Annotated in this window: 211 protein-coding genes and 2 tRNA genes (2 of these 213 running past the window's edge); 102 read left to right on the plus strand and 111 right to left on the minus strand. The window is 63.6% G+C overall.

What is annotated here, in order from left to right; all coding sequences use genetic code 11:
* Positions 1-31 carry the start of a hypothetical protein gene (locus tag OX462_RS16045; RefSeq protein ID WP_162995629.1) on the minus strand. It extends 128 nt beyond the left edge of the window, so 31 of the gene's 159 nt are visible here — the first part of the coding sequence; its start codon is at positions 29-31; its stop codon lies beyond the left edge, outside the window.
* A gap of 143 nt (positions 32-174) precedes the next feature.
* Between OX462_RS16045 and OX462_RS16050 the strand changes: the two genes are divergently transcribed.
* Both OX462_RS16050 and OX462_RS16055 read left to right on the plus strand, forming a co-directional pair.
* The gene (locus OX462_RS16050) at positions 175-1,392 is read left to right on the plus strand and encodes a Bcr/CflA family efflux MFS transporter (RefSeq protein ID WP_409026539.1); all 1,218 of its coding nucleotides are present in this window, start codon (positions 175-177) and stop codon (positions 1,390-1,392) included.
* 22 nt (positions 1,393-1,414) lie between these two features.
* A complete protein-coding gene (locus OX462_RS16055; protein ID WP_409026540.1) occupies positions 1,415-2,020 on the plus strand; it encodes a TetR/AcrR family transcriptional regulator in 606 nt (201 codons plus the stop codon).
* Positions 2,021-2,704: 684 nt separating this feature from the next.
* Here the strand turns inward: OX462_RS16055 and OX462_RS16060 are convergent.
* A complete protein-coding gene (locus OX462_RS16060) occupies positions 2,705-3,058 on the minus strand; it encodes a hypothetical protein (RefSeq protein ID WP_409026541.1) in 354 nt (117 codons plus the stop codon).
* Between the two features lie 513 nt (positions 3,059-3,571).
* Here OX462_RS16060 and mgtA point away from each other — a divergent pair.
* Genes mgtA through OX462_RS16075 form a run of 3 tightly spaced genes read left to right on the plus strand, consistent with a single transcriptional unit; the run spans position 3,572 to position 7,143 of the window.
* Positions 3,572-6,256, plus strand: coding sequence for a magnesium-translocating P-type ATPase (mgtA, locus tag OX462_RS16065; RefSeq protein WP_121669214.1), 2,685 nt, complete (start codon positions 3,572-3,574; stop codon positions 6,254-6,256).
* A 36-nt stretch (positions 6,257-6,292) separates the two neighbouring features.
* Positions 6,293-6,634, plus strand: coding sequence for a hypothetical protein (locus OX462_RS16070; RefSeq protein WP_070221536.1), 342 nt, complete (start codon positions 6,293-6,295; stop codon positions 6,632-6,634).
* A complete protein-coding gene (locus OX462_RS16075) occupies positions 6,631-7,143 on the plus strand; it encodes a ribonuclease HI family protein (RefSeq protein ID WP_070221537.1) in 513 nt (170 codons plus the stop codon). Before OX462_RS16070 ends, OX462_RS16075 begins: the two co-directional genes overlap by 4 nt.
* Positions 7,144-7,196: 53 nt before the next feature.
* Here OX462_RS16075 and OX462_RS16080 read toward each other — a convergent pair whose 3' ends face one another.
* From OX462_RS16080 to OX462_RS16095, 4 genes are all read right to left on the minus strand, one after another.
* Positions 7,197-8,834 (minus strand): methyl-accepting chemotaxis protein, encoded by a 1,638-nt coding sequence (locus OX462_RS16080; protein WP_070221538.1) that lies wholly within the window; start codon positions 8,832-8,834, stop codon positions 7,197-7,199.
* Between the two features lie 81 nt (positions 8,835-8,915).
* Positions 8,916-10,550 carry a methyl-accepting chemotaxis protein gene (locus tag OX462_RS16085; protein WP_070221539.1) on the minus strand — a complete coding sequence of 545 codons (1,635 nt, stop codon included), beginning with the start codon at positions 10,548-10,550 and terminating at the stop codon, positions 8,916-8,918.
* A 281-nt stretch (positions 10,551-10,831) separates the two neighbouring features.
* On the minus strand, positions 10,832-11,323 hold the full coding sequence (locus OX462_RS16090; protein ID WP_034752308.1) for a chemotaxis protein CheW: 492 nt from the start codon (positions 11,321-11,323) through the stop codon (positions 10,832-10,834).
* Positions 11,324-11,527: 204 nt separating this feature from the next.
* On the minus strand, positions 11,528-12,064 hold the full coding sequence (locus OX462_RS16095; RefSeq protein ID WP_139142882.1) for an energy transducer TonB: 537 nt from the start codon (positions 12,062-12,064) through the stop codon (positions 11,528-11,530).
* A gap of 179 nt (positions 12,065-12,243) precedes the next feature.
* On the opposite strand from OX462_RS16095, the gene OX462_RS16100 reads away from it, so the two are divergent.
* The 4 genes from OX462_RS16100 (at position 12,244) to OX462_RS16115 (ending at position 16,084) form a co-directional block, all read left to right on the plus strand.
* A complete protein-coding gene (locus OX462_RS16100) occupies positions 12,244-12,894 on the plus strand; it encodes an HD domain-containing protein (RefSeq protein WP_070221541.1) in 651 nt (216 codons plus the stop codon).
* A 119-nt stretch (positions 12,895-13,013) separates the two neighbouring features.
* Positions 13,014-14,297 carry a TCR/Tet family MFS transporter gene (locus OX462_RS16105; RefSeq protein ID WP_409026542.1) on the plus strand — a complete coding sequence of 428 codons (1,284 nt, stop codon included), beginning with the start codon at positions 13,014-13,016 and terminating at the stop codon, positions 14,295-14,297.
* A gap of 100 nt (positions 14,298-14,397) precedes the next feature.
* Positions 14,398-15,219 (plus strand): substrate-binding periplasmic protein, encoded by an 822-nt coding sequence (locus OX462_RS16110; protein WP_121669211.1) that lies wholly within the window; start codon positions 14,398-14,400, stop codon positions 15,217-15,219.
* A gap of 7 nt (positions 15,220-15,226) precedes the next feature.
* On the plus strand, positions 15,227-16,084 hold the full coding sequence (locus tag OX462_RS16115; protein WP_121669210.1) for an EamA family transporter: 858 nt from the start codon (positions 15,227-15,229) through the stop codon (positions 16,082-16,084).
* Here the strand turns inward: OX462_RS16115 and OX462_RS16120 are convergent.
* Positions 16,081-17,970, minus strand: a complete 1,890-nt coding sequence (locus OX462_RS16120; RefSeq protein ID WP_409026543.1) for a CocE/NonD family hydrolase — start codon at positions 17,968-17,970, stop codon at positions 16,081-16,083. The two genes, OX462_RS16115 and OX462_RS16120, sit on opposite strands and share 4 nt — an antisense overlap.
* Positions 17,971-18,340: 370 nt before the next feature.
* Between OX462_RS16120 and trpS the strand changes: the two genes are divergently transcribed.
* The 4 genes from trpS to OX462_RS16140 all read left to right on the plus strand — a co-directional run bounded on the left by trpS (position 18,341) and on the right by OX462_RS16140 (position 23,144).
* Positions 18,341-19,417 (plus strand): tryptophan--tRNA ligase, encoded by a 1,077-nt coding sequence (gene trpS, locus OX462_RS16125; RefSeq protein ID WP_205602349.1) that lies wholly within the window; start codon positions 18,341-18,343, stop codon positions 19,415-19,417.
* Positions 19,418-19,549: 132 nt separating this feature from the next.
* The gene (locus tag OX462_RS16130; RefSeq protein WP_121669208.1) at positions 19,550-21,139 is read left to right on the plus strand and encodes a pyridoxal-dependent decarboxylase; all 1,590 of its coding nucleotides are present in this window, start codon (positions 19,550-19,552) and stop codon (positions 21,137-21,139) included.
* 35 nt (positions 21,140-21,174) lie between these two features.
* Positions 21,175-22,416 (plus strand): chloride channel protein, encoded by a 1,242-nt coding sequence (locus tag OX462_RS16135; protein ID WP_121669207.1) that lies wholly within the window; start codon positions 21,175-21,177, stop codon positions 22,414-22,416.
* Positions 22,413-23,144, plus strand: coding sequence for a class I SAM-dependent methyltransferase (locus tag OX462_RS16140; RefSeq protein ID WP_121669206.1), 732 nt, complete (start codon positions 22,413-22,415; stop codon positions 23,142-23,144). Before OX462_RS16135 ends, OX462_RS16140 begins: the two co-directional genes overlap by 4 nt.
* Here OX462_RS16140 and OX462_RS16145 read toward each other — a convergent pair.
* The 6 genes from OX462_RS16145 to OX462_RS16170 all read right to left on the minus strand — a co-directional run bounded on the left by OX462_RS16145 (position 23,141) and on the right by OX462_RS16170 (position 30,263).
* A complete protein-coding gene (locus tag OX462_RS16145; RefSeq protein ID WP_346428575.1) occupies positions 23,141-24,067 on the minus strand; it encodes an ADP-ribosylglycohydrolase family protein in 927 nt (308 codons plus the stop codon). The two genes, OX462_RS16140 and OX462_RS16145, sit on opposite strands and share 4 nt — an antisense overlap.
* A gap of 100 nt (positions 24,068-24,167) precedes the next feature.
* Positions 24,168-25,115 (minus strand): cupin-like domain-containing protein, encoded by a 948-nt coding sequence (locus tag OX462_RS16150; RefSeq protein ID WP_121669205.1) that lies wholly within the window; start codon positions 25,113-25,115, stop codon positions 24,168-24,170.
* A gap of 163 nt (positions 25,116-25,278) precedes the next feature.
* Positions 25,279-26,022, minus strand: coding sequence for a DNA-binding protein (locus tag OX462_RS16155; protein WP_046684938.1), 744 nt, complete (start codon positions 26,020-26,022; stop codon positions 25,279-25,281).
* Between the two features lie 141 nt (positions 26,023-26,163).
* Entirely contained in the window at positions 26,164-26,781 is a 618-nt protein-coding gene (locus tag OX462_RS16160) for an LON peptidase substrate-binding domain-containing protein (RefSeq protein WP_070287945.1), read from the minus strand.
* 51 nt (positions 26,782-26,832) lie between these two features.
* Positions 26,833-28,071, minus strand: a complete 1,239-nt coding sequence (locus OX462_RS16165) for a DEAD/DEAH box helicase (RefSeq protein WP_070221583.1) — start codon at positions 28,069-28,071, stop codon at positions 26,833-26,835.
* A 119-nt stretch (positions 28,072-28,190) separates the two neighbouring features.
* Entirely contained in the window at positions 28,191-30,263 is a 2,073-nt protein-coding gene (locus OX462_RS16170; RefSeq protein ID WP_409026544.1) for a TonB-dependent receptor plug domain-containing protein, read from the minus strand.
* A 381-nt stretch (positions 30,264-30,644) separates the two neighbouring features.
* Here OX462_RS16170 and asd point away from each other — a divergent pair, with 381 nt between their 5' ends.
* Entirely contained in the window at positions 30,645-31,493 is an 849-nt protein-coding gene (gene asd / locus OX462_RS16175; RefSeq protein WP_409026545.1) for an archaetidylserine decarboxylase, read from the plus strand.
* A 17-nt stretch (positions 31,494-31,510) separates the two neighbouring features.
* Here asd and OX462_RS16180 read toward each other — a convergent pair whose 3' ends face one another.
* Positions 31,511-32,416, minus strand: a complete 906-nt coding sequence (locus OX462_RS16180) for a LysR family transcriptional regulator (RefSeq protein ID WP_070311834.1) — start codon at positions 32,414-32,416, stop codon at positions 31,511-31,513.
* Positions 32,417-32,530: 114 nt separating this feature from the next.
* On the opposite strand from OX462_RS16180, the gene OX462_RS16185 reads away from it, so the two are divergent.
* The 3 genes from OX462_RS16185 to OX462_RS16195 all read left to right on the plus strand — a co-directional run bounded on the left by OX462_RS16185 (position 32,531) and on the right by OX462_RS16195 (position 35,130).
* On the plus strand, positions 32,531-33,130 hold the full coding sequence (locus OX462_RS16185) for an FMN-dependent NADH-azoreductase (RefSeq protein WP_409026546.1): 600 nt from the start codon (positions 32,531-32,533) through the stop codon (positions 33,128-33,130).
* 57 nt (positions 33,131-33,187) lie between these two features.
* Positions 33,188-34,063, plus strand: a complete 876-nt coding sequence (locus tag OX462_RS16190; protein ID WP_409026547.1) for a pirin family protein — start codon at positions 33,188-33,190, stop codon at positions 34,061-34,063.
* A 116-nt stretch (positions 34,064-34,179) separates the two neighbouring features.
* Positions 34,180-35,130, plus strand: coding sequence for a cation diffusion facilitator family transporter (locus tag OX462_RS16195; RefSeq protein WP_070221555.1), 951 nt, complete (start codon positions 34,180-34,182; stop codon positions 35,128-35,130).
* 74 nt (positions 35,131-35,204) lie between these two features.
* Here OX462_RS16195 and OX462_RS16200 read toward each other — a convergent pair whose 3' ends face one another.
* The 3 genes from OX462_RS16200 to OX462_RS16210 are packed head-to-tail and all read right to left on the minus strand — an operon-like array spanning position 35,205 to position 38,776.
* Complete coding sequence (locus OX462_RS16200) at positions 35,205-37,457, minus strand: RelA/SpoT family protein (RefSeq protein WP_070221556.1); 2,253 nt, start codon at positions 37,455-37,457, stop codon at positions 35,205-35,207.
* A gap of 32 nt (positions 37,458-37,489) precedes the next feature.
* Positions 37,490-37,840, minus strand: a complete 351-nt coding sequence (locus tag OX462_RS16205; RefSeq protein WP_070221557.1) for a RidA family protein — start codon at positions 37,838-37,840, stop codon at positions 37,490-37,492.
* Positions 37,841-37,894: 54 nt separating this feature from the next.
* The gene (locus tag OX462_RS16210; RefSeq protein WP_070221558.1) at positions 37,895-38,776 is read right to left on the minus strand and encodes an alpha/beta fold hydrolase; all 882 of its coding nucleotides are present in this window, start codon (positions 38,774-38,776) and stop codon (positions 37,895-37,897) included.
* Positions 38,777-39,039: 263 nt separating this feature from the next.
* On the opposite strand from OX462_RS16210, the gene OX462_RS16215 reads away from it, so the two are divergent.
* Together OX462_RS16215 and OX462_RS16220 are read left to right on the plus strand one after the other, a co-directional pair.
* The gene (locus tag OX462_RS16215; protein WP_409026548.1) at positions 39,040-40,341 is read left to right on the plus strand and encodes a dicarboxylate/amino acid:cation symporter; all 1,302 of its coding nucleotides are present in this window, start codon (positions 39,040-39,042) and stop codon (positions 40,339-40,341) included.
* Between the two features lie 249 nt (positions 40,342-40,590).
* A complete protein-coding gene (locus OX462_RS16220) occupies positions 40,591-41,004 on the plus strand; it encodes a DoxX family protein (RefSeq protein ID WP_070221585.1) in 414 nt (137 codons plus the stop codon).
* 9 nt (positions 41,005-41,013) lie between these two features.
* On the opposite strand, the gene OX462_RS16225 is transcribed toward OX462_RS16220, so the two are convergent.
* The 3 genes from OX462_RS16225 to OX462_RS16235 all read right to left on the minus strand — a co-directional run bounded on the left by OX462_RS16225 (position 41,014) and on the right by OX462_RS16235 (position 43,748).
* The gene (locus OX462_RS16225) at positions 41,014-42,225 is read right to left on the minus strand and encodes a phospholipase effector Tle1 domain-containing protein (RefSeq protein ID WP_162995627.1); all 1,212 of its coding nucleotides are present in this window, start codon (positions 42,223-42,225) and stop codon (positions 41,014-41,016) included.
* A gap of 152 nt (positions 42,226-42,377) precedes the next feature.
* Positions 42,378-43,028, minus strand: coding sequence for a CoA transferase subunit B (locus OX462_RS16230; protein WP_070221586.1), 651 nt, complete (start codon positions 43,026-43,028; stop codon positions 42,378-42,380).
* A gap of 21 nt (positions 43,029-43,049) precedes the next feature.
* Positions 43,050-43,748, minus strand: coding sequence for a CoA transferase subunit A (locus OX462_RS16235; protein WP_070289089.1), 699 nt, complete (start codon positions 43,746-43,748; stop codon positions 43,050-43,052).
* 147 nt (positions 43,749-43,895) lie between these two features.
* On the opposite strand from OX462_RS16235, the gene OX462_RS16240 reads away from it, so the two are divergent.
* Positions 43,896-44,462, plus strand: coding sequence for a LuxR C-terminal-related transcriptional regulator (locus OX462_RS16240; protein ID WP_070221561.1), 567 nt, complete (start codon positions 43,896-43,898; stop codon positions 44,460-44,462).
* A gap of 9 nt (positions 44,463-44,471) precedes the next feature.
* Here the strand turns inward: OX462_RS16240 and OX462_RS16245 are convergent, their stop codons facing one another.
* The 3 genes from OX462_RS16245 to OX462_RS16255 all read right to left on the minus strand — a co-directional run bounded on the left by OX462_RS16245 (position 44,472) and on the right by OX462_RS16255 (position 46,754).
* Positions 44,472-45,287, minus strand: coding sequence for a phytanoyl-CoA dioxygenase family protein (locus OX462_RS16245; protein ID WP_409026549.1), 816 nt, complete (start codon positions 45,285-45,287; stop codon positions 44,472-44,474).
* Positions 45,288-45,295: 8 nt separating this feature from the next.
* Entirely contained in the window at positions 45,296-45,874 is a 579-nt protein-coding gene (locus OX462_RS16250; protein WP_070221563.1) for a class I SAM-dependent methyltransferase, read from the minus strand.
* 103 nt (positions 45,875-45,977) lie between these two features.
* Positions 45,978-46,754: an SDR family oxidoreductase gene (locus OX462_RS16255; protein WP_070221564.1), complete on the minus strand. Its 777-nt coding sequence runs from the start codon at positions 46,752-46,754 to the stop codon at positions 45,978-45,980.
* A gap of 264 nt (positions 46,755-47,018) precedes the next feature.
* Between OX462_RS16255 and OX462_RS16260 the strand changes: the two genes are divergently transcribed.
* The 12 genes from OX462_RS16260 to OX462_RS16315 all read left to right on the plus strand — a co-directional run bounded on the left by OX462_RS16260 (position 47,019) and on the right by OX462_RS16315 (position 61,337).
* Positions 47,019-48,695: an electron transfer flavoprotein-ubiquinone oxidoreductase gene (locus OX462_RS16260; RefSeq protein ID WP_409026550.1), complete on the plus strand. Its 1,677-nt coding sequence runs from the start codon at positions 47,019-47,021 to the stop codon at positions 48,693-48,695.
* Positions 48,696-49,009: 314 nt separating this feature from the next.
* On the plus strand, positions 49,010-52,222 hold the full coding sequence (locus OX462_RS16265) for a tetratricopeptide repeat protein (protein WP_409026551.1): 3,213 nt from the start codon (positions 49,010-49,012) through the stop codon (positions 52,220-52,222).
* Entirely contained in the window at positions 52,219-53,334 is a 1,116-nt protein-coding gene (locus OX462_RS16270; RefSeq protein WP_070310082.1) for a DegT/DnrJ/EryC1/StrS family aminotransferase, read from the plus strand. Before OX462_RS16265 ends, OX462_RS16270 begins: the two co-directional genes overlap by 4 nt.
* 43 nt (positions 53,335-53,377) lie before the next feature.
* Positions 53,378-54,394 (plus strand): ketoacyl-ACP synthase III, encoded by a 1,017-nt coding sequence (locus tag OX462_RS16275; protein ID WP_070221568.1) that lies wholly within the window; start codon positions 53,378-53,380, stop codon positions 54,392-54,394.
* A gap of 44 nt (positions 54,395-54,438) precedes the next feature.
* Complete coding sequence (locus OX462_RS16280) at positions 54,439-54,657, plus strand: phosphopantetheine-binding protein (RefSeq protein WP_070221569.1); 219 nt, start codon at positions 54,439-54,441, stop codon at positions 54,655-54,657.
* Between the two features lie 2 nt (positions 54,658-54,659).
* Positions 54,660-55,715: a ketoacyl-ACP synthase III gene (locus tag OX462_RS16285; protein ID WP_070300386.1), complete on the plus strand. Its 1,056-nt coding sequence runs from the start codon at positions 54,660-54,662 to the stop codon at positions 55,713-55,715.
* A 6-nt stretch (positions 55,716-55,721) separates the two neighbouring features.
* Positions 55,722-56,477: an SDR family NAD(P)-dependent oxidoreductase gene (locus tag OX462_RS16290; RefSeq protein ID WP_409028753.1), complete on the plus strand. Its 756-nt coding sequence runs from the start codon at positions 55,722-55,724 to the stop codon at positions 56,475-56,477.
* A gap of 8 nt (positions 56,478-56,485) precedes the next feature.
* On the plus strand, positions 56,486-57,118 hold the full coding sequence (locus OX462_RS16295) for a NeuD/PglB/VioB family sugar acetyltransferase (RefSeq protein ID WP_070310086.1): 633 nt from the start codon (positions 56,486-56,488) through the stop codon (positions 57,116-57,118).
* The gene (locus tag OX462_RS16300) at positions 57,115-58,134 is read left to right on the plus strand and encodes an aromatic ring-hydroxylating oxygenase subunit alpha (protein WP_070289081.1); all 1,020 of its coding nucleotides are present in this window, start codon (positions 57,115-57,117) and stop codon (positions 58,132-58,134) included. The genes OX462_RS16295 and OX462_RS16300 overlap by 4 nt, the downstream gene beginning before the upstream one ends.
* 164 nt (positions 58,135-58,298) lie before the next feature.
* A complete protein-coding gene (locus OX462_RS16305) occupies positions 58,299-59,150 on the plus strand; it encodes a flagellin N-terminal helical domain-containing protein (protein ID WP_070220045.1) in 852 nt (283 codons plus the stop codon).
* A gap of 191 nt (positions 59,151-59,341) precedes the next feature.
* Positions 59,342-60,196: a flagellin N-terminal helical domain-containing protein gene (locus tag OX462_RS16310; protein ID WP_070220043.1), complete on the plus strand. Its 855-nt coding sequence runs from the start codon at positions 59,342-59,344 to the stop codon at positions 60,194-60,196.
* A 40-nt stretch (positions 60,197-60,236) separates the two neighbouring features.
* Positions 60,237-61,337, plus strand: a complete 1,101-nt coding sequence (locus tag OX462_RS16315) for a hypothetical protein (RefSeq protein ID WP_409026552.1) — start codon at positions 60,237-60,239, stop codon at positions 61,335-61,337.
* Positions 61,338-61,404: 67 nt separating this feature from the next.
* Here the strand turns inward: OX462_RS16315 and OX462_RS16320 are convergent, their stop codons facing one another.
* The 7 genes from OX462_RS16320 to OX462_RS16350 form a co-directional block, all read right to left on the minus strand.
* Positions 61,405-63,492, minus strand: a complete 2,088-nt coding sequence (locus OX462_RS16320) for a flagellar biosynthesis protein FlhA (RefSeq protein WP_070220038.1) — start codon at positions 63,490-63,492, stop codon at positions 61,405-61,407.
* Entirely contained in the window at positions 63,489-64,628 is a 1,140-nt protein-coding gene (locus tag OX462_RS16325) for an EscU/YscU/HrcU family type III secretion system export apparatus switch protein (protein ID WP_070289078.1), read from the minus strand. The genes OX462_RS16320 and OX462_RS16325 overlap by 4 nt, the downstream gene beginning before the upstream one ends.
* A gap of 137 nt (positions 64,629-64,765) precedes the next feature.
* Positions 64,766-65,563 (minus strand): flagellar biosynthetic protein FliR, encoded by a 798-nt coding sequence (locus OX462_RS16330; RefSeq protein WP_070220034.1) that lies wholly within the window; start codon positions 65,561-65,563, stop codon positions 64,766-64,768.
* Positions 65,564-65,574: 11 nt separating this feature from the next.
* The gene (locus OX462_RS16335; protein WP_034757874.1) at positions 65,575-65,847 is read right to left on the minus strand and encodes a flagellar biosynthetic protein FliQ; all 273 of its coding nucleotides are present in this window, start codon (positions 65,845-65,847) and stop codon (positions 65,575-65,577) included.
* 3 nt (positions 65,848-65,850) lie between these two features.
* On the minus strand, positions 65,851-66,621 hold the full coding sequence (gene fliP / locus OX462_RS16340; protein ID WP_409026553.1) for a flagellar type III secretion system pore protein FliP: 771 nt from the start codon (positions 66,619-66,621) through the stop codon (positions 65,851-65,853).
* Complete coding sequence (locus tag OX462_RS16345) at positions 66,618-66,983, minus strand: FliM/FliN family flagellar motor switch protein (protein ID WP_070220030.1); 366 nt, start codon at positions 66,981-66,983, stop codon at positions 66,618-66,620. Before OX462_RS16345 ends, fliP begins: the two co-directional genes overlap by 4 nt.
* 1 nt (position 66,984) lies before the next feature.
* Positions 66,985-67,785, minus strand: a complete 801-nt coding sequence (locus OX462_RS16350; protein ID WP_083287150.1) for a FliM/FliN family flagellar motor switch protein — start codon at positions 67,783-67,785, stop codon at positions 66,985-66,987.
* Positions 67,786-68,413: 628 nt separating this feature from the next.
* Between OX462_RS16350 and OX462_RS16355 the strand changes: the two genes are divergently transcribed.
* The 17 genes from OX462_RS16355 to OX462_RS16435 all read left to right on the plus strand — a co-directional run bounded on the left by OX462_RS16355 (position 68,414) and on the right by OX462_RS16435 (position 82,129).
* Positions 68,414-68,752: a flagellar hook-basal body complex protein FliE gene (locus tag OX462_RS16355; RefSeq protein ID WP_034787870.1), complete on the plus strand. Its 339-nt coding sequence runs from the start codon at positions 68,414-68,416 to the stop codon at positions 68,750-68,752.
* Between the two features lie 60 nt (positions 68,753-68,812).
* Positions 68,813-70,549 carry a flagellar basal-body MS-ring/collar protein FliF gene (fliF, locus tag OX462_RS16360; protein ID WP_139142969.1) on the plus strand — a complete coding sequence of 579 codons (1,737 nt, stop codon included), beginning with the start codon at positions 68,813-68,815 and terminating at the stop codon, positions 70,547-70,549.
* A complete protein-coding gene (locus tag OX462_RS16365; protein WP_070219807.1) occupies positions 70,527-71,567 on the plus strand; it encodes a flagellar motor switch protein FliG in 1,041 nt (346 codons plus the stop codon). The genes fliF and OX462_RS16365 overlap by 23 nt, the downstream gene beginning before the upstream one ends.
* The gene (fliH, locus tag OX462_RS16370) at positions 71,564-72,253 is read left to right on the plus strand and encodes a flagellar assembly protein FliH (protein WP_070219799.1); all 690 of its coding nucleotides are present in this window, start codon (positions 71,564-71,566) and stop codon (positions 72,251-72,253) included. The genes OX462_RS16365 and fliH overlap by 4 nt, the downstream gene beginning before the upstream one ends.
* Positions 72,250-73,560, plus strand: a complete 1,311-nt coding sequence (gene fliI, locus OX462_RS16375; RefSeq protein ID WP_409026554.1) for a flagellar protein export ATPase FliI — start codon at positions 72,250-72,252, stop codon at positions 73,558-73,560. Before fliH ends, fliI begins: the two co-directional genes overlap by 4 nt.
* A gap of 8 nt (positions 73,561-73,568) precedes the next feature.
* Entirely contained in the window at positions 73,569-74,006 is a 438-nt protein-coding gene (locus OX462_RS16380) for a flagellar export protein FliJ (protein WP_070219795.1), read from the plus strand.
* Between the two features lie 89 nt (positions 74,007-74,095).
* Complete coding sequence (gene fliD / locus OX462_RS16385; protein WP_070219793.1) at positions 74,096-75,523, plus strand: flagellar filament capping protein FliD; 1,428 nt, start codon at positions 74,096-74,098, stop codon at positions 75,521-75,523.
* 51 nt (positions 75,524-75,574) lie between these two features.
* Positions 75,575-75,964 carry a flagellar export chaperone FliS gene (fliS, locus tag OX462_RS16390; RefSeq protein ID WP_070219791.1) on the plus strand — a complete coding sequence of 130 codons (390 nt, stop codon included), beginning with the start codon at positions 75,575-75,577 and terminating at the stop codon, positions 75,962-75,964.
* A gap of 31 nt (positions 75,965-75,995) precedes the next feature.
* Complete coding sequence (locus OX462_RS16395; protein WP_230492253.1) at positions 75,996-76,274, plus strand: hypothetical protein; 279 nt, start codon at positions 75,996-75,998, stop codon at positions 76,272-76,274.
* Positions 76,271-77,434, plus strand: a complete 1,164-nt coding sequence (locus OX462_RS16400) for a flagellar hook-length control protein FliK (RefSeq protein ID WP_409026555.1) — start codon at positions 76,271-76,273, stop codon at positions 77,432-77,434. Before OX462_RS16395 ends, OX462_RS16400 begins: the two co-directional genes overlap by 4 nt.
* Positions 77,435-77,445: 11 nt before the next feature.
* Complete coding sequence (locus tag OX462_RS16405; RefSeq protein WP_329957619.1) at positions 77,446-77,910, plus strand: flagellar basal body-associated FliL family protein; 465 nt, start codon at positions 77,446-77,448, stop codon at positions 77,908-77,910.
* A gap of 33 nt (positions 77,911-77,943) precedes the next feature.
* On the plus strand, positions 77,944-78,687 hold the full coding sequence (locus tag OX462_RS16410) for a FliA/WhiG family RNA polymerase sigma factor (RefSeq protein ID WP_409026556.1): 744 nt from the start codon (positions 77,944-77,946) through the stop codon (positions 78,685-78,687).
* 56 nt (positions 78,688-78,743) lie between these two features.
* Positions 78,744-79,658 (plus strand): flagellar motor stator protein MotA, encoded by a 915-nt coding sequence (gene motA / locus OX462_RS16415; RefSeq protein WP_034757817.1) that lies wholly within the window; start codon positions 78,744-78,746, stop codon positions 79,656-79,658.
* Complete coding sequence (locus OX462_RS16420) at positions 79,585-80,646, plus strand: flagellar motor protein MotB (protein WP_070219910.1); 1,062 nt, start codon at positions 79,585-79,587, stop codon at positions 80,644-80,646. The genes motA and OX462_RS16420 overlap by 74 nt, the downstream gene beginning before the upstream one ends.
* A gap of 16 nt (positions 80,647-80,662) precedes the next feature.
* Complete coding sequence (flgM, locus tag OX462_RS16425; RefSeq protein WP_034757812.1) at positions 80,663-80,953, plus strand: flagellar biosynthesis anti-sigma factor FlgM; 291 nt, start codon at positions 80,663-80,665, stop codon at positions 80,951-80,953.
* Entirely contained in the window at positions 80,950-81,390 is a 441-nt protein-coding gene (flgN, locus tag OX462_RS16430; protein WP_409026557.1) for a flagellar export chaperone FlgN, read from the plus strand. The genes flgM and flgN overlap by 4 nt, the downstream gene beginning before the upstream one ends.
* Positions 81,377-82,129, plus strand: coding sequence for a glycoside hydrolase family 73 protein (locus OX462_RS16435; RefSeq protein ID WP_070219908.1), 753 nt, complete (start codon positions 81,377-81,379; stop codon positions 82,127-82,129). Before flgN ends, OX462_RS16435 begins: the two co-directional genes overlap by 14 nt.
* Positions 82,130-82,136: 7 nt before the next feature.
* Here the strand turns inward: OX462_RS16435 and flgA are convergent, their stop codons facing one another.
* On the minus strand, positions 82,137-82,757 hold the full coding sequence (gene flgA / locus OX462_RS16440; protein WP_227742151.1) for a flagellar basal body P-ring formation chaperone FlgA: 621 nt from the start codon (positions 82,755-82,757) through the stop codon (positions 82,137-82,139).
* A gap of 281 nt (positions 82,758-83,038) precedes the next feature.
* On the opposite strand from flgA, the gene flgB reads away from it, so the two are divergent.
* The 14 genes from flgB (at position 83,039) to OX462_RS16510 (ending at position 95,180) form a co-directional block, all read left to right on the plus strand.
* Positions 83,039-83,401, plus strand: a complete 363-nt coding sequence (gene flgB, locus OX462_RS16445) for a flagellar basal body rod protein FlgB (protein WP_034758109.1) — start codon at positions 83,039-83,041, stop codon at positions 83,399-83,401.
* An 8-nt stretch (positions 83,402-83,409) separates the two neighbouring features.
* Positions 83,410-83,826: a flagellar basal body rod protein FlgC gene (gene flgC / locus OX462_RS16450; protein ID WP_034757795.1), complete on the plus strand. Its 417-nt coding sequence runs from the start codon at positions 83,410-83,412 to the stop codon at positions 83,824-83,826.
* 3 nt (positions 83,827-83,829) lie between these two features.
* Positions 83,830-84,483, plus strand: coding sequence for a flagellar hook capping FlgD N-terminal domain-containing protein (locus OX462_RS16455; RefSeq protein WP_070310095.1), 654 nt, complete (start codon positions 83,830-83,832; stop codon positions 84,481-84,483).
* A gap of 58 nt (positions 84,484-84,541) precedes the next feature.
* Positions 84,542-85,720 (plus strand): flagellar hook protein FlgE, encoded by a 1,179-nt coding sequence (locus OX462_RS16460; RefSeq protein WP_070310097.1) that lies wholly within the window; start codon positions 84,542-84,544, stop codon positions 85,718-85,720.
* Positions 85,721-85,746: 26 nt separating this feature from the next.
* Entirely contained in the window at positions 85,747-86,475 is a 729-nt protein-coding gene (locus OX462_RS16465; RefSeq protein WP_070219896.1) for a flagellar basal-body rod protein FlgF, read from the plus strand.
* Between the two features lie 32 nt (positions 86,476-86,507).
* Positions 86,508-87,296: a flagellar basal-body rod protein FlgG gene (flgG, locus tag OX462_RS16470; protein ID WP_170909686.1), complete on the plus strand. Its 789-nt coding sequence runs from the start codon at positions 86,508-86,510 to the stop codon at positions 87,294-87,296.
* 11 nt (positions 87,297-87,307) lie between these two features.
* Positions 87,308-87,970, plus strand: coding sequence for a flagellar basal body L-ring protein FlgH (gene flgH / locus OX462_RS16475; RefSeq protein ID WP_046685514.1), 663 nt, complete (start codon positions 87,308-87,310; stop codon positions 87,968-87,970).
* A 9-nt stretch (positions 87,971-87,979) separates the two neighbouring features.
* Positions 87,980-89,092: a flagellar basal body P-ring protein FlgI gene (locus OX462_RS16480; RefSeq protein WP_070219890.1), complete on the plus strand. Its 1,113-nt coding sequence runs from the start codon at positions 87,980-87,982 to the stop codon at positions 89,090-89,092.
* Complete coding sequence (locus OX462_RS16485) at positions 89,089-89,481, plus strand: flagellar biosynthesis protein FlgJ (protein WP_373633016.1); 393 nt, start codon at positions 89,089-89,091, stop codon at positions 89,479-89,481. The genes OX462_RS16480 and OX462_RS16485 overlap by 4 nt, the downstream gene beginning before the upstream one ends.
* A gap of 81 nt (positions 89,482-89,562) precedes the next feature.
* Positions 89,563-90,924, plus strand: coding sequence for a flagellar hook-associated protein FlgK (flgK, locus tag OX462_RS16490; protein ID WP_070289067.1), 1,362 nt, complete (start codon positions 89,563-89,565; stop codon positions 90,922-90,924).
* A gap of 10 nt (positions 90,925-90,934) precedes the next feature.
* Complete coding sequence (flgL, locus tag OX462_RS16495) at positions 90,935-91,846, plus strand: flagellar hook-associated protein FlgL (RefSeq protein WP_070219886.1); 912 nt, start codon at positions 90,935-90,937, stop codon at positions 91,844-91,846.
* A 5-nt stretch (positions 91,847-91,851) separates the two neighbouring features.
* The gene (locus OX462_RS16500; RefSeq protein WP_070219884.1) at positions 91,852-92,895 is read left to right on the plus strand and encodes a hypothetical protein; all 1,044 of its coding nucleotides are present in this window, start codon (positions 91,852-91,854) and stop codon (positions 92,893-92,895) included.
* 170 nt (positions 92,896-93,065) lie between these two features.
* Positions 93,066-94,034 carry an IS1595 family transposase gene (locus OX462_RS16505; protein WP_409026558.1) on the plus strand — a complete coding sequence of 323 codons (969 nt, stop codon included), beginning with the start codon at positions 93,066-93,068 and terminating at the stop codon, positions 94,032-94,034.
* Positions 94,035-94,079: 45 nt separating this feature from the next.
* Complete coding sequence (locus OX462_RS16510; RefSeq protein WP_409026559.1) at positions 94,080-95,180, plus strand: glycosyltransferase family 9 protein; 1,101 nt, start codon at positions 94,080-94,082, stop codon at positions 95,178-95,180.
* On the opposite strand, the gene OX462_RS16515 is transcribed toward OX462_RS16510, so the two are convergent.
* Together OX462_RS16515 and OX462_RS16520 are read right to left on the minus strand one after the other, a co-directional pair.
* A complete protein-coding gene (locus tag OX462_RS16515) occupies positions 95,165-97,339 on the minus strand; it encodes a putative bifunctional diguanylate cyclase/phosphodiesterase (RefSeq protein WP_409026560.1) in 2,175 nt (724 codons plus the stop codon). The two genes, OX462_RS16510 and OX462_RS16515, sit on opposite strands and share 16 nt — an antisense overlap.
* 117 nt (positions 97,340-97,456) lie before the next feature.
* Positions 97,457-97,909 (minus strand): hypothetical protein, encoded by a 453-nt coding sequence (locus tag OX462_RS16520; protein WP_070291266.1) that lies wholly within the window; start codon positions 97,907-97,909, stop codon positions 97,457-97,459.
* 206 nt (positions 97,910-98,115) lie between these two features.
* On the opposite strand from OX462_RS16520, the gene OX462_RS16525 reads away from it, so the two are divergent.
* Positions 98,116-98,583, plus strand: a complete 468-nt coding sequence (locus tag OX462_RS16525; protein WP_070224839.1) for a PACE efflux transporter — start codon at positions 98,116-98,118, stop codon at positions 98,581-98,583.
* Here OX462_RS16525 and OX462_RS16530 read toward each other — a convergent pair.
* Complete coding sequence (locus OX462_RS16530; protein WP_409026561.1) at positions 98,559-99,440, minus strand: LysR family transcriptional regulator; 882 nt, start codon at positions 99,438-99,440, stop codon at positions 98,559-98,561. The two genes, OX462_RS16525 and OX462_RS16530, sit on opposite strands and share 25 nt — an antisense overlap.
* 68 nt (positions 99,441-99,508) lie before the next feature.
* Here OX462_RS16530 and OX462_RS16535 point away from each other — a divergent pair, with 68 nt between their 5' ends.
* Entirely contained in the window at positions 99,509-99,712 is a 204-nt protein-coding gene (locus OX462_RS16535) for a DUF3460 family protein (protein ID WP_070224837.1), read from the plus strand.
* A gap of 124 nt (positions 99,713-99,836) precedes the next feature.
* Here OX462_RS16535 and OX462_RS16540 read toward each other — a convergent pair whose 3' ends face one another.
* Entirely contained in the window at positions 99,837-100,586 is a 750-nt protein-coding gene (locus tag OX462_RS16540) for a YcbK family protein (RefSeq protein WP_373633025.1), read from the minus strand.
* A gap of 99 nt (positions 100,587-100,685) precedes the next feature.
* Positions 100,686-101,522, minus strand: coding sequence for an EAL domain-containing protein (locus OX462_RS16545; protein ID WP_070291262.1), 837 nt, complete (start codon positions 101,520-101,522; stop codon positions 100,686-100,688).
* Between the two features lie 234 nt (positions 101,523-101,756).
* Between OX462_RS16545 and OX462_RS16550 the strand changes: the two genes are divergently transcribed.
* The gene (locus OX462_RS16550; protein ID WP_409026562.1) at positions 101,757-102,569 is read left to right on the plus strand and encodes a class II glutamine amidotransferase; all 813 of its coding nucleotides are present in this window, start codon (positions 101,757-101,759) and stop codon (positions 102,567-102,569) included.
* A gap of 84 nt (positions 102,570-102,653) precedes the next feature.
* Here OX462_RS16550 and OX462_RS16555 read toward each other — a convergent pair whose 3' ends face one another.
* The gene (locus tag OX462_RS16555) at positions 102,654-103,184 is read right to left on the minus strand and encodes a GNAT family N-acetyltransferase (protein ID WP_070291260.1); all 531 of its coding nucleotides are present in this window, start codon (positions 103,182-103,184) and stop codon (positions 102,654-102,656) included.
* Positions 103,185-103,485: 301 nt separating this feature from the next.
* Here OX462_RS16555 and OX462_RS16560 point away from each other — a divergent pair, with 301 nt between their 5' ends.
* Positions 103,486-104,541: a sulfate ABC transporter substrate-binding protein gene (locus OX462_RS16560; RefSeq protein WP_141749894.1), complete on the plus strand. Its 1,056-nt coding sequence runs from the start codon at positions 103,486-103,488 to the stop codon at positions 104,539-104,541.
* 163 nt (positions 104,542-104,704) lie between these two features.
* Positions 104,705-104,923 (plus strand): TOBE domain-containing protein, encoded by a 219-nt coding sequence (locus OX462_RS16565; RefSeq protein ID WP_034757699.1) that lies wholly within the window; start codon positions 104,705-104,707, stop codon positions 104,921-104,923.
* Between the two features lie 51 nt (positions 104,924-104,974).
* Here the strand turns inward: OX462_RS16565 and OX462_RS16570 are convergent, their stop codons facing one another.
* Positions 104,975-105,205 (minus strand): DsrE family protein, encoded by a 231-nt coding sequence (locus tag OX462_RS16570; protein ID WP_409026563.1) that lies wholly within the window; start codon positions 105,203-105,205, stop codon positions 104,975-104,977.
* A 416-nt stretch (positions 105,206-105,621) separates the two neighbouring features.
* Between OX462_RS16570 and OX462_RS16575 the strand changes: the two genes are divergently transcribed.
* Positions 105,622-106,500: a serine hydrolase gene (locus tag OX462_RS16575; protein ID WP_034778183.1), complete on the plus strand. Its 879-nt coding sequence runs from the start codon at positions 105,622-105,624 to the stop codon at positions 106,498-106,500.
* 46 nt (positions 106,501-106,546) lie between these two features.
* On the opposite strand, the gene OX462_RS16580 is transcribed toward OX462_RS16575, so the two are convergent.
* The gene (locus OX462_RS16580; RefSeq protein ID WP_409026564.1) at positions 106,547-107,479 is read right to left on the minus strand and encodes a DMT family transporter; all 933 of its coding nucleotides are present in this window, start codon (positions 107,477-107,479) and stop codon (positions 106,547-106,549) included.
* A 120-nt stretch (positions 107,480-107,599) separates the two neighbouring features.
* Between OX462_RS16580 and OX462_RS16585 the strand changes: the two genes are divergently transcribed.
* A complete protein-coding gene (locus OX462_RS16585) occupies positions 107,600-108,499 on the plus strand; it encodes a LysR family transcriptional regulator (RefSeq protein WP_409026565.1) in 900 nt (299 codons plus the stop codon).
* 7 nt (positions 108,500-108,506) lie between these two features.
* Here OX462_RS16585 and OX462_RS16590 read toward each other — a convergent pair whose 3' ends face one another.
* From OX462_RS16590 to OX462_RS16615, 6 genes are all read right to left on the minus strand, one after another.
* Complete coding sequence (locus OX462_RS16590) at positions 108,507-110,453, minus strand: methyl-accepting chemotaxis protein (RefSeq protein WP_409026566.1); 1,947 nt, start codon at positions 110,451-110,453, stop codon at positions 108,507-108,509.
* A 159-nt stretch (positions 110,454-110,612) separates the two neighbouring features.
* Entirely contained in the window at positions 110,613-112,571 is a 1,959-nt protein-coding gene (recD, locus tag OX462_RS16595) for an exodeoxyribonuclease V subunit alpha (protein WP_409026567.1), read from the minus strand.
* The gene (recB, locus tag OX462_RS16600) at positions 112,561-116,232 is read right to left on the minus strand and encodes an exodeoxyribonuclease V subunit beta (RefSeq protein WP_409026568.1); all 3,672 of its coding nucleotides are present in this window, start codon (positions 116,230-116,232) and stop codon (positions 112,561-112,563) included. The genes recD and recB overlap by 11 nt, the downstream gene beginning before the upstream one ends.
* Positions 116,229-119,648, minus strand: coding sequence for an exodeoxyribonuclease V subunit gamma (gene recC, locus OX462_RS16605; protein WP_409026569.1), 3,420 nt, complete (start codon positions 119,646-119,648; stop codon positions 116,229-116,231). The genes recB and recC overlap by 4 nt, the downstream gene beginning before the upstream one ends.
* Positions 119,649-119,723: 75 nt before the next feature.
* Complete coding sequence (locus OX462_RS16610; protein ID WP_409026570.1) at positions 119,724-122,759, minus strand: CHASE domain-containing hybrid sensor histidine kinase/response regulator family protein; 3,036 nt, start codon at positions 122,757-122,759, stop codon at positions 119,724-119,726.
* 143 nt (positions 122,760-122,902) lie between these two features.
* A complete protein-coding gene (locus tag OX462_RS16615) occupies positions 122,903-123,793 on the minus strand; it encodes a LysR family transcriptional regulator (RefSeq protein ID WP_070291252.1) in 891 nt (296 codons plus the stop codon).
* Positions 123,794-123,901: 108 nt separating this feature from the next.
* Here OX462_RS16615 and OX462_RS16620 point away from each other — a divergent pair, with 108 nt between their 5' ends.
* Positions 123,902-124,882, plus strand: a complete 981-nt coding sequence (locus tag OX462_RS16620; protein WP_409026571.1) for a cyclase family protein — start codon at positions 123,902-123,904, stop codon at positions 124,880-124,882.
* 12 nt (positions 124,883-124,894) lie between these two features.
* On the opposite strand, the gene cobA is transcribed toward OX462_RS16620, so the two are convergent.
* From cobA to OX462_RS16675, 11 genes are all read right to left on the minus strand, one after another.
* Entirely contained in the window at positions 124,895-125,659 is a 765-nt protein-coding gene (cobA, locus tag OX462_RS16625; protein WP_409026572.1) for a uroporphyrinogen-III C-methyltransferase, read from the minus strand.
* 14 nt (positions 125,660-125,673) lie between these two features.
* Positions 125,674-126,852 (minus strand): CmpA/NrtA family ABC transporter substrate-binding protein, encoded by a 1,179-nt coding sequence (locus OX462_RS16630; RefSeq protein ID WP_409026573.1) that lies wholly within the window; start codon positions 126,850-126,852, stop codon positions 125,674-125,676.
* A gap of 157 nt (positions 126,853-127,009) precedes the next feature.
* Entirely contained in the window at positions 127,010-127,648 is a 639-nt protein-coding gene (locus OX462_RS16635) for an ANTAR domain-containing response regulator (RefSeq protein ID WP_409026574.1), read from the minus strand.
* 73 nt (positions 127,649-127,721) lie between these two features.
* Entirely contained in the window at positions 127,722-129,221 is a 1,500-nt protein-coding gene (locus OX462_RS16640; protein ID WP_409026575.1) for a CoA-acylating methylmalonate-semialdehyde dehydrogenase, read from the minus strand.
* Positions 129,222-129,235: 14 nt separating this feature from the next.
* Positions 129,236-130,033, minus strand: coding sequence for a 5-deoxy-glucuronate isomerase (gene iolB / locus OX462_RS16645; protein ID WP_409026576.1), 798 nt, complete (start codon positions 130,031-130,033; stop codon positions 129,236-129,238).
* The gene (gene iolE / locus OX462_RS16650; RefSeq protein WP_409026577.1) at positions 130,030-130,944 is read right to left on the minus strand and encodes a myo-inosose-2 dehydratase; all 915 of its coding nucleotides are present in this window, start codon (positions 130,942-130,944) and stop codon (positions 130,030-130,032) included. The genes iolB and iolE overlap by 4 nt, the downstream gene beginning before the upstream one ends.
* A 1-nt stretch (position 130,945) precedes the next feature.
* Complete coding sequence (gene iolD / locus OX462_RS16655; protein WP_409026578.1) at positions 130,946-132,778, minus strand: 3D-(3,5/4)-trihydroxycyclohexane-1,2-dione acylhydrolase (decyclizing); 1,833 nt, start codon at positions 132,776-132,778, stop codon at positions 130,946-130,948.
* Positions 132,775-134,721, minus strand: coding sequence for a bifunctional 5-dehydro-2-deoxygluconokinase/5-dehydro-2-deoxyphosphogluconate aldolase (iolC, locus tag OX462_RS16660; RefSeq protein WP_409026579.1), 1,947 nt, complete (start codon positions 134,719-134,721; stop codon positions 132,775-132,777). Before iolC ends, iolD begins: the two co-directional genes overlap by 4 nt.
* Before the next feature lie 8 nt (positions 134,722-134,729).
* Entirely contained in the window at positions 134,730-135,515 is a 786-nt protein-coding gene (locus tag OX462_RS16665; RefSeq protein WP_070218089.1) for an ATP-binding cassette domain-containing protein, read from the minus strand.
* Between the two features lie 3 nt (positions 135,516-135,518).
* Positions 135,519-136,652: an ABC transporter permease gene (locus tag OX462_RS16670; RefSeq protein WP_170933038.1), complete on the minus strand. Its 1,134-nt coding sequence runs from the start codon at positions 136,650-136,652 to the stop codon at positions 135,519-135,521.
* Positions 136,653-136,827: 175 nt separating this feature from the next.
* Entirely contained in the window at positions 136,828-137,877 is a 1,050-nt protein-coding gene (locus OX462_RS16675) for a sugar ABC transporter substrate-binding protein (RefSeq protein WP_070290740.1), read from the minus strand.
* A gap of 259 nt (positions 137,878-138,136) precedes the next feature.
* Between OX462_RS16675 and OX462_RS16680 the strand changes: the two genes are divergently transcribed.
* The 3 genes from OX462_RS16680 to OX462_RS16690 are packed head-to-tail and all read left to right on the plus strand — an operon-like array spanning position 138,137 to position 141,033.
* Positions 138,137-139,003, plus strand: coding sequence for a MurR/RpiR family transcriptional regulator (locus tag OX462_RS16680; RefSeq protein WP_034757651.1), 867 nt, complete (start codon positions 138,137-138,139; stop codon positions 139,001-139,003).
* Complete coding sequence (gene iolG, locus OX462_RS16685; protein ID WP_121669169.1) at positions 138,996-139,982, plus strand: inositol 2-dehydrogenase; 987 nt, start codon at positions 138,996-138,998, stop codon at positions 139,980-139,982. Before OX462_RS16680 ends, iolG begins: the two co-directional genes overlap by 8 nt.
* A gap of 28 nt (positions 139,983-140,010) precedes the next feature.
* Positions 140,011-141,033 carry a Gfo/Idh/MocA family oxidoreductase gene (locus OX462_RS16690; RefSeq protein ID WP_121669168.1) on the plus strand — a complete coding sequence of 341 codons (1,023 nt, stop codon included), beginning with the start codon at positions 140,011-140,013 and terminating at the stop codon, positions 141,031-141,033.
* Positions 141,034-141,046: 13 nt separating this feature from the next.
* Here the strand turns inward: OX462_RS16690 and OX462_RS16695 are convergent, their stop codons facing one another.
* Both OX462_RS16695 and OX462_RS16700 read right to left on the minus strand, forming a co-directional pair.
* A complete protein-coding gene (locus OX462_RS16695; protein ID WP_070218097.1) occupies positions 141,047-141,394 on the minus strand; it encodes a helix-turn-helix domain-containing transcriptional regulator in 348 nt (115 codons plus the stop codon).
* Positions 141,351-141,716, minus strand: a complete 366-nt coding sequence (locus OX462_RS16700; RefSeq protein ID WP_070218118.1) for a type II toxin-antitoxin system RelE/ParE family toxin — start codon at positions 141,714-141,716, stop codon at positions 141,351-141,353. Before OX462_RS16700 ends, OX462_RS16695 begins: the two co-directional genes overlap by 44 nt.
* Before the next feature lie 236 nt (positions 141,717-141,952).
* Here OX462_RS16700 and OX462_RS16705 point away from each other — a divergent pair, with 236 nt between their 5' ends.
* Complete coding sequence (locus tag OX462_RS16705; RefSeq protein ID WP_409026580.1) at positions 141,953-143,170, plus strand: hypothetical protein; 1,218 nt, start codon at positions 141,953-141,955, stop codon at positions 143,168-143,170.
* 16 nt (positions 143,171-143,186) lie between these two features.
* Here OX462_RS16705 and OX462_RS16710 read toward each other — a convergent pair whose 3' ends face one another.
* From OX462_RS16710 to OX462_RS16720, 3 genes are read right to left on the minus strand one after another with little or no spacing between them, the layout of a single operon-like run.
* Positions 143,187-144,650 carry an ATP-binding protein gene (locus tag OX462_RS16710; RefSeq protein WP_409026581.1) on the minus strand — a complete coding sequence of 488 codons (1,464 nt, stop codon included), beginning with the start codon at positions 144,648-144,650 and terminating at the stop codon, positions 143,187-143,189.
* Positions 144,643-145,356: a response regulator gene (locus OX462_RS16715; RefSeq protein ID WP_409026582.1), complete on the minus strand. Its 714-nt coding sequence runs from the start codon at positions 145,354-145,356 to the stop codon at positions 144,643-144,645. The genes OX462_RS16710 and OX462_RS16715 overlap by 8 nt, the downstream gene beginning before the upstream one ends.
* Complete coding sequence (locus OX462_RS16720) at positions 145,331-146,659, minus strand: ABC transporter substrate-binding protein (protein WP_409026583.1); 1,329 nt, start codon at positions 146,657-146,659, stop codon at positions 145,331-145,333. The genes OX462_RS16715 and OX462_RS16720 overlap by 26 nt, the downstream gene beginning before the upstream one ends.
* A 355-nt stretch (positions 146,660-147,014) precedes the next feature.
* Between OX462_RS16720 and OX462_RS16725 the strand changes: the two genes are divergently transcribed.
* The 6 genes from OX462_RS16725 to OX462_RS16750 all read left to right on the plus strand — a co-directional run bounded on the left by OX462_RS16725 (position 147,015) and on the right by OX462_RS16750 (position 153,747).
* Positions 147,015-148,277, plus strand: coding sequence for an ABC transporter substrate-binding protein (locus OX462_RS16725; RefSeq protein ID WP_070290747.1), 1,263 nt, complete (start codon positions 147,015-147,017; stop codon positions 148,275-148,277).
* Between the two features lie 111 nt (positions 148,278-148,388).
* Positions 148,389-149,303: a carbohydrate ABC transporter permease gene (locus OX462_RS16730; RefSeq protein WP_409026584.1), complete on the plus strand. Its 915-nt coding sequence runs from the start codon at positions 148,389-148,391 to the stop codon at positions 149,301-149,303.
* 8 nt (positions 149,304-149,311) lie between these two features.
* Positions 149,312-150,151, plus strand: coding sequence for a carbohydrate ABC transporter permease (locus OX462_RS16735; protein ID WP_070218105.1), 840 nt, complete (start codon positions 149,312-149,314; stop codon positions 150,149-150,151).
* Between the two features lie 10 nt (positions 150,152-150,161).
* Positions 150,162-151,295 (plus strand): ABC transporter ATP-binding protein, encoded by a 1,134-nt coding sequence (locus OX462_RS16740; protein WP_409026585.1) that lies wholly within the window; start codon positions 150,162-150,164, stop codon positions 151,293-151,295.
* Positions 151,296-151,389: 94 nt separating this feature from the next.
* A complete protein-coding gene (locus OX462_RS16745) occupies positions 151,390-152,625 on the plus strand; it encodes a maltoporin (RefSeq protein WP_409026586.1) in 1,236 nt (411 codons plus the stop codon).
* Between the two features lie 99 nt (positions 152,626-152,724).
* A complete protein-coding gene (locus tag OX462_RS16750; protein ID WP_409026587.1) occupies positions 152,725-153,747 on the plus strand; it encodes a ParB/Srx family N-terminal domain-containing protein in 1,023 nt (340 codons plus the stop codon).
* Positions 153,748-153,818: 71 nt separating this feature from the next.
* Here OX462_RS16750 and OX462_RS16755 read toward each other — a convergent pair whose 3' ends face one another.
* The 5 genes from OX462_RS16755 to OX462_RS16775 all read right to left on the minus strand — a co-directional run bounded on the left by OX462_RS16755 (position 153,819) and on the right by OX462_RS16775 (position 159,586).
* Positions 153,819-154,928, minus strand: a complete 1,110-nt coding sequence (locus tag OX462_RS16755) for an ABC transporter ATP-binding protein (RefSeq protein WP_409026588.1) — start codon at positions 154,926-154,928, stop codon at positions 153,819-153,821.
* A 9-nt stretch (positions 154,929-154,937) separates the two neighbouring features.
* On the minus strand, positions 154,938-155,807 hold the full coding sequence (locus OX462_RS16760) for a carbohydrate ABC transporter permease (RefSeq protein WP_070290751.1): 870 nt from the start codon (positions 155,805-155,807) through the stop codon (positions 154,938-154,940).
* On the minus strand, positions 155,804-156,688 hold the full coding sequence (locus tag OX462_RS16765) for a carbohydrate ABC transporter permease (protein ID WP_034777935.1): 885 nt from the start codon (positions 156,686-156,688) through the stop codon (positions 155,804-155,806). The genes OX462_RS16760 and OX462_RS16765 overlap by 4 nt, the downstream gene beginning before the upstream one ends.
* 114 nt (positions 156,689-156,802) lie before the next feature.
* Positions 156,803-158,056 (minus strand): ABC transporter substrate-binding protein, encoded by a 1,254-nt coding sequence (locus tag OX462_RS16770; RefSeq protein ID WP_035817882.1) that lies wholly within the window; start codon positions 158,054-158,056, stop codon positions 156,803-156,805.
* Between the two features lie 243 nt (positions 158,057-158,299).
* Positions 158,300-159,586: a maltoporin gene (locus OX462_RS16775; RefSeq protein WP_083287142.1), complete on the minus strand. Its 1,287-nt coding sequence runs from the start codon at positions 159,584-159,586 to the stop codon at positions 158,300-158,302.
* Between the two features lie 345 nt (positions 159,587-159,931).
* Here OX462_RS16775 and OX462_RS16780 point away from each other — a divergent pair, with 345 nt between their 5' ends.
* Together OX462_RS16780 and OX462_RS16785 are read left to right on the plus strand one after the other, a co-directional pair.
* The gene (locus OX462_RS16780; RefSeq protein ID WP_409026589.1) at positions 159,932-161,845 is read left to right on the plus strand and encodes a glucokinase; all 1,914 of its coding nucleotides are present in this window, start codon (positions 159,932-159,934) and stop codon (positions 161,843-161,845) included.
* Positions 161,829-162,926 (plus strand): LacI family DNA-binding transcriptional regulator, encoded by a 1,098-nt coding sequence (locus tag OX462_RS16785; protein ID WP_409026590.1) that lies wholly within the window; start codon positions 161,829-161,831, stop codon positions 162,924-162,926. The genes OX462_RS16780 and OX462_RS16785 overlap by 17 nt, the downstream gene beginning before the upstream one ends.
* A gap of 50 nt (positions 162,927-162,976) precedes the next feature.
* On the opposite strand, the gene OX462_RS16790 is transcribed toward OX462_RS16785, so the two are convergent.
* The 6 genes from OX462_RS16790 to OX462_RS16815 all read right to left on the minus strand — a co-directional run bounded on the left by OX462_RS16790 (position 162,977) and on the right by OX462_RS16815 (position 169,761).
* A complete protein-coding gene (locus tag OX462_RS16790) occupies positions 162,977-164,617 on the minus strand; it encodes a diguanylate cyclase domain-containing protein (RefSeq protein WP_409026591.1) in 1,641 nt (546 codons plus the stop codon).
* A gap of 393 nt (positions 164,618-165,010) precedes the next feature.
* Entirely contained in the window at positions 165,011-165,463 is a 453-nt protein-coding gene (locus OX462_RS16795; protein ID WP_070222096.1) for a hemerythrin domain-containing protein, read from the minus strand.
* Positions 165,464-165,726: 263 nt separating this feature from the next.
* A complete protein-coding gene (locus OX462_RS16800; RefSeq protein ID WP_070222017.1) occupies positions 165,727-166,659 on the minus strand; it encodes a carbohydrate kinase family protein in 933 nt (310 codons plus the stop codon).
* The gene (locus tag OX462_RS16805; protein ID WP_070222019.1) at positions 166,656-167,870 is read right to left on the minus strand and encodes an AGE family epimerase/isomerase; all 1,215 of its coding nucleotides are present in this window, start codon (positions 167,868-167,870) and stop codon (positions 166,656-166,658) included. The genes OX462_RS16800 and OX462_RS16805 overlap by 4 nt, the downstream gene beginning before the upstream one ends.
* Before the next feature lie 68 nt (positions 167,871-167,938).
* Complete coding sequence (locus OX462_RS16810; RefSeq protein ID WP_409026592.1) at positions 167,939-168,940, minus strand: tetratricopeptide repeat protein; 1,002 nt, start codon at positions 168,938-168,940, stop codon at positions 167,939-167,941.
* Positions 168,937-169,761: a tetratricopeptide repeat protein gene (locus tag OX462_RS16815; protein WP_409026593.1), complete on the minus strand. Its 825-nt coding sequence runs from the start codon at positions 169,759-169,761 to the stop codon at positions 168,937-168,939. Before OX462_RS16815 ends, OX462_RS16810 begins: the two co-directional genes overlap by 4 nt.
* Before the next feature lie 152 nt (positions 169,762-169,913).
* Here OX462_RS16815 and OX462_RS16820 point away from each other — a divergent pair, with 152 nt between their 5' ends.
* Complete coding sequence (locus OX462_RS16820; protein ID WP_409026594.1) at positions 169,914-170,303, plus strand: DUF1090 family protein; 390 nt, start codon at positions 169,914-169,916, stop codon at positions 170,301-170,303.
* On the opposite strand, the gene mmsB is transcribed toward OX462_RS16820, so the two are convergent.
* The 3 genes from mmsB to OX462_RS16835 all read right to left on the minus strand — a co-directional run bounded on the left by mmsB (position 170,300) and on the right by OX462_RS16835 (position 174,013).
* On the minus strand, positions 170,300-171,205 hold the full coding sequence (gene mmsB / locus OX462_RS16825) for a 3-hydroxyisobutyrate dehydrogenase (protein WP_409026595.1): 906 nt from the start codon (positions 171,203-171,205) through the stop codon (positions 170,300-170,302). The genes OX462_RS16820 and mmsB overlap by 4 nt on opposite strands.
* Before the next feature lie 10 nt (positions 171,206-171,215).
* Entirely contained in the window at positions 171,216-172,730 is a 1,515-nt protein-coding gene (locus OX462_RS16830; protein WP_121669160.1) for a CoA-acylating methylmalonate-semialdehyde dehydrogenase, read from the minus strand.
* A gap of 86 nt (positions 172,731-172,816) precedes the next feature.
* Positions 172,817-174,013 (minus strand): ABC transporter substrate-binding protein, encoded by a 1,197-nt coding sequence (locus OX462_RS16835; protein ID WP_409028754.1) that lies wholly within the window; start codon positions 174,011-174,013, stop codon positions 172,817-172,819.
* 142 nt (positions 174,014-174,155) lie between these two features.
* Here OX462_RS16835 and OX462_RS16840 point away from each other — a divergent pair, with 142 nt between their 5' ends.
* The 3 genes from OX462_RS16840 (at position 174,156) to OX462_RS16850 (ending at position 177,629) form a co-directional block, all read left to right on the plus strand.
* Positions 174,156-175,073, plus strand: a complete 918-nt coding sequence (locus tag OX462_RS16840) for a LysR family transcriptional regulator (RefSeq protein WP_409026596.1) — start codon at positions 174,156-174,158, stop codon at positions 175,071-175,073.
* Between the two features lie 47 nt (positions 175,074-175,120).
* Complete coding sequence (locus OX462_RS16845) at positions 175,121-175,651, plus strand: isochorismatase family protein (RefSeq protein WP_409026597.1); 531 nt, start codon at positions 175,121-175,123, stop codon at positions 175,649-175,651.
* A 106-nt stretch (positions 175,652-175,757) separates the two neighbouring features.
* Entirely contained in the window at positions 175,758-177,629 is a 1,872-nt protein-coding gene (locus OX462_RS16850) for a hypothetical protein (protein WP_409026598.1), read from the plus strand.
* A gap of 12 nt (positions 177,630-177,641) precedes the next feature.
* On the opposite strand, the gene OX462_RS16855 is transcribed toward OX462_RS16850, so the two are convergent.
* From OX462_RS16855 to OX462_RS16865, 3 genes are all read right to left on the minus strand, one after another.
* Positions 177,642-178,805 (minus strand): acetyltransferase domain-containing protein, encoded by a 1,164-nt coding sequence (locus OX462_RS16855; protein ID WP_409026599.1) that lies wholly within the window; start codon positions 178,803-178,805, stop codon positions 177,642-177,644.
* A gap of 141 nt (positions 178,806-178,946) precedes the next feature.
* Positions 178,947-181,037, minus strand: a complete 2,091-nt coding sequence (locus OX462_RS16860) for a TonB-dependent siderophore receptor (protein WP_409026600.1) — start codon at positions 181,035-181,037, stop codon at positions 178,947-178,949.
* Positions 181,038-181,092: 55 nt separating this feature from the next.
* Positions 181,093-182,004 (minus strand): LysR family transcriptional regulator, encoded by a 912-nt coding sequence (locus OX462_RS16865; protein WP_409026601.1) that lies wholly within the window; start codon positions 182,002-182,004, stop codon positions 181,093-181,095.
* A gap of 119 nt (positions 182,005-182,123) precedes the next feature.
* Here OX462_RS16865 and OX462_RS16870 point away from each other — a divergent pair, with 119 nt between their 5' ends.
* Both OX462_RS16870 and OX462_RS16875 read left to right on the plus strand, forming a co-directional pair.
* Positions 182,124-183,110, plus strand: coding sequence for a zinc-dependent alcohol dehydrogenase family protein (locus OX462_RS16870; protein WP_070222045.1), 987 nt, complete (start codon positions 182,124-182,126; stop codon positions 183,108-183,110).
* A gap of 72 nt (positions 183,111-183,182) precedes the next feature.
* A complete protein-coding gene (locus OX462_RS16875) occupies positions 183,183-183,509 on the plus strand; it encodes a hypothetical protein (protein ID WP_409026602.1) in 327 nt (108 codons plus the stop codon).
* Positions 183,510-183,516: 7 nt separating this feature from the next.
* On the opposite strand, the gene bla is transcribed toward OX462_RS16875, so the two are convergent.
* The 12 genes from bla to OX462_RS16935 form a co-directional block, all read right to left on the minus strand.
* Positions 183,517-184,458, minus strand: coding sequence for a subclass B3 metallo-beta-lactamase (gene bla / locus OX462_RS16880; protein ID WP_409026603.1), 942 nt, complete (start codon positions 184,456-184,458; stop codon positions 183,517-183,519).
* 82 nt (positions 184,459-184,540) lie between these two features.
* The gene (locus OX462_RS16885; protein ID WP_409026604.1) at positions 184,541-186,304 is read right to left on the minus strand and encodes a M56 family metallopeptidase; all 1,764 of its coding nucleotides are present in this window, start codon (positions 186,302-186,304) and stop codon (positions 184,541-184,543) included.
* The gene (locus OX462_RS16890; protein WP_070310901.1) at positions 186,301-186,693 is read right to left on the minus strand and encodes a BlaI/MecI/CopY family transcriptional regulator; all 393 of its coding nucleotides are present in this window, start codon (positions 186,691-186,693) and stop codon (positions 186,301-186,303) included. Before OX462_RS16890 ends, OX462_RS16885 begins: the two co-directional genes overlap by 4 nt.
* Before the next feature lie 62 nt (positions 186,694-186,755).
* Positions 186,756-188,249 (minus strand): hypothetical protein, encoded by a 1,494-nt coding sequence (locus tag OX462_RS16895; protein WP_409026605.1) that lies wholly within the window; start codon positions 188,247-188,249, stop codon positions 186,756-186,758.
* Positions 188,250-188,338: 89 nt separating this feature from the next.
* The gene (locus tag OX462_RS16900) at positions 188,339-189,679 is read right to left on the minus strand and encodes a DUF3422 family protein (RefSeq protein WP_409026606.1); all 1,341 of its coding nucleotides are present in this window, start codon (positions 189,677-189,679) and stop codon (positions 188,339-188,341) included.
* A 122-nt stretch (positions 189,680-189,801) separates the two neighbouring features.
* On the minus strand, positions 189,802-191,010 hold the full coding sequence (locus OX462_RS16905) for a multidrug effflux MFS transporter (protein WP_409026607.1): 1,209 nt from the start codon (positions 191,008-191,010) through the stop codon (positions 189,802-189,804).
* Positions 191,007-191,663, minus strand: a complete 657-nt coding sequence (locus OX462_RS16910; RefSeq protein ID WP_070291701.1) for a TetR/AcrR family transcriptional regulator — start codon at positions 191,661-191,663, stop codon at positions 191,007-191,009. Before OX462_RS16910 ends, OX462_RS16905 begins: the two co-directional genes overlap by 4 nt.
* 122 nt (positions 191,664-191,785) lie before the next feature.
* On the minus strand, positions 191,786-192,262 hold the full coding sequence (locus tag OX462_RS16915) for a copper chaperone PCu(A)C (RefSeq protein WP_205602345.1): 477 nt from the start codon (positions 192,260-192,262) through the stop codon (positions 191,786-191,788).
* 20 nt (positions 192,263-192,282) lie between these two features.
* On the minus strand, positions 192,283-192,879 hold the full coding sequence (locus OX462_RS16920) for an SCO family protein (RefSeq protein ID WP_121669149.1): 597 nt from the start codon (positions 192,877-192,879) through the stop codon (positions 192,283-192,285).
* Between the two features lie 62 nt (positions 192,880-192,941).
* Positions 192,942-193,328, minus strand: a complete 387-nt coding sequence (locus OX462_RS16925; RefSeq protein ID WP_162995621.1) for a DUF2946 family protein — start codon at positions 193,326-193,328, stop codon at positions 192,942-192,944.
* Positions 193,329-193,364: 36 nt separating this feature from the next.
* Positions 193,365-193,958, minus strand: a complete 594-nt coding sequence (locus tag OX462_RS16930) for a helix-turn-helix transcriptional regulator (protein WP_240453597.1) — start codon at positions 193,956-193,958, stop codon at positions 193,365-193,367.
* A gap of 62 nt (positions 193,959-194,020) precedes the next feature.
* Positions 194,021-194,722 (minus strand): Crp/Fnr family transcriptional regulator, encoded by a 702-nt coding sequence (locus OX462_RS16935; RefSeq protein ID WP_409026608.1) that lies wholly within the window; start codon positions 194,720-194,722, stop codon positions 194,021-194,023.
* Positions 194,723-194,837: 115 nt separating this feature from the next.
* Here OX462_RS16935 and OX462_RS16940 point away from each other — a divergent pair, with 115 nt between their 5' ends.
* On the plus strand, positions 194,838-196,472 hold the full coding sequence (locus OX462_RS16940) for an acyl-CoA synthetase (RefSeq protein WP_409026609.1): 1,635 nt from the start codon (positions 194,838-194,840) through the stop codon (positions 196,470-196,472).
* Positions 196,473-196,476: 4 nt separating this feature from the next.
* On the opposite strand, the gene OX462_RS16945 is transcribed toward OX462_RS16940, so the two are convergent.
* The 3 genes from OX462_RS16945 to OX462_RS16955 all read right to left on the minus strand — a co-directional run bounded on the left by OX462_RS16945 (position 196,477) and on the right by OX462_RS16955 (position 199,883).
* Positions 196,477-197,889, minus strand: coding sequence for an MFS transporter (locus OX462_RS16945; RefSeq protein ID WP_070310913.1), 1,413 nt, complete (start codon positions 197,887-197,889; stop codon positions 196,477-196,479).
* Positions 197,890-197,995: 106 nt separating this feature from the next.
* Positions 197,996-198,712 carry a ribonuclease T2 family protein gene (locus OX462_RS16950; RefSeq protein WP_409026610.1) on the minus strand — a complete coding sequence of 239 codons (717 nt, stop codon included), beginning with the start codon at positions 198,710-198,712 and terminating at the stop codon, positions 197,996-197,998.
* 70 nt (positions 198,713-198,782) lie between these two features.
* The gene (locus OX462_RS16955) at positions 198,783-199,883 is read right to left on the minus strand and encodes a branched-chain amino acid aminotransferase (protein WP_121669144.1); all 1,101 of its coding nucleotides are present in this window, start codon (positions 199,881-199,883) and stop codon (positions 198,783-198,785) included.
* Positions 199,884-200,081: 198 nt separating this feature from the next.
* Here OX462_RS16955 and OX462_RS16960 point away from each other — a divergent pair, with 198 nt between their 5' ends.
* From OX462_RS16960 to OX462_RS16975, 4 genes are all read left to right on the plus strand, one after another.
* Entirely contained in the window at positions 200,082-202,607 is a 2,526-nt protein-coding gene (locus OX462_RS16960) for a PepSY domain-containing protein (RefSeq protein WP_409026611.1), read from the plus strand.
* Positions 202,608-202,737: 130 nt separating this feature from the next.
* The gene (locus OX462_RS16965) at positions 202,738-202,923 is read left to right on the plus strand and encodes a hypothetical protein (RefSeq protein WP_070222074.1); all 186 of its coding nucleotides are present in this window, start codon (positions 202,738-202,740) and stop codon (positions 202,921-202,923) included.
* Between the two features lie 140 nt (positions 202,924-203,063).
* A complete protein-coding gene (locus tag OX462_RS16970; protein WP_157792430.1) occupies positions 203,064-203,219 on the plus strand; it encodes a hypothetical protein in 156 nt (51 codons plus the stop codon).
* Positions 203,220-203,530: 311 nt separating this feature from the next.
* Positions 203,531-203,929, plus strand: coding sequence for a bacteriohemerythrin (locus tag OX462_RS16975; RefSeq protein ID WP_070222077.1), 399 nt, complete (start codon positions 203,531-203,533; stop codon positions 203,927-203,929).
* A 7-nt stretch (positions 203,930-203,936) separates the two neighbouring features.
* On the opposite strand, the gene OX462_RS16980 is transcribed toward OX462_RS16975, so the two are convergent.
* The gene (locus tag OX462_RS16980; protein WP_143449901.1) at positions 203,937-204,797 is read right to left on the minus strand and encodes a hypothetical protein; all 861 of its coding nucleotides are present in this window, start codon (positions 204,795-204,797) and stop codon (positions 203,937-203,939) included.
* Between the two features lie 335 nt (positions 204,798-205,132).
* Here OX462_RS16980 and OX462_RS16985 point away from each other — a divergent pair, with 335 nt between their 5' ends.
* Positions 205,133-207,367 (plus strand): TonB-dependent siderophore receptor, encoded by a 2,235-nt coding sequence (locus tag OX462_RS16985; RefSeq protein WP_409026612.1) that lies wholly within the window; start codon positions 205,133-205,135, stop codon positions 207,365-207,367.
* Here OX462_RS16985 and OX462_RS16990 read toward each other — a convergent pair.
* Positions 207,364-208,113 carry a nucleotidyltransferase domain-containing protein gene (locus tag OX462_RS16990; protein ID WP_409026613.1) on the minus strand — a complete coding sequence of 250 codons (750 nt, stop codon included), beginning with the start codon at positions 208,111-208,113 and terminating at the stop codon, positions 207,364-207,366. The two genes, OX462_RS16985 and OX462_RS16990, sit on opposite strands and share 4 nt — an antisense overlap.
* Before the next feature lie 95 nt (positions 208,114-208,208).
* Here OX462_RS16990 and OX462_RS16995 point away from each other — a divergent pair, with 95 nt between their 5' ends.
* Positions 208,209-208,775 carry a methylated-DNA--[protein]-cysteine S-methyltransferase gene (locus OX462_RS16995; RefSeq protein WP_409026614.1) on the plus strand — a complete coding sequence of 189 codons (567 nt, stop codon included), beginning with the start codon at positions 208,209-208,211 and terminating at the stop codon, positions 208,773-208,775.
* Between the two features lie 59 nt (positions 208,776-208,834).
* Positions 208,835-209,209, plus strand: coding sequence for a DUF1294 domain-containing protein (locus tag OX462_RS17000; protein ID WP_409026615.1), 375 nt, complete (start codon positions 208,835-208,837; stop codon positions 209,207-209,209).
* 2 nt (positions 209,210-209,211) lie between these two features.
* On the opposite strand, the gene OX462_RS17005 is transcribed toward OX462_RS17000, so the two are convergent.
* Positions 209,212-209,931 carry a hypothetical protein gene (locus tag OX462_RS17005; protein ID WP_409026616.1) on the minus strand — a complete coding sequence of 240 codons (720 nt, stop codon included), beginning with the start codon at positions 209,929-209,931 and terminating at the stop codon, positions 209,212-209,214.
* A gap of 164 nt (positions 209,932-210,095) precedes the next feature.
* Here OX462_RS17005 and OX462_RS17010 point away from each other — a divergent pair, with 164 nt between their 5' ends.
* Positions 210,096-210,275, plus strand: coding sequence for a hypothetical protein (locus tag OX462_RS17010; RefSeq protein ID WP_070291689.1), 180 nt, complete (start codon positions 210,096-210,098; stop codon positions 210,273-210,275).
* 61 nt (positions 210,276-210,336) lie between these two features.
* Here OX462_RS17010 and OX462_RS17015 read toward each other — a convergent pair whose 3' ends face one another.
* The 6 genes from OX462_RS17015 to cydD form a co-directional block, all read right to left on the minus strand.
* The gene (locus OX462_RS17015) at positions 210,337-211,896 is read right to left on the minus strand and encodes a methyl-accepting chemotaxis protein (RefSeq protein WP_409026617.1); all 1,560 of its coding nucleotides are present in this window, start codon (positions 211,894-211,896) and stop codon (positions 210,337-210,339) included.
* A 538-nt stretch (positions 211,897-212,434) separates the two neighbouring features.
* The gene (cydX, locus tag OX462_RS17020) at positions 212,435-212,560 is read right to left on the minus strand and encodes a cytochrome bd-I oxidase subunit CydX (RefSeq protein ID WP_070222085.1); all 126 of its coding nucleotides are present in this window, start codon (positions 212,558-212,560) and stop codon (positions 212,435-212,437) included.
* Positions 212,561-212,733: 173 nt separating this feature from the next.
* Positions 212,734-213,888 (minus strand): cytochrome d ubiquinol oxidase subunit II, encoded by a 1,155-nt coding sequence (gene cydB, locus OX462_RS17025; RefSeq protein ID WP_070222087.1) that lies wholly within the window; start codon positions 213,886-213,888, stop codon positions 212,734-212,736.
* A gap of 13 nt (positions 213,889-213,901) precedes the next feature.
* Positions 213,902-215,479, minus strand: a complete 1,578-nt coding sequence (locus OX462_RS17030; protein ID WP_409026618.1) for a cytochrome ubiquinol oxidase subunit I — start codon at positions 215,477-215,479, stop codon at positions 213,902-213,904.
* A 122-nt stretch (positions 215,480-215,601) separates the two neighbouring features.
* On the minus strand, positions 215,602-217,284 hold the full coding sequence (locus OX462_RS17035; RefSeq protein WP_409026619.1) for an amino acid ABC transporter ATP-binding/permease protein: 1,683 nt from the start codon (positions 217,282-217,284) through the stop codon (positions 215,602-215,604).
* The gene (cydD, locus tag OX462_RS17040) at positions 217,281-218,981 is read right to left on the minus strand and encodes a thiol reductant ABC exporter subunit CydD (RefSeq protein WP_409026620.1); all 1,701 of its coding nucleotides are present in this window, start codon (positions 218,979-218,981) and stop codon (positions 217,281-217,283) included. The genes OX462_RS17035 and cydD overlap by 4 nt, the downstream gene beginning before the upstream one ends.
* Before the next feature lie 137 nt (positions 218,982-219,118).
* On the opposite strand from cydD, the gene OX462_RS17045 reads away from it, so the two are divergent.
* From OX462_RS17045 to OX462_RS17055, 3 genes are all read left to right on the plus strand, one after another.
* Positions 219,119-219,670, plus strand: a complete 552-nt coding sequence (locus tag OX462_RS17045) for a GbsR/MarR family transcriptional regulator (protein ID WP_175444744.1) — start codon at positions 219,119-219,121, stop codon at positions 219,668-219,670.
* 306 nt (positions 219,671-219,976) lie between these two features.
* A complete protein-coding gene (locus OX462_RS17050) occupies positions 219,977-220,543 on the plus strand; it encodes a PEP-CTERM sorting domain-containing protein (RefSeq protein ID WP_230505431.1) in 567 nt (188 codons plus the stop codon).
* Between the two features lie 159 nt (positions 220,544-220,702).
* A complete protein-coding gene (locus tag OX462_RS17055; protein WP_070219514.1) occupies positions 220,703-220,882 on the plus strand; it encodes a hypothetical protein in 180 nt (59 codons plus the stop codon).
* Positions 220,883-220,953: 71 nt separating this feature from the next.
* On the opposite strand, the gene OX462_RS17060 is transcribed toward OX462_RS17055, so the two are convergent.
* The 6 genes from OX462_RS17060 to OX462_RS17085 form a co-directional block, all read right to left on the minus strand.
* Positions 220,954-221,028 (minus strand) — tRNA-Arg (locus tag OX462_RS17060).
* A 94-nt stretch (positions 221,029-221,122) separates the two neighbouring features.
* A tRNA-Pro gene (locus tag OX462_RS17065) sits at positions 221,123-221,199 on the minus strand.
* Positions 221,200-221,336: 137 nt separating this feature from the next.
* A complete protein-coding gene (glmM, locus tag OX462_RS17070; protein ID WP_409026621.1) occupies positions 221,337-222,674 on the minus strand; it encodes a phosphoglucosamine mutase in 1,338 nt (445 codons plus the stop codon).
* A 38-nt stretch (positions 222,675-222,712) separates the two neighbouring features.
* Positions 222,713-223,546: a dihydropteroate synthase gene (gene folP / locus OX462_RS17075; RefSeq protein WP_409026622.1), complete on the minus strand. Its 834-nt coding sequence runs from the start codon at positions 223,544-223,546 to the stop codon at positions 222,713-222,715.
* A 115-nt stretch (positions 223,547-223,661) separates the two neighbouring features.
* Complete coding sequence (gene ftsH, locus OX462_RS17080; protein ID WP_035817778.1) at positions 223,662-225,542, minus strand: ATP-dependent zinc metalloprotease FtsH; 1,881 nt, start codon at positions 225,540-225,542, stop codon at positions 223,662-223,664.
* Positions 225,543-225,744: 202 nt separating this feature from the next.
* On the minus strand, positions 225,745-226,428 hold the full coding sequence (locus OX462_RS17085; RefSeq protein ID WP_070219517.1) for an RlmE family RNA methyltransferase: 684 nt from the start codon (positions 226,426-226,428) through the stop codon (positions 225,745-225,747).
* 42 nt (positions 226,429-226,470) lie between these two features.
* Here OX462_RS17085 and OX462_RS17090 point away from each other — a divergent pair, with 42 nt between their 5' ends.
* Positions 226,471-226,941, plus strand: a complete 471-nt coding sequence (locus tag OX462_RS17090; RefSeq protein ID WP_010397237.1) for a YhbY family RNA-binding protein — start codon at positions 226,471-226,473, stop codon at positions 226,939-226,941.
* A gap of 278 nt (positions 226,942-227,219) precedes the next feature.
* Here the strand turns inward: OX462_RS17090 and OX462_RS17095 are convergent, their stop codons facing one another.
* From OX462_RS17095 to carB, 3 genes are all read right to left on the minus strand, one after another.
* Entirely contained in the window at positions 227,220-227,663 is a 444-nt protein-coding gene (locus tag OX462_RS17095; protein WP_409026623.1) for a DUF4149 domain-containing protein, read from the minus strand.
* Positions 227,663-228,139, minus strand: a complete 477-nt coding sequence (greA, locus tag OX462_RS17100) for a transcription elongation factor GreA (RefSeq protein ID WP_034757428.1) — start codon at positions 228,137-228,139, stop codon at positions 227,663-227,665. Before greA ends, OX462_RS17095 begins: the two co-directional genes overlap by 1 nt.
* A 163-nt stretch (positions 228,140-228,302) precedes the next feature.
* Positions 228,303-230,686, minus strand: partial view of a carbamoyl-phosphate synthase large subunit gene (carB, locus tag OX462_RS17105; protein WP_070219519.1) — the 3' portion only. The gene runs 847 nt beyond the window's last position; only the last 2,384 of its 3,231 coding nucleotides appear in the window; the start codon falls outside the window, past its right edge; its stop codon occupies positions 228,303-228,305.

Here is a 230,686-nt window from a genome sequence, read left to right on the forward strand (position 1 = left end):
CGCCGCTGAGCGAAATGCCCACTTCCGTCATGTCAGCTCTCCCGTCATTGTTGCTTCTTTCATCGTCCCCATCCTTTTCATTGATTGAACAAGCTACCTACCGGTAGGCAGTAAGTGTACAATAAAAAACACAGCGGCGTCCATGCCGTGTTTTTGAACGATGAAGGAAGCACAATGCAGCAGCAAACCACTCTCCCCGCCACCAGTCTCGCTCTGGCGGCTTCCCTGGCCTTGGTGGCCGTGCTCGGTCCGGCCGGCATCGACATGTACCTCGCTTCGATGCCCGCCATGGCGCGCGAACTGCACACCTCGTATGCGAACGTGCAGCTGAGCCTGACCGTCTTCCTGCTGGCCCTGGGCGGCGGGCAGCTGCTGTGCGGGCCGCTGACGGACATGCTGGGCCGGCGCCGTCCGCTGCTGGCCGGCATCGCCGTCTACATCGTGGCCGCCGTATGGGCGTCGCAGGCGGAGCAATTGCACACCCTGCTGCTGGCGCGGGCGGTGCAAGGCCTGGGCGCGGCGCTGACCCTGGTCGTGGTGATGAGCATGGTGCGCGACGTGGCCGACGGCGTGCAGGCGGCGCAGCTGTTTGCCCTGTTGATGACCATCGTGGGCCTGGCGCCCGTGCTGGCACCCGCCGTGGGCGGCTTGCTCGATGCGCACTACGGCTGGCGCGCCGTGATGCTGGCCCTGGCCGCGCTGGGCGCCTTGACCCTGCTCAATAGCGCGCTGTTCCTGCCGGAAACCTTGCCGCCGAAGCAGCGTGTATCGCCGAAAGGCATGCACCGCACGTATGCGCGCATCGCGCTCGACCGCGCCTTCCTGCTGCCCGCGCTGGCCCTGTCGGCCGCATTCTTTTTCCTGTTTGCGTATATTGGCGGCGCGTCGCTCGTGTACCAGCGCGATTTCGGCCTGTCCGCCGGCAGTTTCGGCCTCGTGTTCGGCGCGACGGGCGTGGCCGTGCTGCTCGGTGCCATGGCCAGCGGCCGCCTGGTAAGCCGCCATGGCGTGGCGCGCTTGAGCGTGGCGGGCAGCGCCGCCATGCTGTCCGGCGCGGGGCTGGCCCTCCTCGGTGCCTGGACCGGAGGGGGAATCATGGTCGTCGTCCCCGGCATGTTCGTGGCCCTGTTTGGCCTGGGCATGGCGGAAGCGGCGCTGATGGCCATGGCCATGGGCTCGCAGCAGCGCGCGCTCGGCTCCACGGCGGCATTGCTGGGCGCCATACAGATGAGCTTGTCATCGCTGGCCACGCCGCTGGCGGCCGGCCTGTCCGAGCGGGGGCCGCTGCCCTGGCTGCTGTTCTTGACCGTGGCCGGCCTGCTGGTATCATGGCTGACCCTGGCCACTGCGCGCGTCCATCCGGCACACGCCAACAGCCTGGGAGCGCACTGACGCCTCACCCACTCTCACCCCAATGATGAAAAAACGCTCGGCCTCGGCCGATAATATCTGTGCCGTTGCCGTCGTGCACTTTTCCGAACACGGCTACGACGCTTCCTCCCTCAGCGATATCGCCGCGCAGGCGGGCATGCGCAAGGCCTCGCTGTACTCGCACTTCGCCGGCAAGGACGCCCTCTTCCTCGACGTCTTTGCCGACGCGCTGGCCGAAGAGCAAGCCTTCATGGACGCCTGCTTCGCCGACGAGGCCGCGCTGGCGGTGCCGGGCGGACAGCGGGCCGGTGCCCTGTACTGCGACCGCATGGCGCAGCGCTATGCGGAGTCAGCCCATTTGCGCTTTTTGCTGCGCACCGCGTATTTGCCGCCCGCGCCCCTGCGCGTGGAAGTGGGCACGGGCTACGAAGCCTTGCTGGCGCAATTGCAGCGGCACTACGTGGCCAGCCTGGGCCGGCTGGCACCCGCGCTGCCGCCGCAACGCGTCGACCTGTACGCGCAAGCCTACCTGGGCATCGTCGACAGCCTGCACGTGGAACTGATCTACGCGGGCGGCGCCGCGCTGCAGCAGCGCCATGCGGCGCTGTGGCAGATATTGTCCGATTCGCTGGCCAGCAGAGTCCAGTGAACTCGTGGCAAGTTAAGCATCCAGGAGCATCATCACAGCCGACAATACTAGCAACTGAAAAAAAGCGAGAAACAAAGCTCGTGGTATCGGCGGCATGAACTTCCATTGCAGGCTCTTCGTCGGTGAAATCAAGGCAGACTTATTGCTTCCCACACAATAAAATAATGCCGATAGAGCCAAGGAAAAAAACCTTACATTAGCCGGTACAACGTCAGGAGCAAAGGCGCAGCCAAAGAAAATTGACGCGAAAAAAAATAAGGAAATGCGGGAAATTTTCTGTCCCAACTGAAGTTGTATTTGAGATTCCATAATTTTTATCATTGATTTTAGTTACTCAAGTTTCGCTTCGAACGACTGCTCCAGGCCGCTTGCTGTCGTTGGCCGGTCACGCCCTATGATGTTGAAAAACTCAGACAGGTAGACCCTTAGATCAATATCCTGCCAGCCCAGCCTGGCCTGTACCGCCGCCGGTGAACGATCACCGGCTGCCTGGCGGCCGGAAGCCTCTGGAAATCATTGCCGCTCGACTTTCTCAACACAATGGGGCGAAAGTCGTCCGTCGCTGCCAATAGTGCTTGCCGTAAAACAGGCATCCACGGGTTTCTACGCATGCGGAGCAGCAGCAGCGTGGAAACTGGCAGGGAACGATAGTTTTTTGGCGAGGCGCGCCACGCCAAAAATGGGTCAGGCATAGGCATACACCAGTAGAAAGCCAGCCAGCGGAACGACGGCAAACAACACAACAACGCCAAGGCAACCTGATCTCGCTCCAGGTCTGGATCCTGCAGGGGAAGCGCTACGCTCACACTCGCGCGGCGCCCTGGCACGCACCCATTTGAGATGACAGGACTGGCAAAAGAATGTGGTTTTGTTGTTGCGCCAGGCGTCGATGGTGCGATCGGTATGGCGTGCAAGCGTGCCGCAACGGGCACATTCGAAATGTGTTTCTTTGGGCAGTTTTTTTGAAAAGTGCTTGTCGGCAAAGAACATGACAACAAGTCCCGCTATGACTGCCCCAACGATGAATTCCATAGACATGTGTTTTTCTGTATTTGCATCGTGTTCACCATGGCTATTTACAGCCCATCAGCGTACCCGAGCATAACGGATTGCCAAGCAGAAAGGATCACACATTGTCACAGCAACGCGAATGGCCGCGTCCGGCCAAAACAACACCCACACCCACATTACACTTTGGAAACCTAAGATTTCTTCAGTTGACACCCTCGCAGCCCATCCATAAGATGCCCCCATTATTCATTTACGGAGTCCCACGTGGGCACTTGTTCTAGTGACAGTAGCCGATCTTGTATCGGCGATTGCCTCGGCAGCTAAGCAGCAAGCAACGCGGAACGCTCTTTCCTCCGTGCCTTGCTGAGCAAGGTGCGGTGTCTCGCGCGGCCACTCCGGCTGCGCGCCTCTCCCCCCCTCTTTCCGATCGCGACCGGCTACTGACCCGGATTGCCCGCCAGCACGATTGTGTCTTGGCGGCACGCAAGTCTTGCCTGCGGCTGCGCCGCCCGTCAACACCTCGTCGTGAAAGGAAGAGCCATGAATCTCTTCACCCGCTTATTCGAATCGTTCCTGCGCAAGCGCCATACGGCCGGCAACTTCCGGCGCCGCGCCATGCCGCTGGAAAACAGCACGGCCCGGCCCGTGCCCGACCACCTGGCGCGCCAGCTGCTGGCCGCCGCCCATGAAGACCTGGACAGCGCCCTGAACCGCCTGCACACGCGCCTGGAAGGCTTGCGCGATGCCGAGGCGCAAGTCATCGGCGCGCAGACGGGGCCGAACGAGGTCGAACATGAGAAACCGCTGGCCTGGTACCAGCACCTGTGGCTGTGCTACAAGAATCCGTTCAACCTGCTGCTCACCGTGCTGGCCATCGTGTCCTACCTGACGGAAGACCCGAAGGCGACCATCGTCATCGGCACCATGGTGATTTTATCAACCCTGCTGCGTTTCGTGCAGGAAGGCCGCTCGAACCGCGCCGCCGAACGCCTGAAAGCCATGGTCAGCAATACCGCCACCGTGCTGCGCAATGGCCAGCAGATCGAGCTGCCCATCCGCCAGCTGGTACAGGGCGACATCATCGTGCTGTCGGCCGGCGACATGATCCCCGCCGACTGCCGGCTGCTGTCCGCGAAAGACCTGTTCGTCAGCCAGGCCGCCATGACGGGCGAATCCCTGCCCGTGGAAAAGATGGCAGAGCTGGCCGACGCCCATGGCAAAGACCCGATGGAACTGGCCAATCTGCTGTTCATGGGCACGAATGTAATCTCCGGCGCGGCCACGGCGCTGGTATTGGCCACGGGAAACCGCACCTATTTCGGCACCATCGCCACGCGAGTGACGGCCACCGAGCGCACGCCCACGGCGTTCGAGGCGGGCGTGAACAGCGTCAGCTGGCTCTTGATCCGCTTCGCCCTCGTGATGGCGCCGCTCGTGTTCCTGATCAATGGCTGGACCAAGGGCGACTGGATGGAAGCGTTTCTGTTCGCCCTGTCCGTCGCCGTGGGCCTGACGCCGGAAATGCTGCCCATGATCGTCACCAGCACCCTGGCCAAGGGCGCCGTGAAACTGTCGAAAAAGAAAGTCGTCGTGAAGCGCCTGGATGCGATCCAGAACTTCGGCGCCATGGACGTGCTGTGCACAGATAAAACGGGCACCTTGACGCAGGACAAGATCGTGCTCGAGCGCCATACGGACGTGTTCGGCCAGCCGTCCGACGAGGTGCTGCAATTTGCCTACCTGAACAGCCACTACCAGACGGGCCTGAAAAACCTGCTCGACCGCGCCGTGCTCGACCACGTGGAATTGCAGACGGAAATGCAGCTGGCGCGCGATTACGTGAAAGTCGATGAAATCCCGTTTGATTTCGTGCGCCGCCGCATGTCCGTTGTCGTGTCTGAAAAGAATGACCACCATGAACTGATCTGCAAGGGCGCCGTCGAGGAAATCCTTGCCGCCTGCAGCCACCTGCGCCTGGGCGGTGTCAACATTCCGCTCGACGCCGCCCTGCTGGACAAGGTACTGGAAACCACGCATGGCCTCAACGCGGAAGGATTGCGCGTAGTGGCCGTGGCCGTCAAGGAAGTGCCGCCCCATAAGACCGTGTATGGCGTGGCCGATGAAACGGCGCTGACCCTGATCGGCTATGTGGCGTTCCTTGATCCGCCGAAGGAATCGACGGCGCCCGCCCTGCGCGCGCTGGCGGAACATGGCGTCACCGTGAAAGTATTGACGGGAGACAACCACCTGGTGACGGCGAAGATTTGCCGCGAAGTGGGCCTGGCCGTGCACGGCGTGCTGCAAGGCCCGCAACTGGACGACATGGACGACGCCACTTTGGCCCGCGCTGCGGAAGACAATACCGTGTTTGCCAAGCTCAGCCCGCTGCACAAGGAACGCCTCGTGCGCGCCCTGCGCGGCAACGGCCATATCGTCGGCTTCATGGGCGACGGCATCAACGACGCGCCCGCCCTGCGCGCGGCCGACATCGGTATTTCCGTCGACTCGGCCGTCGATATCGCCAAGGAAGCGGCCGACATCATCCTGCTGGAAAAAAGCCTGATGGTGCTGGAAGAAGGCGTGCTGGAAGGCCGGCGCACCTTCAGCAACATGCTCAAATACATCCGCATGACGGCCAGCTCGAACTTCGGCAATGTGTTTTCCGTGCTGGTGGCCAGCGCCTTTTTGCCGTTCTTGCCCATGCTGCCGCTGCACTTGCTGGTGCAAAACCTGCTGTATGACGTGTCGCAGATCGCCATCCCGTTCGACAATGTCGACGCCGAGCTGATCCAGCAGCCTTTGACCTGGAACCCGCGCGACATCGGCCGCTTCATGGTGTTCTTCGGGCCCATCAGCTCGATCTTCGACATCAGCACGTTTATCCTGATGTGGCATGTGTTCGGCGCGAATACGCCGGAACAACAGACCCTGTTCCAGTCCGGCTGGTTCGTCGTCGGCTTGCTGACGCAGACGCTGATCGTGCACCTGATCCGCACACCCAAGCTGCCCTTCATCGACAGCATCGCGTCCGTGCCCCTGCTGGTGGCCACCACCGTCATCATGGCTGTGGGCGTGTTCCTGCCGATGGGACCGCTGGCGACCTACTTCAAGCTGCAAGCCTTGCCGTTGGGCTATTTCCCATGGCTGCTGGGCATCCTCGTCTGCTACACCGTGCTGACGACGTTCATGAAACGCGTGTATCTGCGCAAATTCGGCTGGCAATAGTATGATGAGCCGCTCTTTCCCCTACAAAAGGCACGCATGAGCGGCTCCTCCCTTTCCAAACGTCATCTCGCCCTGCTGCTGTCGGCCCTCGTCTTCCCCGGCAGCGGGCATTTTGTCTTGCAACGCAAGGCCCGTGGCTGCCTCTTCCTCGTGCCGGCCCTGGTTGCGCTGGCGATCATAGTGCGCCAGATCATGGCACGGTTAGACCAGGTTATGGCACAGATCGACAGCGGCGCCCTGCCCCTCGACGTGCAGCTGATCATGGAAAAAGTGGAGGCCCTCTCCGCCAACGACGGCCCCGCCATGACGGTGGCCGTGTGTGTGCTGGTGGCGTGCTGGATCGGCAGCCTCATCGACACCTTCCTGATCAAGCCATGACGGCGGAAGCAGAGGCGCGCAAACTGCGCAAGGAAGCCAGGATGCAGGCGCGCCGCGCACAGCTGGCGCTCAAGCGCCAGGACCATGGCGGGCCGCTGGCCTGGCGCGGCTGGTTCGACGGGTCCGCCCACCCGAACCCTGGCAAGCTGGGCATAGGCGCCCTGCTGCTGGGACCGCATGGCGAACGCATCGAAGTGAGCGAAGCGGCCGGTTATGGCAGCAGCAGCGACGCGGAGTATGCGGCCCTGACGGCCGTGCTGCAGGCGGCACTCGGCGTGCGCCCGCCGCCCGTGCAACTGCTGCTGTACGGTGACAGTCAGGTGGTGATCAATGATGTGCTGGGGACGACGCCGGTCGGCGCCAAGGGGCTGGAAACGCAGAGGGCCACCGTAGTGGCCCTGCTGAAACAATTCACGGATGTGAGCTTGCGCTGGCTGCCGCGCCACCGCAATGGCGAGGCGGACCGGCTGTCGCAGCTGGCGATCGCAAGCTTCACCCCAGAGGCTTGAATACCAGGGTCGTACCCTCAGGGTACGACCCCAGCCGTTACTGGGTAAGCAACTTAGGCGGCGCGGCCGAGCTGCAATGCTTCTGCTGGCGCCTTGGCTGCCGGACGCTTGGCCCCCTTCAAGCCGCTGACACTGGCCTGCTGCCCATTCAATTTGAACACGCTGACCACCTGCGCCAGGTTGTGCGCCTGGTGCTGCATCGATTCGGCGGCCGCCGCCGATTCTTCCACCAGCGCCGCATTCTGTTGCGTGACGGCATCCATCTGGCCGATGGCGCGGTTGATCTCGTCGATGCCCACGCTTTGCTCGCTGCTGGCCGCCGTGATTTCCGTGATGATGTCGCTCACGCGCTGCACGCTGTCGACGATGTCGTTCATGGTCGAGCCTGCCTGCGCCACCAGCATGCTGCCCGCGTTGACTTGCTCGACGGACGCGCCGATCAGGGTCTTGATCTCTTTCGCGGCGCTGGCCGAGCGCTGCGCCAGGTTGCGCACTTCCGAGGCCACCACGGCAAAGCCGCGGCCCTGCTCGCCGGCCCTGGCCGCTTCCACGGCCGCGTTCAGCGCCAGAATATTCGTCTGGAAGGCGATGCCGTCGATGACGGAAATGATGTCGACGATCTTGTTCGACGACGCATTGATCGATTCCATCGTGCCCACCACTTGCGCCACGACTTCGCCGCCCTTGACGGCCACTTGCGCCGCCGATGCCGCCAACTGGTTCGCCTGGCGCGCATTGTCCGCATTCTGCTTCACGGTGCTGGTCAATTCTTCCATCGAGGACGCCGTCTCTTCCAGGGAACCGGCTTGCTCTTCCGTGCGGGAAGACAGGTCCTGGTTGCCGGCGGCAATTTCCGTCGACGAGGTCGCAATGCTGTCCGTGCCCGTACGCACTTCGCTGACGATGTTGAGCAGGCTCGTGTTCATGTCCTTCAACGCTTGCAGCAATTGCCCCGTTTCATCCTTGGCGCTGGCATCGATCTGCGCCGTCAAGTCGCCATCGGCCACCTTGCGGGCAATGTCCACGGCCGTGCGCAGGGGACGCACGATGCCCATCGTCAGCAACCAGGCGCAGACGACGCCAAAGCCCAGCGCCAGCACGGCCAGGGTCAGCAGCAAGTTGCGGCTCGTCTTGGCGACATCGTCGATCTCGCGCGCCGTCGTGTCGATGCTGGCGCGCTGGTGCTGCAGCATGTCGTTGACCACTTTCAGGTATTTCGTCGAACCGGGCACGAAGATACCCTGGAAAGCCTTCTCCGCTTCCGCTTCCTGTCCATCCGCCTTCAGCTTCGATACTTGCGCGCGTGAATCGAGGTAAACCTTGCGCTGTTCGCTCACCAGGCGGAACAGTTCCTTTTCTTCCGGGCTGGAAATCAAGGCTTCGATTTTCTTTTGCAGTTCGCCCGAGACGACGGACGACTGTTTCGCCTCTTCCGCAAAATACGCGCCCAAGGTCGTGTCGCTGCTGCGCGCGATGGCCGTGGTGCGGCGCACGCCGCTATCGATCTTGGAATACCAGTCGGAAATATAGCGTTCCTTCGCCAGCGGGAGTTCCATCATGGTGCGCGTGGCCGTGGCCACGTCGTGCAAACGCCACACGCTGATGCCCGTGATGAGCATGGAAAACAGCAAAATCACGGCAAAACCCAGGCCGAGGCGCACACCAATACTGACGTTTCTTAACAAATTCATGTGAATATCCTAAAAAAGCGGAACCAGACTATATAAAAGGGGGACAGCAGAAAGCGGCCGCACGGGGCGGCCGCAGCGGCATCAGCGCGTGCCGATGCGCAAGGTGGTTTGCGGCGCTGCCGGGCGTTTCAGCGCTTGTGTTACACCGTTCGCACCGCTGGCCTGCTGGCCGTTGAGCTTGAACACGCTGACGACCTGCGCCAGGTTGTGCGCCTGGTGCTGCATCGATTCGGCGGCGGCCGCCGATTCTTCCACCAGCGCCGCATTTTGCTGCGTGACGGCATCCATCTGGCCGATGGCCCGGTTGATTTCGTCGATGCCCACGCTTTGCTCGCTGCTCGCGGCCGTAATTTCCGTGATGATGTCGCTCACGCGCTGCACGCTGTCGACGATATCGTTCATGGTCGAACCGGCTTGCGCCACCAGCATGCTGCCCGCGTTGACTTGCTCGACGGACGCGCCGATCAGGGTTTTGATTTCTTTCGCGGCGCTGGCCGAGCGCTGCGCCAGGTTGCGCACTTCGGACGCCACGACGGCAAAGCCGCGGCCCTGCTCGCCTGCACGGGCCGCTTCCACGGCCGCGTTCAGCGCCAGGATATTCGTCTGGAAGGCGATGCCATCGATGACGCTGATGATGTCGACGATCTTGTTCGACGACGCATTGATCGATTCCATCGTGCCCACCACTTGCGCCACGACTTCGCCGCCCTTGACGGCCACTTGCGCGGCCGACGCCGCCAACTGGTTCGCCTGGCGCGCATTGTCCGCATTCTGTTTCACGGTGGAAGTGAGCTCTTCCATCGAAGACGCCGTCTCTTCCAGGGAACCGGCCTGCTCTTCCGTGCGGGAAGACAGGTCCTGGTTGCCGGCGGCAATCTGCGTCGAGGACGTGGCGATGCTGTCCGTGCCGCTGCGCACTTCGCCAACGATGTTGAGCAGGCTCGTGTTCATGTCCTTCAACGCCTGCAGCAATTGCCCCGTTTCATCCTTGGCGCTGGCGTCGATCTGCGCCGTCAAGTCGCCATCGGCCACCTTGCGGGCGATATCCACGGCCGTGCGCAGGGGGCGCACGATGCCCGTCGTCAAGACCCAGGCACAGACAACGCCAAAAGCCAGCGCCAGCGCGGCCAGCACCAGCATCAGGTTGCGGCTGGTATTGGCGACGGCGTCGATCTCGCGCGCCGTCGTGTCGATGCTGGCGCGCTGGTGTTCCAGCAAGTCCTGCACCATCTTCTGGTACTTGGCGGCGGCCGGCACGAAGGTCTTTTCAAACACTTCATTGGCGGCATCGACCTGCGCTTCACCCTTGAGCTTGTAGACCTGGTCGCGCGAACCGATGTACACCTTGCGCTGCTCCAGCAAGCCCGCGAACATGGCTTTTTCCTCGGGCTTGTCGATCAAGGCCTCGATTTTCTTTTGCAGCTCGGCCGAGCTGGCCGACGAGACTTTCGATTCTTCGGCGAAATAACCGCTGAGCGAGGTATCGCTGCTGCGGGCAATGGCGATGGTGCGGCGCACGGCGCTGTCGATGCGGCCATACCAGTCGGAAATATAGCGTTCCTTCGCCAGCGGCTGCTCCATCATGACGCGCGTGGCGCTGGCCACGTCGTGCAGGCGCCAGACGCTGATGCCCGTAATGAGCATGGAAAACAGCAAAATCACGGCAAAACCGAGTCCGAGGCGGACACCGATGCTGACGTTGCGTAATACATTCATGTGACTATCCTAAAAAGCCCTGATGCCAGCATGCCGCACGGCTGATGGCTTCCCTTTGGCGCGCTGGCTGGCGGCGGTGTCAAGGCGGGTGTAAAAGTGAAACTGAAGTGAAACTGGCGCACGGTTCGGCGGAACCGTGCGCCAGGAAATGCGCTAGCGTGCGCCTTGCAGAAAAACCAAGCAATGTCGAGAGTCAATTGTTTTTAAGAAACCCTCTCGGATTAGGATGTCGGGAAATGTTCAGGGGCAATGCAACGCCGTCCCGGACTTTTCCTGGCGGCCTAGGCTGCGAGTTTTTCGATCAGGCCCATGTCGGCGCTGGACATCAGCTGGTCAATGTCGACCAGGATCAGCATGCGCTCGTCGATGGTACCCAGGCCGATCACGTATTCCGTGTTGATCGAACGGCCCATGTCCGGCGCCGGCTTGATCTGTTCCGGCATCAGGGTAGTGACGTCGGAGACGCGGTCGACGACCATGCCGACGACGCGGTTGCCGATATTGAGGATGATGACGACGGTAAACTGGTCATAGCTGGGCGTGCCCAGGTTGAACTTGATGCGCATGTCGACGATCGGCACAATGATGCCGCGCAGGTTGACCACGCCCTTGACGAACTCGGGGGCGTTGGCGATGCGGGTCGGCGTTTCATAGCTGCGGATTTCGCTGACTTTCTGGATGTCGATGCCATACTCTTCCTGGCCCAGGGTAAAGGCCAGGTACTCGGCAGCCTTGGCAACGGTGGCGCCAGTGTCGCTGGAATTGGTGTTCATGATGATCCTTTAGAAATGTCGCAGGACGCGCCTATCACCAATCTTGGACGCCCATAGGGAATTTATTAAATAATGCACTGAAATTGCAATACGGCAATGTTACCGCATGTAAATTTTCAGTGCACTAAAAAAGAGCATCGTTGTTTCCGCTGGACCGCGATTATCTGACTTTGTAGCAAAAGCATCACGCCTGGGCGCCAGCCGCTATGGTGCCGCCCTCTCCCCGCCCTCCTCGTTCGACGGCAGGTTGAATGTCACGGTATACACAAAATCCATGGTGCAAGGCACGCCGCCGCACAGCCCCGGCTTGTAGCGCTGCTTGATGGCGGCAGCCGCGGCGAAGTTCGCCATCTTGTCGTCCGGAGATTCGAAGATGGCCACTTCCTTGCCTTCCCCCTTGCTATTTACCTGCACCGCCAGCACCAGTTGGCCCCGCACCTGCAAGATGCGCTGCGCCGCGTACACTTCACGCAAGAAAGGTGCTAAGCCCTTGAGCGGATAGGGAGGCTCGTCTGTGGCCGGCATGCCTTCGTACTGATCCCGTACGGCAAGCTTCTGCTCCGCACTGAGTTGCGCATAGCTGTAATTCAAGGGAATACCGGCCTTCACACCCTTGTGTTTAATGACTGTGCCTGTTTGCGCCATATCCTCTGTCAAGGTATAGCGGGGAGCTTCCTGGGCCCAGGTGGCCGCGTGACCGCAGGCAAGTAACAAACCGACTATCAGCCAATAACGGTGCATGAGCATCCTTTTCAATGTGGAATGATTGTTTTAAAAAAATATCTGATGGGCAATAAAACCCCAAGACGCGCATTCTGCTCAGAAGTAAATAAAAAAGCAAATACCATTAGAGCAATGGATAGTTGCGTGCGCACGTTTTATGCCACACTGGCGCCCCCCGCTTTTTATGATGGTGAACCATGCATTCTTTGCTTTCCCAATGGCAGCCACGCCTGCTGGCGCTGGCCTCGGCCGGCCTGGGCGATGACAGCGCCCACGACATCAACCACCTGCACCGCGTCTGGCGCAATGCCAGCGTTCTGCTGCAGGAATATGCGCAGGCCGACGCCCTCACCGTGATAGCAGCGTGCTACCTGCACGACCTGATCAACCTGCCGAAAAACCACCCCGAGCGCCATCTGGCCTCGCGCCAGGCGGCCGCGCTGGCTTGCCGCCAGCTGGCCGAACTGGATTTTCCACCAGAAAAACTGGCCGGCGTGGCCCACGCCATCGAGACGCACAGTTTTTCCGCCAACTTGACGCCGCACACGATCGAAGCGCAGATCGTGCAGGATGCCGACCGTATCGACGCGCTGGGCGCCGTGGGACTGGCGCGCCTGTTCTACACGGCTGCGCGCATGGATAGCGCGCTGGCGCATGGCACGGATCCGCTGGCAGCGCATCGCCCGCTCGACGACAAGGCCTACGCACTCGACCATATCGTCACCAAGCTCGACAAGCTGCCCGGCAAGATGCAGACGGCGGCGGGCCGCGCGCTGGCCGAACAGCGCCTGGCCGTGCTGACGGATTTCCGCGCCGCCTTTGCCGACGAATGGGGAATGGGCGCATAAGCTTGGCGGCGATAGCCAGCAACGCGCATGCTGTCTATAATGCAAGCCTCAGCTATCGCGCCGCGCGTCAGCAGCATCCTGTAACGCGCCGGCGCGATGCCAACGCGCCGAAAGCATGCATGTCCGATAAAACCAGCCCCGACAGCCATTCCCCGTCCTCGCCCGCCGCGCCCGCGCGCGCCGGCAATCTCAATTTCATCCTCGTCTGCGTCTTCATCGACATGCTGGGCATCGGCCTGGTGGTGCCCGTGCTGCCCATCCTGATCGGCGACTTTGTCGACGGCAAGGATGCGCAGGCATTCTGGTACGGCATCATGGCGGCCGTCTTCGGCTTGCTGCAGTTCATCTTCATGCCCATGCTGGGCGCCATCAGCGACCGCGTGGGACGCCGTCCCGTGCTGCTGTACTCGATGGCCGGCATGGGCATCAACTTTCTCGCCACGGGCTGGGCGCCGAACCTGGCCTGCCTGTTCATCGGCCGCATCATCGGCGGCGTCTCGTCGGCCAGCATGTCGGTCGCGTCCGCCTACGCCTCCGATATTTCCACGCACGACAACCGTGCCAAGAGTTTCGGCAAGATCGGCGCCGCCTTCGGCCTGGGCTTCATCTGCGGGCCCAGGCTGGGCGGCCTGCTGGGCGAGGTCAATCTGCGCCTGCCGTTTTACGTGGCGGCCGGCCTGTCGGCGGCCAATTTCCTCTACGGCTATTTCTGCGTGCCCGAATCGCTGCAGCCCGGTCCCCGCGCGCCCTTTACCTGGGCGCGCATCAATCCGTTTGCCGCCCTGCTGAAACTGGTGCGCCGCGTGGAGATCCGCGGTCTGGTGCTGGCCTTCGGCCTGATGACGTTTGCGCAAATGATGCTCAACACCACCTGGGTGCTGTACACGCATTTCCGCTTCGACTGGACGCCGCGCCAGAACGGCATCGCCATGTTCTGCGTGGGCCTGTGCGCGGCCGTCGTACAGGCGGGCTTGCTGGGCATCCTCATCAAGCGCTTCGGCGAAGTGCGTTTGTCCCTGCTGGGCATGGCCTCCGGCGCCCTCACCTACCTGCTGTACGGGCTGGCCACGCAGGGCTGGATGATGTATGCGCTGATCCTGTGCAACCTGCTGGCCTTTGCCGCCGGTCCGGCCCTGCAGGGCATCATCTCGAAATCATCGAACGCCGGCGAACAGGGTGAACTGATGGGCTCCCTGCAATCGATCAGCAGCCTGGGCATCATCATCATGCCTTTGCTCGGCAGCATGATCCTCGGCGAGGTGAGCCACTTGCCAGCACAGGACTGGCGCATCGGCAGCACCTTCTATCTGTGCGCCATCATGCAAACCTTGGGCATCGTGGTGGCCTGGCGCTACTTCCAGGCGCAGCGCCTGGCCAGACTTGCGGTTTCCACCACAAAGTAGTCGGCAGGATAATATTGCATTTGAGAAATAAATAGGCGAGAATGGGATAATCAAGCGGACGTTGCCGACGCCCGCGATTCGATGGTGAGCAAGGATGGGTATGACTGACTTTTATTCCAGCGCCTGGCGCCGGACCGTGGCCATGCTGGCGCTGGCGCTGCCGACCCTGGCGGGCGCGCAATGCTCGCGCGACATCCAGGTGCCCGTCTCGGCCATCGGCGCCAGCGTGGTGGTCAATGGCGCCGCCATCGGCGGCATCTACCCCGACTTGCTGCGTAGCATGGGCGCCAAGCTCGGCTGCAATTTCATCTTCACGGCCGTGCCCCGTGCGCGCCTGGAGGCGATGTTCGAGGCGGGCAAGGCCGATATGCTGATTCCCGCCAGCAGCACGCCGCGGCGCGACCAGCACGGCCTGTTCATCCCCTTGATGGGCAACCGGCCCCTGCTGATCTCGCTGCAAGGCGCGCGCGCGCCCATCAACACCATGCAGGAATTGCTTGAGCGGCGCGACTTGCGCGTGGCGCTCGTGCGCGGCTACGACTATGGCGCCTCTTACCAGGCGCTGGCCAAGGAACTGAGCAGCCAGGGCCGCCTGTTCTACGAGGTCGATGCGCTGTCCGTGGCGCGCCTGATGCAAAGCGGCTTCATCGACGCCACGATCATGAGCCCCACCATCCTGGCCGGCGTGGCGCAAAACGATGCGCGCGTGTATGGCCTGGCCGACCGCCTGCGTCTGGAAGCCTTGCCGGAATTGCCGTGGGGCATGAGCGGCGTCTACCTGTCGCGCAAGTCGCTGACGGCGGATGACCAGGCGGCCCTGCGCGAACTGCTGGAAAAAGCCAGCCGCTCGGGCACCCTGATGGAAGGCTTCCAGCGCCATCACCGCCAGGAACTGTTGTCGCAGAGCATACGCCCGCGCTAAGGCCTGCATGTCCGGTTTCGTCGTCGCCGTCGTCCTGTTTGCCGCCCTGCTGCATGCCAGCTGGAATGCCATCGTCAAGTCGGGCAAGGATACCTTCCTCACGACCGTGCTCGTCTCCGCTGGCGCGGCCCTGATCTCGCTGGCAATCCTGCCCTTCGTCGATGCTCCCGCGCCCGCCAGCTGGCCCTACGTGGCCGCCTCGGCCGTGGCGCAGCTTGCCTATTATTCTCTGCTGGCGGCCGCCTACAAGGCGGGCGACATGAGCCACGCCTACCCGCTGATGCGCGGCAGCGCCCCGCTGATCGTGGCGCTGGCCAGCTGGCCGCTGATCGGCGAACGCCTGTCTTCCATGCAAATGGGCGCCATCGCCTGCATCTGCGCGGGCATCCTCGGCCTGTATATTGCCGCGCGCGGGCCCGCCACGGCCATCGCCGCGAAAAACACGGGACGCGCCACCGCCTTTGCACTGGGCAACGCCTGCGTCATCGCCAGCTATACCCTGATCGACGGCATCGGCGTGCGCCTGTCCGGCGCGCCGGCCGCCTACACGATGTGGATTTTCGTCTTGAACGGAACCGGGCTGCTGCTGTGGACGGTGCTGCGCCGCCGCGCCGGCCTGCTTGCCTATGCGCAAACGCAATGGCGTTTGGCCGCGCTCGGCGGTTTCGGCACCCTGGCCTCGTATGGACTGGCCCTGTGGGCCATGACGCAGGCGCCCGTAGCCGCCATCGCGGCCCTGCGCGAAACGTCGATCCTGTTCGCCATCGCCATTGCGGCCCTGTTCCTGCGCGAAAAAATCAGCCCCCGCCGCTATGTGGCCATCGGCCTGATCGCGGCGGGAGCAGTCTTGATGCGCATCGCCTAGCGGGCGTCGAGCGGCGCGATCGGCAACTCGATGGCGCTGGCCGCCCCTGCCGCGTGGTACACGCGCTGCGTCGCCTTTCTATAATGGCCCGGGTCGGCCAGGAAGATGTTCGGCACGTAGTTTTGCGGGTTGCGGTCGTACAGCGGGAACCAGCTCGACTGTACTTGCACGGCAATGCGGTGACCGGGCAGGAAGACATGATTCGCGTTCGGCAAGGCGAAGCGGTAGCGCTCCACTTTGCCCGCCGGTATCGGTGTCGGGTGCTCGAAGCTGTCGCGGTAACGGCCGCGGAAGATATCCATGGCCACGCCCAGCTGGTAGCCGCCCATGGCCGGCTGCGACGGTACTTCGTCCGGATACACGTCGATCAGTTTCACCACCCAGTCGGCATCCGTGCCGCTGGTGGCCGCGAACAGGTTGACCATCGGCGCGCCGGCGATGCGCACGGCCGTTTTCAACGGTTCCGAAACATAGCTGAGCACGTCCGTGCGGTCCGCATAGCCGCGCTGGTCGCTGACCAGCCATGGTTTCCACACGTCGGCATCGCCGAGGCGCACGGGACGGGGCACGAAAGGCACGGGTTTGGCGGGATCGGCCACGTATTCGTCGAACGCGCCTTGCGCCGCATCCGCAGCGCCCGATGGCGCCGCAAAGCCCAGCCTGGAACCGTCCTGCAGGTAGATCGGCGTCAATTTCGTGTCGCAGGTCTCGCAAGCCAGCGGCCACTGCTGCAGGCGCTGCCACTGATTCGTGCCGCTCTGGTAGGACACGACGGGCGCCGTGTTCGCTTCCGGCGCACCATCCTTCAGGTATTGATTGAGGAATGGCTGCATGACTTTTTCGCGGAACTGGCGCGCCGTATCGCCGTCAAACTTCAAGGCGCCCAGGCTGGAGCCGTCATAGTTGACGCCGCTGTGACGCCACGGGCCGATGGCCAGGTAATTGAGGTTGTTGTGCTTGTCACGCCCTTCCATCGCCGCGTAGGTGGCGTAGGGGCCATAGATGTCTTCCTGGTCCCACTGCCCCACCACGTGCATGGTGGGCACGATCAGCGGACGCTTGGCCAGGATTTTATCGAGCGCCTGTTCCTGCCAGTAACTGTCGTAGGCCGGGTGTTCGAACAGCTTTTTCGTATAGGTCAGCTTGTCGATGCCAAATTTCTTCGCAAAATCACCGGCCGAGCCGATGCGCAGATACGCGTCGTAGTCGTCGTAGACGCCCAGCACGGGCGCCTCACCGCTGCCGCGCACGCTCGTCTGCCACGCCAGGTAAGACAAGCTCGGCATGCGGAAGGCGCCGTTGTGGAACCAGTCGTCGCCGCGCCAGCCGTCGACCATGGCGCTCATGGGAATGGCCACCTTCAGCGCCGGATGCGGATCGACCAGGGCCATCAGCACCGTATGTCCCTCATATGAGGAACCGAGCATGCCCACTTTGCCATTGCTTTCCGGAATATTTTTCGACAGCCACTCGATGGTGTCCCACGCATCGGTCACGTTATCGACCTTGGTATTGTTCAGCGGGCCGCGCACGGGGCGCGTCATCACGTAATCGCCTTCCGAGCCATGCTTGCCGCGCACGTCCTGGAATACGCGGATGTAGCCGTTTTCCACCAGGGTGTCGTCGCCCTGCGGCAAGGTGGCCAGCATGCTGGCGCTGGTGGCGCGCTGCGCGCGGCGCGCTGCGTTGTACGGCGTGCGCGTGAGCATGATCGGCGCCCGCTTGGCGTCTTTCGGCACGACGATCACCGTGTACAGCTTGACGCCGTCGCGCATGGGGATCATCACCACGCGCTTGACGTAATCATTCATATCGGGCAGCACCAGCTTGGCACCGATATCGGGCGTCATCGGCGGCGTTTGCGCCACCGCCGGTACTGCAAACAAGGAACTGATAACAAAAGCCAGGCCGGTGAGCCGGACGGGGGACGACACGCGCATACTGTTCTCCAATGATTCATGCCACGCAAAAGTGGCCGAATGGCAATAGTACCCGGAAAGCAAGTTCCACAATAGGCTAGCCTCTGACGCAGCGCAGCAGATATATGGGCACGCAACTTGACAGAACGCGCCCGAACTGCAACCATAACGCCATGAAATTTATCCCGTCACAACACGCCTGCTTGAATTGGTGGTCCCGCTCACTTTCGCGCGGCCACTCTATAGTGATGTGAATTTGATCCACGCCGCCTCGATCGGTGGCGTAACAGGCTCAGCCTGGATCATCCCCGATGCAGGCGGCTCAAAAGGAAACTTGATGAGCTTGCCTAACACCCCAGATACCCAAGACCAGAACGACGCACCGGCAGCACCGCTGTCGCCCGCTGCCATCGCTTCGCAATCCGTGATCCTGACGGGCGACCGCCCGACCGGCCCCCTGCACCTGGGTCACTACGTGGGCAGCCTGCGCGACCGCGTCCGCTACCAGAACAGCTACAAGCAATTCATCATGCTGGCCGACGCGCAAGCGCTGACGGACAATATGGAAGACATCGACAAGGTGCACCGCAATGTCGTCGAAGTGGCGCTCGACTACCTCGCCGTCGGCATCGACCCGAGCAAGACCACGGTCTTCATCCAGTCGCAGATCCCGGAACTGGCCGAGCTGACCTTTTACTACCTGAACATCGTCACCGTGGCGCGCCTCGAGCGCAATCCCACCGTCAAGGAAGAAATCCGCCTGCGCGGCTTCGAGCGCGACATTCCAGCCGGTTTCTTGACCTACCCGGCCAGCCAGGCGGCCGACATCACGGCCTTCAAGGCGGGCGTGGTGCCCGTGGGCGAAGACCAGATCCCCATGATCGAGCAAACGAATGAAATCGTGCGCCGTTTCAACCGCATGTACAACCGCGAAGTGCTGATGGAATGCAAGGCGCTGGTGCCGGACATCGGCCGCCTGCCCGGCATCGACGGCAAGGCGAAGATGAGCAAGTCGCTGGGCAACACCATCAACCTGGGCGCGACCCCGGCCGAAATCACGGCTGCCGTGAAAAAAGTTTATACGGACCCGCTGCACCTGCGCGTGGAAGACCCGGGCCACCTGGAAGGCAACATCGCGTTTACTTACCTGGACGCGTTCGATCCGGAAAAAGCGGCACTGGCCGAAATGAAAGCCCATTACGTGCGCGGCGGCCTGGGCGACAGCATCGTCAAGAAGCGCCTGGATGTGGTCTTGCAGGAAATGCTGGCGCCGATCCGCGCCCGCCGCGAAGAGTTCGCCAAAGACAAGGGCCAGGTCATCCAGATGCTCAAGGAAGGCACCTTCAAGGCGCGCGAAGTGGCGGCCCGCACGGCCGACGAAGTCAAGTCGGCGCTGGGCCTCAACTACTTCTGATCGCCCGCAGCAATAGCAAACTGATATAGCAAACTGATGCGCTCAGGCGGAGTCGGGTAAAATCCCGCTTCCGCCTGGGCGCAATTCGTTTGTCACCGTGGCACCAGCAATCCGTAGAGAAGACAACGCGCCATGACCGAGACCCCTATCGAACAGCTGCTGCAGCAGCATTTTTCCATCGATGCGCTGCAACAGGAGCCTGCGCCCCTGCAGCAGGCGCTGCGCATGCTGGGCGGCTGGCTGGCCGCCGAACGCGCCGAACCGTATCCGCACACGCCGTACGCGGAATTGCTGACGCAGCTGTCCGACACTTGCCTGCCCGCGCATGGCATGCCCGTGGCGCAATTCCTGCAGGAGCTCGACACCACCGTGCTGGCCAATACGGCCCAGCTGAACCATCCGCAATACATCGGCCACATGACGCAGGCCTTGCCCTGGATCAGCGTGCTGGCTGAAGCGTTTACGGCAACCCTGAACCAGAACCAGGTCAAGATCGAGACGGCGTATGTGTCGACCCTGATCGAAAAACAGATCCTGGGCTGGCTGCACCGCCAGGTGTACCAGCAGCCGGACGCCGACTACGCGCAGGCCATGGCCGCCACCAGCGGCGCGCTGGGCAATGTCGTCAATGGCGGCACCATGGGCAATTTGACGGCCCTGGCCGTGGCGCTGGAAAAACAATTGCCCGGCACGCGCAAACGCGGCCTGTTTGCCGCCATGCAGGATTCTAGCTACGCGGGACTGGCCGTGATCGGTTCGGCCCGCAGCCATTATTCCGTGAAAAAGGCGCTGGCGACTTTGGGCCTCGGCGAAAACGCCCTGCACCTGGTGGCCGTCGACCGCGACAACCGCATCGACGTCACCGCGCTGGAAGCGACGATTGCCGATTTGAAATCGCGCAATATCAAGGTCGTCGCCATGATCGGCATCGCCGGCACGACGGAAACGGGCGCCATCGACCCGCTGGCCGCCATGGCGGCCATTGCCGCGCGCGAGTCCATCTGGTTCCACGTGGATGCGGCCTGGGGCGGCGCGCTCTTGATCGCGGAACAGTACCGCCCCCTCTACGACGGCATCGCCCTGGCCGACTCCGTCGTCATCGACGGGCATAAATTGCTGTGGGTGCCGATGGCGCAAAGCATGGTGCTGTTCAAGGATGGCGCCAGCCTGAACCTGCTGAAGCACAACGCCAACTACATCTTGCGCGATAACTCGGGCGACCTGGGCCAGACCTCGCTGGAAGGCTCGCGCCGCTTCGACGCCTTGAAACTGTGGACCTCGTTCAAGGTGCTGGGCGTGTCCGGCTACACGACCTTGCTGCAGCAGGCGGCCACCCTGTCCGGCCAGTTGCAGGACTTGTTGGCCGACCAGCAGGATTTCGAACTCGTCACGCGCTCCGACACCTTCATTCTCACCTACCGCTACGTGCCCGCGCCCTTGCGCCAGCGCATGGACAGCTTGCTGGCCGGCGGACAGGTCGAGGCGGCGACCGAGCTGAACAAGCAACTGAACACCTTGAACGCCAAGCTGCAAAACCGCCAAAAGGCGCAAGGCCACAGTTTTGTGTCGCGCACGGTCCTGGAATCGACGCGCTACCCTGGCCCGACGAATGTATTGCGCGTGGTCATGACGAACGTCAAGACGCGCCCCCACCACCTGCGCGCCATTTTGGCCGAACAGCGGGCCATCGGCCAGGCGCTGGTGGCGGAACTGGGCCTGTAAGAAACACCCACCCATCGCCCATGACTGGATGACCGATGCACCGCCTGAGCGCCCTCACCGATCTGCTGCAGCATCTGTTGAAATGGCTGCTGCTGGCCTTTGTCGTGGCCGTGCTGGCTGGCACCGCCTCGGCCGGTTTCCTGTTCGCCCTTGAATGGGCAACCGCGACGCGCCTGGCGCACGCCTGGCTGATCTGGCTGCTGCCCGTGGCGGGCTTTGCCGTCGGCTGGCTATATCTGCGCTACGGCAGCAGTGTCGAGGGCGGCGCGAATCTGCTCATCGATGAAATCCACGATCCGAAAAAAATCATTCCGCTGCGCATGGCGCCGCTGGTGCTGGGCGCCACCGTCATCTCGCATCTGTTCGGCGCCTCCGTCGGACGCGAAGGCACGGCCGTGCAGATGGGCGGCGCGCTGGCCGACCAGCTCACGCGCATGTTTCGCCTGAACAATGAAGACCGCCGCATCATCCTGATGGCCGGCATCAGCGCCGGCTTTGCCTCCGTCTTCGGCACGCCGCTGGCCGGCGCCATCTTCGGCCTGGAAGTGCTGGCCATCGGCCGCTTGCGCTACGAAGCCATGCTGCCCTGCCTGGCCGCCGCCGTCATCGCCGACCAGGTAGGCTTGCTGTGGGGCGTTCAGCATACGCATTACGCCGTGCCCTTGATCCCCGCCCTCTCCGCCTGGACTTTATCCGCCATGGTCATCGCGGGCGTGCTGTTCGGCGTGACCGGTAAACTGTTTGCGCAAGCCACGCACGGCTTGAGCGGCTTGATGAAGCGCAAAATTGCCTACGCCCCGCTGCGCCCGCTGATAGGCGGCCTCGCCGTCGCCGTCGCCGTGTGGCTGCTGGGCACCGACAAATATATCGGCCTGGGCATCCCCACCATCGTCGACGCCCTGAAGGAACCGCTGCCCGCCTGGGATTTCCTCGGCAAGATGGCGTTTACCATCGTCTCGCTGGGCACCGGTTTCAAGGGCGGTGAAGTCACGCCATTGTTCTTCATCGGCGCGACCCTGGGCAATGCGCTGGGGCCGCTGCTGCACCAGCCCGTCGCCTTGCTGGCCGCCATCGGCTTCGTCGCCGTGTTCGCGGGCGCCGCCAACACGCCGATCGCCTCGACCCTGATGGCGATGGAGCTGTTCGGCGCCGAGATCGGCGTGTACGCAGCCATCGCCTGCGTCGTGGCCTACCTGTTTTCCGGCCACGCTGGCATTTACCGGGCGCAGCGGGGCGGACATGCCAAGCGCAGCGCCCACCAGGATCTTGAACCATGACCCAAAATATCTACGACAACGACGCCTTTTTCACGGCCTACAGCCAGCTGCCCCGCTCCATCGGCGGCCTCGACAGCGCGCCCGAATGGCCGGCCCTGCGCGCCATGCTGCCAGACGTACAAGGCATGCAAGTACTCGACCTGGGTTGCGGCTATGGCTGGTTCTGCCGCTGGGCGGCAGAACAGGGAGCGGCGCGGGTATTGGGCGTGGACGTGTCGGAAAAGATGCTGGCGCAGGCGGGCGGCATGGGAGAACATGCGGCTGTCAGCTATGCCCGGCTTGATCTGGAACAACTGGCCTTGCCGCCAGCCGGCTACGACCTGATCTACAGCTCGCTCGCCTTCCACTACATCGCGGATTTCGCCACCTTGCTGGCCGCCATCCGCCACGGCTTGAGGCCGGGCGGCAAGCTGGTATTTTCCATCGAGCACCCGATTTTCATGGCGCCGCGCCAGCCGGGCTGGCTGACGGATGGACAGGGCCGCAAGCGCTGGCCCGTCGACAGCTACCAGCAGCAAGGTCCGCGCGTGTCGGACTGGCTGGCGCCTGGCGTGATCAAGCAGCACCGCACCCTGGGCACGACCATCAATGCACTGCTGCAAGCGGGTTTCCAGCTGGAGCATGTGGAAGAATGGGGGCCGAGCGACGAACAGGTGGCGCAGCAGCCGGCCCTGGCGGAAGAGCGCGAGCGGCCGATGCTGCTGCTGGTGGGCTGCAGCCTGCGCTAGGCCCGGGCCCGCTCGAACAATTTGCCCGCCAGTTCTTCGATATCGTCGCGCATGGCCAGCGCATCCAGCCATAGCGGGGGAATCGCCTGGGCGCCATAATAGGCGCCGGCAAGCTGGCCGACGATGGCGCCGGTCGTATCGGCATCTTCGCCCAGATTGACAGCGCGCAATACCGCCGCTTCCAGTGAGTCGGTATGGAAGAAGCACCAGAGCGCCGCTTCCAGCGATTCCACGCAATAACCGGTGCCGCGTATCTGCTGCTCCGTCTTGGCGAGGAAACTGCCGCTGGCCAGCTCCACCAGCTTCGGTTCCGCAGGCCGGAACGCAATGCTGTCCAGCAGCGCGTCTTTCGCCGTGCCCGCCAGCGCGCTGCACAGCAAGGCGGCGAGCAGCTGGCAGCTTTCGACGGCTTCCGGCGCCGCGTGAGTGGTGCGGGAACTGTCGGCGGCGCAGGCCATGGCCGCTTCGGCATCGGGATAGGCAAACAGCACGACGGGGACCAGGCGCATGAGCGACCCATTGCCCGCCGTGTCAGGCGCGGCGGAGCCGCTCCAGGGATTGCCCGTCTCCTGGAAACTGGCCAGCGCGCTCCTTACCGTGCCGCCGATATCGAAGCAGGTGCCGGTGGAACTCAGGTAGCCCCATTGCCACCAGTTCAAGTACCGCACCATCTGGTCCGCCGCATCGAACGCCCCCTTCTGGACCAGGCTTTCGGCCAGGCACAGCGCCATCGACGTATCGTCGGTCCATTGTCCCGGCTGCAAGCCGAACGGACCGCCGCCAGTCATGCCCGTCACCGGCACAAAGCTGCCGCGTGGAGAAAATTCCACGGTCGTGCCGACGGCATCGCCGCAGGCAAGTCCCAGCAAGGCGCCCAGATAGCGCTTGTGTAAGGTTGGTTTGTGCAAAGTTGACGCCATCATGATTCTCCGTGGATTCCTGGCGGGCCACACTCATCCGGTTTCCGCTGCCAGCACGAGGTGCCGCGCTGCGCCTGCAGGCACTGGCCATCGCGCCATAAGATCAGGCCTCGCTACGCCGCAGCGCCGTATCTCCATGCAAGGCCAGCGGCATGGCCCTGGCCCAGCGGTTAGACGACAGCGAAAACGTCAGCGCGCGCACCTGATGGTACCAGCCGGCGGGCACGTACAGCATGTCGCCCGGCTCGACGATGCAATCGATCATGGTCGCCTGGCTTGCCAGGGGGAAGCGCTGGAAATCGGGCGCTTCCGGGTCGAAGGGCGAACCGAACAGGATGGCGTTCGCTTCGCTGGGATACAGGAAGGCGTCGTGGTGCGGCGGCGACAGGAAGATGCGCTTGCGGCCCCACACTTGCGCGAAGATATTGTCGTCGTAATCGCAATGCAGGGGCGTCACCGTGCCGGCCGGCCCCACCCAGAAGCGCGGCGGGCCCATCTTGTCGAAATACGTGGGCCAGTGGCACAGACGGTTCAGCTCGCGCAATTCCAGGTTGCCCAGGTACGGCGGCAACGCGTGCGCCCCTTCTTCCACCATATCCAGATATTGCCCCATCGACATGTCCTGCATGGCGCGGTCGGCCGCGAACGCCGTGTTGATATAGTCGCCCACCCGCGCGCGCACGGGCACGTGGCTGAACCGTTCGCGCAAGACCTCTGGCCCCAATGCCGACAAAGGCCAGCGCCGCACCAGCCCGCGCATCAGGAAGGGCAAGCCCAGCGCGGCGCGCGCACGGAAGGCGGCGGCGTCCAGCATGGCCAGGCGCGGCACTTCGGTAATGGCGGGCAAGTCACGCGCCGCCCGCTTGATGGCCTCGCGCATGGCATCGATGGACGTAACGCCGCGCACCTGCGCATCCTTGTCTTCGCGCGCCAGCTTGCGTGCCAGGGCCGCTTCGGGCGAGCTGAATTCGGCTGGCGGCCGGGGCGGCAGCGCGCGCGGCGCGATGGGGGCGGCCGCAAGCGGGAGCGGCACTTCTTTTTCTACAGACATAAACCTTCTTTGCGATCAAGGCGTCACATGGCATGGCATGGCGCGACAGTGCGCCATTTTAAGCCAGCAAGGCTCGCATGACATATTCCCCCGACGTATCGACACCTGACAAAACCGTCGCGAGCTACCTATACCGACGCGCAGCAGCTTAGGCCAGGCGTCCTCAGACAGGTGTTTTGAAGATCGGATCGACGATAAACTGCTGCGCCTTGATGCGCAAGGTGCGTTCTTCGTCCAGCTCGGCGCGCGTTTCGCCCAGCTCTTCGCGTTCCGCTTCCAGTTCCAGGCGGGCGGCCGCCAGTTCCGTTTCCACGCGCGTCAGGCTTTCCAGCTTCAGCTGGGCCTGGATCAGTTCCGCGCGCGCCGCTTCGGCAGCCTCTTCCAGGCGCGGTATTCCCTCGAGCTTGAATTGCGCCTTGGCCAGGTCCATGCGCGCCTGTTCGGCCGCCTCTTCCAGGCGCGGCAAGCCTTCCAGGCGCAGCTGCGCCTTGGCCAGGTCCGTTCTAGCCTGATTCGCCACCTGCCGCTCGCGCTCGAGTTCCTCGCGCAAGGTTTCCAGCTCGCCCGCCTGCAGGTCGAGCAACTCTTGCTGGCGCTCGTTCTCACTGGCCAGGTCCATCAATTCCTGTTGATTGTCGTTCATCTCGGCTTCATGCGCGCTGTGGCTGGCGCTTAATTCCTGCCCTACATAATCGAGGATGGCTTGCTGCAGCACGGGCGACAGTTCGGCGGCGGCAGCGATCTGGCGCTGCGCGCCCGCCTTGCGACGCTGCAAGAGCTTGCTGATGGTACCCAGGCAGGCGCCGTTGCCCAGCCGTTCGCGCAAGGCGCGCACCGTGATGGCCTGGCCTTCACCCGCCATCGCTTCCATTGCCGCATTGATCTGTTCCGCGCTTACTTTTGCCATGTCGTCTGCTCTTGAATGTTGCCCAGGGCAATCTTGCCCAGGGGCATTATCTTATGCCAGCGGCGGCAAAGCGTAAAGTATTTCTCAATAGAAATTGCAATTGCACAACGGAAGCGCGAGAAAACATGCGGGCTGGCGTGTCTACTCTTCCAGCAAGCCGTTTTCCGTGAGCATATCCTGCACCAGTTCCAGGCGCAGCACGGGATTGTCCTGGCTCAGCAGCAATTGCTTTTGCATGGCGCTCAGGGACAGCAGCTCGCACCAGCGGTTCGCCACCCAGCCGCACTCGTCGAGGCGGTACGGCGGCTGCAGGGGCATTTGATCGGGCGGAATCTTTTGCTCCTGCAAGGTGCGGATCAGGGCACCGAGTGCGTCGGCCACGTTCTGCTGCTCCTGGGGGATGGGAATGGTTTTATCGGGCGGCAAGGTTTCGACCTGCGCCATCCACAAGCCGTTTTTCAGCTGTTCGCTGGAGACGATGTGAAAGCGCTGCATGCCCATGCATTTGATTTGCAGCAAGCCCGACAAGGGCGCGGCCCAGTCGATGACGCGCGCCAGGGTACCCACGGGCGCCAGGGTTTCCAGCTGGCCCGGCTTGCGCACTTCGGCGCCGTCCAGCAGCTGCACCACGCCGAACGGCTGCTCGCCCATGATGCACTGACGTATCATGTCCAGGTAGCGCACCTCGAAGATCTGCAGGGGCAGATAGCCATCGGGATACAGCACCGTATTGAGCGGGAACAAAGGTATCGAGGTCATGGCGCATGATGGCACGAATGCGATATCCGTGCTGCGCGCCTTGTGCGTCCTTTACTTATAAAAACGGCGCTTTTTCGCCCGCTCCGCCGCCTTCGGCGCCAGCACTTTCACGATCTTTTTCTGAATCGTGCCTCCGGCGGACGTGCCCGGCACGCGGTGTTCCGCCTCAAAACCGGGCTCCTCGTTGCGTTTGAGGGTTTGCCGCGTCAGCGCTTCCACGGCCGACAGCAATTCGACTTCATCGGCGCAGACGAGGGAAATGGCCTCTCCCGAAGCGCCCGCGCGGCCCGTGCGGCCGATGCGGTGGATATAGTCTTCCGCCACCGTCGGCAAGTCGAAATTGACGACGACGGGCAACTGGTCGATGTCCAAGCCACGGGCGGCCACGTCGGTGGCCACCAGCACCTGCACCTCGGCCGATTTGAAGCGGGCCAGCGCGCGCAGGCGGTTCGGCTGGGTCTTGTCGCCGTGGATGGAATCGGCGCGCACGCCCTGCTCCAGCAAGGTGTTCACCAGCAGCTCGACACCCTTGCGCGTCTTGACGAAGACCAATACCTGGCCCCAGCGCTTTTTCTTCAGCAGGTGCAAGAACAGTTCCGGCTTGCGTTTCTTGTCGCACACGATCACCGACTGCTTCACGGCTTTCACCGTGCTGTTGCGCGCGCTCACTTCCACCGACACGGGGTCTTTCAGCATGGTTTTCGCCATGGCGCGGATGGCGTCCGAGAAGGTGGCAGAGAACAGCAGGGTCTGGCGCTGCTTGGGCATCGTCATCAGCAATATATCGAGCTCGCGCTCGAAGCCCAGGTCCAGCATGCGGTCCGCTTCGTCCAGCACCAGCGTCTGCACCTGCTCGAACTTGACGGCGCCCTGCGTCTGCAAGTCCAGCAAACGGCCCGGCGTGGCCACCAGCACGTCGAGGCCCTTGCGCAGCTTGCTGATCTGCGGCTCGATGGGCACGCCGCCATAGGCGACAAAGCTGCGCAGCGGCAAGTTGCCGCCATAGCTGCGGAAGCTGGCATAGACTTGCTCGGCCAGCTCGCGCGTGGGCACCAGCACCAGCACGCGCACGCATTGCGGCGCCACCACGCCTTCCAGGGTCAGGCGCTGCAGCAGCGGCACGGCAAAGCCGGCCGTCTTGCCCGTACCCGTCTGGGCGGCGGCCATCAGGTCGCGCCCGGCCAGCACGGCCGGGATTGCCTGTGCCTGCACGGGCGTGGGCTTGGCATAGCCGAGCTCATCGAGTTTGCGGGCCAGGGGATCGATCAGGCCGAGGGAGGAAAACGTCATGGGGAAAGCAATCTTGGCAAATGAAAAGGCGGCGCGCACGGGCTGGCCGCGCGCGCAATTGCCGAGATTATAGGCCAGCGGGGATGCCGGCCGGGATTTTCAGCGCGAGAACATCGCCATCAGAACTTCATTTCCAGGGTGGCGCGCGCCTGCGGCGAGCTCGGCGAAATGCTGTTGCGCACGATCGTGCCGCTGGCATCCGTATAGATGGTGTCGCTTTCGAAGTCTTGCGCCAGCAGGTTGGACACGGCCAGGCGCAGCTGGTTCTTCGCATCGAATTTCCACAACGCATAAATGTCGAGGTCGCGCCGCGGCGACGTGTAGGCGCTCTGGCGCTCGGTGATGCGGACGGGGCCGCCATTGCGGAAGTTGAAGCTGCCGCCCGTGGTCAAGACGCCGTCCGGCGTCTTGTAGTCGAAACCGACATTGCCGCTGACGGGCGTTTGCTGGTCGAGCCGGTTGTTTGGCCCCGGCACCTGCTCCACTTGCGACCAGTTGCGGCTGACGCTGGCGCGCAGGTCGATGGCCGGCACGGGCGCGGCCATCACGGCGCGCAGCGGGAACTTCGCTTCCAGTTCCAGTGTCTGCGTATTGGCGCGGCCATCGTTGACGGGCGTGGAGACCCAGCGGTCATTGATAAACAGCAAACCCTGGCGCGTATAACCATCGATACGGCGGGCCGAGGCGCGCGCGCTGAGCAAGGCGCCTTCGGCCCAGTAGTGCTCGTACGAAGCGTCGATGCCCAGCGCCAGCTCCGGCTTCAGGTAGGGATTGCCTTCGCGGTCAGGGTCCGTCTGGCTGTTGTTCGTCGAGGTATTGCGGCGCGGAATCAGGCTCGACGTGGGCTGCGCCTTGTAGGTGCGCGTCAGGGCCAGGCGCACCTGGTCGCCCTTGGTATCGGGCAACTTCCACAGGGTTTGCAGCAGCGGGCTCCACACGCTGGTGCGCTGGTTCACTTCGTCATAGGTATCGCCCGCGCTGCGCGTATCGATGCCTTCCCAGCGCACGCCCGCATACATGGACCAGCGCGGCGTGATTTCCCATTCATCCTGCACGTACAGGGCCAGGCGCTTGATGGTGGCGTCGAAACCCTCGTCGCTGTTGACGGGCGGACGCACGCCCAGGGCCGCTTCGCGCTGGCGGCGCGTTTCCTCGCGCTCCGTGTAGGCGCCATCCCAGCCCATCGACAGGGCATGGCCGGGCAGCAGGGGCGAGGAATACTTGCCGGTGGAACTGACGCCGTTTTCCGTCGCCTTCACGCCCACCTTGCGCTCGAGCGCCAGGCCGCCGCCGTCGATAAAGCCCTGCTGCAGGCTGTCGGACGTATTGCGGGCGGCCGAGACGCCGATCTTCAGTTCCAGTTTGGCGCCGCCGGCCAGCTTGTGCATCCACGTCAGGTCGCTGCGGCCGAAGGCGTTGTGGTTGCTGGAACTGCCCGTATTCGTGTCGTAGTCGGGGCGCACGCCCAGTTCTGTTTCCGCGCGGCTGAAATTGCGGTGATTCGAGCGTCCGCCGTTGAAAAAGAATTGCGCCGTCACGTTGTCGCCGTTGGCCAGCACCCAGTTCAGGCGCGGCGACAGATTGATGCCTTCCGGGCGGCCATCGCCCGTGCCGTTCGTGCGACGCAGCAGGTTTTGCCGGCCGTCGGGCGCGTAGCCCAGTTCCAGGCCGGGATTGTCGTAATGGTAGTCGTAGCGGTACAGCGAACCGGCCAGCGAGTATGAAAAATTGCCGTCGCGGTCGGACAGTTGCAGATTCACGCTGGGCGAAAAGCTCACGTCGCTGCCTTGCACACCCAGCTTGAGTTCGCGCTGCGCCGTCTTCACGGCTCTCTTGAGCACCACATTGATGGTGCCGGCGATCGACTGCGTGCTGTACTCGGCGCTGGCCGCGTGCAAAATCTCGATGCGCTCGATCACGTCGGGCGACAGGGTGTCGAGTGAAAAACCGGCCGGCGCCCGTTCGCCGTTGAGCAATATCTGCGTGTAGCCGCTGCCCAGCCCGCGCATGCGGATTTCGCCGCCCGAGCGCCCTGCCGCGCCGGACACGGTAATGCCGGGCAAGCGTTTGAGCACGTCGGTGACGTTCGTGTCGCCATACTTGAGGATTTCCTCGCTGCCCACGATCATCTTGCTGGCGGTATCGTCGCGGCGCGGATCGTAGCCGCTGCCCTTGACTTCGACGGTTTGCATGGGATTTTCAGCCTTTTCGGCCTTCAACGGCACGGCGGCGGTATCAACGGCCGGCGTTTCGGATTGCTGGGCATGGGCATTCCATGCAAGTAAAACGGCGGAACAAAGGACGGTGAGGCGGAGGCAACGGCGTGGCATCATGACCTGACTGAAAAAAGTTGGCTGAATAAAAATGGCTGAAAGCTAAAAAACAGGCCGCCGTATTGTGCTGTAATTTTTTCTGACTGGCACAGTTTCCTGAAAATATTTCCTATAGCAAATTAAATTCGGCGGCAGGCTGCGATACGCCCCCTTGCATACGGCGCATATCATTGCGCGCCACATCGCCGCTATAATGCGTTTTCACCATTGTTCCCATCACCCCGTCAAAGGCTTCCCATCGTGTCTGACCGTCTTGCCGTCCTGCCTCAATATCTGCTTCCAAAAGGAGCGTTGACCAACTTTGCCGGCCGGATCGCCGGCGCCAAAGGCGGCGCCATGACCACGCGTTTGATCCGCTGGTTCGTCGGCCGTTACAACGTCAACATGGATGAGGCGCTGGACCCGGACATCACGCACTACACGAGCTTCAACGACTTTTTCACGCGCGCGCTGCGCCCCGATGCCCGTCCGCTGGCCAAGGCCGACTACATCTGCCCCGTCGATGGCCGCATCAGCCAGTTCGGCAAGATCGACAAGGACCAGATCTTCCAGGCCAAGGGCCACAACTTCAGCACCACGGCCCTGGTGGGCGGCGACGCGGCGCTGGCGGCCCAGTTCGAACACGGCAGCTTCGCCAACCTGTACCTGAGCCCGCGCGACTACCACCGCATCCACATGCCGTGCGACGGCCGCTTGACGCGCATGATTTATGTGCCCGGTGAATTGTTCTCCGTCAACCCGACGACGGCGCGCGGCATTCCCGGCCTGTTCGCCCGCAACGAGCGCGTCGTCTGCGTGTTCGACACGGCCAACGGCCCCTTCGTCATGACCCTGGTGGGCGCCACCATCGTCGGCAGCATGGCCACCGTCTGGCACGGCGTCGTCAACCCGCCCCGCACGGGCCAGGTGCGCGACTGGAGCTATGCGAACGACAATGTCGTGCTGAAACAGGGCGAAGAGCTGGGCCGCTTCCTGCTCGGTTCCACCGTCGTCATGCTGTTCCCGAAAGACACCGTGCAATTCAACGCCAACTGGCAACCGGCCGGCCCCGTGCAACTGGGCGAAGTCATGGGCAACGTGCCCAGCTAAGCCAACAGGATGCGCGCCTACACGGGCGCGTCAGTCTGGTACATCTCCTCCATCAGATCGAGAAACGCGCGCGTCTTGGCCGGCATCAAACGCCGGCCGGGAAACACGGCCCAACCCGTGACCAGCGGGAAACTCCACTCCGGCAGCACGCGCACCAATTCCCCCGTCGCCACATAGGCCTTGGCAAAGCGGTCCGTGCTGGCCGCGATGCCCACGCCCGTGCAGGCCATGCGCACCAGCAGTTCCGGCGAATTGGCCAGCAAGCGCACGGGCAAGTCGCGCTCCCACGTCGTCTTGCCGCGGATCAAAGTCCAATGCACGAGGCCATGCACGGCGCGCGGCAAGCTCAGTAAATCGTGACCGTACAGATCGTCGGGATGCTCGGGCAAGCCGTGCACGCTCGTGTATTGCGGCGAGGCATACAGGGCCAGCGTACTGAAGGCCACGCGGCGCGCGGACAGGCTGGCGTCGTCGGGCAAGTTGCCCATGCGGATGGCCAGGTCGAAATTTTCTTCCAGCAAATCCACGCGGCGCGCCGACAAGTCCAGTTCCAGCGAAATGGCCGGATAGCGGCGCACGAATTCGGCCAGCACCTGGCGCATCAGCGCGTCGCCGAAGTCGGCCGGCATGGAGATGCGCAGCAAGCCGCTGGGTCCCGCCTGGCGGTGCTGGGCCAGCGCGCCGGCCGCCTCCGTTTCCTCGACCACCTTGCGCGCGTGCTCGAGCAGGCTGGCGCCAAATTCCGTCAGCGCCAGCTTGCGCGTGGTGCGCAGCAGCAGCCGCTCGCCCAGCTTCGCTTCCAGCTGCGAGATGCGGCGCGACAGGGTCGACTTGGGCAAGTCCACGCGCACGGCGGCGCGCGAAAAACTGCCGCACTCGACGACGCGGGCGAACAGCAGCAAATCTCCGGGATCGATATCCATAGTCTTGATTGTTCCATTGGTGGATTAATGTTATCCATTTTAACGGCTTCCGGATGGTTTTTGGAATTGCTATAGTTCATCCATCGCAAGACACCTCACAACGGAGAAAACAAGATGAACATCCTGCAAATCAATTCCAGCGCCCGCAGCACCGGTTCCGCCTCGACCCGCCTGGCTGACGCCATCGTTGCCCGCGTACAAGCGGCCAACCCTGGCGCCGCCCTGGTCCGCCGCGACCTGGCTGCCCAACCGCACCCTGTGCTCGACGAGCCGACCCTGCAAGCGCTGTTCACGCCGGCCGACAAGCGCACGCCGGAACAGGCGGCCCGCATCGCCCTGGACGACGCGCTGATTGCGCAAGTGCAGGCAGCTGACGTCATCGTCATCGGCGCGCCGATGTACAACTTCGGCATCACCGTGCAACTGAAAAGCTGGTTCGACGCGATTGCCCGCGCCAATGTCACCTTCAAGTACACGGAAAACGGTCCCGTGGGCCTGTTGAGCGGCAAGAAAGTCTACGTGGGCCTGTCCCGCGGCGGCTTGCACCGCGATAGCGCCAACGATAGCCAGGTGCCTTACCTGAACACCATGTTCGGCTTCCTGGGCCTGACCGACGTGCAATACGTGTATTCGGAAGGCATGGGCATGGGCCCGGAAGCTGTGGCCAAGGCGCAGGCGCAAGCGGACGCCGAGATCAACGCGATCCTGGTGTAATTCCCAGCAGTGAAAGGGACGGCGCACTGGCGCCGTCCCGGCCTAGAGGAGAGAACAATGAGCGACATCACCACCGTCAACAAGCCACGCGCCGTCGAGCGCGTGATCGCCGGCCAGGCCGTCATGGATGGCGCCGGTGTGAAGATCAACCGCGTGCTGACGCAGCAGCTGCAGCGCCGTCTCGACCCGTTTTTGATGCTCGACAACTTTGCCAGCGACAAGCCGAACGACTACATCGCCGGCTTCCCCGAGCATCCGCACCGGGGTTTCGAGACGGTCTCGTACATGATCACGGGGCGCATGCGCCACAAGGACAGCGCGGGCCACGAAGGCTTGCTGACGTCGGGCGGCGTGCAATGGATGACGGCCGGCAGCGGCGTGATCCATTCGGAAATGCCGGAACAGGAAGAAGGCGTGATGGAAGGTTTTCAGCTGTGGCTGAACCTGCCCGCGCGCGACAAGATGCGCACGCCGTGGTACCGCGATTTCACGAGCAGCGAAATCCCCCGCTACACGACGGACGCAGGCGTGGCCGTGCAAGTGATCGCCGGCGAGAGCCATGGCGTGACGGGCGCCGTGCAGCGCGAATTGACGGAACCGCTGTACCTCGATATCGACTTGCCAGCTGGCAGCAGCTTCGAGCAGCCCTTGCCGCCAGGCCATAACGCCTTCCTGTACACGTTCCGCGGCGAAGTGCGGGTCGATGGCAAGGCCGTGCCCGCCCTGCGCATGGCCATCTTCGCCAACACACCGGGCAGCGACGGCGTGCGCATCGAAGCACCGGAAGGCGGCCGCGTGATCCTCGTCGCCGGCCAGCCCTTGAACGAGCCGATCGCGCAGTATGGCCCGTTTGTCATGAATACCCAGGCGGAAGTATTCCAGGCCGTACAGGATTTCCGCGAAGGCAAGTTTGGCGAGACGGCCGCGCAGTAAATGATGTATCTCAGCAAAAACCTGCAGTGCCTTTAGGCCTGCAGGTTTTTTTACGTGCCGACTATGTTGTTGCTTTTCAATTACACTGGCGGCAACCTCATTCAACAAAGCATTCCATGCAGCCGACCCACACCGAACACGACGCCACCCATTTGCACGCCCACCTGAAAGGCGACGCCAAGCACACCCACTCTTTCGAGGGCCGCAGCCAGAGCATCCTCGCCTGGGCGCTGGGCCTGACCCTGTCGTTTGCCGGCATCGAGGTGGCGGCCGGCTTCCTGTCCAATTCGCTGGCCTTGATTTCCGATGCGGGCCACATGGTCACAGACGCGGCCGCGCTGGGCCTGGCCCTGCTGGCGCAGATCATCGCGCGCCGCCCGCCCTCGCCGCGCCACTCGTTCGGCTTCGGCCGCGCCGAAGCGCTGGCCGCCTTCGTCAACGGCCTGGCCATGCTGTGCGTGGTGGGCTGGATCTGCTATGAAGCCGTGCTGCGCTTTTCCGCCCCGCAACCTGTCAAGGGCGGCATGGTCTTCATCGTCGCCTTCATCGGCCTGGCGATCAACGTGGTGGTGGCGTGGGTACTGTCGAAAGACAAGCAAAGCGTGAACACGCGCGCGGCCCTCGTGCACGTGATGGGCGATTTGCTCGGCTCGGTCGCCGCCATCGTCGCGGGCGCCGTGATTTACTTTACGGGCTGGATGCAGATCGACCCGCTGCTGTCCGTGCTGGTATCGCTGCTGATCCTGAAATCGACTTTCGGGGTATTGAAAGAGTCGTACCACTTCCTGATGGAAGGCGTGCCCCTGCACATCGACTACATCGAAGTGGGCACGGACGTGGAGCAAGTGGACGGCGTGATCGCCGTGCACGATCTGCATGTGTGGGACATGTCGCCGGGCCAGCCGGCCCTGATCGGCCACGTGGAAATCGAACACCTCGACCATTGGCCAAAGGTCTTGCGCGCGATCAAGAAGATGTTGCTGGCCAAGCATGGCATCGACCATATTACTTTGCAGCCGGAGACGGCGGCAATGGCGGGGTTACATCAGGGTGACAAGACGCATTAATTGAACCCAACGGCAAAGACCGGGGTCAGACCCGCCGGGTCTGACCCCAGCCTCTGCTCTCGGGGTAACTCCAACTAACTGCGCCGCGCTTCCAGGACCCCGCTGACATCCTTGATCACATTCAGCGCCTTCAACAACTGCGCCGTCGAGCTGATCTCGGCCGTAAACGTCATGCGGGCCTGGCCCTTGGCGCTTTGGGTGTTGACGCCGATGACGTTGATCTTTTCGCGCGAAAAGATTTCGGAGATGTCGCGCAGCAAGCCCTGGCGGTCGCCTGCCAGAATAAAGATGTCGACCGGATACACGGTGTCGTGGCCGCCCGTGCTGCCCCATTCGGTAAAAATCACGCGCTCGGGCGATTTGGCGCGCATTTCCTCGAAGTTTTTACAGGTGGCGCGGTGGATGGAAACGCCCTTGCCGCGCGTCACAAAACCGACGATGCTGTCCGGCGGCGCCGGCTTGCAGCACTTGGCCAGCACCGTCATCAAGCCTTCCGTGCCGACCACCAGCACGCCGGACTTGGCGCCCTGCTCCACGCTGGAAGCGCGGCTCTTGCCCACCAGCACGGCGTCTTCCGGCACCACCACTTCGCCATTGTCGTGCAGCGCCTGCTCCACGTGGCGCAGGCTGAACTCATCCTTGCCCACCGACAGGAACAATTCGTCGACCTTGGCAAAGCCCAGCTTTTGCGCCAGCGCCTCGAGGTTGACGGCCGTCTTGCCTTCGCGCTGCAGGGATTTTTCCACCAGCGCGCGGCCGTGGGCCAGGGTTTCCTGCATGTCGATGGCATGGAACCAGGCGCGGATCTTCGAGCGCGTGCGCGTGCTGACAGCGTAGCCGGCGCTGAGCCAGTCGCGCGACGGCCCGGCCGTGCCCGGCGCGCCCTTGGCCGTGATGATTTCGCAAGTCTGGCCATTCTTTAATTGCGTATTCAGGGGCACCATGATGCCGTCGACCTTGGCGCCGCGGCAGCGGTGGCCCACGTCCGTGTGCAGGTGATACGCAAAGTCGACGGGCGTGGCGCCGACAGGCAACTCCAGCACGCGCGCCTGCGGCGTCATGACGAAGATGCGGTCGTCCAGGGTGGCGGACTTGAGCTTTTCCACCCATTCGCGCTGGATTTCTTCCTGGCCCACGACGGCGTCGGCCACCTCCGTTTTCCAGGCCAGCAACTGGCGCAGCCAGGCGATCTTTTCGTCGTACTTCTGGCCGGCAAAGTTCGAGCCGCCCTCTTCCTTGTAGCGCCAGTGCGCGGCCACGCCGTATTCGGCAAAGCTGTGCATTTCATTCGTGCGGATTTGCACTTCCAGCGGGCGGCCATCCTCGGCCGTCACCACCGTGTGCAGCGACTGGTAACCGTTCGGTTTCGGGCGCGAAATGTAATCGTCGAATTCCTTCGGGATGGGGGTCCAGATATTGTGGACCACGCCCAAGACCGTATAGCAGGTTTTCACGTCGGCAACGATGACGCGGAAGGCGCGCACGTCGTACAGGGCCGTGAAATCCAGTTCCTTGCCGCGCATCTTGTTCCAGATGCTGTAAATATGTTTCGGGCGGCCAAACACTTCCGCCTGGATACCGGCCGAAGCCAGTTCCGTCTGCAGGCGCAGAATCGCCGAGGACACGAAGCCCTCGCGCATCATGCGCTTTTCTTCCAGCATCTTGGCGATGCGTTTATACGCTTCCGGTTCGATGAAGCGGAACGACAAATCTTCCAGTTCCCACTTCAGTTGCCAGATGCCGAGGCGGTTGGCCAGCGGCGCGTACAAATCCAGCGTTTCCTTGCCGTATTCGCGCGTCATTTCATTGAACAGTTTTAAATCGGCAAAGTAACGCAAGGTCGTCACGCAGGCGGCCAGGCGCACCAGCACGACACGCATGTCGGACGCCATCGCCAGCAACATCTTGCGCAAGGTTTCCACCTGGGCCACGGCTTGCTGCGCCGCATTCTTGCCGCGCCCGGCAGCGCCGCCGTGCTGCGCCTGGGTCAGCGCACGCAAACGGATCAGCTGGCGCACGCCTGTCGCCAGGTCGCACACCTGCTTGCCGAAGCGCGGCTCGATGTCGGCCGCCGTATCGGGTTCCAGCAAGGTCAGCTCGAACATCAGGCCGGCGATGCGCGTTTCCGCATCGCTGCGCAGGAACGCCAGGGTGGTGGCCACGCCGATGGCGAAGTCCAGCGCGGAGCGGCCGGCAAAGGTCTGCTTGTCGCCATACGCTGCGGTGGCATACGCGAGCGCGTCCAGCACGCGCGCGCAGTCCGGCGCACTCAAGCCCTCTACCAGTTGTTCCGAGGTGGCGCTATTCGGGGCCGAGATGGAAACCATGTGATACCTTATAAACTTAACAACTCAATAACTTAGCGCTCTGCAGCGATGATGACGATTTCTACCAAGCAAGCCGGATTGGCCAGTTTCGCTTCCACCGTGGCGCGCGGCGGCGTGTGACCGGAAGCGACCCAGTCGTCCCACACTTCATTCATGCCGTCGAAATCCTTCATGTCGGCGATGTAGATCTGGCACGACAGGATGCACGTCTTGTCGCTGCCCGCTTCCATCAACAAACGGTCGACGTGGCCGAGCACTTCACGCGTCTGGCCGACGATGCCTTGCGTGGTGTCTTCGGCGATCTGTCCCGCCAGGTAGATGGTGTTGTTGTGTATCGCTACTTCAGAAAGGCGTTTGCCTACATGCAGTCGTGTAATTTCCATGCTTCTTCTTTCGGTTGTTTCAAAATCTGTACAGCGGTATTGCTTGTTGCCTTCTTACTTGCCCAGCAAAAACTTGCGCGCGATGGCGATCTGGTCGTCGTGAACGAAAGTGGGCGCATGGCCCACGCCGGCGATTTCCACCAGTTCCGCTTTCGGGCCGCGGCCCAGCATGATCTGCGCCGTCTCGTGCGACAGCAGATCGGATTCCGACCCGCGCACCAGCAAGGTGGGGCAGCGCACGGCATCGTACGCGGCCCACAGCATGGCTTCGTCGCTGGCCGCCGATTCCGGCGTGGCAGAGCGGAACGGCATGGCCAGCCCCATATCATAGTGACGGCGCCAATGGCCATCCTTGTCTTGCCGCAACACATCGACTGCCAGTTTATGCCATTCCGCATCCGTGTGCGGGCCGAAGCTGGCGGACACGTCGCGCACAAATTTGGCGCCCTGCTCGAAGGTATCGAAACGCAAGTCCTGGCCGATGTAGTCGCCGATGCGCTGCAAGGCTTCCGGCGCCAGGGTCGGGCCGATATCGTTCAATACCAGCTTGCTGATCGGGCTGTGCGGCAACGAGGCCAGGCCCAGGCCGATCAAGCCGCCCATCGAGGTGCCGAACCAGTCCACCGTCTGGCGCTCGCCATTGGCCAGCACGCGCGCCAGCAGGGTCACCATGTCGCTCACATACTGGGGCACGCGGTAGAACTGGGGATTGGCCAGCCAGCCCGAGCGCCCGCGTCCCACCACGTCGGGGCAGATCACGCGGTAATCGCTGGCCATGGCGCGCGCCAGGTTGTCGAAGTCGTCCGCCACGCGCGTCACGCCATGGGCGCAGACGAGCACGTTCGGATTGTCGGGCGCGCCCCACTCCTTGTACGACATGGTATGCAGGCCTGCGGGGGAGATGCACTGGACGGATTTGATGCTCGCTTCGATCATTCGATTTCCTTATTCGATATAAAAAGAGCACCGCTTTCTGCCTGCCAAGGGATGTCCCGCGCGCGACGCTACGGCAGTGTAGCGCAGCGCGGGCAATGCTCCAAGCGCGCGGCTGAAATGCTGCGCCGCAGCATAGCACTGGCACATTCGCCATGGCGCAATACCCGATATAGCGAAACTGCATATCTGCGGTTATCCACAATTGAGCACGCCTGCCAATGGGCGGATGATTCGCAGCATCAACCCGCAAGAGGAGACCACTCGTGAAAAAACCATTCTATAAAATCCTGTACGTGCAGGTGCTGTTCGCCATCGTGGCTGGCGTGCTGCTGGGGGTGTTCTACCCTTCGAACGCCGTCGACATGAAACCGCTGGGCGACGGCTTTATCAAACTGATCAAGATGATCATCGCCCCCGTGATCTTCTGTACCGTGGTCTCCGGCATCGCCGGCATGCAGGACGTCAAGAAAATCGGCCGCGTGGGCGGCAAGGCGCTGCTGTACTTCGAAGTGGTCTCCACCTTCGCGCTGGCCATCGGCTTGCTGGTTGCCAACATCCTGAAACCGGGCGCCGGCTTCAATGCCGATCCGGCCCACCTCGATGCCAAGTCGATCGCGCAATACACGCACGCCGAAGGCATGAGCACCGTTGACTTCCTGATGAATATCATCCCGAAGACCTTCGTCGATGCCTTCGCCAAGGGCGACATCCTGCAAGTGCTGTTGATCGCCATCCTGTTCGGTTTCTCGCTGTCCCTGCTGGGCGAACGCGGCCGTCCCGTCACCAAGCTGATCGACGAGCTGTCGCACGCCATCTTCGGCATGGTTAACATCATCATGAAAGTCGCTCCGATCGGCGCGTTCGGCGCGATGGCCTTTACCATCGGCAAATACGGCCTGGCGTCGCTGATCCCGCTGGCTAAACTGATGGGTTCGTTCTACCTGACCTGCTTCCTGTTCGTCTTCGTCGTGCTGGGCCTGATCGCCAAGTACACGGGCTTCTCCATCGGCCGCTTCTTGTTGTACATCAAGGAAGAATTGCTGATCGTGCTCGGTACCAGCTCGTCGGAATCGGCGCTGCCGGCCCTGATGAAGAAACTCGAGCGCCTGGGCTGCTCCAAGCCAGTCGTCGGCCTGGTCGTGCCGACCGGCTACTCGTTCAACCTGGACGGCACCAATATCTACATGACCATGGCCGCCCTGTTTGTTGCACAGGCAACCAACACGGAACTGACGATCTGGCAAGAGCTCACCATCCTGGGCGTGGCGATGCTGACGTCGAAAGGCGCGTCCGGCATCACGGGCGCCGGCTTCATCACCCTGGCCGCCACCCTGGCCGTGGTGCCGACGATTCCCGTGGCCGGCATGGCGCTGATCCTGGGCATCGACCGCTTCATGAGCGAATGCCGCGCGCTGACCAACTTTGTCGGTAACGGCGTGGCCACCATCGTCGTGTCGAAATGGGAAAAGGAACTGGACATGGACAAGCTGCACAGCGAGCTGGCCCATCCCACCCACCCGGCCGAGGACGCCTACGTTGCACCGACCGTCAATATCGTCAAGTAAACCCGCCAAGCAAGCTGTACTCTCCATTGAAAAGCCCCGCAGAGCGATCTGCGGGGCTTTTTGCATGCGCGAGGGGTTTTTTATTGCATCATCAACATATGGTAAATCATGCATCAATATTTCATCGGATGATCAATGAATGAAAAACTATTACAGTGCTGTCTATTGTTCGCCGCCAGGCTCCCGCATAATGACATTGCGTTAATGCAAGCCAGACACCGAACCATCCACCTTTGAATGGAGTACGCCATGTCCCTCTCGCCCGCCCTCTACGCCACCTGGTCCCCACGCTTGCTGGGCTTGCTGCGCATCATCCTCGGCTTTCTTTTCCTGCAGCATGGCACGGCAAAACTGTTCGGTGCGCCGCACGTGGCCATGTTCGACGGCTTGCAACTGTTTTCCCTGATGGGCGCGGCCGGCGTCATCGAGCTGGTAGGCGGCAGCTTGCTGCTGGTCGGCCTGTTCACGCGCCCCGTCGCCTTCATCCTGTCGGGCCAGATGGCGGCCGCCTATTTCATCGCGCATGCGCCTGCCGGCTTTTTACCGATCCTGAACGGCGGCGAAATGGCCGTGATGTACTGCTTCACCTTCCTGTACTTCGCAGTTGCTGGCGCTGGCGCCTACAGCCTGGACGGCTTGCGCGGCAAGGCTGGCGCCGCATAAACGACCGGGCTAGCGCGAGCACTCCAAAGGATAGGGCCGTTGCTCGATCACACCCTGCATGCGCAACGGCGCGCTGCCGGCAACGGTCCTCACTTGCAGGGCCGGGGCCTGCATGGCGCCGTCGGGCAATACCCTGTCCTCGCAATGGCTGAACAAATTGGCCGGCCGGTCGCCGATCGACCAATGCGCCAGGCCCAGCGGATCGCCAGCCAGCTGCAACGGCGGGAGCGCATAATCTTGCGCCAGGCCCGTCATCATCCACGCCAGCGACAGGTCGGACAACGACCGTGAATCGGCGTAACCACCACCGATATCGGCATGCGATCCGGGAAACCAGAGTTCGCTGACGCTCGTGTAGTCCGCATTAATGGGCGGACACAACAAGATGGGATGGAAGCGGCTGCGCTTTTCATCGCGCGACACGGCGTGCAGGATGCGGCGGATCGGCGGATAGGAATCGGACTTGTAGCGGTCGCCGTCCCTGCCATCGCTCATTTCCTTGCACACACCGAAGTCCTTGAACAGGGAACCGGGCACGGTATCCCACAGGCCGAGAAATTGGATTTCCACCGGCACCACGGCAACCTTGAAACGTTCGCGCAGTTCTTTACCGGCGATCGGCTCCTGTCCCGGCCGCCACGCCTTCCACGCATCCACATAGGCTTCATCGTTCTTGCGCTTGACCACTTCGAGGATGGCGTTATCGCGCCGAAGCCGTTGTTCGATATCGTCTTCCGACCTGGCCGGCACGCCCGCATAGGCGATCAGGCCAGCCAGTGCGCGGGCCTGGTGGGCGCCACGGCTGAAGCCCAAAATGTAGAGCTTGTCACCGGGGCGAAACGCCTGCGCGACGAAGTCATAGCCGCGCAGGATACGCGGCTCCATGCCAAGGCCGAGACTGGCGCCCAGCACGGGACTTTCGACGCTGCCCACGCCTTCGATATAGATGGCGCTGGTCTGCGCCTCGTCGGCATGGAGCACCGCATCAAAGACCCGGCGCACATTGGTCCCGGAGGCGCTGTCATTGCGCGTCCCATCCAGAAAGACAAAGATGTTTTTTGCCAGGGCGGGATCGCCCGTGAATACTTTCTCCGTCACCACTGGGTTGACGTGCTCGCCGCCGGCGGCAGCACAGGCGGACAGCAACGCCGCCAAGCCCGCTGCCAACACACTCCCTGCCATGCGCCTTAGTAGTGGCGATGCGTACCAGTTTGCCTTCATGACTGCTCCTTGTCGTGACTTCGTCTGCCCTGCACCGTTCCAGCATAGGCACACTCCAGGGACAGCCTTAGACATGGCGCAGACGTAGTGCGTGCGCGGCGAAAAAAAAGCGGACATCGCTGTCCGCTTTTTTTATGCATGCAACGATCCGTTTATACGGCGGAAACGTCCAGTTCCGCGCCCGTGGCCGCCTGCACCTGCTCCTTGGTCACGCCCGGCGCCAGTTCCACCAGCTTCAAGCCGTTTTCCGTCACGTCGATGACGCCCAGGTCGCTGATGATGACGTCGACCACGCCCACGCCCGTCAGCGGCAAGTCGCACTGCTTGAGCAACTTGTGCGACGTCGTGCCATCCTTGGCCGTGGCCACGTGCTCCATCAGCACAACGACGCGCTTGACGCCGGCGACGAGGTCCATCGCGCCGCCCATGCCCTTGACCATTTTGCCTGGAATCATCCAGTTCGCCAGGTCGCCCTTTTCCGACACTTGCATGGCGCCCAGGATAGCCAGGTTGATCTTGCCGCCGCGAATCATGCCGAACGAATCGGCCGAGCTGAAGTAAGCGGCGCCGGGCAAGGCCGTCACCGTCTGCTTGCCAGCGTTGATCAGGTCGGCATCAACCTCATCTTCGGTGGGAAACGGGCCGATGCCCAGCAAGCCGTTTTCCGACTGCAAAAACACTTCGATATTGTCCGGCACATAGTTGGCCACCAGGGTCGGCAAGCCGATGCCCAGATTCACATAAAAGCCATCCTGCAATTCTTTTGCCGCGCGCGCGGCCATTTCATCTCTTGTCCAAGCCATGATCATCTCCCAATCTTGTATTTAGTCGGCGCGCACGGTGCGCTGCTCGATGCGTTTTTCCGGGTTCGCGTTGACCACGATGCGGTGCACGAAGATGCTCGGCGTGTGGACCTGGTCGGGGTCGATCTCGCCCACTTCGACCAGTTTTTCCACTTCGACGATGGTGATCTTGCCCGCCATGGCCACGTTCGGGTTGAAGTTGCGCGCCGTCTTGCGGTAGATCAAATTGCCCGCGCGGTCGGCCATGTAGGCTTTGACCAGGGCCACGTCGGCCACGAGGCTGCGTTCCATCACGTATTGTTCGCCGTCGAATTCGCGCAGTTCCTTGCCGTCGGCAACGATGGTGCCCACGCCCGTCTTGGTGAAGAAGGCGGGGATGCCGGCGCCGCCGGCGCGCAGTTTCTCGGCCAGGGTGCCTTGCGGCGTGAATTCCAGCTCCAGTTCGCCGGCCAGGTACTGGCGCGCGAATTCCTTGTTTTCACCCACGTAGGAGGCGATCATTTTCTTGATCTGGCGCGTGGTCAGCAACTGGCCCAGGCCGAAGCCGTCCACGCCCGCGTTGTTGGAAATGGCGGTCAGGCCCGTCACGCCCGAATCGCGCAAGGCGCCGATCAGGGCTTCGGGAATGCCGCACAGGCCGAAGCCGCCGACGGCGATGGTCTGGCCATCTTGGACGATACCGGCCAGCGCCGAGGCGGCGTCAGGATAAACTTTATTCATGGGTGTCCCTCTATCTTTTGTTAAGCTTTGGTCTTGAGTCCATGACTCAGGCAGCGTCTCAGCATAAAATACGCGAGTGGAAAGTACAATACCGTAGAACTACCGGCGCCGTGCCGGCAATCCCCCTGTGAGAGTGATACGCATCAGATGAACGCCGCGTCAGCCATCGATTATGAAAGCATCTTCCTGCACGCGCCCGTGGGCATGTGCATGTCGGAAAACCGCATCATGCGCAGCTGCAACGAAGCGCTGGCGGCCATGTTCGGCTATGCGCGCGCCCAACTCGACGACCAGTCCTTCGAAGTACTCTACCCCACGCACGACGAATTCCTGCGCACCGGTGACCGCATCATCCCCATCATGAACGCCAGGGGCCGCTATTCGGACGAGCGCATCATGCGCCGCAGCAATGGAGAATTGTTCTGGTGCCACGTGACGGGCCACGCCATGCTGCCGAATCAACCGCTGGGAGCGGGCATCTGGACGTTCGAGGATGTCAGCGAGAAACGTCCCGTGACGGCGGAACTGACCCCGCGCGAGCGCGAAATCGCCGCCCTGCTGGTGGAAGGCAAGACCAGCAAGGTCATCGCCCGCCAGATCGACCTCAGCCCCCGCACGGTGGAAATGCACCGCGCCAAGCTGATGCGCAAATTTGCCGCCTCGACGTCGTCGGAGCTGGTGCACAAGCTGGTGGGCTTGCAGCTGCAGCGCTGAGGCGGACGTTTACGGCGTGCCGGCCTGCTCCCGCATTACTTTTTCGTACTTGATGATTTTCAGTACCCTGGAGTTGGCGAAATACTGGATGCAATTGAGCGGCGAATAGAAAATATCGGTCTTCCATTCGCCCGCGATCAATTCCTTGCCCGTCGGGTCGTCCGCAGGCTGGAAAATCGTATCGGCCAGAATGCGATGGACACCCGACACATTCGGTCCCGACTCATGCCACGTCGAACTGTGCATGACCACGAAATCGCCGGGATTGAGGATAGGCGTGACTTTGACGAACTGGATGTTGAAACTGTCAGGGTTGATTTCGCCGGCATCGCCGAGATAACCGAGTTTATGCGAGCCGACATAAAAACTCATCGCACCGTTATCCTCGTCCACACGGCTCAATGCGGTAAAAATGCTGCATTTGTTCAAGTTACCCAGGTGGTAACAGCTATCCTGGTGCAGGAATACCTTGTTCGGACTGAATGCATCCTTGATGACGAAGCGGTGATTGTATAGCGCCACGTCGGGACCGAATATGCGCGACAGCGTTGCGGCATACACCGGCGCGCGGTACATTTCCAGCAGTTTCTGCGGCAATTCCTCGGTCAGCGAAACGGGATTGGCCTGGCTGACATTGCGGCCGGCACGTAGCTTGGCATCATAAAACCTATCCCACTCATGCTGCCATTGCGCCAGCAGATCCGGTGCAATCGCATTACGCACGACAAAAACGCCTGTCTCCCGGAAAACCTCCGGCAGGAACTGCTCCCCGCTGATGCGCTGCAAAACGTCTTGGGTCTGCTCATTGACTACAGCCAGTGTCATCGCCACTCCTAGATAAAGCGGAACGTCAGTTCATTGTCTTGCGTGTTTTTGAACTTATTGCACTTCGCCAGCACGTTATATTTGATAGGAAACAGCTCGCGGTCAGGCGTTTCCAGGATATCAATTTCAATGATGTCGAAATCGCGCAGCAAGGCGCTCCAGCCATGCTCGGTAATGCGCCAGCAGTCCGGAATCGGACCATGGATGCGCCAGTTCAAGGGGGCGGAAATGAGCAGATAGCCTTCATGCTTGAGGATGCGGCGGATTTCCTTGACGGTGTCGAAGGGATTGAGCGTATGTTCAATCACTTCCAGGCAGACGACGCAGTCATACGCGCTGTCGGCGATCGCCGAATTGACCTTGGTGATGTCGCCCACCAGCGTGGGGCTGTAAGTGTCGACGATATCAAAGGTGTCGACGCTGAAATTGCTGAAGTTTTCGCGCACGGTGGAGCGGTCCTGCGGCCCCACTTCCAGCAGCTTGCCCGTCTCACCGGCAAGCTTGGCGGCCGTTCTTGCCACAAAAGCGTTCAAGTGATCGCGTGCCAGCTGAAACGTGTCATTGTCAAACTTCGAAGGAGTTGCCATCGTAAAAATTCTCGTATAGTGGTTATGCCCGGACGCTATGCCGCAAGCAAAAACATCATAGCCGCTAATTTTCCCTGTGGCAACAATACCTTCCCTCTGCCGCTTACATGCTGGCCATGCCGCCATCGGCGGAGATAATCGCACCGTTGATGAAGTGCGAATCCTCACCCGCCAGCAACAGCAGCAGGCCGTCGAGGTCCTCCGGCTTGCCCGGGCGCTTGTTCGGCAGCATTTCGATCAGTTTCTTGCCCTGCTCGGTAGCGAAATAATCTTCATTGATCTCGGTGGAAATGTAGCCGGGGCAGATGGCGTTGGTGTTGATGCCATATTTACCCCATTCCACGGCCATGGCGCGCGTCATGTGCACCATGCCCGCCTTGCTCATGCAGTACACGCCGATCTGCGGCAGCACCTGCAAGCCGGCCATCGAGGCGATATTGATGATGCGGTGCTGTTTCTTCGGGTCGCCCTTGGCGCGCGCGATCATGCGCTTGGCCGTCTGCTGGGCCACGAAGAACGAACCGCGCAGATTGGTGTCCATCACGAACGAGTAATCTTCGGGCGTGACGTCGACCAGACGTTGCGTGGTGGAGACACCTGAATTGTTGACGAGGATATCGATGGGACCCGCTTCCGTTTCCGCATGGGCGATGGCCGACTTGATGCTGGCAAAGTCGGTCACGTCGAGCGACACCACGTGCGCGGCGCCGCCGTCCGCTTCGATCTCGGCGCGCAATTCCTTCAGGCGTTCGGTGCGGCGCGACGCCAGCACGACCTGCGCGCCCGCCTGGGCCAGCACTTTCGCAAAGCGCGCGCCGAGGCCACTCGATGCGCCGGTAATCAGGGCAATCTTGCCCTCGAAATTGACTTCTATGCCCACGAGCTACTCCTGTTTTATTTTAAACAACACTTTACGCCATGCCCATGGCAATCGGGCAAATTCCCCCGCCGCGCACTCGAGCAAAAGTAAACGCCATCATTACACAAAATGGCCGGATTTAGATTGCGGCGAGGGGCAATGTCACGCAAAATGGCGCCAAAGTTGCAATCCTCGTCAAAAACAAGCACACTCGTGCTTAAATTTCCCCGATGATGCTTTATTCCCTATCCTTGCTACCTAATTGAGTGACTATAAATCGAGACCATGACACAGCCTAATAACTTAGTTGAACAGTACGGACCGCGCGAAACCATGGAGTATGACGTGGTCATCGTCGGCGGTGGCCCCGCAGGCTTGGCCGCGGCGATCCGCCTGAAACAGCTTGCGGCAGAGAAAAGCCAGGAAGTGTCCGTCTGCGTGCTGGAAAAAGGCGGCGAGCTGGGCGCGCATATCCTGTCGGGCGCCATCATGGACCCGAAAGCGCTGACGGAATTGATTCCGAACTGGAAAGAACTGGGCGCGCCCCTGAACACCGAAGTAACGGAAGACCGCATCCTGTTCCTGACCGAAACGAAAGCGTACAAGACTCCAGGCTTCGCTGTGCCGGCCTGCTTTGAAAACCACGGCAACTACATCGTCTCCTTGGGCAATGTGGTGCGCTGGATGGGCCAGCAGGCGGAAAACCTGGGCGTGGAAATCTTCCCCGGCTTCCCTGCCGCGGAAATCCTCTACAACGACGACGGCTCCGTGAAAGGCGTGGCGACCGGCAACATGGGCGTCAAGCGCGACGGCCAGCCCGGTCCCGACTTCCAGCTGGGCATGGAACTGCACGCCAAGTACACGCTGTTCGCCGAAGGCGCGCGCGGCCACCTGGGCAAGCAATTGATGGCCAAGTATGACTTGAACGCCGGCAAGGACCCGCAATCGTATGGCATCGGCATCAAGGAATTGTGGGAAATCGACCCGGCCCAGCACAAGCCGGGCCTGGTGATCCACTCGAGCGGCTGGCCGCTGGACACGAAAACCTATGGCGGTTCCTTCCTGTACCACCTGGAAAACAACCAGGTGATGGTCGGCTACGTGGTGGGCCTGAACTACGAAAACCCGTATCTGTCGCCGTACGAGGAATTCCAGCGCTATAAAACGCATCCGGAAATCCGCAAGTTCTTCGAAGGCGGCAAGCGCATCTCGTACGGCGCGCGGGCGATCGCGGCCGGCGGCCTGCAATCGCTGCCGAAGCTGGTGTTTGCCGGCGGCGCGCTGATCGGCTGCGATGCGGGCTTTTTGAACATGAGCCGCATCAAGGGCAGCCACGCGGCCATCAAGAGCGGCATGCTGGCGGCGGACGCGGCCTTCGGTGCGCTGGGCGAACAGCGCCAGCACGACGAACTGACGAGCTACCCTGTCGCATTTGAAAAATCGTGGCTGCATGAAGAACTGCACGTGGCGCGCAACGTCAAGCCTTGGCTGTCGAAGGGTTTGTACCTGGGCAGCCTGATGACGGGCATCGACCAGCTGATCTTCCGCGGCAAGGCGCCGTGGACCCTGCACCACTCGCATGGCGACCACGAATGCCTGAAACCGGCGGCCCAGTCGAAAAAGATCGTGTATCCGAAACCCGATGGCAAGCTGACCTTCGACAAGATGTCGTCCGTGTTCATCTCGAACACGAACCACGCGGAAGACCAGCCCATCCACCTGACGTTGAAGAACGCCAGCGTGCCCGTCGACGTCAACCTGGCCACGTATGCGGGTCCGGAAGCGCGTTACTGTCCCGCCGGCGTGTATGAATTCGTGAAGAACGACGACGGCGCCGAACGCCTGCAGATCAATGCGCAAAACTGCGTGCACTGCAAAACCTGCGACATCAAGGACCCGACGCAGAACATCGTGTGGGTGACACCGGAAGGCGGCGGCGGCCCGAACTATCCGAATATGTAATTGTCATCGCGTCATCGCATCATCGCGTCATCACGCGTAGCTGGACAACAGCGCGGCACCCTCGGGTGGCCGCGCTTTTTTTATCTGGCTATGTCACTGCAGCGCCAGACAGCACAGCCCAGGCAAGATTCCGGCATCCCCCACTTGCCGATGCCGGAATCTTTTACTTTTATTGCAATCTTTCTTGCCGCTGTGGCCTGCCAGGAACACCAAAATTTGTTCAATGATGCACTAGGGCAAAATTCCGTGGGGAAATTTTCTATTCGCCACTCCCAGCAGTTACAATTGCCGCTGGTACACTTTTCTTCCCTCTCATGAACGCTGACGCCACCCTGGAAACGCAACTCGACACCCAACTGGCGCTGGCGCTGAAGGCGCATCAGGCTGGCCACCTGGAAGAGGCGGAAGACCTGTATGTCGCCATCCTGCAAGCCCAGCCCTACCATGCCATCGCCAACCACAATATGGGTTTGCTGGCCGGCCAGGTAGGCCAGTTCCGGGCAGGACTGCCGTATCTGCGCAAGGCGCTGTCGGTCAATCCCGATGAAGGCCAGTTCTGGCTATCGCTTGCCGACGGCTTGCTCAAGGCGGGCGAACGGGACGAAGCGCTCGACATCATCGATACGGCCATCGGCCGCGGCCTCGATAACGACCAGGCGCAAACCTTGCGCGCACGTATCGCTGCGGCGATTGCTGCCGCGCCCACGGCCGACGAATGCCAGCACGTGGTGGAGCTGTACCAGGCGGCACGGTATGTGGAAATGGAAACGGCCACGCGGGCGCTGATTGCGCGCTACCCCACCTCCGATTTTGCCTGGAGCGTACTCGGCACCGTCCTGCAGGCGCAGGGCAAGGATGCCCTCGACGCGCTGCAAACCACTGTCCAGCTCACCCCGTATGACGCCGAAGCCCATTGCAATCTGGCCAATGCGTGGCAGGCACGCGGGGAACATGCGCAAGCGGTCCAGTCCTACCAGCAGGCGTTGCAGTTCAATCCGGCATTCGCCGAAGCGCACAGCAACCTGGGCGGCGCCCTGCTGGCGCTCGGCGCCCTGGCGGAAGCGGAAGACGCCTACCTGCAGGCCATTGCCCTGCGGCCCGACTATGGCATGGCGCACTTTAACCTGGGCAATACGCGCAAGGCGCGTGGCGACCTCGACGGTGCTGTCGGCGCCTACAATGCCGCCCTGGCAAGCATGCCCGGCGACGCCGAAGTGCTCTGCAACCTGGGCAATGCCCTGCAGGCGCTGGAGCGCAATGAGGAAGCGGCCGACAGCTATCGCCGCGCGCTGGCGCTCGAGCCCCGGCTGGTGATGGCGCACAGCAACCTCGGCGCCGCGCTACAGAATCTGGAGCAGTACGCGCAGTCGGAAGCGAGCTACCGCACGGCCTTGTCGCTGGCGCCGCGCCATGCGGACCTGTGGAATGGCCTGGGCAACAGCCTGCAGTCGCAGCAGCGGCTCGACGACGCCGCCGATGCCTATCGTCAGGCGCTGGCAGTGCAGCCCGACTATTCCCAGGCCCACTCCAACCTGGGCGGCGTGCTGGTGAGCCTGGGCGAATTCGATGCGGCGATCGCCAGCTATCGCCGCGCCCTGGAGCTCCAGCCGGACAGCGCCGACGCGCACACCCAGCTGGGCCTGGGCCTGCAATCGGTCGGCGAACTCGACGAAGCGCTGGCCCTGCACCAGCGTGCGGTACAGCTGGCGCCAGACAAGCTGCAGGCGCACACCTGCCTCGGACATTGCCTCAAGCAAATGCGCCGCTTTGAGGAAGCGCAAGTCGCTTACCGGCAAGCGCTCGCCCTGGCGCCCGATGTCGCCAACCTGCACAATGACCTGGCCATCGCCGTGCAGGACGCCGGCGATTATCCCCAGGCGATCCGCATCTACCAGCACGCGCTGGAACTGGACCCGCGCTCATCGCTGATCCATTGCAACCTGAGCGTGGCGTTCGAGGATAGCGGCCAGTCGGAACAGGCGCTCGAGTATCTGCAGCGCGCACGCGACATCGCGCCCGACTCCAGCCGCGTTCACTTTACGATGGGCAATTGCCTGCGCTCGCTGAAGCGCTACGACGAAGCGCTGGCCAGCTATGCGCGCTCGCTGGAAATCCAGGACGACTTCATCGGTTCCCACTTGAATACCTGCGCGACCTACAGCGAGATGGGGCGCACCGACGACGCCGTCCAGGCATGCCGCACGGCTCTGGCCAGGTATCCGCAGTACGATGAGGTCTACAGCAACATGCTGTTCGGCCTGTCGCACATGCATGCCGACGACCCTGCCGCCATGGTGGCCGAGCATTTCGGCTTCGGCGAGCGCTACGAAACGCCGTTGCGCGCCGCGTGGCAGCCGCACGCGAACGAGCGCGACCCGCAGCGCCAGTTGAAGATCGGCCTGGTCTCGGGCGACTTCTGCAACCATGCCGTGGCGCATTTCATTACGCCCCTGCTCGAGGAACTGGTGGCGATGCCGCAGTTTTCGCTGTATGCGTACTATAACAATAGCCGCGTCGACAATGTCACCATGCGTATCGCGCAACTGCTGCCCAACTGGCTGCCGGTGACCCACCTGAGCCAGGAAAAGCTGGCCGAGCGCATCCGCGCCGACGGCATCGACATCCTGATCGACCTGTCCGGTCATACGGCCAAGAATTGCCTGCTGGCCTTTGCCCGCAAGCCGGCGCCCATACAGATGAGCTGGATCGGCTATCCGCTGACCACGGGCCTGCAGGCCATGGATTACTACCTGAGCGACCGTCATTTCTCGCCGCCGGAGACATTCGCCAGCCATTTCACGGAAAAACTGATCTTCCTGCCGACCATCGCCCCATTCCTGCCATCCGAAAATGCGGACGGCATCCTGCCGGCGCCCGTGCTGAAGAACAAATACCTGACTTTCGGCAGCTTCAACCGCCCTAACAAGCTCAACCGCCAAACCATCGCGCGCTGGGCCAGGGTCTTGCGCGCCATCCCGGACGCCAGGATGCTGCTGGCCGCCATGCCGGCGCCCGGTCCCCACCCCGGGCTGACGGCGTGGTTCGCCGAAGAAGGCATCAGCGCCGACCGCCTGATCTTCGAACCGCGCGCCAACATGGCCAACTTCCTGGCCATGCATCACCGCGTCGACATGTGCCTCGATACGGCGCCGTACGGTGGCGGCACCACCACCTTCCACGGCTTGTGGATGGGCGTGCCCACCCTCACCGTTGCCGGACCGACCGTACCGAGCCGCGCCGGCACCTCGATTCTGCGCCACGTGCAGCTGGAGGAATTCATCGCCCGCGATGACGAGGAATTTGTCAGCAAGGCCCTGTACATGGCGGCCAACCCCATGCTGCTGGGCGCCTACCGCTTCAGCACCCGGCACCGCCTGGCGCAAACGGCGCTGGGCCAGCCGAAGTTGATTGCGGAAGGCCTGGCCAACAGCCTGCGCCTGGCCTGGCAGCGCTGGTGCGAAGACTTGCCGCCAGTCAGCTTCGACGCGCCGCTCGACAGTCAGTTGCCCGGGGAGATAGCGGCATGAGCGACGCCAAACCCATCTACGTCACCCAGCCGCTGCTGCCGGACCTGCAGGATTTCCTGCCCTACCTGGAAAGCATCTGGGAAAACAAGATCCTCACCAATGGCGGCCCCTTCCACCAGCAGCTGGAAAAAGCGCTGTGCGACTACCTGGGCGTGCGGCATATCTGCCTGTTTACCAATGGAACGCTGGCATTGATGACGGCCTTGCAAGCCTTGCGCGTGAAGGGCGAAGTCATCACGACGCCGTATTCCTTCGTTGCCACGGCCCATTCGCTGCTGTGGAATGACATCAAGCCCGTCTTCGCCGACATCGATGCGCGCACGCTGAACCTCGATCCGGCGCGCATCGAGGCGGCCATCACGGCGCAGACCACGGCCATCATGCCCGTGCACTGCTATGGCCAGCCCTGCGATGTCGACGCCATCCAGAAGATTGCCGACAATTACGATCTGAAGGTCATCTATGACGCCGCGCATGCATTCGGCGTGCGCCACGGGGGCACCAGCGTCCTCAATTACGGCGACCTGTCCGTGATCAGCTTTCATGCGACGAAGATCTTCAACACCTTCGAAGGCGGCGCCATCGTCTGCCCGGACGCCAAGACCAAGCAGCGCATCGACCATCTGAAAAATTTCGGCTTTGTCGACGAAGTCACCGTCGTCGCCGCCGGCATCAACGGCAAGATGAGCGAAATCAATGCCGCCTTCGGCCTGCTGCAGCTGAAGGGCATCGACCAGGCGCGGCAACAGCGGCGCAGCATCGACGCCCACTACCGCGAACGTCTGGCCGGCGTCGCGGGCATCACCTGCCTGGAAGCGGCCGACGCCGAAGCGGCCAATCACGCCTATTTTCCCATCCTCGTCGGGCCCGGCTATCCGCTGGCGCGCGATGCGCTGTTCCAGCGGCTGCGCGATCACGAAATCTACGCGCGGCGCTATTTCTACCCGCTCATCAGCGATTTCCCCATGTACCGCGGCATGCCGTCCGCCGCGCATGCCAATCTGCCGGTCGCGCGCCAGGCCGCATCCCAGGTGATCTGCCTGCCGATCTACCCGGCCCTCGAGCTGTCGAGCGTGGACGCGATCACCGCCCTGATCGCCGGGGCGGCCTGAGCGCCCCGCCCTTCCCTATTGACCCAGACCGAACGGCCACCGCATGCCCCACTACGCCCACCTTACCGCGATCGCCTACCACCTGCCGCAGGCGATCCTGACGAATGCCGCGCTGGAACAGGAGTTCATCGACTGGCCGGCGCAAAAAATCCTCGACAAGACGGGCATTGCGCAACGGCATATCGCCGCCGAACATGAAACGGCCAGCGACCTGGCCTTCCATGCCGCGGAAAAGCTGTTCGCCACGCATGACGTCGCGCGTGGCGACATCGATTTCCTGATCCTGTGCACGCAGGCGCCCGACTACCTGCTGCCCAGCAGCGCCTGCGTGCTGCAGCAGCGGCTTGGCTTGCCGACCTCCTGCGGCGCGCTCGACATCAACCTCGGCTGTTCCGGCTACGTCTACGCGCTGGCCATGGCCAAGGGCCTGATCGAGAGCGGCATCCGCAAGAAAGTGCTGCTGCTGACGGCAGACACCTATTCCAAGTACATCAACGCGCGCGACCGCAGCGTACGCACGCTGTTCGGCGACGGCGCCGCCGCCAGCGTGATCGCCGGCGGCGCGCCCGAACTGGCGCTGGGGCCTTTCGTCCTGGGCACGGATGGCAGCGGCGCGAACAACCTGATCGTGCCGGCCGGCGGCATGCGCACGGCCCGCAGCGCGGCCACCGCCATGCCCGTCGAAGACGCGTCCGGCAACTGGCGCAGCCAGGACGACCTGTTCATGGATGGCGCGCAGATCGTCCAGTTCACCTTGGGCGCCGTGCCGCGTACAATGCAGGAGCTGCTGGACACGGCCGGCAAGACCCTCGATGACATCGATCATGTGATCTTCCATCAGGCAAACAAATTCATGCTTGACGCCTTGCGCCGCAAAATACGCATTCCGGAGGACAAATTTGTGATTGAAATCGATACTGTCGGCAATACCGTCTCCTCGACCATTCCCATCGCCATTGCCCGCGCGCGCGCCTCGGGACGCATCATGCCGGGCGACACGGCCCTGCTGCTGGGCTTTGGCGTCGGCTATTCCTGGGCCGGCACGCTGGCGCGCCTGTAGGCGCCCGCGCATCTGCGTACTGAACTTCTTTGAAAGGAAACACAATGCAAGAATTTTTCAACGGCATGGCCGACATCCTGGAAATCGACGCCGACAAAGTCGTGCCGTCCCTGAAACTGGGCGATTACGCCTGGGATTCGCTGGCCATCATTTCCACCATCGCCCTGGCCGATGAGCTGTTCGATCAGATGCTCGAAGGCCAGGCCCTGGCCAATTGCGAGACCCTGGCCGACGTGCTGGCATTGATCGCCGTCAAGGTCTGACCATGTCCAGCCAGCGCCTGGAATCGGGACTGCCCTTCAGCACCGCCCATCTGGCCATGCGCGGCGTGGTGTGCGCGCTGCCGCGCACGCAAGTCCACAATGCCGACCTGGCCGAGCGCTTCGGCGCCGAAGCGGTGGCCGACGTGAGCAAGATGATCGGCGTGCAGTCGCGCCGCCGCGCCGCCGATGGCCAGACGACGGCCGACCTGTGCCAGGCGGCGGCACAAACCCTGCTCGACGACCTGGGCTGGGAGCGCGACAGCATCGACGCCCTGATCTTCATCTCGCAAACCCCCGATTACGTGCTGCCGGCTACCGCCTGCGCCCTGCATGGACGCCTGGGCCTGCACAAGGCTTGCGCCGCCTTCGACATCAACCTCGGCTGCTCGGCCTACGCGTACGGCCTGTGGCTGGCGGCGAAGATGCTCGACGGCCAGGCCATGTGCCGCATCCTGCTGCTGGTGGGCGACACCATCAGCAAGACCGTCGATGAAACCGACCGCGCCACCGCGCTGCTGTTTGGCGACGCCGGCACGGCCACGGCGCTGGAATTCGATGCGGCGGCGGCGCCCGCCCATTTCATCGTCGGCAGCGACGGCGGCGGCGAACGGCACCTGATGATGGCTGCCAGCGCCTGCCGGCCCTACGCCGGCGACGATGCGCGCCTGGCGCAGCGCGATCCCGCCAAGCTGTACATGGACGGCGGCGAAATCTTCAATTTCACGCTGAAGAGCATTCCGCCGCTGGTGGCGGACCTGCTGCGCCTGGCAAACCGCACGAGCGACGAAATCGATGCCTTCCTGTTTCACCAGGCAAATACCTTCATGCTCAAGCACATTATCAAAAAAGCCAAATTGCCAGCCGGGCGCGCACCGATCAACATGGACCGCTATGGCAACACGTCCAGCGCCTCCATCCCCCTGCTGATCGCCGACAGCCTGGGAGCGGCGGCACAGGGCCAGACCATCGCCATGTTCGGCTTTGGCGTCGGCTATTCCTGGTCGGCGGCCGTGCTGGGCCTGCAATCGCTGACCGTCAACCGCCTTATCGAAGTCTGAACCATGATCTTTCAACCCGACATGCTGGCCGGCCAGCGCATCCTCGTCACCGGCGCCTCGTCCGGCATCGGCCGCGACACGGCCCTGCTGCTGGCGCGCTGCGGCGCGCAACTGCTGATCAGCGGACGCGACCGGGCTCGCCTGGAGCAAACCCTGCAGGCCCTCGACGGCAGCGGCCACCGGGCCGAAGTGCTCGAACTCGACGGCGGCGACCACATCGTCGACTTCCTCAGGCAAGCCACGCTTGAGGCGCCCCTGAACGGCATCTTCCATGCGGCCGGCATCGAGTTATTGCGCCCGGTCAAATTGTCCAAGGCGCAACAGTTTGACGACGTCTTCGCCTCCAGCGTCAAGACGGCGCTGGCGCTGGCGCGCGGCGCCGCCCTGCGCGGCGTGCTCAGCGATGGCGCGGCCCTGCTCTTCATGTCATCCGTGGCGGGCCAGAGCGGCCAGTCCGGCATGAGCGTGTATTCGGCGGCCAAGGCCGCCATTGACGGCCTGGTGCGCGCCCTGGCCGTGGAACTGGCGCCGCGCGGCATGCGCGTCAACAGCATTGCCGCCGGCGCCGTCGAAACGGAAATGCACGCGCGCCTGAGCCGTGGCTTGCCTGACGAGGCCATGCGCGCCTACGCGGAGCGCCATCCGCTCGGCTTCGGCCACAGCAGCGACATCGCGCAGACGGCGGCCTTTTTGCTGTCGCCGGCGGCGCGCTGGGTCAGCGGCGCCACCTGGGCCGTCGACGGCGGCTACCTGGCCCGTTAGGAGTATACATGCAAACCATCCTCATCGTCGGCGCCGGACGCTTCGCCCGAGAATTGCTGTGCTGGCTGGAAGACAGCCTCGACCCGGCCACGGCCCGCATCGGCGGCTTGCTCGATGACACGCTGCCGCCCGCGCCCATGCTCGACGCCGACTACCCGTACCCCGTGCTGGGCAGCATCAACGACTACCGGCCGGCGGCCGGCGAGGCGCTGCTGCTGGCCATCGGCGCACCGAAAGCCCGGCTGGAAGTGGCGCTGGCGCTGGCCGCGCGCGGCGCCCGTTTCCATACGCTGATCCATCCCAGCGCCGTGGTCGCGCGCACGGCCCGCATCGGCCAGGGCGCCGTCGTCTGCCCGTTCGCCCTCGTCTCGGCGGGCAGCGAACTGGGCGACTATGTCACCATCAACAGCTACGCCAGCGTCGGCCATGACGCGGTGCTGGAACGGGGCTGCACGCTCAGCTCGCACGTCGACATCACGGGCGGCGTGCATCTGGGCCAGGCCGTCATGGTCGGCTCGGGCGCATCCATCCTGCCACGCGTGAGCGTCGGCGCCGGCGCCACGGTCGGCGCCGGCGCCGTCGTCATGCGCCGCGTGGCCGCCGGCGCCACCGTTTACACGCCACCGGCAAAGACACTATGAGCACCATCTCCGAGACGCGGCAGCTGCGCGACCAGTTCTGGCACTTGCTGTGCCACCGCAGCGAATTGCCGGCCAGCGGCGACTATCTGAAACTCGACTGGCTGGGCGAGGAAGTGGTCGTCTACAACGACCAGGGCGAGCTGATCGCCTTCGACAATCTGTGTCCGCACCGCGGCACGCGCTTCTTCACCGAAAAACGCGGCAATGCGCCGCTGGCCTGCCCCTACCATGGCTGGGCCTACCGGGCCGGCGCCATGCACATCCCCTGCCGCGAACGCTACGCGCCGGCCGAGCTGGACAATGCCCGCCTGCAGGTGCTGCAGCTGGACTGGTGCGCCGATTTCCTGTTCGCCTCGCCACAGCCGCGCATGCCACTCGAAGCGCAGCTGGGCGAGACCCAGGCCACCTTGGAAAACATTTCCTTCAACGTCGCCGGCCTGGGCGATTTCAACGCCTATGACTATGAGTGCGACTGGCGCATCGCGCTGGAAAATGCGCTCGAGCCGCTGCACGTGCCGTTCGTGCACCCGGAATCGCTGGCGCAACTGCAACTGGACGACGGCGAAAACCGTTTCACGGACTGGACGTCGACATGGGAAGCGGGCCTGGGCAACGCCGGCATGGCCAGGAAACTGCGCTCCGTCAAACGCCTGTTCCAGCTCGACAGCCAGTTCGAGGGCTACCAGAGCCTGTACCTGTTCCCGTTTACCATGCTCTCGTCGACGTTTTCATATTCGTATTCGCTGCAGCATTTCTTTCCGTCAACGCAAGCGCAGCGCACGCATTTCTCCAGCCGCCTGCTCATGGCCGCAACCAAGCCCGCCGCCAGCGCTACGCTGCAGGGCTTTTTCGACTCGAGCGCGCAGATGAATCGCCAGGTATTCGAGGAAGACCATGCCATCTGCAAGCGCATAGCCGTGCAGGCGGCCGACAGCGCGCGCTTCAAGATCCTTTCCAGCGACGAGGCAAAGATCGCGCATTTCCGGGCCTGCCTCGCGGCGGCAAGCCAGTCTTAGGGGGCTGGCGGCGGCCTCGCCGGCCGATGTGAAACTTTTTTAAAAAGAATTTTAAAAAATTTCCACAAAGCATTTAATAAGCTTATGCGGATGGTCGTCTTGTACTTGGGAGAGCACAAAGAACCGTTGCTCCGGACTGAACCCACCAAACCAGGAGTTACACCATGCTGAGCCTTCACACTAACAACGCTGCACTGTCCGCACAAAATTCGATCACCCGCACCCAAAACCAACTGTCGACCTCGATGACGCGCCTGAGCACCGGCTTCCGCATCAACTCGGCAATGGATGACGCAGCAGGCTTGCAAATCGCAACCCGCCTGAAAGCACAAACCAGCGGCATGACCGTTGCAATGTCGAACACCCAGAACAGCACCTCGATGCTGCAAACGGCTGAAGGCGCGTTTGACGAAGTCACCAACATGCTGATCCGCATGAAGGATCTGGCAACCCAGGCAGCCGATGCTTCGTCGGGCGCCAAAGACAAGACCGCCATGCAGTCGGAATTCGATGCACTGGGCCTGGAACTGTCGAACGTGATGAAAAACACCACCTTCGGCGGCAACAAGCTGCTGGTAGGCGGCACGCTGGCCTCGTCGATGACGTTCCAGATCGGCGCAAGCCAAACCGAAACGATGGCATTTGACGTTTCGGCCAAAATGACCAGCCTGACGGCATCGCTGGGTTCGGCTACCGCCAACTACGCTTCGGCTGCGACCGGCACCGAGCTGACCAGCTCCGCCAATGCCACCATCGCCCTGCTGGAAACGGCAATCGGCGACGTCGGCACCGTTCGCTCGGCACTGGGTGCTGCTGCAAACCGTCTGGACCACGTCAACACCAACTTGTCCAACATCGCCACCAACACCAAAGCCGCTACCGGCCGCATCATGGACGTCGACTTCGCTACCGAAAGCTCGAACATGACGTCGTCGCAAATGCTGCTGCAAGCTGGCACCGCAATGTTGAAACAAAGCAACAGCATGTCCTCGATGGTCATGTCCCTGCTGCAATAATATGTCCCTGCCTGGCCGTTCGCGGCCAGTCGCTGAAAACCAGGCCTTGGCCTGGTTTTTTTTCGTCCCCGGTATCTCGCCTTTGCACGCAAGAGTAACTATTTGCTGGCAATCTTTAACGATGCGGCACGCATGGTCGCCTGTTTGATGGGCAAGCCCGCCCAACAGCCGTCATCCACAGGAATCGCCGAGTGCTCAGTCTCCATACGAATATCGCAGCACTGGCCGCACAAAATGCCGCCGCACGCGCGCAATCGCTGCTGTCGACCTCGATGACGCGGCTCTCCACCGGCTTTCGCATCAATTCGGCCATGGATGACGCCGCCGGCCTGCAAATCGCGACCCGGCTGCGGGCACAGGCGAGCGGCATGGCCGTCGCCATGCGCAACACGCAAAACAGCACCTCGATGCTGCAGACGGCCGAAGGCGCGTTCGACGAAGTGAACACCATGCTGATCCGCATGAAAGACCTGGCCACCCAGGCCGCCGATGCATCGTCGGGCGCCAAGGACAAGGTCGCCATGCAGGCCGAATACGACGCCCTGGGCCTGGAACTGGCCAACGTCATGAAAAACACCAGCTATGGCGGCAACAAACTGCTGGCCGGCGGCACGCTGGCGTCGTCGATGACCTTCCAGATCGGCGCCAGCCAGAGCGAAACGATGGTGTTCGACATCTCGGGCAAGATGGCCGGCGTGCTGGCCTCGCTCGGCGCGGCCAGCGCCAACTTCGGCGCGCCCGCCACCGGCAACGAATTGACGGGCAGCGCGAATGCCAGCATCGCCCTGCTGGAAGCGGCCATCGACGATGTGGGCGGCGTGCGCTCGGCCCTGGGCGCCGCCGGCAACCGCCTGGACCACGTGCACACCAACCTGTCGAACATGGTCACCAACACCAAGGCTGCCATCGGCCGCATCATGGATGTCGACTACGCGGCCGAAAGCGCGAACATGACGTCGGCGCAAATGTTGCTGCAAGCGAGCACGGCAATGCTCAAGCAAAGCCAGAGCATGCACAAAATGATACTCTCCCTGTTGCAGCCATGACGGCAGGCTTTTTGATGGAACCAGATCTGGACATAGTGGCATGGCGATAGACCGCATTTCATCGGGCAATCCGGTGCCCCTGATTACCCAGCGCTTCGACGTCAGCCCCGCGACGCCGATGGTGCCGGGCGTGGTGCAGCCGCTGGTGCCGATCGGCCCCTACATGGCGCCCGCGCCCGACGCCGGCACCCTGCCCGCCCAGCTGCAGCAGCAGGGCCAGGACAGCCTGGCGTCGCTCATCAAGCCCAATGCCGACGGCACGGGCGGCGCCTTGCCGCGCGACAGCAGCGCCATGCAGGTCAATCAGCTGTTCTTCACGCGCCAGCTCGTCTGGCAGCCGCCCGACGCGGCGCAGCTGGCCGCCTCGTGGCGCGTGATGGTCAGGACCTATGGCGAACAATATGCGGCCCTGCAGGAACAGGCGCGCGGCCAGCACGTGCCGGGCAACCTCTTCATGGCCGAGCAGCAACCGGCGCTGCTGCGCGAAGGCGCCCGTCCGCCCCTGACGGTCGACAGCGAAGCGTGGCGCTTTGCCGTGTATGGCTGGGGCGGCCAGCGCCTGCTGCTGCGCGTGCTGGCCAGCGACGTAGACGAAGAGGCAACGCCGAGGCGGCGCGGCAAGGTGGCGCTGCGCGTCGAGCTGATCATTATCGGCATCGGCCGGGTCGTGATCCAGATGGAGCCGTCCGGCGACGGCGTGCTGCTGGAACTGGCCGCCGACGAGGAAGCCGCGCTGCGCCATCTGCGCCTGGCCCTGCCCGAGATCGCCGACGCCGTGCGGCGCGCGGGCCTGCGCCTGGTGCGCTGCCGCCTGAACCGCCAGCTGCATGCACAGCGCATGCACGGCAATTACCCGATGCAGGCGGGCGCCGCCTCGCTGTCGCTGCCCCTGTTCCGCGCCATGGCCGAAGTGGCCCTGCTGCTGACGCAGCCGGTAGCGGAAGCGGCGGCCGATCCCGATGCGCCCGCGGCACCCGCCGCCGAAGCCGAAGAGGAGGCCATCTTTGTCTCGAAGGAAGTGGCGGCGCCGCTCGGCTACGACTATGGCGACGCGGAAGACGCGGCGCAGGGCGGCACCGTGCTGCTGCTGGCCGACGGCCAGGAGCACGACCTGCTGCCGCCCATCGACGAGCAGGATTGATGCAACAGGATTAAAGCAACATAAAAAAACGGCGCCCGCGGCGCCGTTTTTCTTTCAATTCACCGTACTAGCCCACCGTGCCGATGATGCTCACTTCGCGGTTTTCCGGAATTTCATTGTATGACAGCACGTGCAGGCCCGGCGCGAACAGGCGCGCGTAGCGGGCCAGCAGCGGACGGATCTGCGGCAGCACCAGCAGCAGCGGCGGCGTGGCCTGCTGCTTCATCTGCTCGCGCGCCACCGGCATGTTCACTTGCAGCTGCGACAGCAGATGCGGGTCGATCGGATAGTTATCGAGCGTCACCTTGCCCGACTGGCGCGCCTGGTTCAAGGAACCGAGCAGCATGTTTTCCAGTTCGCCGCCCAGATTAAACGCCTGCATTTCCATCTTCTGGCCGAACAGGCCGCTGACGATCTGGCGCCGCAGCGCGCAACGCACCTCGGCCGCCAGCAGGATCGGGTCCTTGGTCGTTTCCGAACTGTCGAGCAAGGTGGTGGCGATGGGCACGATATCCTTCAGGGACACATTTTCCGCCAACAAGACACGGAACACGCGCAGCATCTGCGTGTGCGTCAGCGCCTTGTCCAGCGCGCCGGCCAGCTTCGGCGACAGGGCCGTCAGGCGCTCCATCAGGTTCGACACGTCTTCGTGGCGGAACAGTTCCGGCAGGTATTCGCGCACCATTTTCGACAAGTGCGTGGCAATCACGCTGGGCGCCTCGATGACCTGGTAGCCGAGGCCCAGCGCATGCGCCTTTTCACTCGGCTCGATCCACGTGACGGGCATGCCGTAGGCCGGTTCGATGCCGGGAATGCCGTCCAGCTGGCCATACACGTTCGGCGACGGAATCGCCATCAGCCGGTCGGCCTGCACTTCCGCCTGCGCCACCACGGTGCCCGACAGCACGATCGCGTACTGCGACGGCTTCAGGGCCAGATCGTCGCGCACGCCGATATTCGGCAGCAGCAAGCCCATCGCTTCGGACAGGCTCTGGCGCACGCCCTTGACGCGCTTGGTCAACGGTTCGCCTTGCGTTTTATCCACCATGCCGACCAGCTTGTAGCCGAGCATCACCATCAGCGGCTGAACGGCGGGCAGTTGCTGCCACTCCAGTTCGGCGGGCTTGTCGTCGCGCAAGGCCGCCTCGATGGCCGCCATGCCGGCCGCGTCGGGCCCCTTCACGCGCTTGGTCAAACGCCAGGCAACAAAGGCCAGCACGGCGGCAAAGGTCATGAACATGAACCACGGCATGCCCGGGATCAGGGCCAGCGCCACCATCATGCCGGCCGCGCTGTAGATCACCGTTGGCGAGGTCAGCACCTGGCCCGCCACTTGCTGCTCGAAATCGCCCGAATCGCTGATGCGGGTCACCAGGATGGCGGCCGCGGCCGACAGCAGCAGCGCCGGAATCTGCGCCACCAGGCCATCGCCGATGGTCAGCAGTGCGTACTGGCGGAAAGCGTCGCCGAACGACAGGTCGTGCATCAGCGAGCCGATGGCCACGCCGCCGACCATATTGATGATCAAAATCAGGATACTGGCGACGGCATCGCCGCGCACGAACTTCGATGCGCCATCCATGGCGCCATAGAAGTCGGCTTCGGCGGCCACGTCCTTGCGGCGGATCTGGGCTTTTTCCTGATTGATCAGGCCGGCGTTCAGGTCGGCGTCGATCGCCATCTGCTTGCCCGGCAAGGCATCGAGGGTGAAGCGCGCGGACACTTCCGAGATGCGCTCGGCGCCCTTGGTAACGACGGCGAAGTTGATGATCATCAAAATCACGAAGACCACGATACCGACGACGAAGTTACCGCCGATGACCACGTTACCAAACGCCTCGATCACCTTACCGGCCGCATCCGCGCCCGTATGGCCGTGCAGCAGCACCACGCGCGTGGACGCCACGTTCAGGGTGAGCCTGAGCATGGTGGTGGCCAGGATCACCGTCGGGAAGACGGAGAAGTCGAGCGGCCGCTTGGCCGACACGCTGACGAGGATGACGATCAGTGCCAGCACGATATTGAAAGTGAACAGGATATCGAGCAGCACGGGCGGCAGCGGCAGGATGATCATCGCCAGGATCACCAGCAGGAACAGCGGCGTGGCGAACTTGTGGCGGCGCATTTCGGCAACCAACCGGTTCAGGAAATTCATGAAGGTACTACCTCGCTCAAATGAGATGGCACGACCACCTCGGTGGGAAATGGGGGCTGGGCGGCGCGCTGCCCAGTACGGAATGCTTTCAGCTGCAGTATGTAGTTGAGCACCTGCGACACGGCCTGGTACAGCTGCACGGGAATCTGCTGCTGCACCTGGCTGGTGTTGTAGATGGCGCGCGCCAGCGGCGGCAACTCCAGCGTTTCGATGTTGTGTTCCTTCGCCACTTGCCGGATATACAGCGCCATCTCGTCGACGCCCTTGGCAACGACAAACGGCGCCTCGGCGCGGTCCTGGTCATACTTGAGCGCGACGGCGTAATGCTCGGGATTGACGATCACCACGTCGGCGTCGGGCACGGTCTTGCGCACGCTGCGCCGGCCGATCTGCTGCTGCAGCTGGCGGATGCGCTGGCGCACTTCGGGCCGCCCTTCGCTGCTTTTATGTTCTTCCTTGACGTCCTGCTTGCTCATGCGCTGGTTGCGGGCAAAGAAAAACGCCTGCGCCGGCACGTCGATGATGGCAAACAGGACGAAGACGGAAATGAGCGCCATCAGGCCGTCGAGCATCAGCGCCGAGCCGTCGAGCATGGCTTGCTGCAGGGGCCGGTGTTGCAAGTCCACGTACTGCGTCAGGCTGGAGCGGCTCACGTGCACGAGCACCATGCCCAGCACGGCGGCCTTGGCGATCGACAAGCCGAATTCAAAGCCATGCTTGGGCGACACCAGGCGGCCCAGGTTCTTGGCCGGGCTCAGGCGCTCCATCTTCGGCATCCAGTTCTTCGTGCTGATGACCCAGCCGCCAGGGACCAATGAGCCGAGCACAACAAACAAGGGCACGCAGAACAGCGGCACGATCATCTTGATCAGCAAGCCCACGGACGTGGTAAACGCCATCGACATGGCATTGTCCAGCGCGCCCTTGCTGTCGAGCGGCATGAAGGCCATGGCGAACAGCTCGCGAAAGCTCACCAGATAGCCGGGCAGCAGGTAAATGAAGACCTTCATGCTGATCAGAATGCCCAGCGCCGTCGACAGGTCGCGCGAACGCACCACCTGCCCTTCCTGGCGCGATTTCTTCAGCTTCTGTGCTGACGCCTTTTCTGTCTTGTCGCCCGTGCTGCTATCCGCCATGCGTCACACCTTTCCGCACGTGCCCTACAAGCGTAGCGAGCAAGTTCAATGCCGGGTTGAGTAGCGCAGCTGTACGGAGGTACAGCGAGCAACGGATGCCCGGAAGTGGACTGCGCAGCAGCTTGTTGGCACGTGCGCTATCCATGGGCCACCCGCATCTGTTCGGCGATCATGTCGAGCACGCGGTTCGTCATGGCGATGTAGTGCTCCGGGATAAAGCGCACGATCTGTCCCAGCATCAGCAGGCCGAACATGGTGATCATGGAAAAGCCCAGCGAAAACAGGTTCAGCGACGGCGCCACGCGATTCAGGAAGCCAAAGCCCAGTTGCACCACCATGGTGGAAAAGACGATGGGCAAGGCCAGCAGCATGGCGGCGGCGAAAATCCACGCCACGTTATACGCCACCGTCTGCAGCAGCAGCGGCCCGTAGCCCTGCCCCACGGGCCAGGCCTTGAAACTGGCGCCGATCACGCCCGTCAGCACGAGGTGGCCGTCGATGGCGAAAAACACGATCATGCACATGATGGTGAGCATCCCCGTGATCACGTCCGACGAGGTGCCGTTGAGCGGATCGTTCATGACGGCCATGGAAAAACCCACCTGGCTCGACACGAGGTAACCGAGCACCGACATGACGGACATGGCGAAGTGGAAAGCCAGGCCCAGGACGAAGCCGATGATGGCCTGCTCCAGGGTGGCGACGAGGGCGTGCAGGGAAAACGGATCGATCTTCAACAAGTCCTGCGACACGCCCGAGGCCTGCATGACGGGCAGCATCAGGATCGCCAGCACCAGCGACAGCAGCACCCGCACGGGGACGGGCACCATGGCGTCGCCGATCACGGGCGAAGCGCTGAGCATGGCCAGGATGCGGCAGAACGGCCACCACACGGCCAGCAGAAACGGCAGCACCTGATTGAAAATCTGATCCATGGCGCGCGGCGCTATCCGACCAGGGTGGCGGCGCGCTGAAAAATGGACACGCAATAATCCATCAGGTAACCGGCCATCCAGCGTCCGGCCAGGATCAGGGCCAGCAGGGTGACCAGCAGGCGCGGCAGGAAACTCATGGTCTGTTCATTGATCGAGGTGGCCGCCTGCACCAGCGCGACCAGCAAGCCCATGAGCAAACCCGGCACGACCAGAATCACCACCAGCAGCATGACGACATGCAGCGCTTCGATGATCAGGTCGACGGCGACTTCAGGGGTAAACATCGGTCAATAGCCCTGTATGCTGGTAACTAAGGTGTTGACGGTCAGCGTCCAGCCGTCGACCAGCACGAACAGCAGCAGCTTGAACGGCAGCGAGATGACGAGCGGCGAGAGCATCATCATGCCCATGGCCATCAGCACGGACGCCACCACCAGGTCGATGATGAGGAAGGGAATGAACAGCATGCAGCCGATCTGGAACGCTGTCTTGAGTTCGGACAACACGAACGCGGCCAGCTTGACCGTGAAACTGTGGTCTTGCGGGCGCATGGTCGACGGTTCGCCGGCCAGGTGCGCGATCTGCGCCAGCGCGGCCTTGCTCGTCTGCGCCAGCATGAAGCGCGAAATCGGCACTTCGGCGATCTTCAGCGCTTCCTGCATGCCGATCTGGTCGCGGTCGTAAGGCACGAACGCGTCCTTCCATATCTGGTCGCCGATGGGACGCATGACCAGCAAGGTGAGAATCAGGGCGATGCCGGTGACGATACGGTTGGGCAAGCCCTGCTGCAGGCCCAGGGCCTGGCGCAGCAGGGAGAGCACGATGACGAAGCGGGTAAAGCTGGTCATCATCATGACCATCACGGGCAGCAGCCCGAGCATTGTCATGACGACGAGGATCTGCATCTTCACCGACAAGTCGGTCTTCGCGCCCGGCACCACGCCGGCGAGCAGGTCCTGCGCGCCGGCGGCGCTGCAGCACAGCATCAGAACAGGGACAGCCAGCGCGGCAGCCAGCGCGCCGCGGCGCCGGCTCAAGCCGGGTACCGCCAGCTTCATGCTGTCATCAGGTCGAGATTGAGGCCGTCGAGGTCGATGACTTTCAGGCCATAGTTCTCGCCGGCCACCACCACTTCGGCACGGCCGATCGGCGTGCCATTGACCTTGATCACCAGCGGTTCGCCGGCCAGCATGTCGAGTTCGATCACGCTTTCCGGGCCGATGGCCATCAACTCTTCCAGTGAAATGCGGGCCGAGCCCACTTCCAGGGTCAGGGTGACGGGAATCTTGCGCATCATCTGCGGAATGTCGCGGCGCGCGCGGGTGCTGGCCACGTCGGCAACGTCGCCCTGGTCGATGATCATGTCATCGCCCAGGTCTTCCAGCAGGGTTTCGCTCTGGTTGGTATCGGTCATATTCATATTATTCGACATCTTCAAATGAGGTTAAACAGAGCTTGCCCTTGTGTTCGGAAACAGCCGCTGTAAATAAACGGGAGTCGTCCAGCATGACGTCAGTACGGCTCAGACTGACGGGAATCACGTCGCCCACGCGCAGGTCGAACAAGGCGCCCAGCTGCATCTGCTTGCTGACGAGCCGGCCTTCCAGGGTCACTTGCAGGCGCGAAGCGAGCGGGCGCACGCTGCCACGCAAGGCTTTCTTCGCTTGCGCGCGTTCGGGCAGCAGGCCGCGCAACACATCGGCCATCAGGCGCTTGTCCAGCGAGAACCAGAACTGGCCGCTCTGCCCCGCCTCGACGTCGCTGAGCGACACGGTGACGATCCAGCTGCCGCGCGCCGGGTGCACGCCGGACTGCACGGCCACCTCGGCACTGGTGTCGATGTCGCTGCTCTTGCCCAGGATTTGCAGATTCTTGTGGATGCGCGTGAACAAACTGTTCACCAACTGTTGTCCCAGCACCACAGCGAGGCGCTCTTCCGTGGCCGTCACGCGCACTTGCGCCGGATCGGGCAGCGCGCCCTTGGCGCCGGCACTACCGTAGCGATAGTTCAGCACGCTCAAGAGGATCTGCCGTTCGAGCGCAAAGCCCGGCTGACCGGCCGGCGTGGAAAAACTCAGCCAGCGATTCGCGCTGTCCTCGCTCTCCACGCGCGACAAGGTCACGGCATCGATCTGGAAATTGCCCCAGTAGCGCCGGCTCATCGGCTGGCGCAGGGCCACGGCCAGGTCGTCGCGCAGCTGGGCGCCGAATACATGCAGCAAATGGACAGGACGTCCAAGCAGACAGGAATCGAGGACTTGATGGCGCGCAGTTTGATCTGTCTTGGTAATGATTGTCATGTAGTGGTCATGTCGGTATTGCGGTGGCAGAACAAATTATACGGATCGCCCGAAATTAAATACAGCATCATCTTGGCCTTGCCAACCGGCCGGCGAGCAAACGATTGCGCATCGTATCGCATGCTGGATGACTACGGTGCTGAACAATACATGAAAAAGCAAAATATTGCCATGTATCAATATTCCTTGAGGCAATCCTCTCTTTACTTTATAGTTGCCTCGAGGTAAGCTTATAGCGAGAAAAAAGTGATTTGCAGTGCGCCATTCCGCTTACCTGATTCCGGTTTTTATGGCAGTTTCCAGCCCCTCTTATTGCCACCAGAAGAAACTTTTATCAGATAATTATTAGTTATCATGGCCATGTAAATCATTCGGCGCGGTTCTGCCGGGTTTGTTGAATCTGCTTGAGCGGATGGTGTGGCAACTGATAAAACTGATGGGCCCTGTCAATTGGGCCGGGCAAGATGGCATTGGATGTAATGCCTGCCGGAATGGCAACACCAGTAATTTCTGATTGATACGTCACCGCATATTGAAAGTAGAGGGCAAGATGAGCAACGAACTCGCAGGTCTGATCAAGGCCGATCTGGCAGCACTGAGCAATGACGCGCGCGCCCTGGGCGCCAGCATCGCGCCGGCCGCCCAGTTCGGCGCACCGGAACAATCCGGCTTCTCGTTTGCGCAAAGCATGAAAGACGCCATCGGCAAGGTCAACGGCGACGACCGCATGGCGGCACAAAAAATGAGCGACGTCGACAGCGGCAAGAGCGACGACATGGTCGGCGCCATGCTGGCCAGCCAGGAAGCGAGCCTGTCCTTTTCCATGTTGATGCAAGTGCGCAACAAGGTCATGGGCGCGGTCGACGAACTCATCAAACTGCCTCTGTAATCTTCACGTCCTGATCCACGCCCAGCCTCCCAGCGAAAGTTACCCCAAGTGATTACCACCATGAAGTCCGCATTTGCGCGCTGGCGCCCTGGCGCCCAGCCCGCCATCCCGCCCGCCCTGCTGAAAAACCTGGTTCCCATCGTCGTGCTGGCCATCGGCATCACCGCCATGGTGACCATGTATGCCTGGCGCGACCAGGCCAACTACAAGCCGGTGTTTGGCGCGCGCGAAAAAGTGGCCGTGACGGACATGATGGCCACCCTGGACGCCGAACACATCCCCTACCGTTTGCATCCGGACAGTGGCCAGGTGCTGGTGCCCGACGCCATGCTGGGCAAGGTACGCATGCTGCTCGCCTCGAAGGGCGTGACGGCGCAGCTGCCGGCCGGCCTGGAACTGATGGACAAGAATGACCCGCTGGGCGTATCGCAATTCGTGCAGGACGTGCGCTTCCGCCGCGGCCTGGAAGGCGAGCTGGCGCAAAGCATCATGACGATGGACGCGATCGCTTCGGCGCGCGTCCATCTGTCGATTGCCAAGTCGACGTCGTTCGTCGCCAGCGACGGCGACAAATCGTCGGCTTCCATCGTCGTGGCGCTGAAACCGGGCCGCACCCTGGCGCCGGAACAGATCGCCGCCGTCATCAACATGGTGGCCGGCAGCGTCGCCAGCCTGGCGCCCACGCGCGTGAGCCTGGTCGACCAGGGCGGCAACCTGCTGTCCTCGCACGTCGACCTGACGGACGGTTTCGATGCGTCGGCCGCCGGCAATGAAGGCGCGAAACGCTTTCAGGATGAAATCCGCCGCAACGTCACGGGCTTGCTCGGCCCCGTCATCGGCGAAGACAACTTCAAGCTCAGCGTGACGGCCGCCGTGAACAACGACCGCGTGGACGAAACGCTGGAAAAATACGGCGAAGCGCCGAAAGTGACGAGCGAAGCGATGCGCGAAGAGCAGGAACGCAACCGCACCGTGGCCGGCATTCCCGGCAGCCTGTCGAACCGTCCGCCAGCGGCGGCCGTGCCGGCACCGGCCGACGCCGCCGGCGCCGCGCCCGCCGATGGCGCGCCGAAGCCGTCCGATGACGGCACGGCCCGCAAGAACGCCACCACACGCCAGTACGCGTATGACCGCAGCATCACGCAAATCAAGCGCAGCCGTGGCCGCCTGGAAAAACTCAGCGTCGCCGTCGTCCTCAACAGCGCCGCCGCACCGAACCCGAAAACGGGCTGGACACCAGCAGAACTGGGCAATATCGAAAAAATGCTCAACAGCGGCCTGGGCATCAACGCCCAGCGCGGCGACAGCCTGAGCCTGACGGCGCTGGCCTTCCCTGCCAAGCCGCCCGTGGCGCAGTGGTGGGAAGAGCGCGACACCGTCGTCGATTTCAGCAGCTGGCTGCTGTACGCCCTGGGCGCCGTGCTCGGCTACTTCCTGATCCTGCGTCCGCTGCTGCGCCTGCTGACCACGCGCCTGGCGCCGCCGGCACTGAAACAGCTCGATCCGGCCCTGGCGCTGGGCGGCAGCAACGCCGCCGCCGGCGCCAATGGCGTGACCGCCGCCGGCGCGCCTGCCTTGGGCGTGAATGGCAGCCCGCTGGCGCTCGAGGGCGAAGCCGCCGCCGGCAACGCCATGCCGGTCGTGCCGCTGCTGGAAAATTATGACTTGCCGCCACCAGGCTCGGCGGTCGACGTGATGGTCGACCACCTGAAAGTGCTGGCGGAAAAAGAACCCGAGCGTGTCGCCGAAGTCGTCAAACAATGGATGCAGAAAAATGGCCGAACTCAACAACAATAATCCCTCCGACGGCGCCGAATACGAAAGCGCCAGCCTGAACCCAGTGGAACAGGCCGCCATCGTGCTGCTGAGCATCGGCGAAGAACAGGCCGCCAATGTGCTGCGCTGCCTGTCGCGCGAAGAATTGCTGGAAGTCACGCAAGTAATGTCGCGCATGAGCGGCATCAAGGTCGAATCCGTGAAAACGGCCATGCAGACCTTCTTCGACGACTACCGCCAGCAAAGCGGCGTGCACGGCGCCTCGCGCAGCTACCTGAAGCGCTCGCTGGACATGGCGCTGGGCAGCGATATCGCAAATAGCGTGCTCAACAACATTTACGGAGACGCCATCCGCCCCAAAATGGCGCGCCTGCAATGGGCCTCGCCAAAATGGCTGGCCGAATACATCGTCAACGAGCACGTGCAGATGCAAGCCGTGTTCCTGGCCTTCCTGCCGCCCGCGCTGGCCGGCCAGATCCTCGACGCCCTGCCCGCCGAAGGCCGCGACCTGGTCTTGCTGAACCTGGCGCGCCTGGACGAGATCGACCGCGACCTGCTGGTCGAGCTCGACGAACTGGTGGGCCGCTGCCTGGGCGCGCTCGACACGCAAAGCACCAGCGTCGAAGGCATCCGCCAGGCGGCCGAGATTCTCAACCGCATGCCGGGCAACCGCGCCGCGCTGGTCGAACTGCTGCGCGCGCACGACCCGGACGTCGTGTCGGAAATCGAACTGAGCATGTACGACTTCCTGATCCTGGCCACGCAGAGCGATGTCACGCTCACGCGCATCCTGGAAGACGTGCCGATGGAACAGTGGGCGATTGCACTGAAGGGCGCGGAACCGTCGATCCGCGACGCCGTGCTGAAAACCATGCCGCGCCGCCAGGCGCAGAGTTTCGAAGACATGATGCGCCGCTCCGGCCCCGTGCCCCTGTCGCGCATCGAACAGACGCGCCAGGAAATCATGGCCACCGTCAAGGGCCTCGCCGATGCGGGCGAGATCGAAGTGCAACTGTTTGCCGAAGCGGTGATCGAATGAAACACTTCCGCTCGTATCGTTTCCCGCCGCTGTCGCAATTCATCGCCGCCGGCCAGCGTGCCTCCAACGAGGACACGGATGGCCAGTGGCAGGCGTCCGTCTCGGAAGGTTTCGAGCAGGGCCAGCGCGACGGCTACGAAGTGGGCCTGGTGCAAGGCCAGCAGGATGGCTACGACGCCGGGCGCAGCGACGGCATGGCGCAGGGCCGCGAAGAAGGCCGCAATGAAACGCTGGTGGCGCTGGATCGCCTGGCCCGCCCCGTCGACGCCATCTTGCGCGACCTGAAGAAAGTGCGCGCCGATTACCGCGAAGCGCAGCGCAAGGAAGTGGTCGACCTGGTGGCCAAGGTGGCGCGCCAGGTGATCCGCGCGGAACTGGCGCTGCAGCCGGTGCAATTGCTGGCCCTGGTCGACGAGACCCTGGCCTCGATGCCGCCCACGCGCGAGGAAATCGACGTCTTCCTCAATCCGGAAGAACTCAAACGCATCAGCGAACTCGATCCGAAGCGCGCCAAGCGCTGGAACCTGATCGCCGACGCGCGCCTCGACGCGGGCGAATGCCGCATCAAGGCCGGCGACAATGAAGTCGATGCGGGCTGCCATCAGCGCCTGTCGGCCTGCATGGAGCAGGTCAGCAGCCACCTGGCGCTGGCCGCCGAACACGCAGACCACGGCGCGCCTGCATGATCGCCGACACGCTGCGCAGCTTCGAGATCGGCGACATCCCGGTCGCGACACCCACCGGCCGCCTGGTCGGCGCCTCCGGCCTGCTGCTGGAAAGCGCCGGCTGCCGCCTGCACACGGGCCAGCGTTGTCAAATTGAAACAGTCAATGGCGAATGGCTCGATGCGCAAGTCGTCGGCTTCCGCGAAAAACTGTCGTATTTAATGCCGTTCAAGAAGGCGACGGGCCTGACCACGGGTGCCAGAGTCCTGCCCCTGCCCGACAAGGCCAGCCTGCAGATCGGCCCGTCGTGGCTGGGCCGCATGGTCAATGGCCTGGGCGAGCCGATCGACGACCTGGGCCGCCTCGGCGGCGAACACATCCTGGAAGTGACGCCGCCGAAGATCAATCCCCTGAAGAAACAACCGGTGGTCGAACCGCTGGACGTGGGCGTGCGGGCGATTAACAGCATGCTGACCCTGGGCAAGGGCCAGCGCGTGGGCCTGATGGCCGGCTCCGGCGTGGGCAAGAGCGTGCTGCTGGGCCTGATCACGCGCCAGACCGTGGCCGATGTCGTCGTCGTCGGCCTGATCGGCGAGCGGGGCCGCGAAGTGCGCGAATTCGTGGAAAAGTCGCTCGGCGCCGATGGCTTGAAAAAGGCCGTGCTGGTGATCGCGCCGGCCGACGAATCGCCCTTGATGCGCATCATGGCCACCGAACTGTGCCATTCGATCGCCGCCCATTACCGCGACCAGGGCAAGCATGTGCTGCTGCTGGTCGACTCGCTCACGCGCTATGCGATGGCCTTGCGCGAAGTGGCGCTGGCCCTGGGCGAGCCGCCGGCGACGCGCGGCTACCCGCCGTCCGTGTTTTCGAACCTGCCGCAGCTGGTGGAAAGCGCCGGCAACGGCGCCCACCCGGAAGGCAGCATGAGCGCCATCTACACGGTGCTGGCCGAAGGCGACGACCAGCAGGACCCCGTGGTCGATACGGCGCGCGCGATTCTCGACGGCCACATCGTGCTCACGCGCGAACTGGCCGAGCGGGGCCACTACCCCGCCATCGATATCGCCGCCTCGATCAGCCGCTGCATGGCGCAGGTGATCACGCCCCCCCACATGCAGGCGGCGCGCGCGCTGAAAGCATCGATGGCGCGCCATGCGCGCGTGCGCGACCTGATCCCGCTGGGCGCCTACGTGCCCGGCGCCGACCCGATCACCGACCGCGCCGTGCAGTTGCACGCGCCCATCGAAGCCTTCCTGTGCCAGGGCACCAAGGAAGAGGCGCCGATGGGGCCGTGCATCGAACAACTTGAACAGATCATGGCCTAGGAGCATACGTGAGCGACTCGCATACCATCCGCAACCTGACCACCCTGGTCGGCCTGCGCAGCACCGAAGTGGAACGCCTGCAAGGCGAAATGGCGGCGCAGACGGCCGTGCGCGAGCGCTACCAGAAAAACCTGGAGCGCCTGACGGGCCTGTACACGGATAGCGGCCCCAGTGGCGCCCTGCCCCTGGCGCTGTCCGTCAACTGCGGCAACTTCAAGCAAGCCGTCATGCAGATGGCCGACCAGCACCGTACCGACCTGCATTTGCACGAGGCCAACATGGCCGTCTCGCAACGCGCGCTCAATACGGCCTGGGCCAAGCGCGAAGTGCTGGACCAGGTGCTGACGCAAAAACAAAAATATGTTGCAAATGAGCAACAACGTGTCGATGCCAAGCGGCAAGACGAGCTGGCGACGCAATTCTGGTTCCGCGGACAGGTAAAATGAGGTTGGTGTAAGTTTCTTTCAGGAAAACTTCACAAAACGGGAATGGGGGTCGCCTTGTACCGGTATATCCCTTTATTCAGGAGTCTGGCATGGCAAACGTAATTACTGCACCGCAATACGATCCGCTCGTCACTGCAAAAAACCTGGCTACCAAGTCGGTCGCGGCGCAGCAGGACAAATTGACTAAGCAAACCGCACTGGCCAACACCACGGCCGCGGCGCTGAACAACCTGAAGCTGGCCATGAGCGCCTTCCAAAGTACGATGACGACCATGAGCAGCAGCAGCAAGTCGCTGCTGAGCCAGTCCGCCACCTTCAGCAATACCGCCTATGGCAGCGGCACGGCCGATGCCACGGCAGTTGCCGGCAGCTATTCCTTTTTCGTGCAGCAACTGGCCACAGCCAGCCAGACTTCGTACAGCGGCCTCGCCAGCAGCCCCGCCGCCGGCAGCGGCACGCTGGCCGTGCGGATCGGCGATCCGCTGGCCCCCGTCACCGCAGACAACAGCTTTGACATCGACCTGAGCGCCGCCGACAAGGATGCCGACGGCAACCTGACGCCGCAGGAAATCGCCGCCGCCATCAATGGCAACAGCAAGAACAACTCGCGCGTGACGGCTTCCATCGTCACCATCGGCAACCAGGCGCAGCTGGTATTGACATCGAACCTGACGGGCAAGGAAAACGCTGTCACGCTGGACGCGTCGAGCGTGACGAATACCGCGCTGACCAAGGCCCTGGTGACGGACGCGGCCACCAACATCAAGGAAGTCGTCAAGGCGCAGGACGCCATCGTCTGGCTGGGCGCAAAGGACACCGGCACGCAAATCACGCAGGCGTCGAATACCTTTACCAACGTGACGGGCGTGAAAATGACCTTCACCAAGGCCATGAACACGGGCGACGCGCCCGTGACGGTCACGGTGGCAACCGACAGCGGCGGCACGGCAACCAATGTGCAGGCATTCGTCGATGCCTACAACAAGCTGAAAAGCGTGCTGGACGGCCTGGCCAGTTCCGGCGACCCGGACAAGAACGTCGCGGCCGGCATCTTTGCCCACGATTCCGGCCTGAACGCCCTGCGCAGCAATTTGAACAATCTGCTGCGCCAAAGCGTCGGCGGCGTCTCGCTGGTCTCCTACGGCGTGACCGCCAACCGCGACGGCACGCTGAGCCTGAATACGGCCAAGCTGACCGCCAAGCTGGCATCGAACCCTGGCGACCTGGACAAGTTGTTCGGCAACAACAGCCTGTCGGCCCCATCGGGCGTGTTAGGCGGCCTGGACAAGGCGTTGGGCCAATGGAGCAATATCACCAAGGGCCAGCTGGTGCAGCGTCTCGATGCGAATACCAGCTTGCAGAAGTCGCTGAGCAAAAGCACCGACCTGCTGACGAGCCAGTACAACACGGCCTACAAGCGTTTCCTGGATCAATATACGCGCCTGCAAGTCATGCAGGAACAGATGTACAAGACGGTCGACATGTTCGACGCCATGTTTGGCAACGACAAATCCTAAGGCGAGCGTGCCTGCCGCGCCGCCGCAAGTTTAGACAGTGAGAAATAAGACATGTTAAACAATGAAGCTTACGGCAACTACCATGCCGTCAACCTGGATGCCCAGACCGCCCGCGCCACACCGGTCGAGCTGGTACTGGTGCTGACGGACGGCCTGCTGGAAGAACTGGCGCGCGCGCGCGGGCATATCGTAGGCAAGCGCTACGAGCAAAAGGCCATCAGCCTGGATAAATGCACGCAAATCATCAACGGTCTGTCGAGCTCGCTCGATTTCGACAATGGCGGCGAAGTGGTCGTCAACCTGGCCCGCCTGTACGACTATTGCGTGGCGCGCCTGTACACGGCCGGCATCAAGCTCGACCCGACCCTGATCGACGAAGTGACGACCCTGATGACCACCATCAAGCGCGGCTGGGTGGGCGTCCAGGCCAACAATGCCTAGGCGCGGCATCCTGCAACAGCTGAACCGGCAATTGAGCGCCGCCATCGCGCAAGCGGATTGGGAAGCAATGGGAAAACTGTCCGCCAGCCTGGCGAAAAACATCCCCCTGCTGGCCGAACGGGGCGCATGGAATGCGCTGGAACAAACAGAATTGTTGCAATTGCGCAAAAATCACGCGCAAGCGGTTAAAATTTGCTCTGAGGAAAAAGAACGCCTGGGTCAACACCTGGGTGCATTACAGGCAAATAAGGAAGGTTGGGTCGCCTACGCCGCGCTCGGCGAATACGACTCGGACGGGAATCAAGCATGATCATGAACTTCAACACGGCGCCGGCCGCTCCGGCACCGGCAACCCCTGCTGCATCTGCACCAGCACCGGCGGCGGCGCCGTCACAGGCCGCCGCCTTGCCCGGCACACCAGGCTATGCCGCTACTGACACCGTGCCCTCCGCCCTGCCCCTGTTTGCGCAGGTGCTTGACGTGACGGGCGTGGAAACGGCCGACGCCGACACGCCCGCTCCCGCGAAGGAGAGCGACAGCGACAGCCAGGCCGACAGCAGCCTGCCGGCCATGGCCGCCCCCGTTATCGGCTTGCCGGTGACCATGCTGCCGCCAACGGACGCGGCCGCAGCCGAGGCGCGTGCCGCCGCCCAGGCGCAAGTACAGACACAAGCGCAGACACAGGTGCAGGCGAATGCGGCGCAAGCCAATCCGGCACTCAACATCAGCCTGCATCCGTCGGCGGTCACCCTGAACGCGCCGGCAACGGCGCCAGCGCCAGGCCGCGACACGCGCGAGCCGCTGGCCGCCGCCAACCCGGCGACGGCCGCCAAGGGCGGCGCGCCGGCACAGCCGTTCGAATCGCTGCTGCAGCAAAGCGCTCCGGCAACCGCCGTCGCCGCGCCTGCCGTTGCCGCGCGCGAAGGCGAACGTGGCGCCGCGACGCCGGCACCGGCCACGCCCAACCTGGGCCTGACGGGCGCGGTCGGCAATACGGCCACAGCGGCCCCGGCCGGCGACACCATCAAGCTCAACGGCCCAGCCCAGCAATGGCAGGAACCGCTGCGCGAAGCGCTGGGCGAACGCCTGCAGACGCAGATCGGCCGCAACAGCGAACACGCAACGATCCGCCTCGAGCCGCCCATGCTGGGACGCATTGAAATTTCCATCCGCCATACGGCCGGCGCGCTGCAGGTGAACGTCACGGCGTCGAATTCGGAAGTGTTGCGCCAGTTGCAAGGCATCGGCGAGAACATGCGCAGCGACCTGGCGCAGCGCCAGTACACCGATGTGGCCGTCAATATCAGTGCCACCCCGCGCAGCCCCGCTGCCCAGGCGTTCGCCGAAGGCGATGCGCGCGGCCAGCGTCAGCCGGGCCGCCAGCAGGACGACGCCGAGCCGGGACGCGCCCTGTCCGACGGCAACACCGCCGCTACCACATACGCCAGCCACGAGCGAGAGACCGCCTGATGAATATGAAAATGAAACTGATAGCCGGCTTTGTCGGCGTGGCCGTGCTGGCCGCCGGCGCCGCTGGCGGCGCCATCTGGTATTTGGCCAAGCCGGTCGCCGGCCATGCCGAAGTCGCCGAAGCGAAAGCCCCGCCACCGCCCGCCACGGGCAAGAAGGCGCGCAAGTTCCTCACGCTGGACAAAGTCATCGTGATGTTGCGCCGCGGCCCCGGCGAAGGCGAAACGCATTACCTGTCGGCCGACCTGGTGATCGCCACCACCGAGGAAAAGGAAAAGCTGACCAAGGATCACTTGCCGCTGATGCGCTCGATCGCCGTCAGCACCCTGTCGAGTTTTCCGCTGGACAAGGCGCAGACCATGACCGTGGAACAATATGCCGAGCAGATCAACAAAGCCTTCAATGTCAGCTACGAGCGTGAACAGATGGAAAAACCGTTCACGGAAGTCATGGTCGGCAAGCTGATCATTGAATAAGCCAACACGCCAGCCGACCTAGTGGGAGATCCCTTGGCCTATGTAGAGCAATACCAGGAAGCGTATGGCGCCGGCGAATATGCCGCCGCCAGCGCTTGCGCGGCCGTGCTCAGCGTTGCTGAAGAGCAACAACATCTGGTGGCGTACTCCCCTTTGGTGAAACGCATCGTGCGCCAGCTCAATTCGCAGGTGTCGGGCGCCATCGACCGCGACGACATGGAACAGATCGGCCTGATGGGCCTGCTCGAAGCCTTGCGCCGCTACGGCGTGCCGGACCAGTCTTTCGGCAGCTATGCCAGCCTGCGCATCCGTGGCGCCATCCTCGATGAACTGCGACGCCAGGACTGGCGCCCGCGCGCCGTGCGCCAGGAAAGCCACCGTCTGCGCGACAGCGTGCGCGCCCTGACCCGCCGCCTCGGACGCGAGCCGCTGGACGCGGAAATCATGGCCGCGCTGAAGCTGACGCCCGAAGCTTTCCAGGAATACCAGTTGGCGGAAAACGCCGAGCTGATCGCCAGTTTCGATGAAGTGCTGCAGGAAAGCCTGGGACAGGCCGACAGCGCACCGAGCCCGGAAGAGCAATTGATGGTGCGGCGCAGCCTGGAGCAGGCGCTGCGCGCGCTCGACGAACGCGAGCAGCGCGTGATCCAGATGTATTACGAATTCGAACTGAGCTACAAGGAAATAGCCGCCGTACTGGACCTGAGCGACGCCCGCGTCTGCCAGCTCAACAAGGCGGCGCTGGGCAAGATGAAAGCCATGCTGCAAGACGCATAAGTTTCAGCACTATCCATCAAATTGACGCAGCACAATGACGCAGAAAGGCAGTTGACATGGTAATTATCGGTATCTTAATCGTGATGGGGTGTGTATTCGGAGGCTTCGCCCTGATGGGCGGCACCGTCCACGCGATCTGGCAACCGGTCGAGTTGATCATCATCATCGGCGCCGCCGTCGGCGCCCTGGTGCTGGGCAACCCGAAGCATGTACTCGGTGAAATGCTGCACCAGATGCGCAAGATCGTCACGCACAAGAAGCAAGGCTCGGAATTCCAGCGCCAGTTGCTGCTGCTGATGTATGAACTGCTGCAAACGGCCGCCGGCGGCCTGAAGGCGCTGGACGCCCACGTCGAGGCGCCGCGCGAAAGCGCCCTGTTCCAGCGCTATCCGCTGGTGCTGGAAGAGCCGAAGCTGCTGGCCTTTATCGTCGACAACTTCCGTTTGATGGCGATGGGCAAGATCAACGCGCATGAACTCGAAGGCGTGCTGGAGCAGGAACTCGAAGCCATCCACGACGAATTGCTGCAGCCGTCGAAGTCCCTGCACAAGATCGCCGAAGCCATGCCCGGCTTCGGTATTCTGGCCGCCGTGCTCGGCATCGTGATGGCCATGAATTCCGTGGCCGACGGCGCGGACGCGGCGGAAATTTCGGAAAAAGTGGGCGCCGCCATGGTCGGTACCTTCATCGGCATCTTCTTTTGCTACGGCGTGCTCGATCCGATGTGCAACATGATGAAACAGCTGGTGGGCGAGGAAGGCTCGACCATGGAATGCGTGAAGGTCGTGCTGGTCACGCACGTGGCGGGCAAACCGCCGCTGCTGGCCATCGATGCGGGCCGCCGCCTGGTGCAGCTGAACATCAAACCGAGCTTCGCCCAGCTGGAAAGCTGGATCAATGCGCTGGAAGATGGCGGCGCCGAACAAGAGCAAGGCCAAGGCCGGGGAGGCCGCCGTGCTAAAGCCGCATGAGAAACATGAACAGGCCATCATCAAGCGTGCCGGCCGCAAGCATGACGACGATGGCCATGGCGGCGCCTGGAAAGTAGCGTTCGCCGACTTTTGCCTGGCCCTGCTGTCGCTGTTCCTCGTGCTGTGGCTGATGGCCGCGCGCGAGCAGCAGGCGATGAAGGAAATCATGATGGACGCGTCGGCAGGCAGCCGCCAGGGCGAAGGCCAGGGCGTCATGCCGGAACAGAAAGGCGGCCCGCGCGGCAGCCTGATCGAGCGCTTCCCCATGCCCCGCAAGGGCACGGGCGACACGCGCACGGAAGGCAAGCAGACGCAGGACGGCAAGGCTGGCGCCGCGCCGCAAAACCAGACCAAGGTCAGCTACCAGTCGCCGGAAGATTTGCTGTCCCTGTCACGCGCGCTCGACAAGCTCAGCGACGAGGCGGGACTGAAGAGCAACCTGCAATCGGTGATCACGCCATACGGCTTGCGCGTCATGCTGCACGACACGGACAAGCAAGGCATGTTCGTGCGCGGCAGCGCCGTGCCGACCGACCGTTTCCGCAAGCTGCTGCGCCAGATGGGGCCCGTGTTTGCGCAAATGGAGAACCAGATGCTGATCGTCGGCCATACGGACTCGATGCAATACGCCAATACCGGCTATGAAGGCTTCTCGAACTGGACCCTGTCGGCCAACCGCGCCATGTCGGCGCGCGCGCAATTGCTGATCGGCAGCATGAGTCCGGACAGCGTGCTGCAAGTGGTCGGCATGGCCGACCGCGCGCCGCTGGACGTGAAAAATGCCAGCGCCGGCATCAATCGCCGCATCGAACTGTTAATATTGACGCGTGGCCAGGCCGACAGCATCGCCGCCATGTTCGGCATGGCCGGACAAAAGCCGCAAGGCGACGAGCTGCAGGTGGGTGAACCGGACTCCGGCACCCTGCAACGCCTGCGCGAAAAACTGGGCCTGCCCGCAAAGAAAGATCGGGAAGAGCATGCAAATTAAGGGCAAGGGACAACGTATGAAAATCTCCTCCGGCAACACCGGTGCTGCCGTGCGCAGCAGCGCCGTCGCGCCGGCCGAGGCGATCGCCGAAAACGCGGGCGCCGCCGGCGCCATGGGCGGCTCGTCGGCCGGGGCGGAACTGCAATCGGCCGTGCTGCAGCCGGCCATGGCCGCCCTGCGCGCCATGCCCGAGATCGACCATGAAAGAGTGGCCATGCTGCGCGATGCGCTGGCCAAGGGCGAGTTGCCGTTCGATCCATCGAAACTGGCGGGCCTGATCCAGCGTTTCCACGGCGGCGAATCGTGACCGCGCCGCGCAAGGGCATCACGCGCCAGGAAGCCGTGCGCCGCGTGCTGCAAGGCATGACGGATGACCGCGCCGGCTATGCCGCGCTGCAAACCTTATTGGAAGAGCAATTTCAGGCCACCTTGCACCACCAGAGCACCCGGCTGACGGCGCTGGCCGACCAGCTCGTCGCCGCCGTCGAGCCACTCGACGCACGCCGCCGCCAGCGTGTCAGTCTCGTCACCGCCCTGCTGGGCCCGCAAGGCGACATGCCCCAATTGTTTGCGCTGTTGCAAGAAGACGTGCGTGCGATCGCCCAGCGCGACTGGGCCACGCTCGAGCAGATGGTGCTCGAATGCAAGCGCCTGAATGCCCGCAACAGCGATTTATTAACAGAGCAGTACAGCATCATGCAGCGCGTGCTGCATGGCGAGGAAGATACGTATGCGCCAGGCTGATTTCCTGACCACCCGCGCCACGGCGGCGACGCCATCGACGGCGGCGACCCATGCCGTGCAGAGCAATATGCGCGCCACCGAATCCACGGCCTCCAGCGGCGGCTTTGGCAGCGTGTTCCGGCAAGTACAGGGCGAAGTGGCCCGCTTCATCGAACAGGGCGGCGGCAACGCCACCAACCTGAGCCCGCAAGGACGCGCCTACCTGGAGCAAAGCCAGCCCGTCAATGTGCTGGGCGCCATCAGCCAGGGCGGCGAGATCGGCGAAACGCAGCAGCAATTCCTCGCCTCGATCAAGCCATGGACGGAAGAAACGGGCGCGCGCCTGGGCGTGGCGCCGGAAATCGTCGCCGCCCACGCGGCGCTGGAATCGGGCTGGGGCCAGCGTCCGCTGCGCCAGGGCACGGGCGCGGACACCAATAATCTGTTCGGCATCAAGGCCGGCGGCAAATGGCAGGGCGACGTGGCCAGCAACCTGACGACCGAATACGAGGCCGGCAGCGGCACGGCACTCAAGAAAACCGAGCGCTTCCGCAGCTACCCGGACCAGGCCAGCGCCTTCCGCGACTATGCGCAAGTATTGCTCGACAATCCACGCTACCGCGCCGCCCTCAACACGGGCGCCGACGCGGGCGCCTTCGCGCAGGGTTTGGCGCGCGGCGGCTATGCCACCGACCCCAACTATGCCGCCAAGCTGACGCAGCTGGCGACACGTCTGCAGCGCACGGCCGCCGCCGAGTAAGTTCCCTTTAACGGCCGGGAAGTTCGGCCGGCTCCACCACGCCCGCATCGACCACCCTGGCGCGTATCACCGTGCCGCTGGTGGCGTTGCGCACGCGGATCAGCTCGCCAAGCGCGCCCGGATCCATCGCCTCGCCGGCCATGCTCACTTCCACCTGCTCCTTGCGCGCCACGATGTTGACCGCACTGCCCCGCTTGATCAGCACGGGCGAGGCCAGCTGTCCCTGGCGCAGCACTTCGCCGGCACGCAAGCTGCGCCGGCTCGACAGGCCAATCGCGCCAGGCAAGGCAGAAATACTGTCCGGCACCATCGTCACGTCCCGCCGCGCCAGCACCACGTCACCCGATTGCAACGGCGTATTGGCCGTGACGGGGGCGCTGGTGACGGCCACTTGCGCCGTGATGCTGCCGCGCGCCAGCATTTCGTAACGCCATCCGTTGCTTCCAGGACACACTGCGACAAAGCGCATGCGCTGCGCCGAGCGGCTGTCCGCCGTTTCCAGCGCAACGGGCGCGGCGCACGCCGGCATGGGGCGCGTGCTTTTCACGACGGTCACCTGAAACTGGGGTTCCAGCAGTCCCGCCGTGGCCGCCTGCTGTGTCAATTGCTCGCGAGCTAGCTGTTCCACACGTGAAAATATATTGTCGGCTGGCAATTCTGCGCGACCTGCACTACTATATAGGCTGGTCAGTAAAAATAGGCTTGGCAGCAGTATGTGACGACATTGCGCCTTGTTCCACATCACGGAATAGTTCTCAAAGTAAATCATTGCTAACCTTAATCAAAGATACTGAAGCGGCATGACCTTACCATGCGTCAACATGACTTGGCTGGGATTTTACCTCTGCACCACTTATTTTCTGGACCAAACCGCAAAAAGCACGATCGAATTCAACACAAAGGATGACCATGGGGATTAATTTCAAGGATGCGCTGGGCGTGCATGCCGATGCACTCGCACTGCGTGCCGACCGTACACGCGTGCTGGCGGCCAACATCGCCAATGAAAACACGCCCGGCTTCCAGGCCATGGACATGGATTTCGGCAGCGCCCTGCAACAATTGCAGGATAACGAGGCCGGCCTGCTGTCGACCGATGACGATGCCAGTGCCCTGTACCGCGTACCCTACCACCCCAGCCGCGACGGCAATACCGTCGAAATCGGCGTCGAGCAGGCGGCGTTCTCGCAGAATGCCACCGACTTCCAGACCAGCCTCACTTTCGTCAACATGAAACTGAAGGGTCTGTCCAAGGCCATTTCCGGACAATAAGGATCAGCATGAGCTTCCAGGATATTTCCAAGATCGCCGGTTCGGCGATGGCGGCGCAGACCGTGCGCCTCAATACCATCGCCAGCAACCTGGCCAATGCCGATTCCGTTGCCGGTTCCGAAGGCGAAACCTACCGCGCGCGCAAACCCGTGTTTGCGGCCGTGATGGATGGACCGGGCGCCAGCGGCGCCGGCGGACGCGTTCAGGTGCTCGACGTGGTGCAAAGCGATGAGCCGCTGCGCAAGGTGTATGAACCGGGCCACCCGATGGCCAACGCCGACGGCATGGTGTTCTACCCCAATGTCAACCAGGTAGCCGAGATGACCGACATGATGTCGGCCTCGCGCGCGTTTGAAACCAATGTCGAAGTTCTGGGCCGCATCAAGTCGATGCAGCAATCGCTCCTCAAATTAGGTGAAGCATAATCCATGGAAACCAATCTCTTTACAAACAACACCAATGGCAGCGGCAGCAACAACAATGCCGTCAAATCGCAAAACAATGCCACCCAGGATATGTTCACCAAGTTGCTGGTCGCGCAGATCAAGAACCAGGATCCCCTGGCGCCGACCGATCCGAGCCAGTTCGTCAATCAATTGACGCAGCAGGCGCAGACGGAAGCGATGCAAAACCTGTCGACGCTGACCAGCGCCAATGCCAGCGTGCTGCAATCGATGCAGGTGCTGGCCCTGGGCGCGCAGGTAGGCTCCGAAGTCATGGTCAACAGCGAAACGGTGCAGCTCGACAAGAGCAAGGTCAGCGGCAGCATCGCGCTGGCGGCCGGCACCACCAAGACCACCGTGACCCTGAAAGGCATCGACGACAAGGAATACAAGATCGAACTGGGCGCCAAGTCGGCCGGCACGGTGCCGTTCACCATCGATCCCGTCGCATTGGGCTTGCCTGCAGGCACGTACACCATGGCGGTCACCACCAATGGCACCGAAAAACCATCGGTCGACATCGCGGGCAAGCTCAACAGCGTGCGCCTGTCGTCCGGCGGCAGCATGATTTTGAGCGTGTCGAACCTGGGCGAAGTCAACCCTGGCGCGATCACCGGCTTCAACGGCAAGACGGCCTGATCCGCTCGCCCCTTCGTTTCCTGAACACTAATCTCGTCCTTCACTAAAGGAAGTCAACATGAGTTTCGACATCGCGCTGTCCGGTATCCAGTCCATCAACCAACAGTTGAACAGCACCAGTAACAATATCGCCAATGCCGGCACCTACGGCTTCAAGAGCAGCCGCGCCAACTTTTCGGCCATGTATGCCGGTTCGCGCGCCACGGGCACGGAAATCGGCTCGATCACGCAAAGCATGTCGCTCACTGGCGGCGTGCTGAACACGGGCCGCGCGCTCGACGCGGCCATCGACGGCCGCGGCTTTTTCGTCGCGCGCGATGCGCAAAACACCATGAGCTACAGCCGGGTCGGCATCTTTTCGGCCAGCAGCGATGGCAAGCTGATCGACTCGAACGGCCGCCTGGTACAGGGCTATGCCGCCGTCAAAGGCAGCACCACCCTGGGCACCATGGGCGACATGAACATTCCGACGGGCCAGATTCCCGCCGTGGCATCGACCAAGCTGGCATATGCCGCCAACATGTCGTCCGAATGGACCATCAAGGCCGTGCCTTTCAACAAGACCAACGAACTGAGCTACAACAGCGCCAAGTCCTCGATCGTCTACGATTCGCTGGGCGCCAAGCACTCGCTGGGCCAGTACTTCGTCAAGACGGCGACGGGCGTGGACGTGCACTACACCTTTGACAACGCCGATGTGACGCCGGTGACGAGCATGACCTTCGACACGAACGGCAAGCTGGTGACCGGAACGACCGCCACGCCGGTGTTCCCGACGCCGCCTGGCGCCGCAGCGCTGTCGATCGCCATCGACTACACGGGCACGACCCAGTTCGCCGGTGAAGCGACCACCTCGACCGACCGCGCCGACGGCTATGCCTCGGGCACCTACACGGGCGTGGAACTGGCCGACGACGGCTCCGTCGTGGCCAAATACACGAACGGCCAGAAGCAAAGCATCGGCGTGATCGCCCTGGCCACCTTCCCTGACGAAGGCGGGCTGACGGCCGTCAACGATACCAGCTGGGTCGCCTCGACCACCTCCGGCACCGCCATCTATGACCGTCCGGGCGTCGGCATGGCCGGCAAACTGGTGACGAGCTCGCTGGAACAGTCGAACGTCGACATCACCTCCGAACTGGTGGGCCTGATGACGTCGCAGCGCAACTACCAGGCGAACTCGAAGGTCATCTCGACCGAGAACGCCATGCTGCAATCGCTGATGCAAGCGCTGTAATCCACGATACGCAAAGGTAAAAAGCAATGGATGCGCTGATTTATACCGCCATGAGCGGGGCCGACCGTGCCCTGCGGGCACAGCAGGTACACGCCAACAACCTGGCCAATATCGAGACGGGCGGCTTTCGCGCCAACCTGGAAGTGTCCACTGCCCAGCCGCTGCAAAACGGCTATGGCTACGACGACCGCCACATGACGCAGACGCAGTCGAGCGCCGTCGGCACGCGCACGGGCGCCATCAAGGAAACGGGACGCGAACTCGACGTGGCCGTCACGGGCCCCGGCTTTCTCGCTGTGCAATGGCAAAACGGTGAAGCCTACACGCGCGCCGGCGCCATGGACCTCGATGAAACGGGCGCGCTGACCATCAACGGCCGGCCCGTGCTGGGCGAAGGCGGTCCGATCACGATTCCCGAGCACACCAGCCTGTCGATCGGCGCCGATGGCACGATTTCCATCCAGGTGCCAGGAACGGCGCAAATGCAGACCGTCGACAAGCTCAAGCTGGTCAATGCGGAATCGGGCGAGTTGACGAAGAACGAGGCGGGCCTGATCGTGGCACGCAGCGGCGAAGACTTGCAGGCCGACCCGGCGGTGCGCCTGCGCGACCGTCACCTGGAAGGCAGCAACGTGTCGGCCGTCGAGGAAATGGTCGCCACCATGAGCCTGAACCGCAGTTTCGAAATGCAAATGAAAATTTTCAAGGCCAGCGACGCGATGACCGAGTCCGGCAACCGCCTGCTGGGCGCTTGAGCCCAACGCCAACCAATTACCAGGAGTAAATCATGAATCCAGCAATGTGGATCAGCAAGACCGGCGTGCAGGCACAAGACGCCAAGCTGCAAGCCATCGCGAACAACCTGGCCAACGTCAATACCGTTGGCTTCAAGCGCGACCGCGTCGTCTTCGAAGACCTGTTTTACCAGGTCGAGCAGCAGCCGGGCACGCAGCGCGCCGACAATACCCTGTCGCCATCGGGCGTGCAGCTGGGTAACGGTACGCACATGGTCGGCACGCAAAAGGTGTTTACCACCGGCAGCTTGCAAACGACGAGCCGCGAATTCGACGTCGCCATCACCGGCAACGGCTTCCTGCAAGTGCTGCGCCCGAACGGCGAAGCGGCCTACACGCGCGCCGGCCAGCTCGGCATCAATGAAAACGGCGTGATGGTCAATGCCCAGGGCTTGCCGCTGGTGCCGCAGATCACCGTGCCGAACAATGCGACGGCGATCACCATCGGTGAAAACGGCATGGTCACGGCCACCGTGCCGGGCAATGTCAACGGCACCCAGCTGGGCCAGCTGAACCTGACCAGCTTCGTCAACCCGACGGGCCTGCTGGCACTGGGCGAAAACCTGTTCCAGGAAACGGCATCGAGCGGCACGCCGACGGAAGGCCGCCCCGGCGAAGGCGCACTGGGCAAGCTGAAACAGTTCGCGCTGGAAGGCTCGAACGTGCAGGTGGTCGAAGAGATGGTCGACATGATCGCTGCCCAGCGCACCTATGAAATGAACACCAAGGTGCTGTCGGCCGCCGACAATATGCTGCAATACCTGGCGCAAGCGGCACGCTGATGAGAATCGCCATGAAAGCCACGGCAGCCATGCTGCTGGTGTTGATGGCCGGTTGCGCCAGCCAGCCGGCCGCGCCGGTGGCGCCCAGCTTTTCCGATACGCCGCTGCCCGTGGCGCCGCGCAGCGCTGCGCGCGGCGGCGTGGGCGGCGGCGTTTTCAATCCCGACGCGGGCCTGGACCTGATCTCGGACAGCCGCGCCTTCCGCGTCGGCGATGTTGTCACGGTGGCCCTGCAGGAAACCACGCAGGCGAGCAAGAAGGCCGGCACCTCGTTCAACAAGGGTTCGTCCGTCGGCGTGAATGCGGCCAACATCCTCGGCAAGACCTTCCCCAAGACGGGCATCGACCTGTCGGCCGACCGCAACTTCGCCGGCGACTCGACCAGCACGCAGCAAAATGCGCTGTCCGGCGCCATCACCGTGATCGTGCAGGAAGTGCTGCCGAACGGCTTGCTGCGCGTGCAGGGCGAGAAAACGCTGACCCTGAACCAGGGCGAGGAATTCGTGCGCCTGCGCGGCTACCTGCGCGCGGCCGACATCGATTCGAACAACCAGGTCTCGTCCCTGCGCATCGCCAATGCACAGATCGCCTATTCCGGCCAGGGCACCCTGGCCGAAGCCAATACACCAGGCTGGCTGACGCGCTTCTTCGTCGGCCCATGGATGCCGTTTTAAGGTGAGCTCATGAAATTTCGTTCCGCCCTGCCCCTGGCAGCCATGCTGGCCGCGCTCTCCGGCTTTGCCCTGCCCGCCAGCGCCGCGCAAGTGCTGCGCAACTTGGTCAGTATCGAGGGCGTGCGCGACAACCCGCTGGTCGGCTACGGCCTCGTCGTGGGCCTGAACGGCAGCGGCGACACCACCCAGGTGAAGTTTTCCAGCCAGTCCGTGGTCAACATGCTCAAGCAATTCGGCGTGAAGATGCCCGACGGCGCCGAAGCAAAAAGCAAGAACGTCGCCACCGTCATGGTCAGTGCCGTGTTTCCCCCAGGATACCGCCGTGGCCAGGCCATCGATGTCACCGTCTCGTCCCTGGGCGATGCGAAGAGCTTGCGCGGCGGCACCTTGCTGCTGACGCAATTGCGCGCGGCCGACAACGAAACGTATGCGCTGGCACAAGGCAACGTCGTCGTCGGCGGCTTGAACGCCACGGGCAAGAGCGGCTCGTCCGTCACCGTCAACACGCCGACCTCGGGCCGCATTCCCAACGGCGCCAACATCGAACGCGAAATCCTCAGCGATTTCTCGACCAAGCCGACCGTCACCCTGAACTTGCGCCACCCGCATTTCGAGACGGCCATCAATATCGTCGAAGCCGTCAACCGCCGCTTTGGCGCCGTCGCCACCACGCGCGACGCCACCAGCGTGGAAGTGCTTGCGCCGGAAAACCCGACCCAGCGCGTGGCCTTCATGGCCAAGCTCGAAGCGCTCTCCGTCGATGTCGGCGTCGATACGCCGAAAGTGGTCTTCAATTCGCGCACCGGCACTGTGGTCATCGCCGAAGGCTTGCGCGTCAAGGCGGCCGCCGTCACGCACGGCTCGCTCAAGGTCGTCATTTCCGAAAGTTCGGCCGTCAGCCAGCCGGCGCCGTTCGGCCGCGGCCAGACCACCGTTACGCCGCAGTCGAAAGTGTCCGTCGACCAGGGCAATGGCAATATGTTCAAATGGCCGGCCGGTGCCAAGCTGCAGTCGATTATCGACGTGGTCAACAGCCTGGGCGCCTCGCCCGATGACATCATGGCAATTCTGCAAGCCCTGGACCAAGCAGGGGCCATCGAAGGCGAACTGGTGGTCATATGATGAATATCAACGACAGCAGCGGCGCCCTGCCCTCGGCGCTCGACGACAAGACGCCCGCCGCGGCCACGCCTGCCGATCCCCGTTATGCGGCCAAGGCCACCGAGGCGGCCGTCAAGTTCGAAGCCTTCTTCATCTCGCACATGCTGCGCCAGATGCGTTCGGGCACGCGCGAGATGGCGGGCGAAGACAGCGTCTTCAAGGACCCGGTCAACAGCGACATGCTGGAAATGGCTGATAACCTGGTGGCCGACAAGATGGCCGGCCAGCGCGCCTTCGGCATCGCCGACGCCATTCTGCGCCAGCTGCTGCCGCCTGCCGGCGCCCCGGTGACAGCCCGTGGCGCTGTCAAGACCGACAATATTGCGGCGCCGCTTAATAAATCCGTCTGAAGCGTCGCCTGTACAAGGTAACAACGATTCAGTGCCTGCCCACCCGCACGCGCCACACTCTTCACGAAAGAAACTTGCCCAATGAGCATCATCAGCAATGCATTGTCAGGCAGCATCGCCGCCCAGGCCGCACTCAATGCGGCCAGCCAGAACATCGCCAACCTGCAAACGGCGGGCTACACGCGCCAGGGTGTGCTGCTGTCATCGCTTGGCGCCACCGCCGGCGTGCGTTCGGCCGGCAATGGCGTGGAAGTGTCCGCCTTGCTGCGTTTTGCCGATGCTTATAAGAGCCAGCAAATGTGGCGTGCCGCGTCCGACCAGGGCGCCCGCTCGCAGACCCAGCCTTACCTGACCCAGCTCGAGCGCGTGATGGGCGACGATGCGTCGAGCATCAGCAATGGCATCGACGGTTTCTTCAAGGCCCTGAACGCGGCCGCCGTCGACCCGACGTCGACGCCGCTGCGCCAGCAGATCGTCACTTCCGCCGATGCCATGGCGCAGCGCTTCAACAGCATCAGCACCGTCATGGGCAACCAGTTGCTGTCGGTCCAGCAACAACGGGCGGCGATTGTGCCGCAAGCCAATACCACCCTGGCCAATATCGCCGCGTTGAACCAGCGTATCAGCACCTCCACGGCGTCGGGCACGAACGTGTCGTCGCTGATGGATGCGCGCGACCAGCTGATCGATGGCCTGGCCTCGCAAATGGGCATCGATGTGCTCGACCAGCCGGACGGCTCGCGCAATGTCTCGCTGAAGTCGGGCCAGCCGCTGGTCATCGGCAGCCTGGCCGGCACCCTGAGCAGCACCATGACGAACACGGGCGACCAGACGCTGAGCCTCGATTTCGCCAAGTCCTCGTACACGCTCGATCTGGTCGCCATCGGCGGCCAGATGGGCGGCCTGGGCGAGTTCGAAAAAAATACCCTGAAACCGCTGCAGCAGTCGCTGCAGGACATGGCCACCCAGTTGACCAGCAAGGTCAACGCGCAACTGGCGCTGGGAACAACCATGGCCGGCACGGCCGGCGGTCCCCTGCTGGCCTACGCGAATGGCAAGCTGAGCATTACCCCTGGCTTCAACGCCAAGGACCTGGCCCTGTCGCTGACGGGCCAGGCCGGCGACAGCGGCAACTTGCAGAAATTGATCGACATCAAGAATCAACCGATCAACGTCAGCTGGGTGGGTTCCGTCCTGATGAGCGACGCGGACACGCAGCTGGTCGGCAAGCTGGCGATCTACAGCCAGCAGAACCAGGCCTTGCTGAAGACGGCCAGCACGGTGCGCGCGCAAGCGATCGACGACTGGAAATCCACGAGCGGCGTGAACAAGGACGAAGAAGCGATGAACCTGGTCGAATTCCAGAATATGTACCAGGCAAACATGAAAGTCATTTCCGTGGCGAATACCTTGTTTGACGCCACTTTGCAAATGATGGGTTAAGGAGAAGATCATGCGTGTTGCCAGTAGCCAGTACCAATCGCTGATTAATATTTCTCTTCAGCAAAATCAAGAACGCATCAATTACCTGACCCAGCAGATGGCGTCGGGCTTGCGCATCCAGCTGCCGTCGGATGACCCGATCGGCAACGTGCGCATTTCGCGCCTGACGCGCGAGCAAGCCATGGTCACCCAGTACCAGGACAATATCGCCACAGTCAAAGTGCGCCTGCTGAAAAACGAAAACTACCTGTCGAGCATGGTTACCGACATGGGCCAGGCGCGCGACCTGCTCGTGTGGGCGGCCGACGGCAGCAACGCCCCCGACGACCTGAATGCGATGACGCAATCGCTGGTCGCCATGCGAGACAGCGTGCTGTACACGGCCAACCTGAAGGACCAGGAAGGCCGCTACATGTTTTCCGGCACCGCCACCGACCAGCCGGCGATCAAGTACGACGCGACGGCGGCTGCCGGTTCGCGCTACAGCTACATCGGCAATACCGACACGCAGACCGTGGTGGTGGGCAATGGCGTGACGCAGGCGGCCAACGTCGACGTGAAGAATCTGGAAGTATGGCTCAACAAGATCGACCAGGTCATCACCACCCTCGGCACGCCGGGCGTCAGCCCGAACGACCCGGCCGTGCGGGCCGTGGTGGGCGCAGGCCTGAATGGCACGGATGACGGCATGGATCTGCTCTCGGGCAAGATCGCCATCTTCGGCGGCGCGCAGAACATTCTGTCCACCTTGTCCGGCAACCTGGCCAATGTCTCGCTGTCGAACGATTCGGCCCTGCTGGACCTGAAAAAGACCGACATGGGCGCGGCGGCCATCGAACTGACCGGCTACCAGACAGCCCTGCAGGCAACATACAAGGCATACGCCAAGGTTGGCACCATTTCCCTGTTTGATCTTCTCTGACCATCATGCAAATCGTTCAGACTCCCTCCTCTTCCGGCGTCAATGCCAAAGGCGCCGGCACAGCCCGCGTCGTCGATGACGCGTCCGCCGCCATCAACGGCAGCGCCAGCGCGCGCAGCGATGCGCCGGCGGCGAAGAGGTCGACGGCGAGCCTGCAACGCGGCCTGAGCAACTGGGATCACCAGTTGCAGGGGGAGATTTCCAACGCGCAGCAAACGCTCGACTACCTGGAACGCAGCAGCAGCCAGTTGCAAGCGCTGAAAAGCGAGCTGGCGGCCAAGCTGGCCGCGCGCCAGGGCCGCGAAGGGCAAGTCGAAGCGAGAGTACGCCAGTTCAGCAATACCTGGCGCCAGCGCGCCAGCGCCTCAGGCGGCACGCTCGACGCACAACTCAGCTATACCAGCCCGCGCGCGGCACAGCAAAACTTCAGCATCCGCGGCCTGACCATGGCCAGCCTGCAGGAAGGCCCGCAGGAAGTGCTGGCGTTTTCCGTCGGCGGCGCGAACCAGGCATTGCGCTCGGTCAATATCGAACCTGGCCTGAGCGCGAACGAAATCGTCTCGCGCTTCGACCGCGCCTTGATGCCATCGGGTATCGGCGTCAAACTGGGCGAGAATGGCGAACTGGTGTTCAGCACGTCGGAAGCGGCCTGGGCCAACGTGCGCGACAGCCTGTCCGTACGCGGCAGCGGCATCCGCTATCCGACCGGCCAGATGAGCCGCGTGCGCACGGATGCGGAACCGGCCGCCATCGCGCCGGAAGAATGGCATACCGGCGACGTGGAAGCCCTGCGCGCCACCTTGCAGCAAGTGGTGCAGGCGCTGGCGCAGTTGCAGGCGGCGCGCAGCTCCGTCAGCCTGGCCCTGGCGCAAGCGACGGGACGAGTTGCCCGAGCGCAACCGGTGCAGGTGCACGTCAGCATGGATACCCTGGCGGAAAACTTCACGCAAAAGGCCAGCGAGCCCGGCTATGAATCGCTGCTGGCGATCAGCTCGGCATTGGTCGGCATCAGCCGCGAGAGAGTCGTCGCCCTGCTGGGCCTCGAATAATCGCTCCCCGCGCGTGCGCCGCCCTGGCGCACGCGGCAATAATGGGGCACGCCCCCTAGCTCAGGACGGTGGAAATCCGTAGGCTCTGTCCCCGACAAATAGGGGAACTCAAGGAATCTTCCCCAGCCCCGGCTGTCTGACTGTGCATCGCAGACAAACGGGAGCCCTCCATGCAGCCAGCTGAATGGAAAACCTTCATCGCCCAGTTCGCCGCACTGAGCCGTCGCCAGCGTTTGGCGAGCACTGCTCTGCTGCGCGGGGCAGGATCGCAGAACGCCGCCGTGGCACTGCTCGAAAGCGTGGCCCGGCAGCGGTTACACTGTCCCGCCTGCAACAGCAGCCATGCGCACCGGCACGGTCATGCGCACGGACTGCAGCGCTACCGTTGCGTGCCGTGCGGGCGCACCTTCAATGCGCTCACCGGCACGCCGCTGGCCCGCTTGCGCCACAAGACCTTGTGGCTCGACTACGCCAACTGCCTGCTCGAGTCGGCTTCCGTGCGCAAGGCAGCAAGCCAGCTGGGCGTGCACCGCAACACCGCCTTTCGCTGGCGCCACCGGTTTTTAAGCCTGGCCAAGACGGACCGGCCCCATTGCCTGCATGGCATCGCCGAAGCGGATGAGCTGTATGTGCTGGAATCGGAAAAGGGCGCGCGGCATCTGACGCGTCCGGCGCGCCGCCGTGGCGGCCATGCCCACAAGCGCGGCATTTCCAGTGAACAAGTCTGCATCCTGGTGGCGCGCGACCGCACGGGACAAACCCGCGATTTCGTCGCGGGAAAAGGGGCGCTGACCAAGGCGCAGCTGCATGCTTGCCTGCCACCCGTGATCGACAAGGACATCTTGCTGGTCACCGACGGCCACGCTGCCTATCGCGCCTTCGCGCGTGAAGCGGGGATCAGCCACCAGGCCGTCAATGTGCGCGCCGGCATCCGCGTGCAGGGCGCCGCCCACGTGCAGAACGTCAACGCGTATCACAGCCGCTTGCGCGGCTGGCTGCGCATCTTTCACGGCGTGGCGACGCGCTACCTGCCGAATTACCTGGGATGGCGCTGGATACTCGACGCCGGGCGCATCCGCTCCTCGGAAACATTATTGAAGGCAACATTGGGCGAGTTTCCACATTTGACGGTGACATAGCCAATCCGTAAGATGCTGCTGTCGCCATCTACTTCCGGAGTTTCCTTGATAAAAACCGCCGCCCGGCTGATCAGCTATGCCCTGCTGGGCAAATCCGGCAAGCACCCCCTCGATATCGCCAAGGTGCGCAAGGTACTGATTTTGCGCAACGACAAGATCGGCGACATGATCGTCACCTCGGCCCTGCTGCGCGAGCTGAAGAAAAACTATCCGCACTGGCAGATCGACGTGGCCGCCAGCAGCGCCAACCGCGATGTCATCGCCGACAACCCGCATGTGAACGAGATCCTGATCTGGGACAAGCAGCCGCTGCTGCGCGACTTGCGCAGCACCATCGCCGAGCTGCGCCGGCGCCGCTACGACGTCATCTTCAATCCCTACAACCGCTTTTCGATTCCCCTGCTGCTGCGTATCAAATGGCTGGGTGCGCACTATCTGACGGGCTTTGCCATTCCCAAGTACGGCACCTCGACGGCGAAGCTGGGCATGTTCGACCATACCGTGCCCTGCGACCGCAGCCGCCACATCCTGCACAGCTTTTTCGCCACGTTCGAACAATTTTCCTTGCGCGACATCGATATGCGCTATGAACTGTTCGGCGTGGACGCGCACGCGGCACGGGTCGACGCCGCCTGCGACACCTTGCTGCGTACACATGAAGGCTTGTTCTGCCTCAATTTCCAGGGCAGCAATGCGCAGCGCACGGTCAGCGTGGCCGACGCCCAGCGCTGCTGCGCGGCCCTGGCGGCACGCTATCCGCGCCATGCGCTGCTGGTGATCGCCGCGCCGGGCACCGAGGCGCGCGCCGCCGAAATCGTGCGCGGCGCCGGCCATGCCAACGTGATGAGCGCGCCACCCACCGGCCACATCCTGGAGCTGGCGGCCCTGATCCGCCGCTGCGAACTGGTGCTGTCGCCCGACACGTCGGTGATCCACATCGCCTCGGCATACGACAAGAAAATCGTCGGCTACTACATCCGCACCGACAACTACCGCTGGTTCTATCCGGCCAGCCGCCATTACCGCGTCATTCTGGCGCCGGGCCTGACACTGGCCTCGGTCAGCGCCGCCGAGACGCTGGCCGCCGTGGAAGAGCTGATGGAAGGCGCCGGACAGGCGCAGGAAACGCTTCAGGCCGCCGGCTGAGACGCCAGCAGGCGGTCCATCTGCCCCGCCGGCAGCGCGCGCGAAAAAAAGTACCCTTGCGCATAGTCGCAGCCGGCGGCGCGCAGCAGGTCGCGCTGCGACGCCGTCTCCACGCCTTCGGCCACGACTTTCAGCCCCAGCCGCTGCGCCAGCGCGATGATCGCCTCGCACAGGCCCTGCCCGTCGCCATCGCGCCCCAGCTCGCCAACCAGGGAACGGCCGATCTTGAGAAAATCGATGTCGGCCTTCTTGATGCACGCGAGCGACACCTGGCCGCTGCCGAAATCATCGAGCGCCAGGGCCAGGCCCATGGCGCGGAACTGGCGCAGCCGGTCGACCACCTGGCGCCCCTCGTCGAGCAGCACCGCTTCCCTCGTCTCGATGACGATGGCGCCCGGCGCCAGCCCCTGGCGCGCCAGATGCCCGCCCCAGTCCTGGTACAGCGCGGCGTCGCAGCGAAATTCCATGGCCGACTTGTTGATGCTGATCTGGAACGGAGCGCCATGCTCGTCCTGCCACTTCCGCGCCTGACGCACAACCTGGCGAAACACCCACTCGCCGATATCGATGATCAGACCGTTCGCCTCGGCAAAGGCGATGAAATCGGCGGGCACCAGCAAGCCGCGCAGCGGATGTCGCCAGCGCAACAGCGCCTCGGCCCGCTCGATGGCGCCATCGCGCAGGCGGACGATGGGCTGGTAATGCACTTCGAACTGGTCCTGCGCCAGCGCCAGGCGCATCTCGCGCACCGTGCTGCGGCGTAATTCGGCCGCCTGCTGCAAGGCCGGCGTGAAATAGCTGTAGCCGTTGCGCCCCGCACTCTTGGCCGCATACATGGCCTGGTCCGCATGCCGCAGCAAGGTGTCCGGCGCCTCGGCGTCGGCCGGATACAGGGCCACGCCCACGCTGGCCGACACTTGCGCCGTGTCGCCGTCGAGCATGAACGGCAGGGCCAGCGCGGCCGTCAGCTCCTGCAGCACGCGCTCGATGCCGCCCAGCTGCCCCACGCCGGCCAGGATGACGGTGAATTCGTCGCCGCCCAGGCGTGCCACCGTATCGGTGGCGCGCACGCGCTCGCTGATGCGGTGCGCCGCCTGGCGCAGCAGCATGTCGCCCTTCTCGTGACCGAGGCGGTCATTCACCTGCTTGAAATGGTCGAGGTCGATGAACAGCAGGGCCAGGCAAGCGCCTTCGCGTTTGGCATGAGCCGCCTCGTGCTGCAAGCGGTCGAGAAACATGTGGCGGTTCGGCAAGCCTGTCAGCTGGTCGAAATTGGCTTGCCGCCAGATGCGCTCGGACGCCGCGCGCTGCGCCGTGATGTCGCTGACCAGCGCCAGCGCGCCCAGGTAGGTGCCGGCGGAGTCGAAGATGGGATTGGTGGCCAGGGTGGCCCACAGGGTGCTGCCGTCACGCCGCAGGAACTTGAATTCGTGGCGCTCGACGATGCCGTCCTGCCGCCGCGCAATATTGCGCTCCAGGATGGCGCGCCCCTCTTCATCCATGAAGGCGGCCAGCGGCTGGCCCAGCATATCCTCGATCTGGCAATCGAGCATCTGCGCCATCTTCGGATTGACAAAGCTCGTCAGCGCCTGCGCATCGATTTCCCAGATGCCCTCCTCGGCGCTGTGCACGATGCGCCGGAAACGCTCTTCGCTGCGTTCGAGCGCGGCCAGCTTGCCTTCGGCCTGCTCCAGCACCAGGCGCAGCGCCTGGCCGTTCGGATCGGCGCTGCCCAGCAGGCTGACGGGCAAGCCGGCCTCGCGCGCGCCGGGACGCGGCGGCGGCAGCTGCACCTGCAGCTGGATACGCTCGGGTTCACTGCTGTTGAGCACGCGCTGCACGAACTGGTCGTAATCGTGGCGGAATGCCTCGTGCACATAGGAGCGGAACAGCACGTGGCCGGGATGTCCGCGCGCCAGGCCGAACAGTTCCGCCGCCACCAGGTTGACCTGCAGGATCACGCCATCGAGACCGAGCACGAAATAGGCGACGGGCGCCAGCAGGTATAAATCGTTGAAATAAGCTTGTTCGCGTTCGGCCTTCATCCGTTCCGGACTGAAGACGCCATCGTCAAGCAGGGGCGCGACATGCCGCGGCACGCCGTCGCGGCCGAGCGGGGAGGAATCCAGAGCAGGTACCGCTTGCGGTGCTGTATCCATGGCTGTCCTTTGCACGGCCGCCCTGGCAAACAGGTGGGTGCAGTAGCGAGACTAGCACGCGTCACGCGCAGTGTCGAGCCATGCCTGCCGCAGATAACGTTTCCGCAACAAGACCGATCAGCGGCCCATGCGGTGCCGGCGCAAGCCGAAATCATGGCCCACCACCAGCAAGGTGCTGGCCACCAGGCTCGACAGGCCCACGATCAGCTGGATCAGCTTATCGTCAGGCAATATCCACAAGGACGAAGCGGGTGTCTCGCAGCCCGTGGCGGCGCTGATCAGGGGAGACACCCACGCCGCGTCCGGCGTCACGTCGAGCACGACGGCGCCGTCGGCGCTCGTCTGCATATAGATGTCGCCCCCTTCGGCCAGGGTAAAGCAGATGCCCACGCCCGTTTCCGTGGCGCGGATATTGTCCTGCATGCTGCGGTTATGTTCCTCGATCCACACTTCCACGTCGTATGGCGTTTCCAGGTGCTCCCACGGACGGGGACGGAAACGGGGACGTTCGTCCGCGCTGGCGGGGGAATCCGGGATATCGGGAATGTTGCTGTCTGCTGCGCCTTGCATGCTCGTTGACCTTTTCTGCGGTGATGTACTGCGGTGATGTGCTGCCGTGATGCAGGGGAGCGTTTGCCCACAGCCTCCATTATCCCTCGTTCGCGGCAAGCATGGTAATTCCACGTCACATCCATCAGAAAAACTGATAGCCATCAACTTTTAGCATCAGCATGACTGACTTAAAATACGCGTCATCTCTTCTTTACAGGTTTTACATGCAAGGCATCAAACGCAAAATCGTCTACGTCACCGCCTTTGAAATCATCGGCATGGCCATTTCCACGGCCTGGCTGACCCTGCTTTCAGGCGAGTCGCCCACCAGCACGGGTCCGCTGGCCATCATGATCACCACCATCGCCGTGATCTGGAACCTGCTCTACAACACGGCGTTCGAATACTGGGAAATCCGGCAAGTATCGCGCACGCGCACCGTCTGGCGCCGCATCCTGCATGCGATCGGCTTCCAGATCACGCTTGTCATCTACCTGATCCCGCTGATCGCCTGGTGGCTCGATATCAGCCTGTGGCAAGCGTTCGTGCTGGACTTCGCGCTGATGCTGATCATCCCCTGCTACAGCTTCATCTTCAATTACTTCTTCGACGGCCTGTTCGGCGTGCCCCTGTCGGCGCAACAGCCGAAGGAAGAGCCCAATGATGCTCAGGCCGCTTCGCTGAGCAACTGAAGAAAGGACCGCGCCGCCATGCCCAGCGGCCGGTCCTTCATCCACACGAGGTGGATGGGCACGACCAGGCCATTGCCCGTATTCTTGAACGCCACGCAGCGCACCCGCCCCGCCGCCAGCGATTCCTTGATGGCCGAGGCGGCAAAGTTGCCCCAGCCCAGTCCCGCCTCCACCATCGCCAGCGCCATCGGCAAGCTGTCGGTGCGCCAGTAGGACAGCCCCACCACGGGGCGCGCATCGGCCAGGTCGAGTTCGCGGCTGGCCACGATAATCTGGCGCAAATTCACCAATTCCTCGATATACAGGGGCCGGCCCGCCACGTCGGGTGGATGCTGGGTGGAAATAATCGCCAGCAAGGCATCGCTGCCCACCAGCTGGAACTGTTCCTCGTGATTGATGCGCCCGCCGGCAAAGGCCATGCACGCGCTGATGCGGCTCCGGTGCAGCATGTCGAGCACATCGTCCTGCGGCGCCGTCAGCACCTCGATGTCGAGCAGCGGATGGCGCTGCGACAGCGCGCGCACGGCGGCGAGAAAAGGCGCATGGTCGAGTTCGGCCGCGATACCGAGCGAAATGCGGCTTTCCAGTCCCTGCGACAATTCCTGCACGTGCAGGTGCAACTGCTTCAGCTGCTCGGCGATCAGGCGCGCGTGGGGCAGCAGCGCCATCGCGGCCGGCGTGGGCACGGCTTCGCGCGCGCCCCGGTCGAACAGGGCGATACCCAGTTCCGCCTCGATGTTGGCCATCGCCATGCTGACGGCCGACGGCGCCCGGCGCAAGGCGCGCGCGGCGGCCGAGAACGAGCCGCCGTCAACGACGGCCAGGAACAGTTCGATGTTATGGCTGGAGAGTTTCATGGAAGAGAGCGCGGCACTTTTGCGTGCGCCAGAGGTCAAAAGCCAGGCCAGGCAAGAAAGGAGCAGCCATGCCGCATCGACTTCCCTACCGCCGCAGCGGTTACGTATCGGACTTTACCCGTTTCATCGACGGCTATCTGCAGGCGCACCCGGAGGTGCGGGCCAGCCAGCGCCTGGGCTGGCGCATTTTCTGGGAGCGCCCCGTGAATTTCGACGAATGGCGGCGCGCCGGCACCGATAGCGTGCCGGAGCCGCCGTATCACTATGACTGATCAAACAAACGCCTGACAAAACCGTAGCGAGCGACAGTGATTTGTGGTCGAGACGCGCAGCCGTACCAAGGTACGGCGAGCATCACAGGCCGCAAAGCGCGCCAAGCGAGGTTTGGTCAGGTGTTTAACCTTTCCAGACGCGCTGCAATCCCGTATCCGCATGGATCCAGCCGCCACGGGGGCCGGAGCGGTAATAGAAGCCCACGCCGCCCTGCTTGAAGCTGCGCACGAGCGAACCGAGCACTTCCGCGTTCAGATTCGCCACGCGGATATCGGCGGCGCGGCCCGAGATGTGCAGCGACTGGCGCGCGGCCGGCACGCCCGCTTCGCGCAGCTTGCCGTTCGATTCGGCCGTGCGGTAGCCCGACAGGATTTCCAGCGGCTGCTCGATGCCGTAGCGGGCCACGAACGCTTGCGTGCCCCACAGGGTTTCCAGCAGTTTCGGGTCGATGGGCGCCGTCTTCTTGCCGTTCACGTCGCGCAGCAAGTGGCACAGTTCCTGGTAGGCCGAATCGATGACTTCGCCATCTTTCCAGTACAGCAGTTTCGCCTTTTCATTGCTGGCCGGGCGCACCACTTCCAGGGTGCGGGGCTTGAGCCAGAATTCCAGGTCCAGCGCCTGCGCGTCAAAGATGTCCGGTGGCGGCTCCATCTCCGTGATGGCCTGGCGCGACTGCGAGGTGATCGAGCGGTCTACGCTGGCCAGTTGCGTCGGCTGGGGCGGCACGCCCGTGCGCGGCGCACGCGGCTTGGCGCTGGCCGAAGCCGACGCGGGAGCGGCCGTGCGCGAGGCGCAGCCGATGAGTGGGGTGGCTACCAGGCCCAGCGCGGCCAGGCCCATACCGTGATGTAGAAAATTTCTGCGCGATGCCATAGTCAGTCCAATGTAACGATGGGAATACTATAGCGTATTGTGCTGCGAAGAAAAACCCTCAATGCCTATCGTGTCGCCCTCATTTCAGGATTCGGCATCTTACACGGCGGCCGCACTGGCCGCGACGTCGCGGTTTGCCAGCGCCAGCGCCGTCAGGGGCTTGTCCAATAAATAGCCCTGGGCCACGATGGGCAAGCCCGTGACGGCGGCCACGCGCTGCAGCGCGGCCAGCGCGGCCGGCGTGTCGAGGCGCTTGAAGATGACACGGATCTTCGCCGCATGGCACACGGTGACGAAGCTGGCGACGGCTTGCTCGTCGCTGAGATTGCCCGCGTCCAGCTTGAACGCATGCGGGTGCAAGCGCTCCAGCATGCCCGTTGCCTCGTGCACGCTGGCCACGTTGATGGCCAGGCGGAAACCGTTGCGCCGGTAATTGTCGGCCACGTAGTTGAGCAGCCAGCCCTGGTTCGGCGTCACCGCCGGCAATTGCAGCACGATGCGCTCGATGGGCAAGCCCAACGCGTCGAGGATGCGCTGGAAGGCGTGGCCATGGTTGCTGCTGACGGCGCTCAGCAAGCGGTCATGCACGTTCAGGTACAGGTCCGATTGCTCCGCTTCGCCCTGGCGGAAAAAATTAATGGCGTGCAGCATGCGGCACAGCCGGTCCAGCTCCACGGATTCGTCGTCGCTGGCCGCGTGGTCCAGCAAGCGCCACAGCGACAAGCCCTCGTCCGCCTTCGACACGCTGCGCGCCAGTCCCTCGAACGCCACCAGCTTGCCGCTGTCGAGTTCGCGCAGCGGCTGGAAGGCGCTGGTCATGGTGCAATTGAAGAAGCGCCCCAGCGCCCTGCCTTCGCCGTCGAGCCAGACGCTGGTGCCGGCCTGGGTTTGATGCGACAGGCGGGCCAGGTAGTTCTTCAGGACGGGAAATGGCATACGTGCTCCTTCATCGGACTGCGCCGGCATCCCGCATGGGGACGACGGCGCCAAAGTGTGCAGAGTAAGGCCGCGCCAAGCAAAGGAGAACGAATGGTTTCGCCATTTGATATGCGCGCAGCAAATATGGACGACACAACGGACGGCGCATATCGATAGTCGGAAACATTCGTTCCAGCGCCCTGCCCCGGCCTTTACTGTGGGCGTGTACCGATACCACCAGGAAGGGCCGCCATGTGCCAGTTACTCGCAATGAACAGCAGCAAGCCGGCCGCGCTGGGATTTTCCTTTGCCGGCTTTGCCGAGCGGGGCGGACGCACGGACGAGCACCGCGACGGCTGGGGAATTGCCTATCATTCCGGTAGCGGCTGCACCTTGCTGACCGATCACCTGGCGGCCATCGATTCGCCGCTGGCCGCCCAGGTGCAGCAACATCCCGTGAAGGCGAGAAACATCGTCGCGCACATCCGCAAGGCCACGCAGGGCCGCATCGCGCCGGAAAACACCCACCCGTTCGCCCGCGAACTGTGGGGCAAGACCTGGTCCTTCGCCCACAATGGCGACCTCAAAACGTGGCGCGCGCCCGCCAATGCGCATTACCAGGCCAGCGGCGACACGGACAGCGAACAGGCGTTCTGCCACCTGCTGGCCCGCTTGCGCGCGCAGTTTCCCGCCGGTGAGCCCGCGCGCGCCGCCCTGCGCGCCGCCATCGCCGAGGTCGCCAAGGACATCGCCGCGCACGGCACCTTCAATTTCATCCTGTCGGACGGCGAACTGCTGTTTGCCCACTGTTCCACGCATCTGCACTATGTGATCCGCGAATACCCGTTTTCCGTGGCGCAGCTGATCGACTGCGAGCGCAGCATCGATTTTCGCCAGCACAACCATCTGGACGACCGCATCGCCGTCATCGCCACGCATCCGCTGACGCAAAACGAGGACTGGCTGGCGTTCGCGCCCGGCGAACTGAAACTGTTTGCCGGCGGCACCTTGCTGCCCGCAAACGATGCCGTACCGCACGGCGTGTATATCCAGATCAGTTACTGAACTGAAACTAAAGGGAAACGGGAAATATGCAAAGGGAGGGAAAGGCCCGCCGCCGGATGGGCGGGCTGAAATGCTGGAGGGCCGTCAGGCCGAATTGCAGTTGCAGAAGCGCTTGCGCTTGGGGTCGCCGCTGGCGATGCCTGCGGGGTCAATCTGTTTCCAGCAAAAAATCGTTTCCACGCCATACGGCGAACGCACATTGCCCGCCTCGATGTAGCCCTGCTTGACGAAAAAGGCCTGGCTGCTGGCCGTGCTGTGCAGTTGCAGGGCCTTGATGCCCCACTCGCGCGCCTGCGCTTCCAGCTGCTCCACCAGCGCCTTGCCGGCGCCGCGGCCTTGCGCCTCGGGCAGCAGATAGCACAGGGCCAGCTTGCCGGCGCGCGTCAGCAAGCCGACGCCGACGACGGCGCCCTGCTCGACTGCGACCAGCGAAAAATTGGTGGGCGACGCAAACCAGCACGCCACCATCTGCGGTGTTTTATTGCCCAGCCAGGCTTCCAGGATGGCCGGATCGTCCCGATGATCGAGGCTGCAGCATTCGACGATGGAGCGTCGTAATACGTTGCACGCCTCGAAAGCGTCGGTCGATGTTGCAATACGAATTTCAAGACTCATGTACGCTCACAAAATATTCCAGTTGCCGATGCAGATGGTTTTACCCCTGTATCGTGCGATTCGACTATACACCAAGCGGCGCAATCGGGTTTTTTGCCGCACGCCACGCGCTGGTTTTGCCTATGGCGCCATGCCTGCAGACTAAGTGCTGATGCGCGCCTTGCCCACGAATGTTTCCAAAAATCGATATCTGTTTTTTAGCGCAAACGGGAATCGTATCTAAGCATATTACGAAAAATTCGTTTCTTTTCCGGCCGGAATTTTAGACTATGTCTGTCTATTCTCACAACAAGAGTTCAACATGACCCATTCCAACGCCGTATCGACTGCCGCAGCGACACTCACCCAACGCTCGCGCCGCTGGTTCCTGGCCAGCGCCCTGGCTGCTTCCGCTGCCGCCATGAGCCTGCCCATGAGCGTGTCCGCCGCCGAACCCGTGGTCTTGCTGAACGCCTCGTACGACGTGATGCGCGAATTGTTCAAGGATGTGAATCCCGCATTTATTGCGGATTGGAAAGCCAAAACGGGCGAAACCATCACCATCAAGCAATCGCACGGCGGTTCGAGCAAGCAGGCGCGCTCCGTGGCCGACGGCCTGGAAGCGTCCGTCGTGACGATGAACCAGGCCAATGACATCGATATCCTCGTCGACCGCGGCCTCGTGGTGGCCGACTGGGCCAAGAAATTCCCGAACAATGCGGCGCCGTTCTATTCCACCATGGTATATCTGGTGCGCAAAGGCAACCCGAAACACATCAAGGATTGGGACGATCTGGCCAAGCCCGGCATCAAGGTCATCGTGCCAAACCCGAAAACCTCGGGCAACGGCCGCTACACCTACCTGGCAGCCTGGGGCTATGCCGTGAAAAAAGGCGGCAGCGAAGCGCAGGCGCGCGACCTGGTGGCCAAGCTGTTCAAGAACGTGCCCGTGCTCGACGGCGGCGGCCGCGGCGCCACCACCACCTTCACGCAGCGCGAAATCGGTGACGTGCTGGTAACGTTCGAAAACGAAGTGCAACTGGTGCGCGCCGAATTCGGCGACAACTTCGAAGTGGTGTATCCAAGCATCTCCATCCTGGCCGAGTCGCCCGTGGCCGTCGTCGACAAGGTCGTCGACCGCCGCGGCATCCGCAAGGAAGCCACGGCTTACCTGCAATACCTGTATTCGGAAGCGGGCCAGGAACTGGTCGCCAAGCACTATCTGCGCCCCCGTTCGCCAGCGGTAGCAAAGAAATACGCAGCCAGCTTCAAGCCGATCACCCTGTTCACCATCGATGAAGTGTTTGGCGGCTGGAAACAGGCACAAAAGAAACACTTTGACGATGGCGGCGAGTTCGACAAGATCTATCAGAAGTAATCTGATCTGCATCAACGAGAAACCGGGACATGTCCCGGTTTTTTCATGTCCGCAGCTGTTTGCGCATATCGATATGCGCATCGATTCGTGGTCAAAAGCGTGCGCGCGCCGTACTCTGGCCATGTCGCGCCGCACGGCGTATTACGGGCATAAAGGAAATATCATGGCTATCTCGGAAGTGAATGTACGCAACCAGTTTCGCGGCAAGATCAAGGAAATCATCTTTGGCCCCGTGGTATCCGAAGTGGATGTGGAAACACCGCACGGCATCGTCACCTCGGTGATCACCTCGCGCTCGATCAAGGACCTGGACCTGAAAGTGGGCAGCGAAGTCATCGCGCTGGTCAAATCGACGGAAGTGTCGATCGCCAAGATCCAGTAAGCGTTGCCCCCCTTCACGCCGCGCCCTTGCCATCCGGCAGCGGCGCGTGCGTCAGGGCTGGATATACGCATGGCCTTGCTGCCACTGCAAGCGGCTCAGCTCGGCCACGCCCGAGGGCACGATGACGGCTTCGGGCAGCACGCGCTGGCGGTCGATATTGCGTCCTTGCAAGGTGTTATTGCAGACGCGAAAGCTCACGCCGCGCTGGGCCAGTTCACGTACCAGCAGCTGCATGCGCCCCGAGGTCGATGCTGCGGCACCAGTCCGTATATTTTTTAGCACGATGCGTTCTCCGCAGTCCGCGCTGCGAGCATGAACGCATGCCTACGGCGCCCCGGTTGCGGGGCCTAGCGCGGTGCAACGAAGCGCGAAGGAACAGGCATCAACGGCGAAGCGCACGGCGCCTTACGGATCAGACTGCCAATATTGCTTAATTCATACGAAGTTTCCAAGATGAAATCAATAAGTGCGGAACAATTTTCACTACGGCAAGAATAGCCCCATTTATTTGCCAAATTGCCCGCAAAGCCGCCTGTCGCGGGCTTGTACCGTAGACATCGCTTGATCTTTAATGGTATTGTTTAAGCTTGGCAAATATTGCCTCCGAGATACACGCCGCGTCCCCGCGCGGCCCTGTTCCGGATTTGCGCGCAGCGCCCACGATGGCGCCCCAAAACTGCTTTCCCACATACAATCCCATGCTCAAAAAAATGTTCGCCGCGGTGCTGATGACGCTTTCGACAGCGGCCATCGCCGTGCCCTTCGGTTCCCAGTCGATACTGGTGGTCGAAGACGGCACAGGCAAAGTCTTGCTTGAAAAAAATTCCAACGTGGTGGTGCCGATCGCCTCGCTGACCAAACTCATGACAGCCATGGTCGTGCTCGACTCCAAGGCGAATATGCAGGAAGAGATCAGCATCGACCGCGAAGACGTCGACACCTTGAAACACAGCACTTCGCGCGTGCCCGTGGGCGCCACCCTGAGCCGCCACGACGTGCTGCAACTGGCGCTGATGTCGTCCGACAACCGCGCCGCCGCCTCGCTGGCGCGCACCTTCCCCGGCGGCCCGACGGCGTTTGCCGTGGCCGTCAACGCCAAGATCAAGGCCCTGGGCATGCGCCAGACCGTGATCGAGGAACCGACGGGCTTGTCGCCGAATAACCAGTCGACGGCCGCCGACCTCGTCAAGATGGCCGTGGCGGCCTCGCGCTACCCGGAAATCAGCCGCATCACCACCGATTCGAAGGACGTCATTCAGATCAAGGGCCGCGACGTGGAATACCACAACACGAACCGCCTGGTGGGCGCCAAGGGCTGGGATATCGGTCTGTCGAAGACGGGCTACACGAATGAAGCGGGCCGCTGCCTGATCATGCGCATCAAGTCGGCCGGCAAGTTCGCCACCATGATCCTGCTCAACGCGCGCGCCAATTCCGTGCGTGCCATGGACGCCGTCAACATCCGCCGCATGCTGGCGGCCGAGAACGGCATCGAAGAGCCGAAGGTGATGCGCGCTTCCGTCAGCCGGCACAAGAAGGCGCCGGCCAAGCCATCGAAGCGCCGCCGCGCCCGCTAAGCACGGCTGAATGCCGGGGTCAGACCCGACGGGTCTGACCCCATAACTATTTCCCCTGGCGGTTGGTCATCACCACGCCGGCAATCGTCACCGCGCCGCCCAGCAGCATCGAGGCGAGCACCGGCTCGCCCAGCAGCGCCGCCGCCAGCACGATGCCGAACACGGGCACGAGGTTGTTGAACACGGCCGTGCGCGACGGACCCAGCGCCTTGACGCCCTCGTAATACCAGACAAAGCCGATCACCGTGCCGAACACGCCCAGATAGCCGATGGCGGCCCACACTTGCCAGCCGAAACTGTGCCACGGCACGGTGGGGAATTCGACGGCAGCCCCCACCAGCAGGAAAGCCAGGCCCCACATCGCCGCATACGTGGTGGCGGCGATGGGCGACAAGCCCTTCAGCGCGACCCGGCCGATCAGGGTATAGGCGGCCCAGCTGGAAATGCCGCAGAACATGAAGATTTCGCCGGCGCCGATGCCGCCGCCCGTGCCGTGCAGCACGCCGGCCAGGTCGCCGCGCGTGATGACGATGGCCGTGCCGCAGAATGCCAGCAGGATGCCCAGCCATTTGAACGATCCGAGCCGCTCGCGGAACAGCATGGCCGAGGCCAGCGCCGTGACGATGGGATTCAAGGCCACGAACAGGGCCGTGCGTCCGGCCGGCATGCGCGACAGCGCCGCCAGGAAGCACAGGTTGTATAAAAAGATGCCCGTCAGGCCCAGCGCCGCCGTCGTCGCCAGCTGCTTGCGGTCCAGGCGCGGCAAGCCCCCTTCCAGTTTCCATGCCAGCACGACGAGCAGCAGCACGGCCACGCCGAAGCGCCCGCTGGCGGCCGTCATGGGCGGCATCTGCTGCGCCAGCACGCGGCCCGCGATGAAGGTGCCGCCCCAGAACAGGGCGACGCAGATCAGTTTCAGATAGACGAGCGGCGATTGCGCGGCAGGCAAGGCGGCTGAAGGTACGGCGGAAGAAGACATGGGAGTTCCTGTAAAGCCGCTTGCGCGGCGGGTGGCGTACATGCTGTACACTTATATATTAATACTAATATCAACTCATGAAATAATGAGCAAATACTCATACAACAGGAAAACCACAGCATGACCTTCACGCAACTGGAAATCTTTACCCTGGTGGCCGAACTGCACGGTTTTTCCGCCGCCGCCGCGCAACTGGGCATCAGCCAGTCGGCCGTCTCGCATGCGTTAAAAGCGCTGGAAAAGGAAATGGGCGTGGACCTCATCGTGCGCCACCAGGCGTCGGCGGAGCTGACGGACGTGGGCCGCCAGCTGCTCGTGCGCGCGCGCGAAATCCTCGGTTTGTCGGAAGCGATGCGACAGGAAGCGGCCGACGTGCTGGGCCAGCGCCAGGGCAGCCTGCGCATCGGCTCCTTCGGCCCTACTTCGTCCCTCAACCTGCTGCCGGCCATCACGGCGCAATTCCGCCTGCGCTATCCGGGCATCGCTCTGCGCATCGACGAAGGCGCCGACCATGAAGTGGTGCAGTGGATACGCGAACGCAGGGTCGACGTGGGCTTCGTCGTGCTGCCCGACGAGCGTTTCGACACGGCGCCGCTGGTGGAAGACCAGATGATGGCGCTGGTGCCGCGCAGCCACCCGCTGGCCAGCGAAACGGCCATCACCCTGGCGCAGCTGTGCGAAGGGCCGTTCATCATGTCCGAGGCGGGCTGCGCCTGCCTGATCGAGCCCCTGTTCGCCAACGCGGGGCTGCAGCCACATGTTCCCTACCGCATCAGCCAGGTGATCACCATCCTCGACATGGTCAGCCGCGGCGACGGCGTCTCCATCGTGGCCGAACTGGCCCTGCCGCAGCGGCTGCGCGAACAGTATCCGGAGCTGGTCGCCCTGCCCTTGAACCCGCCCGTCAGCCGCAAGGTGGGCCTGGCCGTGCGCGACCGGCGCCAGAACACGCCGGCCACCAACGCTTTTTTTGAAGTCGCAAAGCAGATGGCGCCGACCCTGGCGCCCCGGCGCGCCTGAGCACCGCTTAGAACGTTTCCCACTCGTCGCTGCGCTCGGGCTTGGCGGCGGCCTTCGCTACCGGGCGGCTGGCGATGCGCGGCGCGACGGCAGCGCGCACCACGGGCCTGGCCTGCTGCTGGTGCTGGTGCTGGTGCTGCTGCGGCGGCGCCTGCCCGTCATCGAGCTTGAACACGCCCACCACCTGCGCCAGGGTGCTGGCCTGGTCCTGCAGGCTTTCGGCCGCAGCCGCCGCCTCTTCCACCAGCGCCGCATTCTGCTGCGTCACCTGGTCCATCTGCGCAATGGCCTGGTTCACCTGTTCGATGCCCGAGCTTTGCTCGACGCTGGCGGCCGTGATTTCGCCCATGATGTCGGTGACGCGGCGCACGCTGTCGACGATTTCCTGCATCGTCGCCCCCGCCTCGTCGACCAGGCGCGCGCCCGAATCGACCTTGCCCACCGAATCGTCGATCAGCAGCTTGATTTCCTTCGCCGCCCCCGCGGAGCGCTGCGCCAGACTGCGCACTTCCGTCGCCACCACGGCAAAGCCGCGCCCTTGTTCTCCCGCGCGCGCCGCTTCGACTGCCGCATTCAGGGCCAGGATATTCGTCTGGAAGGCGATGCCGTCGATGACGCTGATGATGTCGACGATCTTCTTCGACGAGTCATTGATCGAGGCCATGGTGTCGACCACCTGCGCCACCACCTGCCCGCCCTTGCTGGCCACGCCGGACGCCGATTGCGCCATCTGGTTGGCCTGGCGCGCATTATCGGCATTTTGTTTGACGGTGGAAGTCAGCTCCTCCATCGAGGCGGCCGTTTCTTCCAGCGAGCTCGCCTGCTGTTCCGTGCGCGACGACAGGTCCTGGTTGCCGGCGGCGATTTCCGACGACGATACCTTGACCGATTCGCTGGCCGTGCGGATCTTCACCAGCACGGCGGCGATCTTGTCGATGAAGCGGTTGAAGGCGCCCGCGATCTGCGCCAGTTCATCCACGCCGGAAGCGTCGAGGCGGCGCGTCAAATCGCCCTCGCCCGAGGCGATGTCGTCGAGCGCGTCGCGCACCAGTTCCAGGCGCTTGAGCATTTTGAACACCAGCAGCGACAGCAGCAGCGCCGCCAGCCCGGTCAGCAGCGCGGCCGTGACGGTGGCCGTCGTCAGCATCGTCTGCAAGGCTTGCATGGCTTCCTGCTGGTCGAGCACCACGGCCAGCAGCCAGTCGGTGCCCGCCACGCGCGTCACGTACAGCTTGCCGTCGCGCTCATTGAGGCGCACGGCCTCGCTCGCGCGCGAGCTTTCCAGGCGGTTGACCTGCGCGGCCGACAGCGCCGCATCGAGTTTCGTCACCGGCTGCAGGCTCAGTTCCTTGTCCGCGTGAGCGATGATGGTGCCGCTCTGGTCGACGAGGAAGGCAAAGCTGTGCGGCGTCGGCTTGATCGCCACCACGTTGGCAATCACCGTATCGAGCAGCACGTCCGCGCCCGCCACGCCCAACAGCGCCTCTTTCGGGCCGACAGGCGCCGTGAACGACACCACCAGCTTGTGGCTGGCCGCGTCCACATACGGCGGCGTGAGCATCGGCACGCCCGCCTTGACGGTGTCCGTGTACCAGGCGCGCGCCGTCGGATCGAAATCGGCCGGGCGGCCCGGATGGGTAAACACGGAACGCTTGTCCGCGTAGCCGATGAACACTTCCGCAAAATCGCCGGCCTTTTCCGCGATCTGGAAGGCGCGCAGCGGATCGGGCGTCTCGGCCGACATGACGACGGAGGCCATGACTTTCTTCTTGCCATCGACCCATTGCGCCAGCACGGCGGACTGGCTTTGCAGCAGCTGCTGCATCTGCTGGTCCGACGACGCCAGCATGCTGCTGCGCGTGGTGACGTAATTGGCGACCGACAAGGCCAGCATGGACAGGACGACGATGGCCACGCAAATGAGCACCAGGCGCGTGCGAAGGGAAGACAACATGATGGACTCCTCGTTTCGATTTGATTGGCGTGAAACAGTGCTTTTGCACTACTTCACCTACGTAAGCATTCTCACACAAAAAACGGAACAATTATCGTCAATATTCGGAATACAACACATATATTTCCGTAAGGAAATGCACCCCCTCCCATCAAGCCCTCAGCCGATCAACCCTCTCAGCCCGCTGGCGCGCTGCGTGCGGCGCAGGATCGCGTCGAACAGCACGGCCTGCGTGGGCGAGACGAGGGTAAAGAAGTCGCGCGCGCGCGTGATGCCCGTGTAGACCAGCTCGCGCGCCAGCATGGCGCCGCCTTCCTGCGGCAGCACCAGCACCGTGTGGCGAAATTCCGAGCCCTGCGATTTATGCACGGTCATGGCGAACGCCGTCTCCACGTGGCGCAAACGCGTGGCCAGCACGCTGCGCACATTGTCCCCTTCCAGGAAGTACACGCGCAGGGAGCCCGGCCGCGCAGGGTCGCGCAGGGTCAGGCCGATATCGCCATTGAACACGCCCGTACCGTAATCGTTGCGCGTGACCATCACGGGCCGGCCCACATACCATTCGCTGCGGCGTATCAGCCCGTCCTTTTCCAGCCGCAGCTCGATGGCCGTGTTCAAGCCCGCCACGCCCCACTCGCCTTCGCGCACGGCGCACAGGATGCGGAACGCTTCAAAAGCATGCAGCACGGCGCGCACCCAGTCGTCATGCTGCGCGTACGCCGCCTCGCCCGCGTTCACCAGCGCCAGGTAAGGCTGATAGCCGCCCGGCGCATCCACCCGCCCGCGCAAGGCCAGGCGCAGCACGTCTTCCTGCTGCGCCGGCACGCTCCACGCCAGCTGGCCGCCGCTGTCGGCGGCGAAGCACGCCCTGGCCAGGTCGGGCCTGCCGGCATTCACGGCCAGCGCCAGCTCGCCGATCGGGCCGCTGAAGCGGTGGCTGTGGCGCAGCATCACCGTCTGCTGCGCCAGCGCGCCGGCGTTACCGGCAAACTGCGCGGGAATGGCCACGCCGCTGGCCGCCTGCGCATACGCGATGGTGTCCGCCGTGTAGCCGCCCGCCTGCGCATCGTGGCACAAGTCGCCCAGCACGGCGCCCGCTTCCACGGACGCCAGCTGGTCCTTGTCGCCGAGCAGGATCAATATCGCCGTGGGCGGCAAGGCGTCGAGCACGGAGGCCATCATTTCCAGGTGCACCATCGACGCTTCATCGACGATCAGCACGTCGACGTCGAGCGGATTGCCCGCGTGGTGGGCAAAGGCGCGCGTATCGGGCCGCGCGCCCAGCAAGCTATGCAGGGTGCGCGCCGCGCCCATGCGCCGCGCCAGTTCCAGCAGAGGCAGCGCGTCGCCGGCCTTCGCCGCCAGCCCTTCGAGCGCCTTGTCGATCGACTGTTTTAATCGCGCGGCCGCCTTGCCCGTCGGCGCGGCCAGCGCGATGCGCAGCTGCTCCGGCTGCGGCGAGACGGCAAACAGCAAGGTCAGCAAACTGGCCACCGTGTACGTCTTGCCCGTGCCCGGGCCGCCCGTGATGATGGCCACCTTGCCGCGCAATGCGACGGCGCAGGCCACCTTTTGCCAGTCCGGGCCACCGTCCTGCGTGGGCTGGTCGAACAGGATGTCGAGCCATTGCCGCACCTGCGCCAGCGGCGGCTCGCTCAAGTCCTGCGCGCGGAGGGCGATTTTCTCGCCCACCAGGGTCTCGTCACGCCAGTAGCGGCGCAGGTACAAACGGTCGCCGTCGAGCACCAGCGGCTGTTTCACATCGGGCGCACCCACCTGCCACACCTGCGGCGCGCCGGCCAGCAGCGCGCGCCAGCCGGCGGCGCTGTCCGGCAGCGGGCCGGCAACGGCCAGCACGTCATGCCACAGCTCCTCGCTCCAGCCCAGCAGCTGCGACGGTTCGCTGGCCAGGTCCGCCAGCATCAAACAGCTGTGGCCCCGCCCTTCCAGTTCGGACAGGACCACACAGGCCACGGCCACGGCGGGCGCATGCGGCACCTGCCCGTCCAGACTGGCGATGAAGCGGGCAAAGGCGGCGCTCAGGCGGCGCAGATGGCCCGCCTCCGCGACGCCGTCGACATGGGTAAACAAAGCGTCCATCTGCGCGTCATGCTGCATGGTGTTCCGTTTCTTCTAACAGTTGATCGAGGCCGTCCAGCAGCTCCAGCTGCGGCGCCAGCCAGTAGCAGCCATGCGTGTCCGCATTCGCTATGCCGCGCAGGAACAGGAAGATGGCGCCGCCCAGGTGTTCTGCCGGGTCGTAGGCGTCGCCAAGCCGGCTTTTCAGCAGCCGGTGCAGGGCCAGCATATAGATGGCGCCCTGGATATCGTAGCGGTGCTGCGCCATGCCGGCCGCCAGCGCCTGCGTGTGGTAGGCGGCGTCGTTGGCGCCGAGCGCGTTCGACTTGTAGTCGAGCACCCAGTAGCGCCCCTCCCGTTCGATGACCAGATCGGCAAAGCCTTTCAGCATGCCGTGCAGCTGGCGCCGCGGCAGCGCGGGACGCGGCGCGCCGTCGAGCAGCAAGCGCGTGCACAGTTTATCCAGCGCTTCGGTGGACAAATGCTCGCTGGGGAACCAGAACTCCATCTCGGACAGGGTGCTGTCCAGCTGCGACAGCGAGGCATCGAGCAGCGGCAGCGGCGTGACGGCGATTTCCCGGAGCCAGGCGATGGCGTCTTCCTGGCGGTGGCCCCAGCCCGCCCGTTCGCAGCGCGCGGCCAGGCGCGCATCGAAATTGGCATCGTGGACGCCGTCAAAGCCTTCGCCGCCCATCCACTCGAGCTGCTCATGCAGGAAATTGCCGGGCACGGAACCGCGCGGGAAGCGGTGCCATGGCGCGTCGCCCATAGTCGTCGGCGCGGCCACGGCCACGGCCGTGCCATCTTCCAGCAAGGTCTCTTCCAGCGCCCGCTGCGGCACGTGCGCGGCCGCCACGGCACCGATCTGGCGCGTCAGCGACGTAAAGCTGCCCACCGACCAGTCACGCTCGAATTCGCCCGCGAACACGGGCGCGGGCCGCAGCTCGGGACGGCGCTCGATGCGGTCCAGCACCGTGCAGGCGTCGGGCTGCGCCAGAGAACTCACATAGATGGCGTCACAGCTGCCCGCCACCTGCTGCCAGCGCAGCAGCAATTGTTCCGCCGGCAGCTTGTCGCCGCCCGTCAGCAGGTAGCCGAGCGCCGATTCGTGCAGGGTGTTCTCGCCCGCCTTGCGCGCCGCCTGGGCGGCCACGCCCAGCCACAGGAAGTGGCGCGCGCGCGTCAGGGCCACGTACAGCAGGCGCAAGTCTTCCTCGATGCGCGCCTCTTCCACAAACGCCATGGCCTCGTCGGACAAGGACAGGTCGAGATGGCGTTCGCCATCGTCGCCCGCATAGTCGAAGAAACTGCGGTTGCGCTTATCGACCTTGCGCGCCGTGACGGCAAACGGCAGATACACGAGCGGATATTCAAGGCCCTTGGATTTGTGCACGGTGATGACTTTCACCAGTTCCGCATCGCTTTCCAGGCGCAGCACGCGCTCGTCGCCGTTGTCGCCCTCGCCGGCGATCTGCTCGGCCAGCCAGCGTATCAGCGCCTGCTCGCCATCGAGCTGGCGGCTGGCCGATTGCAGCAGTTCGGCCAGGTGCAGCAGATTCGTCAGGCGCCGCTCGCCGCCCGTCTGCTGCAGCAGCATGGCGGGCAATTGCAGTTCGTGGATGAAGCGGCGCAGCATGGCCAGCACGCCCTGCCGCTGCCAGATCAGGTGCAGGGCCTTCAGCTGCTCGACCCGGCGCTCCCACTCCAGTTCATCGCTCGACAGGCGCGCCAGCTCCCCCAGCGACAGGCCGATCGTGCGCGTGGCAAAGGCGGCGCGCGCCAGCCCCCCGTCGAGCGGGTTGGCCAGCGCCGCCAGCCAGCGCAGCACGTCTTGCGCCTCCTCGCTGTCGATGACGGAATCCTTGTCGGACAGGTAGACGCTGGCGACCCGGCGGCGCGCCAGCGCGCGACGGATGGCCGCCGCTTCCTTGCGGTCGCGCACGAGCACGGCCACGTCGGCCGGCTGCAGGCGCGTAAAACCGTCGGGGCCAGCGAAACCGGCTTGCGCATCGCCCAGCATGGCGACGATGTGCTCCGCGCAGTGCTGGGCGAAATACTCGCGGTAGCCGTCGCCGCGCAGCCCTTCATCGCTGGCGCAGGCGGCCAGCAGGGCCGGCAGGGGGCCGCCCGCGTTCACCAGGTATTCATCACGCCCCTTGGCGTCGACGGCCTCGAACGGCAGCGGATTGTCACCGCCCTTGCGGTAGCGGAAGGCACCGGCCGGCACTTCGGCGCGCTCGGCGTGCAGGAACAGCTGGTTGACGGCGGCCACCAGGGGCGCCGTCGAGCGGTAATTGGTGCCCAGCTGGTAGTGGCGGCCCGTGGTGGCGCGCCGCGCCGCCAGATAGCTCTGGATATCGGCGCCGCGAAAACCGTAGATCGACTGTTTCGGGTCGCCGATCAGGAACAGGCCCAGCGCCGGATCGTTGTCGGCGATGCGGTACAGCAAATTGAAGATCTGGTACTGCGCGGGCGCCGTATCCTGGAATTCATCGACCATCGCCAGCGGGTACTGGTCGACGATGCGCTGGCGCAGGGCCGCGCCATTCTCGCCGGCCAGCGCGTCGTGCAGGCGCTGCAGCATGTCGGCAAAGCCGAACTGGCGCGACTGGCGTTTTAACTGATCCATGCGCCGCGCGATGGCCGCCGCCGCATGCAGGTGCAGCTTGTGCGCCAGCGGCGTGATGGCCGCCAGGGCGATGCCCAGCGCTTCCGTATGCTCGAAGCACTCGGGCACCTGGGCCGTGAAACTCTTGGCAAACGCATCCTCGATGCCGAACGGCGTCAATCGTTCCCACGCCTTGGCCGTGATGGCGGGCAGCAGCAGGAGCGGATCCTGCGCCCAGCGGCGCAAGCCGTCGAACCACTTCGCCAGGTTCTCCGGTTTCATCTTGACGCCGTTAAAACATTTGGGATTGATGGCGCGGTGGTCGTTGATCCAGGCGGCCATCTGGTCCACGCGCTCGACCCAGCCCGCCTTCAGGGTGGCCAGCTGCGCGGCCAGCGCCCGCTGTTCGCGCGCGATCAGGGTGGACAACGGTTCTTCGTCCGCCATGCCCATGATGTCGGCGCGGCGCGCCAGCTCGCGCGCGCCCTTCTTCAGCGCTGCCACGTCGGGCCAGCAGGCCAGCAGCACGTCGAGCGCCTGCGGCGGCAAGGGATAGACTTGCTGGCGCCAGTAATCGTGGGCCGCATCCTCGAACAGCGCTTGCTCGTCGCTGACCAGTTCTTCGTCGAACAGGCTGCCGCTGTCGAACGCGTGCTCGCGCAGCATGCGCTGGCACCAGGCGTCGATGGTGAAAATGGCCGCTTCATCCATCGTCTCGGCGGCCAGCATCAGCCGGTGCGCGGCCTTTTGCCGCTCGCTCTCGTCAGGACAGGATTCGAGCAAGGCGTCGAGAAACGGGTCGCCGCCGCCGGATTCAATGCCAGATTCGTGCCGAAAATAAGCGGCCGCCTCGATCAGGCGCTCGCGCACGCGGTTCGACAATTCACGCGTGGCGGCGCGCGTAAACGTCATTACCAAAATATCGGCCGGCAGCAGCGGACGCGTAAAGCGGCTGTCATCGTCGCCGTGTCCCAGCACGAGGCGCACGTACAGCGCGGCGATGGTCCAGGTCTTGCCGGTGCCGGCGGACGCCTCGATCAGGCGCGAGCCGTGCAGCGGAAACGCCAGGGGGTTGAGCAGGTGGCTCGTCATGGTTCTTCTCCCGCGCCATCATCGGGCGCGCTGATCGGGTCGATCGTGATGTGTTGTTGCAGCCAGTCGGCCAGCGGGCCATACAGTTCGCGCGTGCAGTCCTGCCACGCTTCCTCGGCGGCCAGGGCGGAAAACTCGGGCCACAGGCGCGCCAGGCACAGTTCTTCGCGCTCGCCCGAAATATCGAAGCCGCCGTCATACACGGCGCGCGGGTCGCCCTGCTGCACCAGCGCCAGGCCCGTCTTGCAGGCCGTGGGCAGCGGATGATTCATGCCTTCGCGCCACAGCGCCAGCAGGGTGGCCAGCGCGTCGCGCGACGTGGCCGGATCGAGCGGCGCCATGCTGACGATGGCGTCGCGCGCCACCAGGTAGCCGGTGACGGGAAAACCGAGGGCGGCGGCGGCCAGCTGGCGCAGCCACATCAGCATCAGCTTGTCGCCGCGCGCCTGGCCGCCCTTGTCCGTCACCTTCGAGGAAATCTGCATCAGCCAGGCCGTCTCCTGCCCGTTGCTGCACAATCTGTCGAGCCAGTCGTCGATCTGCACTTCGCCGAAGGGCAGGTTGATGGCGCGCTTGTCGGCCGCGAGCGGGAACGAAGCGCGCAAGGACAGCCACGCGCTGCGCACGGGCACCAGCGCCTCGACCAGCTGCGCCTGCACCTGCCGGCCGATCAGGCCGATGGGCAGCACGCCTTCGCGCGCCAGGCGTGCCGCGCGCGCCTCCAGGCTGGCGCGCACGTCGTCGATATCTTCCACGGCGCCGCCGTCGTCCAGCATGGTGTCTTCCAGCAGATAGCGTTCGAGCGCGTTCAGGCCGAACGGCTCCTCATCCTCGCCCAGCATGGCCGCGTCGGCGAAATACACGCTCAAGCGGCGGCGGAAAAAGTACTTGACGGGCTGGCGCAAGAAGCTGGCCAGCTCGCCCAGCTTCAGCCGCGTGCCGGGATCGAGTTCGTAAGGCCCCAGCGGCAGCGCGGCGGCCTGCGCATCGGCATCGGTATGGACCACGCGCCATTCGCGCGCATAGGTCAGCAAGCCATCGGCCTCGAAATAGCGGCGGCTGAACGGCTGCAGCGCGTGCTCGGTGGTCAGCGACACCAGGTGCCGGTCCAGCGACCAGCCGGCGGCCAGGTAGTCGCGCAGCTGCGACACCAGCACGGACGGCGGCTGCTCGGAATTGTCGCGCACATTGCGCCCCACCCAGCTCACGTACAGCTTGTCGCGCGCGGCCAGCAAGGCTTCGAGCATCAGGTAGCGGTCGTCGTCGCGGCGCGAGCGGTCGCCCGGGCGCGCCATGCCGGGCAGCGCCAGCAGGTCGAAATCGGCCTTCTGCGCGCGGCGCGGGAAGTCGCCATCGTTCATGCCCAGCAGGCAGACGACGCGGAACGGCACGGCGCGCATCGGCATCAGGGTACAGAAAGTCACGCCGCCGGAGACGAACTGGTGGTTCAGGGTCGGTTCGTCCAGCGCGCCCAGCCACGCCACGCGCAGCACGGACAGCGGCACCGGCTCGACAAAGCCCGCATGCCCGCAGGTTTCCAGCCAGCCCTGCAAGGCGCCCTCGAGCTGCGCCAGGGTCAGGCGGTCGCCCTCGTCGTCCGCATCGAAAAAGGCGGCCAGCAGCGCGCGCGCCTGCGCGCCCCACTCGGCGGGCGTGCGCGCGCCGGCCAGCACGGTGCGCCAGTGCAGCAACGCCTCGACCAGCTGCGCCAAAGACCCTGCCAGCGCCGCATCGAGGCCGCCCACTTCCGCATACGGCTCGATGCCGCCGAAGCTGGCGCCACTGCCGCTGGCGTAACCGAGCAGCATGCGCCGCACGCCGAAGATCCACGCATTCTGTTCCCCGGCCGCGCCCAGCCCCAGGCCGGCGCGGTGTTCCTGGTCCAGGCCCCAGCGTACGCCCGCCCCTTCGATCCAGGCGCCCAGCGTGGCCAGGTCGTCCGGCTGCAGGCCAAAACGTGCCGCCAGCGCCGGCACGTCGAGCAGGTCGCGCACTTCGCTCTGGCGGCAGCGCTGCTGCGGCAGCTGCAGCAGCCACTCGAGCGCGACGAGCAGCGGATTGACGCTGCGGTCCTTCACGTCGCCGATCTCGAACGGAATGAAACGCTCGTCGTTGCGCCGGTACTGGCCGAAAACGGCGTGGATGGCGGCCGTAAACGTGTCGATATCGGGCACCATCACGACCACGTCGCGCGGACGCAAGAGCGTCTCGGCGCTGTGCGCGAACATGGCCAGCAGCTGGTCGTGCAGCACTTCCACTTCGCGCTGCACGCTGTGCGCCACGTGAAATTCGATCGAGCGGTCGCCTGCCTCGGGCGGCACCTGCTCATGCTCGGCCAGCGGGCGCAGTTCGCGGATGGCCACCTGCACCTGCTGCAGCAGGGTTTCGCCCGTCTCCTCGCCGAACAGGTCGATGCGCAGGCTGTCGTCACGCCCTTCGGCTTGCGCGTGTTCGTCGAATTCGTCGAGCATGCGGATGAAATCGCGCCCTTGCCTGCCCCAGCTGGCCAGCAGCGGATGGCTGTGCGCATGCAATTCTTCCAGCGGAATGTGCGCCAGGTCGGTGCCGTTGCGCTGCCGCTGGCGCTTGTTTTCCGCGCGCAGCAAGTCGCGCCCGTCGATGATGTCGCCCCAGTAGAACTGGCATGGATTGGGCACGGCCAGCACCACCTGCGTGTGGCGCGCCAGCGCAGCGAGCGCCTGCAAGGTCTGGTAGGGCAAGGCCGACACGCCGAACAGCACCACCCTGCGCGGCAGCTTGCCAAGCGGCGCATCGCCGGCGGCGATCGCCGCCAGGAAGGCCTCATGGATGTCGGCGCGGCCCGTGTCGCGCTCCAAGGCCTCGACGTCCTGGCCCACGGCGCGCCACAACTGCGCCTGCCAGCGCTGGTCTTCCTTCAAGACGATGGCTTCCCCGCGCGCCGTGCGCAACTGGTCGCGCCCGGCCGCCCAGTCGGCCAGCCAGTCGGCGCGGTAGACCTGGTACTGGTCGAACAAGTCGGCCAGGCGCTCGGCCAGCTGCAGCCGGCGTTCGCAATCGCCATCGGCCAGGAAGTAGCGCAGCGGCGCAAACACCGGGTCGGCCAGCAGCGACGGCAACAGGCGCATCAAACGCCAGGTCAGCGGGGATTTATCGAAAGGCGACACGCGCGGGACGCGCTCGCGGCCCAGCATGCCCCGGTAGCTTTCCCACAGCAGGCGCGCCGGCAGCGCGATGCGCGTGGCGGCGCACACTTTCATCTCCTCGGCCAGGGCGATCTTCAGCCATTCGGCCACGCCGTTCGACTGCACCAGGAAGATATCCGTTTCCAGCGGCGCCAGCGGATGCTGGCGCAGCCACTGGAAGACGGCGGCGCGCAGCTGTTCCAGCTGGTTGCCATGCAGGATGAGGAGGCCGGGCGTGACGGGTGTATGCATGCTGATCCGATGGGTTGCCGCGTCTCCGGCCGGGTGACCGGAGACGTCAAACGCCTATTATCGCCGCTGCCTGCCTCAAGGGGCGTCGCTGGCGGCAAATTCCACGGAAATTTGTTCCGCCACCTGCGCCAGCGCCGGCCCGAGCGCCGCCAGCAAGGCGCGCGCCTGCTGCATGTCGCCGCCCAGGCGCAAGCCTTCGATCGACAGGCACAGGGCGGCGAAAGCGTGCGCGCCCACGGCCAGCGCCGACGATTTGCTGCGGTGGCCCAGGTCGGCCAGGCGCCCCAGGTCTTCCAGCGCCATGGCTTGCTCCATTTCGGCGATGCCGTCGCGCGCCGTGTCGAGAAACAGCTGGGTGTACTTGCGCATCTTCACGGCGTCATTGCTGAACGTGAGCGCCAGGGTGGCCAGATCGAGGATGGCCGTGTCGCGCGATTCCGGCGCGGCGTCCGATGGCGGCGCTGTCGGCGGTGTCGGTGCCGCCGCCAGCCTGTCGCGGCCGATGCCGCCAATGCCGCCACGCAGGCGAAACCATTTCGCCAGCAGGTGAAACAGCAGATTCGGGGCGATCGGCTTGGTCACGAATTCATCCATGCCCGCCTCCAGGCAGCGGGCGCGGTCTTCGCTGCCCGCGTTGGCCGTCATGGCGATCACCAGCAGGCCGGCAAGTTTCGGGTCGGCGCGGATGCGGCGCGTCGCCTCGAAGCCGTCCATCTCCGGCATCTGCACGTCCATCAGCACGCAGTCGTAGCGCTGGCGGGCCAGCAATTCCAGCGCCTCGCGGCCATTGCAGGCGACGCAAACGGTGGCGCCCGCGTCTTCCAGCAGCTCGCAGCCCACCTGCTGGCTGAAGATGTTGTCTTCCACCAGCAGGATGGAGGCGCCGCGTATCACCCCCAGCACTTCCGGCTCTACTTCGGCGATGCGCTCGTCGGCCCCCTGCGCGCTCTTCTCCAGGCGCGCCGTGAACCAGAAGGTGCTTCCCAGGCCCGGCTGGCTGTACACGCCCACCTTGCCGCCCATGAGCTCCACCAGCTGCTTGCTGATCACCAGCCCCAGGCCGCTGCCGCCATACTTGCGCGTGGTCGACGGGTCGGCCTGGTGGAAGGAGCGGAACAGCTGCGCCACCTCTTCCTGGTTCATGCCGATGCCCCGGTCCTGCACCTCGAAGCGCAGCATGGCATGGCTGGCGCGCTCCTCGGACTGGCGCACGCGCACGAAGATGCTGCCATTGTCGGAAAACTTGATGGCATTGCTGGTCAGGTTCAGCAAGACCTGCTCCAGGCGCAGCGGGTCGCCGCGCCAGCGCTGCGGCAGCTCGGACGCGATATCGAACTGCAGCGCCAGGCCCTTGACGGCGGCCGCGTCGCCCAGCTGGCTGGCGATGTTCGCCAGCAGGGTGTCGAGACGGAAGTCCAGCACCTCCAGCTCCAGCTTGCCCGCCTCGATCTTGGAAAAATCGAGGATGTCGTTGATCAGGCCCAGCAAATGCTGGCCCGAATGGAAGATTTTCTGCAGATAGTCGCGCTGGCGCGCATCGGCCACCGATTTCAGCGCCAGGTGCGCCATGCCGATAATGCTGTTCATCGGCGTGCGGATTTCATGGCTCATGTTCGACAGGAAGTCGCTCTTGGCCTGGCTGGCCGCGTCGGCCTGCTCTTTCAGGCGGTGCAGTTCCGTCACGTCGGTGGACAGGCCGATCAGGCCCGTGACGGGACCGGGCAAGCCCAGCGGCACCTTCACGCTCCACAGGTGATGCACCTGGCCCTGCGCATCGACGAAGCGCTCCTCGCCGACGAACTTGGCGCCGCTGTCGAAGACCTGGCGCTCCGTCAGCTGCGCGGCGGCCGCCGCATCGCCGAGCATCAACTCGCCATCCTGGCGGCCGATCAGCTGCTCCGCGGGACGGCCGAGGATGGTTGCCGTGCGCGCATTGACGTAGCGGTAGCGCAGGTCGGCATCCTTCATGTAGACGTAGGCGTCGACGCTGTCGAGCACCGTATCGAGCAGGGTGCGCTGCGCCACCGCGCTGCGGCGCGACCGATACAAGGTAAAGATATAACCGTAAATGAGCAGGGTACCGGCCACGCCGACGCCCAGCGCCAGCCATGGAAAATAGCGGTCGAAGGGGCTGTACAGCTCCGCCTTGCGCACGCGGAAATGGGCTTTCCACAGGCCGCCCTGGTAAGCGACGGGCAGCACCTGGTCGAAATAGTCGGCATCGCTGCCCGGTTGCGGCGGCGCCGCCGCCAGGTCGCCGTCATCGTTGAACAGCAGGCGGTCCTGCGGCGTGATGGACAGGGACCCGCTGGCCGTCAAAGGGTCGGCCGCGCTGTACAGGGTCAGGTGCAGCGGTTCCAGGGCGCTGCGTTCGAGCGCGCTGTGCACCAGCTGCGCCACGCCAAAGCCGATGCCGACGGAGCCCTGGTAGGCGGCGCGGCGCTCGGCCACGCTGCCCTGCGGCATGCCATTGCGGTACACGGGCAGGCGCATGCCCAGGCCGATATGCGCGGGCGGCCCCTTGATCATGATCACCTGCCCCGATGCGCTGACCTGGCCGCTGTCGCGGGCCTGCGCCAGCGACTGCGCCACCAGCGGGTTGGCGCCGATATCGACGCCCATGCGTTCGGCCAGCAGGGAATCGGGCTCCAGGTAGGTGAGCACCGTGTATTCAGGCCGCTCGCCCGCAGGCCGGATGGTGAAAGCGGGATAGCCGCGCGGCGCCAGGCTGGTGTCACGGCGCACGGCCTCGATGAAGGCGGCGCGCTGCGCCGACGGGACGGCCGCCGCGTAGTTGACCGATTCGATGGCCGGGAACTGGCGCACGATATCGAGGCCGGCCACGTAATCGTGGAACTGGCGGCGCGTCAGGTGCTCGCTGGTGCGGAACAGGGCCTCGAGGCCGCGCAGCAGGTCGGAATAGCTTTTTACGCGCGTGATCAGGCTATGCTGGGCGCCATGCGTGAGATTGTCGAAACGCTGTTCGGCGTCGTCATTGACCGTGCGCGCCGCGCCCGCATACAGGGCACCGCCCACCGCCAGGGCCAGCAGCACGCCGCCCGCCCATATCCTGAAGCCCGATACCGCCCCGCCCTTGCTCAAAGTGTGCATTGTCGATCGCTTATTCCGGTTTCCTCGAATGTGCGGCGCTCCGGCCGCCCAGCAAGTACGAGGATACTATCAAAGCTCATGCCCGACGCGCTTGCGCAAGAAAAAAAGCGCGCAGGATGGTTGCACTGGAAAACACCGGGTGCCTAGCCCCCCTGCAGCGCCCCGGCCAGGAAGTCGCAAAAGGCGCGCACCTTTTCCTGCACGTGGCGTCCGTCGGGCGTCAAGGCATACACGCCGCGCCTGGCCATGCCGTGCGACGGCAGTACGCGCACCAGGGCGCCGCTGGCCAGCAGCGGCGCGGCGACGAACGACGGCAGCGCCCCCACGCCGATGCCCGCCACCAGCATATCGGCCAGCAGCAGGCTGCTGTCGGCGGAAAAGCGCACGGGCAGCACGATGCTGCTCGGCCCCTCCGGGCCGGCCAGCTGCCAGACGCCGGGACTGTCGGCCAGGCGGTAAGCAAGGCAATCGTGGCCGTGCAAATCCTGCGCCTGGCGCGGCGTGCCGCGCCGCGCCAGATAGGCCGGCGCTGCGCAGATCATCTGCTCGACGTCGCCCAGGCGGCGCGCCACCAGGGACGAATCGGCCAGCGCGGCGCGGATGCGCAGCGACACGTCATAGCCCTCGCCCACCACGTCGCGCAGGCGGTCGTCCAGGGTCATCTCGATCTTGACGTCCGGATAACGGGCCATGAAGTCCGGCAGCAAGGGCGACAGCACCTTCAGGCCGAACGACAGCGGCGCATTCACGCGCAGCCGCCCCGCCACCTTGCCGGTACAGCCGCGCGTGGCCAGTTCCAGCGCATCGACCTCGTCGAGCAGGCGGCAGCATTCGAGATAGTAGGCACGCCCGCCGTCCGACAAGCTCATGCGCCGCGTCGTGCGCACCAGCAGCAGTGTGCCCAGGCGCGCTTCGAGCTGGCGCACCTGCTTGCTGATGGCCGCCGCCGACTGATTCAAATCCAGCGCCGCCTTGCTGAAGCTGTCGCGCTCGACCACCTTGCGAAACACGCGCATGTGCGCCAGGACATCCATCATTATTTCTCTACAGTTGAATATCTTATTATTTTATCGCTGATTATCATTGAAATGAAAAACAATATGATGGCGGCTTCTTTATTCATGTCACGCAAGGAGTACCCCATGTTCAAACCATCCGCCACCCTGACTGCCCTGCTGCTGGCCCTGCTCGGAGGGACAGTGCAGGCCGCCCTGCCCGAAGTGGGCATCAGCCCCTGGGGTCCGAAAGACGAGATCGGTCGCCTGAACCTGATGACGCCGGCCTCGCGCGCCGCCATTCTGGCGCGCATCGACGGCGGCAAGAGCTATGACCTGGCCGTCGATTTCTATATCGGCATGCCCAGCTGGCAGGCGGCGGGCGACCCACCCTACCAGATGTGGATGACGCACACGCCGAAAGGCAACGTGGTGGCCGATTCCATGCAGGTGGGCGAACAGATGAACCGCCACGTCAGCTACACGGGCTCGGCCGTGTCCATGTATGCGCACATGGGCACGCATATCGACGCCCTGAACCACTTCGGCCTGAACGGCAAGATCTGGAATGGCTTTACGGAGGAACACTACCTGGGAGACCGGGGCTGGACCGTGACGGGCGCGGAGAAATTGCCGCCGATCGTGGCGCGCGGCGTGCTGATCGACGTGGCCGTGGCCAAGGGTCTCAAACAACTGCCCGATAATTACCGGGTGACGCGGCAAGACTTGCGCGCGGCGCTGGCGCAACAGAAGGTCACGCTGGAAAAGGGCGACGTGGTGCTGATACGCACGGGCCGCATGCAGCATTATGAGCAGGCGCAAGCCTACATGGCCAATCCGCCCGGCCTGTCGCTCGATGCGGCGAAATTCCTCGTGGAAGATGGCGGCGCCATGGTGGTGGGCGCGGACAACCTCAGTTTCGAGACGTTTCCGTCCGAAGTGGCGAACAATTACCTGCCTGTGCACACCTATCTGCTGGCGCAGCAGGGCACGCCCATCCTGGAACTGGTCGACCTGGAAGCGCTGTCGCGCGACAAGGTGTACCAGTTCGCCTTCATCGGCGCTTCCTTGAAATTCCGTGGCGGCGACGCGGCGCCCATCCGTCCCGTGGCCCTGCCGATCCGCTAGGCGCGGACAGGCTCAGACGCAGGCGGCGTGCAAGGCACCATGCTCATCCCAGGCATCGGCGCAGCGCACCACGTCGCCCACGACGATGATGCTGGGGCTGCCCAGGCCGCTGGCCTGCAGGTCGTCGGGCAGCTCCTGCAAAGTGCTCAGCAACTGGCGCTGGGCCGGCAGGCTGGCCGATTGCACCACGGCCACGGGCGTGCCGGGCGCCATGCCGCCGGCCAGCAAGCCGGCCTGGATGGCCGTCACCCTGGCCACGCCCATGTAGATGACGAGGGTGAGCTTGCTCTGCGCCAGGGCCGCCCAGTTCGGCTCCGAGGCGCTATCCTTGCCGTGGCCCGTGACGAAGATGGCGCCCTGGCTCCAGGCGCGGTGCGTGAGCGGCACGCCGATGCCGGACGGCGCGGCCAGGCCGCTGCTGATGCCGGGGATCACCTCGACGGCCACGCCGTGACTGCGCAAATAAGCGCGCTCTTCGCCGCCGCGCCCGAACAGATAGGGGTCGCCCCCTTTCAGCCGCACCACGTGCAGGCCGGCGCGGGCCTCGGCCAGCATCAGCCGTTCGATGAACGCTTGCGGCGTGGAGGCGCAGCCGCCCCGCTTGCCCACCTCGACCACGCGCACGCCTTGTGCCGCATGGGCAAGGACGGCCGGATTGACGAGGTCGTCGATCAGCACCACGTCTGCCCGCGCGATGGCCTTTACTGCCTTGATCGTCAACAGGTCCGGGTCGCCGGGACCGGCGCCGACCAGTGTCACACTTCCACATTGCGCCATGATGCACTCTCCAGTCAGAAAAAATGGCCGATGGCAAACGATGCCGCGTACGCTTCCGGCGCGCTGCCGTCCCACACGACGCCGTCGCACAGGGTCGAGCTGCGCATGGGGGCTTTTGGTACGGTCGTGGCCGTCATCTCCGCCGCCTGGCGGTACAGGTCGATGCGGTTGACTTGCCTTGCCACCGCCAGATAATCGGGTTCATCGCGCAGCAAGCCCCAGCGCCGGTGCTGGGTCATGAACCACATGCCGTCGGACAGATACGGGAAATTCACCGTGCCATCGCCGTAGAACTTCAAACCGTGCGCCTCGTCCCAGGTCTTGCCCAGGCCATCCTGGTAATGGCCGAGAATGCGCGGCGCCAGCGTTTCCTGAGGCGTGTTCAGGTAAGCGGGCTCGGCCAGAGTGGCCGCCATGGCCAGCCGGTTGGTATCGCTGGCATCGATCCAGCGTCCCGCCTCGAGCACGGCGGCGATGAGGGCGCGGCAGCTGTTCGGATGCTGCTGCGCAAACGCGGCGCTGGTGCCCAGCACCTTGCCCGGATGGTCGGGCCAGATGGCGCCGCTGGCGGCTGCCGTCACGCCCACGCCATCGACGATGGCCTTGTAGCCCCACGGTTCGCCCGCGCAAAAGCCGTCCATCTGGCCGGCGCGCAAGGCGGCCACCATCTGCGACGGCGGCACCGTCATCACGCGCGCGTCGCGCAGCGGATCGATGCCCTGCGCGGCCAGCCAGTATTGCAGCAGCATCGCGTGGTTGCCGGTCGGAAAAGTATGCGCGAACGCAAACGGCCGCGCCGTGGCGCGCATATGCCGCGCCAGGGTGGGACCATCGTGGGCGCCCTCGCGCGCCAGCGCCGCCGACACGGTGACAGCCTGGCCGCTGTGATTGAGATTCATCAGCACGGCCATGTCGCGCTGCTGCCCGCCGATGCCCATCTGCACGCCATACACAAGGCCGTACAGCACGTGGGCCGCATCGAGTTCGCCATTGTTCAGTTTATCGCGCACGCCGGCCCACGACATCTCGCGGCTCAGTTCGATCTTGATGCCGTATTTTTCATCGAGACCCAGCTTCGACGCCATCACCAGCGAGGCGCAATCGGTCAGCGGCAGGTAGCCGATGCGTATCGTCTGTCTTTCCGGCTGCAGGGTCCGCATCACCTGGGCACTGTCTGCCATTTTCTCTGTCATACCATTCCTTGCCGATAAATACTGTTTTGCCGTGCCGCTGTGGGCAAGGCTCTCACCTTCCAGCAGCAAGGAGCGTGCCCGTACCTGCCCGCTTCATGGCGGCTGGAAACGCACCGCAATGGTGCGCTGCACCAGCATGTGTCAGGAAATGGACGATTCATCCCAACAAGTCCTCCACGTCGAGAATGCGCTGGGCAATCTCTGCCAGCTTGAGTTTCTTGTTCATGGCCATGCTGCGCAGGCGCTGGTATGCCTGCTCTTCCGTCAAGCCGTGGTGCGTCATCAACAGGCCCTTGGCCCGCTCGATCACCTTGCGCTCCAGCAACTTGTGCCGCGTGTCGAGCAATTCGGCGCGCAATTTTTCTTCCTGGCGAAAGCGCGCGAGCGCCACGTTCAGCACGGGCAAGATGCGCTCGGCATGCAAGCCGGCGACGATGTAGGCGGAGACGCCGGCCGCCATGGCCGCGTCGATGCTGGCCGTGGCGCCGTCTTCCGTAAACAGCACGATGGGGCGGCGCTCGTCGCGCGTGGCGATGACGATGTGCTCGAGCACGTCGCGCGCATCCGATTCCGCGTCGATGATGATGAGATCAGGCTGCAGTTGGGCGATGCGCTCAGGAAGGTAGAGGTCGGCTGGCAGGGAGGCGACGATGTCGTAGCCCGATTCCAGCAAGCCGATGCGCAAGGCATTGCCGCGCTGCACTTGGGCAGCCAAGGCCGCATTCTCGTGCACGCCGTGCTCGACAATAGTGTTGACGACGACGATGCGCAAAGGCTGGGTACGGCTGGACGTCATGGGAGCGATCTGCAATGGCTAAACACAACCATTGCAGTAAGCAAGAAGCGAACCAGCCGGTTTTACAGCGGAATTACTTCAGGGTCGGCATGGCAAACTCCGCCCCGGCCGCCGTCGAGGCCGGCCAGCGCTGCGTCACCGCCTTCTGCTTCGTATAGAAACGCACCGATTCCGGGCCGTGCGCATGGTGGTCGCCGAACAGGCTGCGCTTCCAGCCGCCGAAGCTGTGGAAGGCCATCGGCACGGGGATCGGCACGTTCACGCCGACCATGCCGACCTGCACCCGGTGCGTGTATTCGCGCGCCGTGTTGCCGTCGCGCGTGTAGATGGCCGTGCCGTTGCCGTATTCATGCGCGTTGACCAGGTCCAGCGCCGCCGTGAAATCGGGCACGCGCACGATGCACAGCACGGGGCCGAAGATTTCTTCCTTGTAGATCGTCATCTCGGGCGTGACGTGGTCGAACAGGCTGCCGGCGAGGAAAAAACCTTTCTCGTGGCCTGGCAGGACGAAGCCGCGCCCGTCGCAGATAAGCTTGGCGCCCTCTTCCACACCTTGCGCGATATAGCCGGCGATCTTCTCCTTGTGCACCTGCGTCACCACGGGTCCCATCTCGGCCGACAGATCCATGCCCTGCGTGATCTTTAATGCCGCGATGCGCGGCACCAGGGCTTCCACCAATTGGTCCGCCACATTGCCCACCGCCACGACGACGGAAATGGCCATGCAGCGCTCGCCGGCCGAGCCGAACGCGGCGCCCATCAGGGCATCGACCGTCTGGGGAATGTCCGCGTCCGGCATGACGACCATGTGGTTTTTCGCGCCACCGAGCGCCTGCACGCGCTTGCCCTGCGCGCAGCCCGTCGCATAGATATACTCGGCGATCGGCGTGGAACCGACGAAGCTGACGGCGCGCACGTCCGGGTGGTGCAGCAAGCCGTCGACGGCTTCTTTATCTCCCTGTACCACGTTGAAGACGCCGTCCGGCAAGCCCGCGTCCGTCAGCAGCTGCGCCAGGAGCAGGCTGGCCGACGGGTCGCGCTCGGACGGTTTTAATACGAAGGTATTGCCGCAGGCAATCGCCATCGGGAACATCCACATCGGCACCATCACGGGAAAGTTGAACGGCGTGATGCCGACACAGACACCGAGCGCCTGGCGGATCGACCAGGCGTCGATGCCGCCGGCCACCTGTTCCGAATACTCTCCCTTCATCATCTGCGGGATGCCGCAGGCAAACTCCACCACTTCGATGCCGCGCGTCACTTCGCCTTTCGCATCCGTGAAGACTTTGCCGTGTTCGGCCGTAATCAGGGCGGCCAGCTTGTCGGCGTTTTGCTCCAGCAACTCCTTGAATTTGAACATGACGCGGGCGCGGCGCAGGGGCGAGGTTTGCGACCAGGCGGGAAAGGCCGCATGGGCGGCAGCCACGGCCGCGTTCAGTTCGGCAGGCGTGGCCAGCGCCACCTTGGCCGTCACGGCGCCCGTGGCGGGATTGAACACATCGCTCGTGCGCTCGGTGCGCGAAGCCATGGGGTTGCCACCAATAAAGTGGCCGATCATCGGGGTCGTCATTGTCTTGTCCTTGGTTATTTCGTCATCAGCCAGTCATGGGCCGGGTCGTTTTTAAAGTGCCACACGCGTTTCGGGCCGGCCATCACGTTCAGGTAATAGCCGTCGTAGCCATACGGCACGGTGACGGGGTGGTAGCCACGCGGCACCATCACCACGTCGTGGTTTTCCACGGCCATCGCTTCGTCAATGGAGCGGTCATCCGTGTAGACGCGCTGGTAGGCAAAGCCCTGTTCGGGATTGAGCCGGTGATAATACGTTTCTTCCAGCGAACTTTCCTGCGGAATATTGTCGCTGTCGTGTTTATGGGGCGGATAGCTGGACGAGTGGCCGGACGGCGTGACGACTTCCACCACCAGCAAGCCGTCCGCTGCTTCCGTCTGCGGCAGGATGTCGCACACATAGCGCGTGTTGGCGCCCTTGCCGCGCACGGAGCGCGTCATGCTCGATGGCTCGATCAGACGCGCCGGGCGGTGCGTCGTGGCCGGTGCGCTGCACAGGGCGACCTCGGCGGCGCTCACGGCCGTGATACGCACCGTGGTGTCCAGCGGCACATACACGGCGTAGGGCGAGACGTCCTCGAAGACGCTGGCGCGCTTGCCGATGCCTTCCCAGACGTGATCGCCCGCCCGCACCGTGACCGTGCCCGTCAGCACGACGAGGCACAGCTCGCGGCTGCCCGTCTCCAGCGTCAAGACCTCGCCCGCCGCCAGGCGGTGGGCGGCAAAGCCCACGTGCGTCCAGCCGGCCGATGCGGGCGTGACTTCCACAATCTTGCCGCCGGCCTTGCCTGCTTTGACCAGCAGCGGGCTCATGCCGCCTCCCGACCCAGGCGCGGAATCGCATCGACCAGGCGCGCCAGGTAATCGTGGCCCATCTTCGCGTATGCGTAGCTGGGGGCGACGGCCGGGTCCTGCTCCGCCTCCACCACCAGCCAGCCCGCGTAGCCATGCAGATACAGCCGCGTCAGGATGGCCGGGAAGTCGATGCAGCCGTCGCCCGGCACGCTGAAGGCGCCATTGATGACGGCCTGCAAAAAACTCCAGTGGCCATTGCGGGCCAGTTTCACCACGTTCGGGCGCACATCCTTGCAATGCACGTGGCAAATCCTGTCGATATGTTTATTGAGCACCGCCAGCGCGTCGCCGCCGGCAAAGGTGATATGACCCGTATCAAACAACAAGCCCACTTCCGGCCCCGTCAAGGCCATCAGTTGATCCACGTCGGCCGGCGTTTCCACGTAGGCGCCCATGTGGTGGTGGTAGGCCAGGCGCACGCCGTGCGCCAGCAGGTGGGCGGCAAAGGCCGTGAGTTTATCGGCGTAGTCCTGCCATTGCTGGGCGGACTGGAAACGCGGGCGTTTATACAAGGGACGCGCTTCGCCCTGGATGGCGTCGGCCACTTCGCCATACACCATGACGGTGGCGCCGCTGTCGGCCAGCAGCCGCAAGTGTGACGCCACGGAGGCAATCTCGTCTTCGACGCTGCGGTGCGCCAGGCGGCCCGAATACCAGCCGGAGACGCACGCCAGGCCATATTTGCCCAGCACAGCGTTCAGGGCCGGGGCATCTTTCGGAAACTTGTTGCCCAGCTCAAAACCCACGTAGCCGATCTCGGCGCCTTCCTTCAGCGCCGTTTCCAGGGGCGTTTCGCCGCCCAGGCTCGGTAAATCGTCGTTCATCCACGAGATCGGATTGATGCCGATACGTACATTCCAGGTAGTCATTTCAATTCCTTTGTTTCAGGCGATCGTTTTCATAACGGGCACGCGCAGCTTGCACGCCGGACTGGGTGGAGACCTCGGGCACGGCCACCTCCCACCAGCAGCCGCCCTCCTCGGTCGTGCGCGTGTCGTCCGTGTCGATGCAGATCAGATACGTGCGGGAAGCTGCCCGGGCGCGCAGCATGGCCTGTTCGAGTTCGGCAATCGAGGCCACATGTTCGGACAGCGCGCCCAAGGATTGCGCATGCAGGGCGAAGTCGATAGGCGGTGCGCTGTCGGGCAGCATATTGTTGAACGAGGCATTGCCGCAGGCCTGCTGCAATCGGTTGATGCAGCCATAGCCCCGGTTGTCGAGCACGACGATGATGAGTTTTTTGTCGAGCATGACGGAGGTGGCGATTTCCGAATTCATCATCAGATAGCTGCCGTCGCCCACCATGACGATGACTTCGCGCTCGGGTTGCGCCATCTTGACACCGAGGCCGCCGGCAATCTCATAGCCCATGCACGAGTAGCCGTATTCCATGTGGTAGCCGCCCGGCGCCGACGTGCGCCACAGTTTATGCAACTCCGCCGGCAAGGTGCCTGCCGCGCAGACGACGATATCGTTGCTGGTCGAGTCCGCTGAAGAGCGCTGCACGGCGCCGATGACTTCGCCGTCATACGGCAAGCCGGCCACCTCGCGTTTGCCCGTAATGGCCAGCACGGTATCGCGCCAGGCATGCGCCGCCTGCTGCGCGCGCTCCAGCCACTGGCCCGCGCTATTCCAGTGCGCCAGCCTTTGCGACAAGCCCTGCAAGCCCAGGGTCGCGTCCGCTTGTACACCCAGGCCGCGGCGTTTCAGCGCATCAAAGTTGTTGACGTTCAGGCTGAGCAGTTGCGCCTGCGCAAACAGGGAGTTCGATCCTGTCGTGAAATCCTGCAGGCGCGTGCCGACGGCCAGCACCACGTCGGCCTGCGCCGCCAGCGCGTTGGCGGCGGGCGAACCGGTGACACCGATGGCGCCCAGCTGCAAAGGATGGTCCCACGGTAAAGAACTCTTGCCGGCCTGGGTTTCCGCCACGGGGATGCCGTGGCGTTCGGCAAACGCCTGCAAGGCGGCGCCGGCCTGGCCGTACAGCACGCCGCCGCCGGCGACGATCAGCGGCTGTTTTGCATTTTTCAACAGCAACGCGGCCTCTTCCAGTTCCTGCTCGACGGGCGGCACGGCGCGGAAACGCACGACTCTCGGTTCGAAAAAGTCGGCCGGATAGTCATACGCCATCGTCTGCACGTCTTGCGGCAGAGACAAGGTCACGGGGCCGCAAGCGGCCGGGTCCGTCAAGGCGGCGATCGCGCGCGGCAAGGCGGTCAGCAATTGCTCCGGATACACGATGCGGTCGAAATAGCGCGACAGCGGTTTGAAGGCATCGTTGACCGAGACGCTGCCGTCCGTGCCATCTTCCAGCTGCTGCAGCACCGGGTCCGGCGCGCGCGAGACGAACACGTCGCCTGGCAACAGCAACACAGGCAAACGGTTGACGTGGGCCAGCGCGGCGGCGGTGAGCAGATTCGTCGCACCCGGACCGATGGAGCTGGTGACGGCCATCATGCGCCGGCGCATGTGGGCTTTCGCATAGGCGATGGCAGAGTGCGCCATCGCCTGTTCATTGTGGGCGCGGTAGGTGGGAAATTGCTCGCGGTACTGGTACAGCGCCTCGCCCAGGCCCGCCACGTTGCCGTGGCCAAAGATGGCGAAGGCGCCGCCGAACAAAGGCTGTCCATCCTCGGTACGCAATACCGACAGATAGCGCACCAGCGCTTGCGCCATGGTCAGGCGGATCGTGGTGGTGGTCATGCCGCACGCTCCAGGCGGTTGCGCGTGCGCTGCCACAAGCTGATCAGCTGCTCGAAATTGGCGCGCACGGCGGCGATCAGGCCAGCATCGTCGAGTTCGCCGGCCAGCCAGCGGCGGCTCGGTTCCTGGAAGATGGTGCGGCCCACCATGAAACCCTTGCAGGTGGTGCTGGCACTGGCTTGCTCAAAACTGTCGGCCAGGGCGGCGATGGGCGCGTTCAAGCCCAGCAAGACGACGCCACGGCAATACGGATCGCGCTCGTGCACGAGGGCATCGATGGCTTGCCATTGCTGGGCCGACATGCTTTCCAGTTTCCACCATTCCGGGTAGATGCCGAGGTTGTACAGGCGCTTGACGGCGCGCAAGACAGTATCGTCACTGTGCGGCAAGGCTTCCGACGGTATGACCTCGAGCAACAGTTCGTGACCGCTCACTTGCGCCGCATCGTACAAGGCCTTGATCTGCGCTTCCTGTTCCAGGCGGTTTTCCACGGCGTCGTCCGGATGCAGCTGCACCAGGCACTTGATCACGTGTTCCTTCGGCCAGCTGAGCAGGTGCGAGCCGATGGAGCGGCCCCAGTCAAATTGCAGCGGATTGGAACCGGGCAATTCCACGGGACGACCTATCCACCAGCCGCGCCCCGTCGCATCGTTGAGCGCGTCGACGCCATAGCGGCCATCGATCAGCACGCCTGTCTTGCCGGCCAGTTGCAAGGCCGTTTCCGTTTGCGCCACGGCTTGCACCATCAATTGCTTCAAGGCCGCAATGGCTGCTTCGGGCGCGCCGGTTTGTTGCGCCAGCTCAAAAAATTGCGTGCGGTGGTCGAACGCAAACACGCACAGCTCGTTCCACTGCGGGCGCGCCACCGTCGTGCGGTGCAGGCGCGACAAGGTCGCGTCCTGGTCCGGCTGCGTGAGCTTGGCCGCATTGGCCAGGAAATAGTCGAGCTCGACGGGCGACGGCATGGCCGGCGCGCAGCCGTGGCGCGACACGACGAGGGCGCCGCAGCCGTTCGCATAGCGGCAGCATGCCTCGTAATCCTCGCCGCGCAGCCAGCCTTTCAGGAAACCGGAAAGAAAAGCGTCGCCCGCGCCAAGCACGTTCAAGACTTCCACGCGCACGCCGCGGTAGTTAAACGCGTCATCCAGACTGGCCGGCACCACGTTGTCGATGACGGCGCTGCCCAGCGGCCCGCGCTTGACCACCAGGGTTGCACTGCTCACCTTGCGCACGGCGCGCAGGGACGCCATGATATCAACGCCGCCGCCGGCGATCATGAATTCCTCTTCCGTGCCGACGATCAGGTCGAACTGCGGCAGGATCGCCTGCAGATGTTTGGTGACGCCTTCGTTCGAGACGAAACGCGTTTCGCCGTCCGCCTTGCCGGACAAGCCCCACAGCACGGGCCGGTAATCGATGTCGAGCACGGTGCGCACGTTATTGGCGCGCGCCAGCTGCAATGCCTGCGTGCTGACGGCGTGCATGGCGCTAGTCGAGAAATGCGTGCCGGTGATTAATAAGGCTTTGCTCGACGCAATGAAAGCCGCATCCACCGACGATGCGTCGATGGCCATGTCGGCGCAATTTTCGCGATAAAAGATCAGCGGGAAGGTGTTCTTGTCCTTGATGCCCAGCATGACGAGGGCCGTGAGCCGCTCGCGGTCGATGCCGACGTGGCTGACGTCGCAGCCCTCCTGCGCCAAGGTGTCGGTGAGGAAACGGCCCATGTGGTCGTCGCCCACCTTCGACAGCATGGCCGATTTCAAGCCCAGCCGGGCCGTGCCGAAGGCGATATTCGCCGACGAGCCGCCCAGGTATTTGGCAAAGCTCGTCGCGTCTTCCAGGGTGCTGCCGATCTGCTGCGCGTACAGGTCCACCGCCAGGCGGCCCAGGCAGATCACGTCCAGCGCGCGGCCCTGGGCAAATTGTGTGGAATTATTCATGGCTATCCTTAAATCGTGACACCGTCGAGTTCACTCATCAGCGTTTGCATTTCCGCACCGCCCGCCATCATGTCCAGCAAGGCATCCTTGCTCACCGTATCCTTGGTGAAGGTGCCCAGCGACTTGCCCCGGTTCAACAACGTGAACGAGTCGCCGACCGGATACGCATGGTGCACATTATGCGTAATAAAGATCACGGAAATGCCCCGCTCGCGCGCCTTGTAAATCAGTTTCAGCACATTGAACGATTGTTTCACGCCCAAGGCGGCCGTCGGTTCATCGAGGATCAGCACGCGGGCGCCGAAGTGGATGGCGCGGGCGATGGCCAGGCACTGCTTTTCGCCGCCCGACATGGTGCCGATGGCCTGGTGCGGGTCGCGCACCATGATGCCCATCTCGGCCAGCTTGTCGCGCGCCGTATCGGCCGCATAGTCGATATCCATCACGGGCACCAGGCCCAGCAGTTTTTTCATCGGCTCGCGGCCCATGAAGAAATTGCGCGCCACGGACAACAGCGGCACCAGCGCCAGATCCTGGTAGACGGTGGCCACGCCCATGTCCAGCGCTTCGCTGGGCGAATTGAAGACGACGGGCTTGCCATCGACCAGGTATTGGCCATCGGTGGGCTTGTGCACGCCGGCCAGGGTCTTGATCAGGGTGGACTTGCCGGCGCCGTTATCGCCCAGCAAACAATGAACCTCCCCCTCGCGCAACCGCATGGTGATGTTTTGCAAGGCCAGCACGGAGCCGAAGCGCTTGCTGACATTTTCCAGGGCAAGAATATATTCGCTCATGATTTATCTCGCTTCCGTGACGCGTGAGCGTACAAAGTTATTGAACAGCACCGCGATCAGCAGCATCACGCCGAGGAATACGCGGAACCAGTCCGAATTGATGTTGGTATAAGTGATGCCAATCTGCACCACGCCGAAGATCAGCGCGCCGAAGCAGGCGCCGACGACGGAACCGTAGCCGCCCGTCAGCAAGGCGCCGCCGATGACGGCCGCGATGATGGCTTCGAATTCCTTTTGCATGCCGCGGTCGGCGGCGGCCGAACCCACGTCGCAGACTTGCAAGGTGGCAAACAGGCAGGCGCAGAAGGCCGTGAAGACGAACAGGGAAATCTTGACCTTGCGCACCGGCACACCCACATTCTTGGCCGCGTTGGCGTCGCCGCCGACGGCAAACATCCAGTTGCCGAAACGGGTACGCGACAAGACGAATGCGGCGCCGGCGGCCAGCACCAGCCACCAGGCGATGACTTTCGGCACGCCTTTCACCAGCGGCGAGCCGTCGTCGAGCACGGCGATCCAGCCATGCGCGCCCATCCACTGGAACAGGCCGGTGGCGACGTTGCCGTGGAACAGCAGGCTGGCCAGCCAGTCCTGCGCCGCCAGGTCGCCCACGCCGCTGACGATGGTGCGGTTGGCGAACATGATCGACAGGGCCAGGGTCAGGCCGCGCAGGATGAACAGGAATGCCAGGGTCACGATGAACGATGGCAAGCGTGTCTTGATGACGATGTAGCCGTTGAGCCAGCCCAGCGCCATGGAACCGGCGAAGGCGAACACGATGGCGGCCCACAATGGCCAGTGGAAATAAATCGTCGGGATGGCGATCATCATGCCGGCAAAGCCGATCATGGAGCCGATCGACAGGTCGAATTCACCGGCGATCATCAACAGGCAGGCGCCGATGGCGATGATGCCCAGGTAGGACGCCACTTGCATCCAGTTGACGACGCCATCGAGGTTGAACATGCCGGAATCGCCGGCCGTGATGACGAAGAAGGCAAACACGAGCACCGCGCCGGAAATCGAGGCAAACTCGGGGCGGCCAAAAAACCGTTTGACCCAGCTGGTCGTGCCCACGCGCTCGTCGGCGGCGGCAACTGGCTTGCTGGAGGCGCCGGGAGGCGGAGGAGGATTCATGCCGGGGCTAGCCAGGCTGGATTTGAGCGCAGTCATACGAAGTCCTTTCAGTGATACTTGTTACCAATTCCGATTACTTTCCTGCCAGCATCGCTGGCGCCAGGCGTGTTCCTGCCATGCGCCGCCCGCGGGAGGCGGTGCGGCGCTGGGGAACTCCTGGTGGCGACTGTGTGGATTAGCGGTATTGACCGGCGTATTTTTCGACCTTGGCGATGTTTTCCTTGGTCACGAAACCGGGGCCGGAGCTGATGTGGCGCGGGCCGTAGATGGGCGTCAGGCCGTATTCGGCCAGGCGCGCCTGGTATTTCGGATTGGCGATCAGGATTTCCTTGACCTTGGCCAGGTCAGTGATTTTTTGCTGTTTCATGATGGCCATCACGGCAACGGGAATGTAGCCTTGCAGGTAGGGCTGCTGGTCGATGGCGAACTGGATGCTGCCATCCTTGATGCCCTTGGCGATTTCTTCCGACAAGTCGAAGCTGGCGAAGTACATCTTGCCTTTCAGACCCAGCTTTTCGACGGCGCGCATGGCGGCCGGCGCCGAATCCGGTCCCAGCGCCAGCACGGCCTGGGTCTTCGGATTGCTGCGCAGATAGGCGCTGACCTTGCTTTCGATCACGCCTGGGTCGACGCCGTTGGTGTCGAGCGTGGACGATTTGAAGTCGACGCCGAGCGCATCGGCAAAACCGCGGCAGCGTTCGAACGACGATGCATTCATCGCATAGTGATTCACGCACACGAACGATTTGATGCCCGCTTCCTTGGCGCGCTTGCCGGCGCCCAGGCCCGCGTCATACTCGGGCTGGCCCACGTGCATGATGGCTTTCAACTGTTCGCTTTGCGCCAGGGTGCCCGAATTGATGGTCACGAGCATGATTTTCTTGGCCACGACCGTGCCCAGCGGCTTTTGCAGCACGCTGAAGTCGGCGATGTCGGCGATCAAGCCATCGTAATTGCGCGCGGCCGACTGCTCGATCAGGCGCGCCATGTCGGCCAGGTCGCCATTCGGCGGATTGCGGTAGTCGACGGACACGTTGAAATCTTCACCGGCTTGCTTGATGGCGTTCTTGATGGTATTCCACCAGGAATCGGAGTCCGGCGCATGGCTGACCATGACGAATTTCTCGCCGGCAGCATGGCTGGCGCCCGTGCTCAAACCCAGGCTCAGGCCCAGGCTGGCGATGGCCAGGCACTTCATCAAACCCTTGCTTTTATTGCTATGCATGAATGTCTCCTAGACGGATTAATTTTTATAGTTGCGAGCTTTTATGAAGGGTGTCACCGGCCTGGCCTTGCGGCACGCGAACCGATGCACTGCGCACAGCTTAGGCCACAAAAAAGACAAATGCAATAAAATTTTCAAAATAAATTTAAATAGAAATTCGTTTCTATTTTCAAGATTCCCTCCTATAATTCTCGCCAGAACCAGCCGCACGGAATTGATACGTCATCGCGGCCCAGCAAGCACACCGAGGAAAAAAATCATGGCAGCCACCGCCCCCATCGAACAGCTGATGCAGCACATTGCCGCCGAGTACGACAACCTGTCGCGCCAGCTGAAAGTCATCGCGCAATACATTGAAAAGCACCGGGCCAGCCTGATGCTCGAGCGCATCAGCGACATCGCCGCCGCCTGCGACGTGCAGCCGTCGGCCATCGTGCGTTTCGCGCAGCGCTTCGGCTACACGGGCTTTTCCGAAATGCAAGATGTGTTCCGCCAGGCGTACACGGACCAGGCCGGCGCCACGCCCGACTACCAGCAGCGCATCCGCAAGCTCATTTCCACGCGCGACGCGGCCCTCAGCGCGGGCGACCTGACGCGCGAGTTCGTCGGCGCCAGCCGCGCCGGCCTCGACGACCTGGCCGCCGGACTCGACGACGCGCAACTGGAAGCGGCCGTCAACCTGTTGCTCAAGGCGGAAAACATCTATGTGATCGGCGTGCGCCGGTCCTTCCCGATCGCCTCCTACATCGCCTACGCGCTCGAACACACGGACAAGCGCGTGCACCTGATTAGCGGACTGGGCGGCATGCACCGCGAACAGATGCGCAGCGTGCGCGAACGCGATGTGGCGATCGCCATCAGTTTCTCGCCTTACGGCAAGGAAACCCAGCAGTGCATCAAGGCGGCGCAAGACAAGGGCGCCAAGGTCCTGGTGATTACCGACAGCAAACTGGCGCCGCTCGCGCGGGCCGCCGACGCGTTGTTGACCGTCACCGAGGGCAGCGCCTTCGCCTTCCGCTCGCTGACCAGCACCATCTGCCTGTGCCAGGCGCTGTTCATCGCGCTGGCCTACAAATTAGAGCTCGACATCGAAGAAATCCACACCCCAGGAGAACATGATGATTGAAGTAGCGTTGTTCGGCGCCGGACGCATCGGCAAAATCCACGCGGCCAACCTGGCTGCCCAGCCCGGCGTACAGTTCAAGTACGTGGTCGACGTCAACCAGGAAGCGGCGGCCGCGCTGGCCGGCCTGCATGGCGGCAGCAGCGCGACTGTCGAGGCGGCATTGGCCGACCCGGCCATCAAGGCCGTCGTCATCGCCTCGAGCACGGACACGCACGCGGACCTGATCCTGCGCTCGGCCGCTGCCGGCAAGGCCATCTTTTGCGAAAAGCCCGTCGATCTGACCATCGACCGGGCACGCGCCTGCGCCGCTGCCGTCAAGGAAGCCAAGGTGCTGTGCATGCTGGGCTTCCAGCGCCGTTACGACCCCACCTTCCATGCCGTCAAGACACGGATTGAAGCGGGAGAAATCGGCACGCCGGAATTGCTGGTCGTCACCAGCCGCGATCCCGGTCCGCCGCCCGTGAGCTACATCAAGGTGTCGGGCGGCATCTTCAAGGATATGCTGATCCACGATTTCGACATCTTCCGCTGGATACTCGACGATGAAGCCGTCAGCGTGCACGCCACGGGCAGCTGCCTCGTCGATCCTGCCATCGGCGAGGCGGGCGACCTCGATACGGCCGTCGTCACCATCCGCACGGCCAAGGGCCGCTTGTGCCAGATCAATGCCTCGCGCCGCGCCGCCTACGGCTACGACCAGCGCTTCGAAGTGCTGGGCAGCGCCGGCATGCTGCAGGCGGGCAACCACAAGCCGACGGAAGTGACGGCCTATGGCTCGGTGAACGTCAGCGTGGACAAGCCGGAAGATTTCTTCCTGGAACGCTACCGCGTGGCTTACGCGCAGGAAATGGCGCACTTCTTTGACGCCCTCACCCACGGCACGCCGCTGCGCACCACCGTCCACGATGGCTTGAAGGCACTGGAACTGGCCGAGGCGGCAACGCTGTCGTGGCGCGAACAGCGCGTCGTCACTGTATAAACAAATAATAAAGCTATCTGGAGACCACATGTCATCCCCAACATTAAAAGTCGGCATCGTCGGCCTGGGAAGGCTGGGCCAGCGCCACGCCATCAACCTGGCGCAGCGCGTGCCCAACGCCGAAGTCGTGGCCGCCTGCAGCCCCGTGCCGGCTGAACTGGACTGGGCCGCCAGCCAGCTCGGCATCACCACCGGCTATGCCGACTACGATGCGCTGCTGGCCCATCCCGGCCTAGACGCCGTCTTCCTCGTCACGCCCACCTCGCTGCATGCGGACCAGATCATCGCCGCCTTGCGCGCCGGCAAGCACGTGTTTTGCGAAAAACCGCTATCGCTGGACCTGGCCGACTGCCTGAAGGTGGAAGCGGAGGCGGCGCGCCACCCGCAACTGACCATCATGATCGGCTTCGTGCGGCGTTTCGACGCCAGCTATCATGACGCGCAGCAAAAGATCGCACTAGGACTCATCGGCAAGCCGTATCTCGTGCGTTCGCAAACCTGCGACCAGAACGACCCCAGCGGCGCCTTCATGCGCTTCGCCCCCACCAGCGGCGGCATCTTCCTCGATTGCAGCGTGCACGATATCGACCTGGCGCGCTGGCTGCTGGGCAATCCCGTGCCCAAACGCGTGTATGCGAGCGGCACCAACGCCATCCACACGGGCTTGCAGACGTTCGGCGACGTCGACAACGGCCTGGCGACGGTCGAGTTTAGCGACGGCAGCATGGCCAGCTTCATGGCTTCGCGCACCATGGCGCACGGCCATGAAACCCTGACGGAAGTGTTCGGCACGGGCGGCCGCCTGGCCGTGGGCAGCAATCCGCGCCTGAACAGGGTGGAAATTTCCGATACGCACGGCGTGCGCAACGAATGCACGCCGGACTTCTATGCCCGCTTCGCCGACGCCTTTTTGATCGAAGCGCAGGAGTTCACGGATGCGGCGCTGGGCCGGCGCACCTTGTCATTGACCTTGCACGACGCGACGGAAGCGACGCGCATCGGCCTGGCCATGACGCAAGCGATGCGCGAAGCGCGGCCCGTGGAGTTCTAAGCGCCCCGTGGACTCAGGCGGCCGGCGCGGGAAATGGACGTTCGGGCTGCCTGGGCTCCACGGCCAGCCGCAAGCCCATGGCATCGAGGATGGCGGTCAAGGTGCTCAGCGATGGATTGCCCTCGGGCGACAAAGTACGGTACAGCTGGGTAGGATTGAGCTTGGCCGCCTGCGCCACGGCGGGCACGCCGCCAAAGGCGCGCGTCAGCTGGCGCAGCACGGCCAGCAGTTCGCCATGGTCGCCATCGACGAGGATATTGTTGATCAGTTCAAGGGCGAGAGCGGGGTCGTCGCGGTACAGCTCGGCCATCGCTTCGTCATGCGAGCGGTCTCTCGGTGGTTTGCTTGGTTCCTCTTTCATGTCCTCTCTCCTTCCAGTCGTGCCAGCAGGCACAGGCGTACTCGATATCTTTCGGCTGCGTGCGCTTGTCGCCGCCGCACAGCAATAAAATGATCTGTTCGCCGGCGATGGCGTAATACACGCGGTAACCGGCCCCCACGTCGATGCGCAATTCCCACACGCCATCGTGGCAGAACTTGTGGTCGCCAAAATTGCCGGGAATCATACGCAACACGCGCCGGGCTATGGCCACCCTGGCCGTAGTATCGCGCTGGCGTTTCAGCCATTCCGTGTATAAATCCCTACCCGATGACGTCAGATAGTGCCGGATCTCGTATAGCATATTCGTCCATAAACGAAGAAAGATCAAGGAGAAAATCACGTGGTGCATAAAAAAAGAAGACACGTCATCTTGCGGCTAAACCGCATGACGCAGGTGCCGAATGCCGGGATCACTGATGTATATCAAGATGCGTTTCCCCAGTTACTGTAGAGAAATGATGTGGCGCGTACACGCCTCACGCGCATGCCATTGCGCTATACAATAAGCGCTGCCCAACCGCGAAAAACCCTGCCGCCATGACGAATAACGATAGCAACTCCCCTCCCCTTGCCGACGTGGCCGAACGCTACGTCAAGCTGGTCCTGGCCATGGGCCAGCACGATGCATCGTACGTGGACGCCTATTACGGCCCGCCCGCATGGCAACAGGAAGCGGTAGAACAGCAATTGAGTTTGAGCGACATCAAAGCCGCGACTGACAAGGCGCTGGCCCTGCTGGCCGACGAACCTTGCCTGCGCGCCCTTAACCTGCGCAAGCAGTTGCACGCCGTGCTGGCGCGCGCGGACATGCTGCAAGGCGCACGCCTCGATTTCGATACGGAAAGCGCTCGCCTGTACGACGCCGTCTCGCCCCATCACAGCCGTGCGTACTACGAAGACCTGGTGGCGCAGATCGACGCCCTGCTGCCCGGTCCCGGCACGGTCAGCGCGCGTGTCAACGCCTTGCGCGCGCAACTCGTCATTCCCGCCGACAAGCTGCGCGCCGTCATGGACGCGGCCATCCGCATGGGCCGCGAGCGCACCCTGCAGTACATCGCCCTGCCCGACGGCGAAGATTTTGTATTGGAATTCGTCACCGACAAGCCCTGGAGCGGCTACAACTGGTACAAGGGTAGCTACCAGAGTGTGATCCAGATCAATACGGACTTGCCCGTGTACATCGATCGCGCCGTCGACCTCGGTTGCCACGAAGCGTATCCGGGCCACCACGTCTACAACGTGCTGCTGGAACGCGACCTGGTGCGCGGCAAGGGCTGGATGGAATACTGCATCTATCCGCTGTATTCGCCGCAATCATTGATCGCCGAAGGTACGGCCAATTACGGCATCGAACTGAGTTTTACGGATGCGGAAAGGCTGGACTTCGAACAGCAGGTGCTGTACCCGCTGGCCGGCCTGGACCCGGCGCTGGCGCCCCGCTATGCGCAACTCAATGCCTTGCTGGCCAAACTGAGCTACGCCGACAACGACATCGCGCGCCAGTACCTCGAAGGCAGCATCACGCGCGAAGAAGCGCTGGAATGGCTGGTCAACGTGCGCCTGTATCCGGCCGAGAAATCCGCGCAGCGCCTGCAGTTCTACGATGCCATGGGCGCGTACGTCATCAATTACAACCTGGGCCAGGACATGGCGAAAGCCTATGTCGAGCGCCAGGGCGCGACGCGTGCCGCGCATTGGGCCGCCTTCCGCGACCTGATGTCCTCGCCGCGCGTGCCCAGCGCGCTGCTGGCCTGACGCTGCCGCCGGCGCCTTACTGCGCCGGCAGGCGGATGGTCGCTTCCAGGCCGCCCTCGCGGTGGTTGGCCAGGCTCAGCTCGCCGCCGTGGGCCTGCACGATGCTGCGCGCAATACCGAGCCCCAGCCCCATGCCGTGCGCATTCTGCTCGCGGCCATGTTCCAGGCGTACATAGGGCTGGAACAGGCTGGCGAACGCCTCTTCGGCCACGCCGGGGCCGTCGTCGCGGATGCGGATGACGATGTGCTCGCCTTCGCGGCGCGCGGACAGGTGGGCCGTCTTGCCGTAAAACAAGGCATTGTCGAGCAAGTTGCCGATGGCGCGCTTGAGCGCCAGGGGCTTGGCCGTCACGCTCAGGCCCGTCTCCACGTAATGCACTTCGTGGCCGGCCAGTTGGGCGCCGCGCACCATGCGCTGCAGCAAGGCGTCGAGCCGCACCTCGGTGGCATTTTCATGGATGTCGCTATCCTTCACGCATTGCAGTGCCCCCTTGACCATCATGTCCAGCTCGTCGAGGTCGTCGTGGAATTCATTGCGCTGCACATCGTCGTCGAGCAGTTCCGTGCGCAGTTTCAAACGCGTGATGGGCGTGCGCAGGTCGTGCGAAATCGACACGAACAGGCGTTCGCGGTCTTCCAGATAACGCTGGATGCGCTCGCGCATGGCGCCAAAGGCGCGCGCCGTCTGCACGAACTCGCGGCTGCCCGTCTGCGGCAGGGGCGGCGGCGTCTCGCCGCGGCCAAACGCTTCGGCCGCATCCGACAGGGCCGCCAGCGGCCGCGTGGTCCAGCGCACGACGAGGATGGACAGCAGCAGCACGGCCGCCAACGACAGCGCCTGCAGCAGTACCCGGTCCAGGGTCCAAGGGTTGCTGCTTTGCAAGAAATACGGATTCGGCATCAGCGCCGCCAGGTACAGCCAGTTACCCGGTTCCAGCTCGGCCTGGATCACCAGCACGGGGGCCGGATTCGGTTTCAGCAGCAAGATATGCTGGACCCAGTTTTCCGGCAAGTCGCCGATGCGCGCGCCGCTGTCGGCCACCACCAGGTCGGCCGGCCAGGCGAAGCCCACGCGGTAACCGGCCAGCTGCGGCAAGTCGCTCTTCAGCGCCGCGCCCACGGTCGCCACCACCGTGTCGGCCAGCGCGTTGGGCGCGATTTCGCGGATGGCCAGCGGGCCCTGGTTGACGTTGACAAAGAAGCGCGTGCCGCCCATCTCGCGGAATTGCTGGATCAGGATGGGCCGGTAATTGGCCGGCAGGCTGAGAAAGAAGCGGATGGTGCTGCTGGCGCTGCGGGCCAGGTGCTGCGAAGCCATGCGCGCTTCCACGGCCGAGTCGCGGCGCAGCTGCGCGGCCCAGATCAGGTTACCCACCAGTTGCGTGGCCAGCACGCCCGCCACCATCACGACGGACAGGCGGCCCAGCAGCGATGGCGGCAGCAGGCGCTCGAGCAGGCGGCGCGCGCCCCGCTCAGGCATGCGCACTGCTGACGTCGGCCGAGAACACATAGCCGGCGCCGCGCACCGTCTTGATCAGCACGGGTTGCTTGCCATCATCCTTCAGGCGCAGCCGCAGCCGGCTCACCTGCACGTCGAGCGAGCGGTCGAGCGGCCCCGCATCGCGCCCCCGCGTCTGTTCGCACAGCACGCTGCGGTCGAGGATATCGCCCGGATGCTCGACAAAATAGCGCAGCAGCTGGAAATCGAGCCCCGTCAGCTGCAGCGCCTCGCCGTCCGCGTCCGTGACCGTGCGCTCCAGCGTATCGAGCGTAAAGCCCACGAAGCGGTAGTAGCGGGGCGGCGCCGCCGCGTCGATGCCCGTGCGGCGGTGGATGGCCTTGATGCGCGCCAGCAATTCACGCGGACTGTAGGGCTTGGCGATGTAGTCGTCGGCGCCCAGCTCCAGGCCCACCACCCGGTCCGTCTCGTCGGAGCTGGCCGTCAGCATGATGATGGGCACGTTCGAGCGGACGCGCACCACCTTGCACAGGGCAAAGCCGTCCGTGTCGGGCAGCATCACGTCGAGGATCACCAGCGACAGGCTGTCGACGTGGCGGTGGAATTCGGCCAGGAAGGTGGCGCCATCGTGCGCCAGGCTGACCTCATATTGATTCTTTTCTAAATATGCCTTCAACAGCATGCGGGTCTTTTGATCGTCGTCAACGACCAGGATTTTGCGTGACATGGTCTCGTCCTTTTTTATTCAGCGCCTGCAACATGCTGCCGATGCGGCGCTGGGCGTCGGCCGCGCTGATCGTCTCGTCCAGGAAATAGCGGTGCACCTCGGCGATAATGGCGTCCTTGCTGGTTTCATCGGTGGCCATGCGGTGCACGAGGCTGGGCGCCTGGAAGGCGGCGCCGCGCGCGAACGCCTGCGCCGAAGCGCGCCCACAGCTGTCCAGGCGCGACAGGTCGGCCTGGCGCAAGGCGGGAATCGAACCCTTTACCTGGCTGTACTCGAGCTGCACGGACGGCGAAGCGACCACCTGCGCCAGCTTTTCCTGCGCGCCCTGGTGCGTGTAATCCGAAGCGAACATGGCCAGCGTATCGATGCTGTACAGGTGATAATCGCCCGTGTCGGGCGCCGCAGCGCAGCCGAAGACCTCGTCCGTGGCGCGGCCCCAGGCGTTCAGCTCGCCCTTTGCCCAGTCGCCCATGATATACATGGCCGCCTCGCCATCACCGACCTGGCGCGCCATCTCGGGCCAGCTCTGTTCGCGCAGCGGCGCCGCCATCCATTGCTTGAGCGACCTCAAGCGCTGCAAGGCGTGCCGCAGGCGGGGGTCCGCATACGCCTCGGCTTTCTTGTCGACAAACAGGGCGCGGTAGTAGGCAGGTCCCGATTCGGCCAGCACCAGCGTCTCGAACAGGGTGGCCACTTGCCACGCCTCGCTGCTTTGCGCCAGCGGCGTGATGCCGGCCTGACGCAGCGTGGCGGCCACGCGCTCGAAGTCGCTCCAGCTGCGCGGCACGGCCAGGCCCAGGCGCTGGAAAATCTTGCGGTTGTAAAACAGCGTATTGATGCGGTGGATGCCGGCCGGCACGCCCATCGTATGGCCGCGGTTCTGCAGCAGGCCCCACACGGTCGGATACATGGTCGCGCGCCAGTTGTTGCTGGCGGCAACGCTGTCGAGCTGCAGCAGCAGGCCCAGGTCGCTCCACTCGCCCAGCGTGTAGCCGATCAGCTGCATGACTTCCGGCGAATTGCCGGCCAGCACGCGGCTCTTCAGCACCTTGCCCGCGCCGACGCCGGCGCCGCCCGCGATACCCGCATCGCGCCACTCGACGCCTTCCTGCGCCAGGCGCGCCACCAGCACGTCGGCCGCGCGGCGCTCGCCGGTCGAGGTCCACCAGTGCAGCACTTGCAGCGGCTCGGCCCGCACGGGCACGCCGGTCCACATCAGTGAGAGCAGTGCCAGTGCCGCCACGCCGCGACGGCGGGCGGCCCCGGCATGGCGGTCGGCGGTGCTGCGCGGTGGCGTCTTCAATGCTGTCCCCTTGTTCTTGTCGCGACAAACTATAGCCCAACTACAAAACAGCAGGTTGGTAATTTAGTCACCTGATTTGTAAAGAAACGTGAGCTTTTGTTGCGCCATCTTGCACGGCGTCCAGTCGGCCCCGCCCGCCCGACGCCCCGCACGGCGCGCCACGGCAGCGGCCGACGGTAAGGAAAGGTAAGCAAGCGCACCTGACCATTTCAATATTATCCTTTAAAATCAACAAGATAAGAAACGATCGCCAGCGCAATGCCGGGAGCTGGCGTCACATTTCCCCCGATGCTACTGTCCGCCAACTGCAGCGTATCAGGCAGCCAAACAAGACCAACACCAACAAGGAGACATCATGCGATTGCATGCACAAGGCGGCGTGGCCGCGCGCAACACATTGCTGGCCCTGCTGCTGGCCAGCGGCACGGCGCAAGCGGGCACGCTCACCATCGAAAGCTGGCGCGTGGACGACAAGACCCTGTGGGAAACGGTGCTCATCCCCGCCTTCCAGAAAAAGCATCCGGGCATCGAGATCAAGTTTTCGCCCACCGCCCCCACCGAATACGATTCCACGCTGAACGCGCGCCTGAGCGGCGGCACGGCCGGCGACTTGCTCGCTTGCCGCCCGTTCGACGTCTCGCTGGCCCTGTACAAACGGGGCCAGCTGGAAAAGCTCGACGGCAAGGCCGGCATGGAGAATTTTCCCGCCTCGGCCAAGGTGGCGTGGCAGACGGACGATGGCAAGGACACCTTCTGCATGCCGATCGCCTCCGTCATGCATGGTTTCCTGTACAACAAGAAAATCTTCCGCGAACTGAAACTGCAGCCGCCCGCCACGGAAGAGGAATTCTTCAAGGTGCTCGAAACGGTCAAGAAGAGCGGCAAGTATGCGCCGCTGGCGCTGGGCACGGCCGACCAGTGGGAAGCGAACCAGGTGGTGTTTACCAGCATCGGCGCCAATTACTGGAAGGGCGAGGATGGCCGCAAGGCGCTGATCGCGGGCAAGGCCAGGTTTACCGATCCGCAATTCGTCGCCGCCTGGGAATATGAAGCCCGGCTGGGCAGCTATCTGTCCAAGGGCGCCAGCGCGCAAACCTATGGCGACAGCCAGAACCAGTTCGCGCTGGGCAAGGCCGCCATCTATCCGTCCGGCTCCTGGGACATCGCCTACTTCAAGCAGGACCCGGAGCTGGAACTGGGCGCCTTCAACCCGCCCGTGCGCAAGGCCGGTGACAAGTGCTATATCTCCGACCACACGGACATCGGCATGAGCGTCAACAAAAAGTCGAAGAACAAGGAAGACGCCTACAAATTCCTCGCCTGGCTCGGTTCGCAGGAATTCGCCGACATCTACACCAACAAGGTGACGGGCTTCTTCTCGCTGTCCAACCACCTGATCTCCATCAAGGATCCGCTGGCCAAGCAGATGAACGGCTGGCGCGCCAGTTGCGCCTCGACCATCCGCCTGAACGCGCAAATCCTCAACCGGGGCGAACCGAGCATGGAAAACGAGCTGTGGAACGTCAACGCCCAAGTCCTGAACGGCAAGCTGGCGCCGAAGGACGCGGCGCGTCAGATCCAGGCCGGCTTTGCCAAGTGGTACAAGCCGCAGCAGTAATCCCCCCATCCTCCCCCCGCAACCGGCCTGAGCAATGCGATGCAGCGGCCCGGTGGCGCGGTTTTGCCGGCGGCCCCGCCGCCGGTGTTTTTATTCGTCTGGAGTTTCGCCGTGAAGAAAGCTTTCCCGTGGCACGTGGCCGTGTTCCTGGCGCCGGCGCTGATCATCTACTCGCTGTTCAGCGCCCTGCCCCTGGCCGATACCCTGCGCCTGGGCCTGTACACGACCGATGAGGGCGGCCGCCATCATTTTGCCGGTCTGGCCAATTACGCCACCATCCTGTTCGACCCGCAATGGTCGCAAAGTTTCTGGAATGCAATGTGGAACAACTGCAAGTTTTTTCTCATCCACATGCTGCTGCAAAATCCCATCGGCCTGCTGCTGGCCACCCTCTTCAGCCTCAAGGGGCTGAAGGGCGAGCGCAGCTACCGCACCCTGATCTTCCTGCCCACCTTATTGTCCGTGGTGATCATCGGCTTCATCTGGCAGCTGATCCTGTCGCCGCTGTGGGGCGTGGGCCAGTCGCTGATGGACGGCGTGGGCATCGGCAGCTATTTCGCGCCATGGCTGGGCCAGGAATCGACGGCCCTGCTGACCATCGCGCTCATTTCTGTTTGGCAATACATCGGCATTCCCATGATGCTGATCTATGCGGCCCTGCTGGCCGTGCCCGAGGAAATCATCGAGGCGGCCCACGCGGAAGGCGCCAGCGCCATGCGCATCTTCTGGCAAATCAAGCTGCCGCTGATCTGGCCCACCCTGGGACTGGTGACCATCCTGACGTTTGTCGCCAACTTCAACGCCTTCGACCTCGTGTACTCCGTGAAAGGCGCGCTGGCGGGGCCGAACTACGCCACCGACATCCTCGGCACCTTCTTCTACCGCACCTTCTTCGGTTACCAGGCCCAGCTGGGCAGCCCCACCATGGGCGCGGCCGTGGCCACCATGATGTTCCTCGTCATCCTCATGGGCGTGGGCGTGTATTTCTTTTTCGTGCAGCGCAAGCTGACACGCTACGAACTGTAAGGGCCGCCATGCGCAACGTTTCCACCCGCCCCCTGGGCCGCGCCGCCGTGCACGTGATCCTGGCCGGCTACACCCTGATCGCGCTGTTCCCCATCGTCTTGATCCTGATCAACTCAGTCAAGACGCGGGCCGCCATCTTCGACAATCCGCTGGCCCTGCCCACGCCCGCCACCTTTTCCCTCGTGGGCTTTCACAAGGTGCTGGCCAATTCGGACTTCCTGCTGTATTTCGGCAACAGCCTGTTCGTCACCCTGCTGTCGCTGCTGCTGATCGTGCTGTTCGGCGCCATGGCGGCCTGGGCACTGTCCGAATACACGTTCACGGGCAACCGCCTGCTGACCCTGTACCTGGCGCTGGGCATCATGATCCCCATCCGCCTGGGCACGGTGTCCATCCTGGAACTGGTGGTGCGGCTGGACCTGATCAATACCCTGACGGCGCTGGTACTCGTGTACACGGCGCAGGGCTTGCCGCTGGCCGTGATGATCCTGTCCGAATTCGTGCGCCAGGTGCCGCGCGAACTGAAGGATGCGGCGCGCTGCGACGGCGTGGGCGAATTCGCCATCTTCTTCCAGGTGATCCTGCCCCTGATCCGCCCCGCCATCGCCACGGTGGCCGTGTTCACCATGATTCCCGCCTGGAACGACCTGTGGTTCCCGCTGATCCTGGCGCCGTCGGACCGCACCAAGACCGTCACCCTGGGCGTACAGCAATTCATCGGGCAATACGTGACCGACTGGAACTCCGTGCTGGCGGCGCTGTCGCTGGCCGTCATTCCCGTGCTCGTCATGTACGTCATTTTCTCTCGTCAACTGATCCGCGGCCTGACGTCCGGCGCGGTCAAATAATAGGTGCACCATGGCCCATGTAAGCCTGCAACAACTGAGCAAATCCTACGACGGCCGCACGAACGTGCTGGCCGGCATCGACCTCGACATCCGCGACGGCGAATTCGTCGTGCTGGTGGGCCCTTCCGGCTGCGGCAAATCGACCTTGCTGCGCATGCTGTGCGGTCTGGAAAGCATTTCGCACGGCACCCTCTCCATCGGCGGCAAGGTCGTCAACGACCTGCCGCCCGCCGAGCGGGGCATCGCCATGGTCTTCCAGAGCTATGCGCTGTATCCGCACATGAGCGTATTCCGCAACATGGCGTTCGGCCTGAAGATCGCCGGCGCCGGCAAGGACGACATCGCCCGGCGCGTGCGCCACGCGGCCGCCATCCTGAAGATCGACCATCTGCTCGAGCGCCTGCCGCGCGAACTGTCGGGCGGCCAGCGCCAGAGGGTGGCCATCGGCCGCGCCATCGTGCGCGAGCCGCAGCTGTTCCTGTTCGACGAGCCGCTGTCGAACCTCGACGCGGCCCTGCGCGTGCAGACGCGGCTGGAAATCGCCAAGCTGCACCGCCAGCTGAACGCCACCATCGTGTATGTGACGCACGACCAGGTCGAGGCGATGACCCTGGGCGACAAGATCGTCGTCATGCATGGCGGCCATATCCAGCAGGCGGGCACACCGCTGGAGCTGTACCAGCAGCCGGCGAACCGCTTCGTGGCCGGCTTCATCGGCGCGCCCATGATGAATTTCTTCGAGGGCACAGTCATTGCGGCCGAGGAAGATGGCGTGCGCGTGGCCCTGGCCAGCGGCCAGGAAATCACGGCCCTCGTCGATCCGGCCGGCCTGCAGGCGGGCGACGCCGTCACGGCGGGCCTGCGGGCCGAACATATCCTGGAAAACGGCGGCGGCAGCGCCCGCTTCAAGGGCGTCGTCAGCCTGGTGGAACACCTGGGCGAAGCCAATTTCATCTACCTGAGCCTGGACAACGGCCAGGAACTGGTGATACGCGGCGACGGCAACAACCGCGTGCCGCTGGGCCAGCCATTCACGGTCTCGGCCGCCAGCAGCGCCTTCCATCTGTTCGACGCGCAGGGCGTGGCGCGCACGCGGCGCCAGCCCGGCAACCTGATTTCCTCGAAACAGAATCTGGCCGCCTGAGCCTTCCCGCCCAGGCGGCCGCCCCGACTGGATCGGCAGCGATCCGGTAGACGACGTGCCCAAGCACGCATTTTAATAACGACAAGGAGATTGTATGCAACACCCGATCAAGACCTCGCTGGCCCTCGCCTGCACCATGCTGCTGGCCTGCGGCGCCGCCCACGCCAGCGATGCCGAAGGCGAATACCACGGCTACTTCCGCGCCGGCCTCGGCTCGAGCACGGACAGCCGCGGCCCGCAAAGCTGCTACGGCCTGGGCGGCAACACCATGCGCTACCGGCTCGGCAACGAATGCGACACCTATGGCGAATTCGAATACCAGAAGGAAATGGCCAAGTCGCCCAACGGCGTCAGCTTCGTCGGCCATATCATGGTGGCAGCCTACACGCCCAGCTCCGCCGTCAGCGATTCGGACCTGAGCATGTCGAAGATGTACGTGGAAGCGAAAAACATACCCACGCTCAACGGCGGCACGGCCTGGATCGGCAAGCGCTACTACATGCGTCCCGACATCCACATGCTGGACTTGCAATACATCAATATGAACGGCACGGGCGGCGGCATCGACCAGTACAAGCTGGGACCGGGCCGCATCAGCTATGGCTTCTTCAAGGATAACGACAAGCCCGGCAACTCGGCCATCCGGCAAAACCTCGTCTACCAGGGCATCCCCGTCAACCAGGATGGCACGCTGGAAGTACTGACCACCCTCATCACGCCCGACAAGAAGGACAGCACCTCGCACAGCGGCTGGCAGGCCACCGTGCTGCACAAGCAGGATAAAGTGTGGGGCGGCGCCAACACCTTCGGCATCCAGTACGGCGTCGGGCCGGGCACGGGCGCCGGCGGCCAGTGCTGCGACCGCATGGGCACCACGGGCTCGATCCGCAACGGCAGCGACGTCACGCGCCTGCGCATCTTCAATTCGCTGTGGATACAGCCGACGCCCGAGTGGAGCGCGGAAATGGTGGCCATCGTGCAGCGCGACAAGTCCAACGTCTCGGGCGGCAGCTCGACCTGGACCACCGTGGGCATGCGCCCCGTGTATGCCGTCAACGACAACTTCAAGCTGCAGTTCGAGCTGGGCACGGACCGCGTGACCTCGCCCACGGGCGGCGCCGCCCAGCGCCTGACCAAGCTGACCTTCGCGCCCACCCTGACGGCGGGCAAGGGTTACTGGGCGCGCCCGGAGTTGCGCGCCTTCGTCACCTACGGCAAATGGAACGACGCCGCCACGGCCGCCGTCAACAAGGCCAACGAGTCCGGTCCCGTGTACGGCAACGCCACCAGCGGCACCTCGTTCGGCCTGCAAGTGGAGACGTGGTTTTAAGAAACTGGCTTGATCTGGCGCAGTGCATGCGCCTGTCGGACTGCGCGAAATCGCGTGCCGCGCTATGCTGCACGCCATACCGCTCACTTCGGAGGTCGCATGCACGCCGCACTTCCCCGGGCCGCCGCCGCGCTGGCCCTGTCTTTCGCCAGCATGGCCTGGTCCCGCGATGCCGCCGTCGCGCCCGCCCTCAGCGCGCGCCAGCAGGCGCTGATGTCCACCGTGGCGGGCAGCGCCGCCCATCCGCGCATCCTGCAGGTGCGCCTCGATGAATTGCATCCGACCCAGCCGGCCATCGGCTACGACCAGGTGTACTACAAGCTGGGGCGCTATGCGGCCGAAGAAAAGCACATCGCGGACATCGCCAAGCCCAGGAAATTCGCCGACCTGTGCGAAGCCAATGGCCAAGGCGACGTCTTGCCCAACACGGCCAACGTGGCCGGCGCCACCCTGGCCGCGCCGCCGGCCAGCTACCGCTGCAAGGCGGCCGTGGGCAGCCGCCCGGACGACATGAAGACCGTCGTCATCGGCCCGCGCGGCCTCGTGTACCTGACCGATGGCCACCACACGTTTTCCGCCTTCCGGGAAGCCGATGGCGGACGCAATCAGCAATTGCAGGTCTGGGTCAAGGTCAGCGACAATTTCAGCGCGCTGGACGACGCGGCGTTCTGGACCCGCATGCGCGCGGAAAACAAGGTGTGGCTGAAGAACGGCCGCAACCAGGCCATCACGCCGCGGCAGCTGCCGCCCGCCATCGGTCTCGCATCGCTGGGCGACGACCCGTACCGCTCGCTCGTCTACTTTACGCGCGGGATTGGCTACGAGCCGCCGGAGCACGCCACGGAATTTCTCGAGTTTTACTGGGCCGACTGGCTGCGCCGCATGCCGGCGCTGGATCTGGCGCGTGTCGACCTGCGCGATCCGGCCGCGTATGCCAATGCGATCCTGCTGGCCGCGCAGGCGATGGTGGCGCTGCGGCCCGGCGACAGCGTCAGCGGCGGCAAGAGCGCGCGCGAACTGGGCGCCCTGCGGGAAGTCAACCGCGAAGCGTTCGATGAGCTGATCGGCGACAAGGGCAAGCTGCGCCACGCCATCGCCTATAAAAAATCGCTGGCGCAATAAGCGCGGCGGCGTAAACGACAACGGCCCGCCTGTCATGCGACAAGCGGGCCGTTTTCTGTTGCAGGTGGCGCTTACGCGATGCGTTCGCCGTTGGCCGGGTCGAACAGGGCCGCTTTCGACAGGTTGAACGACAGCTGCATGGTCTGCCCCGGCAGCACGGCTTCGCGCGGGTGCGTGCGGCAAGTCACGGCGGCGCCGTTCAGGCGCGTCGTCAGCAAAGTATCGGGACCGGTCGGCTCGACGAGGTCGATCAGGCAACCGAGTTCCTGGCCCACGTCGCCGTGCGCGCTGCTCATGTCCGTGATCTGCTCCGGACGCACGCCCAGGATCACGTCGCGGCCCGCATAGCTGCGCAGCTTGTCGGCGGCGAACGGCAAGGCCAGGCGCATGCTCTTGCCCGCATTCTCGATGGCGGCAAACACGTCGTTGCCCTCGATGACAGGCTTGACGGTGATGAAGTTCATCGACGGCGAGCCGATGAAGCCGGCCACGAACAGATTCGCCGGATTGTCGTAGATTTCCTGCGGCGTGCCCAGTTGCTGCACCACCCCATCCTTCATGACGGCGATCAGGTCGCCCATCGTCATCGCCTCGATCTGGTCATGCGTGACGTAGACGATGGTGGCCTTCAGGCGCTGGTGCAGCAGCTTGATCTCGGCGCGCATTTCCACGCGCAGCTTGGCGTCCAGGTTCGACAGCGGTTCGTCGAACAGGAACAGCGAGGGCTTGCGCGAGATGGCGCGGCCCATGGCCACGCGTTGGCGCTGGCCGCCGGACAGCTGCGCCGGGCGGCGGTCCAGCAAGTGCGTGATCTGCAGCGTTTCGGCCACGCGCGAGACGATTTCTTCCTGCTCCGCCTTCGGCACCTTTTTCACGTTCAAGCCGAACGCGATGTTTTCGCGCACCGTCATCGACGGGTACAGCGCGTAGGACTGGAACACCATGGCGATGTCGCGGTCCTTCGGCGGCAAGTCGTTGACCACCTTGCCGTCGATGAGGATTTCGCCCGAGGTGACGCTTTCCAGGCCTGCCACCATGTTGAGCAGGGTCGACTTGCCGGAGCCGGAGCCGCCGACGAGGATCAGGAACTGGCCATCCTTGATCTCGATGTCGATGCCCTTGAGGACTTCGACGCCATTCGTGTACACCTTGCGGATGCTGCGTATCGATAAACTGGACATATTCTTTCCTTAACCTTTGACTGCGCCTGCGGTCAGACCGCGCACAAAATAACGGCCTGCGACCAGATAGACCAGCAGGGTCGGCAGCGCGGCAATCACCGCGGCGGCCATGTTGACGTTGTATTCCTTCACGCCCGTGGACGTGTTGACCAGGTTGTTCAAGCCCACCGTGATCGGCTGCGAATCGCCGCTGGCGAAGACGATGCCGAACAGGAAGTCGTTCCAGATCTGCGTGAATTGCCAGATGATGCAGACGACGAAAATCGGACCCGAAATCGGCAGCACGATCTTGCGGAAGATCAGGAAGAAGCCGGCGCCGTCGATGCGCGCCGCCTTGATCAGTTCTTCCGGCACGCCGATGTAATAGTTGCGGAAGAACAGGGTCGTGAAGGCCGTGCCGTACACCACGTGCACGAAAACGAGGCCGGTAGTCGTATTGGCCAGGCCGAATTCACCGAGCAAACGCGCCATCGGCAAGATCACCACCTGGAATGGAATGAAGCAGCCCACCAGCAAGGCGGCAAACAGGATTTCCGAACCACGGAAGCGCCAGTGCGCGAACACATAGCCGTTGAAGGCGCCCAGGAAGGTCGAGATCAGCACGGCGGGAATCACCATCTTGATCGAGTTCCAGAAGAACGGCTGCATGCCGTCGCAGGTGACGCCCGTGCAGGCCGACGACCAGGCCTTGGCCCAGGAATCGAACTGCCACACGTGCGGCAGTGCCAGCAGGTTGCCGCTGCGGATCTCGTCGAGCGACTTGAACGACGTCGACAGGGTCACGTACAGGGGCACGATGTAGTACACCGCGAACAAAATCAGCAGCAGGTATACCACCACCCGTCCGAGGGTGAGTCGATTATTGCGGGTAGGTGTCATCTCATCGCCTTTGCGCTGCGCGTTTCCAGGTACATCAGCGGCACGAGCACGGCCACGATGGTGGCCAGCATCATCATTGCCGATGCCGAGCCCAGGCCCAGCTGGCCGCGGGTGAAGGAAAACTGGTACATGAAGATGGCCGGCACGGACGACGAATTGCCAGGTCCGCCAGCCGTCAATGCGATGACCAGGTCGAAGCTCTTGATGGCGATATGTGCGAGGATCAGCAGCACGCTGAAGAACACGGGACGCATGGCGGGAATCACGATGCGCCAGTAGATCGTCGGCAAGGACGCGCCATCGACTTGCGCCGCCTTGATGATTTCGTCATCGATGCCGCGCAGGCCGGCCAGGAACAGGGCCATGACAAAGCCCGACGACTGCCATACGCCGGCGATCACCACCGTGTAGATGGCCATGTCGGAGTTCACCAGCCAGTCGAAGGTAAACGAGGTCCAGCCCCAGTCGTGCATGACCTTTTCCAGGCCCAGGCTGGGATTGAGCATCCATTTCCAGGCCGTGCCGGTGACGATGAAGGACAGCGCCATCGGATACAGATAGATGGCGCGCAGCGCGCCTTCGGCGCGGATTTTCTGGTCCAGCAGGATGGCCAGGAACAGGCCGATGGCGATGCTGCAACCGATGAACAGGACACCGAAGATGCCGAGGTTCTTGAGCGAGGTCCACCAGCGCTCGTTGTCGAACAGCTCGTAATATTGCACCAGGCCGGCGAACTCGTAGTTCGGCATCAGCCGCGATTCGGTCAGCGACAGCCAACCGGTCAAAAAGATAAAACCATAGACGAATACCAAGCTGGCGATGAGCGTGGGGCCCAGCACCATCTGCGGTATCCATCGGTCGAATTGCTTGCGTATGGACATAGGACAGCCGTAGAAGTAGAACTGCGTGTGGCGCCGGCCTGGCCGAAGCCAGGGCGGACGCCTGCGATGCATGCGATGCAGCGGGCGCCGGCGAGAGTGCCGGCGCCGTCGTGATTACTTCACTTTTGCCGCTTTGGCCAGCGCTGCGACCGCGTCTTTCGAGCTCATGTTGGTGTTCATGAACTTGGCGATGACGTCGGTCACGGCGCCTTGCGTGGCCGATGGCAGCGCCATGCCGTGGGCGAACGATGGCACCAGGCCGCCGGTCTTGTTGGTGGCGTCCATGTCTTCCATCGATTTCAGGGCGCAAGCGTCAAACTTGTCCTTCGATACGCCGGAACGCACGGGGATGGAGCCCTTGTTCAAGTTGAAGATCGACTGGAACTTCGGATTCATGATGGCGTTGGCCAGGGCGATCTGCCCTTTCTTCGCATTCGCATCCTTTTGCGTGAACATGGCAAACGAATCGATGTTGAAGGTGTAAGCCTTGTCCGTGCCAGGCGCTGCCACGCACAGGTAGTCCTTGCCCGGCACCTTGCCGGCGGCCGTGAACTCGCCCTTGGCCCAGTCGCCCATGAACTGGAAGCCGGCCTTGTTGTTGATGACCATGGCGGTCGCCAGGTTCCAGTCGCGGCCAGCCGCATCCTTGTCGATGTAGGTCTTCACCTTGCCCAGGGTGTCGAACACCTTGAGCATGGTCGGACCGGTCAATTCCTTCTGGTCCAGCTTGAGGATGGCTTTCTTGTAGAACTCCGTGCCGCCCACGCCCAGCGCGACCGATTCAAACACGGTGGCGTCCTGCCAAGGCTGGCCGCCGTGGGCGATCGCGATGCCGCCCGATTTCTTGATTTTCTCGGCCGCGTCGAAGAACGCATCCCAGGTGGTCGGGGTGGTGGCCACGCCGGCTTTTTTCAGCACTTCCGGATTGACCCACATCCAGTTGACGCGGTGGACGTTGACGGGAGCGGCAACATAGTGGCCCTTGTATTTCATGATGTCGGCGACGACTTTCGGCAGCACGGCATCCCATTTGCCTGGAATGGCGGCATCATCGATATTGGCCAGCACGCCTTCGGCGCCCCATTCCTGGATCGACGGGCCCTTGATCTGGGCAGCCGTCGGCGGGTTGCCGGAAATGACGCGGGTTTTCAGCGCGGTCGCGGCGTTTTCGCCAGCGCCGCCAGCCACGGCGAAATCTTTCCAGCCGAAGCCGCTTTCCTTCACGATTTGCTGCAACTGGCCCACGGACTTCGCTTCGCCGCCGGAGGTCCAGTAGTGCAACACTTCCACGTCGGTCGCAAAGGCGCTGCCGGCAAATGCCAGGGTGGTCAATGCGGCCAGTTGGGTAATCTTGAATTTCAGTTTCATCTCCACATTCCTTTTTTGATCAAGCTTTTAGGGGGCTTCGGCATACGGGGCCGAAAAAGGTGAAATCTGCGCCTGTACCGGCGCTCTTGTGCTCAGACCCGCTTGCAAACGGGCATCATCTTGGTGTAAAGACGGCGCCGCGATCCATGACATGACTACATTGCATTTATATCACGGGACGGCGCCAAAAACGCATCCGCGAAGGATGCGCCAGGTTGATCGAGACTGACAACGCCTGCAAACTTAGAACCAGGTTTCCACCTGGAAACCGTAGGAAGTACCGCTGGTATTGTTGTTGTAGATCGGGCCGCCGTTGTTCGACGCATTGACCGAGGCGGTGGCCGCATCGTTCCATTTGCCGTAGGTCACGAAAGCGCGCAACTCGGGACGCGACCACAGGCCGGGACCGGCCGAGATCGTCGGGGCGATGGTCAGCTTGGTCAAGCGCTTGGCCGGCAGGCCGCCCGCTTGCGTCACGCGGTCCGTGCCCAGTTCGCCCACCAGCTTGAAGTTGTTGGTGAACGCGTACACGGGACGCACGCCGACCGAGGTCCAGGTCGAGGAACCGTTGGCGTTCGATTCGTCTTTTTGCCACAGGGCCACGAATTCCATGCCGAAGTTGGCCATCGGCTGGATTGCCATGTCATTGAAGATGCGCGTGCGTTTCACGTCCGAACCGAAATTGGTGTCGCCCGACGCGCCGAACTGCGCGCCCTTGCCGGTGCCAGGACCGACGCCGTACTGCACGCCGAAGGTATTGCCGCCGCCGAACACTTTCGCCTGGCGGTGGAAGGCCGACAATTGCCAGCCATTGTGCTTCTGGCCGTAAGCGTCGTTGTCCTTGCCTTCGCCGATGATGTAGGTCGCGGCCAGGTCCAGGGTGCCGTTTTCATTGACGGGAATCTCGCCGTAGATGAAGTTCTGGCGCACGGCCGATTTGGTGCTGACGACGCCGGTCTTCGACACGGTGTTGATGTCGTTGTCCTTGAAGAAGGCGTACGAGAATTTGCCGGGGCCCGCAGGAATGCGGTCCAGGCCGGCGCCCGTGCCGTTCATGTTGATGTACTGCAAGTCCAGCATGTGGATGTCAGGACGGTAGTAGAAGCGCTTGCCGATCCAGGCCGTGCCGCCGTTCAGGAAATCGAGTCCCTGTGCTTCAACATAGGCCTTGACGATGCCCAGTTTGTTGTCGCCGAAATCGGAATTTGGCGCGTAGGCGTTGACCCAGATGGTGGCCAGGTAGTTCACGCCGCCGGACTGGGCGACGGACTTGGTGTAGCCGAATTCCGTGTAGGCGTCGCACTCATTGCCCAGACGGTATTTCATGGTATTGCCGCCCAGACCGAAGCAGCCTTGCGAACCGCCGCCGCCCGAGGTATTGCTGCCGGCGCCGGCGCGCAGGTAGCCATGGAAGCCTTCGGAATCGGATGGGTACATAGGGTCGGCGGCAGCGGAACCGCTGGCGATGGCCAAGACGATGGCAGCTGGCAGTGTCTTCAACACGGCCTTCAACATGTTGCGATGCAGCATGGTAAGTCTCCTCAGTAGTTATTTTTTATCTAGTCATTCGTGGCCGAATGTACTGGCCAGAATTCTTTCCAGCAGGGACATAGTAACTATACTACGAACAAATATCAACATATTATGTTGTAATCCTACGACTACTCTGCGACACTTTATTTGCGTACCGACAGGCGAGTTGACTGGCCTGTTTTTCCCGCTGGCGCCACCCCATCTGGCACGGTGGACAGGCATTTGCGCAGGCATCCCGCATTTTTCGGCACGCGGCACGTATACGAATTAAAATCCTTGGTTTTTGCCCATAACGACAGTGCGCGGCCACGACCACGCACGCAGACGAGACAAAGCACCGCCATGAAAATTGATGAAAAAATGGAAGTAGCAGGCAGCGATCCAGCGGAGCGTTTCAGTGAAGGCCCGCGCCTGCTGGCAGACATCGGCGGCACCAATGCCCGCTTCGTGCTGGAAACGCGCCAGGGCCACCTGGAAGCGGTCGCCGTGCTGCCCTGCGACGACTACGCGTCGCTGCTCGACGCCATCACCGCATATATGGATAGCAGCGAGGCGCGCGCCGCCGGTTCGGCACGCGTGCGCCATGCGGCCATCGCCATCGCCAATCCCATCGACGACGACAATATCCGCATGATGAACCATCACTGGTTCTTCTCGATCGAGGCGATGCGCGCCGCACTGGGCCTCGACACCTTGCTGGTGGTGAACGACTTCACGGCGCTGGCCATGGCCCTGCCCTATCTGCGGCCCGACCAGCGCCAGCAGATCGGCGGCGGCATGGCGCGCGCCGACAGCGTCATCGGTTTGCTTGGTTCGGGCACGGGCCTGGGCGTGTCGGGCATGATCCCCGCGGAAGACCGCTGGATCGCGCTGGGCAGCGAAGGCGGCCACGTCAGCTTCGCCCCCTGCGACCAGCGCGAGATGGACGTGCTGTCCTTCGCCTGGCGCGAACTGTCGCACGTCTCGGCCGAGCGCCTCGCCTCCGGGCGCGGGCTGGAACTGATCTACCGCGCCCTGTCCGACCGGGCTGGCCGGCATGACGTCCCGCCGCTGCTGGCGGCCGACATCACCAGCCGCGCCCTGAACAATGAATGCGACGTGTGCCTGGAAGCGGTCGACTGCTTCTGCGCCATCCTCGGCTCCATCGCCGGCAACGTGGCCATGACCCTGGGCGCCCTGGGCGGCATCTATATAGGCGGGGGCATCGTGCCGCGCCTGGGGCCTTTGTTCGAACGGTCGCAGTTCCGCGCCCGCTTCGAGCAAAAGGGCCGCCTGAACGAATACCTGGCGCAGATCCCCACGTTTCTGATCACGGCCGAACTGCCTACTTTTCTGGGCATCGCCGCCATCCTGGCGCAAAAGCTCAAGCGCGCCCATACCGGCGCGCCCGTGCTCGAATCCGTGCGCCAGGCGCGCGGGCGCATGAGCCCATCGGAATGCAAGGTGGCCGACTGGGTATTGAAAGAGCCGAACGCCATGCTGACCCTGCCGATCGCCGAAATCGCCCAGCGGGTCGGCGTGAGCCAGCCGACCGTGATGCGCTTTTGCCGCTCGATCGGCGTGCAGGGCCTGGCCGATTTCAAATTAAAACTCGCTTCCGGCCTGACGGGCGGCGCCATCACGGTGGCGCACTGCCACGTGGAGATTTCGGACTCCGACGCGGAACTGGCGCGCAAGGTGCTGGGCAATAATGCCTCGGCCGCGCTGGCCATGCGCGACATGCTCGACGTGAAGGCGCTGACGGCGGCCATCGAACTGCTGCGCGGCGCGCTGCGCGTTGAATTGCTGGCCGTGGGCAGCGCCCGCGTGGTGGCCGACGACATGCAGCACAAGCTGCTCAACCTGGGCATCGTCAGCAGCTTCTTTGCCGACCCGCAGGCGCAGGAAATGAGCGCCGCCATGCTGAAACCGGGCGACGTGGCGCTGGTCATTTCCCGTTCGGGCGCCCTGCCCGACCTGCTGCGCACCGTCAAGGTGGCGCAGGGCTGCGGCGCCCGCGTGCTGGCGATCACGGCCAGCGGTTCGCCATTGGCCAAGCTGGCCGACGTGCTGCTGACCCTGAACCACCCGGAAGGCAACCTCAATTTCGTGCCCATGATCGTGCGCCTGCTGCAGCTGATGATGCTCGATATCCTGTCGGTGGGACTGGCGCGGCGCGACACGGCGCAGCGCACCAGCGCCGCCCAGCTGGAAGAGGGTCAATTGCACGGCATGCGCATCAGCGGCAAGCTGAAATTCGGTGGCCACCTCGAATAAGGCGGCGCATGCCGCCCACGCCGCCGCCGACACGGCCAGCGGCGCCACCGTGCACGACGTGGCGCGCCTGGCCGGCGTCTCGGCCATGACGGTATCGCGCGTCATCAACGGGCGCGCCAGCGTCAGCGCGGCCACGCGCGACAAGGTCGAGGCGGCCATCGCCAGCCTGCGTTACCAGCCCAACCTGGCGGCCCGTGCCGCCCGCACGGGCACCCTGCGCATCGGCTTGCTATACAGCAACCCCAGCGCGGCCTTCCTCAGTGAATTTCTCGTCGGCGCCATGGACCAGTGCCGCCAGGGCGGCGGCCAGCTGCTGCTCGAACGCTGCGAAGACCTCGATAGCCAGCGCGCCGGCATCGATTGCCTGGTGGCGGCCGGCGTGGATGGCATCCTCGTGCCGCCACCCCTGTGCGATTCACCGGAAGTGCTGGCGCAGCTCAATACCATGGGCATCCCCGCCATCGCCGTGGCCACGGCGCGCCCCTCGCCCGGCGTCTCGGCCGTGCGCATCGACGACTACGAGGGCGCGCTGGCCATGACGCGCCATTTGATCTCACTGGGCCACCGCGACATCGGCTTCATCGAAGGCGACCCGGCGCACACGCCCGCCCTGCTGCGCCGCCAGGCCTTCGAGGACGCCATGCGGGAAGCGGGCTTGCCAGTGCCGCCGCACAGGGTGGCGCAAGGCTATTTTACCTACCGTTCGGGGCTCGACGCGGCGCGCCGGCTGCTGGCGCACGAACCGCACCCCAGCGCCATCTTCGCCAGCAATGACGACATGGCCGCCGCCACCCTGGCCGTGGCGCACGGCATGGGCTTGCAGGTGCCGGCGCAATTGAGCGTGTGCGGCTTCGACGACACGCCCGTCGCCAGCACCGTCTGGCCCGAGCTGACCACCATCCACCAGCCCATCGCCGACATGGCGCGCGCCGCCGTCAAGCTCGTCATCGACGAGATACGCCAGCGCCGCGCCGGGGAGACGGCGCCCGCCACGCATCACTTGATGGAATTTACCCTGGTAGAGCGCGCATCGTCGGGCAGCTATGCGCCGCCGACGGCACAGGGCCAGCGCAGGCCTTGACGCTGCCGGAACAGGCGATGCCACCACCCGCCATTCCGGCGCACCCGGCCCTACAACGTCTCGGTCAAGGCGGGGCTGCCGATGGAAGTGACGGCATAACCGTTGCGGCCAGCGCTTTTTGCCTTGTAGAGCGCCGTATCGGCCGCCGTCAAGAATGCCCCCGCCGTCGTATCGCCGCGGGTGCAGAACGCCAAGCCGACACTGGTGGTGACATGCAGACCGATACCGCCGCAATCAAAGTGCACGGCCATCCCTTGCACGATTTTCTTGCCCAGTACCGCGAGCTCGGACTGCTCCGTCAGTTGTTCAAAAATAATGACAAACTCGTCGCCGGCAAGGCGGGCCACCGTGTCGGAGGCCCGGACGCAAGCTTTGAGCCGTTTGGCAAATTCAATCAATACCAGATCGCCGATACCATGCCCATATGTGTCATTTATTTTTTTGAAATAGTCGATATCCAGATACGCCAGCGCCAGGCCCGTGCCAGCGCGCCGCGCACGCGTCAATGCCGCGGCCAGCGCCTCGTCAAACATGCGCCTGTTGTGCAGGCCCGTCAGCATGTCAGTACGCGCCAGAGCGGCGAGGTTGTTTTCCGCCGCTTCCCTCTGCAGCGACAGCGCATAGAATGCACGGCTCAGCTTTCCAAACTCGTCTTTACGGGCGATATCAAACACCGCAATATCGGCATTGCCTGAGCGTATGCTCGCCACATGCCGGCCCAGATCGCCCAAAGGACGCAAGAGCAGCATTACCGCGATCCAGCCGGCACAACTGGCCAGAAAGGCCACGCCTGACGAAGCAATGATGACTTTGGCATACATATCGGTGACCGGCGTGAATGCCTCGCTTTCAGGATAGACGGCGCCGATGATCCAATCTGCCGCGCGCAAATGCTTGTACGTCATAATTGCCTGCACGCCCAGCTTGGTTTTACCTTGCGTCCAACCGTCGAATCCCCGCAATGCGGCCAAGGTGGAAGGGGTTGCGCCGCCCGTTTCATCATGCACCCGCTTCAGGACGCGCGCCGGGTCCGGATGGTGGAGTATCGTGCCGTCGTCGGTCAACATGAACAGATAACCGCTCTTGCCCGGCTTGAGCTGCTCCCACTGGCCAAAAAATGTCGGGCTTTGCAAATTCAGACCGCCAGCGATTACATACAGCAATTTGCCGGCTTTGTCATAGATCGGTTCGGTTACCAGCACAACGGGCTTGCCCGACAGCTGGCTCTTGAATGGACGCGATATCACGCCTTCCCTGAGCTTCACGGTATCGATAAAATATTCGCGCGCAGCGAAATTGAGCTTGCCAGCCACGCGCCGGTCATTCATGCTGGCAATCAGTTTCCCGGTAGCATCAAAGGCGACGAGATTGAAAAATTCCTCGCGCAGGGTTGGATGATTTTCTATAAATGCCTGCATCCGCTGCGGATGTTCATACACATCCGCAGGCAGCCCTTCCGCCAGCACCTTGAGCAGCGCTTTCTTGGCATTCAAGTCTTCGTCGATATATGCCGCGGCACTGGTCAGCAAGGCATATTGCTGATTGCCGATAACGGATACCATCTGCCCTTGCGCGACAGACAGCGATGTGAGCGCAACAGAACCCGTTGCGCACAGCACCAGTACGCCCACGAGCACAGTCATCTTGAATTTGAAGCTCCGGGGATTGAAAAACTTCCAGATCATATGCATGCGGACTTCCTTCTCAGCGCCCGTGCTCTGTAAAGCGCACGGACCCGGCCAAGTGGCGCCATGCATGGCAATGGGAAGCACGGCATATCGGTCAGCGCATGACTTCGAACCTATCCCCGGATGAATACACTCCCAGAACAGGCTCTTGACATGGCAAGAGAGCAAATCTTACGCCTATTCTCGCAAAAAGGGCGCCCTGGCGCCGCTGAATAGACACGCCATCCCCACATCATCGCCATATCGTACGCTCCAGCAACGATTCCACCACTTGCACCGCTGGCGGCGAACCGCCTGCCGCCAGCAGGCGCCCGCCACGCATCCTCTGATGGCGCTTACCTTGATGTAACGGGCGTCGACAGGGCCAGCGCGCTAGTCAGACGCGGCCAGGCAGGCTCAGGGCTGCATCCCGGGCACTTGCATTTCCGCCTTGCGCGCTGCGATCTGGCCGCCCATGGCCAGCAGATCGAGCTGCGCCTCGCGCGCGCGCGGAAAAATCTCGCCCTCCTCTTCCTGTACGTGCTGCTCGATCTGCCTGGACAAGACCTTGACCTTGGCGTCGTACAAGTCTTCGCCGGGCGCCATGGCGACGATTTGCGCGATCAATTCCTTGGCCGAGGCGTGCTCGACGATGGCTTCGTCGATCAAGTCTTCGTTCAGGCGGCTGGCGTCGCGCACGGCCGGATAAAAGATTTCCTCTTCCGCCATCGCATGCTTGCTCAATTCCTCGCAGATTTTCAGCGCCAGCTTGCGTTTGCTGGCGAGCGACCTGTCGCTGAGCCCCTCGTACTGTTCGAACAAGTCCTTCACCGTCTGATGATCTTGCGTCAGCAGTTCGATCGCATCCATGTCTTGCATACCGGCATTTTGCTGGGAAACGGACGCTGCCTGATGGGATTGGGTGGCCATGATGTTTTCTCCAGGTGTGCAATGAAGTCCCCATTCTAGACAGGGCCATGCGGCGTGCATGTAGGAGGATTGCCAACGTCAAGGTAGGCCTGGCGGGAAGGTCAACGCGTTTCGATGCAGATCAAGCTGACCATGATAAATTTTTGCATTGCGTAAAAAATATGCGTGGTGCGCCTGCCTGCCGGCGCACCGCGCCATACGACTTAACGCAGCTGCGTGCGCTGCGCCAGCGATTCCACCAGGTCCACCGAGGGCGGCGAGCCGCCGGCCGCCAGGCAGGCGCCTGCTCCGGCCGCGACGGCAAAGCGCAAGTGCTGGCCGCCGTCCGCATCGGGCCGGTACATCAGGCTGTACAGCAAGCCGCCGATGCTGGCGTCGCCCGCGCCCACCGAGTCGACCACCTCGATGGCGGGCGGGGCCGCCTGCCATGTCTGCTCGCCCAGGTACAGCGCCGCACCTTGCGCGCCACGCGTATACAAATACGTGGCGTGCGGATTCCAGCCGCGCAGCACGGCAAACGCGCCATCGATGTCGTCGTGGCGGAACAGGCCCGCCAGATCTTCATCGGACACCTTGATCACGTCGGCCAGCTCCGTCATGCGGCGCAGGGTGGCGTCGTAGCGCGCATCCATCATGATGCGGAAATTCGGGTCGTAGCTGATTTTCACGCCGGCCGCCTTGAGCTCCTGCGCCAGCGCCACCAGCTTGCCGGCCAGCGGTTCGCGCGCCAGGCTGATGCCGCCGAAATGCACCCATTGCGCGCCCTGCATCCAGCCGGCCGGCAGTTGCGCCGCGTCGAAATGCAGGTCGGCGCTGTCGTCGCCGATGAAGTAATACGTGGGTGGATGCAGTTCATGCACGATGGCCAGCAACGGCGACTTCGCGCGGCGCTGCAAGAAGCGCATGTCCAGGCCCGCCGCGTCGGTCGCTTGCGCCAGTGCGTCGCCGAAGACGTCGAGGCTGACGGCGCCCGCAAAGGCGCTGGGCACGCCCAGGCGCGCCATCACGCGCGCCACGTTCCAGGTCGAGCCGCCCACCTGGCTGCTCCAGGCGTCCGGGCCCGTGCGCAGCATGTCCGTCAGCGCTTCGCCGGCCGACACGAATTGTGGAAATTCACGCGGGAAGGCGGCGCTCATGCGGCACCTTTGAGCACGTTCAGCACTTCATAGCAGGCGCCCATGGTGTGGTAATCGGTCTTGCCGGCCGGGCTTTTCTCGTTGCTGATTTTCTGGTTCTCGGGCGTCAGGATGCGGTACCAGGCGCCGTGTTCGTGGTCGACGAAATGCTTCCAGCTGTAGTCCCATATCTTGTCGTAGCTTTGCCAGTAGGCGTCGTCGCCCGTGCGCGCGGCCAGCACGGCGGCGGCGGCGAAGCTTTCCGCCTGCACCCAGAAGTATTTGTCGCCGTCGCAGATTTCATCGTGCGGGCCGAAACCGTAGTGGATGCCGCCATGCGCGCCATCCCAGGCCTTCGCCAGCGCCGTGTCGTACAGTGCGCGCGCACGGGGCAGCAGCCACTCCGATGGTCCGGCCATGAACCGGCTGTGGCGCTCCATGATCAGCAGCAGCTTGGCCCATTCCGTGAAGTGGCCGGGCTGGTAGCCCCAGGGACGGAAGATATTGCTCTTGTCGTGCAGGTTGTAATCCCAGTCGATAGCCCAGTCGGGCGTGTAGTGTTCCCAGATCATGCCGTTGGCCAGGCCCGCCTGGCGCACCGTGATGTTGTGCGCCAGGGTTTCGGCGCGGTGCAGGTAGCGCGCCTCGCCCGTCGCCTCGAATGCGGCCAGCATGGCTTCGCACGCGTGCATGTTCGCGTTCTGGCCGCGGTAGCCGTCCAGGGTGGACCAGTCGGCGCTGGCCACGTCCGCATACAGGCCGTGTTCGGGCAGCCAGAAGCGCTGTTCCATCAATTCGAAGGTTTCGTCCAGGTAGGCGCGCGCTTCCGCCACGCCCGCTTGCAAAGCGTGGGCATAGGCGAGCAGCACGAAGGCCAGGCCGTAGCAGTGGTTGGCGCCGTCTTCCACCGTCTTGACGCCGTCTTTCCACGACAGTTGCCAGGCATAGCCGCCCGTGGCCGGGTCGCGGTGCACGTCGCGCAGGAAGGCCACGCCGTGGCGCAGCGCCGCCTGGTAATCGTCGCCGCCGAAGCGGCGGTGCGCCATGGCGTAATTGAAGATGAAGCGCGTGCTGCTGACCAGGTGCCGCGTGGCATGGTCGTAGACGGTGCCGTCGTCGAGGAAGAAGTGATAAAAGCCGCCGCTCGGGTCAAACGCGCGCGGGTGGTAGAAATGCATCGTGTGCTGGATGTGCTTTTCAAGCATGGCCCTGGAGCGAAAATCGGGATTCATGGGTCTCTCATGATATTGTTATCGATAACAATGATGATAGCATGCCGTTTCCGCCCCGTCTCGTCCACTTAAGGGGGCGTGGCTGACTTGCGCTTTTCACGCCACAGCGCCGCCTTGGCCGGGTCGGCCGCCTGTCCCAGCTCGCCCTTATCGTACACCTTGACCAGCCGTTCGATGGCTTCCGCGTCGCCCTGCTTCGCCGCCAGCAGGTACAACTCGAAGGGCTGGGGCGCCGGCCCTTGCCGGGTAGGGCCGCCGCGGCCCTGCTCCAGCAGCCGCGCGAAGCCCGTCTGGCCCGGGGGACTCTTGGCGATGGCCGCCATTTCATACCAGCCCAGCGCCGCCTCGTCACTCTGCGGCACGCCCTGCCCCACTTCATACGAGTAGGCCACATTGTTCAAGCCCGGCGGATCGAGCGCCTTGGCCGCCTGCATGTACCAGCCGAACGCTTCCTTGCGCTGCGTCTCGTCCTTGGCCGTCATCATCAGCCGGTAGCCGATTTCATTGTAGGCGGGAATAAAACCGTTTTCGGCATAGAACTTCAGCCAGTGCAGCGCGTGCGCCTGTTCTGCCGGACTGCTGTGGATGTTTTCAAAGTGCTGGGCCACCATGAAGTTGGCCAGTTCCACGCCTTGCGCGGCGCCCTTGCGCGACCAGTATTCGCCCAGCTTGCGGTCCGCCGCCATGCCCTGCCCCAGCGTATAGGCGACGCCCAGGAATGCCTGCGCCGGGCCATAGCCGCCCTCGGCCGATTTCCGCATCCACGCCAGGCCGGCGTCAACGTCACGCGGCGTGCCCTCGCCCTCGTGCAGCATCTGCGCCAGCTCCAGCTGGGCGGCCGAATCGCCCCCTTCGGCGGCGCGGCGCGTCTTGTCGTAGGCGGCGATTTTTTCCGGCGACAGGTCGGCCGGGCGGTTGACCACGGCCTGCACCTTCGCGCGCATGTCGTCGAGGCCGGATATATCGAATTCGGCCAGCGCCGGATGCTGGCGCGGTTCTTTGGAGGGCGCAGGCTGCGCCAGCACGGGCTGCGCCAGCGCCAGGGTCAATAACAATACGATGGTCTTCATTTCTTCTCGCTTTCCGCCAGCCTGGCGCGCCATTCGGCGGCGTCTTCGGCATTCGCCTGTTGTCCCAGTTCACCCTTCACGTACACGTCGAGCATGCGCCGCATGGCGGGCAGGTCGCCGCTCCATGCCGCCCGCTCGTACCAGGCCAGGGCCAGCTTGTCCGACTGTGCCACGCCCAGACCCAGCTCGTGCGCGCGGGCCAGGTTGCGCATGCCGGCCGGTTCCTTTTCACGCGCCGATCTGTCATACCAGCGGAAGGCCTCGCCGCGCTCCTGCTCATCGGCGGCTGCGCGCATCAGGTGCTCGCCCAACGCATTATAGGCAGGAATAAAGTGCTCTTCGAGCGCGGCCTTCTTCAACCAGATGATGGCCAGCGCCTGTTCTTCGGCAGGGCTGCTGCCATCGATGAATTCCAGCGCCAGCATGGTTTGCGCCAGCGCGTCGCCCTGCGCCACGCCCTTGCGCAGCCAGTATTCTCCCTGCACGCGGTCGATGGGCACCTTGCCGCCCACCGTGTAGGCCAGCCCCAAAGCTGCCTGCGCCGGCGCATAGCCGCCTTCGGCCGACTTGCGTATCCAGGCCATCGAGTGCGCCGTGTCTTGCGGCGCGCCGACGCCCAGCTGCAGCATGCGCGCCAGTTCCAGCTGCGCCTCCACGTCGCCCGTTTCGGCCACGCGGCGGGTTTCGGCAAATTCGGCGATGCTTTCCGGACTATGGCTGGCCGCATCGGCCCGCGCCTTGATGGCGATCAGCTGCAGATCGAGCAAGGTAGGCGAGGTTTGCGCCAGTACAGGCAGCGGCAATAGCAAAGGGAGCAGCAATAGTAATTTCCTGGTCATGCGGCGGTGTCGACAAGAAGAAAACACGCATGGTAGCCGATGCCATGCGGGACAGGCGCGCACGGTAGGCGAAGTTTGACAGGGCACGCCGGCAGGCTTACATTGCACGGGCTCACCACAGACACAGGAATGCCATGAACCTTCTATCGAAAACCGCCCTGACCCTTCTGCTCGCCGCCGCCTGCGTGGGTGCCAGCGCCGCAGACACCCGGCTGGCCGGCTGCGCCGCCAAGCGCGAAAGCATCCGCAGCGAATTGCAGCAGGCGCAGGAACAGGGCCTGTCCGACAAGGTCGCGGGCCTGACGCGCGCGCTCGACGAAGTCAACGCCCACTGCCGCGACAACGCGCTGGTCGAACGCCACAACAAGAAGGTGCTGAAGGCGCAAGCGAAAGTGAACCAGACGGAGCGTTCGCTGCGCCTGGCCCAAGAAGCCAATAAACAGCCGAAGAAAATCGCCAAGCTGGAAGGCAAGCTGGAAAAAGCCAGGGCCGAATTGGCGGCCCTGCAGGCGCAGCAGCCTTAAGCTTTCTCGCCCAGCAGCTGATAAATGCTGGAGAAATCCAGCGCGCCCGCCCCCGCCTTGCTGTGCAAGCTATATAGATTGCGCGACAGGGCGCCCAGCGGCACGCTCGCCCCGCTGGCCAGCGCGCTTTCCACGGCCAGGCCCAGGTCTTTCAGCATCAGGTCGACGCCAAAGCCGCCCGTGTAGCCGCGCGACGCGGGCACGCTCTCGGCCACGCCGGGACACGGGTTGTACACCTCCAGGGTCCAGTTGCGGCCCGAGCTTTTCGCCATCACGTCCGACACCACTTTCGGATCGAGGCCATTGGCCACGCCCAGGCGTATCGCCTCGCTGGTGCCGATCATCAAAATCCCCAGCAGCATGTTGTTGCAGATCTTGACCGTCTGCCCGCAACCGGAGCCGCCCGCATGGAAGATCGCCTTGCCCATCACGTCCAGGTAGGGGCGCGCGGCCGCCAGCGCGGATTCTTCGCCGCCCACCATGAACGTCAAGGTGCCGTTGGTGGCGCCCGCCGTGCCGCCCGACACGGGCGCGTCCAGCATGGGCATGCCCTTTTCCTCGGCCGCGCGGCCCACCTGGCGCGCCGCCTCGGTGGAAATCGTCGAACAGTCGATCAGCAAGGTGCCGGGCCGCGCCTGCGCCAGGATGCCCGCGTTGCCCAAAGGGTTACCCAAATAAGCGCCCAGCACGTGGCGGCTGGCCGGCAGCATGGTGATGACGATGTCGGCCTGGCCTATCGCCGCCGCCCGGTCATCGGACACCAGGCCGCCGCCGGCGGCAAACTGCTGCACGCTGGCCGGCAGCAAGTCGAAACCCGTCACCGCATGGCCGGCCCGCACCAGGTTTTGCGCCATGGGTAAGCCCATGTTGCCCAGGCCGATGAAAACGATATTGGTGCTCATCGCCGCCTCCTTATTTCATCGCAATGGTGGTATTGACGCCGCTGCCGCCATCGTCCGGGGCGAACCAGCGCGCCGTGACGGTCTTGGTCTGCGTCCAGAAATACAGGGCTTGCTTGCCGTTCGGGCCCAGGTCGCCCAGTTTCGACGCGCGCGAGCCCGTGAAGCTGAAATAGGCGACGGGCACGGGGATGGCCACGTTGATGCCCACCTGCCCCACGTCGATCTCGTTCTGGAACTTGCGCCCCGCCCAGCCGGACGAGGTGAAGATCGAGGTGCCGTTGCCGTTCGGGTTGGCGTTGATGAAGGCGATCGCTTCGTCGAGCGTCTCCGTCTCGACCACGCACATGGCGGGGCCGAAGATTTCCTGCGTGTAGACGGCGTTCGACGCAGCCACCTTCGAGAAAATCGTCGGGCCCATGAAGTTGCCGCCCTCGTAGCCGGCCACCTTGTGGCCGCGGCCGTCGAGCAGCAGCTGCGCACCTTCGTCCACGCCCGCCTGGATCAGTTTTTCCGCCCGCTGCATGGCCGCTTTCGAGACCATCGGGCCCAGGTCGGCCGTGCGGTCGCTGCCCGGTCCCACTTTCAGCGCTTGCGAGCGGGCGACGATTTCCGGCAGCCAGGAGCGCGCCTCGCCCACCAGCACGACGACGGAATTGGCCATGCAGCGCTGGCCGGCCGCGCCGAACGCGGCGCCGATCAGGTTATTGATCGCCTGTTCCTTGTTGGCGTCGGCCAGCACCACGCAATGGTTTTTCGCGCCCATCATCGATTGTGCGCGCTTGCCCGATTCGCTGGCGCGGCGGTAGACATGCGTGCCCACATGGGTGGAGCCGATGAAGGACACGGCCTTGATGTCGGGATGGTCGCACAGCAAGTTGACGACGTCGGCGCCGCCATGCACGACGTTCAGCACGCCGGCCGGCAAGCCCGCCTGGTACATCAGTTCGACCAGGTACATGGTCGATGACGGGTCCTGCTCCGACGGTTTCAGGACAAAAGTATTGCCGCAGGCGATAGCGATGGGGAACATGAAGCATGGCAGCATGACGGGGAAATTGAAGGCCGTGATGCCGGCGCCCACGCCCAGCGGCTGGTAGATATTGTAGACATCGACGCCGGTGGCCGCGTTTTCCGCGATTTCGCCCAGCTGCAGGGTGGCGATCGAGCACGCGTGCTCCACCACTTCCAGACCGCGCATCACTTCCCCTTCCGCGTCCGGCAGGGTCTTGCCGTGTTCGCGCGTGATCAGTTCGGCCAGGGCGCCGATGTTTTCACGGATTAGCTGCTGGTACTTGAGCATGATGCGCATGCGCGCCGCCAGCGGCGTGTTGCGCCACGTCTTGAACGCTTCCTTGGCCGTGGCGACGGCCAGATTGACTTCGTCGGGCGTGGAAAACGGCACCCTGGCGACGATGTCCTGCGTGGCCGGGTTGACGACGTCGCGCCATTCCGTGCTGGCCGAGGCGTGATGCTTGCCGGCGATGTGCAGGGGGATGGCGGGGACTGAGGTGAGGGCTTGGTTCATGATTGAGGCTCCGGGTGTGCGATGTTTGTTCAGCTAAACCCAACGGCGTAAAGCTGGGGTCAGACCCGACGGGTCTGACCCCGGAATTATTTTTTAACGAGATTGCACGCCGCCCCATCCATCGGCTTGAACGCCTGGTCGGCGGGAATGGTGGACAGCACTTTCAGGTAATCCCACGCGCCTTTCGATTCGGCCGGGGTCTTCACCTGCACCAGGTACATGTCGTGGATGACGCGGCCGTCGGGGCGGATCGAGGCGTTGTTCATGACGGCGTCCTTGATCGGCAGCTCGCGCATTTTCTGGGCGACGACCTTCGAGTCGTCGCTTTTCGCGGCCGCCACCGATTTCAGGTAGTGGTAGACGCTCGAATACACGCCCGCCTGCACCATGGTCGGCTTGGCGCCCTTGTTGAGCGCCTCGAAGCGCTTGGCGAAGGCGCGGCTGCGGTCATCGAAATCCCAGTAAAAGCCGTCCGCGTAGACGAGGCCCTGGGCCGTTTCCAGCCCCAGCGCGTGCACGTCCGAGAGGAACACCAGCAAGGCGGCCAGGCGCTGGTCCTTGCCGCTGCCGATGCGGAACTCGCGCGCCTGCTTGATGGCGGAGACGGTGTCCGCGCCGCCGTTGGCCAGGCCGATCACCTGTGCTTTTGACCCTTGCGCCTGCACCAGGAAGGACGAGAAATCGGACGCGTTCAGCGGATGGCGCACGGCGCCCAGCACCGTGCCGCCATTGCGCTTGACGACTTCGCTGGCGTCCTTTTCCAGCGAGTGGCCGAAGGCGTAATCGACGGTGACGAAATACCAGGATTTTTGTCCCAGCTTGGTCAGCGCCGCCGCCGTGCCGGCCGCCTGCGAATACGTGTCGAACATCCAGTGGAAGCCGTTCGGCGAGCAATCCTCGTTCGTCAGGCGTCCCGTGGCCGGGCCGCTGAACATGGCGATGCCGCCCTTCTCCTTCATCAGTTTTTGCACGGACAGGGCCACCGAGGAATTGGTCAGATCGGCGATGGCGTCGACCTTGTCGCGGTCGATCCATTCGCGCGCCTTGGAGGCGGCGATGTCGGCCTTGTTCAGGTGATCGGCCGAGAGGATTTCGATCTTCATGCCCTTGCATTCAGCCTTCAGACAATCCTCGACGGCCATCTGGCTGGCGACGACGGAGCCGCGCCCGCCCATGGCCGAATACGGGCCGGACATGTCGGTCAGGATGCCGACCTTGACGACGCCATCGGAAATCTGCGCGTGCGCGCCGGTGAAAGACAGGGAAAGCGCCAGCGCGCCCATGGCCAGAACGGTTTTTTTCATGCGTGTCTCCAGGTGAACGGGTTTTCTTATATGTTTAGATGCATTCTGCATGTGTAAAAATATGCATTCAAGTGGAATTAATGCATAATTCCTTTGCAAAAATGCACAAGGAGACAAGGCCATGCTCGATTGGGACAATGTACGGGTCTTCCTGGAACTGACGCGCAGCACGGGACTCGTCGATGCGGCGAAAAAGCTGGGCATCGACCATTCCACCGTGTCGCGGCGCATGCGCAAGTTCGAGGAGCAGGTGGGCACGCAGCTGTTCGACCGCAATTACGTGGGCTACCAGCTGACGCCCGAGGGCCACCGCCTGATGGAATACGCGGAAACCATGGAAAGCACGGTGTTTGCCGCCACCGAGGAATTGGGCGAACACAACCGATTGCTGTCGGGCCAGGTGCGCCTGGGCGCCACAGAGGGCTTCGGCGCCATCGTGCTGGCGCCCCACCTGGCGCAGTTTTGCGGACGATACCCGCACATCAGCGTGGACCTGATCGCCGTGCCCCGTTTCGTCAGCCTGTCCAAGCGCGAGGCGGACGTGGCCATTTCCATCGAACGGCCCCTGTCCGGCCCGTATGTCGTGACGAAGTTGTCCGATTACCGGCTGAAACTGTACGCCACGCCAGGCTACCTGGCGCGCCACGCAGCGATCACCAGCGTGGCGCAGCTGGCGCAGCACCCGATCATCGGCTATGTGGACGACCTGGTCTTCAGTTCGGAGCTGCGCTACATGGACAACGTGGCACCCGATTCCCTGCGCGCGTTTCGCAGCACCAGCGTCATCGCCCAGTACCACGCGGCGCGCGCGGGCCAGGCACTGGCGATCCTGCCCTGCTTCGTGGCCCAGCAGTCGAACGAACTGGTGCCCGTGCTCGACGGCGAGATCGACCTGCTGCGCGCCTTCTGGATGATCTCGCCCAGCGAGCGGCGCAACATCGCCCGCGTCAGCGCCCTGTGGAACTACCTGCGCAGCGCCATCGAGCTCAATCACGCCTACCTGATGGGCGAGACGGCCGTGCCCAGCTGGCCAAGCTGACTGCGCGCTACACTATCCTGTCGCCACATACGAATTAGGATAATGCCATGCTGATAGATGCAAACCATGCCGTTTTAGTCATTGTCGACCTGCAAGGCCGTTTGATGCCGGCCATCCACGACGCCGGCCTGGTGCTGGCGCAAAACCTGCGCCTGGCAAAGATCGCCCGCCTGCTCGACGTGCCCGTGCTGGGCACGGAACAGAACCGCCAGGGACTGGGGCCGAATGTGGAAGAGATCGCCGCCCTGTGCGAACGGACCTTGCACAAGACGCATTTCGGCGCCTGCTTTGATGGCTTGCAGGACATGCTGCCCGCCGGACGCAAACAGATCGTCGTCACGGGTTGCGAAGCCCATGTGTGCATGCTGCAGACGGCCGTCGGCCTATTGGAACTCGGGTATGACGTCATCATCGCCATCGACGCCGTCGGCTCGCGCCAGGCCGCCAGCCGCGACGCGGCGCTGGCCCGCCTGGGCAAGCTGGGCGCGCAGCTGGTGACGGTGGAAATGCTGGCCTTTGAATGGCTACGCGACTGCAAGCACCCGCGTTTCCGCGAGGTATTGGCGCTGATCAAATAGGCACTCCTTTACGCAGGATCAAACCCATCGGCTGCCCGTTTGCTAGCTTGGTAACAGCGTCGCCATCTTGAACGGCGCAACTGTCCAACCGAGCTGGAGAACCATCATGGCCTATATCCTGCGGGGCAAGCTGTGCGGCTTGATCTGTGCCGAATGTCCGGAACCGTTGTCGCACGTCATCGTGCGCCTGTACCGGCCGCGCGACACGCAAAACGTCACGGCCCTGGCCGTGGCCAGCGCCAAGGAAACCTTCGCCATCCTCTCTGACGAGGAAGTGCAGGCGAAAGCCCCCTTCCTGCTGGCCGAAGCGCGCACCGATGACGACGGCAACTACAGTTTCACCCTGGAAGGCGATTACCAGGGCGAGGCTGTGGAGGTCGATATCCTGTGCCCCACCGTGCCCCATTTGAAGCCGGGACCGAAAGACCCCGTGCCGCTGCAATTTTCCATCACCACCATCCAGCCCCGCTGGCGCCAGGTCGACAACGATTTCGTCGCCATCTGGGATTATTGCCTGCCGCAACGCTTCTGGTGCCTGGTGCGCGCCCGCTTCGGCGCCTGGACCATCTGCGGCCGGCTGCGCACCTGCGATGCGCCGCACACGCCGATCGCAGGTGCCACCGTGCGGGCGTTCGACGCGGACTGGCTGCAGGACGATGCGCTGGGCATTGCGGTGACGGACACCAGCGGGCGCTTCCGCATCGACTACCTGACGTCGGACTTCACGCTCACGCCATTCTCGCCGTTCATCAACGTGGAATTTGCCAGCGGGCCCGATGTGTATTTCACGGCGCAGCTGGGCAGCATCACAATCCTGTCGGAAACGCAGGCCAACGGCCGCCAGCCGGGGCGCGAAAACGTGGGCCACTGTTTCTGCGTCGAATTGTGCTCGAAAGAAGTGCTACCTCCCGATGTGGAAGGCGTGCCCCACTGGCAGCAGGTGGAAGTGTTCGACATCCACCCCTTCCCTTCGCTGGCGGGCTTTTCCGCGCAAGGCTATGCGGGCGGCCCCGGCGCCTCGTACGTGTTCGCTGGCGGCGTCACATTGAAAGGCAATTGCCCGCTGCGCAACAGCGCCATTCCCGCCAATCCGCTCGAATACCGTTTCCTCATCGGCGAATGGTCCTGGCCGGGCGGCACGGACGACCCGACAGCCTTGCCGACGGTGGCGCCCGCCAGCCTGGCGCCGCTCACGCAAGTGCTCGGCACGCTCGTCGGCTATGTGTTTTATACGAACGGACTGGGCCTGGCCGACTCGGCGCAGGTGATCGTCGATGCGGGCGACTTGAAACCGGGCGGCTGGATACGCGTGGACGGCAAGCCCGTCACCGTGGACATGCGCGACGGCACGACGGCCGTCGTCAACGTGGCGCCCAACATCTTCCTGCGCACCTTCGACTTGCTTACCGTGAATACGCCCGCCATCACCAGCCTGCATCCGGCCAAGCTGCCTGGCGGCTTGCCCATCCTCGACGCGGGCCGCAGCCTGACGGCGGCCGAAAGCGAACCGATACGCCGCTACCGCCTGGGTTTCGAAGTGCGTGACGGAAATACCCTGGCGCTCGTGGCCACGGACGGGCTCGACTCCATCGTCTTCGACAACTCGCCCGTCATCGTGGCGCTGGACCTGGAAGAATTGCGCAGCAATGCCTGCAATCCCATCGCGGGCGGCCTCGTGCATATCCTGTACACGATAGACCATCCGCATTTGCGCTTTTTCACTATCACGATTTCCAACAACAACGGCATCCAGCATCCGCCGCCACCGCTGCCGGCCGCCAGTTTCACGCCGCCTCCACCGCCCAGCAATTATCTGTTCCGCGGCGGCGCAGGCGGGCCTCACCTGTCAGGCAACAATGGCGGCTTCCCCGTCAACGTGGCGCTGGATCCGCCGTGCGCCTACAGAGTGGCCATCGGTTGGCAAACGCGGCATTACCTGGCGTCCAGCCACAGCATTGACAGGCTGTACTGCAAATAGAATAGGCTTGACTCAGAAGTAACGCACCCACGCCTGCTGCGACGTGCGCTTGTAATTGGCAAACGCGCGGCAGGGGAAGTACAGCACGGGCATCAGCAGCAAGGCCAGCAGCCAGACTTGCCAGATATGTTCGACGCCGTAGCGGGTGCCGTGATTGGCGCCCAGCACGGCCGTCAAGGTCAGGCCGATGGCCAGCAGCAGATACAGATGCAGCAAGTAGTAAAACATGGGCGCGCCGCCAAAGGTGGCGCAAGCCCGCGTGAACCCGTTATCGACGCTTTCCAGCCAGGCCAGGCCCAGCAGGCCCAGGCCCAGGGTGAACAGCAAAAAGTCCAGCGACGGCGGATATTTCGTGAAGTTCAGCACGCTCATGGCCGTGCGCAAGGCCGTGTCGCCCGCCACCCACGGCAGGGTTTCACCATACAGATTGAAGCCGCGCAGCAGGCCCAGCAGCAGCAAGCTGCCCGCGCCCAGCGCCAGAAGCAGGCGGCGCCGTCCTTCCGGTGAGCGGCTGCGCGCATACAGGGGGCCGGCAGCATAGCCGAGCACGATCACGCCTATCCACGGCAGCAGCGGATAGCTGACCTTGATCTTCATCGCACCGTCGGCCACCAGATAACCGCGTTGCAGCAGCACCGTCAGCGCGTAATAGCCAAGGCTGCCCTGTTCGGCGCGCAAGCCGGTCATCAAATGCTGGCCCGCGATCATCGCCACACCGAGCACGAGCAGCACTTTCAAGGGCAACTTGTGCAGCACGGCCAGCGCCATCATGGCCAGGCCGATGACCCAGATCACCTGCAGGTACAGCACGGCGGGCGGAAACGCGCCGCTCCACGCGAAATTGACGAACACCAGTTCCAGCACCACCAGCAGCAAGCCCCGCTTGAACAAAAAGCCGCTGGCGCTGCGCGGACCGGCCGCCGGATGCGCGTACAGCCAGGCGGAGAGTCCCGTCAGGAAAACGAACATGGGCGCGCAGACGTGGGCGGCCAGGCGCGTGAAGAACAGGGCCGGATCGACGTGGGTCGCATCCATCGGGTCGCTGACCTGGTGATGTAAAAAGACGGTCTCGCGCACATGGTCGAACAGCATGATCAGCATGACGAAGCCGCGCAGCACGTCGATGACGGCGATGCGGGTGCGCAGGGTGGCGGAGGAAGTCAGTGGAACAGTCATTGGTTGATTTATAAAAACTTTAGTGAGTCGGCAGTGTTATTTCACCCCACCAGCAAAATCTGGGGTCAGACCCGCCGGGTCTGACCCCGGCTCTATGCTGCTGGGTTCGAACAATGATGTGGCATGTACAGAGCCCCACAGTTAAAACCGGTAATGGGCATTCAAGTTCACCGTGCGCTCCGCCCCCGGCGCCACCCACAGTTGGCTGTAGGAACTCGCATAGTAGCTGCGGTTGAACAGGTTTTCCACGCTCAAAGCCAATCGCAGTCTGGCGTTGGGCGCATACGACGCCAGCAATCTGGCCGTCGTATAGGCCGGCAGGGTAAATTGGCTGCTGACGGCCACGTCGCCCAGGCGCTCGCCCACATACTGAAAACCGCCGCCCACGCTGGCCGTGCCCGTGCCCAGCGCGAACTGCTGCGTGGCCAGCAGGTTGGCGCTGTGGCGCGGCACGTTGGCGAAGCGGCTGCCCGTCACGATCGTATTGTCGCCGCGCGTGACGGTGGCGTTGGTGTACGCATACGCGCCCGAGACGCGCAAGCCGCGCGCCAGTTCGCCCGACACATCGAGCTCCAGGCCCCGGCTGCCCACCTCGCCCGCCGCGATGGCGAAATCCGTGTTGGCGGGATTGGTCGTCAGCACATTGCTCTTGCGGATGTCATACACGGCCACCGTCCCCGTCAGCTTGCCCGTTTCCAGCTTCGCGCCCAGTTCATACGAGCGGCTGCGCTCGGCCGGGAAAGCCTGGTTATCGAGGCTGATGCCGCTGTTGGGCCGGAAGCCCTTCGCCGCGCTCGCGTACAGCGACCACATTGTCGACGGCTGGTAGACGAGGCCCGCGCGCGGGCTGGTGGCCGACAGCGACTGGCGGTTGCTCACGTTCAGGCGATGGTTCGCCACATCCTGCGTGTAGCTGTCGCGGCGCACGCCAACGAGCGCCTTCCATTGGGCGCCCAGGTCGATCTGGTCCTGCGCGTACAGGCCGCGCGCCCGTTGCCCTTCCTGCGTGTCGATGGACAGGGCCAGCGGCGCGGCCTTGCCGCCATACACGGGATTGAAAATGTCGATGGCATAGGCATTCGCGGCGCTGGGGTTGCGCCGCAGCTGCACCCGGTGGTCGTCGAAATGGTAGGCGTCCACGCCGGCCAGCACCTCGTGCGCCAGCGCGCCCGTTTTGAACTTGCCCAGCAACTCGACGCGGGCGGAGACGTCGGTGGCCGAGAAATCGCGGTGGCGGCGCTGCCGGTTCAGGGTGCGGCCATCGGCCAGCAGCTTGTTCGCCTCGGTCGAATAACCGCGCAATTCGCTGTCGCGCCAGGAAGCGCCCGCCTGCACAGTCCAGTCGTCGGACAGCGCGTGGTGGATGAACAGCTGCTGGCCCAGCGACTTGACCGTCATGGGGCCGTCGCCCGGCTCGCCCAGGAAACGCGACACGGGCACGGCGCCCAGCTTGCCGTTCACGGCCACCACGCCCCGGTCGAACGGCGCGCGCTGGCGCACCGCTTCGATTTCATACGATACGGTCGTGTGCTCGCCCGCCAGCCAGATAAACGAGGGAGAAAACAGGCTGCGCTCGACTTTCACCGTATCGCGGAAGCTGTGCCCTTCCTCGTGCGCGGCGTTCAAGCGGTAGGCGATGGTGTCGCTCAACGGTCCCGTCAAGTCGACGGCGGCGCGGCGCGTGCGGAAGCTGCCCAGCGCAACATCGGCGCTGTATTCCGGCGCGAACTTCGGCTTTTTCGTCGTGATGTTCACCGTGCCGCCCGGCTCGCCCCGGCCGTACAGGGCCGACGCGGGGCCTTTGAGCACTTCCACATTCTGCGTATTGCCGCCGTCGCGCATGCCGTTGTAGCCGCGGCTGGAACTGAAGCCGTTGACCATGTAGTCGGAACCGAAATTCGGGTCGCCCGTGAAACCGCGCATGGCATAGCTGTCCCACAGGCCGCCCAGCGGACTTTGTTTTGAAATACCGCTGGCCAGGTCCAGCGCACCGGCCAAGGTCGTCACGCCGGCGTCGCGCAGCAGGTCGCTGGTCAGCACGCGCACGCTTTGCGGCAAGTCCATCAATAAAGCGTCCGTCTTGGTGGCGCCCGTGGCCGACAGACTGCGGTAATGCTGGCGCTCGGCCTTGACGGTGACGACATCGCCGGCCTGCACATCATCGATTGCCAGTGACCAGGGGCTGGCAGCGGCAAGTAACAGCGCCACGGGGCGGCGTAAAAACACGGGCATGGAATTCCTGACGAAGGCGCAAATCAATGCAATAGGCTTGCATTATAATTGATAATCAATTCTCATTAAAGCCTTCGTGAACAATCTGCGCCAAAAACTCCACGAACACCTGCACCTTGGCGGCGCGCAGCTGACGCGGGTGGAACAGCGCCCACAAATCCGGTCCCCGCGTGCGGAACGGCTGCAGCACGGGCACCAGGGTCCCCTCGCGCAAAGGCTGCAAGACGGAAACGGATAGCGCCTGGACGATGCCGCAACCGGCCTGGGCAGCGGCGATCATCGATTCGATATGGTCGAAAGACAAGGCGGCAGCGGGCGTGTGGGCGTACGGCTCGCCTGCTTCCCCATCCTGGAACAGCCAGGGCCGCACCTGGCGCGCTTTCGGATACAGGAAATGCAGGCAGGCAAACTGATCCAGTTCCTGCGGCGTGCGCGGCACGCCATGCCGGGCGATGAAGGCGGGGGAAGCGCAGCACAGATAATCCATGGTCAGCAGGCTGCGCGCCACCAGCGACGAATCCTGCGGTTCGCCGATGCGCAGCATCACGTCGATGCCCTCTTCCACCATGTCGACCAGGCGGTCGCTGACCGTCAGGCGCAGAGAAATGTCGGGATAGGCGGCGGTAAAGCGTGGCAAGGCGGGCGCCACCAGGTTGCGGCTGATGCTGCTGGGCATATCCACGCGCAGGCTACCCGAAGGTTTCCCGGCCGCCTGTTCCAGACTGGATTCCAGCGCCGCCATGCCGGCCAGCACCTGGCGCGCCTGCGCATGGCACTGCTGGCCTTCGGCCGTGAGCGACATGCTGCGCGTCGTGCGCTGTAACAGGCGCACGCCGAAATGCTTTTCCAGCGCCGCCACCTGATTCGTCACGGACGAGGTGGAAATGCCCAGGCGCTGCGCCGCCTTGCTGAAACCGCCCGCCTCGACCACGGCGCAAAACACGCGCATCGCTTCCAGCCTGTCCATGTATTTCCCTCCTGTTTGACTATGATTATCCACGATACTGAAATAGTGCATCGGGCCGCGCCCGGTTTTTCTTTATTCCCTTCCCGCCTAGACTGGGGCATCAACCACAGGAGAACATCATGCAAGCCCTCGTCCTCAACACCTTTTCCGCCCGCATGAGCATCGAGCAGCTGCCCGTGCCGCAGCCCGGCCCCGGGCAAGTCCTCGTGCGCATCGCCGCCAGCGGCGTCAATCCGCTGGACACGAAGATCGCCGCCGGCGCTGCCCCGCACGCCCGGCCCAGCCTGCCCGCCATCCTTGGCATCGACGTGGCCGGCACGGTGGCGGCCGTGGGCGAAGGCGTGACGACTTTTCACGTTGGCGCAACAGTGTATGGCATGGCGGGCGGCATCGCCGGCATCCAGGGCTCGCTGGCCGAGTACGCCGTCTTCGATTCCGCCCTGCTGGCGCCTGTGCCGCAAGGATTGAGCATGCGCGAGGCGGCGGCCCTGCCCCTCGTCTTCATCACGGCCTGGGAAGGGCTGGTCGACCGCGCCCACGTGAAGGCGGGCGACACCGTGCTCGTGCATGGAGGCGCGGGCGGCGTGGGCCACATGGCCGTGCAGCTCGCCGTCGCCCTGGGCGCGAAGGTGTCTGCCACGGGCAGCGCCGCCAGCCGCGCCACCATCGAGGCGCTGGGCGCGCGCTTCATCGATTACCGCACCAGTACGGTCGATGACTACGTGGCCGAGCATACGGGCGGCGCCGGCTTCGACATCGTCTACGACACGGTGGGCGGCACCACCCTGGACGCCAGTTTCAAGGCGGCACGCATGTATGGCGGCCACGTCGTCAGCTGCCTGGGCTGGGGCACGTTCGCCCTGAGCCCGCTGACGGCGCGCGCGGCGACTTACTCGGGCGTGTTCACCCTGCTGCCCCTGTTGAGCGGCGAGCATCACGCGCGCCATGGCGCGATCCTGCGCGAAGCCAACAAATTAATAGAGGCGGGCAAGCTGCGGGTGCGGCTCGATCCACGCCGCTTTAGCTTGCGCACGGCACACGAGGCGCATGTGGCGCAGATGGACGGCAGCGCGCGCGGCAAGCTGGTGGTGGATGTGGCGGATTGAAGACAGGCTTGTTTCTCAAGCGCGCAAGCGCTAATATGCAAGAATTAACTTGCATATTGAGGTGAGGCGAAAATGCTGCGTGAACAACTGGAAAAACTGCTGGCGCAGGGCCGCGACAGCGCCCTGCTGCGCTTTGGCCTGGGCGACGCCTGCCTGAAAGACAATGACGCCGAGCAAGCCGTCATCCACCTGGCGCAGGCGACGCAACAGCAAACAAGCTATTCCGCCGCCTGGAAACTGCTGGGCAAGGCCCTGCTCCAGCTGGACAGGCTGGATGAAGCGCAGGCTGCCTGGACCACGGGCGTCACAGTCGCCCAGCAGCAAGGCGACCTGCAAGCCGTCAAGGAAATGACGGTATTCCTGAAACGCCTGCAAAAACAGCGGCAGGCGGCACAGTAAAAACGGCTTAGTGCGCGTGCGCCGCGCCCTTCGCGTCAAGAGGCAAGGCGACGTCCCGTTCCTTCGCCAGGCGCTTGGCCAGCAAGCCGCCCGCTTCGGCCGCATAGGCGCGGCAGGCGTTGGCGTCGATCAGGGGATTGTCCGTGCCGCTGCGCCTGGCCGCCTTGCCCAGCACGTCCGTCGTGCCCGGATGCACGGGGATGATGATGTCGCATGGCAAGGCCGCCACCTTGGCGATGCTCGCTTCGAACGCGGCCGATACGTCCGGCGTCCTGCCCTTGCCCGCGCCCTTGCCCGTATAGCGGAAATCGCCGCTCGCATACGGGTTCAGGCTGTCCGCGTACACCACGTTCAGGCAGCGCGCATCTTCGCATGAGGTCCAGGTCCACGTCGTGCCGCCAGGCGTGTGGCCCGGTGTCATGTGGGCCGTCAAGCTCAACGGTCCAACCTTGACGGTATCGCCCTCGCCCACGAGGCTAACCTTGCTTACCTTGGCCACATGCACGACGGGATTGGCCTGGTATTGCGGGTCATCCTTGCCATTCGTGCCGCTTTGCAGGCCCAGGGCGCCCGAGGCGCTGGCCATCACGGTGGCGCCGCTCGCCCGTTGCAGCGCGGCGATGCCGCCCGCATGGTCCCAATGGGCGTGCGAATTGAGGATGACTTTCACATCCTCGATGCGAAAGCCCAGCGCCTGGATGTTCGCGATGATCAGGGGCGCCGATTGCGGCAGCGCGCCGTCGAGCAGGATATGGCCCTGCGGGCTTGTCACCAGCACGGCGGACAGGCCCGCCGTGCCCACATACCAGCTATTGCCATAGATATTGAACGGCTTGACGGGCGCATTCCATTCCTTGCAATTGTCGCAATTAACAGGTTTATCCTGCACCGGGGCCGGCGTCTTTGCCTGCACCGTGCCTGCCGCCATGGTCGCAACCGTAGCCAGCATCAACTTCGCCAATAGTGTCATTGTCATCTCCAGAGTGTAAAAAGAAGGGCGCCCGCACTGGCGCGCCCGGGGGGGGGGGGTATCAATGCATGCGGCCTGGGCTCCCGGCCAGGGTGTCGCGGATGTGGCCGGCGTCGAGCGAGCGCCGCTGCGCGCCGTCGGCATCGAGCAGCACCACGGTGACGTGCTTGCCGCCGCTGCGCATGCGCATGGTCAGGCAGCTGCCCGCCTCGTGGCTGCTGCCCGTCTTGGACAATACAATGTCCCAGCCCTTGCCGCCGACCAACGGATTGGTGTTGCGCAGGGTGCGGACCTTGCCATTGACGGCCACGCTCGCTTGCGGATGGCTGGTGATGCGCGCAATGTCCGGATAGCGCGCGGCCGCCGCGACGATCTTTGCCACCTCGCTGGCCGTCGACGTATTCGCGGGCGAACTGCCGACAGGGTCCGTCAGGGTGGTGCGGCGCAAGCCCAGCTGGCGGATCTTCGCTTGCAAGGCTTGCTGAAAAGCCGCGTTGCCGCCGGGATAAGTGCGCGCCAGCGCGGCGGCGGCGCGGTTTTCGGATGGCAGCAACGCCAGTTGCAACAGCGCGCCGCGCGACACGGCCACGCCATCGGCCAGCAGGCTGCGGCGCTGCAAGGATGCATCGCCATCGGCGCGCACGATGCGCAGCTGTTCGTCCGGGTCGAGGGCCGCGTCGAGCACCACCATGGCCGTCATCAGCTTGGTGATCGAGGCGATGGGCACGACGGCGTCCGCATCTTTCGCCATCAGCACCTGGCCCGTGCTGTCGTCAAATACCAGCATGTGTTTCGCGCTGACGGGCAAGTCCAGCATCGCGGCGGCGGCATCGGCCAGCATCGTTCCGTTGACGGCAGGCTTGCCCTGCACCTGCAGCAGCAAGGTGGCGCAGGCCAGCAGCAAGGCGGGCACGGCCAGTTTCCAGCCGGCCGTGTCGGCGCCCGGCGCCATCAGCCGTTCGATGCGCGTCAGCAGCGCCCCGCCCCGGGCCGACATCAGCAAGCCGGCATGTTGCGGCGCGGCAGCGTGCAAGGACAAGGCATGCAGCGCCGTGGCCAGCTGCTGCGGGTCTTGCAGCGCCTGCGCAGCCAGCGCATCGGCCACCTGCTCCCGCTCGGCCCGCATACGCGCCGACAGCCACCAGACGACGGGGTGAAAAAACAGCAGCGCCTCGGCCACGCTTTGCAGCAGGTTGACCAGGTAATCCCAGCGCCGCACGTGCGCCAGTTCATGCGCCAACAGCGCTTCGAGCAAGGCGACGGGCATGCCGCTCAGCAAGGCGGCCGGTAGCAGGATGACGGGGCGCCAGAAACCCACCGTGACGGGGCTGGACAATCCCCCATGCAGCTTCAGCGGCACTTTCCGACTGCCGTGCAAGTCCATGCGCAAGGCCAGCGCATCGAGGCGCGCCTGCCAGACGGCCGGGGCAGCGACCGCCTGGCGGCGCAGCTTGCCGACCCAGGCCAGGCCCAGGCACAGGCGCAAGCTCATCAGGGCGACACCGGCGCTCCAGGCCAGCACCAGGGCCGGCATCCATGCTTGCAGCGCGGCGCGCCAGGCGGGCGGAGCGTCCACCGTCAGCCGGGCCGGCGATGCGCCCGACAGCAGGGACAGCAGGTGCACAAAAGGAATACACACGCACAGCAGCAGCGCCAGCGCGCAGACGGCATAGCGCCAGCGCGCGCTGGCCTGGCGCAGCAAGCAGAGCAGGACGGCGGACACGGCGCCCACGATCAAGCCCTGCCAGACGAAATACAGCAAGACCCAGCCCAGCGCAGGGACCAGCTTGCCCAACTCGATGCCGAGGCGCATGTCCACATTCATGGCTGTTTGCCATCCTTGCTGCGCAGAATTTTTTCAATTTCCAGGCGTTCCGCGTCGCTCACGTGCTCGCGCAGCGCCGTCAGCACGAGCGCCTTGCCGGAGCCGGAAAACACCTTGCCGATCAAGTCCTTGAGCAGACTCGTCTGCAGCTTTTCCTGCGCATCGACGGCCGCATACAGCTGCGGTCGCTGGCTTTCGTCGCGGCTCAGCAAGCCCTTGCCATGCATCAGCTGCAACTGGCGCAGCACGGTGGCGTAACTGGCGTCGGCACGCTCTTCGGCCAGGGCGTCGTACACGGCGCGCGCGTCGGACGGACCGCGCCGCCACAGGATGCGCAGCAGATCCAGTTCGGCGGCCGTGGGATGGGGAGTGGAGGTATTTTTTAACATGACGCTAGAATACCGATTCTAGAACACCATGTCTAGAACTTTTTTTCTAGGTCATGCAAAGACTAAAATTCGCGCAAGCGGTCGAACAAGTCAAGCAAGGCCGCCACATCGGGCAGCGGCACTTGCGCCAGCACCTGCTCCAGCGCCACATAGATTTCATCGCGCTCCACCGTTTCGATGACGCTGGAACGCCGCTCGATCTGGTTGAACACGCCGACATAGGCGGTGACCATCTCCTGCGCCACGGCTTGCGCCGTCCCGGCATCGTTCGCGCCGTCGAGCGTGCGCGCCGTGGCCAGCAGCTTTTTATACGCCTGCGCGGCTTTTTTGGCATACGCCGCCGCAATGTGCGCGCGGCCATCCCAGTCGCGGAACGGATTGTCCAGGTTTTCCGCCAGCCATTCCGGCTTGCGCGGCCGCGTCACCGACAGGTCCAGACCCAGCACCGCCGCCTTTTTATAACTGGCCTTGATGGCCTTGGCGGCGTCGGCCGGCAGGCTGGTCAGGCACAGGCTGGACAAGGCCGGCAACTGCGCCGGCACGGGGAAGTCGTCGGCACCGTAGCCGAACAGTTCATACGCGGTGAAGGAGCGCAAACGGTCCAGTCTGGCGATGCTGGCCACGTTTGACGCCAGCCCCGGCTTGCCCCATACCGTCAGGTCCGTCAGCAAGGGGAAACGCTGCGCCACCATGTCGAAATCCACGGCCGGCATGGCGCTCAGCGACAGGCGCGCCAGCTGGTCGAGGCCGTGGAATGGCGTCAGGGCGCCGGAACACTGCAGGCGCAGGAAGCGCCCTGCATGCGGGTCGTCGATGCGCAGCGCGGACGACGGCGCGCCATTCAGTATCAGGGTGCTCAAACCCTCGTTCAGGCGCAGCGAGCGCAAGCCTGCGCCATGCACGACGAGACGGCTGACATTGCTGTTGCGCAAGTCGAGTTCGCTCTCCGTCGAGGATTGCCAGTGCACTTCGTTGATGATGGGGTTGCCGTTGATGTAGGCGGCCAGCGCCGCGCTGCCGTGGCGCGTCTCGATGGTCGTCAGGCAAGGCAGCTGGTCCAGTTCGGACAGGTCGCCGAGCGCCTGCAGGATATCGTCGCCGATGCGGCTCGTCTTCTGGCGCACGGCCTGGCCGCCGACCATCACTTCCTCGCTCGATGCCGCCTTGAAGCGCTGGCGCCGGGCAGGGTCGACCTGCTCCCAGCGGCGCTGGCGCCAAACGCTGTCGCCCAAGTGCCAGCCGCCGCTGTAGCTTTTCACTGCCGTCTCGACCAGCGGCGCCACATTGGCCACCAGGCTGTAGTGGCGCGGCACCGTCGCGCTGGCAAAGCTGTGGTCGTGGCGCTTGTTCCAGAAATAGTAATCGCACACCAGGGGACGCATCGCCTGCACGGCGTGCGCATCGGGCAAGGTGTCGCCCATCCAGTCCAGCTGCAAAATGGCGGCCAGCGGGGCGCTGCCGGACGCGGCATCGTCGATGGCCGTGACCTGGCAAGCCACATACTGCTGCAGCCTGTGCGAAAACACACTGTAGATATCTCCAACCTTGGCAAGCACGCTGATTTCCTTGTAGCAAACAATGAGGCCAGCACGATAGCAAAGATTGGCGGCGCGCGGCGTACGCACCGCCTGAGTGCCTGCCCTGGTCAATCCGCGTGCAGCTTGTGATGCATGCGCCGCAAGCCCAGCCAGACGGCGGCCGCCACGAACGGCACCAGGGCGCCGACGAGGATTTCCGGATTCACGGGCAGCCCCAGCACCTTGGCCGCCTTGCCCGTATAGCTGAACAGGCCGATCACGTAGTAGGAAATGGCCGCCACGGACAAGCCTTCCACCGCTTGCTGCAAGCGCAGCTGCTGGGCCGCGCGGGCGTTCATCGATTGCAGGATTTGCCGGTTCTGCAATTCCTGCACGATGCCCACGCGCGTGCGCAGCAAGTCGTTGGTGTTGGCAATGCGCTGCGCCATCGCTTCCTGGCGGCTGGACATCGCTTCGCACGTATTCATGGCGGGCGTCAAACGGCGGTCCATGAATTCCTCGACCGTGGGGATGCCCTCGATGCGTACTTCGCGCAGCTCGTCGATGCGCGCCTTGACGAGACCCATGTAGGCTTTCGAGGCGGAAAAACGGTAGCTATTGTCGAGCGACAGCTTTTCTATGCGGGCCGCCAGGCGCGTGATGCGGTCGAGCAAGGCTTGCTCGGAGACGCCCTCATCGCCGGCTCCTGGGGCGTCGTCCGTATCGACCATGGCGGCGGCCAGGGTCGCCAGTTCGTTCTCGATGGCATTCAACGATGGCGCCGCCTGCATGGCGTAGGGCAAGCCCAACAAGGCCATCATGCGGTAGGTTTCGATTTCCAGCACGCGCTGCACCAATCGGCCCGACTGCTGCGAGCGCATGCCCGCATCGCGGATGACGAAACGGCTGAAGCCGTCGGACTGGATGGTGAAATCCGTCCACAATTCGCCGCCCTGCAGCACCTTGCTGCCGGCCAGGGTATTGCCCTCGAACACGCGCGACAAACCTTGCATGAAGATCTCGGCCGGCTCCGTCGCCTGCTCGAGCACCACGTGGGCGGCCACCATCAGCTTGCCCTTCAAGCCCACCAGCCATTGTTGCGGCAACTGTTCCAGGGGCATGCGCTCGAACGCCTGCTCCAGGGGCAAGGCGGTACCCGGATGTTCGGCGAAGGTAAACGTGGCAAATTCCGTGTGGCATTCCCATTTCAGGCGGAAGCGGCCGAAGTCGTAATAAAAATACTTGGCTTCGGCAGCGGGCGGCGTGACGCCGAAATGCGTACACAGGGCCGCCAGGGTAGCGTGCTGGGCCGCCATATTCGACGCACCGGGCGCCGCGCTGTCATCCTTGTAGACGGCCAGATGGGTGATCAGCTCGGGGGCGTCGAGCTGCAAGAACGGCCGCGAGTGGATTTCCGCAGCCAGCGGCACGCGCAAGGCGTGGTTCAAACTGGAGTTAATCAAGTGCATGATAGCCAAAGGTAAAGTTGCAAAACTGCTTAGACCCGCGCGCGTGCTGTGCTGCCCGCAGCGAGGGTCTGATTGTCACAGTGTAACAAAGCAGAATGCATGCCATCCTTTTCCAGGGCTCGTCATATTGTTTTGACAACCCCTACCACGCCCTGCCCCGCCCCTTGCCGGCTGCCCAGCCACCAGAATGCGGCGGCCAGCACGACGGCCGAAGCCTGTCCCAGCGCCAGTTTGAATGCGCTGTCGAACAGCAACGGTGCGACAAAACCGGACACCAGCGCAAACACCAGCATTTGCACGAAGTTTTGCAGGGAGGCGGCCAGGCCCCGCATCTGCGGGAAAATGTCGAGCGTCGACATGGTCATGCCCGGCAAGGCCAGCGACATGCCGAACGCGTACAGCATCACGGGCACGACGGCGAATGGGATGCTGGCCGCAAACCAATGGTTGTAAGCAATATTGATCGCACCCGTGGCCGCCATGGCCAGCAAGCCCCAGCGCACCAGCACGGTGCTTTTCACCACGTGGGCCAGCTTGCCCGACAGCGCCGAGCCCAGCACCAGTCCCGCCACCATGGGGATGAACATCCAGCCGAACGCCGTTTCCGGCAGATGCAGCAACTCCAAAATAAAATGCGGGGCCGAGGCGATGTACAGGGCAAAGCCGCCAAAGGCGAAGGCCACGGCCAGCGAACGCAAGAGGAATGCCCGGTGGCGCAAGGCCAGCCAGTAATTGCGCGCGATGTTGCCTGGATGGAAAGGCTGACGTTGCTCGACAGCTAAACTTTCCGGCAAGCCTTTCAGGCAGGCGAGCGCCAGCAGCACGGTGACGGAAAAGGTGAACACGAACGTCGATTGCCAGCCGTAGGCCACGTGCAGCCAGCCGCCGATGATGGGGGCGATGGCGGGGGCGATGCCGAACACCATCATGATGTTGGCCAGCATCTTTTGCGCGGCCGCGCCCGACAGACTGTCGCGCACGATCGCTTGCCCGATCACCCTGCCCGCGCCGGCCGAGGTGCCCTGCATGCCGCGGAAGAACAGCAGCCAGCCAAAGCTGGGGGCGAAGGCGGCGCCGATGGAGCCCACGGCAAAGATCAGCAGCGAAGCGAGAATCACGGGACGGCGGCCGAACGAGTCGGACAAGGTGCCGTAGAACAAGGTCATGAAGGCATAGGCGGCCAGGTAGACGCTCAGGGTCTGCTGCACCAGCACGCTGCTGACGTCGAAATGCGTGCCGATCGCGGGAAACGACGGCAGGAAGGTATCGGTGGCGAACGGGCCCAGCATGGCCAGACCGGCCAGCACCAGGGTCAGGTTTCTGGTTTTCATGCGCCCGCCTGCACAGCATATTGGCGGCGCAAGCCGTCGAGGGCCGCCAGCGAGAACGCGGCGACATGCTGCGCAATGCTGGCGGTGCCAGTCTCGTCATAGGTAATTTCCGGCGCCACCAGTTCATGCACGATTCGCGAACGGGCATAGAACACAGCCTGGCCAATCACGCTGAACACGCATTTCTGCACCACGTCCGCCGGCATGGCCTCGCCCACCACGCCACGGATCAAGCCTGTAAACAGGGCGTGGTGCGCGCGCACATCGCGGTCTGCCAGCATGTGGATGGCGGACGTGGGTTCGATCAATTCACGCGCCACCAGGCGGCTGAACAGCGAAGCCGCTCCCGGGCGCAGCATGTCGAAGACCATCGATTCTATCGCCAGGCGCAACTGTTCCACGGGCACCACGGCCGCCGCTGGGCCTGCCTCCGGCGCGGCAGCGGCCGAGGCACGCGCCAGCGCGCGCGCATGGTCGAAGGCGGCCAGGTACAGCTCTTCCTTGCCATGAAAATAATAGTTAACCATCGCCACGTTGACGTGGGCCGCCTCGCAGATCCTGCGCACGGACGCGAGCTTGTAGCCTTCGTCGGCAAACAGCTGGACCGCCGCCTGCAGAATGCGCGTGCGCGCCGTTTCGACTTCTTCTGTCATGCCATTCCCATCATTTAAACATCCGTTTAATATTATCCGGCATTGTATCAAACAGCTGTTTAATTTTCAAATGGACGCAAAAAAGCCCGGCGAACCGGGCTTTGCAAGGGCATTGCCGTAGCTTAGTGCTTCATCGCCGGCATCGCAGTTGACGTCGAGCTGGCGCCCAGCGGACGGGCCACGGCATTGACTTCGATGGTTTCGCGGCGCTTGTCCTCGCCTTCGACGACCAGGGTCAGCGGGATCTTGTCGCCCGCCTTCACCTGCCCTTTCAGGTCCAGCAGCATCACGTGGTAGCCGCCCGGCTTCAGTTCGACGGCTTTACCGGCTGGCAAGGCGATTTCCTTGACCTGGCGCATGCGCATCATATTGTCCGTCATGCTCATTTCATGGATTTCCGCCACGCCCGCCACGGGCGAGCGCACTTCCAGCAGCCGCATGGCTTTTGGCGCCGTGATCTGCATGAAGGCACCCGTGGCTTTTTGCTGCGGCACGGTGGCGCGCACCCACGGGTCGCTAATCTGCACGGACGTCTGGGCAGCGGCGGAGAAGGACAGCACGGTCAGGGCCGTGGCCAGCAGGGTTTTCAGATGGGTCATGATTATTCCTTTCGTGATAGTTACAAGGTGTATTTCGATTTCATCAGGGTCTTGATGTCCTGCACGCACTCATCGCCCGTCAACTGGTGCTTCAGGCCCAGGCGCATGCGCCCCTCGGTGTCGAGCACGTAGCTGATGGCCGTGTGGTCCATCGTGTACGAACTGCCGCTCGGCACGCGGCGGTAGAAGACCTTGTAGTTGAAGGCCGTCTGCGCCGTGTCCTTCGGGTCCGTGCGCAAGCCCAGGAAACTGGGGTCGAAGGCGCGCATGTATTCGCCCAGCAGCTCGGGCGTGTCGCGCTCGGGGTCGATGCTGATGAAGAGCACTTGCAGCTTGTCGGCATCGGCGCCCAGTTTCTGGCGGATTTCCAGCGCGCGCGACAGGGCTGTCGGGCACACGTCCGGGCATTGCGTGAAGCCAAAGAAGACCATCACATACTTGCCCTTGAAGTCGGCCAGGGTGTAGACCTTGCCGTCGGGGCCGCTCAACTTGAAGTCGGGCTTGTAATCGCCTCCCGTCAGGTCGAGGCCGTTGTAATGGGGTTTCGGCGCTTGTTCGCAAGCGGCAAGCGTGAGCAATCCCGCCGTGCCGGCGAGAAGGAAAAGACGACGTTTCATGGCATTCTGGCCCGATGGGCGTAGTGGAGACGGTTAAGACGTGGAAGGTATGACTGCTGCGTTCAGGCAGCCGAAGGCGGACCGCGCGGACTGGCGGCCAGCCACGCGAACGGCGCTTTGGGCGCCTGGTAAAACAATGGCGGATAGTGATCGTGGCCCGTGATGACGGCCAGCGGCGAGGATGAGGACGGCGGCAAGCCCACGCTGCCCGCATGGCTCATGCAGAACGGGCAATGTTCGATGTGGTGCAGCACGGAATCGGTGGTGGATCTGGCGGCTGGCGCCAGGTCCGCCTGCGTATAGACGGCGCCGCTGGCCGAACAGATTTCGACGGCGGCATTGTTCGCGTTCGCGTGCAACGAGGCAAACGCATACGACAGGGACGGCGACAGCGCATTGAGCAGTAGCGCCAGGCAGGCGAACCACATATGCCACTGTTTGCGTTTCAATAAAGATCCCATGGCCCCGATTATAACGGAGTCTGGCTATCCGGGCGCCTGTCCCCGCAGGAACAGGCTGGGACGCACGCCCGCCACGTCCACGCAGGCATCGCAAAATGCGGGGATCGAGGCAAAGCCGGAGCCGGCCGCCACTTGCGCCAGGTCGCGCTCGCCGTCTTCCCCATCGGCGTCCGCTTGCGCCGCCGTGTGCAGCGCGTGCGCCAGACGCTGTTCGCGTACCAGGCTGAGCAATGCCTCGCCCTCGGCAAACAGGCGCGCGCGCGCCTTGTGCGGCGTCACTTGCCACAGGGCCGCCAGGCGCGCCGCCGTCCATTTGCCTTGCGGCGTATCAAAGATGTGCTGCGCCAGCGCCTGGCTCCAGCGCTTGCCGCCGCCGTGGCCGCCATCGGCTTCATCGCCTTCCAGCGCCAAGGTGAACACGGCCGGCTTGCCCCGCCCCGGCATCACGTCGCAGGCAAAGCGCAAGAAGGCAGGCACGACGAAGCTGTCGCCGCTGGCCAGTTTCTTGGTGGCGATTTCATTATGCAAGGTGACAAAACCCTGGCGCACGGTAACGCGCAGCCGGAGCGGAAAGCGCAAGCCCAGCAAGTGCAGAGGATGATCGGAAACGAGTGCCATGCGTCAATTCAATGTCATAAGCCAGCCGCCAGCATGCCATACATCGCGCAAGCAGTCTGTCATCACAGCGACGCTACGCCATAACGGCGCAAGCCATCGAGGTCGACGACGCGGATCGATTGATAGGCGATGCTGATCAGCTTGAGTTCGGCCAGATGGCCCAGCGCCTGGTTCACGCGCTGGCGCGAAATGCCGGTCAGCAAGCCGATTTCTTCCTGCGACAGCTCAAGCACGCTGGAGGTGCGCGGGTATAACATGGGGTGGAACAGTTGCGCGATCGCTTGCGCCACCTGCGCGTCGACGGCCAGCAGGCGCTGGTTCTGGATGGTGGCGATGAATTGCCCCATGCGCTCGTTCAGCTGGCGGATGACGAAGGCATTGAAGGAGAGGCTCTCGGCCAGCAGCAGATGAAACAGATCCACGGGCACGAGGATGATGCTCGATGCGCGCACGGCCACCACGTCGTAGCGGCGCAGTTCGCGCTTGAGCACGCTGCCCTCGCCGCTCCAGCCGCCGGCCGGCACGCCGGAAAACGTGGCGCCGCGCCCATCGGCATTGTAGACGGCCAGCTTGATCAAGCCCGTGTGTACGCCGATCCAGTGCGCCGACGGTTCGCCGCGCCGCGTGATGAAGGCGCCCGCCTCGAAATGCCGGAGCACGCTGCCGGCGCGCAACAGGGTCTGATGCCGCGCATCGAGGGCCGCGAACCAGTCGTGGCTGTCGAGTTCCGGCATTGCAAGGTCTACACTATCGTTGCTATCCATTCCATCCTTCAGACCTGTCACTAAGATGACAGTGATTTTCCAGCGCCGGTGCTATGCTAACCGGTATCAATCCCGAAACAGGGAGCTACAGAATTTTATTTAACAGGAGACAAGCATGACTGCTGATTTCAACACCGGCCTCGGCAAAAACAGCGCCAACTACGCCGCCCTCACCCCGCTCGACTATATCGCCAGGGCAGCCGCAGTATATGGCAATCGCCTGGCAATTGCACATGGCAGCCTGCGCCAGACGTGGCGCGAGACCTATGCGCGCACGCGCCGCCTGGCCTCCGGCTTGATCAAGCTGGGCGTGGGCACGGGCGATACGGTCGCCGTGATGCTGCCGAACACGCCCGCCATGGTGGAAGCGAGCTTTGGCGTTCCCATGGCCGGCGCCGTCCTCAATGCGCTGAACATTCGCCTCGACCTGGCCTCCTTGACCTTCATGCTGCGCCACGGCCAGGCGAAAGTCTTGCTGGCCGATACGGAATTTGCCGAACTGGCGCGCCAGATGGCAGCGCAGATTCCCGGCCTGCGCGTGATCCAGGTCAACGACGTACTGGGCCCCGAAGTGGACGCGTTTTCCGACCTCGACTACGAAACCTTGCTGGCCGGCGGCGACCCCGATTACGACTGGCAGCCGCCTGCCGACGAGTGGGACGCCATCGCCCTCAACTACACATCCGGCACCACGGGCGACCCGAAAGGCGTGGTCTACCACCACCGCGGCGCGGCCTTGAATGCCCTGTCGAACATCCTGGAATGGGACATGCCCAAGCATGCCGTCTACCTGTGGACCTTGCCGATGTTCCACTGCAATGGCTGGTGCTTCCCGTGGACCGTGGCCGCGCGCGCCGGCGTCAACGTGTGCCTGCGCAAGTTCGAGCCGAAGCTTGTGTTCGACCTGATGCGCGAATTGCGCATCACACACTATTGCGCGGCGCCCATCGTGCATGCGGCGCTGGCCAACGCGCCCGCCAACTGGCGCGAGGGAATCGACTGGACCGTGCGCGGCATGGTGGCCGGCGCGCCGCCGCCGGCGGCCATGGTGGCGAAGATCGAAGCCATGGGCTTCGACTTGATCCATTCGTATGGCTTGACGGAAGTGTACGGCCCCGCCGCCATCTGCGCCGAGCAGGACGAGTGGGCAGCCCTGTCGCAGGAAGAACGCGCCGTACTCAAATCGCGCCAGGGCGTGCGCTACCACTTGCAAAGCGCCGTGGCCGTGCTGGACCCGGAAACCATGGAACCGGTGGCGGCCGATGGCGAACAGATCGGCGAGATCATGTTCCGTGGCAACATCTGCATGAAGGGTTATTTAAAGAATGAAAAGGCGACGCAGGAAGCGTTCGCGGGCGGCTGGTTCCACACGGGCGACCTCGGTGTCATGTATCCGGACGGCTACATCAAGCTGAAGGACCGCAGCAAGGACATCATCATCTCGGGCGGCGAAAACATTTCCAGCGTGGAAGTGGAAGATGCGCTGTACCACCACCCGCAAGTGCTGGCCGCCGCCGTCATCGCCCAGCCCGACGAGAAATGGGGCGAAACGCCGTGCGCCTTCGTCGAACTGCGCGAAGGGGCGACGGTGACGGAAGCGGAATTGATCGCCTTCTGCAAGAACAACCTGGCGGGCTTCAAGGTGCCGAAAGCCATATATTTCGGCCCCCTGCCCCGCACGTCGACGGGCAAGATCCAGAAGTTCGAATTGCGCAAGCGCATGCATTCGGACAAGGCCATCGACGTCTAGACGCTTAATTGTCCTTGCCAGCCAGCCACGCCGGCTGCGCCACCGCCAGGCGCGCAAAGCTGGCGATGCTGGCCACGGCGGCGAACCCTGCCGCCAGGCACAGCGCATACGTCGTGCCCTTGGCAGCCGACACCGTAAAGCAGTAGGCGACCAGCGCCGCGCCCGTGGCCTGGCCGATCAAACGCGACGTGGCGACCACGCCGCTGGCGCCGCCTGCCCGCTCGGGCGGCGCGCTGCCCATGATGGCTTTCAGATTGGGCGCCTGGAAAAAGCCGAAACCGATGCCGCACAAGGCCATGCGCCAGCCGATGTCGAACGCACTCGGATGCGCCGGTATCCACACGAGGGTCAGCAAGCCGCCCGCCAGCGCCGCCAGGCCGATGCCGCCCAGCACGCCCGGCGAATACCGGTCGCTGAGCCGTCCGGCCACGGGTGCCATCACGGCCACCAGCACGGCCCACGGCGTCATCAAGAATCCCGTTTCCACGGGAGAGCGGCCCAGGGTGACTTCAAAATAGAATGGCAGCGAGACGAAGGCCAGCCCCTGCGCGGCAAACGTGCAGATGGCCGTCAGCGACGACAGCAAGAACAGGGGACGACGGAACAGGTCGATCGGCAGCATCGGTGCCGCATGCCCGGCCTGGCGGCGCAGCAGCAACATAAAAAAGACCACCACGGCCACCAGTTCCGGCAGCAAGGTCGACAGGTCCGCGTGATGGGCCGCATCGCCGAACAGCAAGATGAGCAAGCCGAAGGCGCCCACGTTGTACAGCGCCGTGCGCGCATCGAGCGTGTGGCCGGACAGTTTTGTCGCCGGCAACATGCGGCTGGCCAGGAAAAAGCCGGCCACGCCCAGCGGCACGTTGATGGCGAACAGCCATGGCCACGACGCCGTCGCCAGGATCAGCGAGGCGGCCGTGGGCCCGATGGCGAACGCGACGGCCACCACCAGCGCATTGTTGCCGAACGCGCGGCCCAGCAAATGCTTGGGGTACAGGGCGCGCAGCAGCGCCGTGTTGACGCTCATCATGGCACTGGCGCCGACGCCCTGGAACAGGCGCGCCACCACCAGCGAGGGCAAGGACCAGGCCAGCGCGCAGGCGAGCGACGCCAAAGTAAACAGGAACATGCCGGAGATAAACACCCGCCGGTAGCCGGCGATTTCGCCGAGGGCGGAAAACGGCAGCAAGGTCGCCACCATGGCCAGCTGGTACACATTCACGATCCAGACGGAGGCGGCCGGTGTCGTGTGCAGCTCGCTGGCGATGGCCGGCAAGGCCGTGTTGGCGATCGCCGTGTCGAGCGAGGCCATGCCCACGCCGATGGCCAGCGCGAGCATGGCCCATAAACGGGCGCCGGGCGGCAAGCCGTCCTCGCCCACGAGGAAAGGCTGCGCCTTGTTTTTCTGCTTCATCATGTTGCCTGTTCGTCTAGCCCGTCCGGGGCGGCATACGGTACCGCAGCCAAGACACTAGCATGGATGGACGGACTCTGCCGGGCAGGCCCGCCGATTTCACCCTACATCACTTCTGGCAGTCGATCACTTTAAAATCTTTCGAATAACAGATGCGTAGCTCGCCCGAGTGCTTTTCATAGCCGAGCCAGCGGCCTTTCAGCTGCGGGTTGTGCTGCTTCATCCACTGGAACAACTCGTTTTTCGGCATGGTGGAATCCGGCAACTTCAAGGCTTGGAACAGTTCGCGTTCCTTCTCGAAATACTGCTTGGCCGTATCGAAATCGCAGGCGCCATGCTTTTCCCATTCACCCTGCAGCAAGGCTTCGCCGGGCTGCATGCACATGTACGGCAGGATGTCCGACGGCGCCAGCTTCGGCAAATTGCCCTTGCAATAACGCGGATGCAGCTCCGTCTTGCGCGGCGGCGTCACGGAAATGTCTTCGCACGTGCCCGGGTTATTCGACTGCGCCCACAAGCCATGCACGATCCAGCCGAAGTGATTGCTCTCGGCACACTGAAAAGCGGCCTTCTTCGACACTGCGCCGCGGCGGCGCTGGCTGTCGCAGAAGCCTGGCGACCACGACAGCGCCAGCATGAAGTAATCGGTGGGCACGTTCGTGCTTTGCTTGTAGCAGGTGTTTTTCTCGTCCGACGGCTTGACGTCGTAGTCGTAATAACTGACGTTGCGGGGAATGGCGCACGTGGCGTCGGCTGAGTACGCGGCACCGGCGGACAGGCTGAGGAAAACGGCGGCCAAGGCAGGCAGGATAGAGCGAATTTTCATCGTATTTCCTTCAAGATATAAAAACGCCGGCAACTGGGTGCCGGCGCAGTAGTGAAATTACACCATCAACTTAGCAGACGGTATGCATCCAGCCGTGCGTATCCGGTGCCGTGCCATGCTGCAAGCCCAGCAGCGCTTCGCGCAGGGCCAGGGTGACGGCGCCGTTTTCATTGTTGTTGATGGTCATTTCAAAGCCATTGGCCTTGGCCACGCCCACGGGCGTGATGACGGCGGCCGTGCCGCAGGCGAACACTTCGGTCATGCGGCCCGAGGCGATGTCGTCGCGCCATTGCTGGACGGACAATTTACGCTCTTCCGTCGCATAGCCGAGGTCTTTTGCCATTTCCAGCAGGCTGCGGCGGGTGATGCCTGGCAACAAGGTACCCGTCAATTCCGGCGTCACGACGGTGACTTTCTCGCCATCCTTGTAGACGAAGAACAGATTCATGCCGCCCATTTCCTCGATGAACTCGCGGTGCACGGCGTCGAGCCACACGACCTGGTCGCAGCCCTTCTCTTGCGCTTGCGACTGGGCCATAAGGCTGGCCGCGTAATTGCCCGCGCACTTGGCTTCACCCGTGCCGCCTGGCGCTGCGCGCACGAAGTCTTCGCTGATCCACACGGTGACGGGTTTCACGCCTTTCGGGAAGTAGGCGCCGGCCGGCGAGGCGAACAGCACGAACAGGTATTCTTCCGATGGACGCACGCCCAGGTAGGGGTCGGTGGCGATCATCAGCGGACGCATGTACAGGCTCTCGCCCGTGTTCTTCGGCACCCAGTTACGGTCTTGCGCGATCAGCGCATCGCCCGCTTCCAGGAACAGCTCGACGGGAATGGCCGGCATGGCCAGGCGCGCGGCGCTGCGGTTGAAGCGCTCGGCATTTTGTTCCGGACGGAAGGTCTTGATGCTGCCATCGGGCTGGGCAAACGCCTTGTAACCTTCAAAGATGGCCTGGCCGTAGTGCAGCGACGAGGCGGACGGGTCCAGCGTCAAAGGACCGTAAGCCTTCAGTTCGCCCTGCTGCCACTTGCCGTCGCGGTAAGGAATCACCACCATGTGGTCCGTGAAGATGCGGCCAAACGCCGGGTTGACCATGCGCGCGGCGCGCTCGGCGTCGGACAGGGGGTGGGCGGATGGGGTGACGACAAGATTCGGTGTGGAAGTGGTCATGGCAGCAATGGGAACTAGTGAACAGTATCCCTATTGTAGCGCCTCCAGCGCCCGATCAGGCAAACGAGAATGGCCACCACCCCGCGAAAACAGGGAGTCATCATTTGCGAATGATTCTCGTTTGCGTTACTATGTCAATCCTCCTTCTTCCCCGCCATGCCTGACGCCCAGCATGGCGGCGCTATCGAAAGCCGCTTCATGACGACCTCCTCCCTTCCACACTCCCTGCCGCGCGCCGGCGCCGACGATGCGACGCAGACTCGTCAGCTTGCCGTCCCGCAACAACGGCGCTGGCACTGGAACTGGAAGCAGGTGTGGTTTCAATTGCACTGGTTCATCGGCATCACGGCCGGCACGGTGCTGGTGATCATCGGACTGAGCGGCGCCACCCTGGCCTTCAAGGATGAATTGCTCGACGTTATGAACCCCGGCGTGCGCCATGTCCCCGTGGAAACGCGCGCACCGCTGACGCCGGCACAGCTGAGCAGCATTGCCGCAGCCGAACACGGCCAGCGCGTGGCCTCGGTCACCATGTATGCGCAGGCGGGCGCGGCGCCCCGCCTGTTTTTCGCGCCGAAGCATGGCCAGCGGCGCGGCGAGTCCGTTTATCTGCACCCGTACACGGGCGCCACCCAGCCCGCGCTGGCGGGCGCGGCATTTTTCGAATGGACGGAGTCCTTGCACCGCTGGCTGCTGCTGCCGCGCGACCCGGGCCGGCAAGTGGCGGGCGCGCTGGCCCTGTGCCTGCTGGGCCTGGCACTGTCCGGCCTGTACCTGCGCTGGCCCCGCCGCCCGCTGGACTGGCGCACCTGGCTGACCTTCGACCCGGCATTAAAAGGCCGCTCCTTTTTGTGGAATCTGCACGCCGTGGCCGGCACCTGGTGCCTGGTCGTCTATGTGGCGCTGACCCTGACGGGCATTTACTGGAGCTATGACGTGGTGCGCGACAATATCGACGCCTGGGCCGGCAAGCCACCGCGCACGGCGCAGGCGCCCGGCAAGAAAGGCGCGCCGCAGGCGCCATCGCCCGCCGCCGACATCGGCCTGGCCTGGAGCGTTTTCCAGCAGCACGCCCCCGGCTGGACCCTGGCTACGGTGCGTCTGCCCGTGCGCCCCGGCGAAGCCGTGCAATTCACGTGGCTGGCCGGCGATGCGCCGCACGAACGGGCGCGCAGCCGCATGAGCATTGCGCCGGCCGACGGCACGCTCACGGAAAACGAACCGTACAGCCAGCAGGCGCTGGGGCAGCGCCTCGTCAACATCATTTATCCGCTGCACATGGGCACGTATTTTGGCTTGCCCGGCCGCATCATCGTCACCCTGGCCAGCCTGGGCCTGCCCCTGTTCGCCATCACGGGCTGGATGCTGTACCTGGGCCGCCGCAAGGCCAAGCGGGCTGTGCAAGCGCAGCGCGCTCTGCTGGGCGCCGGCGCGCCGGGCAAGACGGACACAGGTTTACCGACCCTGGTGGCCTACGCCAGCCAGTCGGGACAGGCCGAGCGCCTGGCCCTGGAAAGCGCGCGCGCCTTGCAGCAGGCCGGCGTGGCCGTCGACGTGCAGTCGCTGGACCGTTTCGATCCCGCGCAATTGCGCCAGTACGAACGGGCCCTGATCGTCGCCAGCACCTTTGGCGAAGGCGAGGCGCCGGACGGCACGCGCCGCTTCGCGCGCCTGCTGCAACAAACGGCGGGCACGCCGCTGGCGGGCCTGGAATTCGGCATGCTGGCCCTGGGCGACCGCCATTACGGCGCCTTCTGCGGCTTTGGCCATGCGCTGGCGCAACAATTGCAGGCACTGGGCGCCACGCCCATGTTCCCGCTGATCGAAGTGGACAAGCATGACCCCGCCGCCCTGGCCGCCTGGTCGCAAGCGCTGGCCAGCTGCAGCGGCAGCGCCATCGACGCCATCGGCGTACAGGAAGAAGCGTCGTACGCCGAATGGCGCCTGACGCGCCGCGTGCTGCTGAACCCGGGCAGCCTGGGCGGCGAACTGCATGAAATCACCTTGACGGGCCCCGCCGATGCTGCCTGGGAAGCGGGCGCGCTGGCGGAAATCATCGCCTGCAACGCGGATGGCAGCGAGGGCGACGCGCAAAGTGCCCAGCATGCGCCGCGCAGCTATTCGCTCGCGTCGCTGCCATCCGATGGCGAACTGCAATTGCTGGTGCGCCAGGAGCGCCACGCGGGCGGCGAAAACGGGGGCTACGGTCTCTGTTCCGGCTGGCTCACGCGCTTCGCGCCAGTGGGCGCCGACATCCGTTTGCGCCTGCAAGCCAATCCCGCCTTCGCGCCCGCCCTGGTCGACGTGCCCTGCATTTATATCGGCAATGGTTCCGGCCTGGCAGGCCTGCGGTCGCACCTGCGCGCGCGCCAGCGGGCGGGGCTGGCCCGTAACTGGCTACTGTTCGGCGAGCGCCAGCAAGCTGTTGACGGCATCTGCGGCGCAGAGTTGCAAGGCTGGCTGGACGCTGGCCACCTGGCGCGCCTGGACCGTGTCTTTTCGCGCGACGGCAACGAGGGCGGCAAACGCGAATACGTGCAGGACCGCCTGCGCGCCAACGTCGGCGAGCTGCGCGATTGGCTGGCGCAAGGCGCCATCGTCTACGTGTGCGGCAGCCTGCAAGGCATGGCGGCAGGAATCGATGCTGTACTGCAAGAAGTGCTGGGCCAGGACGGTCTCGACGCCCTGCTGGCGGCCGGACGCTACCGCCGCGACGTGTATTGATCTGCCTCAGCACATTGCCAGCGCCGCCCGGCTATGTGGGCCGCCGCACGGTCAGCGCCGGCCATCGGACTACAGTAGCGGCATGGCGGCATATCCGCGCCGCCCCCACCCACTGTTTGCGAGGCTAGCCATGAAAAACCCCTGGATGAGTATGTACCTGAGCGCCGCCAACCGCATCGCCAACACGGCGCGCGGCCACGCCACAGCCGCCGTCAAGCGCGAAGCGGCGAAAAATACGCGGCAATTGACGCAAGTGTGGTTCGACTCTTTCCTGCCCGCCGCAGGCAAGCCGCGGCGCAGCCGCAAGGCCAAATAAGAGGCGTCACTGGTGCAGTGCATCACAGCAACTAGTTGAAGTTTCAATCAGATGAACTAAACTGCAAGCATGGTAGTACATAGGACATGACCGGCAGGCGCCGCATCCCCGCGCCGCCGCCGGGACACCGGGAGACGACCATGTTGACGCTCAAAGTGCTGCTCTGCCTCGCCTTGTCGGCCCTGATGCTCGTGCCCCTCGTGCTGAGGGATGCGATGCAGACGTCGGCCGGACAGCAGTTGCAGGTGCCGAATGTCGATGCGCAGGGCATGTGGGCCCACTGGCCCAAGCAATAAGACGCGCGGCTGAGGGCAGTTGAACAAGCGCGTCGCTGGCTGCGTTGCTTTGACTTGCCGTACTAGCGTACTGTCTGCGTCAAAGACGCCTTGCCAGCGGCGTTTTTCAGCGGCGCTCGGTAACACGGCGCATCGTTAAGACCGCTTTATTGCGAGTGGGGAATTGTTCCCTTCGTCCATTTGTCTTTGTCTTGCTTTCCTCTTCCCCTCTTCACCATACTTTTGATCCAGATCATGGATTTCGCCCTTCGCTGCGTCCACACTGGAACAGTCCGCTTCGCGCCGCGACGGACTTCACCGGGGGCATCGGCATGGGTAAATCGCATTGGAAAGATGAGATGGCGCTGGGCGTTCCCGCCATCGACGAGGCGCATGAGGCGCTGTTTCAGGAGCTGGCACGGCTGGGGCAGTTAAGCGACCAGCATTTCAGCGTGGCGTTTCGCGAGCTGATTGCGGCCGTCGAACGCGATTTCCGCGAGGAAGAGGATTTGATGGAGCAAATCGGCTTTCCCTCGCTGGCCAACCACCGCGAACAGCATGCCCGCGTGCTCAGCGGCTTGCACCATGCCTGGGCCGCCGTCGATGAAGGCGACCTGGAACAGGGCCGCCATGCGCTGTCGCTGTTGCCGCAGTGGCTGATCTTCCACCAGGCCACCATGGACCTGGCCCTGGCGGCGGCGCTGGAACTGGTGCAGCGCCAGCCTAACTAGCAGTTCATTACAGCAACAGCACCGTCGCCTGCTCGGGCATGACCACGCGGTAGTGTCCCGGGTATTTGTCTTCGCCGTCGAAAATCTTGCAAAACACGGGCTGGTTGATGTCGTTGACGGCCGCCTCGTTCATGGGCAGCGTTGCGATCAGCTGTTCTCCATCCATCAATTGCAAGGCGCTGCCCCGCTCGGCCGCGCAAAAGGCCAGCGATTGCACGTCGCTGGCGAACGGCCGCTTGTACCACGGCGTGATGGCCCGCACGGCGCGCCGGGCGTCGCGCAAGACCTGCCCCACGCGCGTGACGTTCCACGCATCGCGCGCCACGGACGGCTGCAGCACGATATTGGCCGTCAGCTCGCCCCTGCCCTTGTTCACCAAAAACGTGCCGTCCTGCGCGGCAATATCATCGTTGAGCGGCACGACAAACACGCCGCCGGCCGACACCTTGATCGGCATGGGGGCGCCATTGCCTTGCAAGGCCACGCGCACATCGTCGATGGTGGCGCTCAGCTTGGCAGGAATCAGGCGCAGGGCCATGACCACGCTGCCGCTCGACACTTGCCACACTTTCCTGGCCGTCAGATAACTTTCACGGTATGCCGTGAACCGCACGTGCGGCGCCTTGGCATCGCTGGTGGCCGTGATCGTCACCGTTTGCGGTGGCAAGGCTTCCTCTGCTGGCGCCGTTGCCTTGGGTGCTGATGCCGCGGATGTGGCCGGCGCAAGCGGTGGCGCAACGGCATCGGCGGCGGGCGGCACGCTGGCGCTCTGCAGCGGCGCGGGAACAGCCGGCGGCGGCGCGTGTTCCTGGGCCTGACCCAGCGAGACGACACACAACCATCCGGCACAAGCGATCCATGTACGCATGCATTTCTTTCATTAAGGAAAATATTTGTCAGCGCCTGCATTATCGCAGAAGGCAAGCCGATGCGCCGCCCCGGGTCTGCCGGCACTCCTGCCTGCACTCCTTTGGTGCACACGCTTGATTATTTGGCAAATATCACCTATATTGATAATGATTCTTATTCACAAAAGTGACAGGAATCGCGCGCCTTTCTTTTCCACTGCCCGTCCGCGCCGGGCCTTGCGGTGGAACTGCTATCCAAGCCAGACCACGGGCCAGCGTTACGCCATCCCCCAGCTACTGCGCAGCTCGCCAGACGAGATAGGAACACTCACGACTAAAAATATCCAGGAAAATAATGCAATCAACGACAGCCTTCTCATCTTCGCGCCAGCCCGCCTTGCGCGCCCGCCCCCGTTTATTACACATCAGCCTGCTCAGTCTTGCCGCCGGCGTGGCCCTGCCGGCACAGGCCGCCGACGCCGCCGCGGCCGACGTGACCATGCCCGCCGTCACCGTGCTGGGCCAGTCGACCGCGACGACGGAAGGCACGCAGTCGTACACGGCCGGCGAAGCGCGCAGCGCCACGCGCATGGACCTGTCGCTGCGCGAGACGCCGCAATCGGTCAGCGTCATCACGCGCCAGCTGCTCGACGACCTGGGCGCCGTGCGGCTGGACCAGGCGCTGGCGCAGACGACGGGCATCCAGGTGGGCCAGAACGATACGGAGCGCACGACATTTTATGCGCGCGGCTTCGGCATCAACAATCTCCAGATCGACGGCATGGCGCGCGGCGGCAATGCGCCGCTGCAAGACACGATCCTGTATGACCGCATCGAGGTCGTGCGCGGCGCCACGGGCCTGATGGGCGGCACGGGCGACCCGTCGGCCACCATCAACATGATACGCAAGCGGCCGACGAAGGACTTCCAGGCCAGCGCCGGCCTCATCATGGGCCGCTGGGATGACCAGAGGATCGAGGCCGACCTGTCCACGCCGCTGAACGCGGAGGGCAGCGTGCGCGCGCGCACGGCCCTGGCCTGGCAAAAACGCGATTCCTACCTGGACATGTACCACGAGCGCAAGACGGTGGGCATGGCCATCCTTGAGGCGGACGTGCGTCCCGGCACCCTGCTGACGGCGGGCGTCGACTTCCAGGACAACAAGCCGACAGGCGCCACCTGGGGTGCCGTGCCGTACTGGAATGCGGACGGCAGCCTGGCCAGGTTGCCGCGCAACACCAGCCTCACGACGCCCTGGAGCACCTGGGCCAACAAGCAGCACACCATCTTCACGTCGCTGGACCAGCGCCTGCCCGGCAACTGGAATCTGCACCTCGGTTATGCGCGCACGGAAAGCACGAACCGCACCACCATCGCCTATGCGGGCGGCGGCAAGCCCGATCCGGCCACGGGCGAAGGCATGCTGCTGTGGACGGGCACCTATGGCCCGGGCAAGACCACGGGCGACAATTTCGACGTCTACGCCAGCGGCCCGTTTACCTTGCTGGGGCGCAAGCACACGGCCATCGCCGGCTGGAACGGCGGCAACCAGCGCGCCCGCTCGCTGGGCGGCGAGGCGGAAATCAACTACCCGAACGTCGTCCCCGATTACCGTAGCTGGACGGGCAACATCCCCCGCCCCGTGTTCCACCCGGACGGCTCGCACACGGAAACCGTGACGCGCCTGGCGGGCGGCTATGTGGCCACACGTTTGAGCCTGGCCGACCCGCTGCATGTGATCATCGGCGCGCGCAGCAGTACTTACCGCACCGATACGCGCAACTACGATACGCATGGTGCGTACACGGGCAGCGGCGACTTCGTGGAAACGCGCAATGAAGTCACGCCGTATGTGGGCGCCGTGTTCGATATCAACAAGCAGTATTCGGCCTACGCCAGCTTCACGCAGCTGTTCAACCCGCAATCGAGCAAGGACCGCAACAACAAGTTCCTGGCGCCGGAAACGGGAGACAATGCGGAACTGGGTATCAAGGGCGAATTTTATGAAGGCAAACTGAACGCGTCGGCCGCCCTGTTCCATACGAAGAAAAAGAACATGGCGGAACTCGACCGCACGGTACCGCCCGGTTTCTTGCTGCCCGACGGCGGCCAGGCCATGGTGGCCAATGGCGCCGGCGTGACGGCCAAGGGCGTCGAGTTCGACGTCTCCGGCCAGTTATCGCCCGCCTGGGAAGCGAGCGGCGGCTATACCTATCTGCACGCGGCCGAGGCCGATGGCCGCCGCGCCGCCACCACGCAGCCGCGCCATTTGCTGCGCCTGGCCACCAGCTACCGCTTCGACGGCCGCCTGGCCGGTTTGAGGGCGGGCGCCAGCATGACGGCGCAAAGCGCCACCTACAGCGAATCGTGGTACGGCCGCCCGCCATCGGGAACCATCACCGACATTCCGCAAGCGGGCTATGCACTGGTCAACGCCATGGCCAGCTATGCGCTCAACCGCCACGCCAGCGTGCAGCTGAACGTGAATAACTTGCTCGATAAAAAGTACTACCGCAACGTGGGCTTCTTCGACGGCGTCTTCTGGGGCGAACCGCGCAACATCAGCCTGGCCGTGCGCACGATGTTTTAAGCGCGCCAGTGCGCGGGCGCCGGCAGGGTAAAGCCGTCGAGCAAGGGACCGCCCACGGGCGCCAGCACGGCGGCGGCGACTTGCCCGAACGCGCGCTGGCCGGCCGGCAAGTCGGCGGCGGCCAGGCGCAGCGCGCCATCGAGCTGCCCGGCGATGACGGGATCAAAGGCCTGCAGGCGGCGGAACAGGTGCTTGCCGCCGCCGCTCCACTGCCCCGCCGCGCGCAGGTGCAGGTCGGCCAGCGCTTGGTACAGCTGGCAAGCGACGGCCAGCGCCTCGCCCGGGTGCGTGCTGTCGACCAGGTCTTCCAGCGCGGTGGTGATGGCGTAGCGGCGGCGCTGCAGGTTTTCCGCGTCGAGCGCGGGCGGCCCGGCCGTGTCGAAAGCGTGCGCCAGCGCGTGCAGCTGCGCGTAGGCGTCGCCGGCGGCGACGATGTTTTCCCCTTCGACGACCATCATCGCCAGCGGCACCGTGCCGCCCGGCGCATCCATTTCCTTGCAAAAATACGTGAACGTGGCCACGTCGTGCGCAAACAGTTCCACCGTGCGCCCCTCGGCCACGAGGGTGTCGCGCCAGGCGCAATCGACGTGGTCGAACAGCAGCAGCAAGTCGATATCGGAAGTAGGCGTTTGCCGGCCTGTGGCGAACGAGCCGCCGATGATGGCCGCCACGGCCGTGGGATAGCGCTCGTGCACCAGCCGCTGGGCAATCGCGCGAATGGTCTCATAGGTGGGGATCGTCGTCAAAGCCGGTGCTCCATGTCGATAAAACACTATCCTACACGCAATACGCAGGCTGCCGCCAGCCTGCTACACTGGCGCCATCTGATCAAGGAACCAACATGGAATACGACTGCATCGTGGTGCCCTCGCCCGTGGGCGAGCTGACCCTGGTGGCGCGCGGGGAAGCCCTGGCCGCCATCCTGTGGGAAAACGACAAGCCGAACCGCGTGCGCCTGGGCGACATGCGCGTCGATGACGGTTGCGCCGTGCTGCAGGAAACGGCGCGGCAGCTGGATGAATATTTTGCCGGCACGCGCCAGCATTTTGAGGTGCCGCTCGATTTTGCCGGCACGCCATTTCAGCAGGAAGTCTGGCGCGCGCTGCTGACGATACCGTATGGCCAGACGCGCAGCTATGGCGAGATCGCGCGCCAGATCGGCCGCCCCGCCGCCGTGCGCGCCGTGGGCGCCGCCAACGGAAAGAACCCCATTTCCATCATCGCCCCCTGCCACCGCGTCGTCGGTGCCACGGGCGAGCTGACGGGCTTTGCGGGCGGCTTGCATGCCAAGGAAACCCTGTTGGCGCTGGAAGGCATCGCCCTGTCCAGCGACCGCGAAGCGCTGAAAACGGGCCACGCCCTCCGCCGCGCCGTGCACATCGATACGGCGCAAGGCTGTTTATTTTAGGCGGCGCCATCGCTCCCCATGTGGGATACTCACGCCCTCCGTTCAAGCCAACACATACTATGCCCTACCTTGTCATCGCGCTCTTTGTCGTACTGTACTTACTCGCCACCTTCTTTTTCCACATCCCCGCCCTGGTTGCCCTCGTGTATGGCGTGCTGAGCCTGGGATGCTTCGTTGCCTATGCGATCGACAAGTCCGCCGCCAAGGAGGGCCGCTGGCGCACCCCGGAGCGCACCTTGCTGCTGCTGGGACTGCTGTGCGGCTGGCCGGGCGCCGTGCTGGCGCAACAATGGCTGCGCCACAAGTCCAGCAAGCGCTCGTTCCGCATCGTGTTCTGGATCACGGTCGCCCTCAATATCGGCGCTTTCGTGTATTTCAGCATGCATTACGCGGCGCCCGATATCGGCACGGACGTCGCGCCCATCGAGTTATAAGGTCACTCTCCCAGCAGGCGCAGCGATTCCAGCCAGTCCGCCTTCCAGTCGCGCAGCAACGGTTGCGTGGCGAACGCCTTTTTCAAATGCGCCATCGGCACGCGGTGCACGTCGTGCAAGCCGAACGCCAGGGTCACCGGATGCCACAAATGGCTGTTCTTGCCGCCACGCGAATTCTTGCGCACGCGCGCCCCATCATCGCCAAAGATGCCCACGCCGCTGGCCATGCCTTGGTCCAGGTCGACCTTGCCCACGCCGGCGAAGGCAATCAAAATCTGCTCGCGCCCCAGGCCTTTCAAGGCGCTGGGCAAGACCACGGGCGCCTTGTCCGCTGCCGTGTCGACCGGCTGCGGATGCTGCAGTTCCTTGAGCAAACGCAACAGGTCGCGCTCCTGGAAGTGCAAGCCATCGAGCGGCACGCGCAAGCCCTGCCCCTTGAGTTCAATGGGGAGATTGCCCGAGTCGCGCGTAAAACGCAGCCAGACATCACCGGCGCCCGCGGCCAGGTGCTGCTTGTCCTCGATGAACACCACGGGCGCCGCATAGCGCGTCACGCCGTCATGGAACAGCTCGGCCCAGGCTGCGCTGTAGTCGAGCCAGATAAACGGCAAGCCGCCCTGCTCGAGCAGGCGCGCCAGGGTCCACGGGGTGCCCGTCTGTTGCGCCAGCCAGGCACAGGCGTCAAGTGCGGTGGCGCGGTACGGCAGGGATGGGGAAGTCATGGCAATTCCGTCGGTCAAAGTGGAGCGCAGTGTAGCAGACGCCGCCATCCGCCCCTGCGGCAGGCGCATCCTGCGCGCCATTCCTGCGCGATGTGCTAGGCTGGTAGCATCAGCCCGCGCCACCGCCTCCCGGCTACCTGGCGCACCACCGCGAGGGAATCACCATGCATTCGAGCACCAACGCCGCCACCACGCCCGCCCCGCCACCGGAGCGCGATTCGCCCACGCCGGCGGGCGAAGGCCATGCCGAGGAAGCGCTCGATGAAGCGCTGAAGGAGAGCTTTCCGGCCAGCGACCCGATCGCCATTGCCACCCCAAAACCAGTCAGCAAGTCGCCGGCCTGAGTCCCATGCCTTTCCTGGCCGGCCAGGCGCGGCCCCGGTTGCACAAGGCCGGTCACCAAGGTCACGCCAGCAATTTGAACACGCGCATGTCCTGCATCATGCTGTCCGCCTGCTCCTGCATGCTGGCCGCTGCCGCCGCCGACTGCTCGACCAGGGCGGCATTCTGCTGGGTCACCGCATCCATCTGACTGATGGCCTGATTCACCTGTTTGATGCCATCGTTTTGTTCCTGGCTGGCGACGGCGATTTCCCCCATGATGCCCGCGACTTGCTGGACAGAGGAGACGATTTTCTTCATCGTGCCGCCCGCTTCATCGGCCAGATTGCTGCCAAGCTCGACTTTTTCGACCGACTCGGCAATCAGCTGCTTGATCTCTTTGGCGGCCGTGGCGGAACGTTGCGCCAGGGCGCGCACCTCCGATGCGACGACAGCAAAACCGCGCCCCAGCTCACCGGCGCGCGCCGCTTCGACAGCCGCGTTCAGGGCCAGAATATTCGTTTGAAACGCGATGCCGTCGATCACGGAAATAATCTCGACGATACGGTTCGAGCTGTCCTTGATGGATACCATGGTCGCGACGACACGTTCGACCACCTGCCCGCCCTGCACCGCTACCGCTGAAGCCGACAAGACCACTTGATTGGCTTGCTGAGCGCTTTCGGCATTCTGCTGCACATTGCTGGTTAACTGCTGCATCGCCGACGATGTTTGCTCCAGTGCACCGGCCTGAGCCTCGGTTCTGGCCGAGAGGTCCAAATTGCCAGCAGCAATTTCCTGCGAGGCAGTCGAGATGGTTTCAGTACCACCACGCACACGGCCCACCGTATGACGCAGGCTCTCCGTCATGCTTTTCAGAGCACGCATCAATTCGCCCGGCTCGTCGCGATAGTCGGTCGCGATATGGCTGCGCAGGTCACCGGAAGCGACAATGCGGGCAACGTGCACGGCGTCCTGCAGTGGCTTGGTAATACTCTTGCTAATGAGCACAGCCACCCCAATCGCCGTGCCCAGCGAGACCAGCAGTATCGCCAACAGCAAGCTGCCCGCCACCGTGATGCGCGCGCTCGAATCCGCCTCTATCGCCGACGCGCGTTGGCTGGTCATCTCGACCAGTTGCTTGATGGCCTGCAGATGCTGGGCGTAGCTGATCGTCATTTTTTTCATCGCAACGGTGGCGCCGGCCTTGTCCTGTGCCTCTATTGCGGGGATGAACTGTTGCAGTGCAACCGTGTAGAAGGCCAGCGCCGGCGCATGCGCCTTGTTCAGCAGCAGCCCGGCGATATCGGCATCCAGTGTCGCGCCCTTCCAGAATGCATGGCGCTCATCGTAATCACGTTTGAGCGTGTTAAATCGTGCGATTAACTGCGCCTGTTCGGCACGATCCTCGGTCGCCAGCAGCTGAAAACTGACCAGATAGGATTCCAGTATGTACTCCGGCGGTGGCAACACGTCCGCAATCAGATCCTTGCTTTGCACTATTTTCTGATAAACAGAGCCGTTCACTTTCCATTCTTGCAGAGTCTTGAACGACCACAGGCCATAGAGGATGAAACCGACCGAAAAGATCACAATCAGTACAGCCAGACGGTGCGTTAGCTTGAGTCCCCTTATCATGCTCATAATATTTTCCTTGAATTAACTATGCTTGCCTCTGGTTCAGCTACCGAGATGACATTGCTCTCGCATGAGTGAGAGGCGATCATTCGAAGTCAAGTTCATTGCCAAATCGTCACTCTATATTTATAGGAAGCAACTTATTTTACAGCTTAATTTTGGCGATTTAAAGTAAATTTAATAAAAATAAATGAAAACAACAAAAACAAAACAAAAATCACAAATTTATTATCAAATGATGTGAAGTGTGCAAGGGCAAGTGTTAGCGAATTTCCGCCTGTGCAGACCGGCTCGATCCGCGGACGTACGTCGCGTCGATGACAATGCAGGGAGCGGGCAATGAAAAGCCGTGCGTTCGGCACGGCTCAGTGAAGTTCTGCCGGTACGGCGGCGAATACCGTGTTGGCCGTACAACAAATCTTTCCTCTTTCACGGCATGGCGGGATTTGCTTGACTGAAATCCGCGAAAAACCATAAAAATGCCCCGCCGGGCGGCAATGGCAAAACCATTGCACCGGGCGGGGCAGATCAAATTCAGGCGCGACTAGTTCGGCGTGTCGCGGTACTGCTCGGGCGTCGTGTCGCCATCGGCGACTTCATACCACATCGCATTGAGCACGGCGAACGTCGCCGCCAGCGGAAGACCCAGTATCCAGGCGAAGTACCACATAATTATTTCCTTTCTTCAATTCCAGCTTGATCGTTTTTACTATCAAACTAACGACACCTAACAAAACCGTAGTGAGCGGCAGCGATTTGTGGTCGAGAAGCGCAACCGTACTCCAGTACGGTGAGCATCGCCGGCCGCAAAGGGCGACGCGCAGTAGGTTTAGTTAGGTGTTCTCAATAAGCGTGACCGCTGTCGTCTTCGATGGCTTTGCCGTCAACCTTACCCCACAGCACTTTATACACCCACGTCGTGTACGCCACGATGAGGGGGATGAAGACGGCCGTGACGACCAGCATGATGAACAGGGTCATGTGGCTGGACGAGGAATCCCACACCGTCAGGCTGGCGCGCGGATCGATCGACGATGGCAGGATGAACGGGAACATGGCCGCGCCCACGCTGAGGATGATGCCGGCAATGCTGGCCGCGCTGGCCAGCAAGGCGGGCACTTCGCGGCGCGCGCGCAGCAAGGCGAACGCCAGCAAGGGACCCAGCAAACCGGCCGCAGGGGCGATCCAGGTCCACGGATGGGCGGCAAAGTTGAGGAACCAGGCGCCCACGTGCACTTGCGCCGTTTTCAGCATCGGGTTCGACGGGCCATCGACGACGACGGCGCTGGTGACGCGGTAGCCATCGACCCACAGCCACAGGGCCACGCCGGCTGCCGCATACAGCACGACCGTGGCGATTGCCGCCACGCTGCCGTAACGGCGCGAACGTTCCGCCACGGCACCGTCCGTTTTCACTTGCAGCCAGGTGGCGCCGTGCATCACCAGCATGGCCACCGAGACGAGGCCGCACAGCAAGGCGAACGGGTTGAGCAGCGCAAAGAAGCTGCCGTCATAGAAGATATGCATGTCCGGCGAGAAACGGAACGGTACGCCCTGCAGCACGTTGCCGATGGCCACGCCGCAGATCAGGGCCGGCACGAAGCCGCCCACGAACAGGGCCGCGTCCCAGCGGGCGCGCCAGCGCGGGTCTTCGCGCTTGCTGCGGAACTTGAACGCGACGGGACGCACGATCAGCGCCACCAGGATGACGAACATGGCCAGGTAAAAGCCCGAGAACGAGACGGCGTACAGCTGCGGCCAGGCGGCAAAGATGGCGCCGCCGCCGAGGATCAGCCATACCTGGTTGCCTTCCCATACGGGGCCGATGCTGTTGATGATGACGCGGCGCTCGAGGTCCGTCTTGCCGGCGAACGGCAGCAGGATGCCCGTGCCCAAGTCGAAGCCGTCCGTGATGGCAAAGCCCACCAGCAATATGCCGATCAGCAGCCACCAGATCAGGCGCAGGGTTTCGTAAGAAATCATTTCATGCAAAATCATGGTCTGGCCCTCCTCAGGCGCGTTGAGTATGAATGGCTGCGGCCGCCGGCACGGGAGCCCGCGGCGTCTCTTCCGGCCCCTTGCGGATGGCCTTGAGCATGAGCTTCATCTCGATAATCAACAGCACGGTGTAGATGGCGGCAAAGCCGACGATGGTAATCAGGAGCGTCGACGCCCCCAGGTTGGAGACGGCCACGGCCGTCGGCAGCACGCCTTCGATGACCCATGGCTGGCGGCCCACTTCGGCCACGATCCAGCCCGCCTCGATGGCCACCCACGGCAACGGGATGGCGAACACGGCCAGCTTCAGCAGCCAGCGATGCTTGTCCAGGGTGCGGCGCGTCGACAGAATGAAGAAGGTGCCGGTCAGCAAAATAAAGAACATGCCCAGGCCCACCATCACGCGGAAGGACCAGAACAAGGGCCCCACGGGCGGCACGGTGTCGAGCGCGGCCTGGCGGATCTGCTCGGGCGTGGCCTGGCGCGGATCGTCGACATAGCGTTTCAGCAGCAAGGCATAGCCCATGGACTGGCCTTTCGACTCGAACATGTCTTTCGCCTCTTGCGGCACGGGGCTGCCCGGCGCCACGCTGCGGATGGTTTGCAGCGCGTCGTACGCCTTGATGCCATCCTGGATCAGCAGCTCGCCGCGGTCGACCAATTGCTCGATGCCGGGGATTTCCGTCGTCAGCGAACGCGTGCCGATCAAGCCCATCACCATCGGGATATGCACGGCGTAATGCGTCTCGCGCGCTTTCGCGTCGGGAAAGCCGATGGCCGTGAAGGCGGCGGGCGCCGGCTCCGTGGTCCACATGGCTTCGATCGCGGCCAGCTTCATCTTTTGATGTTCGGACGACAGGTAGCCGCTTTCGTCACCGAGCACCACCACCGACAAGGTGGCGGCCAGGCCGAACGAGGCGGCCACCGTCATCGAGCGCTTGGCCAGCTGTACATGGCGGCCCTTCAGCAGATACCAGGCGGAAATACCCAGCACGAAGATGGCCGCCGCCGTATAGCCGGCCGACACCGTGTGCACGAATTTCGCCTGTGCCACGGGGTTCGTCAGCACGGCGCCGAAATCCGTCACTTCCATGCGCATGGTCTGCGGATTGAAGGCCGCGCCGACGGGATTTTGCATCCAGCCGTTGGCGATCAAAATCCACAGGGCCGAGAAGTTCGAGCCGATGGCCACCAGCCAGGTGGTGACCAGGTGGCCCCGCTTCGACAGCTTGTCCCAGCCGAAGAAGAACAGGCCGACGAAGGTCGCTTCCAGGAAGAAAGCCATCAAGCCCTCGATGGCCAGCGGCGCGCCGAAAATGTCGCCCACATAATGGCTGTAATAGCTCCAGTTCATGCCGAACTGGAATTCCATGACGACGCCCGTCGCCACGCCCATGGCGAAGTTGATGCCGAACAAGACACCCCAGAACTTGGTCATGTCGCGCCAGATGGGACGGTTCGTCATCACATAGACCGTCTCCATGATGGCGAGGATCACTGACAGCCCTATCGTCAGCGGAACGAATATAAAGTGGTACAGAGCTGTCAGCGCGAACTGCAGTCTGGATAAAGCGACAATATCGAAGTCCATATGATTTCCTTGGTATTTCCCTACTGTGTGTAAACTTGGTATCTATCTGATGCGATTCGATTGGTCCGCCGCCCTCACGCTGGCATACGGACCGCCTGTGTCTCCAGTCTTCCCTTCACTCCTTAATCTGCGCGCAGGCCCGCCAGCGCCGCCTCGAAGGCTGGCGTGCCACGGCGCGCGTCGCCGACGATACGGCCATCGCGCAGGCTGATCAGCCGGTCCGCCAGCGCCGCTTCGCGCCGCAAGTGGGTGGCGATCAGCAAGCTGCGCCCTTCGCAGCGCGCGCCCAGGCGCTGCAGGACATCGATCGCCGTCTGCGCATTGAGCGCTTCCGTCGCCTCGTCCAGCAGCCACAAGGTCGATGCGTGCAGGAACAGCCGCGCCAGCGCCAAGCGGCGCGCCTGGCCGCCCGACAAGCCCAGGCCGCCCTCGCCCAGCATGGTATCGAGGCCGTCCGCGAAGGCACGCACCTCGTCGTCCAGGCCGGCTGCCTGCAGCGCCGCCCACAGCTGCGCATCGCTGGCGGACGGGTCGGCCAGGCGCAGGTTGTCGCGCAAGCTGTCCTGGAACAATTCCGTCTTCTGCGTGAACAAACAGGCGCGGCCCGCGTGCACCGTGCCCGACAGCGGCGCCAGCTCGCGCGCGGCGATGGCCAGCAAGGTCGATTTGCCCGCGCCGCTGGGGCCGATCAAGGCCACGCGCTCGCCCTCGCCGATGTGCAGCGATACGTCGTGCAAGATGGCGACATGGCTGCCCGCATGCGCGGCGCTGACATGTTCCAGGCGCAAGCCCGGTGCGCCGTCAGCCGGCGGCACTGCGATCTCCTGAGCATCGAGGCGCGGCGCCAGGCGGCGCATGGCCAGCAGCATGCGCCCCGCTTCCAGCGCGCCGCGGCGCAGTGCCGCAAACGGTTCCACGGCCGTCAGCGCGATCAACAGGGCCAGGGCCGCCAGCGGCACGTTCAGCGCCTGCTGCTGCACCAGCGCGGCCACGGCCAGCAGCACCCCTGCCAGGGTCGCGCTGCCCGCCACGCCATATGCAGCGCCCGCCGCCGTCTCCAGGCGCAGCAGGGCAACATCGGCTTGGGCCAGCGAGCGGTCGATCTGTCCCAGCGCGGCGCACTGGGCGTCGATGCGGCCCGCCATCACCAGGTCCGTCTGGCCCGCCACCAGGTCGATGGTGGCGGAACGCAGTTTTTCGATGGCGCGTGTACGCACGATGGCGGGACGGCGGGCGCCGCGCGCCACGACCCAGCTGATGCCGCCGCCGGCGGCCAGCAGCCACGCGGCCAGGCCCAGGCCCAGCTGCCACCGCATCGCGCCCAGCGCCACGCCGGCCAGCAGGGCCACGCACAGTGCCGTGAAGGCGGGCACCAGCAGGCGCAGATACAGCGATTCGAGCGCGTCGATATCGGCCGTCAGGCGGAACAGCAGCCTGGCGGGCTGGCGCAGCAGGCGGCTGGCCGCTTCCGGACGCGACCAGCCGCGAAACAGCTGCACGCGGATGGCCGCCAGGGCGGCGAACGTGGCGTCGTGCGTGACGAGGCGCTCCGCATAGCGCGAGCCCGTGCGGCCGATGGCCAGCAGGCGGATGCCGGCCGACGGGCCGAACACGTCGAACAGGATGGCCGTCGAGGCATGCAGGCCGGCGATCGAGGTGGCCGTGATGAACCAGCCGGACAAGCCCAGCAAGGCCATGCCGGCCACGGCCGTCAGGGCCGCCAGCACGGCGCCCCCGATCAGCTTGCGGGGCTGGACCAGCAGCAATTGCCGCAGCACGGGGTGCGATATCAGCGATGTTTTCATGCGCGTGCCTCTGCCTTCTGCGTCTGCGCATGCGCCTGGGCATCAACTTGCACCGTGCGCTGCAGCCGGCCAGCCAGCACGGGGTCGTGCGTGGCGACAAGCATGGTCTTGCCTTTTGCCAGGGCCAGCAAGGCGTCCGTGACGCGCGCCGCCGTTTCGCTGTCCAGGTGGGCCGTCGGTTCATCGACCAGCAGCAAGTCCGCATGCGGATGCAGGGCCACGCGGGCCAAGGCCAGGCGCACGGCTTCACCGCCGGACAAGCCCTGGCCGCCATCGCTGAGCATGACGGCCGGCTGCGCCTGCGCCACGCTGGCCAGGTCGGCCAGGTGCAGCGCCTGCGTCACGTGCGCGGCGTTCGCACCTGCCCGGCCCAGTGTCACGTTCTGGCTGACGGACGCGGCAAACACGTGCGGACGCTGGCCCATCCAGGCCATGCGCTGGCGCACGGTATTGACCGTACCGTCATTCAGGCGCACGCCGCCGATGCGGATGTCGCCGCCGCCGGCGGGCAGCAAGCCGGCCAGCAAGGACAGCAAGGTGGTCTTGCCCGCGCCGCTGGCGCCCAGCAGGGCCACGTGTTCGCCGGCGCGCACGCTCAAGTCCAAGCCGTCGAACACGGGCGCTTCGCCGGGATGGGCAAAGCGCAGTTGATGGATGTCAATGGCGGGCGGCGGCGCCACCGCCATGGCGGCGGCGGAGACGGCAGCCACTTCCGCACCAAAGCCCGGCAAAGGCACGCCCTCGGCGGCCAGGTCGTCCAGTCCGGCCAGGCCCGCTTCGCCAGCCGCCTTGTCGTGCCAGACGGCGGCCAGCTCGCGCAGCGGCTCGAAGAACGCGGGCGCCAGCAGCAGGATGAACAAGCCCTGCCCCAACGTCAGTTCGCGGCCCCAGGTGCCGAAATCGAGACTGCCCAGCAGCGAGAAGCCGATGAACGCCGCCACCATGGCCACGCCCAGCGCGGAAAACAGTTCCAGCACGGCGGACGACAAAAAGGCGATGCGCAGCACCACCATCGTGCGCCGGCGCACGGATTGCGACGAGGCGTCCAGCCGCGCGGCCGTGGCATCGACGGCATCGAGCGCGCGCAAGGTGGCCAGGCCGCGCAGGCGGTCCAGCAGAAAGGCGTTCATGCTGCCCATTTCCACCATCTGCGCGCGGCTGGCCGCCTGCGCACCCATGCCCACGAGGGCCATGAAGACGGGAATCAGGGGCGCGGCGATGAGCAGGATCAAGGCGGCGATCCACGACAGCGGCGTCACCACGGCGAGGATCACGAGCGGCACGAGCATGACTTTCCAGCGCGCGGGTTTGTAGCGCACCAGATACGGCACGATGGCTTCGGCCTGCTCGGCGATGACGCTGGCCGCCTGGCCCGACTGCGCGCGCTGGCGGTCCAGCGGCGAACGGCGCGCCAGCGCCTGCGCCACCTGCCCGCGCAAGGTGGACAGGTGCTCGCGCGCCGCCGCATACATGCGCCGCGCGCCCCACGCTTCGCAGCCGGCGCGCAGCACGCCCAGCAGCAGCACGCCGGCGGCCGGCAACAGGGCCGCGCGCCACGGCGCGCCATCGAGCATGGCTTGCACGGCCCAGGCCAGCAAGGCCGCTTGCGGCAGCCACAGCAAGGCGGCGCCGCCTTGCGCCAGACTGGCGGCACGGGGAAGAATAAAGCGGGGCAAGGACAGTGGCGAGGTCGTCATCTTATATTTTTTGAGTTTTCAGAATTTTCTGTAAATTCGATTTTTTTTATAATACTGCGAAACATGACATATATCAATTGACCCTGGCGGTTTGGCGTGAAAAAATTCAGATAATTATGAAAACTCAAAATATCCAAATGACGCCGCTGATCCTGACCTTCGTCAGCCATTTCGGCGAGATGGGCAGCCGCTGGGGCTTTAACCGCACGGTGGGGCAAGTGTACGCCTTGTTGTTTGTCGCGGAGCATCCTTTGCACGCGGATGAAATCGCGGAGCACCTGAGTTTTTCGCGCTCGAACGTGAGCATCGGCCTGAAGGAATTGCAGGGCTGGGGCTTGATCCGCCAGTCGCGCATCCCCGGCGACCGGCGCGAGTATTTTTCCTCGCTGGGCGACGTGTGGCAAATCTTCCGCGTGGTGGCCGCCGAGCGCCGCCGCCGCGAGGTGGCCCCGACCTTGACAGTGCTGCGCGAAGCGCTGCTGGCCCCGGCCACGGAACCCGTGGATCAATATGCGCAGGAGCGCATGCGCGAAATGTATGAACTGGTCGACCTGGCCAACACCTGGTTCGACGACTTGCAGCGCCTGTCGCCCGAATCGATGGCGCAACTGATGAAAATGGGCGCCAAGGTACAAAAGCTGCTCAACGCCAAGGATCGCCTGTTTGGCGTCAGCAACAACAGCGACTGAAGCACCCGCCTCCCCTTTTCCCAAGTCCGAACGCCGCTAGCACAAGCTGGCGCGCCTTGTCACGCTATTTCCTAACGTCATGTTGGCCATCGCTGGCACATCCATACATAGCCGTATGCGATGTTGTCAAGCAAACCAATAGAATTATTAAAATTGCATTAATTTACATCAAGAGTAAGCTTGCATTTGCGTACTCAGTACGCGCAGGAAATAGCAGCTAAAAACGGGCAATGGGATGACTTCCCCGGCAGGCAGGGGCGTATCCCTACACGATGTAGCAACTGTCTCAAGCACAAGGGGATTTTCATGAAAAGCATAAAAAGCATTGCCGTCAAGGCATCCATGCTGGCCGCAATGACCGTACTGGCAAGTGCAGCGCAAGCGGCCACCTGGGTTGATGTGGGGCCGGCCAGCGGTTTCGTCATTGCCGGCAGCACCGTCACCTATTCGCCATCACCGGCATTGGAGGTGAAATATTATGACGATAATCTGGTGCCGCAGAGCCCCTCGGACATCCAGGGCTACATCAATGGCGTGTTCGGCAGCAGCCTGGGCGCCGCCGTTTCGTATTGCGACAGCGCCACTTCGGGCTGCACTGCCGGCACCACGGCAGGCCTGAGCGGCGGGGTCAATTCCTATACGAGCGCGGCCGCCTATGACTATCTGGCCATCCACTTCGGCCAGGGCGAACTGGTGTTCCACTGGGCCGCGCCAGTGGCTGCCGGCACCACGTTCACGGTGGCGGGCCTGCCCAAGGACCTGAGCAACTACAGGGCCTTCATTTCCGCCGTGCCGGAACCTGAAACCTATGCCATGCTGCTCGCCGGCCTGGGCCTGCTGGGCTTCCTGGCACGCCGCCGCCAGGGAAAGTAAGCATCACCAGCGGCAGCGGCGCAACATCGCCCGCTGCCGCCTCCATGCCAGCCGCATCTTTACACCGCGCTTGCGGCGCCAGGCACGCTTTTTACACCATTTTTAGATCCCCCTCGCTATGCTCGACGGCATCCACTGCTGATCGACGAGGGAGATCTCATGCACGAACAACCGTTTCAGCCACGCGCGCGCAGCGTGATCCGCCAGCACTTGCCCGCGCGGGAACGGCTGCGCCTGGCCCGGCTGGCCAGCAAGAAAATGGGGTCGCTACTATCCGCGCTGCTGTGCGCGGCGCCGCTGTTATATTTGCTGAGCGTGGTACTGTTTGCGCAGCCGTGACACGGCAGGCAGGCAAAAGATGAAGAGTGATGGCAATGCGACAGGCTGTCGCGTGCATGACCAGCATGAACTGGTCCGCCCAGAGGGAATCGAACCCCCATTCACGGTTTAGAAGACCGTTGTCCTATCCGTTGAACGATGGGCGGAAAGGTGCAGCATTTTAGTCTATGCGCGCCAGCAATGCCAAGGCGTCGCACAATAGAAAACGGGCTGTCATTTCTGACAGCCCGCTTATGACTTTGGTCGGAGTACAAGGATTCGAACCTTGGACCCCCTGGTCCCAAACCAGGTGCGCTACCGGGCTGCGCCACACTCCGAAGACAAGATAATAACGCCCCTGCCCAATTTCGTCAATTGCCCCAGGCGAATTAGATGGAAATAACTATCGCGCCTGCTTGAAGAGGCTTGCTGAAAACGTTCAGGGCAAGGCAGTGCAACGCCGCCTTGGGCGTTTTCAGCTGCCGACCTTGTCGGCGATGCGGCGCGCCATCGACTCGGCCTTCTCCTTGTCCTTCGCCTCCACCATCACGCGGATCAGCGGTTCGGTGCCCGAAGCGCGGATCAGCACGCGGCCCGTGTCGCCCAGTTCGGCCTCGACCAGTTCCTTCTCGGCCACCATGGCGGCATTCTTCTGCCAGTCGAAACCGGGCGCCACGCGCAGGTTGATCAGGGTCTGCGGGAACAGTACCAGTTCGGCCAGGCATTGCTGCAGGCTCTGGCCGCTGCGCTTGAGCGCGGACAACACTTGCAGCGCGGAGACGATGCCGTCGCCCGTCGTGTGGCGGTCCAGGCACAGCAAATGGCCCGAGCCCTCGCCGCCCAGTATCCAGCCCTTTTCCTTCATGACTTCCAGCACGTAGCGGTCGCCCACCTTGGCGCGCGCAAAGCCGATGCCCTGCTGCTTGAACAGCACTTCCAGCGCCATATTCGTCATCAACGTGCCGACGGCGCCGGCCACGGGACCCGTCGCCAGGCGGTCCTTGACCATGATGTACAACAGCTCGTCGCCGTTGTACAAGCGGCCCGTGGCGTCGCACATGATCAGGCGGTCGGCGTCGCCGTCAAGGGCGATGCCCAGGTCCGCGCCGTGCTCGACGACGGCTTCGGCCATGGCCTTGGTTGCCGTGGCGCCAAAGCCCGCATTGATGTTGAAGCCATCGGGCTTGTTGCCGATGGCGATAACTTCCGCGCCCAGCTCATGGAAGACGTGCGGCGCGATATGGTAGGCGGCGCCATGCGCACAATCGACGACGATCTTCAGGCCGCGCAAGTCCAGCTCGTTCGGGAAGGTGCTCTTGCAAAATTCGATGTAGCGGCCCTGGGCATCGTCGAGGCGCTTGGCGCGGCCCAGCTTGTCCGACGCCACGCAAGCCATGGGCTCGTCGAGCGCCGCCTCGATTTCCAGTTCCACGCTGTCGGGCAGCTTGGTGCCCTGGCCGGAAAAGAACTTGATGCCATTGTCGTGATACGGATTGTGCGAGGCGGAAATGACCACACCTGCCGACAGGCGCAGCGCCCGCGTCAGGTAAGCGATCGCCGGCGTCGGCATGGGGCCGGCCAGCATCACATCCACGCCTGCGGCCGACAGGCCCGCTTCCAGCGCCGCTTCCAGCATGTAGCCGGAAATGCGCGTGTCCTTGCCGATCAGTACCGTCGGACGCGCCTTGCCGCCCTCCGACTTGGCCAGCACCTTGCCGGCCGCATAACCGAGGCGCATGACGAAATCGGGGGTGATCGGAGCGGTGCCCACCAGGCCGCGGATGCCGTCGGTGCCAAAATATTTACGCGTCATAAATTTCTCTTTTGTTGTTTATAATGAATCTTACAGCTTCAGTGCGCCATGCGCCAGACCTTCAGGGCATCGACGGTTTCTGCTACATCATGCACACGAATAATTTCCGCGCCTTGCGCTACCGCCGCAAGCGCACCGGCAACACTGCCGGCCAGGCGCTGCTCGACGGGACGTCCCGTCACGGCGCCGATCATCGACTTGCGCGACAGGCCCGCCAGCACAGGCAGGTCCAGCTCGCTACGCAGCTGGCGCGTGGCGCGCAATAAAGCGTAGTTCTGTTCCACCGTCTTGCCAAAGCCGAAGCCGGGATCGACGCACAGGCGTTCGCGGGCGATGCCGGCAGCCGTCAGGATATCGATGCGCTCACGCAGGAAGTCGATGACTTCGCGCACCACGTCGTCGTACTGCGGCTGGGCTTGCATGGTTTCTGGCACGTTTTGCATGTGCATGATGCACAGCGCGCAATCGCTGTCCCGCACGGCCTCGATGGCGCCTGGCGCGCGAAAACCGTTGATGTCGTTGATCATGTCGGCGCCCGCCAGGATGGCTTCGCGCATGACTTCAGGCTTGTACGTGTCGACGGACAAGGGCTTGCCGCAGTCGCGCAAGGCGTACAGCACCGGCATGACGCGCTGCAACTCATCGTGCAGCGGCAGCGGCGGCGCGCCGGGGCGGCTCGATTCGCCGCCGATATCGATGATGTCGGCGCCATCAAGCATCATCTGCTCGGCGCGCGACAGGGCAAATTCCAGGTGCTGGTATTGGCCCGCATCGGAAAACGAGTCGGGCGTGATGTTCAGGATGCCCATCACCAGCGCCTGCGCGCCGGACAGGTTGAAGCCGAAACGGCCGAATTGCAAATAGTGTCGCATGTGAATCTTTGTAGTCGTCAGGAAAAAACTGCTGCTGCAACGAAAAAGGGCAAGGATTGCTCCTTACCCTCGTTCTTGCCATCCCCTTGCGTGCCGCCCGTCAGGGCGGCACTAATCAGGCTGGTGCCGTCACGTTTGGCGAGATGCCGCCCGTGCCGCTGTCGCCCGCATTGCGGCGTGGCGGAATGACTTTCGGTGGACGCGGCTCCAGGCCGGCCATGATGTCATTGATTTGCTCTGCATCAATGGTTTCCCATTCCAGCAACGCTTTCGTCATCATTTCGACCTTGTCGCGGTTGCCTTCCAGCAAGGTGCGCGCCAAAGCATATTGCTTGTCAAGAATGTTGCGGATTTCAGCATCGACCTTTTGCTGGGTCGCTTCCGAGATCGTCTTGGTGGCGCCACCGAAGAAACCTTCGTTTTCGCTGTCTTCGTAGACCATCACGCCCATGCTGTCGGACATGCCGAAGCGGGTCACCATGGAACGGGCCAGCTTGGTGGCACGCGAGAAGTCGTTCGAGGCGCCCGTGGACATCTGTCCGACGAAGATCTCTTCGGCGATACGGCCGCCGAACAGGATGGAAATTTCTTCCAGCATCTTGTCCTTGTAGGCCGACAAGTTGTCGTGCTCCGGCAGCTGCCAGGTCAGGCCCAGTGCCCAGCCGCGCGGCATGATCGTCACTTTATGCACGGGATCAGCCTTCGGCAGCAACTTGGCGACGACGGCGTGACCGGACTCATGGTAAGCCGTATTGCGACGCTCTTCCTCGCGGATGATCATCGATTTACGCTCCGGACCCATGTAGATCTTGTCTTTCGCATCTTCAAAGTCAGCCATTTCCACCAGGCGCTTGCTGCGGCGGGCGGCGAACAGGGCTGCCTCGTTGACCAGGTTGGCCAGGTCGGCGCCCGAGAAACCGGGGGTGCCGCGGGCCAGGATATCGGCTTTCACATCGGTACCGATAGGCACCTTGCGCATGTGCACGTTCAAGATCTGTTCGCGGCCGCGGATATCGGGCAAGCCGACGGACACCTGGCGGTCGAAGCGGCCCGGACGCAGCAAGGCTTTGTCGAGCACGTCGGCGCGGTTGGTGGCGGCCACGACGATGACGCCGGAGTTCGCTTCAAAACCGTCCATCTCGACCAGCAACTGGTTCAGGGTCTGTTCGCGCTCGTCATTGCCGCCGCCCATGCCGGCACCGCGGTGACGGCCGACAGCGTCGATCTCATCGATGAAGATGATGCACGGCGAATGCTTTTTCGCGTTTTCGAACATGTCGCGCACGCGGCTGGCACCCACGCCGACGAACATTTCCACGAAGTCGGAACCGGAAATCGAGAAGAACGGCACCTTGGCTTCGCCGGCGATGGCGCGCGCCAGCAGGGTTTTACCCGTGCCCGGAGGACCGACCATCAGCACGCCGCGGGGAATGCGGCCGCCCAGTTTCTGGAATTTGCTCGGATCCTTGAGGAAATCGACCACTTCGTTGACTTCTTCTTTCGCTTCGTCGCAACCGGCGACATCGGCGAAGGTGACGGTGTTGCTGGCTTCATCCATCATGCGTGCCTTCGACTTGCCGAACGAGAATGCCCCGCCCTTGCCGCCGCCTTGCATCTGACGCATGAAGAAGACCCAGACGCCGATCAACAGCAGCATGGGGAACCAGGAAACAAAAATAGTTTGCAGGAAAGACGCTTCCTCAGGCGGACGCACATCGAAATGCACGCCATTGTCGCGCAAGTCGCCGATCAGGCCCTTGTCGAGGCTGGTGGCAGTGGTACGCACCTTGGTGTCGTCCATCAGCTTGGCGGTGATCGACGAACCTTCGATCACGACATCCTTGACGCGCTTGGCTTTGACTTCATCCAGCAAATCGGAATAAGCGATGGCCTTGCTGCCGCCTGTGGCGCCATGACTGTCGAATTGCTTGAACAGCATGAACAACAGCAGCAATACGACTACCCAGATGGCAGATTTGGAAAACATGTTATTCACGAAGACTCCTTGGATGCAGTGCGCATCTCTTTACCTATAGCTAGAAACACGATTTTACTCGCAATAAGCGGGCCGTGCCAAAGCCCGCCGATCCGTGCGCGCGAAAAAACCGCGTTCACACAAAAAAATGCAGTATAAACAATTTAGGCTTTTATGCCATCAGACGCTACTGCACTTCTCGTTCCCATGTGCGGATTCCCTCTTAAATATCAAGGGCGGGATCATCTTCTTCTACGGCATTTTTCAGCGGATTCTTGATTCCACGGCCCATCAGGAAGATTTCCGACGATTTATCGCGGCTGGCCTTCGGCTTTTTCTGTACCACGACCTTGAATTCAGCACGGAATTTCTCCACGATCTGGCTGAAACCCATGTCTTTAAAGCATTTCACCAGCAATACGCCAGACGGCTTCAGGTGCAATTGCGAAAATTCGATGGCCAGGTCGATCAGATGTTCCATGCGCGCGGCATCCGCCGTGGCAATGCCCGACAGGTTGGGCGCCATGTCCGACAGCACCAGATCGACCTTGCGGCCTTGCAACACCACTTCCAGCTGGCGCAATACGCGCGCTTCGCGGAAGTCGCCCTGGATGAAGTGGAAATCGGCGATCGGCTCCATTTCCAGCATGTCCAGGCCAATCAGGGTACCATTGACCCCGCCGCCATCCTTGCCGGCCAGCTTGCGCCGCGTGTACTGGGCCCAGCTGCCGGGAGTACAACCAAGGTCGACAATCACCTGGCCAGGTTTGATCAGTTTCTCGTCTTCATCGATTTCTTTGAGCTTGTATGCTGCCCGGGCGCGGTAGCCCTCTTTTTGCGCCAACTTCACATAAGGATCATTTATGTGGTCGTGCAACCAGTTTTTGTTTAATTTCTTCTTTGCCATTCGCGTAGAATACTGCTTTTAAGGGAATTACTAAATATTATTATGCTAAAACTTACACCCGTAGAGCGCAGCGCACTGCGCGCCGAAGCACACGCGCTGAAGCCTATCGTCATCATTGGCGAAGCGGGCTTGACACCTGCTGTCCTCAAAGAGATCGACCTTGGCCTGGATTCGCACGGCCTGATTAAAGTCCGCGTGTTCGGCGACGACCGCGAAGCCCGCGTCGGAATGTACGATACGATTTGCGGCAATCTCGGCGCCGCCCCGGTACAACATATTGGCAAACTGCTGGTAATCTACCGTCCGAAAAAAGAAGTGGTTAAGGAGAAGGTCAGCGCCGGCAAAGGCATGCGCGAAGTGACCATCGTCAAGGCCAGCGCCAGCGGCACCAAGCGCCCCAGCGTGACGAAAGTCATGATCAAGGGCAATGAGCGCGTTACCGAAGGCGGTTCCATCAAGCGTGCCAAGCCACGTCAGAAAAGCGCCAAGAAAAGCGCACTGGGCAGCAAGTAAGCCTGTTCACCCGGCCATCGCAAGGCGGCCGGGCTTGAAACAAGAAGCGGAGCACGGGATATTCCCTGCTCCGCTTTTTTATTGCAATTGCGCTTGTCGGATTACACGGCGCCAAGGCGCCGCTAATCCGACCTACGATATCGACCATCAGTCATGTAGGTCGGATTAGCGCGCAGCGCGTAATCCGACAAACACCAGCAATTACTGCTGCTTCCAGATCAGTCAGTAGGTCGGATTAGCGGGGCCGCAGGCCACGCGTAATCCGACAAGCACAGCGATTACTGCTGCTTCCAGATCAGCACGCCCGCCAGCAGGCTTTGCACGGCAAAGATCAGGGTCGACACGCCATGCAGCATGCCGAAGCGGCTGCGCATGGCCTCGTCCATGATGCCCGACGGCGCTTGCGCCTTGAGTTCGGCCATCAGCGGCGAAATGCCGAAATGGCTGAGCAGCGCGCACACCAGCATGGACAGCACCAGCGCGCCCAGCAGGCGGCGGCGCTTGCGCTCCAGCGCACCGGGCGCCCATTGCAGCAAGGCCAGCAGTACCAGCGCGCAGGCGATGGACAGCCACGCCTCGGCGCGGAACATGCTGCCGGCGATATTGCCGGCCAGCACGCGGTCGCTCAGGGTGCCGAACAGGGTGGGCGCCACGATGAAGCCGATGGTCCACAGGCTGCCCGCCCACAGGGTGGCAACGAGGAAGCGCACGCGGCCCAGCATCAGATGTACAGTACTTCCAGGATCTCGTATTCGCGCGGGCCGGACGGCGCCTGCACTTCCACCACGTCGCCGGCGTACTTGCCGATCAGCGCGCGGGCGATCGGGGACGTCACGGACACCTTGTTCATTTTCAGGTCGGCTTCATCGAGGCCCACGATCTGGTACGTGACTTTCTGGCCCGATTCCAGGTCTTCCAGGTTCACGGTCGAGGCAAACACCACGCGGCCTTCCGCGTCGAGCGCGGTCGGGTCGATGATTTGCGCTGCGCCCAGCTTGCCTTCGAGCTCGGCGATGCGGCCTTCGACGAAGGCCTGGCGTTCCTTGGCGGCATCGTACTCGGCGTTTTCCGACAAATCTCCGTGCGAACGCGCTTCGGCGATCGCATCGATGACGATGCGGCGTTCCTTGGTCTTCAAATGATGCAGCTCTTCCTTCAGGAGTTCTGCGCCGTATTTGGTCAATGGGACTGAGGTCATGTTATCTCTACTATCTGCTAGTTATCGGCGCCGTTGTCCGTGTTTTGCCACGGTTAACGGACTTACCAAGTGAAAACCACAGAGGCCGCGCGCTGCTCTGCACGGAACTCTGTGGTTGATAAGCATGCAGTGTACCGCCTAACGGCGGTCACTGCAAACGCACTTAGTTCAAGGTCTTGTGCAGACCTTGCAAATCATACACACGCAACTCATCCAGATGGCGGATGCCTTCGACGGCCGCTTCCGCGCCCGCGATGGTCGTGTAGGTCGTCACGCGCGAGGCCAGGGCCGAGGTGCGGATGGCCCGCGAATCGACGATGGCGCTGCGCTTTTCTTCCACGGTGTTGATCACCAGCACGATTTCATGGTTCTTGATCATGTCGACCACGTGCGGACGGCCTTCGATCACCTTGTTCACTGGCGTGACGGCGATGCCGGCAGCAGCGATCACGGCGGCGGTGCCCTTGGTGGCGACCACTGTGAAACCGGACTCGACCAGGTCGCGCGCCACTTGCACGGCGCGCGGCTTGTCCGACGCTTTCACGCTGATGAAGACCTTGCCCGATTTTGGCAGGTTGACGCCGGCGCCCAGTTGCGATTTCACAAACGCTTCGCCGAACGTCAGGCCTACGCCCATGACTTCGCCCGTCGATTTCATTTCAGGGCCGAGGATGGTGTCCACGCCCGGGAACTTGACGAACGGGAACACAGCTTCCTTGACGCTGAAATATGGCGGCACGACTTCCTGCGTGATGCCCTGCGACGCCAGCGATTGGCCGACCATGCAGCGGGCGGCGATCTTCGCCAGTTGCAGACCGGTGGCTTTCGAGACGAAAGGCACGGTGCGCGACGCGCGTGGATTGACTTCCAGCACGAAGACGACGTCTTTCATTGCGCCATCGATCTCCTGTTTCTGGATCGCGAACTGCACGTTCATCAGGCCGACCACGTTCAAACCCTTGGCCATCAGCGCCGTCTGGCGTTTCAGTTCTTCAATGGTTTCCGGTGCCAGCGAGTATGGCGGCAAGGAGCAAGCCGAGTCGCCCGAGTGGACGCCAGCCTGTTCGATGTGTTCCATCACGCCGCCGATGAAGGTCGTTTCGCCGTCGGAGATGCAATCGACGTCGCACTCGATGGCGTCGTTCAGGAAGCGGTCCAGCAGCACGGGCGAATCGTGCGAAACCTTGACGGCTTCGCGCATGTAGCGCTCGAGGTCGCGTTGCTCGTGGACGATTTCCATCGCGCGCCCGCCCAGCACGTACGATGGACGCACGACCAGCGGGTAGCCGATTTCCTGCGCCAGCGCCAGGGCGTCGGCTTCCGTGCGCGCGGTGCGGTTAGGCGGCTGGCGCAGTTCCAGCTTGTGCAGCATCTGCTGGAAACGCTCGCGGTCTTCGGCCGCATCGATCATGTCGGGCGAGGTGCCGATGATGGGCACGCCATTCGCTTCCAGGTCCAGCGCCAGCTTCAATGGCGTCTGGCCGCCGTACTGCACGATCACGCCGACCGGTTTTTCGATGGCGACGATTTCCAGCACGTCTTCCAGGGTCAAGGACTCGAAGTACAGGCGGTCCGAAGTATCGTAGTCGGTGGAAACCGTTTCCGGGTTGCAATTGACCATGATGGTTTCGTAGCCGTCTTCGCGCATGGCGAGGGCCGCGTGGACGCAGCAATAGTCAAACTCGATACCCTGGCCGATACGGTTCGGGCCACCGCCCAGCACCATGATCTTTTTCTTGTCGGTCGGGTTCGATTCGCACTCTTCGTCGTACGTGGAATACATGTACGCCGTGTCGGTCGAGAACTCGGCCGCGCAGGTGTCGACGCGCTTGTAGACGGGACGGATGTTCAGCGCATGGCGCTGCTGGCGCACGGCCGTGTCGGTCGTCTGCAACAGGAAACCCAGGCGGCGGTCCGAGAAGCCCTTCTGTTTCAACTTGTACAGGGTGTTCTTGTCCAGGTTTTCCAGCTTCTGCGTATCGAGCCACAGTTCCAGGTCGACGATTTCCTTGATCTGGATCAGGAACCATGGGTCGATCTTGGTCAGCTGGTGCACTTCTTCCAGAGTAAAACCTTGGGCAAACGCGTCGCCCACGTACCAGATGCGCTCAGGACCAGGCTCGCCCAGTTCTTCTTCGATCTTTTCGCGGTCCTTGGTCTTTTCGTTCATGCCGTCCACGCCCACTTCCAGGCCGCGCAAGGCTTTCTGGAACGATTCCTGGAAGGTACGGCCGATGGCCATCACTTCGCCGACGGATTTCATCTGCGTCGTCAGGTGGTGGTCGGCGGTCGGGAATTTCTCGAACGTGAAACGGGGAATCTTGGTGACGACGTAATCGATCGACGGTTCGAACGATGCCGGCGTGGCGCCGCCCGTGATTTCATTGCGCAGCTCGTCCAGGGTGAAACCGACGGCCAGCTTGGCGGCGATCTTGGCGATCGGGAAACCCGTCGCTTTCGAGGCCAGGGCCGACGAACGCGATACGCGCGGATTCATCTCGATGACGATCATGCGGCCATCGACAGGGTTGATCGAGAATTGCACGT

The sequence above is a fragment of the Janthinobacterium aestuarii genome (assembly GCF_046113285.1).
Classification (GTDB): domain Bacteria; phylum Pseudomonadota; class Gammaproteobacteria; order Burkholderiales; family Burkholderiaceae_D; genus Janthinobacterium.

Coding starts and splice junctions, on each gene's coding strand:
- OX462_RS16050 (WP_409026539.1), top strand. CDS start 175: ATGCAGCAGCAAACCACTCTCCCCGCCACCAGTCTCGCTCTGGCGGCT.
- OX462_RS16055 (WP_409026540.1), top strand. CDS start 1,415: ATGATGAAAAAACGCTCGGCCTCGGCCGATAATATCTGTGCCGTTGCC.
- OX462_RS16060 (WP_409026541.1), bottom strand. CDS start 3,058: ATGTCTATGGAATTCATCGTTGGGGCAGTCATAGCGGGACTTGTTGTC.
- mgtA (WP_121669214.1), top strand. CDS start 3,572: ATGAATCTCTTCACCCGCTTATTCGAATCGTTCCTGCGCAAGCGCCAT.
- OX462_RS16070 (WP_070221536.1), top strand. CDS start 6,293: ATGAGCGGCTCCTCCCTTTCCAAACGTCATCTCGCCCTGCTGCTGTCG.
- OX462_RS16075 (WP_070221537.1), top strand. CDS start 6,631: ATGACGGCGGAAGCAGAGGCGCGCAAACTGCGCAAGGAAGCCAGGATG.
- OX462_RS16080 (WP_070221538.1), bottom strand. CDS start 8,834: ATGAATTTGTTAAGAAACGTCAGTATTGGTGTGCGCCTCGGCCTGGGT.
- OX462_RS16085 (WP_070221539.1), bottom strand. CDS start 10,550: ATGAATGTATTACGCAACGTCAGCATCGGTGTCCGCCTCGGACTCGGT.
- OX462_RS16090 (WP_034752308.1), bottom strand. CDS start 11,323: ATGAACACCAATTCCAGCGACACTGGCGCCACCGTTGCCAAGGCTGCC.
- OX462_RS16095 (WP_139142882.1), bottom strand. CDS start 12,064: ATGCACCGTTATTGGCTGATAGTCGGTTTGTTACTTGCCTGCGGTCAC.
- OX462_RS16100 (WP_070221541.1), top strand. CDS start 12,244: ATGCATTCTTTGCTTTCCCAATGGCAGCCACGCCTGCTGGCGCTGGCC.
- OX462_RS16105 (WP_409026542.1), top strand. CDS start 13,014: ATGTCCGATAAAACCAGCCCCGACAGCCATTCCCCGTCCTCGCCCGCC.
- OX462_RS16110 (WP_121669211.1), top strand. CDS start 14,398: ATGACTGACTTTTATTCCAGCGCCTGGCGCCGGACCGTGGCCATGCTG.
- OX462_RS16115 (WP_121669210.1), top strand. CDS start 15,227: ATGTCCGGTTTCGTCGTCGCCGTCGTCCTGTTTGCCGCCCTGCTGCAT.
- trpS (WP_205602349.1), top strand. CDS start 18,341: ATGAGCTTGCCTAACACCCCAGATACCCAAGACCAGAACGACGCACCG.
- OX462_RS16130 (WP_121669208.1), top strand. CDS start 19,550: ATGACCGAGACCCCTATCGAACAGCTGCTGCAGCAGCATTTTTCCATC.
- OX462_RS16135 (WP_121669207.1), top strand. CDS start 21,175: ATGCACCGCCTGAGCGCCCTCACCGATCTGCTGCAGCATCTGTTGAAA.
- OX462_RS16140 (WP_121669206.1), top strand. CDS start 22,413: ATGACCCAAAATATCTACGACAACGACGCCTTTTTCACGGCCTACAGC.
- OX462_RS16145 (WP_346428575.1), bottom strand. CDS start 24,067: ATGATGGCGTCAACTTTGCACAAACCAACCTTACACAAGCGCTATCTG.
- OX462_RS16150 (WP_121669205.1), bottom strand. CDS start 25,115: ATGTCTGTAGAAAAAGAAGTGCCGCTCCCGCTTGCGGCCGCCCCCATC.
- OX462_RS16155 (WP_046684938.1), bottom strand. CDS start 26,022: ATGGCAAAAGTAAGCGCGGAACAGATCAATGCGGCAATGGAAGCGATG.
- OX462_RS16160 (WP_070287945.1), bottom strand. CDS start 26,781: ATGACCTCGATACCTTTGTTCCCGCTCAATACGGTGCTGTATCCCGAT.
- OX462_RS16165 (WP_070221583.1), bottom strand. CDS start 28,071: ATGACGTTTTCCTCCCTCGGCCTGATCGATCCCCTGGCCCGCAAACTC.
- OX462_RS16170 (WP_409026544.1), bottom strand. CDS start 30,263: ATGCAAACCGTCGAAGTCAAGGGCAGCGGCTACGATCCGCGCCGCGAC.
- OX462_RS16180 (WP_070311834.1), bottom strand. CDS start 32,416: ATGGATATCGATCCCGGAGATTTGCTGCTGTTCGCCCGCGTCGTCGAG.
- OX462_RS16185 (WP_409026546.1), top strand. CDS start 32,531: ATGAACATCCTGCAAATCAATTCCAGCGCCCGCAGCACCGGTTCCGCC.
- OX462_RS16190 (WP_409026547.1), top strand. CDS start 33,188: ATGAGCGACATCACCACCGTCAACAAGCCACGCGCCGTCGAGCGCGTG.
- OX462_RS16195 (WP_070221555.1), top strand. CDS start 34,180: ATGCAGCCGACCCACACCGAACACGACGCCACCCATTTGCACGCCCAC.
- OX462_RS16200 (WP_070221556.1), bottom strand. CDS start 37,457: ATGGTTTCCATCTCGGCCCCGAATAGCGCCACCTCGGAACAACTGGTA.
- OX462_RS16205 (WP_070221557.1), bottom strand. CDS start 37,840: ATGGAAATTACACGACTGCATGTAGGCAAACGCCTTTCTGAAGTAGCG.
- OX462_RS16210 (WP_070221558.1), bottom strand. CDS start 38,776: ATGATCGAAGCGAGCATCAAATCCGTCCAGTGCATCTCCCCCGCAGGC.
- OX462_RS16220 (WP_070221585.1), top strand. CDS start 40,591: ATGTCCCTCTCGCCCGCCCTCTACGCCACCTGGTCCCCACGCTTGCTG.
- OX462_RS16225 (WP_162995627.1), bottom strand. CDS start 42,225: ATGAAGGCAAACTGGTACGCATCGCCACTACTAAGGCGCATGGCAGGG.
- OX462_RS16230 (WP_070221586.1), bottom strand. CDS start 43,028: ATGGCTTGGACAAGAGATGAAATGGCCGCGCGCGCGGCAAAAGAATTG.
- OX462_RS16235 (WP_070289089.1), bottom strand. CDS start 43,748: ATGAATAAAGTTTATCCTGACGCCGCCTCGGCGCTGGCCGGTATCGTC.
- OX462_RS16240 (WP_070221561.1), top strand. CDS start 43,896: ATGAACGCCGCGTCAGCCATCGATTATGAAAGCATCTTCCTGCACGCG.
- OX462_RS16245 (WP_409026549.1), bottom strand. CDS start 45,287: ATGACACTGGCTGTAGTCAATGAGCAGACCCAAGACGTTTTGCAGCGC.
- OX462_RS16250 (WP_070221563.1), bottom strand. CDS start 45,874: ATGGCAACTCCTTCGAAGTTTGACAATGACACGTTTCAGCTGGCACGC.
- OX462_RS16260 (WP_409026550.1), top strand. CDS start 47,019: ATGACACAGCCTAATAACTTAGTTGAACAGTACGGACCGCGCGAAACC.
- OX462_RS16265 (WP_409026551.1), top strand. CDS start 49,010: ATGAACGCTGACGCCACCCTGGAAACGCAACTCGACACCCAACTGGCG.
- OX462_RS16270 (WP_070310082.1), top strand. CDS start 52,219: ATGAGCGACGCCAAACCCATCTACGTCACCCAGCCGCTGCTGCCGGAC.
- OX462_RS16275 (WP_070221568.1), top strand. CDS start 53,378: ATGCCCCACTACGCCCACCTTACCGCGATCGCCTACCACCTGCCGCAG.
- OX462_RS16280 (WP_070221569.1), top strand. CDS start 54,439: ATGCAAGAATTTTTCAACGGCATGGCCGACATCCTGGAAATCGACGCC.
- OX462_RS16285 (WP_070300386.1), top strand. CDS start 54,660: ATGTCCAGCCAGCGCCTGGAATCGGGACTGCCCTTCAGCACCGCCCAT.
- OX462_RS16295 (WP_070310086.1), top strand. CDS start 56,486: ATGCAAACCATCCTCATCGTCGGCGCCGGACGCTTCGCCCGAGAATTG.
- OX462_RS16300 (WP_070289081.1), top strand. CDS start 57,115: ATGAGCACCATCTCCGAGACGCGGCAGCTGCGCGACCAGTTCTGGCAC.
- OX462_RS16305 (WP_070220045.1), top strand. CDS start 58,299: ATGCTGAGCCTTCACACTAACAACGCTGCACTGTCCGCACAAAATTCG.
- OX462_RS16315 (WP_409026552.1), top strand. CDS start 60,237: ATGGCGATAGACCGCATTTCATCGGGCAATCCGGTGCCCCTGATTACC.
- OX462_RS16320 (WP_070220038.1), bottom strand. CDS start 63,492: ATGAATTTCCTGAACCGGTTGGTTGCCGAAATGCGCCGCCACAAGTTC.
- OX462_RS16325 (WP_070289078.1), bottom strand. CDS start 64,628: ATGGCGGATAGCAGCACGGGCGACAAGACAGAAAAGGCGTCAGCACAG.
- OX462_RS16330 (WP_070220034.1), bottom strand. CDS start 65,563: ATGGATCAGATTTTCAATCAGGTGCTGCCGTTTCTGCTGGCCGTGTGG.
- OX462_RS16335 (WP_034757874.1), bottom strand. CDS start 65,847: ATGTTTACCCCTGAAGTCGCCGTCGACCTGATCATCGAAGCGCTGCAT.
- fliP (WP_409026553.1), bottom strand. CDS start 66,621: ATGAAGCTGGCGGTACCCGGCTTGAGCCGGCGCCGCGGCGCGCTGGCT.
- OX462_RS16345 (WP_070220030.1), bottom strand. CDS start 66,983: ATGAATATGACCGATACCAACCAGAGCGAAACCCTGCTGGAAGACCTG.
- OX462_RS16355 (WP_034787870.1), top strand. CDS start 68,414: ATGAGCAACGAACTCGCAGGTCTGATCAAGGCCGATCTGGCAGCACTG.
- fliF (WP_139142969.1), top strand. CDS start 68,813: ATGAAGTCCGCATTTGCGCGCTGGCGCCCTGGCGCCCAGCCCGCCATC.
- OX462_RS16365 (WP_070219807.1), top strand. CDS start 70,527: ATGGCCGAACTCAACAACAATAATCCCTCCGACGGCGCCGAATACGAA.
- fliH (WP_070219799.1), top strand. CDS start 71,564: ATGAAACACTTCCGCTCGTATCGTTTCCCGCCGCTGTCGCAATTCATC.
- fliI (WP_409026554.1), top strand. CDS start 72,250: ATGATCGCCGACACGCTGCGCAGCTTCGAGATCGGCGACATCCCGGTC.
- fliD (WP_070219793.1), top strand. CDS start 74,096: ATGGCAAACGTAATTACTGCACCGCAATACGATCCGCTCGTCACTGCA.
- fliS (WP_070219791.1), top strand. CDS start 75,575: ATGTTAAACAATGAAGCTTACGGCAACTACCATGCCGTCAACCTGGAT.
- OX462_RS16400 (WP_409026555.1), top strand. CDS start 76,271: ATGATCATGAACTTCAACACGGCGCCGGCCGCTCCGGCACCGGCAACC.
- OX462_RS16405 (WP_329957619.1), top strand. CDS start 77,446: ATGAAACTGATAGCCGGCTTTGTCGGCGTGGCCGTGCTGGCCGCCGGC.
- motA (WP_034757817.1), top strand. CDS start 78,744: ATGGTAATTATCGGTATCTTAATCGTGATGGGGTGTGTATTCGGAGGC.
- OX462_RS16420 (WP_070219910.1), top strand. CDS start 79,585: ATGCGCTGGAAGATGGCGGCGCCGAACAAGAGCAAGGCCAAGGCCGGG.
- flgM (WP_034757812.1), top strand. CDS start 80,663: ATGAAAATCTCCTCCGGCAACACCGGTGCTGCCGTGCGCAGCAGCGCC.
- OX462_RS16435 (WP_070219908.1), top strand. CDS start 81,377: ATGCGCCAGGCTGATTTCCTGACCACCCGCGCCACGGCGGCGACGCCA.
- flgB (WP_034758109.1), top strand. CDS start 83,039: ATGGGGATTAATTTCAAGGATGCGCTGGGCGTGCATGCCGATGCACTC.
- flgC (WP_034757795.1), top strand. CDS start 83,410: ATGAGCTTCCAGGATATTTCCAAGATCGCCGGTTCGGCGATGGCGGCG.
- OX462_RS16455 (WP_070310095.1), top strand. CDS start 83,830: ATGGAAACCAATCTCTTTACAAACAACACCAATGGCAGCGGCAGCAAC.
- OX462_RS16460 (WP_070310097.1), top strand. CDS start 84,542: ATGAGTTTCGACATCGCGCTGTCCGGTATCCAGTCCATCAACCAACAG.
- OX462_RS16465 (WP_070219896.1), top strand. CDS start 85,747: ATGGATGCGCTGATTTATACCGCCATGAGCGGGGCCGACCGTGCCCTG.
- flgG (WP_170909686.1), top strand. CDS start 86,508: ATGAATCCAGCAATGTGGATCAGCAAGACCGGCGTGCAGGCACAAGAC.
- flgH (WP_046685514.1), top strand. CDS start 87,308: ATGAAAGCCACGGCAGCCATGCTGCTGGTGTTGATGGCCGGTTGCGCC.
- OX462_RS16480 (WP_070219890.1), top strand. CDS start 87,980: ATGAAATTTCGTTCCGCCCTGCCCCTGGCAGCCATGCTGGCCGCGCTC.
- OX462_RS16485 (WP_373633016.1), top strand. CDS start 89,089: ATGATGAATATCAACGACAGCAGCGGCGCCCTGCCCTCGGCGCTCGAC.
- flgK (WP_070289067.1), top strand. CDS start 89,563: ATGAGCATCATCAGCAATGCATTGTCAGGCAGCATCGCCGCCCAGGCC.
- flgL (WP_070219886.1), top strand. CDS start 90,935: ATGCGTGTTGCCAGTAGCCAGTACCAATCGCTGATTAATATTTCTCTT.
- OX462_RS16500 (WP_070219884.1), top strand. CDS start 91,852: ATGCAAATCGTTCAGACTCCCTCCTCTTCCGGCGTCAATGCCAAAGGC.
- OX462_RS16505 (WP_409026558.1), top strand. CDS start 93,066: ATGCAGCCAGCTGAATGGAAAACCTTCATCGCCCAGTTCGCCGCACTG.
- OX462_RS16515 (WP_409026560.1), bottom strand. CDS start 97,339: ATGGATACAGCACCGCAAGCGGTACCTGCTCTGGATTCCTCCCCGCTC.
- OX462_RS16520 (WP_070291266.1), bottom strand. CDS start 97,909: ATGCAAGGCGCAGCAGACAGCAACATTCCCGATATCCCGGATTCCCCC.
- OX462_RS16525 (WP_070224839.1), top strand. CDS start 98,116: ATGCAAGGCATCAAACGCAAAATCGTCTACGTCACCGCCTTTGAAATC.
- OX462_RS16530 (WP_409026561.1), bottom strand. CDS start 99,440: ATGAAACTCTCCAGCCATAACATCGAACTGTTCCTGGCCGTCGTTGAC.
- OX462_RS16535 (WP_070224837.1), top strand. CDS start 99,509: ATGCCGCATCGACTTCCCTACCGCCGCAGCGGTTACGTATCGGACTTT.
- OX462_RS16540 (WP_373633025.1), bottom strand. CDS start 100,586: ATGGCATCGCGCAGAAATTTTCTACATCACGGTATGGGCCTGGCCGCG.
- OX462_RS16545 (WP_070291262.1), bottom strand. CDS start 101,522: ATGCCATTTCCCGTCCTGAAGAACTACCTGGCCCGCCTGTCGCATCAA.
- OX462_RS16550 (WP_409026562.1), top strand. CDS start 101,757: ATGTGCCAGTTACTCGCAATGAACAGCAGCAAGCCGGCCGCGCTGGGA.
- OX462_RS16555 (WP_070291260.1), bottom strand. CDS start 103,184: ATGAGTCTTGAAATTCGTATTGCAACATCGACCGACGCTTTCGAGGCG.
- OX462_RS16560 (WP_141749894.1), top strand. CDS start 103,486: ATGACCCATTCCAACGCCGTATCGACTGCCGCAGCGACACTCACCCAA.
- OX462_RS16565 (WP_034757699.1), top strand. CDS start 104,705: ATGGCTATCTCGGAAGTGAATGTACGCAACCAGTTTCGCGGCAAGATC.
- OX462_RS16575 (WP_034778183.1), top strand. CDS start 105,622: ATGCTCAAAAAAATGTTCGCCGCGGTGCTGATGACGCTTTCGACAGCG.
- OX462_RS16580 (WP_409026564.1), bottom strand. CDS start 107,479: ATGTCTTCTTCCGCCGTACCTTCAGCCGCCTTGCCTGCCGCGCAATCG.
- OX462_RS16585 (WP_409026565.1), top strand. CDS start 107,600: ATGACCTTCACGCAACTGGAAATCTTTACCCTGGTGGCCGAACTGCAC.
- OX462_RS16590 (WP_409026566.1), bottom strand. CDS start 110,453: ATGTTGTCTTCCCTTCGCACGCGCCTGGTGCTCATTTGCGTGGCCATC.
- recD (WP_409026567.1), bottom strand. CDS start 112,571: ATGCAGCATGACGCGCAGATGGACGCTTTGTTTACCCATGTCGACGGC.
- recB (WP_409026568.1), bottom strand. CDS start 116,232: ATGACGAGCCACCTGCTCAACCCCCTGGCGTTTCCGCTGCACGGCTCG.
- recC (WP_409026569.1), bottom strand. CDS start 119,648: ATGCATACACCCGTCACGCCCGGCCTCCTCATCCTGCATGGCAACCAG.
- OX462_RS16610 (WP_409026570.1), bottom strand. CDS start 122,759: ATGCACACTTTGAGCAAGGGCGGGGCGGTATCGGGCTTCAGGATATGG.
- OX462_RS16615 (WP_070291252.1), bottom strand. CDS start 123,793: ATGGATGTCCTGGCGCACATGCGCGTGTTTCGCAAGGTGGTCGAGCGC.
- OX462_RS16620 (WP_409026571.1), top strand. CDS start 123,902: ATGTTCAAACCATCCGCCACCCTGACTGCCCTGCTGCTGGCCCTGCTC.
- cobA (WP_409026572.1), bottom strand. CDS start 125,659: ATGGCGCAATGTGGAAGTGTGACACTGGTCGGCGCCGGTCCCGGCGAC.
- OX462_RS16630 (WP_409026573.1), bottom strand. CDS start 126,852: ATGACAGAGAAAATGGCAGACAGTGCCCAGGTGATGCGGACCCTGCAG.
- OX462_RS16635 (WP_409026574.1), bottom strand. CDS start 127,648: ATGACGTCCAGCCGTACCCAGCCTTTGCGCATCGTCGTCGTCAACACT.
- OX462_RS16640 (WP_409026575.1), bottom strand. CDS start 129,221: ATGACGACCCCGATGATCGGCCACTTTATTGGTGGCAACCCCATGGCT.
- iolB (WP_409026576.1), bottom strand. CDS start 130,033: ATGAGCCCGCTGCTGGTCAAAGCAGGCAAGGCCGGCGGCAAGATTGTG.
- iolE (WP_409026577.1), bottom strand. CDS start 130,944: ATGACTACCTGGAATGTACGTATCGGCATCAATCCGATCTCGTGGATG.
- iolD (WP_409026578.1), bottom strand. CDS start 132,778: ATGACCACCACCACGATCCGCCTGACCATGGCGCAAGCGCTGGTGCGC.
- iolC (WP_409026579.1), bottom strand. CDS start 134,721: ATGAATAATTCCACACAATTTGCCCAGGGCCGCGCGCTGGACGTGATC.
- OX462_RS16665 (WP_070218089.1), bottom strand. CDS start 135,515: ATGAGCGAATATATTCTTGCCCTGGAAAATGTCAGCAAGCGCTTCGGC.
- OX462_RS16670 (WP_170933038.1), bottom strand. CDS start 136,652: ATGAATCCTCCTCCGCCTCCCGGCGCCTCCAGCAAGCCAGTTGCCGCC.
- OX462_RS16675 (WP_070290740.1), bottom strand. CDS start 137,877: ATGCATAGCAATAAAAGCAAGGGTTTGATGAAGTGCCTGGCCATCGCC.
- OX462_RS16680 (WP_034757651.1), top strand. CDS start 138,137: ATGGCAGCCACCGCCCCCATCGAACAGCTGATGCAGCACATTGCCGCC.
- iolG (WP_121669169.1), top strand. CDS start 138,996: ATGATTGAAGTAGCGTTGTTCGGCGCCGGACGCATCGGCAAAATCCAC.
- OX462_RS16690 (WP_121669168.1), top strand. CDS start 140,011: ATGTCATCCCCAACATTAAAAGTCGGCATCGTCGGCCTGGGAAGGCTG.
- OX462_RS16695 (WP_070218097.1), bottom strand. CDS start 141,394: ATGAAAGAGGAACCAAGCAAACCACCGAGAGACCGCTCGCATGACGAA.
- OX462_RS16700 (WP_070218118.1), bottom strand. CDS start 141,716: ATGCTATACGAGATCCGGCACTATCTGACGTCATCGGGTAGGGATTTA.
- OX462_RS16705 (WP_409026580.1), top strand. CDS start 141,953: ATGACGAATAACGATAGCAACTCCCCTCCCCTTGCCGACGTGGCCGAA.
- OX462_RS16710 (WP_409026581.1), bottom strand. CDS start 144,650: ATGCCTGAGCGGGGCGCGCGCCGCCTGCTCGAGCGCCTGCTGCCGCCA.
- OX462_RS16715 (WP_409026582.1), bottom strand. CDS start 145,356: ATGTCACGCAAAATCCTGGTCGTTGACGACGATCAAAAGACCCGCATG.
- OX462_RS16725 (WP_070290747.1), top strand. CDS start 147,015: ATGCGATTGCATGCACAAGGCGGCGTGGCCGCGCGCAACACATTGCTG.
- OX462_RS16735 (WP_070218105.1), top strand. CDS start 149,312: ATGCGCAACGTTTCCACCCGCCCCCTGGGCCGCGCCGCCGTGCACGTG.
- OX462_RS16740 (WP_409026585.1), top strand. CDS start 150,162: ATGGCCCATGTAAGCCTGCAACAACTGAGCAAATCCTACGACGGCCGC.
- OX462_RS16745 (WP_409026586.1), top strand. CDS start 151,390: ATGCAACACCCGATCAAGACCTCGCTGGCCCTCGCCTGCACCATGCTG.
- OX462_RS16750 (WP_409026587.1), top strand. CDS start 152,725: ATGCACGCCGCACTTCCCCGGGCCGCCGCCGCGCTGGCCCTGTCTTTC.
- OX462_RS16755 (WP_409026588.1), bottom strand. CDS start 154,928: ATGTCCAGTTTATCGATACGCAGCATCCGCAAGGTGTACACGAATGGC.
- OX462_RS16760 (WP_070290751.1), bottom strand. CDS start 155,807: ATGACACCTACCCGCAATAATCGACTCACCCTCGGACGGGTGGTGGTA.
- OX462_RS16765 (WP_034777935.1), bottom strand. CDS start 156,688: ATGTCCATACGCAAGCAATTCGACCGATGGATACCGCAGATGGTGCTG.
- OX462_RS16770 (WP_035817882.1), bottom strand. CDS start 158,056: ATGAAACTGAAATTCAAGATTACCCAACTGGCCGCATTGACCACCCTG.
- OX462_RS16775 (WP_083287142.1), bottom strand. CDS start 159,586: ATGCTGCATCGCAACATGTTGAAGGCCGTGTTGAAGACACTGCCAGCT.
- OX462_RS16780 (WP_409026589.1), top strand. CDS start 159,932: ATGAAAATTGATGAAAAAATGGAAGTAGCAGGCAGCGATCCAGCGGAG.
- OX462_RS16790 (WP_409026591.1), bottom strand. CDS start 164,617: ATGCATATGATCTGGAAGTTTTTCAATCCCCGGAGCTTCAAATTCAAG.
- OX462_RS16795 (WP_070222096.1), bottom strand. CDS start 165,463: ATGGATGCGATCGAACTGCTGACGCAAGATCATCAGACGGTGAAGGAC.
- OX462_RS16800 (WP_070222017.1), bottom strand. CDS start 166,659: ATGAGCGCCGCCTTCCCGCGTGAATTTCCACAATTCGTGTCGGCCGGC.
- OX462_RS16805 (WP_070222019.1), bottom strand. CDS start 167,870: ATGAATCCCGATTTTCGCTCCAGGGCCATGCTTGAAAAGCACATCCAG.
- OX462_RS16810 (WP_409026592.1), bottom strand. CDS start 168,940: ATGAAGACCATCGTATTGTTATTGACCCTGGCGCTGGCGCAGCCCGTG.
- OX462_RS16820 (WP_409026594.1), top strand. CDS start 169,914: ATGAACCTTCTATCGAAAACCGCCCTGACCCTTCTGCTCGCCGCCGCC.
- mmsB (WP_409026595.1), bottom strand. CDS start 171,205: ATGAGCACCAATATCGTTTTCATCGGCCTGGGCAACATGGGCTTACCC.
- OX462_RS16830 (WP_121669160.1), bottom strand. CDS start 172,730: ATGAACCAAGCCCTCACCTCAGTCCCCGCCATCCCCCTGCACATCGCC.
- OX462_RS16835 (WP_409028754.1), bottom strand. CDS start 174,013: ATGGGCGCGCTGGCGCTTTCCCTGTCTTTCACCGGCGCGCACGCGCAG.
- OX462_RS16840 (WP_409026596.1), top strand. CDS start 174,156: ATGCTCGATTGGGACAATGTACGGGTCTTCCTGGAACTGACGCGCAGC.
- OX462_RS16845 (WP_409026597.1), top strand. CDS start 175,121: ATGCTGATAGATGCAAACCATGCCGTTTTAGTCATTGTCGACCTGCAA.
- OX462_RS16850 (WP_409026598.1), top strand. CDS start 175,758: ATGGCCTATATCCTGCGGGGCAAGCTGTGCGGCTTGATCTGTGCCGAA.
- OX462_RS16855 (WP_409026599.1), bottom strand. CDS start 178,805: ATGACTGTTCCACTGACTTCCTCCGCCACCCTGCGCACCCGCATCGCC.
- OX462_RS16860 (WP_409026600.1), bottom strand. CDS start 181,037: ATGCCCGTGTTTTTACGCCGCCCCGTGGCGCTGTTACTTGCCGCTGCC.
- OX462_RS16865 (WP_409026601.1), bottom strand. CDS start 182,004: ATGGACAGGCTGGAAGCGATGCGCGTGTTTTGCGCCGTGGTCGAGGCG.
- OX462_RS16870 (WP_070222045.1), top strand. CDS start 182,124: ATGCAAGCCCTCGTCCTCAACACCTTTTCCGCCCGCATGAGCATCGAG.
- OX462_RS16875 (WP_409026602.1), top strand. CDS start 183,183: ATGCTGCGTGAACAACTGGAAAAACTGCTGGCGCAGGGCCGCGACAGC.
- bla (WP_409026603.1), bottom strand. CDS start 184,458: ATGCTGGCTACGGTTGCGACCATGGCGGCAGGCACGGTGCAGGCAAAG.
- OX462_RS16885 (WP_409026604.1), bottom strand. CDS start 186,304: ATGAATGTGGACATGCGCCTCGGCATCGAGTTGGGCAAGCTGGTCCCT.
- OX462_RS16890 (WP_070310901.1), bottom strand. CDS start 186,693: ATGTTAAAAAATACCTCCACTCCCCATCCCACGGCCGCCGAACTGGAT.
- OX462_RS16900 (WP_409026606.1), bottom strand. CDS start 189,679: ATGCACTTGATTAACTCCAGTTTGAACCACGCCTTGCGCGTGCCGCTG.
- OX462_RS16905 (WP_409026607.1), bottom strand. CDS start 191,010: ATGAAAACCAGAAACCTGACCCTGGTGCTGGCCGGTCTGGCCATGCTG.
- OX462_RS16910 (WP_070291701.1), bottom strand. CDS start 191,663: ATGACAGAAGAAGTCGAAACGGCGCGCACGCGCATTCTGCAGGCGGCG.
- OX462_RS16915 (WP_205602345.1), bottom strand. CDS start 192,262: ATGACCCATCTGAAAACCCTGCTGGCCACGGCCCTGACCGTGCTGTCC.
- OX462_RS16920 (WP_121669149.1), bottom strand. CDS start 192,879: ATGAAACGTCGTCTTTTCCTTCTCGCCGGCACGGCGGGATTGCTCACG.
- OX462_RS16930 (WP_240453597.1), bottom strand. CDS start 193,958: ATGGCACTCGTTTCCGATCATCCTCTGCACTTGCTGGGCTTGCGCTTT.
- OX462_RS16935 (WP_409026608.1), bottom strand. CDS start 194,722: ATGGATAGCAACGATAGTGTAGACCTTGCAATGCCGGAACTCGACAGC.
- OX462_RS16940 (WP_409026609.1), top strand. CDS start 194,838: ATGACTGCTGATTTCAACACCGGCCTCGGCAAAAACAGCGCCAACTAC.
- OX462_RS16945 (WP_070310913.1), bottom strand. CDS start 197,889: ATGATGAAGCAGAAAAACAAGGCGCAGCCTTTCCTCGTGGGCGAGGAC.
- OX462_RS16950 (WP_409026610.1), bottom strand. CDS start 198,712: ATGAAAATTCGCTCTATCCTGCCTGCCTTGGCCGCCGTTTTCCTCAGC.
- OX462_RS16955 (WP_121669144.1), bottom strand. CDS start 199,883: ATGACCACTTCCACACCGAATCTTGTCGTCACCCCATCCGCCCACCCC.
- OX462_RS16960 (WP_409026611.1), top strand. CDS start 200,082: ATGACGACCTCCTCCCTTCCACACTCCCTGCCGCGCGCCGGCGCCGAC.
- OX462_RS16965 (WP_070222074.1), top strand. CDS start 202,738: ATGAAAAACCCCTGGATGAGTATGTACCTGAGCGCCGCCAACCGCATC.
- OX462_RS16970 (WP_157792430.1), top strand. CDS start 203,064: ATGTTGACGCTCAAAGTGCTGCTCTGCCTCGCCTTGTCGGCCCTGATG.
- OX462_RS16975 (WP_070222077.1), top strand. CDS start 203,531: ATGGGTAAATCGCATTGGAAAGATGAGATGGCGCTGGGCGTTCCCGCC.
- OX462_RS16980 (WP_143449901.1), bottom strand. CDS start 204,797: ATGCGTACATGGATCGCTTGTGCCGGATGGTTGTGTGTCGTCTCGCTG.
- OX462_RS16985 (WP_409026612.1), top strand. CDS start 205,133: ATGCAATCAACGACAGCCTTCTCATCTTCGCGCCAGCCCGCCTTGCGC.
- OX462_RS16995 (WP_409026614.1), top strand. CDS start 208,209: ATGGAATACGACTGCATCGTGGTGCCCTCGCCCGTGGGCGAGCTGACC.
- OX462_RS17000 (WP_409026615.1), top strand. CDS start 208,835: ATGCCCTACCTTGTCATCGCGCTCTTTGTCGTACTGTACTTACTCGCC.
- OX462_RS17005 (WP_409026616.1), bottom strand. CDS start 209,931: ATGACTTCCCCATCCCTGCCGTACCGCGCCACCGCACTTGACGCCTGT.
- OX462_RS17010 (WP_070291689.1), top strand. CDS start 210,096: ATGCATTCGAGCACCAACGCCGCCACCACGCCCGCCCCGCCACCGGAG.
- OX462_RS17015 (WP_409026617.1), bottom strand. CDS start 211,896: ATGAGCATGATAAGGGGACTCAAGCTAACGCACCGTCTGGCTGTACTG.
- cydX (WP_070222085.1), bottom strand. CDS start 212,560: ATGTGGTACTTCGCCTGGATACTGGGTCTTCCGCTGGCGGCGACGTTC.
- cydB (WP_070222087.1), bottom strand. CDS start 213,888: ATGATTTTGCATGAAATGATTTCTTACGAAACCCTGCGCCTGATCTGG.
- OX462_RS17030 (WP_409026618.1), bottom strand. CDS start 215,479: ATGGACTTCGATATTGTCGCTTTATCCAGACTGCAGTTCGCGCTGACA.
- OX462_RS17035 (WP_409026619.1), bottom strand. CDS start 217,284: ATGAAAACATCGCTGATATCGCACCCCGTGCTGCGGCAATTGCTGCTG.
- cydD (WP_409026620.1), bottom strand. CDS start 218,981: ATGACGACCTCGCCACTGTCCTTGCCCCGCTTTATTCTTCCCCGTGCC.
- OX462_RS17045 (WP_175444744.1), top strand. CDS start 219,119: ATGACGCCGCTGATCCTGACCTTCGTCAGCCATTTCGGCGAGATGGGC.
- OX462_RS17050 (WP_230505431.1), top strand. CDS start 219,977: ATGAAAAGCATAAAAAGCATTGCCGTCAAGGCATCCATGCTGGCCGCA.
- OX462_RS17055 (WP_070219514.1), top strand. CDS start 220,703: ATGCACGAACAACCGTTTCAGCCACGCGCGCGCAGCGTGATCCGCCAG.
- glmM (WP_409026621.1), bottom strand. CDS start 222,674: ATGACGCGTAAATATTTTGGCACCGACGGCATCCGCGGCCTGGTGGGC.
- folP (WP_409026622.1), bottom strand. CDS start 223,546: ATGCGACACTATTTGCAATTCGGCCGTTTCGGCTTCAACCTGTCCGGC.
- OX462_RS17085 (WP_070219517.1), bottom strand. CDS start 226,428: ATGGCAAAGAAGAAATTAAACAAAAACTGGTTGCACGACCACATAAAT.
- OX462_RS17090 (WP_010397237.1), top strand. CDS start 226,471: ATGCTAAAACTTACACCCGTAGAGCGCAGCGCACTGCGCGCCGAAGCA.
- OX462_RS17095 (WP_409026623.1), bottom strand. CDS start 227,663: ATGCTGGGCCGCGTGCGCTTCCTCGTTGCCACCCTGTGGGCGGGCAGC.
- greA (WP_034757428.1), bottom strand. CDS start 228,139: ATGACCTCAGTCCCATTGACCAAATACGGCGCAGAACTCCTGAAGGAA.